At 58.4% G+C, this 226,163-nt stretch carries 226 protein-coding genes, 9 tRNA genes, 4 pseudogenes and 1 riboswitch (2 of these 240 only partly in view); of the genes and pseudogenes, 152 read left to right on the top strand and 87 right to left on the bottom strand.

All coding sequences use genetic code 11. The features are described from left to right. The 4 genes and pseudogenes from FRT59_RS09180 to FRT59_RS09165 all read left to right on the top strand — a co-directional run. Nucleotides 1-763: the end of a peptidase domain-containing ABC transporter gene (locus FRT59_RS09180; protein WP_153871019.1), read on the top strand. 1,412 nt of this gene lie to the left of the window's left edge; 763 of the gene's 2,175 nt are visible here — the last part of the coding sequence; the start codon falls outside the window, past its left edge; it ends in the stop codon at nt 761-763. After that, nucleotides 760-2,175: a TolC family protein gene (locus tag FRT59_RS09175; RefSeq protein WP_153871018.1), complete on the top strand. Its 1,416-nt coding sequence runs from the start codon at nt 760-762 to the stop codon at nt 2,173-2,175. The genes FRT59_RS09180 and FRT59_RS09175 overlap by 4 nt, the downstream gene beginning before the upstream one ends. Before the next feature lie 722 nt (nt 2,176-2,897). After that, nucleotides 2,898-4,132: pseudogene (locus FRT59_RS09170) on the top strand (group II intron maturase-specific domain-containing protein). 328 nt (nt 4,133-4,460) lie between these two features. After that, nucleotides 4,461-4,787 carry a hypothetical protein gene (locus FRT59_RS09165; RefSeq protein ID WP_153871017.1) on the top strand — a complete coding sequence of 109 codons (327 nt, stop codon included), beginning with the start codon at nt 4,461-4,463 and terminating at the stop codon, nt 4,785-4,787. Between the two features lie 152 nt (nt 4,788-4,939). On the opposite strand, the gene FRT59_RS09160 is transcribed toward FRT59_RS09165, so the two are convergent. The 4 genes from FRT59_RS09160 to FRT59_RS09145 form a co-directional block, all read right to left on the bottom strand. After that, complete coding sequence (locus FRT59_RS09160; protein WP_153871016.1) at nt 4,940-5,641, bottom strand: hypothetical protein; 702 nt, start codon at nt 5,639-5,641, stop codon at nt 4,940-4,942. A gap of 480 nt (nt 5,642-6,121) precedes the next feature. Next, complete coding sequence (locus FRT59_RS09155; RefSeq protein ID WP_153871015.1) at nt 6,122-8,527, bottom strand: DUF262 domain-containing protein; 2,406 nt, start codon at nt 8,525-8,527, stop codon at nt 6,122-6,124. Continuing rightward, complete coding sequence (locus tag FRT59_RS09150) at nt 8,524-10,320, bottom strand: DUF262 domain-containing protein (RefSeq protein WP_153871014.1); 1,797 nt, start codon at nt 10,318-10,320, stop codon at nt 8,524-8,526. The genes FRT59_RS09155 and FRT59_RS09150 overlap by 4 nt, the downstream gene beginning before the upstream one ends. A gap of 132 nt (nt 10,321-10,452) precedes the next feature. After that, nucleotides 10,453-10,800 (bottom strand): hypothetical protein, encoded by a 348-nt coding sequence (locus FRT59_RS09145; protein WP_153871013.1) that lies wholly within the window; start codon nt 10,798-10,800, stop codon nt 10,453-10,455. A 290-nt stretch (nt 10,801-11,090) separates the two neighbouring features. Between FRT59_RS09145 and FRT59_RS09140 the strand changes: the two genes are divergently transcribed. After that, a complete protein-coding gene (locus tag FRT59_RS09140; protein ID WP_034116929.1) occupies nt 11,091-11,765 on the top strand; it encodes a response regulator transcription factor in 675 nt (224 codons plus the stop codon). After that, on the top strand, nt 11,758-13,068 hold the full coding sequence (locus FRT59_RS09135) for a sensor histidine kinase (protein WP_153838049.1): 1,311 nt from the start codon (nt 11,758-11,760) through the stop codon (nt 13,066-13,068). The genes FRT59_RS09140 and FRT59_RS09135 overlap by 8 nt, the downstream gene beginning before the upstream one ends. Nucleotides 13,069-13,093: 25 nt before the next feature. Here the strand turns inward: FRT59_RS09135 and FRT59_RS09130 are convergent, their stop codons facing one another. Then, nucleotides 13,094-13,750, bottom strand: coding sequence for a TetR/AcrR family transcriptional regulator (locus tag FRT59_RS09130; protein WP_153838048.1), 657 nt, complete (start codon nt 13,748-13,750; stop codon nt 13,094-13,096). Nucleotides 13,751-13,870: 120 nt separating this feature from the next. On the opposite strand from FRT59_RS09130, the gene FRT59_RS09125 reads away from it, so the two are divergent. The 3 genes from FRT59_RS09125 (at nt 13,871) to FRT59_RS09115 (ending at nt 16,940) form a co-directional block, all read left to right on the top strand. Continuing rightward, a complete protein-coding gene (locus FRT59_RS09125) occupies nt 13,871-15,088 on the top strand; it encodes an MFS transporter (RefSeq protein ID WP_198809644.1) in 1,218 nt (405 codons plus the stop codon). Nucleotides 15,089-15,196: 108 nt separating this feature from the next. Further along, on the top strand, nt 15,197-16,408 hold the full coding sequence (locus FRT59_RS09120; protein WP_153871011.1) for a YeeE/YedE family protein: 1,212 nt from the start codon (nt 15,197-15,199) through the stop codon (nt 16,406-16,408). Beyond that, nucleotides 16,398-16,940, top strand: a complete 543-nt coding sequence (locus tag FRT59_RS09115) for a GNAT family N-acetyltransferase (RefSeq protein WP_198809643.1) — start codon at nt 16,398-16,400, stop codon at nt 16,938-16,940. Before FRT59_RS09120 ends, FRT59_RS09115 begins: the two co-directional genes overlap by 11 nt. Nucleotides 16,941-16,957: 17 nt before the next feature. On the opposite strand, the gene FRT59_RS09110 is transcribed toward FRT59_RS09115, so the two are convergent. Genes FRT59_RS09110 through FRT59_RS09085 form a run of 6 tightly spaced genes read right to left on the bottom strand, consistent with a single transcriptional unit; the run spans nt 16,958 to nt 22,989 of the window. Further along, nucleotides 16,958-17,125 (bottom strand): DUF2986 domain-containing protein, encoded by a 168-nt coding sequence (locus FRT59_RS09110; RefSeq protein ID WP_153871010.1) that lies wholly within the window; start codon nt 17,123-17,125, stop codon nt 16,958-16,960. 35 nt (nt 17,126-17,160) lie between these two features. After that, entirely contained in the window at nt 17,161-18,780 is a 1,620-nt protein-coding gene (locus tag FRT59_RS09105) for a GMC family oxidoreductase (protein WP_153871009.1), read from the bottom strand. A gap of 29 nt (nt 18,781-18,809) precedes the next feature. Continuing rightward, nucleotides 18,810-20,078, bottom strand: coding sequence for a carbohydrate porin (locus FRT59_RS09100; RefSeq protein WP_153871008.1), 1,269 nt, complete (start codon nt 20,076-20,078; stop codon nt 18,810-18,812). Nucleotides 20,079-20,120: 42 nt separating this feature from the next. Continuing rightward, nucleotides 20,121-21,185 carry a 2,3-butanediol dehydrogenase gene (locus FRT59_RS09095; protein WP_153871007.1) on the bottom strand — a complete coding sequence of 355 codons (1,065 nt, stop codon included), beginning with the start codon at nt 21,183-21,185 and terminating at the stop codon, nt 20,121-20,123. Further along, entirely contained in the window at nt 21,182-22,432 is a 1,251-nt protein-coding gene (locus tag FRT59_RS09090) for an MFS transporter (protein WP_153871006.1), read from the bottom strand. The genes FRT59_RS09095 and FRT59_RS09090 overlap by 4 nt, the downstream gene beginning before the upstream one ends. A 23-nt stretch (nt 22,433-22,455) precedes the next feature. Then, nucleotides 22,456-22,989 (bottom strand): 2,4'-dihydroxyacetophenone dioxygenase family protein, encoded by a 534-nt coding sequence (locus FRT59_RS09085; protein ID WP_034116918.1) that lies wholly within the window; start codon nt 22,987-22,989, stop codon nt 22,456-22,458. 245 nt (nt 22,990-23,234) lie between these two features. Here FRT59_RS09085 and FRT59_RS09080 point away from each other — a divergent pair, with 245 nt between their 5' ends. After that, nucleotides 23,235-24,206, top strand: a complete 972-nt coding sequence (locus FRT59_RS09080; RefSeq protein WP_034116917.1) for a helix-turn-helix domain-containing protein — start codon at nt 23,235-23,237, stop codon at nt 24,204-24,206. A gap of 111 nt (nt 24,207-24,317) precedes the next feature. After that, nucleotides 24,318-25,133 carry a 3-methyl-2-oxobutanoate hydroxymethyltransferase gene (panB, locus tag FRT59_RS09075; protein ID WP_153838039.1) on the top strand — a complete coding sequence of 272 codons (816 nt, stop codon included), beginning with the start codon at nt 24,318-24,320 and terminating at the stop codon, nt 25,131-25,133. On the opposite strand, the gene FRT59_RS09070 is transcribed toward panB, so the two are convergent. Beyond that, nucleotides 25,121-26,515: an aminotransferase-like domain-containing protein gene (locus tag FRT59_RS09070; RefSeq protein ID WP_153871005.1), complete on the bottom strand. Its 1,395-nt coding sequence runs from the start codon at nt 26,513-26,515 to the stop codon at nt 25,121-25,123. The genes panB and FRT59_RS09070 overlap by 13 nt on opposite strands. A gap of 24 nt (nt 26,516-26,539) precedes the next feature. Further along, nucleotides 26,540-26,680: pseudogene (locus FRT59_RS09065) on the bottom strand (dienelactone hydrolase); the annotation flags it as partial. Between the two features lie 317 nt (nt 26,681-26,997). Here FRT59_RS09065 and FRT59_RS09060 point away from each other — a divergent pair. Further along, nucleotides 26,998-28,362: a hypothetical protein gene (locus FRT59_RS09060; protein ID WP_153871004.1), complete on the top strand. Its 1,365-nt coding sequence runs from the start codon at nt 26,998-27,000 to the stop codon at nt 28,360-28,362. Between the two features lie 89 nt (nt 28,363-28,451). On the opposite strand, the gene FRT59_RS09055 is transcribed toward FRT59_RS09060, so the two are convergent. Beyond that, nucleotides 28,452-28,793: a DUF6124 family protein gene (locus tag FRT59_RS09055; RefSeq protein ID WP_153871003.1), complete on the bottom strand. Its 342-nt coding sequence runs from the start codon at nt 28,791-28,793 to the stop codon at nt 28,452-28,454. Nucleotides 28,794-29,277: 484 nt separating this feature from the next. On the opposite strand from FRT59_RS09055, the gene FRT59_RS09050 reads away from it, so the two are divergent. From FRT59_RS09050 to FRT59_RS09035, 4 genes and pseudogenes are all read left to right on the top strand, one after another. After that, on the top strand, nt 29,278-29,580 hold the full coding sequence (locus tag FRT59_RS09050; protein ID WP_198809642.1) for a type II toxin-antitoxin system RelE/ParE family toxin: 303 nt from the start codon (nt 29,278-29,280) through the stop codon (nt 29,578-29,580). Nucleotide 29,581: 1 nt separating this feature from the next. Further along, complete coding sequence (locus FRT59_RS09045) at nt 29,582-29,956, top strand: addiction module antidote protein (RefSeq protein WP_153871140.1); 375 nt, start codon at nt 29,582-29,584, stop codon at nt 29,954-29,956. A 319-nt stretch (nt 29,957-30,275) separates the two neighbouring features. Beyond that, complete coding sequence (locus FRT59_RS09040) at nt 30,276-30,911, top strand: lytic polysaccharide monooxygenase auxiliary activity family 9 protein (RefSeq protein WP_034116912.1); 636 nt, start codon at nt 30,276-30,278, stop codon at nt 30,909-30,911. 40 nt (nt 30,912-30,951) lie between these two features. After that, nucleotides 30,952-31,989, top strand: a pseudogene (locus FRT59_RS09035) (chitinase); the annotation flags it as partial. A gap of 176 nt (nt 31,990-32,165) precedes the next feature. Here the strand turns inward: FRT59_RS09035 and gudD are convergent. Both gudD and FRT59_RS09025 read right to left on the bottom strand, forming a co-directional pair. Next, on the bottom strand, nt 32,166-33,491 hold the full coding sequence (gene gudD / locus FRT59_RS09030; protein ID WP_153871002.1) for a glucarate dehydratase: 1,326 nt from the start codon (nt 33,489-33,491) through the stop codon (nt 32,166-32,168). A gap of 19 nt (nt 33,492-33,510) precedes the next feature. Continuing rightward, nucleotides 33,511-34,875: an MFS transporter gene (locus FRT59_RS09025; protein WP_153871001.1), complete on the bottom strand. Its 1,365-nt coding sequence runs from the start codon at nt 34,873-34,875 to the stop codon at nt 33,511-33,513. Nucleotides 34,876-35,188: 313 nt separating this feature from the next. Between FRT59_RS09025 and FRT59_RS09020 the strand changes: the two genes are divergently transcribed. The 3 genes from FRT59_RS09020 to FRT59_RS09010 all read left to right on the top strand — a co-directional run bounded on the left by FRT59_RS09020 (nt 35,189) and on the right by FRT59_RS09010 (nt 37,456). Continuing rightward, entirely contained in the window at nt 35,189-35,902 is a 714-nt protein-coding gene (locus tag FRT59_RS09020; protein ID WP_153871000.1) for a FadR/GntR family transcriptional regulator, read from the top strand. A 10-nt stretch (nt 35,903-35,912) separates the two neighbouring features. Continuing rightward, complete coding sequence (locus FRT59_RS09015; RefSeq protein WP_153870999.1) at nt 35,913-36,608, top strand: tRNA (adenine(22)-N(1))-methyltransferase; 696 nt, start codon at nt 35,913-35,915, stop codon at nt 36,606-36,608. 221 nt (nt 36,609-36,829) lie between these two features. Next, complete coding sequence (locus FRT59_RS09010) at nt 36,830-37,456, top strand: glutathione S-transferase family protein (protein ID WP_034116907.1); 627 nt, start codon at nt 36,830-36,832, stop codon at nt 37,454-37,456. 236 nt (nt 37,457-37,692) lie between these two features. On the opposite strand, the gene FRT59_RS09005 is transcribed toward FRT59_RS09010, so the two are convergent. From FRT59_RS09005 to FRT59_RS27205, 9 genes are all read right to left on the bottom strand, one after another. Beyond that, a complete protein-coding gene (locus FRT59_RS09005) occupies nt 37,693-40,530 on the bottom strand; it encodes a TonB-dependent receptor (RefSeq protein WP_153870998.1) in 2,838 nt (945 codons plus the stop codon). Nucleotides 40,531-40,628: 98 nt separating this feature from the next. Then, the gene (locus FRT59_RS09000) at nt 40,629-41,591 is read right to left on the bottom strand and encodes a FecR domain-containing protein (RefSeq protein ID WP_153870997.1); all 963 of its coding nucleotides are present in this window, start codon (nt 41,589-41,591) and stop codon (nt 40,629-40,631) included. Beyond that, the gene (locus tag FRT59_RS08995) at nt 41,588-42,094 is read right to left on the bottom strand and encodes a sigma-70 family RNA polymerase sigma factor (RefSeq protein ID WP_034116904.1); all 507 of its coding nucleotides are present in this window, start codon (nt 42,092-42,094) and stop codon (nt 41,588-41,590) included. Before FRT59_RS08995 ends, FRT59_RS09000 begins: the two co-directional genes overlap by 4 nt. A gap of 141 nt (nt 42,095-42,235) precedes the next feature. Further along, nucleotides 42,236-42,592: a hypothetical protein gene (locus FRT59_RS08990; protein WP_153870996.1), complete on the bottom strand. Its 357-nt coding sequence runs from the start codon at nt 42,590-42,592 to the stop codon at nt 42,236-42,238. 25 nt (nt 42,593-42,617) lie between these two features. Beyond that, entirely contained in the window at nt 42,618-43,244 is a 627-nt protein-coding gene (locus tag FRT59_RS08985) for a LysE family translocator (RefSeq protein ID WP_153871139.1), read from the bottom strand. A gap of 75 nt (nt 43,245-43,319) precedes the next feature. Continuing rightward, nucleotides 43,320-43,451: a hypothetical protein gene (locus FRT59_RS27370; protein WP_267910978.1), complete on the bottom strand. Its 132-nt coding sequence runs from the start codon at nt 43,449-43,451 to the stop codon at nt 43,320-43,322. Nucleotides 43,452-43,467: 16 nt separating this feature from the next. After that, nucleotides 43,468-43,767: an META domain-containing protein gene (locus FRT59_RS08980; RefSeq protein ID WP_153838025.1), complete on the bottom strand. Its 300-nt coding sequence runs from the start codon at nt 43,765-43,767 to the stop codon at nt 43,468-43,470. Between the two features lie 44 nt (nt 43,768-43,811). Next, complete coding sequence (locus tag FRT59_RS08975; protein ID WP_153870995.1) at nt 43,812-44,066, bottom strand: hypothetical protein; 255 nt, start codon at nt 44,064-44,066, stop codon at nt 43,812-43,814. A 38-nt stretch (nt 44,067-44,104) separates the two neighbouring features. Continuing rightward, a complete protein-coding gene (locus FRT59_RS27205; protein ID WP_233094169.1) occupies nt 44,105-44,446 on the bottom strand; it encodes a hypothetical protein in 342 nt (113 codons plus the stop codon). A 57-nt stretch (nt 44,447-44,503) separates the two neighbouring features. On the opposite strand from FRT59_RS27205, the gene FRT59_RS08965 reads away from it, so the two are divergent. Both FRT59_RS08965 and FRT59_RS08960 read left to right on the top strand, forming a co-directional pair. Then, nucleotides 44,504-44,737, top strand: a complete 234-nt coding sequence (locus tag FRT59_RS08965) for a hypothetical protein (protein ID WP_153870994.1) — start codon at nt 44,504-44,506, stop codon at nt 44,735-44,737. Between the two features lie 116 nt (nt 44,738-44,853). Next, the gene (locus FRT59_RS08960; protein WP_034116894.1) at nt 44,854-45,153 is read left to right on the top strand and encodes a 7(1) septoil knot domain-containing protein; all 300 of its coding nucleotides are present in this window, start codon (nt 44,854-44,856) and stop codon (nt 45,151-45,153) included. Here FRT59_RS08960 and FRT59_RS08955 read toward each other — a convergent pair. Both FRT59_RS08955 and FRT59_RS08950 read right to left on the bottom strand, forming a co-directional pair. Next, on the bottom strand, nt 45,146-45,547 hold the full coding sequence (locus tag FRT59_RS08955) for a GFA family protein (protein ID WP_153838019.1): 402 nt from the start codon (nt 45,545-45,547) through the stop codon (nt 45,146-45,148). The genes FRT59_RS08960 and FRT59_RS08955 overlap by 8 nt on opposite strands. Nucleotides 45,548-45,749: 202 nt before the next feature. Further along, nucleotides 45,750-45,983 carry a DUF6124 family protein gene (locus FRT59_RS08950; protein WP_034136022.1) on the bottom strand — a complete coding sequence of 78 codons (234 nt, stop codon included), beginning with the start codon at nt 45,981-45,983 and terminating at the stop codon, nt 45,750-45,752. A gap of 619 nt (nt 45,984-46,602) precedes the next feature. On the opposite strand from FRT59_RS08950, the gene FRT59_RS08945 reads away from it, so the two are divergent. The 6 genes from FRT59_RS08945 (at nt 46,603) to FRT59_RS08920 (ending at nt 50,374) form a co-directional block, all read left to right on the top strand. Next, complete coding sequence (locus FRT59_RS08945) at nt 46,603-47,076, top strand: CDP-glycerol glycerophosphotransferase family protein (RefSeq protein WP_235365406.1); 474 nt, start codon at nt 46,603-46,605, stop codon at nt 47,074-47,076. Between the two features lie 65 nt (nt 47,077-47,141). Next, nucleotides 47,142-47,663 (top strand): DUF2846 domain-containing protein, encoded by a 522-nt coding sequence (locus tag FRT59_RS08940; RefSeq protein ID WP_153870993.1) that lies wholly within the window; start codon nt 47,142-47,144, stop codon nt 47,661-47,663. Nucleotides 47,664-47,890: 227 nt separating this feature from the next. Then, a complete protein-coding gene (locus FRT59_RS08935; protein ID WP_153870992.1) occupies nt 47,891-48,466 on the top strand; it encodes a nucleotidyltransferase family protein in 576 nt (191 codons plus the stop codon). Between the two features lie 57 nt (nt 48,467-48,523). Beyond that, complete coding sequence (gene tspO, locus FRT59_RS08930) at nt 48,524-48,964, top strand: tryptophan-rich sensory protein TspO (RefSeq protein WP_153870991.1); 441 nt, start codon at nt 48,524-48,526, stop codon at nt 48,962-48,964. Further along, nucleotides 48,964-49,893, top strand: coding sequence for an alpha/beta hydrolase fold domain-containing protein (locus FRT59_RS08925; protein ID WP_153870990.1), 930 nt, complete (start codon nt 48,964-48,966; stop codon nt 49,891-49,893). Before tspO ends, FRT59_RS08925 begins: the two co-directional genes overlap by 1 nt. After that, nucleotides 49,883-50,374, top strand: a complete 492-nt coding sequence (locus tag FRT59_RS08920; protein WP_153870989.1) for a GNAT family N-acetyltransferase — start codon at nt 49,883-49,885, stop codon at nt 50,372-50,374. The genes FRT59_RS08925 and FRT59_RS08920 overlap by 11 nt, the downstream gene beginning before the upstream one ends. 10 nt (nt 50,375-50,384) lie before the next feature. Here the strand turns inward: FRT59_RS08920 and FRT59_RS08915 are convergent, their stop codons facing one another. From FRT59_RS08915 to FRT59_RS08900, 4 genes are all read right to left on the bottom strand, one after another. After that, on the bottom strand, nt 50,385-51,149 hold the full coding sequence (locus FRT59_RS08915) for an ABC transporter ATP-binding protein (protein WP_153870988.1): 765 nt from the start codon (nt 51,147-51,149) through the stop codon (nt 50,385-50,387). Further along, complete coding sequence (locus tag FRT59_RS08910) at nt 51,146-52,150, bottom strand: FecCD family ABC transporter permease (RefSeq protein WP_153870987.1); 1,005 nt, start codon at nt 52,148-52,150, stop codon at nt 51,146-51,148. Before FRT59_RS08910 ends, FRT59_RS08915 begins: the two co-directional genes overlap by 4 nt. Beyond that, complete coding sequence (locus tag FRT59_RS08905) at nt 52,147-53,157, bottom strand: ABC transporter substrate-binding protein (protein ID WP_153870986.1); 1,011 nt, start codon at nt 53,155-53,157, stop codon at nt 52,147-52,149. The genes FRT59_RS08910 and FRT59_RS08905 overlap by 4 nt, the downstream gene beginning before the upstream one ends. Nucleotides 53,158-53,271: 114 nt before the next feature. Further along, nucleotides 53,272-53,463, bottom strand: a riboswitch (cobalamin riboswitch). 70 nt (nt 53,464-53,533) lie between these two features. Then, the gene (locus FRT59_RS08900) at nt 53,534-54,925 is read right to left on the bottom strand and encodes an aldehyde dehydrogenase family protein (protein WP_153870985.1); all 1,392 of its coding nucleotides are present in this window, start codon (nt 54,923-54,925) and stop codon (nt 53,534-53,536) included. A gap of 103 nt (nt 54,926-55,028) precedes the next feature. Here FRT59_RS08900 and ptrR point away from each other — a divergent pair, with 103 nt between their 5' ends. Continuing rightward, nucleotides 55,029-55,907, top strand: coding sequence for a putrescine utilization regulator PtrR (ptrR, locus tag FRT59_RS08895; protein ID WP_153870984.1), 879 nt, complete (start codon nt 55,029-55,031; stop codon nt 55,905-55,907). Between the two features lie 40 nt (nt 55,908-55,947). Here the strand turns inward: ptrR and FRT59_RS08890 are convergent, their stop codons facing one another. Continuing rightward, the gene (locus FRT59_RS08890) at nt 55,948-56,157 is read right to left on the bottom strand and encodes a hypothetical protein (protein ID WP_017138724.1); all 210 of its coding nucleotides are present in this window, start codon (nt 56,155-56,157) and stop codon (nt 55,948-55,950) included. Nucleotides 56,158-56,258: 101 nt separating this feature from the next. Further along, nucleotides 56,259-57,455, bottom strand: coding sequence for an amino acid aminotransferase (locus FRT59_RS08885; RefSeq protein WP_034116881.1), 1,197 nt, complete (start codon nt 57,453-57,455; stop codon nt 56,259-56,261). A 343-nt stretch (nt 57,456-57,798) separates the two neighbouring features. Here FRT59_RS08885 and uvrB point away from each other — a divergent pair, with 343 nt between their 5' ends. The 11 genes from uvrB (at nt 57,799) to FRT59_RS26975 (ending at nt 66,626) form a co-directional block, all read left to right on the top strand. Beyond that, complete coding sequence (uvrB, locus tag FRT59_RS08880; protein WP_153870983.1) at nt 57,799-59,814, top strand: excinuclease ABC subunit UvrB; 2,016 nt, start codon at nt 57,799-57,801, stop codon at nt 59,812-59,814. Between the two features lie 104 nt (nt 59,815-59,918). Further along, a complete protein-coding gene (gene gltX, locus FRT59_RS08875) occupies nt 59,919-61,400 on the top strand; it encodes a glutamate--tRNA ligase (RefSeq protein WP_153870982.1) in 1,482 nt (493 codons plus the stop codon). Between the two features lie 147 nt (nt 61,401-61,547). Then, nucleotides 61,548-61,623 (top strand) — tRNA-Ala (locus FRT59_RS08870). A gap of 78 nt (nt 61,624-61,701) precedes the next feature. Next, nucleotides 61,702-61,777, top strand: a tRNA-Glu gene (locus tag FRT59_RS08865). A 50-nt stretch (nt 61,778-61,827) separates the two neighbouring features. Beyond that, nucleotides 61,828-61,903: transfer RNA gene (locus FRT59_RS08860), tRNA-Ala, on the top strand. A 77-nt stretch (nt 61,904-61,980) separates the two neighbouring features. Continuing rightward, a tRNA-Glu gene (locus FRT59_RS08855) sits at nt 61,981-62,056 on the top strand. A 182-nt stretch (nt 62,057-62,238) separates the two neighbouring features. After that, complete coding sequence (locus FRT59_RS08850) at nt 62,239-62,778, top strand: TetR/AcrR family transcriptional regulator (protein ID WP_153870981.1); 540 nt, start codon at nt 62,239-62,241, stop codon at nt 62,776-62,778. A 15-nt stretch (nt 62,779-62,793) separates the two neighbouring features. Beyond that, on the top strand, nt 62,794-63,627 hold the full coding sequence (locus FRT59_RS08845; RefSeq protein WP_034117886.1) for an alpha/beta hydrolase: 834 nt from the start codon (nt 62,794-62,796) through the stop codon (nt 63,625-63,627). Nucleotides 63,628-63,665: 38 nt separating this feature from the next. Next, a complete protein-coding gene (locus FRT59_RS08840) occupies nt 63,666-64,100 on the top strand; it encodes an acyl-CoA thioesterase (RefSeq protein ID WP_153870980.1) in 435 nt (144 codons plus the stop codon). Nucleotides 64,101-64,155: 55 nt separating this feature from the next. Continuing rightward, entirely contained in the window at nt 64,156-65,118 is a 963-nt protein-coding gene (locus FRT59_RS08835) for a tRNA dihydrouridine synthase (protein WP_034116877.1), read from the top strand. Between the two features lie 569 nt (nt 65,119-65,687). Then, nucleotides 65,688-66,626: a hypothetical protein gene (locus FRT59_RS26975; RefSeq protein WP_167524264.1), complete on the top strand. Its 939-nt coding sequence runs from the start codon at nt 65,688-65,690 to the stop codon at nt 66,624-66,626. A gap of 3 nt (nt 66,627-66,629) precedes the next feature. Here the strand turns inward: FRT59_RS26975 and FRT59_RS08825 are convergent, their stop codons facing one another. Beyond that, complete coding sequence (locus tag FRT59_RS08825) at nt 66,630-69,908, bottom strand: EAL domain-containing protein (protein WP_153870979.1); 3,279 nt, start codon at nt 69,906-69,908, stop codon at nt 66,630-66,632. Between the two features lie 65 nt (nt 69,909-69,973). Beyond that, nucleotides 69,974-70,864: a LysR family transcriptional regulator gene (locus tag FRT59_RS08820; protein ID WP_153838006.1), complete on the bottom strand. Its 891-nt coding sequence runs from the start codon at nt 70,862-70,864 to the stop codon at nt 69,974-69,976. 140 nt (nt 70,865-71,004) lie between these two features. Here FRT59_RS08820 and leuC point away from each other — a divergent pair, with 140 nt between their 5' ends. The 22 genes from leuC to FRT59_RS08710 all read left to right on the top strand — a co-directional run bounded on the left by leuC (nt 71,005) and on the right by FRT59_RS08710 (nt 94,952). Next, complete coding sequence (gene leuC, locus FRT59_RS08815; RefSeq protein ID WP_034116874.1) at nt 71,005-72,423, top strand: 3-isopropylmalate dehydratase large subunit; 1,419 nt, start codon at nt 71,005-71,007, stop codon at nt 72,421-72,423. A 10-nt stretch (nt 72,424-72,433) separates the two neighbouring features. Further along, complete coding sequence (leuD, locus tag FRT59_RS08810) at nt 72,434-73,078, top strand: 3-isopropylmalate dehydratase small subunit (protein ID WP_034116873.1); 645 nt, start codon at nt 72,434-72,436, stop codon at nt 73,076-73,078. A 150-nt stretch (nt 73,079-73,228) separates the two neighbouring features. Beyond that, complete coding sequence (locus tag FRT59_RS08805) at nt 73,229-73,993, top strand: class I SAM-dependent methyltransferase (RefSeq protein ID WP_153870978.1); 765 nt, start codon at nt 73,229-73,231, stop codon at nt 73,991-73,993. 53 nt (nt 73,994-74,046) lie between these two features. Further along, nucleotides 74,047-75,129, top strand: a complete 1,083-nt coding sequence (gene leuB / locus FRT59_RS08800; RefSeq protein WP_153870977.1) for a 3-isopropylmalate dehydrogenase — start codon at nt 74,047-74,049, stop codon at nt 75,127-75,129. A gap of 64 nt (nt 75,130-75,193) precedes the next feature. Next, the gene (gene asd / locus FRT59_RS08795; protein WP_005789767.1) at nt 75,194-76,306 is read left to right on the top strand and encodes an aspartate-semialdehyde dehydrogenase; all 1,113 of its coding nucleotides are present in this window, start codon (nt 75,194-75,196) and stop codon (nt 76,304-76,306) included. Nucleotides 76,307-76,557: 251 nt separating this feature from the next. Beyond that, on the top strand, nt 76,558-77,568 hold the full coding sequence (locus FRT59_RS08790; RefSeq protein ID WP_153870976.1) for an aspartate-semialdehyde dehydrogenase: 1,011 nt from the start codon (nt 76,558-76,560) through the stop codon (nt 77,566-77,568). 161 nt (nt 77,569-77,729) lie between these two features. Then, the gene (locus FRT59_RS08785) at nt 77,730-80,243 is read left to right on the top strand and encodes a motility hub landmark protein FimV (RefSeq protein WP_153870975.1); all 2,514 of its coding nucleotides are present in this window, start codon (nt 77,730-77,732) and stop codon (nt 80,241-80,243) included. Between the two features lie 147 nt (nt 80,244-80,390). Then, nucleotides 80,391-81,215, top strand: coding sequence for a tRNA pseudouridine(38-40) synthase TruA (truA, locus tag FRT59_RS08780; protein WP_153838231.1), 825 nt, complete (start codon nt 80,391-80,393; stop codon nt 81,213-81,215). A gap of 63 nt (nt 81,216-81,278) precedes the next feature. Then, nucleotides 81,279-81,911, top strand: coding sequence for a phosphoribosylanthranilate isomerase (locus tag FRT59_RS08775; RefSeq protein WP_153870974.1), 633 nt, complete (start codon nt 81,279-81,281; stop codon nt 81,909-81,911). A 244-nt stretch (nt 81,912-82,155) separates the two neighbouring features. Further along, nucleotides 82,156-83,076 (top strand): acetyl-CoA carboxylase, carboxyltransferase subunit beta, encoded by a 921-nt coding sequence (gene accD / locus FRT59_RS08770; RefSeq protein ID WP_034116866.1) that lies wholly within the window; start codon nt 82,156-82,158, stop codon nt 83,074-83,076. Next, a complete protein-coding gene (gene folC, locus FRT59_RS08765; RefSeq protein ID WP_153870973.1) occupies nt 83,073-84,380 on the top strand; it encodes a bifunctional tetrahydrofolate synthase/dihydrofolate synthase in 1,308 nt (435 codons plus the stop codon). Before accD ends, folC begins: the two co-directional genes overlap by 4 nt. Further along, nucleotides 84,364-85,020: an SPOR domain-containing protein gene (locus FRT59_RS08760; RefSeq protein WP_153870972.1), complete on the top strand. Its 657-nt coding sequence runs from the start codon at nt 84,364-84,366 to the stop codon at nt 85,018-85,020. Before folC ends, FRT59_RS08760 begins: the two co-directional genes overlap by 17 nt. Nucleotides 85,021-85,267: 247 nt before the next feature. Then, nucleotides 85,268-85,825, top strand: coding sequence for a CvpA family protein (locus FRT59_RS08755; RefSeq protein WP_005789751.1), 558 nt, complete (start codon nt 85,268-85,270; stop codon nt 85,823-85,825). A gap of 41 nt (nt 85,826-85,866) precedes the next feature. Further along, nucleotides 85,867-87,372 carry an amidophosphoribosyltransferase gene (purF, locus tag FRT59_RS08750; protein ID WP_015884965.1) on the top strand — a complete coding sequence of 502 codons (1,506 nt, stop codon included), beginning with the start codon at nt 85,867-85,869 and terminating at the stop codon, nt 87,370-87,372. Nucleotides 87,373-87,437: 65 nt separating this feature from the next. Continuing rightward, on the top strand, nt 87,438-88,649 hold the full coding sequence (locus FRT59_RS08745) for an O-succinylhomoserine sulfhydrylase (protein WP_153870971.1): 1,212 nt from the start codon (nt 87,438-87,440) through the stop codon (nt 88,647-88,649). Between the two features lie 11 nt (nt 88,650-88,660). Then, entirely contained in the window at nt 88,661-89,425 is a 765-nt protein-coding gene (locus FRT59_RS08740; RefSeq protein WP_153870970.1) for an SDR family oxidoreductase, read from the top strand. Nucleotides 89,426-89,532: 107 nt separating this feature from the next. After that, nucleotides 89,533-89,608: transfer RNA gene (locus FRT59_RS08735), tRNA-Val, on the top strand. A gap of 55 nt (nt 89,609-89,663) precedes the next feature. Further along, a tRNA-Asp gene (locus tag FRT59_RS08730) sits at nt 89,664-89,740 on the top strand. Between the two features lie 105 nt (nt 89,741-89,845). After that, nucleotides 89,846-89,922: transfer RNA gene (locus tag FRT59_RS08725), tRNA-Asp, on the top strand. Between the two features lie 428 nt (nt 89,923-90,350). Continuing rightward, on the top strand, nt 90,351-93,182 hold the full coding sequence (locus FRT59_RS08720) for a xanthine dehydrogenase family protein molybdopterin-binding subunit (RefSeq protein WP_153870969.1): 2,832 nt from the start codon (nt 90,351-90,353) through the stop codon (nt 93,180-93,182). Beyond that, nucleotides 93,175-93,714, top strand: coding sequence for a (2Fe-2S)-binding protein (locus FRT59_RS08715; protein WP_038369461.1), 540 nt, complete (start codon nt 93,175-93,177; stop codon nt 93,712-93,714). Before FRT59_RS08720 ends, FRT59_RS08715 begins: the two co-directional genes overlap by 8 nt. A gap of 2 nt (nt 93,715-93,716) precedes the next feature. Beyond that, nucleotides 93,717-94,952: a c-type cytochrome gene (locus tag FRT59_RS08710; protein ID WP_153837996.1), complete on the top strand. Its 1,236-nt coding sequence runs from the start codon at nt 93,717-93,719 to the stop codon at nt 94,950-94,952. 70 nt (nt 94,953-95,022) lie between these two features. Here FRT59_RS08710 and FRT59_RS08705 read toward each other — a convergent pair whose 3' ends face one another. Further along, on the bottom strand, nt 95,023-96,306 hold the full coding sequence (locus FRT59_RS08705; protein ID WP_034117586.1) for an NAD(P)/FAD-dependent oxidoreductase: 1,284 nt from the start codon (nt 96,304-96,306) through the stop codon (nt 95,023-95,025). 184 nt (nt 96,307-96,490) lie between these two features. On the opposite strand from FRT59_RS08705, the gene FRT59_RS08700 reads away from it, so the two are divergent. The 6 genes from FRT59_RS08700 to FRT59_RS08675 all read left to right on the top strand — a co-directional run bounded on the left by FRT59_RS08700 (nt 96,491) and on the right by FRT59_RS08675 (nt 100,835). Further along, nucleotides 96,491-96,567: transfer RNA gene (locus FRT59_RS08700), tRNA-Val, on the top strand. A 638-nt stretch (nt 96,568-97,205) separates the two neighbouring features. Continuing rightward, the gene (locus FRT59_RS08695; protein WP_153837986.1) at nt 97,206-97,922 is read left to right on the top strand and encodes a DUF969 domain-containing protein; all 717 of its coding nucleotides are present in this window, start codon (nt 97,206-97,208) and stop codon (nt 97,920-97,922) included. Then, entirely contained in the window at nt 97,919-98,869 is a 951-nt protein-coding gene (locus FRT59_RS08690) for a DUF979 domain-containing protein (protein WP_153837985.1), read from the top strand. Before FRT59_RS08695 ends, FRT59_RS08690 begins: the two co-directional genes overlap by 4 nt. A gap of 7 nt (nt 98,870-98,876) precedes the next feature. Next, on the top strand, nt 98,877-99,491 hold the full coding sequence (pcp, locus tag FRT59_RS08685; RefSeq protein WP_034117589.1) for a pyroglutamyl-peptidase I: 615 nt from the start codon (nt 98,877-98,879) through the stop codon (nt 99,489-99,491). A gap of 78 nt (nt 99,492-99,569) precedes the next feature. After that, the gene (locus tag FRT59_RS08680) at nt 99,570-100,013 is read left to right on the top strand and encodes an anti-virulence regulator CigR family protein (protein ID WP_153870968.1); all 444 of its coding nucleotides are present in this window, start codon (nt 99,570-99,572) and stop codon (nt 100,011-100,013) included. Between the two features lie 144 nt (nt 100,014-100,157). Continuing rightward, on the top strand, nt 100,158-100,835 hold the full coding sequence (locus tag FRT59_RS08675; RefSeq protein ID WP_198809641.1) for an HAD family hydrolase: 678 nt from the start codon (nt 100,158-100,160) through the stop codon (nt 100,833-100,835). 20 nt (nt 100,836-100,855) lie between these two features. Here FRT59_RS08675 and FRT59_RS08670 read toward each other — a convergent pair whose 3' ends face one another. The 3 genes from FRT59_RS08670 to csrA all read right to left on the bottom strand — a co-directional run bounded on the left by FRT59_RS08670 (nt 100,856) and on the right by csrA (nt 101,909). Continuing rightward, nucleotides 100,856-101,152, bottom strand: coding sequence for a hypothetical protein (locus FRT59_RS08670; protein ID WP_153870967.1), 297 nt, complete (start codon nt 101,150-101,152; stop codon nt 100,856-100,858). 93 nt (nt 101,153-101,245) lie between these two features. Next, nucleotides 101,246-101,506: a hypothetical protein gene (locus tag FRT59_RS08665; RefSeq protein ID WP_153870966.1), complete on the bottom strand. Its 261-nt coding sequence runs from the start codon at nt 101,504-101,506 to the stop codon at nt 101,246-101,248. Between the two features lie 208 nt (nt 101,507-101,714). Continuing rightward, nucleotides 101,715-101,909 carry a carbon storage regulator CsrA gene (gene csrA, locus FRT59_RS08660; RefSeq protein ID WP_003192511.1) on the bottom strand — a complete coding sequence of 65 codons (195 nt, stop codon included), beginning with the start codon at nt 101,907-101,909 and terminating at the stop codon, nt 101,715-101,717. Between the two features lie 261 nt (nt 101,910-102,170). Between csrA and FRT59_RS08655 the strand changes: the two genes are divergently transcribed. After that, a complete protein-coding gene (locus FRT59_RS08655; RefSeq protein WP_034117594.1) occupies nt 102,171-102,536 on the top strand; it encodes a hypothetical protein in 366 nt (121 codons plus the stop codon). 31 nt (nt 102,537-102,567) lie between these two features. On the opposite strand, the gene FRT59_RS08650 is transcribed toward FRT59_RS08655, so the two are convergent. The 3 genes from FRT59_RS08650 to FRT59_RS08640 all read right to left on the bottom strand — a co-directional run bounded on the left by FRT59_RS08650 (nt 102,568) and on the right by FRT59_RS08640 (nt 104,775). Continuing rightward, complete coding sequence (locus FRT59_RS08650) at nt 102,568-103,257, bottom strand: endonuclease (protein ID WP_034117595.1); 690 nt, start codon at nt 103,255-103,257, stop codon at nt 102,568-102,570. Nucleotides 103,258-103,261: 4 nt separating this feature from the next. Further along, complete coding sequence (locus tag FRT59_RS08645) at nt 103,262-103,513, bottom strand: DUF1654 domain-containing protein (RefSeq protein ID WP_198809640.1); 252 nt, start codon at nt 103,511-103,513, stop codon at nt 103,262-103,264. A gap of 173 nt (nt 103,514-103,686) precedes the next feature. After that, nucleotides 103,687-104,775: an asparaginase gene (locus FRT59_RS08640; RefSeq protein ID WP_153870965.1), complete on the bottom strand. Its 1,089-nt coding sequence runs from the start codon at nt 104,773-104,775 to the stop codon at nt 103,687-103,689. A 563-nt stretch (nt 104,776-105,338) separates the two neighbouring features. Here FRT59_RS08640 and FRT59_RS08635 point away from each other — a divergent pair. Genes FRT59_RS08635 through FRT59_RS08605 form a run of 7 tightly spaced genes read left to right on the top strand, consistent with a single transcriptional unit; the run spans nt 105,339 to nt 112,306 of the window. After that, nucleotides 105,339-106,298: a sugar ABC transporter substrate-binding protein gene (locus tag FRT59_RS08635; RefSeq protein ID WP_153870964.1), complete on the top strand. Its 960-nt coding sequence runs from the start codon at nt 105,339-105,341 to the stop codon at nt 106,296-106,298. Nucleotides 106,299-106,355: 57 nt separating this feature from the next. Next, a complete protein-coding gene (locus tag FRT59_RS08630) occupies nt 106,356-107,909 on the top strand; it encodes a sugar ABC transporter ATP-binding protein (RefSeq protein WP_034117599.1) in 1,554 nt (517 codons plus the stop codon). After that, nucleotides 107,906-108,883 carry an ABC transporter permease gene (locus tag FRT59_RS08625; RefSeq protein ID WP_153837980.1) on the top strand — a complete coding sequence of 326 codons (978 nt, stop codon included), beginning with the start codon at nt 107,906-107,908 and terminating at the stop codon, nt 108,881-108,883. Before FRT59_RS08630 ends, FRT59_RS08625 begins: the two co-directional genes overlap by 4 nt. A 3-nt stretch (nt 108,884-108,886) precedes the next feature. Next, nucleotides 108,887-109,909, top strand: coding sequence for a LacI family DNA-binding transcriptional regulator (locus FRT59_RS08620; protein ID WP_034117601.1), 1,023 nt, complete (start codon nt 108,887-108,889; stop codon nt 109,907-109,909). Nucleotides 109,910-109,932: 23 nt separating this feature from the next. Beyond that, nucleotides 109,933-110,850: a ribokinase gene (rbsK, locus tag FRT59_RS08615; protein WP_034117602.1), complete on the top strand. Its 918-nt coding sequence runs from the start codon at nt 109,933-109,935 to the stop codon at nt 110,848-110,850. Then, the gene (rbsD, locus tag FRT59_RS08610; protein ID WP_034117603.1) at nt 110,847-111,251 is read left to right on the top strand and encodes a D-ribose pyranase; all 405 of its coding nucleotides are present in this window, start codon (nt 110,847-110,849) and stop codon (nt 111,249-111,251) included. Before rbsK ends, rbsD begins: the two co-directional genes overlap by 4 nt. Before the next feature lie 26 nt (nt 111,252-111,277). After that, nucleotides 111,278-112,306: a nucleoside hydrolase gene (locus tag FRT59_RS08605; protein WP_153837978.1), complete on the top strand. Its 1,029-nt coding sequence runs from the start codon at nt 111,278-111,280 to the stop codon at nt 112,304-112,306. 33 nt (nt 112,307-112,339) lie between these two features. Here FRT59_RS08605 and FRT59_RS08600 read toward each other — a convergent pair whose 3' ends face one another. Next, nucleotides 112,340-112,546 (bottom strand): hypothetical protein, encoded by a 207-nt coding sequence (locus FRT59_RS08600; protein WP_034117605.1) that lies wholly within the window; start codon nt 112,544-112,546, stop codon nt 112,340-112,342. Between the two features lie 154 nt (nt 112,547-112,700). On the opposite strand from FRT59_RS08600, the gene FRT59_RS08595 reads away from it, so the two are divergent. Continuing rightward, nucleotides 112,701-113,006, top strand: a complete 306-nt coding sequence (locus FRT59_RS08595) for a hypothetical protein (RefSeq protein ID WP_034117913.1) — start codon at nt 112,701-112,703, stop codon at nt 113,004-113,006. Nucleotides 113,007-113,150: 144 nt separating this feature from the next. Further along, nucleotides 113,151-113,471 carry an I78 family peptidase inhibitor gene (locus FRT59_RS08590; RefSeq protein ID WP_034117606.1) on the top strand — a complete coding sequence of 107 codons (321 nt, stop codon included), beginning with the start codon at nt 113,151-113,153 and terminating at the stop codon, nt 113,469-113,471. A gap of 73 nt (nt 113,472-113,544) precedes the next feature. Here FRT59_RS08590 and FRT59_RS08585 read toward each other — a convergent pair whose 3' ends face one another. After that, complete coding sequence (locus FRT59_RS08585; RefSeq protein ID WP_003179963.1) at nt 113,545-113,757, bottom strand: cold-shock protein; 213 nt, start codon at nt 113,755-113,757, stop codon at nt 113,545-113,547. Nucleotides 113,758-114,046: 289 nt separating this feature from the next. Further along, nucleotides 114,047-114,361, bottom strand: a complete 315-nt coding sequence (locus FRT59_RS08580) for a hypothetical protein (RefSeq protein ID WP_019820908.1) — start codon at nt 114,359-114,361, stop codon at nt 114,047-114,049. Nucleotides 114,362-114,725: 364 nt separating this feature from the next. Between FRT59_RS08580 and thrS the strand changes: the two genes are divergently transcribed. The 9 genes from thrS to FRT59_RS08535 all read left to right on the top strand — a co-directional run bounded on the left by thrS (nt 114,726) and on the right by FRT59_RS08535 (nt 122,182). After that, nucleotides 114,726-116,648: a threonine--tRNA ligase gene (gene thrS, locus FRT59_RS08575; RefSeq protein WP_025857830.1), complete on the top strand. Its 1,923-nt coding sequence runs from the start codon at nt 114,726-114,728 to the stop codon at nt 116,646-116,648. Beyond that, on the top strand, nt 116,648-117,199 hold the full coding sequence (gene infC / locus FRT59_RS08570; RefSeq protein WP_170827566.1) for a translation initiation factor IF-3: 552 nt from the start codon (nt 116,648-116,650) through the stop codon (nt 117,197-117,199). The genes thrS and infC overlap by 1 nt, the downstream gene beginning before the upstream one ends. Before the next feature lie 60 nt (nt 117,200-117,259). Next, the gene (gene rpmI, locus FRT59_RS08565) at nt 117,260-117,454 is read left to right on the top strand and encodes a 50S ribosomal protein L35 (protein ID WP_002553160.1); all 195 of its coding nucleotides are present in this window, start codon (nt 117,260-117,262) and stop codon (nt 117,452-117,454) included. Between the two features lie 30 nt (nt 117,455-117,484). Beyond that, nucleotides 117,485-117,841, top strand: a complete 357-nt coding sequence (rplT, locus tag FRT59_RS08560; protein ID WP_002553161.1) for a 50S ribosomal protein L20 — start codon at nt 117,485-117,487, stop codon at nt 117,839-117,841. A 109-nt stretch (nt 117,842-117,950) separates the two neighbouring features. Beyond that, nucleotides 117,951-118,967: a phenylalanine--tRNA ligase subunit alpha gene (gene pheS / locus FRT59_RS08555; RefSeq protein WP_034117607.1), complete on the top strand. Its 1,017-nt coding sequence runs from the start codon at nt 117,951-117,953 to the stop codon at nt 118,965-118,967. A gap of 26 nt (nt 118,968-118,993) precedes the next feature. Continuing rightward, nucleotides 118,994-121,372, top strand: coding sequence for a phenylalanine--tRNA ligase subunit beta (gene pheT / locus FRT59_RS08550; protein ID WP_153870963.1), 2,379 nt, complete (start codon nt 118,994-118,996; stop codon nt 121,370-121,372). Between the two features lie 3 nt (nt 121,373-121,375). Continuing rightward, the gene (gene ihfA / locus FRT59_RS08545) at nt 121,376-121,678 is read left to right on the top strand and encodes an integration host factor subunit alpha (RefSeq protein ID WP_002553164.1); all 303 of its coding nucleotides are present in this window, start codon (nt 121,376-121,378) and stop codon (nt 121,676-121,678) included. After that, nucleotides 121,659-122,015 (top strand): MerR family transcriptional regulator, encoded by a 357-nt coding sequence (locus FRT59_RS08540; protein ID WP_003174972.1) that lies wholly within the window; start codon nt 121,659-121,661, stop codon nt 122,013-122,015. The genes ihfA and FRT59_RS08540 overlap by 20 nt, the downstream gene beginning before the upstream one ends. Before the next feature lie 90 nt (nt 122,016-122,105). Continuing rightward, a tRNA-Pro gene (locus FRT59_RS08535) sits at nt 122,106-122,182 on the top strand. An 89-nt stretch (nt 122,183-122,271) separates the two neighbouring features. On the opposite strand, the gene FRT59_RS08530 is transcribed toward FRT59_RS08535, so the two are convergent. From FRT59_RS08530 to FRT59_RS08505, 6 genes are all read right to left on the bottom strand, one after another. Next, nucleotides 122,272-123,384: a phage integrase Arm DNA-binding domain-containing protein gene (locus FRT59_RS08530; RefSeq protein ID WP_153871135.1), complete on the bottom strand. Its 1,113-nt coding sequence runs from the start codon at nt 123,382-123,384 to the stop codon at nt 122,272-122,274. Then, entirely contained in the window at nt 123,384-123,596 is a 213-nt protein-coding gene (locus tag FRT59_RS08525) for a hypothetical protein (protein ID WP_034117610.1), read from the bottom strand. The genes FRT59_RS08530 and FRT59_RS08525 overlap by 1 nt, the downstream gene beginning before the upstream one ends. Before the next feature lie 2 nt (nt 123,597-123,598). Beyond that, a complete protein-coding gene (locus FRT59_RS08520; RefSeq protein ID WP_153870962.1) occupies nt 123,599-123,820 on the bottom strand; it encodes a hypothetical protein in 222 nt (73 codons plus the stop codon). A gap of 36 nt (nt 123,821-123,856) precedes the next feature. Then, nucleotides 123,857-124,327: a class I SAM-dependent methyltransferase gene (locus FRT59_RS08515; protein ID WP_153870961.1), complete on the bottom strand. Its 471-nt coding sequence runs from the start codon at nt 124,325-124,327 to the stop codon at nt 123,857-123,859. 546 nt (nt 124,328-124,873) lie between these two features. Continuing rightward, nucleotides 124,874-125,158 carry a hypothetical protein gene (locus FRT59_RS08510; RefSeq protein WP_153870960.1) on the bottom strand — a complete coding sequence of 95 codons (285 nt, stop codon included), beginning with the start codon at nt 125,156-125,158 and terminating at the stop codon, nt 124,874-124,876. Further along, a complete protein-coding gene (locus FRT59_RS08505) occupies nt 125,155-125,484 on the bottom strand; it encodes a hypothetical protein (RefSeq protein ID WP_153870959.1) in 330 nt (109 codons plus the stop codon). The genes FRT59_RS08510 and FRT59_RS08505 overlap by 4 nt, the downstream gene beginning before the upstream one ends. A 395-nt stretch (nt 125,485-125,879) precedes the next feature. Between FRT59_RS08505 and FRT59_RS08500 the strand changes: the two genes are divergently transcribed. Then, nucleotides 125,880-126,419 carry an MltR family transcriptional regulator gene (locus FRT59_RS08500; RefSeq protein ID WP_153870958.1) on the top strand — a complete coding sequence of 180 codons (540 nt, stop codon included), beginning with the start codon at nt 125,880-125,882 and terminating at the stop codon, nt 126,417-126,419. A 5-nt stretch (nt 126,420-126,424) separates the two neighbouring features. Here the strand turns inward: FRT59_RS08500 and FRT59_RS08495 are convergent, their stop codons facing one another. Then, nucleotides 126,425-127,348: a DNA cytosine methyltransferase gene (locus FRT59_RS08495; protein WP_153870957.1), complete on the bottom strand. Its 924-nt coding sequence runs from the start codon at nt 127,346-127,348 to the stop codon at nt 126,425-126,427. A 31-nt stretch (nt 127,349-127,379) separates the two neighbouring features. On the opposite strand from FRT59_RS08495, the gene FRT59_RS08490 reads away from it, so the two are divergent. Next, the gene (locus tag FRT59_RS08490) at nt 127,380-128,363 is read left to right on the top strand and encodes a hypothetical protein (protein WP_153870956.1); all 984 of its coding nucleotides are present in this window, start codon (nt 127,380-127,382) and stop codon (nt 128,361-128,363) included. Between the two features lie 43 nt (nt 128,364-128,406). On the opposite strand, the gene FRT59_RS08485 is transcribed toward FRT59_RS08490, so the two are convergent. From FRT59_RS08485 to FRT59_RS08460, 6 genes are all read right to left on the bottom strand, one after another. After that, entirely contained in the window at nt 128,407-129,222 is an 816-nt protein-coding gene (locus tag FRT59_RS08485) for a YfdQ family protein (RefSeq protein ID WP_153870955.1), read from the bottom strand. A 44-nt stretch (nt 129,223-129,266) separates the two neighbouring features. Further along, a complete protein-coding gene (locus tag FRT59_RS08480; RefSeq protein WP_028619156.1) occupies nt 129,267-129,614 on the bottom strand; it encodes a hypothetical protein in 348 nt (115 codons plus the stop codon). Nucleotides 129,615-129,705: 91 nt separating this feature from the next. Then, nucleotides 129,706-130,020 (bottom strand): hypothetical protein, encoded by a 315-nt coding sequence (locus tag FRT59_RS08475; protein ID WP_153870954.1) that lies wholly within the window; start codon nt 130,018-130,020, stop codon nt 129,706-129,708. Next, nucleotides 130,017-130,379: a hypothetical protein gene (locus FRT59_RS08470; protein ID WP_153870953.1), complete on the bottom strand. Its 363-nt coding sequence runs from the start codon at nt 130,377-130,379 to the stop codon at nt 130,017-130,019. The genes FRT59_RS08475 and FRT59_RS08470 overlap by 4 nt, the downstream gene beginning before the upstream one ends. A gap of 319 nt (nt 130,380-130,698) precedes the next feature. Further along, nucleotides 130,699-131,082: a LuxR C-terminal-related transcriptional regulator gene (locus FRT59_RS08465; protein ID WP_153870952.1), complete on the bottom strand. Its 384-nt coding sequence runs from the start codon at nt 131,080-131,082 to the stop codon at nt 130,699-130,701. A 398-nt stretch (nt 131,083-131,480) separates the two neighbouring features. Further along, complete coding sequence (locus tag FRT59_RS08460) at nt 131,481-132,176, bottom strand: S24 family peptidase (RefSeq protein WP_153870951.1); 696 nt, start codon at nt 132,174-132,176, stop codon at nt 131,481-131,483. Between the two features lie 666 nt (nt 132,177-132,842). On the opposite strand from FRT59_RS08460, the gene FRT59_RS08455 reads away from it, so the two are divergent. The 29 genes from FRT59_RS08455 (at nt 132,843) to FRT59_RS08330 (ending at nt 152,205) form a co-directional block, all read left to right on the top strand. Then, on the top strand, nt 132,843-133,553 hold the full coding sequence (locus FRT59_RS08455; protein WP_153870950.1) for a helix-turn-helix domain-containing protein: 711 nt from the start codon (nt 132,843-132,845) through the stop codon (nt 133,551-133,553). Further along, the gene (dnaB, locus tag FRT59_RS08450) at nt 133,546-134,916 is read left to right on the top strand and encodes a replicative DNA helicase (RefSeq protein ID WP_153870949.1); all 1,371 of its coding nucleotides are present in this window, start codon (nt 133,546-133,548) and stop codon (nt 134,914-134,916) included. The genes FRT59_RS08455 and dnaB overlap by 8 nt, the downstream gene beginning before the upstream one ends. Next, on the top strand, nt 134,916-135,125 hold the full coding sequence (locus FRT59_RS27195; RefSeq protein WP_034117627.1) for a hypothetical protein: 210 nt from the start codon (nt 134,916-134,918) through the stop codon (nt 135,123-135,125). The genes dnaB and FRT59_RS27195 overlap by 1 nt, the downstream gene beginning before the upstream one ends. Continuing rightward, on the top strand, nt 135,122-136,417 hold the full coding sequence (locus FRT59_RS08445; RefSeq protein ID WP_153870948.1) for a tyrosine-type recombinase/integrase: 1,296 nt from the start codon (nt 135,122-135,124) through the stop codon (nt 136,415-136,417). Before FRT59_RS27195 ends, FRT59_RS08445 begins: the two co-directional genes overlap by 4 nt. A gap of 2 nt (nt 136,418-136,419) precedes the next feature. Continuing rightward, nucleotides 136,420-136,638, top strand: coding sequence for a hypothetical protein (locus FRT59_RS08440; RefSeq protein WP_153870947.1), 219 nt, complete (start codon nt 136,420-136,422; stop codon nt 136,636-136,638). Then, nucleotides 136,635-136,955 (top strand): hypothetical protein, encoded by a 321-nt coding sequence (locus FRT59_RS08435; RefSeq protein ID WP_153870946.1) that lies wholly within the window; start codon nt 136,635-136,637, stop codon nt 136,953-136,955. The genes FRT59_RS08440 and FRT59_RS08435 overlap by 4 nt, the downstream gene beginning before the upstream one ends. A gap of 3 nt (nt 136,956-136,958) precedes the next feature. Continuing rightward, nucleotides 136,959-137,312, top strand: coding sequence for an antiterminator Q family protein (locus FRT59_RS08430; protein ID WP_153870945.1), 354 nt, complete (start codon nt 136,959-136,961; stop codon nt 137,310-137,312). Nucleotides 137,313-137,426: 114 nt separating this feature from the next. After that, entirely contained in the window at nt 137,427-137,972 is a 546-nt protein-coding gene (locus FRT59_RS08425) for a hypothetical protein (RefSeq protein ID WP_153870944.1), read from the top strand. Between the two features lie 72 nt (nt 137,973-138,044). Further along, nucleotides 138,045-138,554 carry a hypothetical protein gene (locus FRT59_RS08420; protein WP_153870943.1) on the top strand — a complete coding sequence of 170 codons (510 nt, stop codon included), beginning with the start codon at nt 138,045-138,047 and terminating at the stop codon, nt 138,552-138,554. Between the two features lie 36 nt (nt 138,555-138,590). Continuing rightward, nucleotides 138,591-138,923 (top strand): phage holin, lambda family, encoded by a 333-nt coding sequence (locus FRT59_RS08415; protein ID WP_153870942.1) that lies wholly within the window; start codon nt 138,591-138,593, stop codon nt 138,921-138,923. After that, nucleotides 138,923-139,237, top strand: a complete 315-nt coding sequence (locus FRT59_RS08410; RefSeq protein WP_148852446.1) for an HNH endonuclease — start codon at nt 138,923-138,925, stop codon at nt 139,235-139,237. The genes FRT59_RS08415 and FRT59_RS08410 overlap by 1 nt, the downstream gene beginning before the upstream one ends. 178 nt (nt 139,238-139,415) lie before the next feature. Beyond that, entirely contained in the window at nt 139,416-139,892 is a 477-nt protein-coding gene (locus FRT59_RS08405) for a TerS protein (RefSeq protein ID WP_153870941.1), read from the top strand. Beyond that, nucleotides 139,892-141,433: a terminase large subunit gene (locus FRT59_RS08400; RefSeq protein ID WP_153870940.1), complete on the top strand. Its 1,542-nt coding sequence runs from the start codon at nt 139,892-139,894 to the stop codon at nt 141,431-141,433. Before FRT59_RS08405 ends, FRT59_RS08400 begins: the two co-directional genes overlap by 1 nt. A gap of 7 nt (nt 141,434-141,440) precedes the next feature. After that, on the top strand, nt 141,441-142,652 hold the full coding sequence (locus tag FRT59_RS08395; protein ID WP_153870939.1) for a phage portal protein: 1,212 nt from the start codon (nt 141,441-141,443) through the stop codon (nt 142,650-142,652). Further along, nucleotides 142,639-143,280, top strand: coding sequence for an HK97 family phage prohead protease (locus FRT59_RS08390; RefSeq protein WP_148852442.1), 642 nt, complete (start codon nt 142,639-142,641; stop codon nt 143,278-143,280). Before FRT59_RS08395 ends, FRT59_RS08390 begins: the two co-directional genes overlap by 14 nt. Then, nucleotides 143,277-144,485 carry a phage major capsid protein gene (locus tag FRT59_RS08385; protein ID WP_148852441.1) on the top strand — a complete coding sequence of 403 codons (1,209 nt, stop codon included), beginning with the start codon at nt 143,277-143,279 and terminating at the stop codon, nt 144,483-144,485. The genes FRT59_RS08390 and FRT59_RS08385 overlap by 4 nt, the downstream gene beginning before the upstream one ends. A 53-nt stretch (nt 144,486-144,538) precedes the next feature. Next, nucleotides 144,539-144,739, top strand: coding sequence for a hypothetical protein (locus tag FRT59_RS08380; RefSeq protein WP_153870938.1), 201 nt, complete (start codon nt 144,539-144,541; stop codon nt 144,737-144,739). Next, nucleotides 144,740-145,039 carry a head-tail connector protein gene (locus FRT59_RS08375; protein WP_153870937.1) on the top strand — a complete coding sequence of 100 codons (300 nt, stop codon included), beginning with the start codon at nt 144,740-144,742 and terminating at the stop codon, nt 145,037-145,039. Then, the gene (locus FRT59_RS08370; protein WP_153870936.1) at nt 145,039-145,371 is read left to right on the top strand and encodes a phage head closure protein; all 333 of its coding nucleotides are present in this window, start codon (nt 145,039-145,041) and stop codon (nt 145,369-145,371) included. Before FRT59_RS08375 ends, FRT59_RS08370 begins: the two co-directional genes overlap by 1 nt. Nucleotides 145,372-145,380: 9 nt before the next feature. Continuing rightward, a complete protein-coding gene (locus FRT59_RS26970; protein WP_167524263.1) occupies nt 145,381-145,551 on the top strand; it encodes a hypothetical protein in 171 nt (56 codons plus the stop codon). 3 nt (nt 145,552-145,554) lie between these two features. After that, nucleotides 145,555-146,058 carry an HK97 gp10 family phage protein gene (locus FRT59_RS08365; protein ID WP_153870935.1) on the top strand — a complete coding sequence of 168 codons (504 nt, stop codon included), beginning with the start codon at nt 145,555-145,557 and terminating at the stop codon, nt 146,056-146,058. Further along, on the top strand, nt 146,051-146,437 hold the full coding sequence (locus tag FRT59_RS08360) for a DUF3168 domain-containing protein (RefSeq protein WP_153870934.1): 387 nt from the start codon (nt 146,051-146,053) through the stop codon (nt 146,435-146,437). The genes FRT59_RS08365 and FRT59_RS08360 overlap by 8 nt, the downstream gene beginning before the upstream one ends. A 55-nt stretch (nt 146,438-146,492) precedes the next feature. Next, a complete protein-coding gene (locus tag FRT59_RS08355) occupies nt 146,493-146,993 on the top strand; it encodes a hypothetical protein (RefSeq protein WP_153870933.1) in 501 nt (166 codons plus the stop codon). 39 nt (nt 146,994-147,032) lie between these two features. Continuing rightward, nucleotides 147,033-147,362 (top strand): hypothetical protein, encoded by a 330-nt coding sequence (locus FRT59_RS08350; RefSeq protein ID WP_153870932.1) that lies wholly within the window; start codon nt 147,033-147,035, stop codon nt 147,360-147,362. Nucleotides 147,363-147,454: 92 nt separating this feature from the next. Further along, nucleotides 147,455-147,613 carry a hypothetical protein gene (locus FRT59_RS26965; protein ID WP_167524262.1) on the top strand — a complete coding sequence of 53 codons (159 nt, stop codon included), beginning with the start codon at nt 147,455-147,457 and terminating at the stop codon, nt 147,611-147,613. A gap of 36 nt (nt 147,614-147,649) precedes the next feature. Continuing rightward, on the top strand, nt 147,650-148,153 hold the full coding sequence (locus FRT59_RS08345) for a hypothetical protein (protein WP_153870931.1): 504 nt from the start codon (nt 147,650-147,652) through the stop codon (nt 148,151-148,153). 58 nt (nt 148,154-148,211) lie between these two features. Further along, nucleotides 148,212-151,640 carry a phage tail tape measure protein gene (locus FRT59_RS08340; protein WP_153870930.1) on the top strand — a complete coding sequence of 1,143 codons (3,429 nt, stop codon included), beginning with the start codon at nt 148,212-148,214 and terminating at the stop codon, nt 151,638-151,640. Beyond that, nucleotides 151,640-151,990, top strand: a complete 351-nt coding sequence (locus tag FRT59_RS08335) for a phage tail protein (RefSeq protein ID WP_153870929.1) — start codon at nt 151,640-151,642, stop codon at nt 151,988-151,990. The genes FRT59_RS08340 and FRT59_RS08335 overlap by 1 nt, the downstream gene beginning before the upstream one ends. A gap of 77 nt (nt 151,991-152,067) precedes the next feature. After that, nucleotides 152,068-152,205, top strand: coding sequence for a hypothetical protein (locus tag FRT59_RS08330; protein WP_153870928.1), 138 nt, complete (start codon nt 152,068-152,070; stop codon nt 152,203-152,205). Here FRT59_RS08330 and FRT59_RS08325 read toward each other — a convergent pair. After that, on the bottom strand, nt 152,195-152,455 hold the full coding sequence (locus FRT59_RS08325) for a hypothetical protein (RefSeq protein WP_153870927.1): 261 nt from the start codon (nt 152,453-152,455) through the stop codon (nt 152,195-152,197). The genes FRT59_RS08330 and FRT59_RS08325 overlap by 11 nt on opposite strands. A 191-nt stretch (nt 152,456-152,646) precedes the next feature. Between FRT59_RS08325 and FRT59_RS08320 the strand changes: the two genes are divergently transcribed. From FRT59_RS08320 to FRT59_RS08270, 11 genes are read left to right on the top strand one after another with little or no spacing between them, the layout of a single operon-like run. After that, nucleotides 152,647-153,351, top strand: coding sequence for a phage minor tail protein L (locus tag FRT59_RS08320; protein ID WP_153870926.1), 705 nt, complete (start codon nt 152,647-152,649; stop codon nt 153,349-153,351). A 2-nt stretch (nt 153,352-153,353) separates the two neighbouring features. Continuing rightward, the gene (locus FRT59_RS08315; RefSeq protein WP_153870925.1) at nt 153,354-154,136 is read left to right on the top strand and encodes a C40 family peptidase; all 783 of its coding nucleotides are present in this window, start codon (nt 153,354-153,356) and stop codon (nt 154,134-154,136) included. Continuing rightward, nucleotides 154,133-154,720 (top strand): tail assembly protein, encoded by a 588-nt coding sequence (locus FRT59_RS08310; protein ID WP_153870924.1) that lies wholly within the window; start codon nt 154,133-154,135, stop codon nt 154,718-154,720. The genes FRT59_RS08315 and FRT59_RS08310 overlap by 4 nt, the downstream gene beginning before the upstream one ends. Before the next feature lie 53 nt (nt 154,721-154,773). Then, entirely contained in the window at nt 154,774-158,832 is a 4,059-nt protein-coding gene (locus FRT59_RS08305) for a TipJ family phage tail tip protein (RefSeq protein ID WP_153870923.1), read from the top strand. Nucleotide 158,833: 1 nt separating this feature from the next. Next, entirely contained in the window at nt 158,834-159,139 is a 306-nt protein-coding gene (locus tag FRT59_RS08300; protein ID WP_153870922.1) for a hypothetical protein, read from the top strand. Further along, the gene (locus FRT59_RS08295; RefSeq protein WP_233094168.1) at nt 159,139-160,041 is read left to right on the top strand and encodes a hypothetical protein; all 903 of its coding nucleotides are present in this window, start codon (nt 159,139-159,141) and stop codon (nt 160,039-160,041) included. The genes FRT59_RS08300 and FRT59_RS08295 overlap by 1 nt, the downstream gene beginning before the upstream one ends. 55 nt (nt 160,042-160,096) lie before the next feature. After that, nucleotides 160,097-160,894, top strand: a complete 798-nt coding sequence (locus FRT59_RS08290; protein WP_153870920.1) for a phage tail protein — start codon at nt 160,097-160,099, stop codon at nt 160,892-160,894. Beyond that, the gene (locus tag FRT59_RS08285; protein WP_153870919.1) at nt 160,891-161,181 is read left to right on the top strand and encodes a hypothetical protein; all 291 of its coding nucleotides are present in this window, start codon (nt 160,891-160,893) and stop codon (nt 161,179-161,181) included. Before FRT59_RS08290 ends, FRT59_RS08285 begins: the two co-directional genes overlap by 4 nt. After that, nucleotides 161,178-161,432: a hypothetical protein gene (locus FRT59_RS08280; RefSeq protein WP_153870918.1), complete on the top strand. Its 255-nt coding sequence runs from the start codon at nt 161,178-161,180 to the stop codon at nt 161,430-161,432. Before FRT59_RS08285 ends, FRT59_RS08280 begins: the two co-directional genes overlap by 4 nt. A 57-nt stretch (nt 161,433-161,489) precedes the next feature. Continuing rightward, a complete protein-coding gene (locus FRT59_RS08275) occupies nt 161,490-161,915 on the top strand; it encodes a structural protein (protein ID WP_153870917.1) in 426 nt (141 codons plus the stop codon). Next, complete coding sequence (locus tag FRT59_RS08270; protein ID WP_153870916.1) at nt 161,912-162,424, top strand: lysis system i-spanin subunit Rz; 513 nt, start codon at nt 161,912-161,914, stop codon at nt 162,422-162,424. Before FRT59_RS08275 ends, FRT59_RS08270 begins: the two co-directional genes overlap by 4 nt. A 153-nt stretch (nt 162,425-162,577) precedes the next feature. Here FRT59_RS08270 and FRT59_RS08265 read toward each other — a convergent pair whose 3' ends face one another. From FRT59_RS08265 to FRT59_RS08175, 19 genes and pseudogenes are all read right to left on the bottom strand, one after another. Then, nucleotides 162,578-162,931 carry a hypothetical protein gene (locus FRT59_RS08265; protein WP_153870915.1) on the bottom strand — a complete coding sequence of 118 codons (354 nt, stop codon included), beginning with the start codon at nt 162,929-162,931 and terminating at the stop codon, nt 162,578-162,580. Between the two features lie 77 nt (nt 162,932-163,008). Then, the gene (locus FRT59_RS08260) at nt 163,009-163,218 is read right to left on the bottom strand and encodes a hypothetical protein (protein WP_153870914.1); all 210 of its coding nucleotides are present in this window, start codon (nt 163,216-163,218) and stop codon (nt 163,009-163,011) included. A gap of 265 nt (nt 163,219-163,483) precedes the next feature. Then, on the bottom strand, nt 163,484-163,660 hold the full coding sequence (locus FRT59_RS08255; RefSeq protein WP_080753012.1) for a DUF3606 domain-containing protein: 177 nt from the start codon (nt 163,658-163,660) through the stop codon (nt 163,484-163,486). Nucleotides 163,661-164,588: 928 nt separating this feature from the next. Beyond that, nucleotides 164,589-164,918 carry a hypothetical protein gene (locus tag FRT59_RS08250; RefSeq protein ID WP_153870913.1) on the bottom strand — a complete coding sequence of 110 codons (330 nt, stop codon included), beginning with the start codon at nt 164,916-164,918 and terminating at the stop codon, nt 164,589-164,591. Nucleotides 164,919-165,434: 516 nt separating this feature from the next. Then, nucleotides 165,435-165,557, bottom strand: a pseudogene (locus FRT59_RS08245) (IS3 family transposase); the annotation flags it as partial. Nucleotides 165,558-165,578: 21 nt separating this feature from the next. Next, nucleotides 165,579-167,618 carry a protease Lon-related BREX system protein BrxL gene (brxL, locus tag FRT59_RS08240; protein ID WP_153870912.1) on the bottom strand — a complete coding sequence of 680 codons (2,040 nt, stop codon included), beginning with the start codon at nt 167,616-167,618 and terminating at the stop codon, nt 165,579-165,581. Between the two features lie 14 nt (nt 167,619-167,632). Next, nucleotides 167,633-170,257 carry a BREX-1 system phosphatase PglZ type A gene (pglZ, locus tag FRT59_RS08235; RefSeq protein ID WP_153870911.1) on the bottom strand — a complete coding sequence of 875 codons (2,625 nt, stop codon included), beginning with the start codon at nt 170,255-170,257 and terminating at the stop codon, nt 167,633-167,635. Between the two features lie 188 nt (nt 170,258-170,445). Next, nucleotides 170,446-171,891 carry a tetratricopeptide repeat protein gene (locus tag FRT59_RS08230; RefSeq protein WP_153870910.1) on the bottom strand — a complete coding sequence of 482 codons (1,446 nt, stop codon included), beginning with the start codon at nt 171,889-171,891 and terminating at the stop codon, nt 170,446-170,448. Then, nucleotides 171,888-174,653 (bottom strand): ATP-binding domain-containing protein, encoded by a 2,766-nt coding sequence (locus tag FRT59_RS08225; protein ID WP_153870909.1) that lies wholly within the window; start codon nt 174,651-174,653, stop codon nt 171,888-171,890. Before FRT59_RS08225 ends, FRT59_RS08230 begins: the two co-directional genes overlap by 4 nt. A gap of 22 nt (nt 174,654-174,675) precedes the next feature. After that, nucleotides 174,676-178,290: a BREX-1 system adenine-specific DNA-methyltransferase PglX gene (gene pglX, locus FRT59_RS08220; RefSeq protein ID WP_153870908.1), complete on the bottom strand. Its 3,615-nt coding sequence runs from the start codon at nt 178,288-178,290 to the stop codon at nt 174,676-174,678. A gap of 79 nt (nt 178,291-178,369) precedes the next feature. Beyond that, nucleotides 178,370-182,041: a BREX system P-loop protein BrxC gene (gene brxC / locus FRT59_RS08215; protein ID WP_169918237.1), complete on the bottom strand. Its 3,672-nt coding sequence runs from the start codon at nt 182,039-182,041 to the stop codon at nt 178,370-178,372. A gap of 18 nt (nt 182,042-182,059) precedes the next feature. Continuing rightward, a complete protein-coding gene (locus FRT59_RS08210; RefSeq protein ID WP_153330401.1) occupies nt 182,060-182,635 on the bottom strand; it encodes a DUF1788 domain-containing protein in 576 nt (191 codons plus the stop codon). A gap of 22 nt (nt 182,636-182,657) precedes the next feature. Further along, nucleotides 182,658-183,269, bottom strand: a complete 612-nt coding sequence (locus FRT59_RS08205; RefSeq protein ID WP_153870907.1) for a DUF1819 family protein — start codon at nt 183,267-183,269, stop codon at nt 182,658-182,660. 2 nt (nt 183,270-183,271) lie between these two features. Then, nucleotides 183,272-184,141, bottom strand: a complete 870-nt coding sequence (locus FRT59_RS08200) for a BrxR family helix-turn-helix transcriptional regulator (protein ID WP_153870906.1) — start codon at nt 184,139-184,141, stop codon at nt 183,272-183,274. A 469-nt stretch (nt 184,142-184,610) separates the two neighbouring features. Continuing rightward, the gene (gene radC / locus FRT59_RS08195; RefSeq protein WP_153870905.1) at nt 184,611-185,108 is read right to left on the bottom strand and encodes a RadC family protein; all 498 of its coding nucleotides are present in this window, start codon (nt 185,106-185,108) and stop codon (nt 184,611-184,613) included. A 47-nt stretch (nt 185,109-185,155) separates the two neighbouring features. Beyond that, nucleotides 185,156-186,082, bottom strand: coding sequence for a recombination directionality factor (locus FRT59_RS08190; protein WP_153330408.1), 927 nt, complete (start codon nt 186,080-186,082; stop codon nt 185,156-185,158). Between the two features lie 106 nt (nt 186,083-186,188). After that, a complete protein-coding gene (locus FRT59_RS08185) occupies nt 186,189-187,193 on the bottom strand; it encodes a YqaJ viral recombinase family nuclease (RefSeq protein WP_153870904.1) in 1,005 nt (334 codons plus the stop codon). A gap of 113 nt (nt 187,194-187,306) precedes the next feature. Beyond that, nucleotides 187,307-188,275, bottom strand: a complete 969-nt coding sequence (locus tag FRT59_RS08180) for a DUF932 domain-containing protein (protein WP_153870903.1) — start codon at nt 188,273-188,275, stop codon at nt 187,307-187,309. 72 nt (nt 188,276-188,347) lie between these two features. Next, nucleotides 188,348-188,677, bottom strand: a complete 330-nt coding sequence (locus tag FRT59_RS08175; protein WP_153870902.1) for a hypothetical protein — start codon at nt 188,675-188,677, stop codon at nt 188,348-188,350. 374 nt (nt 188,678-189,051) lie between these two features. Between FRT59_RS08175 and FRT59_RS08170 the strand changes: the two genes are divergently transcribed. The 3 genes from FRT59_RS08170 to FRT59_RS27430 all read left to right on the top strand — a co-directional run bounded on the left by FRT59_RS08170 (nt 189,052) and on the right by FRT59_RS27430 (nt 192,237). After that, nucleotides 189,052-189,321, top strand: a complete 270-nt coding sequence (locus FRT59_RS08170) for a helix-turn-helix transcriptional regulator (protein WP_332875330.1) — start codon at nt 189,052-189,054, stop codon at nt 189,319-189,321. A gap of 30 nt (nt 189,322-189,351) precedes the next feature. Beyond that, on the top strand, nt 189,352-190,809 hold the full coding sequence (locus FRT59_RS08165; protein ID WP_153870901.1) for a YfjI family protein: 1,458 nt from the start codon (nt 189,352-189,354) through the stop codon (nt 190,807-190,809). A gap of 327 nt (nt 190,810-191,136) precedes the next feature. Beyond that, on the top strand, nt 191,137-192,237 hold the full coding sequence (locus FRT59_RS27430) for a YagK/YfjJ domain-containing protein (RefSeq protein ID WP_153870900.1): 1,101 nt from the start codon (nt 191,137-191,139) through the stop codon (nt 192,235-192,237). Nucleotides 192,238-192,259: 22 nt separating this feature from the next. Here the strand turns inward: FRT59_RS27430 and FRT59_RS08155 are convergent, their stop codons facing one another. From FRT59_RS08155 to FRT59_RS26960, 3 genes are all read right to left on the bottom strand, one after another. Next, the gene (locus tag FRT59_RS08155; protein WP_153870899.1) at nt 192,260-193,288 is read right to left on the bottom strand and encodes a hypothetical protein; all 1,029 of its coding nucleotides are present in this window, start codon (nt 193,286-193,288) and stop codon (nt 192,260-192,262) included. 60 nt (nt 193,289-193,348) lie between these two features. Then, nucleotides 193,349-194,680: a site-specific integrase gene (locus FRT59_RS08150; RefSeq protein WP_126588273.1), complete on the bottom strand. Its 1,332-nt coding sequence runs from the start codon at nt 194,678-194,680 to the stop codon at nt 193,349-193,351. 377 nt (nt 194,681-195,057) lie between these two features. Next, entirely contained in the window at nt 195,058-195,294 is a 237-nt protein-coding gene (locus tag FRT59_RS26960) for a hypothetical protein (RefSeq protein WP_167524255.1), read from the bottom strand. Between the two features lie 511 nt (nt 195,295-195,805). Between FRT59_RS26960 and FRT59_RS08145 the strand changes: the two genes are divergently transcribed. From FRT59_RS08145 to FRT59_RS08045, 21 genes are all read left to right on the top strand, one after another. Further along, nucleotides 195,806-196,003: a hypothetical protein gene (locus FRT59_RS08145; RefSeq protein WP_034120549.1), complete on the top strand. Its 198-nt coding sequence runs from the start codon at nt 195,806-195,808 to the stop codon at nt 196,001-196,003. Between the two features lie 179 nt (nt 196,004-196,182). Continuing rightward, entirely contained in the window at nt 196,183-196,446 is a 264-nt protein-coding gene (locus FRT59_RS08140; RefSeq protein ID WP_153837976.1) for a DUF7709 family protein, read from the top strand. A 231-nt stretch (nt 196,447-196,677) separates the two neighbouring features. After that, entirely contained in the window at nt 196,678-197,370 is a 693-nt protein-coding gene (aqpZ, locus tag FRT59_RS08135) for an aquaporin Z (protein WP_153837975.1), read from the top strand. 225 nt (nt 197,371-197,595) lie between these two features. Next, on the top strand, nt 197,596-199,293 hold the full coding sequence (gspE, locus tag FRT59_RS08130) for a type II secretion system ATPase GspE (protein WP_153870898.1): 1,698 nt from the start codon (nt 197,596-197,598) through the stop codon (nt 199,291-199,293). Further along, nucleotides 199,290-200,486, top strand: a complete 1,197-nt coding sequence (gene gspF, locus FRT59_RS08125) for a type II secretion system inner membrane protein GspF (RefSeq protein ID WP_198809618.1) — start codon at nt 199,290-199,292, stop codon at nt 200,484-200,486. The genes gspE and gspF overlap by 4 nt, the downstream gene beginning before the upstream one ends. Before the next feature lie 20 nt (nt 200,487-200,506). Then, complete coding sequence (gene gspG, locus FRT59_RS08120; RefSeq protein WP_152612369.1) at nt 200,507-200,917, top strand: type II secretion system major pseudopilin GspG; 411 nt, start codon at nt 200,507-200,509, stop codon at nt 200,915-200,917. A 7-nt stretch (nt 200,918-200,924) separates the two neighbouring features. Further along, the gene (locus FRT59_RS08115) at nt 200,925-201,350 is read left to right on the top strand and encodes a GspH/FimT family pseudopilin (protein ID WP_198809617.1); all 426 of its coding nucleotides are present in this window, start codon (nt 200,925-200,927) and stop codon (nt 201,348-201,350) included. Next, complete coding sequence (locus tag FRT59_RS08110) at nt 201,347-201,679, top strand: type II secretion system protein (protein WP_153870897.1); 333 nt, start codon at nt 201,347-201,349, stop codon at nt 201,677-201,679. Before FRT59_RS08115 ends, FRT59_RS08110 begins: the two co-directional genes overlap by 4 nt. Beyond that, on the top strand, nt 201,676-202,284 hold the full coding sequence (locus FRT59_RS08105) for a prepilin-type N-terminal cleavage/methylation domain-containing protein (RefSeq protein WP_198809616.1): 609 nt from the start codon (nt 201,676-201,678) through the stop codon (nt 202,282-202,284). The genes FRT59_RS08110 and FRT59_RS08105 overlap by 4 nt, the downstream gene beginning before the upstream one ends. Further along, complete coding sequence (locus FRT59_RS08100; RefSeq protein WP_034120537.1) at nt 202,281-202,982, top strand: hypothetical protein; 702 nt, start codon at nt 202,281-202,283, stop codon at nt 202,980-202,982. Before FRT59_RS08105 ends, FRT59_RS08100 begins: the two co-directional genes overlap by 4 nt. Further along, nucleotides 202,979-203,971, top strand: coding sequence for a PilN domain-containing protein (locus FRT59_RS08095; protein WP_153870895.1), 993 nt, complete (start codon nt 202,979-202,981; stop codon nt 203,969-203,971). The genes FRT59_RS08100 and FRT59_RS08095 overlap by 4 nt, the downstream gene beginning before the upstream one ends. Beyond that, complete coding sequence (gspM, locus tag FRT59_RS08090) at nt 203,946-204,548, top strand: type II secretion system protein GspM (protein WP_153870894.1); 603 nt, start codon at nt 203,946-203,948, stop codon at nt 204,546-204,548. The genes FRT59_RS08095 and gspM overlap by 26 nt, the downstream gene beginning before the upstream one ends. Then, complete coding sequence (locus tag FRT59_RS08085; RefSeq protein WP_153870893.1) at nt 204,545-205,045, top strand: general secretion pathway protein GspN; 501 nt, start codon at nt 204,545-204,547, stop codon at nt 205,043-205,045. Before gspM ends, FRT59_RS08085 begins: the two co-directional genes overlap by 4 nt. Nucleotides 205,046-205,050: 5 nt before the next feature. Continuing rightward, the gene (gspD, locus tag FRT59_RS08080) at nt 205,051-207,177 is read left to right on the top strand and encodes a type II secretion system secretin GspD (RefSeq protein ID WP_153870892.1); all 2,127 of its coding nucleotides are present in this window, start codon (nt 205,051-205,053) and stop codon (nt 207,175-207,177) included. Nucleotides 207,178-207,649: 472 nt separating this feature from the next. After that, nucleotides 207,650-210,043 carry a TonB-dependent receptor plug domain-containing protein gene (locus tag FRT59_RS08075; RefSeq protein ID WP_153870891.1) on the top strand — a complete coding sequence of 798 codons (2,394 nt, stop codon included), beginning with the start codon at nt 207,650-207,652 and terminating at the stop codon, nt 210,041-210,043. A 19-nt stretch (nt 210,044-210,062) separates the two neighbouring features. After that, entirely contained in the window at nt 210,063-211,034 is a 972-nt protein-coding gene (locus tag FRT59_RS08070) for an amino acid ABC transporter permease (RefSeq protein ID WP_153870890.1), read from the top strand. Then, nucleotides 211,027-211,800, top strand: coding sequence for an amino acid ABC transporter ATP-binding protein (locus FRT59_RS08065; protein WP_034120531.1), 774 nt, complete (start codon nt 211,027-211,029; stop codon nt 211,798-211,800). Before FRT59_RS08070 ends, FRT59_RS08065 begins: the two co-directional genes overlap by 8 nt. A gap of 18 nt (nt 211,801-211,818) precedes the next feature. Beyond that, entirely contained in the window at nt 211,819-212,742 is a 924-nt protein-coding gene (locus tag FRT59_RS08060; protein WP_153870889.1) for an ABC transporter substrate-binding protein, read from the top strand. Nucleotides 212,743-212,754: 12 nt separating this feature from the next. After that, a complete protein-coding gene (locus FRT59_RS08055) occupies nt 212,755-214,338 on the top strand; it encodes a flavin monoamine oxidase family protein (protein WP_153870888.1) in 1,584 nt (527 codons plus the stop codon). Nucleotides 214,339-214,349: 11 nt separating this feature from the next. Continuing rightward, nucleotides 214,350-214,772 carry a RidA family protein gene (locus FRT59_RS08050; protein WP_153870887.1) on the top strand — a complete coding sequence of 141 codons (423 nt, stop codon included), beginning with the start codon at nt 214,350-214,352 and terminating at the stop codon, nt 214,770-214,772. A 159-nt stretch (nt 214,773-214,931) separates the two neighbouring features. Then, the gene (locus FRT59_RS08045; RefSeq protein ID WP_153870886.1) at nt 214,932-217,088 is read left to right on the top strand and encodes a phosphocholine-specific phospholipase C; all 2,157 of its coding nucleotides are present in this window, start codon (nt 214,932-214,934) and stop codon (nt 217,086-217,088) included. 355 nt (nt 217,089-217,443) lie between these two features. Here the strand turns inward: FRT59_RS08045 and FRT59_RS08040 are convergent, their stop codons facing one another. The 6 genes from FRT59_RS08040 to FRT59_RS08015 all read right to left on the bottom strand — a co-directional run. Next, nucleotides 217,444-218,280, bottom strand: a complete 837-nt coding sequence (locus tag FRT59_RS08040) for a 5'-nucleotidase, lipoprotein e(P4) family (RefSeq protein WP_153870885.1) — start codon at nt 218,278-218,280, stop codon at nt 217,444-217,446. Nucleotides 218,281-218,340: 60 nt separating this feature from the next. Beyond that, the gene (locus tag FRT59_RS08035; protein ID WP_153870884.1) at nt 218,341-220,851 is read right to left on the bottom strand and encodes a fimbria/pilus outer membrane usher protein; all 2,511 of its coding nucleotides are present in this window, start codon (nt 220,849-220,851) and stop codon (nt 218,341-218,343) included. Nucleotides 220,852-220,936: 85 nt separating this feature from the next. Further along, nucleotides 220,937-221,677 carry a fimbrial biogenesis chaperone gene (locus tag FRT59_RS08030; protein ID WP_034120519.1) on the bottom strand — a complete coding sequence of 247 codons (741 nt, stop codon included), beginning with the start codon at nt 221,675-221,677 and terminating at the stop codon, nt 220,937-220,939. 76 nt (nt 221,678-221,753) lie between these two features. Further along, entirely contained in the window at nt 221,754-222,356 is a 603-nt protein-coding gene (locus FRT59_RS08025) for a fimbrial protein (RefSeq protein ID WP_034120518.1), read from the bottom strand. Between the two features lie 198 nt (nt 222,357-222,554). Further along, complete coding sequence (locus FRT59_RS08020; protein WP_034120517.1) at nt 222,555-223,202, bottom strand: response regulator; 648 nt, start codon at nt 223,200-223,202, stop codon at nt 222,555-222,557. A gap of 23 nt (nt 223,203-223,225) precedes the next feature. Further along, nucleotides 223,226-226,163 carry the 3' portion of a hybrid sensor histidine kinase/response regulator gene (locus tag FRT59_RS08015; protein WP_034120515.1) on the bottom strand. 236 nt of this gene lie beyond the right edge of the window, so only the last 2,938 of its 3,174 coding nucleotides appear in the window; its start codon lies beyond the right edge, outside the window; its stop codon occupies nt 223,226-223,228.

Here is a 226,163-nt window from a genome sequence, read left to right as displayed (position 1 = left end):
CGTTTCCAGTGTCGACCTGCAGACACTCATGGATTGTGATGCGAGCATTGAAATCCAGGGACTGCACTACCGCTATGCCGAGCAGGAGCCCTGGGTGCTGGACAACCTCGACCTGCACATTGCTGCGGGTGAGTCGGTGGCTATCGTTGGCCCGTCCGGTTGCGGCAAAAGCACGCTGATGAACGTCATGCTCGGTATCCTGCCGGCCACTCGGGGGCAGATTCGTATCGCCGGTATCGAAATGGCGCAACTGGGCCTGGATGGTCTGCGGCAACTGGTAGGTACTGTGACTCAGGACGATGTGCTGTTTGCGGGATCTTTGCGCGATAACATCAGTTTCTTCGACCTCAACGTGGATCAGTCCTGGTTGATCGAATGTGCCCGGATCGCGTCGATTCACAGTGATATCCAAGCCATGCCGATGGGTTACAACACGTTGGTAGGAGACATGGGCACGGTGCTCTCCGGGGGGCAAAAGCAGCGCGTGCTGCTGGCCAGGGCACTGTATAAGAAACCACGAATACTCTTCCTGGACGAGGCCACTAGTCACTTGGATGTCGCATGTGAACAGCGCGTGAATCAGGCCATTCAGGGGTTGCGAATTACGCGCATCATGGTTGCCCACCGCGCTGAAACCATTGCCTCTGCGGACCGTGTCATCCGGATTCTGGCCGGTAGGGTGGTGCATGACGATGCTGACGGACCAACGAATAGCGCACATACCGCGAACACTTCGCCAGCGATGAAACAGGGCCAGGCATGAAGCGATTATCCTCGGTCTTGACGATGGCCTTGCTGTGTTGTTCACGTTCTGCATGGGCCTTTGAGCCAGACGTTTTTGACACTGCACGCAACGTTTCCCGGCAAGCGGTGTATGACGATGCCCGTGGCGAGCTGCCGTGTAGTTTTGGCCGGTTACCTGAACGTTTGCCGTTAGCGCAAGTGGTCGAACGGATTCTGTGCCACGACCCACAGACGCGTCTCAGTTGGGCCAACGCCAAGGTTCAGGCTGCCCAGGTTGGGCTCAGCCAGGCGGCGTATCTGCCGCGCCTGGATGGGCGCGTTAGCAGTAGTCGCGGCAATGGTCGGGTTGACTACGATGAGCCGGCCTTGCGTTCTGGTGAAGGGCACCGGCGGCGTGACAGCGCCAGTCTTGAGCTCAGTTGGGTGTTGGTGGACTTCGGTCGACGCGGGGCCGCCTTGCGCAATGCCCGTCAGTTGCTGGTGGCTGCCAACGCTACCCAGGACGCCATGTTGCAGCGTACTTTTGTTGAGGCGGCGCAGGCTTATTACGATGCCTTGTCAGCTCAGCGCAGCTTGGCCGCATCGGTGCAAATCACCGAATTGGCGGCTCGCAATCTGGAAGCGGCGGATGCCAAATACAAAGCCGGTGCGGCCGCACTTTCTGATCGCTTGCAGGCCCAAACAGCGTTTTCCCAGGCTAATTTGCGCCAGATCCGCGACCGTGGAGCATTGCATAACGCTTTGGGCGTGATTGCCTTGCGCATGGGGCTATCACCCCAAACGACTCTGCAGTTGGCGGGTGACCTCACTCCACTGCCGGACACTCAGTTCCTGCAGGCGGTCGATGAGTTGTTGACCCAGGCGCGTCAGGATCACCCGGCAGTACTCGCCGCACACGCTAGGCTCAGGGCCGCTCAGGCGGCCGTTGATGAGCGGCGCGCTGCCAACTTTCCGAGCCTGGCACTGACCGCCGACCTGACGTACGCGCGTAGCCAGCAATCGAAGATATTCAATGGCGATGAGCGTGAGCGGGACCGCAGTATTGGTTTGCAGTTGAGCATCCCGATCTTTGAGGGTTTTGGCCGGACCTACCAGATCCGCCAAGCACAAGCCCGTGTAGACGCGGGCCGAGCAGAACTGGCTGAGGTCGAGCAAGAGGTCGCGCTAGACCTGTGGGCCAGCTACCAGACGTTGAATGTTGAGACCCAGAGTCTGCAGCGCACCAGCGAATTGGTCGATCAATCGCGCCAGTCGCTGGAGGTTGTCCAGGGCCGTTATCACTCCGGGGTGGGCAGCATGATCGAGTTGCTCAATGCCTTGACCGCGTATTCCGGTGCTGAGCAAGAGCATATTCAAACCCTCAGCCGCTGGCAGACATCACGCCTCAGGCTGGCGGCCAGCCTTGGTCGACTGGGATTCTGGGCGTTGTAATGCTCGCTGACTGGGTCACTTCGGTGTTGGCGCCCACAACGAGTCGCACGCATCAAAGAGGGGATTGCCAACAAGAGGTAAGCGTCTGTGCAATATACCTTGCGGAATGAAACTGACCTTCACTGGGTTGAAATCGCAATCGCAACGTCGGGGTTGCTGGAAGCGATGTTATCGCCAGCTCAGCATTGTGGTCGAAGGGAGCTCACGGAGAGAGGTCCTGACCCAGTCGGCATATCCGTCGATGCTGAAACCGAGCACAAATTGAACAACTGTTCTTATGGGGTTAAATCTCAACTGTTCTTCTGGCCGATTGGTTTCCTGTCACAACTCACCAGCTTGGCTGTGGTGGCCACGCTGGTGACTTGGAGGTGAAAGTCCTCTACACACCCGGCAAGGGGAAGTGTTAGCCAGAGGCAAGGGTGTCGCGGGTGACTGCGAATCTGAAGGAGGCCCGAGGCAAAATGCTGGCCTGACGAACAGGAAGCGGATGAGGCGGCACAGCGGGGTTAGGTAGCCAAAATTGCCAAAGCCCAATACTTGCACGGAGTGCTGTGACGTAGATCCGACAGGCATAAGCAGGAAGGTCGCGCGAATTACCCTGGGAGATCTGCGTGTTTGCCGATCTGCTACCGAGCGTCGAGAGGCGGCGGGATGAGCGTACAGAAGTCAGCTGAAGCCGTAGTAAGTGGCAGATAACCGCGCCACCAAGGGCTGAACAGGTTATGCCGCCGGTAGGCGTCAAAGTCTCGTTGAATACCGAAATGCAGAAATTTCTCCCAGAGAAAACTGTTACTCCGAGTCCCGGACAGTATCCGAGGATGACGGCTGGCAGCGCACAGGTATTGGCGGCGTCTGTGGCGTGGACGAAAGCGGAGCCGGACACGCTGATGGAGCGGGTGCTTGCACCAGCCAACCTCAAGCGTGCGTATCAACGCGTGGTCAGTAATAAGGGCGCACCGGGTGCCGATGGCATGACGGTCGACCAGTTGGCGGGCCACGTGAAACAGTATTGGCCGATCTTCAAGGCTCGGTTGCTAGCCGGTGAGTACCACCCGCAAGGTGTACGCGCTGTCGAAATCCCCAAACCCAAAGGCGGAACAAGACAATTGGGTATCCCCAACGTCGTGGATCGCTTGATCCAGCAGGCTCTGCTGCAACAGCTCACGTTAATCTTCGACCCTCTGTTTTCAGACTACAGCTACGGTTTTAGTCCGGGCAGAAGTGCTCATCACGCCATCGAAACAGCTCGCGCTCACGTCGCCTCGGGCCACCGCTCTCGCCGTTGCTGTCAAACATCCTGCTCAACGAACTTGATCGCGAACTGGAGCGCAGGGGCCATCGCTTCGTGCGTTATGCCGATGACGCGAACATTTATGTGCGCTGTCGCCGTGCTGGCGACCGAGTGATGTCCAGCGTCGAGCGTTTCCTGAGCCGGCGCCTGAAACTGACGCTGACCCGAGAAAAGAGTCGAGTAGCTGGATCGTGGATGTGTGACTACTTGGGCTACGGGATGAGCTGGCATCAACAGCCGAGACTGCGAGTGGCCACGAGGAGCTTGCGTCGTCTGCGTGACCGGCTTGGGGAATTGCTACGCTGAGCGCGGGGCCAGAAAATGGCAAATACCATTGGGCGGATAAATCTTGTGCTGCGCGGTTGGGCTGGCTATTTCAAGTTGACTCAAGGCAAGGGTGCGCTGGAGGCACTTGACGGCTGGGTGCGTCATAAACTTCGCTGCATCCTTTGGCGCCAATGGAAGCGACCCTCAACGAGGGTTCGCAATCTGATGCGCCTGGGGATAGAAGAAGGGCGTGCCCGTAAGTCAGCCTCCAATGGCCGAAGCCCATGGTGGAACTCCGGAGCGTCACATATGAATCAGGCGCTGCCGAAGAAACGCTGGGATCAACTTGGCCTGGTCTCAATACTGGATACGATAAACCGGCTTAGTCGTATAACCTGAATCGCCGTATACGGAACCGTACGTACGGTGGTGTGAGAGGACGGCGGATGTGAATCCGCCTCCTACTCGATCTCGGGATTTGGCCCGGCTACCGGTTGCTCTCGAGCTGAGGACGCATCCTTGGAAGCTGACGGTGGCTGTGTAGTCGCAGGGCATAAGCGATAACCCGAGTAGCGTAATGCATAGGCCAGTACATCCTGGACAGTTGGGGTTAACCCCTGAGGTGTTTGATATGCATCCACCTCAGCCTTCGCTGAATCAGTGGCACAAGGACAGGTTAAGTGGCATGATTTTACCCCTATGAAACTTCTCAAGGATGACTTAACAAGTGTCTAAGCTCAGCAGTATTTTCAATCTTTGGGGGCCAACTATATGTGGAACCTTTTTAGCGTACTTTCTCGGTAAAGGTGCATTTGACGGGATCGGACAAGCATTTGAGCGCTCATGGGCGTCGACACTTCAATGGTCCATTGAGCCAGTCTTCTATCCGCGATGGGTTGTTTTAGTCGGTGTAGTATCTATTTTTATCGGGGGCGTATATCTCTTTTGGAAGCAGTATAAGCGAATGAATGAAGTAGAGAAGTCACATCATGAACTCATTACTGCTTTAGATACGGCCTTCAAAGAGGCAGCGGAGAACTTGCAACGGGATTGATGTGTGGCGCTATGTCCGAAGTTTAGGCTGACGAAGCAATGATGTTGTTGAGTGGTTTTTGATTTAATTATCAAGGGGTGGCTTAGTGATGTTGCAGTTAGCGGCCAAGCAAAGGCCGCTATTAATTATTGCATAGGTTGAGTGAAGGTATTTCAAGGCTCTTCGTTTGATGTGTGGTTGGTTTTGAATAGGTATTTATAAAACAGCTCTTGAGGTGTTTGCGCTGTTATTTTTATTTTTTTATCTAGCAGTAGTTTTTTGCACTCTTTGATTACTTCAGTTGTTGTATTTTGAAGTTCTCTTAGGTCGATTTTTGTAACGTAGTCGCTGATATCGTTGTGATAAAGACCATCCCATGGTTTCTTGGCGGGAGTCAAAAGGGCTCCACTATTTTGGATCATGCGAAAAATGACCTTAGTGCCTGTGGTTGAGTTTATATATAGTAAGCTGCCGTCGTGGAATAGGCCGTGACGAAGAGTGGTAAGTTGTTCTAGTTCTATTGCGTTTGTGACGTTAGAGTAAAAGTGAAGCGCTTTTTTAATTCCGTTCTTATAGTTGCAAGATTTGTTGATTCGTTTGTACAGGCCACCTATTTGATCAAGCATTGAAAAGCAAGCAAGTAGTGGTACGTACTGATTCGTCCTAACGTTTGAGAATGAGGCCGCGACTGTTTGGTTGAGATCAAAAAGGCTGCTTGAGATCATGCCGTCCATGGTTTGAATGAAACGACAGGTGTCATCTAGGTGAGCAAATGCCAGTTCCTCTATGCTGAGTTCGTGGATCTTTTTTGAACGATAGTAATCATGAATTTGACCAGGGGTTGCAGTTTTAAAATCGTTAAATCCATTTAACATATTTAGCTCTTTTGTCTGTGTGAGAGGACCAGATTTAGGGGTGTGTACGATTACGCCCGAATATTAGCTTTGTGAGGATTAATTGTAAATGTATTCTTCCATGTTCAGCGTGTGGGTGACAACCTTGTGTAAAGGCTTGTGAGCAGGTTTTTCTGATGGCGTTCACTGTTCTGAAATCTTTTCAGGGTGATTAGCGGCGTAAATTAATTTGTTAGGGTTGTCGCGTTTTTTGGTGTTTTGCTTCTGCAGGCTGTCAAAAGTGCGCGCACCTTTTCGTCGCTGTATACAATTAGGTGAATTTTTATGAAGGCTGAATGATTTCTCCAGAGGAGCCAAAAACGGAGAGGAACGACACCCATACGGGGAGTGCTTCCCGTATGGGCTGAGTAGGTAGGTCAGGACGCCGATATGATCGACGTCAAGGCGCTCGTGCGCTAGGTCTATGACTCTATTCTTACCAATCCGTGACTGTGGAAAGTTTCAGGCGCACTCTGCTTCCAGCGCTTTGACAGAGCGGGCTATGGCGCGGAGCGTAGAGTGAATACGTCCTCGTGGAACATCGAGTCTGATGTCTTCTTTTAGCGCGTCAAAATTGAAAGTGGTGACTAACAAATGTTCTAAACCAGGTACGGACTTGAACGCTTTTCGATGTGCATCAATCCTAAACCCTCCTGAAACCGAGTAGATCCAGAAATCCAGCGCATGTCCCCGAAATGCTAGTGTGAGATACAGGCTAGGCGCGTACTCTGAGCCACTGACAGGTTGGTATTCAACTTTTTTCCACGGGAGTATTTTTTTGCTGAATTGCTCTGAGTCCAATTGTTCGGATAGGTGATAGCTGAACAGTTCGGCATGCATCCCGCTCATACGGCTTTTACGGAGCATGTAGATATGGTTGCCCTCCCACCGCAGTGCATGCTCTGCGCAATAACTGAAGACGTTTGGTGTATCCACCATAATCCGACGCCACGGATCGAGCTCCTCTGCATTAGTAATCAGCTCATCCAACTGGTCTTCAAGCGGTCTTTCAAGATCAATCAACGTCAGGAGCTTCTGCAAAAGTCCGCGTGCGCGCTGGCCGACTTCACCGGCACCACCGCGTAACAGCCGCTTCCAACTGGCCTGCTCTGAAGCGGAGTTGACCAAGAATGAGTGGTTATAGCCGCTGGGCAACAGGTAGTCGCCCAATGAAAGCAGTGCGCGCTCCCAACGGTAGCCTGGCAGGCTGTCCAGGCCGCGCGCGCTGAACATAGTTTCCGCTTTGGCAAGATAGGAAGAAAAGCTTTGTTGTAGCGCAAGATGCTCGCGGTTTTTCCACTGTGATAGTTCGGCTGTGTGTCGCTTGGCCATCGCACCGCAGAAATCTAATAAAAACTCAATTTGGCCTTTGAAATAGCCGTGTTTCTCCGCACGTTCGATCAGCTCGCGCCAGCCAGTGTGGGCCAGTAGCAGCTCTGCCTTGAAGTGCTCTTCGTTTATCTGTTGCAGGGAAAAGCCGGTTGTTGGTTTATCCGTCGTAGCAAAGTAGCCAAGGATGTCCCCAGCGTGGGGGAGCAGACCCCGGACAGCCAGCAGGCTGCGCTGCATGTCGGCGGGACGGTCGTAGTTAGTATTGATCGACAGGTTGAAAACTACCCGCATCCATTCCAGCAGTGCTTGCGGTTCGATCTGGTCGCCCGAGGCTCGAATGAAAGCGACGTACGCGAAAAACTGGACCAGGTCGGTATAGGCTAAGGATGAGGGATCGCTAACCAAGTGTTGGAAGAGAATCTCTTCATTGAAGTATGGGTTTTCTGGCAATAGCGGCGTAAACCGATTCCCTTGCGCGCTCCAGGTTTCGAGAAGCAACATGAGAGTGATGGAGAAGTCGCGCTCTAGCCATCCGCCCTTGTGATAGAGGGCATAAGCAGACTTCAACGACTTGCTCTTGAAAGTGCTGATGTCCTCCAGATAGCTTGAAGGTTCCGGATCGCGGCATATAAACGCCACGGCATGGAAGAAGTTCATGAGCGCATCGTCGTACAGTTGGGTTTCCTTGTCGCGATACGCCCAAAAGAAGTCGGCCCAGCTGGTATCCATGCGTCGGGCGAAGTAATCGGCGACGGTAAAATTTTGACCGCTGATCTCGCGGGTCTCGTCGGCGAACTGGCCTTTGAGTTCATGCTCGAAGCGTGCTTTGAATGTCTCGAAAGCCGTCAGTGGTTTGCCCCGGGCGTTCATCTTGATGTACAGATCGTCAGACAGCCCGAAATGGTCCAGGTCAAGCAACTGGAAAGTGATAACCGGGTGCTTTACATCCATCAACCTCGCGTAGGCTCCTGTTACCTCGGCGAAGTGGTTGTGGATAGCGTCCAGCATGGTCAGGCAGGATTGGATCGTCGGGTCCAGTCGCCAGTATCGGAAAAACCAAGCCTGGTTGGTGATCAGACTGGACATTGAGGATTCGTCGGCCACTTCGCGTGCAGGCCAGAAATTCACCAACTCATTGAAAAATTCAGCACTACTTGGTCGTACTTTATAAGAGAAGCGTGAATCTTCGCCTTCGCAAAAAACCTGACCAAACTCATCCTGATTACCATCTCGCCACGCCAGATACCAATGCAGTAGAAACAGAGTGGTCAGTCGCTGTTGGCCGTCAAGTGGCAAAAAGAGGTTTGACTCACCTTCTTTCTCGACACTTCCGTAGATGAAGTCGAGGTTCAGGGGGCGTGCATCTTCACCCGATGCCAATGTAAATGCTTGCTTCAACGTGCCTAGAAACTCTTCACGTACATCCTCAAATGCCGGGCGGCCCTGAGCATAGTCGCGCTGGATCATCGGAATTTGGATGCGCTGATGGCGGCTCAACAGCTGTCTTAGGGTGATCTGGCTGCTGGACTCGCTCATTTTGAAATCTCCTTGGTGGCGCTGAAGAAACGCAAGAGCACTTGGGTCATTTCGGCTAGGTATGCTTCGCGATCGCTCTTGCTCCAGAACATCATGTTGTCAGCCTGCGGGCTGTAGCATTTGAGGAACACATTGCGGGTGCACAACGGTACAAAAATCCCGGACTGGTCGAGGGCCAGAAGCGCTTTACGCTTGACGGCGAATACAGCGTTTTTATAGCTGCGGTTGGTACCTTTATCGAGCAAGGTCAGGTTGGAAATGCCATGGTCAGTCGGCGCTTCGTCTGTTTCCTGAAAGAAGGCCAACAGTTTTTTGTACACCACCTCAAACGCTTCGTCCGCATCAGCTTTCTTCGAACGCTTGATAAACGCTGCAATGCTGTTCAGCAGTTGTTTACTTTGAGCCGCCTGGTCGCTGAAGTTGTAGGCTTCCAGGTAGCCGGAACACAGCTTCAGCCAATTCAGTTGGTCATGCAGGCGCATAGGGCGGCTCGATGCAATCGAACGCACGTGTTCTATGTCCCACTCGCCATTTTTGAAACTATCGAACTGGAAGCGCATGTTGGAGAGCGGACTGTCCAGTAGAGTCGCCAGGTTGAAGAGCAGCAGCAGTGAACGGATACTTGATGAGTGACGGCCGTACTCTAGCTGATCAAGACGTTCACTGATGCTCGTATGCAGTGCTTTGGGGCTCAGGGCATCTAGGTCTTCGTCACCGATAGTGCGAGCAAATACCGCTTTGCGTAGCTTGCGCTCGAATGCGCTCTTGGTGGTTTGCAGCGACAACTCACAGATACTCGCGACATCCATGCCTTGATGAATCAAGAATCCAACAATGTGGTAAAGCGTACGGTCTTCAAACCATTCTTCCAGCATCATGAAGGTTTGCTTGATGCGCAACCATTCCTTGGCGGTTGCGCCAGAAACCTTAAGTTTCCTGCTGTAGGCGTGAAAGATGCTGTGCTCGTCTTGATCCGCTCTATCGCCAACGCCGTCAGTTGTGGCTACCAATTCGAACAGAAGACTGATGCGATTCGGAGATTGGCTCTGCTGGTTACTGAGAAAGTACCAGAACTCATCTGCCTGAAGGGCTTTCTCCAACTGATCCCATTCGTGGGCGATCCTCATTTGTCGGGATGCGGCTTCTGGATCGTTGTCATCACCACGCTTGAGGAAAAGGGCACGGATCAACTCGTCATCCGTCAGCGGAATCTTACCCACGTTCAGCCGAGTGAAGGCATCCACGGCATTGTCCTGAGCGGCTAGTTCGAACCAGATCACTCGAGTCTTGTTCAGCAACGCTGTTTTGATCTCATCCACCTCGTTAGCCCGGGTGCTGAACCAATTCTCGATGGTGTTAATGGCATTGAACAGGTAGAAGTAGTCTACGTTTGTGTCTGCTTCGATCTCGTTGGGCTCATCGAGGAACGCCAGCAGAAGCGGGCGGGTCTCGTAGTCCAGAGTAAACAGCTTCTGCTGGTATCTTTGCGCCAGACGCTCATTGAAATGCCTAAGTATCAGCAACAGCGTAGTCAGTCGCTGCTGGCCGTCCACTACCTCGAATGGGCCGTGTTCGGTGGCTTTTATCACCAGCGGTTGCAGGCAGTAAAACTCTTCTGGCTGAGGGTTACGGCGCTTGGTGAACTCGCGGATGTCGTCCAGTAACTGGGTAACCTGCAGTGGTTTCCAGCGGTATCCGCGTTGGTAGGCAGGAATCCAGAATCGAGTCGGGTTGCCTTGTTCATCAGCAAGAAGCTCATGAATCGGTTTGAGGCATAAGTCGGAATGGTTCATTCGAGTCCTTTCGGGGCGGTGCTGCATCCTGGGCTATGCAGTGGAGGCTATATGCCATTATTATGCTCCTATGATGATGTCAATGCATCAGGACTCATGTGATCAGTCACATAGGCCTCTCCCTTCGGGCATCTAGAAAATCCGCGCTGATTCAACGCCAGGCAGGATGTATTTAAGCCATTCAGCACCCTTCGAACCTGGCAGATCCTGATGTTCGTCGGTCTGCGCTGATTCACCCTCATTGGCTGTATAGCAGCTGTCACCGCTGCGCCTGCCATCAGGGTAGACAATAAACCCCCCGCGGCCTTTGTGACATTCGTGCAGATACACCGGCGAGAGCTCTCGTTGCTTATCAACGTGCGCATTCAAACGAGCGATATAAATACCCACCGAAACCGACAGGCAAACAATCAGCGCCATACAGGCTACCAACTGGTTGGTATAGCTGGCACCGACGTCATCAGGAGGTGCTGGCGACATAACACGACCCTGTCTGCTCAACGTTCTGGCCAACCAGAAACCAGCTGCTGCCTCCCAGGCGTGTCCGTTGAGCTTGCGGCGGCAGTATAGCGACCATCAGCGCGAGGAAAATCAAGGCTAACAGGGCGCCTTTGATCATCGAAGGCAGGTTCATGGCAGTGACGAGCTCTGGATAAGAAGAGCCTCAGCTTAAGCAGCAGCGGGTTAACGTCAGGTAAACATCCATAGAAATTGCTCAACCTCCGTTATGCTTCAACCCTCTGTGCAATACCTGTCCGAGGCATTTCCCCGTGCATATTCACCTGCTGCTGGTCGAGGACAACCTTGATCTGGCCACCACCGTCATCGAGTACCTGGAAATCAGCAGCATCGTCTGCGATCACGCCAGTAATGGCCAAACCGGGCTTAACCTGGCACTTGCCCAGCACTACGACGTGATTCTCCTGGACATCATGCTGCCCCGGCTGGACGGTCAGCAGCTATGCGAGCGTTTACGCCAGCAAGGCATCCAGACGCCCATCCTGATGCTGACCTCGTTGGACGCGTTGTCCGATAAGCTCGCCAGCTTTGCTGTTGGGGCCGACGACTATCTGGTCAAGCCGTTCGAACTGGCCGAGTTGGTGGCCAGGATTCGCGCCCTGAGCCTGCGGCGCAGCGGCCAAACCAATCGTCTGCAAGTCGACGACCTGGTAATGGAGCTCACCACCCGCAAGGTCAGCCGCGCCGGGCAAGAGCTGCATTTGTCACCCATCTGCTGGAGCTTGTTGGAGCACCTGATGCGCGCCAGTCCTGAACCTGTGCCCCGAGAACGCCTGGAAGCAAAAGTCTGGGGCGATGAGCCACCCGACAGCAATACGCTCAAAGTACACATGCATCGGCTGCGCAAGGCGGTAGACAAGCCCTTCGGCCGGCCGTTGATCCATACCCTGCCGGGTGTCGGCATTCAGGTAAAACCCCATGCGTAATGGCCTGAGCTTGAAATGGGTGATCAGCGGGAGTTTCCTGTTTCTGATTGCGGTGGTGCTGGTGATCTACAGCAGGCTGCTGCCTGAATTTACCGTGCGTGGCCTGTTCTATACCGCCAGCGCGATGATGGAAGAGGAAGCCCAGTACTTCGTCAGGCACTACAAGCAGGACCCGACCACGCCAACTCCGCACAATTATTTCTATACCAGCGTCATCGGGAAGGAGGCGTTGCCGCAGAACATCCGCCAGATGCTTGATGTACCGCCGAGCCTGTCCTTCGGCGCGGTGCATATCTTCGGCGATCTGTACTCCGATGATGACGACGCGCCGGTCCAGATAATCCTCGAACAGCCCCTGGGTGATGGCAAAACCCTTTATATGTATGACATCGACCATGATCAGGAAGTAGGAGGTGAGGTCGAGACCCCTCTGTCCGACGCCTATTTTGATCAGGTCATACAGAGCGTCACATTCATCAGCCTGGCGGTATTCGTACCGGCATTGATCATCATCGCCTTGCTGGTGTGGTGGTTGGTCCGCCCGCTGGGACGTTTGGTCCAATGGTCCGGGACGCTGAAAAACCCTGAAGCCCTGGCCAGCGAACGACCAGGTTTCAGCTTCAAGGAGTTCAATATGCTGGCCGACGCCCTGGCCAAAAGTGTCGAACAGGTGCAGGCCGCGAGCCAGCGTGAAGGCCGCCTATTGCGCTATACCAGCCATGAACTGCGAACGCCACTGGCGGTGCTCAAGGCCAATATCGAGCTGTTGGCCTTGCAGTCCGGCGGTGTCCTGCCATCCTCCTTGCAGCGTATCGAACGCTCTGTGCTGAATATGCAGCTTATCGCCGAGACATTGTTGTGGATGAGCCGCGAGCGTCCCGAACCGTTGCCCGAGGAAGACATTGACCTGAGCGAGTTGGTCGGTGAACTGATTGAGAAACATCGCTACCTGATCGGTAACCGGGATATCGAGCTGAGCATCGACATCCACAATGAACCTTGCCGATTACCCCCCACCGCGTGTCGCATCGTGATCGGCAACTTCCTGCGTAATGCGCTGCAATACGCGGAAGAGGGCAAAGTAGAAATCAGCTTCAAATACCCTCGGCTGCTTATTACCAACCACATTCAGGAGGCTAAGCCGCAAGAGGAATCCAGCGATTTTGGCTACGGTCTCGGGTTGCAGTTGATGCATCAGTTATGCGCAAAACTGGGCTGGCATATTGAGGTGATACGCGAGCAACAACGTTTCACCGTCGTTCTCGATGTCACCAGCTTGCGGGCCGTCGAGTCAGCCCGTTAACGGCTGACTGCGAGGGTGTGCGCCGCTATTGTTGGAACTGGGCTGGCGTGCCGTGACGAACGGGGGCTGCCGTAGAGGCGGCGATGTCCCAGGTCAGCAGCAGGTGGTTGATCGCCGCATTGATCTGTTCATGGGGCGTGTTATCCCGTGCCTGGATCGACACGCCTTGCAGGAAGCAATCAAACACGGTCGCCATCGCCTCTGCATTCAGCGTGTCCGGTAACTGACCGGCACGAATCGCCCGCTGCACACACGCAACAATCCCCGCTCGGGTTCGCGCCCGTGACTGGGTCAGCGCATCCACCACCCGCGCATGTTCCGGGCTCGGCGCGCTCATCACCCCCAGCGTCACCATGCAGCCCTTGGGGTGGGCGTTGTCGCACTGCATGCGCGCTGACTGGCGCAATGCGGTTTCGACGGCCCGACGTGGCGGCAGGCTTTCATCCCACAGGCATTCGGTGACTTGGGCGTAGGTCTCCAGGTAGCGCTGCACGCATTCATCGAACAGCGCTTCCTTGGAGCCGAACGCCGCATAGAAACTTGGCGCGGAAATACCGCCGCCCAGGCCAGCCTTGAGCTGCGCGAGGGAAGTGGCGTCGTAGCCGTGTTGCCAGAACAGGTGCAGGGCCTGTTCCACTGCTTGTTCGCGGTCGAAGTTACGGGGGCGGCCCATTTGTGCCATGGCGAAAGTCCTCTGGGGTAACGAGATAAATACTAGTCGATACATAAGTCGTTGACAACGCGGTGTTGTGCCGCGCAACATTTGTATCGATCAGTATTAAAGTCAGCCAAGGAGTTTCCCGTGACACCTTCACTCAGCTTATCCGCGTCGTCTGAACGCCTGCCCATCGGTGCCTTGCTCGCCTTGGCCATGACCGGCTTCATCTGCATCGTCACCGAAACCCTGCCCGCTGGGCTGTTGCCATTGATCAGCGCTGGCCTGGAGATTTCGCCGTCCATGGCCGGGCAGATGGTCACCGCTTATGCGCTGGGCTCGGTGCTGGCGGTGATCCCTATGACCATCGCCACCCGTGGCTGGCGCCGGCGCAATGTGCTGCTGCTGACCATCGTCGGGTTCCTGCTGTTCAACTCCATCACTGCGTGGTCGTCCCACTATGGCGTGACCCTGGTGGCGCGCTTCTTTGCGGGTGTTGCGGCGGGGCTGGCCTGGAGCCTGCTGGCGGGTTACGCGCGGCGTATGGTTGCGCCTCATCAACAGGGCAAGGCGCTGGCGTTGGCGATGGTCGGCACGCCGATTGCGCTGTCACTGGGCGTGCCGCTGGGCACCTGGCTCGGGGGCTTGGTGGGCTGGCGTAGCACGTTCGGCCTGATGTCGGCGCTGACCCTGGGGCTGATCGTGTGGGTGCTGGTGAAGGTTCCGGACTACCCACCGCAGCCCGCGCACCAGCGCCTGTCCTTGGGTAAAGTGTTGACCACCCCCGGTGTGCGCCCGGTGCTGGCAGTGGTGATCAGCTGGATGCTGGCTCACAACATGCTCTACACCTACATCGCCCCGTTTGTGGCGCCCGCTGGCTTGGCGGACCGGGTAGACCTGGTGCTGCTGGTGTTCGGCATTGCCGCGTTGGCGGGCATCTGGCTGACGGCTCGTTTGGTCGAGCCGCTGTTGCGCAAGACTGTGTTGGTGAGCCTGGGGACATTCGCGGCGATCTGCGTGGTGTTCGGTCTTCTCGGCAGGCAGCCAGAAGTGCTCTACCTCGGCGTGGCGGTATGGGGCTTGAGCTTTGGCGGTGCGGCCACCTTGCTGCAAACCGCCCTGGCCGATGCCGCAGGTGACGGTGCGGATGTGGCGTTGTCGCTGAACGTGGTGGCGTGGAACAGTGCGATTGCTGGCAGTGGTGTCGTCGGCGGGGTGCTGCTGGATCGTTGGGGCGTAGCCGCATTTCCGTGGGCGATGCTGACGTTGGCCATCGTCGCGCTGCTGATCGCCTGGTCGGCGCATGCCCATGGTTTCAAGCCGGGACGGCGGTCTGCCAATGGGCCTGGGGCGGTGGGGCACTGAAGGGCCCAGTGCGTAAGCGTGAGCGGTTTGCAAAAGGGCTGCACCGAACCGTTGGAGGTATACTTGCTGCCTCGCGATCGATCCAACCCAAACCCACTGAGATACCTCATGAGCGTCACTCTTCCCATGTCCCCCGCACGCAAGCCCGTCGCGCCACTGATAGCTTTTATCATCCTGGTGGCGGGCGCCCTGTTCCTGCAAAACACCGTTGGCGCACGCCAAGTGCTGTTGCTGGTGGTCGGCGCCGCCTTGGGCCTGACCCTGTACCACGCCGCCTTCGGTTTTACTTCGGCCTGGCGCGTATTTATCAATGACCGGCGTGGCGCGGGCTTGCGTGCGCAGATGGTGATGCTGGCGGTGGCGGTGGTGTTGTTTTTCCCGGCGCTCGGCGCGGGTACCTTGTTCGGCCAGCCGGTGGTCGGGCTGGTAGCGCCGGCCGGTGTGTCGGTGGTGTTCGGGGCGTTTATCTTCGGGATCGGCATGCAGCTGGGCGGCGGGTGTGCATCAGGCACCTTGTTCACCGTGGGCGGCGGTAATGCGCGCATGTTGGTGACGCTGCTGTTCTTTATCTGTGGTTCGTTGATCGCCACTCACCATGTTGACTGGTGGTTTGCACTGCCGTCGTTTCCGGCGGTTTCCATCGTTAAGAGTTTTGGTGTGCTGCCGGCGTTGGTCCTGAGCCTGGCGGTATTCGCGCTGATTGCAGTGGTCACAGTGCGTCTGGAAAAGCATCGCCACGGCCAGCTTGAACAAGGCGTGCAAAGCGAGCACCAAGGGCTGCGCCGCTTCTTGCGTGGGCCTTGGCCGTTAGTGTGGGGCGCGGTTGCCCTGGCGCTGCTCAACTACGCCACCCTGGCCCTGGCCGGGCGGCCGTGGGGCATTACCTCCGCGTTCGCGCTGTGGGGCGCCAAGGTCGCAAGTGGGTTGGGTGTGGATGTGGCGAGCTGGGCCTTCTGGCAGATGCCGGGCAATGCCAAGGCCTTGGCCGCACCGGTGTGGGAAGACATCACCAGCGTCATGGATATCGGCATTGTCCTCGGCGCGCTGCTGGCCGCAGGCCTGGCCGGGCGTTTCGCGCCCAGCCTGAATATTCCGGCGCGCTCGTTGATCGCGGCGGTGATCGGCGGTCTGCTGCTTGGCTACGGTTCGCGCCTGGCCTACGGCTGCAACATCGGCGCTTATTTCAGCGGTATCGCTTCGGGCAGCCTGCATGGCTGGGTGTGGCTGGTGGCGGCATTTATCGGCAACACCGTGGGCGTGCGCTTTCGGCCCTTCTTCTTTGCGGGCGAACGACCCCAGGTGGCCTTGAGTGGCTGCTGAACAACTCGCCCATATTCGCCTGGCGCGAGCGGAGGATGCCGTGTTATTGCCCGGCATTGAGCGCTCTGCTGCCCAGGCATTCCGGATGATCGGTCGGTTGAATTGGCTGGCGGATGCCGAGCCGATCAGCTTCGATCGTCATCGGCAGTGGATCGCACTATCGACCTGTTGGGTTGTCGTCGACGCGCACGCCCAGCCTCAAGGTTTTCTCAGCGCAGAGCGTATGGGTGACGACCTTCATATCCATGAGGTATCAGTGGCCTTGCCGCTGCAAGGCCAAGGGTGGGGGCGAAAACTGATTGAGACGGCGATGGATCATGCGCGCGCCCATCACCTGCGTGCGGTGACGCTGACCACCTTTGAGCACGTGCCGTGGAATGCGCCGTTCTATCGGCGCCTAGGCTTTCAAACCCACCAGGATCAGCGCTTGGCCAACATCCTGGCGCAGGAGTATGCCCTAGGCTTTGAACCGGGGAGTCGATGCGCAATGGCCTGGCACCCGGGGCTATGTCCGCAGCCGTCCACTCGGTGAGTTCGCAGGCTAGCGCTTCAGCTGGGCGTTTCAGCGCCGGTCGTTGACTCTGGATTGGCCTGCGCCTCCAGCTTTGCGCGGTCCGCTTTACTGATGTATTTCTCTTTGCTTTTCGGCGCCAATTTAGCGCTGGCCTTTTTGGCTTTGGCCTTGAAGAGTTGCTGTAGTTTTTTCTGGCGGTTCATGTCTTTTTGCCTGATGGGTAAAGGCTTGGATGATATCAGTTTAAAAACCGCACCAAGTCGGCCGCTTTCTCGCCGATCATGATCGCGGCGGCATTGGTGTTGCCGGTAACCAGCGTCGGCATGATCGACGCATCGGCGACCCGCAAGCCTTGCAAGCCGTGAACCCGCAATTGATCGTCGACCACGGCCATGGGGTCATTGCCCATTTTGCAGGTACCCACCGGGTGAAACACGGTCCCCAGGTTTTCCCTGATCCACTGCTCGATCTGCGCTGTGCTGCTGACGTTCGGCCCAGGCACTAATTCACCCTGCAGGCGTTTGGTAAAGGCTGGGGTTGCCGCCAACCGACGTACCAGGCGAAAACCTTCGACCAAGGTGTGCAAATCATCCGGATGGCTGAGGAAGTTGCCCTCGATCAGCGGCCTGTCCTGTGGGTCGGCTGAGCGCAGGCGCACGCGACCACGGCTTTTGGGATGCATCACCGCGACATGCAAGCTGATGCCATGGCCTACGGGAATCAGGCGTTGGGGCTGGTTCTTCAAGGCCGGAGCCACGATCAAGCCCAACTGCGGGGCGGCGTCGGCCGGGTGGAGGCGTAAAAAAGCACCGGATTCGACGGTGTTCGACGTCAATGGCCCGCGACGCGCTGCCAGGTATTGAAACGGTGCGGCCGCCAGCGGCAACACCCCACGTAGCGACAGCCCGTATCCCAGATCACTGTCGCTGCGGTACATCAAGACAATGTCTTGATGATCCTGCAGGTTTTGCCCGACGCCCGGCAGTTCGTGGCGCTGGGTAATTGCGTGGCGTGCCAGTTCTTCGGCGGGTCCGATACCGGACAGCAACAACAGTTGCGGCGAGTTGATGCTGCCAGCGCTGAGGATGACTTCACGCCGGGCCTTGAGTGTGAACGTGCGGTCTCCCTGGCTGACTTCAACCCCCTCGGCGCGAGAGCCATCGAGTAATACGCGATGGGTGAGGGTTTCGCTGAACACGGTCAGGTTGGTTCGCGGCAGCGCCGGGTAGAGGAATGCCCGAGCGGCACTGCAGCGTTCACCGTTGATCTGGGTGACGTGAAACGCGCCATAGCCTTCCTGTTCCGCACCATTGAAGTCGTCGTTGTAGTGCCAGCCCATCTGCGCGCCTGCCTCATGAAACACGGCGTTGACCGGCGCCAGGCTGCGTTGTCGGGCGACATTCAGTCCGCCGTTCTGCCCATGCCAGGGTGAAGGGCCTGGCTCGAAATGCTCGGAGCGCTGAAAGTACGGCAACAGGGCGTCGTAGCCCCAGCCGCGGTTTCCAGCGGCTTCCCATTGGTCGTAGTCGCTGCGGTGCCCGCGCACATAGATCATGCCGTTGATTGCACTCGAACCGCCCCAGACTCGCCCGCGAGGGCAGGGGATCGGTTTGTCAGCGCTGCTCGGTTGGGGTTCGAACTGATGCATCCAGTTCCATCGCGGGTTGGCGATCAAGCGGATAATGCCCGCCGGCGTGCGAATGTACGCGCCCGGAAAAAGCTTGCGATCACTGGGCCCGGCCTCCACCAGGCACACAGAAACTCCAGGCTCGGTGGACAGTCGGTTAGCCAGCACACAGCCGGCTGAACCTGCGCCGACTACGATGTAGTCGAACGTGTGCGCAGGGGATTGGGTCATGACAATTACCTCGTTGACGATAAAAAACTTCACAGCCCCAGCAGGGAGCCGACATCCAGCATCACTTGCAGCCCCACCACAAAACCATTGCCGCTCAGTTCCCGCGCGCCGGGGTTGTAGAAATTGTCTGGATTGATCAGGTATTGCACGCTCGGCTCAATGGACAGGTTGCGGCTCAGCGCAACGTGCGCGTTGGCTTCGAGGGCGTAGACGTCCCGTTCGCCCAGGCGCGGGTTGCCGTTGTTGTCGGTCCGTAGCTGCTGTTGGAAAGCCAATTGGTGAGGGTTGACCCGCAGGTAGCTGGTCTTGACGTTGAGCTTGTCCTGGGGCCGGTCGAAGGGCGCGAGGTAGGTCAGCCCGGCTTCGGCAAAATGGCTGAAGGGCTGCTTGTCATCGGCGGCCGCCGACAGCGAACCGAACACCTGCAAACCTTGCAGGTTGGCGCGCCACAGCGTCTGGCGGAATTTGAAGAAGGCCCCGGCAGTGCCGTGGTCGCTGGCTGCGGTCAACGGGTCGACCTGCCTGGCGGTATTGAAGTAAGCGTTGAGCTCGTATTGCGTGGTGTCATCCCCCGGCTTGCTGCCGAGCCCCAGCAGGACGCTGGTGCCGCTGGCGTCTTCGGTGCTGAAATCCAGGCCGTTGCGTTTTTTCAGGTAGTCCATCGGGTTGGATTCGAACACCCCCGCGTGCACGTACAGGCTGGGGTTTACCTGGTATTTCAGGTAGCCGCCCCAGGCGCCATACGGCGGTGGCAGCACGCCGGTGGACGCGTCGATGATCGGGTCGTTGCAGGTGACCACGGTGTCGCAGTTGTAGATATAGAAATAGCGCCGGGCGTTGGTGCGGCCCACGTGCAGGTCGAGTCGGCCGTCGAGCCATTGGTGTTCGACGGTCAGCAGGCTCAGTTGGTTGCTGGTGATGTCGTTGTGAATCGGCGCCCCGGCAAAGTAGCTGCCGGCAGCGCCTTGCCAGTTGCGTGACGTCGGTTGCCCGGTGCCCTGGTCGAGAATGAACAGGGTTTCTTCGATATGAATGGCGGAACTGTCCAGGCCGGCGAGGGGGCCGAGGTTGATGTCGGCGCCGATGAACAGATCGCCACTGTTGCCGAAACTGTGGGGCCGCGGGCCGGTATCGAGGTTCTTCATCGACAGGCTCCAGAACTGCACATGGGGCTGGATGCCGTAGCCGGCCAGTTGTTCGCCCAGGTCAGCCAGCGGGCCTTCGCGGGTTTGCGCCCACGCCTGGGGAAGCAGGGATACGGCGAGCAAACAAATGCACAAACGCAGTGGAGTGTTCATGGTCAGGGACTCTTTTTATTGTTGTTGTGACGAGCGGGTGTTTCATTGATGGGCCAGGGACGGCGTGGGGTTGACCAGCACTTTGATCTGGCTCTTGTCGGCAGACAGGCCCTCGAAACCGTGTTCGATGGCATGCTCCAGTGCCACGCTGAGGGTGACGATGCGGGCCAGGTCCAGGCGCCCGCTGGCCAGCAACGCGATCAGTGCCGGGTAGGCATGGCGATAACCGACGCTGCCCAGCAGCCGCAACTCGTGGTTGACCAGATGGAAGGCGTCGATCTGCACCTCACCCATCAACCCCACCAGCACTGCTTCGCCGCCTTTGCGCAGGCAGTGCAGGGCATGGGTCAAGGTCTGTTGGCTGCCGGCGGCCTCGAACGCGGTGTTGATACCGCCGTCGCTCAGGGCACGCAGGCGCTGCTGCAGGTCAGGGTCGCGGCCATCGAGCGCTTCCCTGGCCCCGAGTTCACGGGCCAGCTGCAAGCGCTGGGGGTTGATGTCCACCGCGTAAACCCGCGCTACACCGCGCAGCCGGGCAAGCATGATCAACAGCAGGCCGATTGGCCCCAGGCCGAACACCACGCAACTGTCGCCGGCTTGCAAACTGCTTTGATTCAGCGCATGGAAGGCCACGGCGGCGGGCTCCAACACGGCGGCTTGCTTGAAGCTCACCGTGTCCGGCAACGGATGGAGCATGTAGACCGGCACCACCACCCGCTCGGCAAAACCGCCGTGACCCATCAGCCCGATGAAGCCCATGGACTGGCACAGGTTGTAGCTGCCCTCCAGGCAATACGCGCACGTGCCGCAGCGGTACTCTGGCTCGACCGCCACACGGCTGCCGAGGTGCACGTGGTGGACGCCGTCGCCAAGGGCAACCACCTGGCCGCAGAATTCGTGGCCCAGTGTCATCGGTGCACGGCAACCCGAAAGGGGATGGGGCGTGTGTTGGGGAATCGAGTGCGGGCCGTCCTGGTATTCGTGCAGGTCGCTGCCGCAAATCCCGCAGTAGGCCACTTGCACCAGCACTTCGCCAGGCCCGGGGGAGGGTTCGGGTAGGTCGGTCAGGCGCAAGTCTTTGGCGGCATGCCAACGCAATGCTTTCATGGTTGGTTTCCTTGCAGGATTGGGGTGGCGGGCAATCGACGGCGCAGTACTGCGGGGGCGGTTTCCTTGAGGAACAAGGCCAGCACAGCGGCCAGCAACGCACCGCCACAGGACATCCACATCACGATGGACAGGCCGAATCGATCGGCAGCAAAACCGGCCACGGTCGGCGCGACAAAGCCCCCCACTAGCTCACCAACGCCCATGATCATGCCCAGGGCGGTGGCCATCACTTCGCGGGGAACGGTCTCGGCGGGAATGGTCGCCATAAACAACGTGAAGCAGCCAAGCCCGGTGTAGGTCAGTACCATCAGTACGCCGAGCATCAACGGCGACGGCGCAAACAGCAGGGCCAGCGGGCAGCACGCGGCAACCAGTGAAAACAGCACCAGCGTCGGGCGGCGGCCGATGCGGTCGGAAATCGCCGGTACCCCAAACCCCCACAGCACCCAGGCGGCGCCCAGGCAACTCATGATCGCGCCCATGCTCGGCGGGCTATAGCCGCGAACGCTGACCAGGAACGTGGGGGTGAAGGAGATCAGGATGATGAACCAGGTCAGGAACACGCAGCTGATCAGGGTGCAGAGCACGATATTGCGGCTTTTCAGCAAGGCCAGGCGGTTGCCGGCTGGCGGTTCGCTGACCCTTGGCGCCTGGCGCGGTTCGTCGTTGCGCACATAGCGCCAGATCAGCCAGGCAATCAGCAGCCCTGGCACCAACGACACAATGAATGCATGGCGCCAACCATAGGCTTCAGCCAGGGCGATCAACACCGGTGGCCCGATCACAGCGCCCAAAAGGCCGGCTGCCGAACCCTGCAACAACCCCATGTTCAGGCCCCGTCGATGGGGCGACGACGCTTCAACCATCAACGACTGAGACAGCGGCAGAATTGGCCCTTCGGCCAGGCCCATGATCCCGCGAAACAGCAGCAGGCTGAGAAACCCAGTGACCAGCCCCGACAGCGCTGAGCACAGGGAAAACAAAATGACCGCGATGATCAGCAGCGGCTTGCGCACACCACGGCGGTCTGACCAGGCCCCCACCAACGCGCCGGACAGCGCCCAGGCCAAGGCGAGTACTGAGGACAGCATGCCCAAGTGGCTATTGCTCAGTTGCAGTTCGTTGGCCATGAACGGAAACAGAAACGCGAGGGCCAAACGGTCGAAAAACACGAAGCCAAAAGTGAGGAACAGTACGCACAGCAAGGTGTTTTCGTAACCGGCTTTATTATTGTTGTCAGCCATGGTGGTTCTCCGAAACAACGGGTTTAGCGGAACAGGCGGTCCACCGCGTCAGCGCCCAGGCCGACCTTGTCGTAGTGTTTGCGGCACAGGTCGATGTAGGAGTGCACATCGAAATAGCCGTTGGGCTCACCGGCTTCGTCGAGCCAGATCAGCGGGCCCTTGACGATGAAAAACACGCGCATTGGCTCCGGGTGGTCATAGGCCACCAGCGTGTGGCCTTCGCCCGGGGTCTCGTAGACAAAATCGCCTGCGGTGGCGGTCCAGTCGTGCTCCAGATAGCCCCACTTGCCCGAAAGGGTGTAGGCGAACACTTCGTGGGGGTGGTAGTGCCGATTGACCAGGCCCGCGTGGCTGGACATTAAAATGTCGCACCAGCGGTTTTCGCTGGGGGAAATCCACAGTGGGCGTGAAGAGACGGTTTCGGTGAACGGCACATACAGCCGCAAGTCGTCGCTGGCGGCGTTAGGCAGGTACACCTCGGGCTTGGCGTCGGGCTTGAAGCAGTTGGCGATTGGCTGCAGGTCTTTCCAAAATTCGGTATTGGCTGATTCGGGCATGTTCGGCCTCTGCTTGTGGGGGATGCAGGGCCACTTTAGGGCGCTAAGGCGTGGGCAGTTTGATCGCAACCGACCAGATGCTTGCCTGTATCGGACGCGGCTTCGGCCGGGTGTCCGGTGGTCGTTTACGCCGGGGCAATGAGTTGACACTCCGGGTTGTTCAGATATTAATGAGTTCTGTGCAAACCCCGAATTTGGCCCTGCCTGGGCCAGGGCAACTTCCCGCTGCCATGAGAAGAATAAAAATGACTCCATGCGCCATGCTCGACACTCGGCGAGCCAGTACCGACAGCATCCCCCTCGACCAGCGCCTGGCCTTTTGGGAGCAATACAACGCGTCCACGCTGGTGGGCCTCAAATGTTCGTCGTACAGCGATGCCGGGTTTACCGCGACCCAGGACAACCTGAGCCTGGATAGCATGCGCCTGGCACATATCGTCGGGAATGAACACGTGGTAGAGCGCGATGGCTCGATGATTCGCGCAGTGCCCAAGGCTTCGATTTTCGTGTCGTTGGTGACGGGCAGCGGTTCGTTTTTCTTTCAGAACGGCCACTGCCAGTTACTGGAGCCCGGCGAGTTGATGGTCTATCGCACCGACAAGCCTTACTTGTTCGGATTTTCCGGGCCGATGCGCCAATTCATTTTCGATGTGCCCCAGGACGTCTTTGCCAGTCGCTGTTTGAGCCGTTTTGACCATGCGTTGAAAATCAGTGCCCACACGGGCGTGCAGCGCTTGTTGCTGCGCACCCTCGGCGAACGCACCCGCAGCTTTTTCCAACACCCCTTGAGCCAGGATGCGGGGAGCTATCAGGACGACGCATTCGAGTTATTGGGAAACATCATCGCCGGGCAGGTGGGGCACCGCCGGATCAACGCCTTGAGCGCTTCCTACCTGTTGGCCGCCAAACAATGCATTCGGGATCAATTGGCCGACCCGACCTTGAGCTGTGAGCGGGTGGCGGTCCAGACCGGGATCTCTGCCCGGCACCTGGCGCGGCTGTTTGCCTTGGAGGACACCCAGCCCCGACGTTTCATCCAGGAAAAACGCTTGCAACTGGCTCACGCATTGTTAAGCAGCCAACAGGTCAGGGGGCTGGATGTGGGCGAGGTTGCCTACCGCCACGGGTTTACCAGCCAGGCGCATTTCTCCCGGGCGTTCAAGGCGCGTTACGGGCAGACCCCCAGTGAAGTGCGTGCGGCCACCTTGGGTAGTTAGCGCGCGACCAAGCGGTGGGCTGGGTCGCTTTTTTGCGGCAATCTGTGCATTGAACGGTGTAGCGTTTTGCCAATAATCAGGCCGGGTACTCAGCACAAACGGAAGACCCCGATGAGCATCCACACCCGCACTAAACGCACCACCGTCCCGCAACTGGTCGCAATGAAAGGCCAGCAGAAAATCGTCTCCCTCACCGCGTACACCAGCGCTATCGCCAAGCTGATTGACCCGATTGTCGACTTCATTCTGGTCGGTGACTCCACGGCCATGGTCGGCTATGGCCGTGCCTCGACGTTGAGCATGCAGCTCGAAGAAATCATCGGCCACACCCGGGCGGTGGTCGACAGCACGCGATTGGCCTGCGTGATCGCCGACATGCCGTTTGGCAGTTACCAGGAGTCCAACGAGCAGGCCTTTCGCAACTGCGCCCAGGTGCTGGCGCGCACGGGGTGCGATGCCGTCAAGTTGGAAGCCAACCAGGCGTTGGCGGGCACGGTTGAGTTTCTGGTGGCGCGCGGTATTCCAGTGATGGCCCATGTGGGGCTGATGCCGCAGTTCGTCAATGTGATGGGCGGGTTCAAGGCCCAGGGGCTCACCGCCGAAACCGGCGCAGTGATTGCCGCAGATGCCCGCGCCAACCTGCAGGCGGGTGCTTTCAGCCTGTTGTTGGAAGGCGTGGCTGAGGGCGTGGCGCGGCAGATCACCCTGGACTCAAGTAAACCCACGATCGGTATCGGGGCATCGCCGGCGTGCGACGGCCAGGTGTTGGTCACCGAGGATGTATTGGGTTTGGGCGGCGGGTCGATGCCGCGCTTCGTCAAACAGTACGCGGATGTTGGTACGGTGATCCGCGATGCCTGCGAGCGGTTTGCCGATGATGTGCGCCATGGCCGTTTCCCCGAAGACCGGCATTGCTATGGACTTTGACGCAGCGCCTGGGCCAGTTGCTTGACGGCCTGGGCAATGTCTTTGCTCCAGTCGAGGGTGTAGCTCAGGCGCAGGTGATGGGGCCAGGCGCCATGTTGGCTGAACAGTTCGCCGGGGGCGATGACGATGCGCTGGTTCAGCAAGTGCTCGAACACCTGGCGCATCTCGACCGGGCGCGTGGCCTCAAGCCAAAAGCTTGCGCCACCGTGGGGTTCAACCACTCGCCAAAGGTCATCGCCGTGGGTGTGCAGCAAGGCTTTGAGCTGCATCATGCGTTCCAGCAGCAAAGCCCGCAACGCCTTCAGATGAGTGTCGATGCGCTTGGACGTGAACAGCTTGGCAATGGCTTTCTGGCGGATCGGCGAGAGGCGAAAGCCGCGCTCCAGGAACAGCCGCTGCAGCTGTGCCCCAGCGCCGCGACACAGCACATAGCCGTAGGGCGCCTCCGAGCCGATGACTTTGTCGAAGGTCGAGAACACCAACAGTTTCTGCGGGTCGGCGTAATCGCGATAGCGTGCTGGTTGTGGGCCAAAGTACAGCTCGCCGTAGGTGTCGTTTTCGAACAGCCAGATCCCGCGCTGGGTTAATTGCGTGCAGATCTGCTGTTTATCCTGCGCCGGCATTATCCCGCCCTGGGGACTGTTCACGGTCGATGACAGCACCGCCAGCCGAATGGGCTCACGCTGCAGCAACGCGCTGAGCGCAGCCAGATCGAAACGCCCCTCCACATTGAGCGGCAGCTCGATCACGCGGATGTTCGCCGCCTGCAATTGCCGCAGGATCGCCCACGAACACGGTGACTCCACCAGCGCGAGCGTGCCCGCCAGGTCCAGGGCATTGAGCGCAACCTCGAGCACACTGTGCAGGTCCGAGCCGATATACACCTGGTCGGCCTGCCAGTAGTGCTCGGTGGAACGGCTGCAGCGTTCGGCCAAGGCGGCGCGCAATTCGGGCTCGCCCAATGGCAGATACAGCGGTGCCAGTGAGCGCGGGTATTGTCGGGCCAGTTCACGCTCCAGCATCAACAACGGCTGCTCCAGCGACAGCAGCATCGCCGGGGCATCGCTGCTCAGGGCCAGCGTGCCGGGCTGGCGTGCGTTGGCGAAGACCTGATCGAGCAAAGGTGATGAGGCTTGGGTGAGGGCGGGAGCCGCGCTCGGCGTGATGAAATACCCGAGCTTGGGTTTGGACTGGATCCGTCCTTCGTCTTCGAGCAACGCATACGCGTACTTGGTGGTCGACACCGACACGCCCAGGCGCTGGGCCAGTTGGCGCAAGGACGGCAATTTGCGTGCGCCATCGGCAGGGCTGGCCTCGATCAACTCGATGAGGTAGCGGTACACCGCTTGATAGGCGAAGGTGGTTTTTTTGCCGCTATTCATCGCCGTGGTCCTGGATTGATAGGCTCAGCGTGCCAGGAACTCGCTGATCAGCGTGATCACCTGTTGCTGGATGATTGGCCGTGGCCGCTGGGACATAAAGCTGAAGTGGTTGGCGTCGCGGATCTCCACGTACTGCGTCGAGGCGTTTGGCAACGGGCGCAGCATGACTTGAAACGGGCGGTTTAGGTAGAGGGGAAGCGGGACTACGAAGTGGCTGACGGAGTCCTACTGCTCGGTATTACAGATGGGGACTTCGTGTTTTTAGGAAGCGGCCGGCTTACTTGAAGCTGTAAATCATGCAGTGTTGAGGCGTGAATCCTCCTGATGTATCGACACTGACCTTTAATTCAAGGGTGAAAATCATGAGTGCGTCACTTGGTTCGAAGCCGATGTATGGTCTGTCTGTGCGTAGTTATTTAGTCTTTTTATTAATTGGAATGACTTTGTTTCCCTAGCGTTATTAATCGATCGCGGGTGCACTCATGGTAAATATCAATGTTGATAGGTCGTTAACGAGTAACCGCCTGGGAAGCACTGTTGCCCGTGACTCAACCCCAGCCTCGGTATCGTCTGTTCAAGACAATGGCGACGCGCCCACCGTTGTTAAAGTTGAAGCCGATTCCGTCAGCACCTTATCGATACTGGCGAGGCAATTAAGTGACGCTGCTAGCCGTGACGCCCGCCTCCGCCAAGTAGACCCAGGACACAACCTCTCCAATCCGCTCGACGCGATCAGCGACGAAAGATATTTCGCTGACAAGACTCAGCATGATGCTGAAGTTCCCGATACTCACGTTCTGGCATTACTTGAGCGCGCTAAACGAGCCACCGCCTTCGCTAACGGTTTTGCCAGTAACCCTTTTAAAGGCCTTACGGTCGATCAATTGACTCTGATTGCTCGCGACGAAAGCGGTGTGTTCACCGTCAACGAACGGCGTGCAGCCTGGCAGGAGATTCGCCTGAATGAACAGCGGGTCAGCGCGTCTTCAGGTTCGGTCATCGGGCGTGAACTCATGATTTCTCGGCTCTTCCTTGGACATGAACCTGCGGTGGCTGAAGGCACCCTGACCCTTAGCAACATGGCCCAAAGCAATTACGACTTCCTTACTCGTGATGATCGCAGTCTGCTGTCAGAAATGTACGTTTATGCGCAGGAGCAAGGTGCCGACCTGGCGTATGTCGACATGCTGGCCTACGACCTCGGCAACTATCGTCATCACGATAACGGTCGCCAGCTTTTGAGCGGTAACAATGGCTACAATCAGGAGGGGCGCCGGGTGACGTTCAACTTCAAGGAGCATGACGTAGCTACGGCATCACGCATTCTGAACGGCTCGGCAATTGACTCTACCCGCCTCGAACAGAGTTTTTTGCGTCATGTCCTGAACCCGGACTTCGGCGCGCTGAGCAACATGGGTAGCATTGCCTTCCTCGAACAAATGGTCCTGAAATTTTCCACTGGAGGTACCACGCAAGCTTCTCTGGGCAGGGAGTTCGCTACTTACACGCCGATAAGTGTCAATGACAATAGGGTGGTCACAGTGGCCGAAGAGGTAACGCTCACATTCGATGACCCCGTGCTTATCAACACGGATGGCATCTGGACCATCACCGAAAAAGGCAAGGCAGCGGGTTACATGATGGCCCCGGCGACCGGAAAGCCGCGTCGGGCCGTGGCGCCTTCAGTTGAAGACAGGCAGTCGCGCAGTGTCGTCGTGGAGGCCGCAACCGGCCCCTTGAAGACGCGCTCTCTGGTAGACACCCTGGCAGATAGCCTTGATCGGCCCACCGCGCGATGGCGCTGGCCTGGGCATTTACTGAAATTGATGAAAAATCAAAAAACCTGATTAAGGGGGGGATTTTCAAGGCCAAGGAAAATCGCCGAGTCGTCTTGAAGGAGTATGAAGGCTCGGCAATCTTTTGACGTAATGGACGTTTAGCTACCCGCTACAGCAGCCTCCCGTTCCATCAGCTTATCCACCAGCAACATCCCCAGCTCACTCAATTGATGAATCGCCAGCGCTACATCTCGCTGTTTTCCCGTCAGCTCATCCGACAGGTCAAGCAGCAACGCGGTGACCGAAGAAAAAGTTTCATAGCTATTGGCAATCAGCATTTCGGGGTTGGCATCGTCGGCAACGCAGAAAAGCGTGGTCGAGGGTGGAGGAGGTTGGGGCGGTTCGGCGTCGGCGTTGAGGTAGTGATCAATCGCACGGTGTGCCGCCTGATTAAGTTTCAGGTCGGGATCGTTTGGAGGGTTTGGCGTGACTTTGAACATATGCGCAATTCCTGGCTAGGGCTGACACCGATTCGCTACTAAACGAAAGGGTGGCAGCTGTACGCAGGTTAGTAGACCGGGGAATTACGCAAAACCGGCGCACCCGAAGGTGCCCTACGCACAGCCGCCATCAAGCACAGACAGGAATGTCTAATGGATGAAGCTGGTGCACTAAGCGTAATTCAACCAAGGGCTACTAAACCCGATCACTGAGTTTTCAGCGACCGGGCAACCTTAGAGACGCTCACTCCAGCGCACAAGCCGGCGGATTCTGACGCAACTGTAGGCAAGGGAGCAAGGCGCTGTCGCCTCGCGCTTCCTTGTTTGTTTGAACGGGCTCTTCAGGCGTCAAAGAAACAAGCGCTAATAGTATCGAGCGGCTGCTTGTGCGGGTGCTGGACTAGGATTTTTTCTTCCGGGTCTCGCCGGGATTAAAAATTCACTGGTATCTAAAAGGAGTAGCCAGTAGGCTACATGTGACTCTGTGACCAATACGATCGGCAGGACGCCCGAGTTCGATATATGGCTCGACGGTATGAGGGATGTGTGGGGGAAAACGGCCGTTCTGACGCGGTTGGATCGGGCCGAAGAAAACAACTTCGGCGATTGCGAGTCTGTAGGCGACGGCCTGAGTGAAATGCGTGTTTTCGTCGGGCCCGGCTACAGGATTTACTTTGTTCGCACGGGTATCACCGCTTACCTGATGCTGTGGGGAAGTGACAAAACCGGTCAGAAAAGAGGAATCAAACGGGCAAAAGAGATTCTCGATGCCCTACGAGGTCAATGAAATGAGCGAATCGAAATTCAAACCCGAGGACATGCCGATCCTCGATCTTGATACGTCCAAGACCCGCGTCTATGAAGCCTCGCGCTTCCTCGACAGCCCGGAAACCATCAGCGCTTATCTGGCGCACAGCATGAAGTCTCAAGACCCGCAGGTACTCATGAAGGCGCTTGCCGAGGTCGCCAAGGCCCAGGGCGTGAACAAGGTTGCCGAGGCGGCGGGGGTGAATCGGGAGAGCCTGTATAAAACCCTAAAGGGCGGCTCCAAGACGCGTTATGAAACGGTCCAGAAGCTGATGGTGGCATTAGGTGTGGAACTGACGGTGCAACCGATTGCCGCGACCACAATTAAAAAAAAGGCCGTCATCGGCAAACCCTGATGGACCAATAAGGGGACGGTTCTATTGGATTGAAAATAGATACGTCCCCTTTTGTCGTCCTTTTTTCCTTACGAACGTGATAAGGCGATTCACGAGAGAAGTTGTGTTCATTTGCGCCTGGCCCTGTAGGAAGTCGACCATTGGTAGCGTAGGTTGTTTCCATAGCACTGGTTTTATATCCAGTGTTTTCAGGGTTATGCCCTCATGAAGCGAAAACGAGTGAGAAATGGGCCTGTGGCAAAAAAAAGCAACTCCGTTAGTTTGAGGTCCTCTCCTTCAAGAAAGGAGAGTTCTTAATCACTAGCAATGGAGTTACAAAATGAACAAACCACAAACCCAGACACCTCTTCGCCATGGTCGTGTCACATCCCCCTCCAGCCGTGGCGCGGTCGCCGTGGAACTCGGCCTGCTGGCTACCTGGCAGGTCAATGAAATGGAAGGCGGCAAGAACTTCCCGGCACTGGTGGCCGGTCCGTTCCCGGCGCCTTATCAAACCGACAGTGACAGCGTCACCCCACCCGCCGACGGCTTCATCCTCAGCGGCGGCAAGACCGATGCCCGTGACTGCATCAACTTCACCAACGAGGAAATGGCCAAGAAACTCAACCGCGCCTTCACCTGGCCACTGCTCAATGTCGAGCCGGGTCAGACCTTCAAGGTCACCTGGGAATACACCGCGCCGCACACCACCCGTGGCTATCGCTGGCTGATCACCAAGGATGGCTGGGATCCGAAACAGCGCATCACCCGCGCACAACTGGAAACCCAGCCATTCGCCGAAGACTTCTATACCCAGGTGCCGTACTTCAGCCATGCAGGCGAACTGAAGGCCAAGGTCAATCATGAAGTCAAACTGCCGGCCAACAAAAAGGGCCAGCATGTGATTGTATTGATGTGGATCGTCGCCAACACCGGCAACGCTTTCTATCAAGCCTTCGACGTGGACTTCAAATAAGCCCGCGCCGTTAAACCCACACGTTCTGAAGGATTAGAACATGTCAAATATTGACTTTACCTTACTGAAATCACCGCTGAACGATGCCGCTTCGCTGATGCCGAGCATAGCCGGCAAAAAAATCCTCATGGGCTTCTGGCACAACTGGCCTGCCGGCCCGAGCGACGGCTACCAGCGTGGCCAGTTCGCCAATATGAGCCTGGCGGACGTACCAAGGGATTACAACGTGGTGGCCGTGGCCTTCATGAAGGGCAACGGGATCCCGACCTTCAAGCCGTACAACCTGTCCGACGCCGAGTTCCGCCGCCAGGTCGGCGTGCTGAACAGCCAGGGCAGGGCGGTGCTGATTTCCCTTGGCGGCGCCGATGCGCACATCGAGCTGCATAAAGGCAACGAACAGCCACTGGCCAACGAGATTATCCGCCTGGTGGAAACCTATGGCTTTGATGGCCTGGACATCGATCTTGAACAGAGCGCGATTGATTTCGCCGACAACAAGACTGTCCTGCCCGCCGCGTTGAAACTGGTCAAGGACCACTACGCCGGTCAAGGCAAACACTTCATTATCAGCATGGCGCCGGAGTTTCCGTATCTGACCACCGCCGGCAAATACGTCGGTTACATCCAAGCGCTGGAAGGCTATTACGACTTCATCGCCCCGCAGTATTACAACCAGGGTGGCGACGGGATCTGGGTGCAGGAGGTCAACAACGGCAGCGGCGCCTGGATTGCCCAGAACAACGACGCGATGAAAGAGGACTTCCTGTTTTACCTGACCGAAAGTCTGGTGAGCGGAACGCGCGGGTTTACCAGAATCCCGGCAGACAAGTTCGTCATTGGCCTCCCCGCGAACGTCGACGCGGCCGCCACCGGTTATGTGATCAACCCCACAGCCGTGACCAATGCATTCAAGCGTTTGGACGACAAAGGATTGTCGATCAAGGGCCTGATGACCTGGTCGGTGAATTGGGACAACGGAATCAGCAAAGACCACGTGCCCTACAACTGGGAATTCAGCCGCCGTTATGGGCCGATGATCAATGGCACTGATCTCTCTGGCCTCGAGCAGGAAGCGGCGGATCTCGAAGTCGCCAATCGGCAGTAGCGCAAAGAGGCCTCTGGCAGACGTGCCGGATGTCAGACAGCCAGGCTTCTGACCTGACTGTTGGCTTTATGAAATAAAATCCGATGCCTGTCTGGGCATCGGATTTTTTGCGTCACGCTCAAATCGCGGTGAGCGTTCATAAAGCCGATTTACCGCACCAGGCAAGGCTGCTTGTTGTTAAAGGTCCAACCCGGAATCAAAAACTGCATCGCCGCACTGTCATTCCGCGCCCCAAGGCCCATGCCTTTGTACAGCTCATGGGCCTTGGCCACGGCGTCCATGTCGATATCCACACCCAGGCCTGGCTTGGCCGGCACCTTCACGTAACCTCCTTCGATCTTCAGCGGTTCCCGGGTCAGGCGCTGGCCGTCCTGCCAGATCCAGTGGGTGTCGATGGCGGTGATCTCACCGGGCGCGGCAGCCGCCACTTGGGTGAACATCGCCAGGGAAATATCGAAGTGGTTGTTGGAGTGCGAGCCCCAGGTCAGGCCCCAGTCGTTGCACATCTGCGCGACGCGCACCGAGCCCTGCATCGTCCAGAAGTGCGGGTCGGCGAGGGGGATGTCCACCGATTGCAGTTGGATGGCGTGGCCCATCTCACGCCAGTCAGTGGCGATCATGTTGGTCGCGGTCTTCAGGCCCGTGGCGCGGCGGAATTCGGCCATGACTTCACGGCCCGAGTAGCCGTTTTCCGCGCCGCACGGGTCTTCGGCGTAGGCCAGCACGTGATGTTGGTCGCGGCACAGGCGGATGGCTTCTTTCAATGACCACGCGCCGTTGGGGTCGAGGGTGATGCGCGCATCGGGAAAGCGTTCAGCCAGCGCGGTGACCGCTTCGATTTCAGCATCGCCACTCAATACGCCGCCCTTGAGCTTGAAGTCGTTGAAACCGTATTTGGCTTTGGCGGCTTCGGCCAGGCGTACCACGGCGTCGGCGGTCAGGGCTGTTTCATGGCGCAGGCGGAACCACGCGTCGTCGCTGTCGGCCTCATTGCGGTACGCCAGATCGGTGGCGTTACGGTCGCCGACGTAGAACAGGTAGCCGAGCATTTTCACCGCATCACGCTGCTGCCCCTCGCCGAGCAGGGCGGCCACCGGCACTTCGAGGAACTGGCCCAGCAGGTCGAGCAGCGCGGCTTCCATGGCGGTGACGGCATGAATGGTGATGCGCAGGTCAAAGGTTTGCAGGCCGCGACCCGCGCAATCCCTCGACGCAAAGGTGCTGCGCATCTGGTTGAGTACGCGCTGGTACTGGCCAATCGGCTGGCCGATCACCAGGCTGCGCGCGTCTTCCAGGGTTTCGCGGATGCGCTCGCCACCGGGCACTTCACCCACGCCGGTGTTGCCCGAGCTGTCCTTGAGAACCACGATATTGCGCGTAAAGAACGGCCCATGGGCGCCGCTCAGGTTGAGCAGCATGCTGTCGTGGCCGGCCACGGGGATGACTTGGAAATGGGTGACGACGGGAGTATTCATGGCAAGTTCCTAAGGAGGCTCAAAGAGGTTTGCTGAGGGCGGCGCTCGTTGGCACCGCGTGTGGCGAAGTCAATGCGGCAGAGGGGGCGGTCTTGGCAAAGAACACCAGGACTGCGGCGAGCACCGAGGTGCCGGCCAAACCGTAGAGGCCGCCCTGGATCGAGCCGGTGGTCTGCTCCAGGAAGCCGAAGGTAGTCGGTGCGACGAAGCCGCCCAGGTTGCCGATGGAGTTGATCAGTGCGATCACGGCAGCGGCGATGCGCGCATCCAGGTAGCCCTGGGGGATCGGCCAGAACAGCGACGACGCGGATTTGAAACCGATCGCCGCAAAGCAGATCGCTACGAAGGCGAAAATCGGCCCGCCGGTGGTGGACATGAACATGCCCGCCGCTGCTATTAGCAACGCCGCGGCGACCCAGGCTTGCTGGAATTTGAATTTGCCGGACAGTGAGGCAAAGGCGTACATGGCGATGATCGAGATCAGCCAGGGGATCGAGTTGAAAAAGCCGACCTGCACATCACTCAGGTCACCCATCTTCTTGATGATGCTCGGCAGCCAGAAGGTGGCGGCATAGATCGTCAATTGAATGCAGAAGTACAGGGCGCAAAACAGCAGGATCTGGCGGTCCTTGAGCAGCTTGCCAATGGTTGGCTTGACCGTGGTCAGGGCTTCACGCTCGCGCTGTTCCTGGTCGATGGCCTCTACCAGTGCATCCTGCTCTTCTCGGGTCAGCCACTTGGCATCATGGGGCTTGGAATCCAGCCAGAACCACACAAAGAAACCCAGCGCCACTGAGGCCAGGCCCTCGATGGCAAACATCCATTGCCAGCCGTGCAAGCCAAACCCTTCGATCTGCAACAACGCGCCCGACAACGGCCCGGAGATCAACGACGCCACTGCCGAGCCACTGAGGAAGATGGCGATGGCCTTGCCGCGTTCCACTCCAGGCAGCCAGCGGGTGAAGTAATAGATCACCCCGGGAAAGAAGCCGGCTTCCGCCACGCCCAGTAAGAAACGCAGGATGTAGAAGTGGGTTTCGTTCTGGATAAACGCCATCAGCGTGGCGACGATGCCCCAGGTGAACATGATGCGGGTCAGCCAGATACGCGCGCCGACTTTTTGCAGCAGCATATTGGACGGCACTTCGAACAGCGCGTAACCGATAAAGAACAACCCGGCTCCGAAGCCGTAGGCCGCTGCGCCGATGCCCAGGTCATGCTCCATGTGCGTGCGCACGAAGCCGATATTGACCCGGTCGATGTAGTTGAGGATGAACATGATCACGTACAGTGGGAGCACATGGCCCTTCACTTTGCTCACGGTGCGGGCGAGCACCGAGTCGCGTTCGGGCGCGGCAGATGCTGGGCTTTGATGGCTCACCATTTAAAAACTTCCCCTGATTGTTTTTATGCGGGTTTAGATGTTTTGTTGCCAGACATCATACAAGTGCTTTTCTGAGGATCGCAATGCACTGGTCGGTAATTTTGTTTCATAAGCACAGCTTTCGATCCGTTATTTTGGTTATTTGGCTGTTTATACGGTTGGGAAGATGCGGTTCTCTCTCAGGCGCTAAGCCGAGAGGTATGGAGGGTTTCGATATGTTGTCATACAAGATTGGGGGTTTTTGAATCAAACGCTCACCGCTTCCGAACGGAGTGGTAAGCTCCCTTCTGCCTAACCCCGTGGACCTGTAGCGATGCCCATTGAAAGCCCAGCGCCTGTGCGCAAACGCTCCACCAACCTGGCCCAGGGTGTGGTCGAAGTGCTGACCCAGCGCATCCTGCTCGGGCAACTCAAGCCTGGCGAAAAACTGCCGTCCGAATCCACCATCGTGCTCGAGCACGGGGTGAGCCGCACCGTGGTGCGTGAGGCGCTGTCCAAGCTGCAGGCATCGGGGCTGGTCGAGACGCGTCACGGCATCGGCACCTTTGTGCTGGAGCAGCACACCCGGCCCGGTTTGCGCCTGCATGTGGACACGGTCGCCAGTGTGCGCAACATGCTCGAATTGCGCCTGGGCCTGGAAGTGCAGGCCGTGGCCCTGGCCGCGCTGCGCAGGAGCGACGCGCAACTGGCCCACATGCGCCAGGCGCTGGACGACTATCAAGCCTCGCTGGCCAACAACGACAGCTGTGTGGAGGAGGACAAGCGCTTTCACCAACTGATCGCCGAAGCCACCGGCAATACGTTCTTCACCGACATCATGCTGCACCTGGGCAGTGGGATGATCCCGCGTACCCAGGTCAAGGGCGCCGAGCGTGGCGGCGCGGACTTTGCCAAGCTGGGGCAATTGGCGAACCTGGAGCATGAGGCGATCTACAATGCGATCAAGCGCCAGGACCCGGACGCCGCACGGGCAGCCATGGTGCTGCACTTGACCAACAGCCGGGATCGTTTTTCCGGCCAATCATAAGGAACCACCGTTGAACCAACACACCTTGTCCATGCGCCTGGAGCGCGTGGCGACGCATGTGCCGGCTGGCGCACGCCTGGCCGATATCGGCTCGGACCACGCCTACCTGCCGGTGGCATTGATGCGCCGTGGCGTGATTGCGGCGGCCGTGGCGGGGGAAGTGGCTACCACACCGTTTCACGCCGCCCGCCGCACTGTGGACGATAACGGCCTGGCCCAGCACATCACAGTGCGCCTGGCCGATGGTTTGGCGGCCATCGAGGTGGCCGATGAAATCAGCGCCATCAGCCTGTGCGGCATGGGTGGCGAGACTATCCGTGGCATCCTCGACTGCGGCAAGGCGCACCTGAACGGCGGCGAACGGCTGATCCTGCAACCCAACGGCGGCGAGCAGCCGCTGCGCCAATGGCTGATGGAAAACGACTACCAGATCCTGCACGAGGAGCTGCTGCGAGAAAACCGCTTCTACTACGAAATCATCGTTGCCGAACGTGCCGAGGCCGTGACCTACAGCGCCGAACAGCTGTACTTCGGCCCATTGCAAATGCAGGCCCGCAGCCCGGATTTTCTGGCGAAGTGGCAACGTATGTTGCGTCAGAAGCGCAAGACGTTGGCCAGCCTCGAACAAGCTCGGCAGGCGGTGCCGATGCAGAAAGTGCAGGAGATTGTGCAGCAGGTGACGTGGATCGAACAGTTGCTCGCCTGAGCGCCACCGATCCAGTGTGGGAGATGTCGAGCTTTAGCGAGGCTTCGAAGGCGGCGGCACTCGCGACATAAACGTTGCCTGATACACCGCTATCGAAGCCTCGCTAAAGCTCGACATCTCCCACATTTGACCGTGCAGGCCGCAGCACTCATGAGCCACATTCGCGGCACTTCAGCGCTCCCCTGTAGTCTTCTCCTAAATCCCCCAAGGTGCTGCCCGCTATGATTACTGTCCACCACCTCAACAATTCCCGCTCACAACGCATCCTGTGGCTGCTTGAAGAACTGGGCCTGCCCTATGAAATCAAGCGCTACCAGCGCGATCCGAAAACCAACCTTGCGCCACCTGAACTGAAGGCTGTTCACCCCCTGGGTAAATCCCCGGTGATTGAAGACGGCTCCCTGGTGCTGATCGAATCCGCCGCCATCATCGACTACCTGATCCGCCGCCACGGCAACGGCCAACTGCAGCCAGACCCGGCCACTGCCACCTATGACCGCTACGTGCAATGGCTGCACTTCGCCGAAGGCTCGGCCATGCTGCCGCTGATGCTCAACCTCTACGTCGGCCGCCTGGGCGAAGCGGGCGCACCGCTGCATCCACGGATTGAGTCGGAGCTGGCCAACTATCTCGGCTACCTGAACGACGTGCTGGGGCATGACCCGTATCTGGTGGGCGACGAACTCAGCGGTGCGGATATCCAGATGAGCTTTATCGGCGAAATTGCCCAGGCCCAGGGCAAATTGCAGGCGTACCCGAACCTGGCGGCGTGGGTGCAAAAATTCCAGGCACGGCCGGCTTACCGCAGGGCGGTGGAGCGGGGCGGAGAGTATGCATTTGCCAAATAGCCAGGCTTGAAGAGGACGCTGTGGGAGGGGGCTTGCCCTAATGCCAGTCAGTTAAGCGAACGAAATCCTCAAAGCAGCGAAGATCAAATGTGGGGCTTTTTCGCGAAGGCGTCGGCCCAGCAAACCCGTGCCGGGGGCAATGCCTCCCACGGCGATCTGTTCGGGGCGTTGATACGCAGCGTGGCGCAATAGGCACAGCCGTCAGTCAAGGACGAGGGCTGTGCCTGTGGCCTCCATCAGAACTTGGTTTGCATACTCACTCGCATCGTCCGGCCCGGTGCCGGCATGAAGCTCTGCGCCAGTGGGTCGAGGTAGTAGCGGTCGGTGAGGTTTTGCAGCGAGACGTTCAACTGAGTGTGGTCCTGCACTTTGTAATTGAGGAACAGGTCCACCAGCGCCACTTCGCGGTAGACCAATTGCGGCGTGGTGGCGCCGGTCTGCCAGGGTTTGTCGGCGGTGACGGTCGGGCCGGAGGTGTAGGTGATGCGCGTGCCGACGGTCAGCGCCTGGTCGAAAAAGCGCAGGCCGGTGGTCAGGTTGGTGGCGAAGCGCGGTGGGTTTTGGGTGTTGGTGTAGGAGCCCATGAAACTGCCGGGCGTGCAGTTCGGCGTCTGGCTGGTCTGCTGGTAACGGTTGCTGCTCGCCCGCAAGCGCGCGGCGAAAACCGAGTCGCAGGTTTCGGTCTTCAGGTAGTAGGTGGATGACAGGTCGGCGAACACGCGGCCGGCGTCGTAATGGGACTGCAATTCCAGGCCACTGGTCTTGAAGCTGTCGGTGTTGCTGAACTGCATCAGGCCCATCAAGCCGGGGCTGGGGTCGTAGTAGCGGGTGATGTAGTTCTTGATGGTGTTGTTGAAGTACGCCAGCTTGATCGCCGCCTGGTCGTCATCCAGCAGCAGGCCCTTGTGCATCGTGCTGGCGCCGATTTCCCAGTTGCTCGAGCGCTCGGGCTTCAAGCCTTTGCCCGGCAGGGTTTGCAACACGCCCTGGCTGGTTTCAAACAGCGACGGCATACGCAGGCCCTGGGTGTAGGAGGCGTAGACAAAGGTGTCGGGCACCACTTCAAAATTGATCCCGAACGCTGGCGCAAAGGCGCCGCCGCTGTTGCGCTCTTTTCCAGAATAGTCATAACCACTGACCACTTCGCCCACCTGGGGTGCATACACCGTGGTATCTGTAGCGCCGAATTCGTTGTAGCGCACGCCTTCAAACGGGAAGTTGGAGTTATTGAAGACGATGCCGTTGTTCAAGCGCGGGTCGGTGGCGTCGGTGTAGTGCCCGTTCGCGTCCGGGAACCAGAGCATGTTGCCGTAGTTGTTGGCATTCATCGCCGACACGTAGCGCAATGGGCGCTCCTCCCAGCGTGCCGTCGAGTGCGGTACGTGGTCCTGAGTGCGGTAGTAGGTGTAGCGGCCGCCGCCCCACAGGGTCAGTTGGTCGACCGGCTGGTACTCCAGCTTGCCGTTGAGGTTGAATTCCTGCCGGGAGCCGTCGCGCAAACTGCGGTTGGCATTGATGTCGTGCTGGGTGGTGACCACGCCTTTTTGCGGGCGCAGATCTTCCACCTGGAAGCCGCCGCCCAGGTCCAGCTTGAAGTCACCGTAGTCGCTGACAAACCGCGAGGTGTTGGCCAGGTCGCCGCCGATGCGCCGGTTAGCCTGGCGGCTCCAGTTGCGGTCCGAACGATAGGCCTGGGAAGCCGGCGCCAGCACCGAGGTCAGTTGGCTGGTCTGGGCATCGGTCATCCACAGGTTGGCCGTAAGGTCCACCAGCGGGTGGTTGGCGGGCAGGTAGTGATAGCGTGCGGTGTAGGTGTCAATCTCGGTGTGGCCGAGCGGGTACTGATAGATACCACCGGTGCCGAAGCGGAAAATATCCGACGGCATGATCTCGCCGATGTGCCCGTTGTAACGGCGGTAACCGAGGTCGAAGGTGTGCTCGTCGGTGGGGCGGATGGTGGTCTTTAGCAGCCACGATTCGGTCTCGGCCGACGAGTTGAGCACCTCTTCGCCGGCGTTGTAGGTGCTGGCCACCGTGCTCTCTTCGCGGCCATAACGGTCGTAGGTGCGGTAGCGATCCTGGCCCTTTTTACCGGCGAAATAATTGCCCTGGTTTCGATGGGCATAGGCTGCCACTACATCGAAAAAGTCATGGGTATAGGCAAATGCGGCACTGCCCGACTCTGCCTTCGAACCGAACAGCCCGCCGCGGCTTTGATGAGGCTCGGCGTACAGGCTGCCAGTGGACGCGTGGCCGTCGCGATACGCCGGGGCAACGCCGTTATTCCATACGTCGCCTTTAAGGCGCAGGCCGATGGTTTGCCCGTCACGCAAAATATCCTCGACGCCCAGGGTGCGCATTTTCACCGTGCCACCGATGGCGCTGGAGGTAACGCTGGGGCCTTTGTCGATGGTCACGTCGCTGATCAGGTCGGGGTCGATATAGCTGCGCTGCTGGGTGCCGGCGTAGCCGCGGTAGACATCCAGTGCCTGCTGCGAGCCATCCACCGTTACCGCCACGCGGCTCTGGCCCTGGATGCCGCGGATGTTCACATCCAGGCCGCCGCCATTGCGGCTGTCGCCCACCTGCACGCCGGGCTGGCCTTTGAGCAGGTCGCCGGCGGAGATCACACCATAGCGCTGCATCTCGTCACCGGAGATGTAGACCGACGAACGCGGTGCCGCATACACCTGTTGTTTCTGCGGGTCTTCGCCCGTGATCTTCTGCGTGGGCAACGCCAGGGCCGTGCCGCCCTGATACAGCTCGTAGCTGCCATCGGCGCGGCGCTGGTAACTCAAGCGTGTACCCTCCAACAGCCGTGTCAGCGCGGCCTCGGTGGTGAAATCGCCGTTGAGCCCTTGGCTGTTTTTGCCGGCGGTCAGCGTGGCACTCCCCGCCATGCTGATGCCCGCCTGCACGCCGAAGCGTGAGAGCACCTGGTCCAGGGAACCGGCGTCGATGGTGAAGTGCTGGCGCTCCTCGGCGGCGAACACAGTCGCGCCGCACAGCGGTTGCAAGCCGAGAAACAGCAGGCCGACCAGGCGGCTGCGCAGAACAAGGGTGGGGGAGGTCATGCAGGGCTCCTGAGGGTGAAAGGCCCATCTGTTTCGATGGGTTGTTCCCATAGGCCAAGCGACTTCGAAAAAACTGCGCAGCTGCACGAAAAATAATTTCAGGCCGGTACCACGGTGACCCAATAACGCGTGCGCCGCTCAATGCGCACCGGCAGCGCCTGGGCGAGCAGGGCCAATGCGGCGTCGGTGTCGTCGAGCTGGAAACTGCCGGTGATACGCAAGCCTGCAACGGCGTCGCTGCAGCGTAAAACCCCCGGGCGGTAGCGCGAGAGTTCGGCCAACAGCGTATCCAGGCGCATACGGTCGGCCGGCAACAAGCCGCGCATCCAGGCCTGGGCGAGAAAGCCATCGACAGGGGCGAGTGCGGCGATGCCGTGGTTATTCACCTGTGTGCGCCAACCCGCGTCCAGTCGCACCGGTAATGGATGACCTCGCGAATGCACTTGCACCCGCCCGCGTAGTACCGTGACTTCGGTGCCCTGGCGGTCATGGCGCACCAGCAGATGAGCGCCTTGGCTGCGCAGCATCGCGTCGGGCGTGAGCAGTTGCAGCGCCCGCGACTCCAGGGGAGCATCCAGGGCTATCTCACCTTCGACCAACTGCACACTGCGCTGCGCGGCATTGAGGTCCAGGTTCACCGCGCTGGCGGTGTTCAGCCACAGCGTGCTGCCGTCTGCCAACCGCCACTGCTGTCGCTCGCCGATGCCGGTACGGTAAGTGGCCAGGGCCGAGCGCACCACGCGGGTCTGCGCACCTTGCCACGACAGCCCGCCCAACAGGCTGACGGCCAACAGGGCCTTGAGCACCTGGCGCCGTTGCTGTGGATCATTCCCCGCCGACTCCAGCGCCCGTCGCGTGGTGGCATCCGCCAACAACGTCGCCCCGGGCTGTAGCAACAACGGCAAGCTGCTGACGCGCTGCCAGGCATACTCATGCTCGGTATTGGCTTGGCGCCATCGTTGCAAGGCCAGGCAGTCGGCGGCACTCATTAGCCCGGATTGGCTCTTCACCAGCCAGTCGATGGCGCTGTCGCGTACCTGTGGATCAACCGGCAGGCTCATTCAAAACGGCTCGCGTAACACACGCTGAACGCCTTGCCCATGGCCCGCTGCACTTGCGCCACGCTGAGGTTCAACTGCGCCGCGATCTGTGGGTAGGTCAAACCGTCGAGCTGGGACAAGAAGAAAATCCGCCGCACCGGCATCGACAGGCCCACCAGCAACGAGTCGAGTTGCAGCAGGGTCTCGATGGTCAGCAGACGGTCTTCCGGCGAGGGCTCCAGCGCTTCGGGCCGAGCGGCCAATGCCTCCAGGTACGCCCGTTCGATGGCCTGGCGCCGCCAGCGGTTGATCAACAGGTCATTGGCAATCTTGGCGAGAAACGCCATGGGCTGACGCAGCTCGCGCACATCCTGGCGGGAACACAACACGCGCACGAAGGTGTCGTGGGCCAGGTCCTCGGCATCGGCGCGGTGCCCCAGCCGCCGATGCAGCCAGCCCCGCAACCAACTGCGATGACGGGTATACAGCTGCTCGACCGACGAGGCTGTGCTGTCGTTGTGCATGTGAGATTCGCTTGCTTTTAAATGATAACTGTTCTCATCTTATGGTTTTTGCTTGGGTGTTGTACAGCGCTATGCGGTAACGCTGCGGGTTTCAAATCCATTGATCATTCACCGTAGCACCCGCAGACCCCACCCGAAACGTCAGTGCCGGGCCAGCCGTACGCGCCAGTCGCCACCGTGCTGGCGTTGGCAGTCTTCTTCGCAGTCAAAATGCACATAGCGGTTGATAGGCAAGGGCGTGATATCGGCTTCGTGCAGCGCAGCCGCGGTCAGCTCGCGCATGCGTTGGTCGGCGCCTGTTGAGAGGGCAGCGTCCTTGCTCGCGCGGGTGTCGGAAATCCAGGTTACGCGCAGGCTCTGGGGGAAGGCGGTGTAGTCGACGGTGTGGGTCAGCCAGGCGAAACCGTTGATTTCGCACTTGGCGGTCTCGCAGGCCTCAGTGAGGCGGGCGATCAGGCGGCGCTCAATGCGTGCGTGGTCGCGTTTGGATGAAGTCATCAGTGGCTCCAGGGGGGGCGGATTTCTAGCGCTGCTGAAAGGCTATTTTCAACCCAAGGCCCATAAACAAGGTGCCGATGATTTTCCCTTCCCACCGCCGCAGCCTGGAAAGCCCCTTGATGCATCGGCTCAAGGGGCGGATCGCGAGGGCCAGCAAGCTGGTGTAGACCGCGCTGAGCCCAGAGAAAATCAAGCCCAGTACCGCGAACTGCACCAGCGACGAGCCCGACTCGGGGTGGACGAATTGCGGCAGGAACGCCAGGAAAAAGATCGCGGTCTTCGGGTTCAGCACCTCGGCGCCCACCGCCTGGAAAAACGCCTGTCGCGGCGTGACCGCAGGCAGTTCAAGCCGCCCGGAGGTGCCTGCCTTGGCCATGAACGCGCGCACGCCCAGGTAGATCAAGTAAGCGGCACCGGCCCACTTCACGGCGTTGAACGCCGCTGCCGAAGTCATCAGGATCGCCGACAAGCCCAGTGCGGCGCACAGCGTATGCACCAGATCACCGCACGCCACACCCAGCCCGGTGGCAACGCCAACCTTACGGCCACCTTGAACAGTGCGGGTGATCACCAGCAACACGGAAGGGCCGGGGATCAGGAATAGACCGATCACCACGGCGACATAGGTGATGAGGGAGGCGAGTTCGAACATAAGGGCCGTCTCGGAGTAAGGCATGGCCCACAGTTAATCCTTAAGTGAGGGGCGAATGCAACGGCCCCTTGGCGCTCAGGGGGGGCATTGCTCTTCGGAGTCGAACCTGACGCAACGGGCCATGTGCGTGACCTGCACGTCAGCGTCATTCAATGCGGCGGCAGTCAGCTTGCGCATGCGTGCGTCTGCCCCGATGGCAGGTGGCATAAGGGCTCCAACGGGCTTATTGCTGGTTGCTCTCGCAAATGGCTTTCAAGCCCAGGACGGTAGTAGGGGTCGGGCCCAGATGAGAAGTAGTGCTCACCAGCATATTGGCGCCGGTGTCGCCTTCCAAGCGATAAGGCTTGCCGTTGCAGACCTTCGCAGCTTTCTGGTTGATATTTTCCAGCAGGCCTTCCCTGGAGTTGAAGATGCTGCCATGGCTGCTGATCATGTATTCACCCGGAGCGACTTCATTGGCGCCGGTGAATGTGCAGCCGGTCAAGGCCAAGGTGATGCATCCAAGCGAGAGTAATTTTTTCAAGTCCATGAATCCTGGGAGTGGTGGGGCGTCAGGCGATAGGCTGATCAGAGCGGGGGTTGTTGAAGCGAGGGGCGCAACCGCTGCCACTCATTCCAGCAATCTTCGGCAACGATATCCGGGTAACCCCGCTCTTGTTCCATCGCCAGCGCGGTGGAGAAGGTTACCGCAATGCAAGTGGCTTGGTCGCGGATATCGCAGACTTCGACTTCGTTGAGTGGGGTGCCTTTTTTGCACTCGGCGGCTGCCAGCACGGCGGCAAGGGCGGGGACGAAAACCAGGCAGAGGGGCTCGGTGGGCATTAACTGACTTCCTCAGTGGAGTGGACGGCGTTTATTGTTCAGGGCTGATCAACGATCTCAACGTATGGTCCTCCCAAACGCCAGCAATTTTCAGATTGCATACTGTTTACCTGTTGCTCGACCCTGGCGCTGGCGTTGTCAGTGGTGAAATATTGCTCGTCCCTTAGCGGCTCCCAGGGTTGCAGATGCCTGCGCTTGACGCGGTCGTATCGGCTGATCATCTCGACATCGTCACGCGGCAACGGCCGAAGGCAGCAGCCCTCAACGGAATACTTCATAAACCCTCCAGATTTATCAATGACCCAATCTGACTGCGTAGCCGCGAAGAATAGCGCCGCTGCGCGTAAAGCGACCCGTTTGATCGCAAACAGGTCTACCATGCCAGCCCCGGCAGTGGTTCCACTCGCTCCCGAACTCAATTTTTCAAGGTAGCGATAATGTCCATCGACCAGATCTCCCTCCCCAAAGGCGTCGGCCCTCACGCCACCAAGCTTCTTGACGCGATTACTGGCGCCTCCACCCATGAAGAACTTAACCGTGCTGGCGGCAAAGCCGAGGGGTTTGTGTTGGGGCTGGAGGCCACCAAGGCGATCAAAAGCCAAATTGCAGAGTCGTTGTATGTGGCGTATGACGACGCGGCGAGCCATAGGGCGCGTGAGTTGAAAGGCTGATCATCTGGGCTGTCGGTTTGAGCTTCGGCGGTTGCCGCCAGCTCGTTTGCGTTTCTTGAGACAGCTTGCGCGGATCTTTAGACTGTGGGCTTTATCTTTCTCAGGATGAGGCTGTCATGTTTAAAGTTGTCATCGCGTCACTGTTGTTGAGCTGCACCTTCTGGGCTTCGGCAGCTACGAGTGTTGATGTCTCGAAGATTTACGGCAACATCCAGTTCGTCGATAGCTTCCCGGACTATAAGGTCAAGGTGGTGGACAGCTACCCTGACCTCAAGGTACAGCGGGTAGATCACTATCCAGACTCAGCCGGCAAATGGAAAACGGTCGATCACTACCCCGACTACAAGATTCAGATTGTCGATCACTACCCCGATTTCACCATTCAGTACGTGGATCACTACCCGGGGGCTAATTGAAGGCAGAGGGAAAAGGGGATGGCGTATGCCAATGAACTGCGGATTCGACATGAACGTGTTTTTGCTTTTCAGGTATGAAGGGCGTGTCGAGCGTGCCCAGGGCTATCGAAACCCAGTCGGCAAACTCCCCTTGAGACCGTGACCAGAACAATGTCGAGCCACAGTGCGTGCAAAATTCGCGTAACACCGCCTCTGAGGATGCATAGGTTTTGATGCTGGTGGCACCGGAAAGTATGCGTAGTGCGTTACGGGGAACACTGCCGTAAGATGCGAATGCGGCCCCGTGACCTTTGCGGCACTGGCTGCAATGGCAATGGCTCACTGCTTTCGGCGTGGCGGATAGCTCGTAAGTGACGGCTGCGCACAAGCAGCTTCCTTGGTACACCATTGTCATACGCTTTGCCCGTCGTGCGAAAAACGTCAGCGTAACCGTCCCGCTCTAGTCAGTCGACCTACAGCTTCTGGTCAGGAGCAGACGTGGCTGTCGTCATCCGACCCACCCGGCACACGCCCAGCACGCCAACTCGCCGAGTCCGTTGAACGTGGCTTACGACGACGCGGCGACTTATCGAGCTATTGAATTGAAGGATTAACCATCACCCAGGGCAGGGCGCTTCACGATCGAGGAGTCTGGCGGTAAGGAGTACGCCCAGTTCGCTCAGTTGGTGGATGGCCAGGGCGATGTCGCGGTGTTTGCCGTTGAGGTCTTCGGACAGGTCGAGCAGCAGGGTGCTGACGCTGGTGAAGGTTTCGTAGCTGTTGGTGATGAGGGTTTCGTTGCTGGCGTTGGGGGCAACGTTGAAAAGGGCGCTTGAATCTGATTTGAGCATGTTTGAATTCCTGTTTAGGGCCACCATCCTTTAGCTACTAAACATAAGGGTGGCGGCTGTGCGCAGGTTAGTAGACCGGGGAATCCAAACAAAGCCGGCGCACCCGAAGGTGCCCTGCGCGCAGCCACCATCAAACACAGACGCAATGTCTGATCGGTGAAGCTCGTGCACGTTGTCTGGATTAACCTTCAGGCTACTAAACCCGATCACTGAACAATTCAGCGACGGAGCCACCTTAGAGACGGCCTCCCCAGCGCACAAGCCGGCGGATTCTGACGCACGCGTAGGCAATGGAGCAAGCCGCGACGAGGGAATCGGATTTTGCCTTCAGGCGCTGCGCAGTGATTGGTCAACAGTGGGTTGTTATCAAGGTGCGGGTAGCTGGACAATAGGTCCGGACGAGCCAACAACGAAGGACCCGGTGTGCGAACTTCCGGTTCGCACGGCTGGGCTCTACAAACTGCAAAATTACTGATCGGAAAAAAGACCAATGCTAGGGAAAGTCAGCAGTAAACATCTTGTCTGGGCCGCGGTCGCACTTTGCGCGACCCTTCTGTCCGGGTGCGCTACCTCACGCTACGACGGCAAGCACGCACCGGACCCGAGTAAGGCGATCATCGTGGGTTCGATTGGTGAGAGCTTTCCGATGATGCAGCCGCATGGGCTGGTGGTTGAGATCAAGCAACAGGGAGCCCCCGGCACCGCATTACGGCTGACGACGCTGGGCAATGAAGATGATCAGCCATCACCCTCTGTGCTGGGCCATTACTTCATGTATGAAGTGCCGCCGGGTGAGTATGAGTACACGCAGTGGCATTACGTGTATTACGCGGGAAGGTCGATGCCGCGCCCTGTGCCTGCGGTTTTCTCGGTGAAGGCCGGGGAAACCCTTTATATCGGCGATCTGCGCGTCGATGCGCTGCGCTTTTGCCTGTCCAACGTGAACAATGCCGAGAGCACTGTGCAGGAGCTGAAGCGTAAGTACCCGATGCTCAAGGACCGGAATATCGTGAATCTGACGGCAAAGAGTGGTTTTGCGCCTTGGCCGAGTTCTGATGCCACTGACTTCGGCAAAGGGCTTTGCACGATCTGAATCCGGTAACGGTGACAGTCATCGAACCCGACGCCCATTGATCCACGTTCAAGGAATTTCATGCCATGAAGCGCTGTACGCTACTCTGGGCCGGCCTGTTCGCAGCCCTGGCCTCACTGACCGGCTGCATCAGCGGTCCGGACCTGACAGGCCAACCGTTCTTCACGTCACCGGCACAACCCCGTGCGGATGAGGCCACGGTGTACTTCTATCGCACGTCGGCCAGCATCGGTAACGGGGTCGCTCCGACTATTCAGGTCGATGGCCGCGCCATTGGCAGCTTGCCCTCCGGTAGTTTTTTCAAGGCCGGCATTCCCGCTGGTAAGCACAGCGTCGCCTCCACCTCGCCACCGATCATCAGCGGTATGGTTAATCAGCGTTTCGATATCACTGTCGAGAATGGAAAGGTGTATTACATCGCCGACCAACTCAGCACCTCTGCCTACACGGATGGGCAGACCTTGGGTGAAGTCGACGGCCGTCGTTTCGGTGGAACAATGTTTTACTCGCGCTACGCGCTGGTGCCTGCCGAGGAAGCGTTGCGTTCTATCAAGTGGTGCCAGGAGCTGCCGGCAACCGCACGGTAGCCACGCGTCCCGCTTCATCAACAGCCAACTCGCCGAGTCGTCGTATGTGGCTTAGAACGACGCGGCGAGTGGGCGAGCTATTGAGTTAAGGGGTAGTCATCAGCCAGGGCTGGGCGCTTCGTGGTCCAGGAGCCTGGCGTACCGTTTGCGTTTTCACGAGCAAGCTCGCGCCTACAGAAGTGCCATGTTCGGGTGTTATGGTTGGCGCTGACCAGGGAGGATTGAACATGACATTGACCGTCGATACGTTGCTCGAGTTGGCCATGACTAACCCGATCAATGCTCAGATCACGGCGCGCCTGCCGGATCTGGGCGTGCAACAGTGCCTGCTCACGGCGGGTTGCCTGTTCCAGGCAGTGTGGAACCATCACGCCAATCTGCCGGCCGCTCAGGGCGTCAAGGACTACGACGTATTTTACTTCGACGAGGACCTGTCCTACGAAGCGGAGGACGCGGTGATTCGGGCGGCAAACGTACTATTTCAGGACCTGGGCGTGAATGTGGAGGTCAAGAATCAGGCGCGGGTGCATCTTTGGTACGGTCAGCGGTTTGGCCGGCCCTATTCGCCGTTGCACTCGGCCAGGCAGGGAGTTGATCGTTATCTGGTGGCGGGTACTTGCATCGCGCTGGATATTGCCTCGGGCGAGGTCTATGCGCCTTATGGTTTGGATGATGTGGAGCAGGGTGTGTTGCGCATCAACCCACTGCATCCGGAGCCGGAGCTGTTTTTGCACAAGGCCAGAAGTTATCAGGCGCGCTGGCCCTGGCTCAGGATCGTGGAGCCCACACTTGATCGCAGGTGAACTTTTACCGGTATGTCATGCGTCCAAGGTTGTAACCATTCCAGCCAAGGACCGACGATGACCTTCTTTATCTTCCTGCTTGCCTGCGCCGCCGCCGCCAGCACCGGCGTGATCTTCAAGCCCGGCGCTTGGTACGAATCCCTGATCAAGCCCAGCTTCACCCCACCCAATTGGTTGTTCCCGGTGGCGTGGACGATCATCTATCTGCTGCTGGCCTGGGCCGGTTACCGCCTGAGCCAGATCCCCGGCAGCGAAATGGTGTTGGCCCTGTGGGCGGCGCAGATTGCCTTGAACACGCTGTGGACGCCGGTGTTCTTCGGCGCCCATCGCATTCTCGCCGGTATGGTGGTTATCGTGCTGCTGTGGCTTACCGTGGCGGCGATGGTGGTATTGGCCGTACGCCTGGACCTGATTACCGGGTTGATCCTGTTCCCTTACCTGGCGTGGCTGTGCGTGGCGGCCGCCTTGAACTTCTCGATCCTGCGAAATAACCGCTGATGGCCTACACACCATGGCCCGCCAGCGAGACTGAATTGGCCCAGATGCGCCGCTTCAATCAGAAGCTTGCGTGGATGCCGCGCTTTAAAATCCGCAACCGCATCACGCCGCGCCTGATCCAGGCACTGTTGCGCGTCAGTCAAACCCTGAAGAAGGCGCCCGTGGCAGAGCGAAAAATGCTGGGCTCTGTGCCCGTGCGCATCCTGCGGCCGAGTGGCAAGCCTAAAGGCGTGGTGCTGGATATCCACGGCGGCGGTTGGGTGATCGGCAATGCGCAGATGGATGACGACCTCAACCTCGGCATGGTCAACGCGTGCGACGTGGCGGTGGTGTCGGTGGATTATCGGCTGGCGGTGGATACGCCGATTGAAGGGCTGCTGGAAGACTGCCTGGTCGCCGCCCGTTGGCTCTTGGGTGAATGCTCCGAGTTTGCCGACTTGCCGGTGATTGTTGTCGGTGAGTCGGCTGGTGGGCACTTGGCGGCAGCCACGTTGCTGGCGCTCAAGCAATGGCCCGAGCTGCTCAAGCGCGTAAGCGGCGCGGTGTTGTATTACGGCGTCTACGATTTGACCGGTACGCCGAGCGTGCGTACAGCGGGGCCGGACACCTTGTTGCTGGATGGGCCGGGCATGGTCCAGGCGCTTCGCATGCTGACGCCCGGAATGACCGATGAGGCGCGCCGTCAGGCGCCTTTGTCACCGTTGTATGGAGACTTTGCAGGCATGCCACCGGCACTGATGTTTGTGGGCGAGTTGGACCCGCTCAAGGACGACACGCTGCTGATCGCCGAGCGCTGGGGCGGGGTCGAGGCGCATCTGCTGCCGGAAGCGGCCCATGGGTTCATTCATTTTCCGGTGGCGATGGCCGCTAGCGTGCTGGCTTACAGCCGCAAGTGGATAGCGAGTCGAATCCTTGGCTATGAGCGCTAGCATCCAGGCCGTGACGGCCGCTGACATTCCCGAAGTTTTACGCTTCGTTTTGCAGGCTCGTGATGAGATTTTTCCAAAACTCAAGGCGACCGGGTTACCGGATGACCTGGCGCAGTTCGAAGCCATCTACCTCCAGGGCGACGGTCAGTTTCTGATTGCTCGTGCCGAAGGCCGGATCGTTGCGGCGGTGGGTTACCTGCCGTATGACGGCCGCTTTGCACAGTTGAACTACCAGGGCTGCAAGACAGTGGAAGTGGTGCGCCTGTACGTACTTCCGGCCTTCCGGCGCTTTGGCCTGGCGGGTGAGCTATACCGTTCGCTGGAAGCGTTGGCGCGGGCGGATGGGGTGGAGATGGTTTACCTGCATACCCACCCGTTTCTGCCCGGCGCGATTGATTTCTGGATCCGGCAGGGGTTCGAGGTGGTGCACGTGGAAGCTGACCCGGTATGGCAGACCACCCATATGCACCGACCTCTGTAGATCAAATGTGTCAGGTAGAGCGCAGGCGCAGGATTTGCGCGCCATCAAACGGGTCCGTCAGGTAATGCCCCTGTACCCCGAATGTCTCTTGCAGGCGCTCTGGCGTCAGCACCTCCAGTGGTGTGCCCAGTGCCACCAGCCGCCCGCGATCCAGAACGGCCAGGCGATCACAGGTCAGCGCCTGGTTCAGGTCATGCAGGGCGATCAAGGTGGTTACCGGCAAGCCTTGCACACCTTTTAATATCGCCAGTTGATGCTGGATATCCAGGTGATTGGTCGGCTCATCCAGCAACAGAATCTGCGGCCGCTGTGCGAGGGCGCGGGCGATGTGCACGCGTTGGCGTTCGCCGCCCGAGAGGCTGCGCCAGGCGCGTTGGCTCAGGTGGGTGGCGTCCACGTCGTGCAACGCTTGGCGCACGATGGCGTCGTCTTCGCGAGACCACGGGCTCAGTGCCGACAGCCATGGCGTACGGCCCAATGCCACGGCGTCGAATACGCGAATGGCGTCATCGGTATCGGCTTGCTGTTCGACCACCGCCAGCTGTTGCGCGATGGTGCGGCGCGATAACTCATCCAGGCGCTTGCCGCCCAAGCGTACTTCACCGCTGCCCGGTGCACGCAAGCCGGCGAGCAATTTGAGCAGGGTGGATTTGCCCGAACCGTTCGGCCCGACGATGCCAAGGGTTTCACCCAGCTCTACGTCCAGGTCTACATCGCGCAGCAACTGCGCCTCACGCACCTTGAAGCCCAGGCCGCTGCAGCTCAGTACGCTCATCGCGCATTCCTCCGGCCAATCAGGATCAACGCAAATACCGGAGCACCCACCAAGGCAGTGACCACGCCCACGGGAATCACCTGGCCCTTGATCAAGGTGCGCGAGAGCACATCAGCCGCGATCAGAAACAACGCGCCGCCAAGGGCGCTGGCTGGCAGCAACCGCGAATGCCCGGTGCCGAGCAACAGGCGTGCGGCGTGGGGAATCACCAACCCCACAAAGCCGATGGAACCCACGATGGACACCATCACCGCCGTCACCAACGCGGCGCAGGCCACCAGCACAAATTGCACACGGCGCACCGGGATGCCCAGGGAGGCCGCCGAGTCGCTGCCGAAGGTGAACGCGTCCAGCGCGCGGCGATGCCACAGGCACACAGCCAGCCCAGCGACCGCCACCGGCACCGCCAGCCATACCGACGGCCAGCGCACGCCGCTGAGGTTGCCCAGCAGCCAGAACATAATGCCGCGGGCCTGTTCGGAGCTGGCGGACTTGGTGATCAGGAATGCGGTCAGGGCATTGAACAACTGCGAGCCGGCGATGCCCGCGAGGATGATCTGCCCGGTGCCACTGGACGAACCGCTCGCCCGTGCCAGCAGAATCACCAGCGCAAACGCCGCCATCGCTCCCGCAAACGCACCCGCCGACAGTGACACCAGGCCGCCACCCACACCGATCAAGGCAACGAGGACCGCGCCGGTCGACGCGCCGGCGCTGATACCCAACAGGTACGGATCCGCCAGCGGGTTACGCAGCAGCGATTGCAGGATTACCCCACAGGTCGCCAGCCCCGCGCCACAGGCAGCGGCGACCAAGGCGCGGGTGAGGCGGTAGTTCCACACCACGCCTTCATCGATGGGGTCCAGCACGAAGCCTGCGGCCCAGAGTTTATTGGCGAGCACCTGCAACACCACCTGCGGCTCGATGGCGGTTTCGCCGATAGCGACACCAGCGAGCAGTGCGAGTAGGAGCAGCGCCAGGGCGAGTAGGGTACGCATCATTTGCCCAGGTCGTAGCCGTCGATGGCCGCGGCCAGTTGTTCCAGGCCGTCGAAGGTGCGCAGGCTGGCCTGCAACGCCAGGGCGTCGAGGATGATGATGCGGTTGTTTTTCACCGCGTCCATGTTGCGGGTCACGGGGTCGTTGCGCAGGAAGGCGAGTTTCTTTTCGTGGTCGTCGGCGGGGTAGCGGCGACGGTCCATGCGTGCGATCACCAGGAACGTGGGGTTGGCCTTGGCGATGGTTTCCCAGCCGACGGCGGGCCATTCTTCATCGGACTGCACCACGTTGCGCAGGCCAAGGGTTTGCAGCATGAATTCAGGGATGCCCTTGTGCCCGGCCACATAGGGGTCGCTGGCCATTTCGGCGCTGGAGAACCATACCAGCGCGCTTGCCTGCTTCAAGCCTTTGCCCTGCGCAGTCGCGATGGATTTGGCCAGGCGCGCCTTAAGCTCATCGTTCAACCGCTGGCCGCGTTCCTGTACGTCGAAAATCTGTGCCAGTTGGCTGATGCTTTTGTAAATCGTCTCGATGCGAAACGGCTCCAGCCGCGTGCCATCGGCACCGACCAGGTTGTCCTTGCCTTCGCAGTCGGAGGGCAGCAGGTAGGTGGGGATCTTCAGTTCATGGAATTGCTCGCGGGTGCCGACCACGCCTTGCGGGCCCACCACCCATTCCAGCTCGGCGGCTACCAGTTGCGGGCGCTTGGCGATCACCGCTTCGAAGCTCGGCTCATTGTTGGCCAGGCGCTCAATGCTGTCGTCCTGCGCCTTGTACTGCGCCAATACGTTGTTGAACCACAGTGAAGTGCCGACCACTTTATCGCCTACGCCCAAGGCGTAGAGCATCTCGGTGGCGGCCTGGCCGATGGTTACGCTACGGGTGGGAGCTTGCTGGAAGGTGAGGGTGCTGCCGCAGTTTTCCATGGTCAGCGGGTAGTGGGTGGGCGTGGCCTGGGCCAGGGCACAGGCACCCAAGCCTGCGATCAGGGCGGTAACGCGTGGCAGCATGGGGTGATCTCCGTGTGAACCGAGGTGCGGCAGGGGAGGTACGGCTCGGAAACACGCCCATGGAGGCTGCAGGAGTGCAGGGCCAGGGTGTCCTTCCCGGACACCCCGCCGGTTAGTCATATTGCTGGGCCGGCAGGTCTCCTGACTGATGCGTCATCGCCACGCCCCAGCCTTCCCGGACGTGGTCCAGTGGCATTCAGGGGCAGGCTCAGCACCTACAGTTGCGGGGGCAGTTTCGACTTACGCGTGGGGGCGTTTCGAATTCCCTATTAGTCCCATGTGGGAACCGGCGGCGGTATGGTAGTCGATCGCGAGGCTTAACGGGAGCTACGCTGGCGGCAGGCGTGAAGTTGCTTGCCACAGGTGATCAACTGGATTATTTGCGATCCAGCCACACTGTTTTGGCATTGCAGAACTCGCGTACGCCGAAATGCGACAACTCACGGCCAAACCCGCTTTTCTTCACGCCGCCAAACGCTACCCGAGGGTCTGACACGCTGAACGCGTTGACGAAGACCCCGCCGGTTTCCAGTTGGTTGGCGATGTCCCGGGCTTTCGCCGCGTCGGTAGTGAAGATGCTGGCGGTGAGGCCGAATTCGCTGTCATTGGCCAGGGCCACAGCATGCTCGGCATCGCGGGCGGTGATGATCGACGCCACGGGGCCAAACAATTCCTGCTTGAACGAGGTCATCTGATCGGTGACGTCGGCCAGCACGGTCGGTTCGTAGTAATTGCCCGCGCCTGGGACTTTGTTGCCGCCCAGCAGCAGGGTCGCGCCTTCTTCCAGGGTCGCCTGGACCTGGCCGTGCAGTTCGTCGCGCAGGTCGAAGCGGGCCATGGGGCCGATATAGGTGGCGGTCGACATTGGCTCGCCCATCGCCAGGGCGCGGCTGGCTTCTAGGAATCTGGCGGTGAAGGCTTCAACCACACCGGCTTCGATGATCAGGCGCTTGGCTGCGGCGCAGACTTGGCCGCTGTTCTGGAATCGGCCGATCACGGCCGCTTGCACGGCGGCGTCGAGGTCGGCGTCGTTTAGCACGATGAACGGGTCGGAGCCGCCCAGTTCCAGCACGCATTTCTTCAGTGCTGCGCCGGCCTGGGAGCCAATGGCGATACCGGCGCGCACGCTGCCGGTGAGGGTCACGGCGGCGATGCGCGGGTCGGCGATGGCGCTGGACACGCCGTCCTGGGTCACGTTGATCACTTCGAACAGGCCGTCGGCGAAACCCGCTTTATGGAACGCTTGTTGGATCAGGTAGGCGCTGCCCATCACGTTCGGCGCGTGTTTAAGCACGTAGGTGTTGCCGGCGAGCAGGGTTGGCACGGCGCCGCGCAGCACCTGCCAAACCGGGAAGTTCCACGGCATCACGGCGAGGATCGGGCCCAGCGGGCGGTATTCGATCCGGGCGCTGCCGTTGTCCACCAGCGTTGGTTCAGGGGCGAGCATGGCCGGGCCGTGGGCGGCGTACCACTCGCTGAGTTGGGCGCACTTTTCGATCTCGGCGCGGGCCTGGGCGATGGGTTTGCCCATTTCCAGGGTGATCATTTGCGCCATGTCTTCGGCTTGCTCGCGCAGGGCGCAGGCCAAGGCCTGCAGCAATTCGGCGCGCTGGCTGACCGGCTGCCGGCGCCACGTGCGGAAGGTATTGGTTGAGCGGGTGAGGGCGGCGTCCAGCTGTACCGCGGTTTCATAAGGGTAGCTGCCGACTGTCTCGCCGTTGGCGGGGTTGATCGACAAGGCGTGGGTCTGGTGGGAAATAGCGTTCATGGCACCGTCCGGCTGAATAAGTGGAATGGGGTCAGCGTACGGGGCTATATCTTTTCTGGAAACTGAATAATATTAAGCGATACGTTCACGATTGGAGAATGACTTGGATCTGGTGCAGCTGGAAATCTTCAAGGCCGTTGCCGAGCAAGGCAGCATCAGCGCCGCCGCGCAGTTGATTCATCGGGTGCCTTCAAACCTGACCACGCGCATCAAGCAACTGGAGCAGGATTTGGGCGTGGAGTTGTTTATCCGCGAGAAAAGCCGCCTGCGCCTATCGCCGGCCGGCTGGAATTTCCTCGGCTATACGCGGCGTATTCTCGACCTGGTACAAGAAGCTCGTGCCACGGTAGCGGGGGAGGAACCCCAAGGTGCCTTTGCCCTGGGCTCCCTGGAAAGCACGGCGGCAGTGCGTATCCCCGGCTTGCTCGCGGCGTATAACCAGAAATACGCCAAGGTCGAGCTGGACCTGAGCACCGGCCCGTCGGGCACCATGATCGAGGGTGTGCTGTCAGGGCGGCTGACGGCGGCCTTTGTCGACGGGCCGGTGCTGCATTCCACTCTGGAAGGCGTGGCAGTGTTCGAAGAGGAGATGGTGGTGATCGCGCCGCTGCATCACGCGCCTGTCACTCGCGGGCGGGATGTGAATGGCGAGAATATCTATACGTTTCGCTCGAATTGCTCGTACCGGCATCACTTCGAGCGCTGGTTCTCACAGGATGGCGCGATGCCGGGCAAGATCTTCGAGATCGAGTCCTACCACGGCATGCTCGCCTGCGTCAGCGCCGGGGCGGGGTTGGCACTGATGCCGCGCAGCATGCTTGAGAGCATGCCGGGGTGTGCGGCGGTGAGTGTGTGGCCGTTGAGCGACACATTCCGCATCCTCAATACCTGGCTGATCTGGCGTAGAGGCACGGTGTCGCAGAGTTTGAACAGTTTCGTGAAATTGCTGGAGGAACGTGATCTGGTAGCAGCGCAGATCTAATGTGGGAGCGAGCAAGCCCGCTCCCACATTTTGACTGTCATCAGCCGCCAAATTGCAGGGTGCCCATGGCCAATTTCGCCATGATTGCCGTCGCACCCAGTTGTACCAGCCACAACGCCAAACCACCTAGGAATACTCCCAGCGCCACCTGCAGCACCAGGCTCTTCTGGCGCTTGGCTTGCGGTGCTCGTGGGGTGTAGTCATGCAGTTCGTCACGGTCGGCGCGCAGGTCCAGGTCGTCGTTTCTCATAGGGCTCTCACAGCAAAGGGGCAGTCGGGGTTCAGTCTAGTGTGTTCGCCAATAAAAAGGGGGAAGCCAATGGCTTCCCCCTTCGTATAACGCTTGCCGGCTTACAGCACCTGGACAATCGCTTTGGTCACAGCACCAATGTTCGATTGGTTCAGCGCCGCCACACAGATACGGCCGGTATCCAGTGCGTAGATGCCAAACTCGGTGCGCAGGCGGGTGACTTGCTCAACGGTCAGGCCGGAGTAGGAGAACATCCCGCGCTGGCGACCGACGAAGCTGAAGTCATGGCCTGGAGCAGCCTTGGCCAGCTCAGCCACCATCTGCTCGCGCATGCCACGGATGCGCAGGCGCATTTCGGCCAGTTCGGCTTCCCACTGGGCGCGCAGCTCGGGGTTGTTCAGCACCGCGGCAACGATGGCTGCACCGTGGGTCGGCGGGTTGGAGTAGTTGGTGCGGATCACGCGCTTGACCTGGGAGAGGATGCGCGCGCTTTCTTCCTTGGACTCGCTGACAATCGACAGCGCGCCTACGCGTTCGCCGTACAGGGAGAACGACTTGGAGAACGAGCTGGACACAAAGAAGGTCAGGCCCGATTCAGCAAACAGGCGCACGGCGGCGGCGTCTTCGTGGATGCCATCGCCAAAGCCTTGGTAGGCCATGTCGAGGAACGGCACCAGGTTCTTGGCCTTGACCACGTCCAGCACGTTTTGCCAGTCGGCCGGGCTCAAGTCCACGCCGGTCGGGTTATGGCAGCAGGCGTGCAGCACCACGATGGATTGCGGCGGCAGGGCGTTGAGGTCTTCGAGCAGGCCGGCACGGTTGACGTCGTGGGTGGCGGCGTCGTAGTAGCGGTAGGTCTGCACCGGGAAACCGGCTTTTTCGAACAGCGCCTGGTGGTTTTCCCAGCTTGGGTCACTGATGGCGACCACGGCATTGGGCAGCAGTTGCTTGAGGAAGTCGGCACCGATTTTCAGCGCGCCGGTACCACCGACGGCTTGCGCGGTGATCACACGGCCAGCGCTCAGCAGCGGTGATTCAGCACCGAACAACAGCTTTTGCACGGCCTGGTCGTAGGCCACGATGCCGTCGATCGGCAAGTAGCCACGGGCCGCGTGTTGCGCCACGCGAATGGCTTCCGCTTCGGCAACGGCACGCAAGAGTGGAATTTTCCCCTCCTCGTTGCAGTAAACGCCCACGCCAAGGTTGACCTTGGTGGTTCGTGTATCGGCGTTAAATGCTTCGTTGAGGCCCAGGATTGGATCGCGTGGTGCCATTTCGACAGCGGAAAACAGGCTCATTTTTGCGGCAGCTCTATGGGGGAAGGGAGGGACGTGTCGCGCTCCAGCCGAAGGCACTAGAGCGGTGCACAAACGGGGAGCTAGTATAGAGGCCATCACGGCTGAGGGCGACAACCGAAACGGCTTTTCGGCCATGTTTTTCGGTTTATTTGTTGACCGTTAGTCTTATTGCAACATTGATCCCGGACGGCAGGTAGGACGGTTGCCTTGAAACCCGTCACATTCGCCACCACTTCTACAGCTATCATGGTTTTTTCCTGCAACCTGCGATGAATATTCGCGGGTTGCTGAGCTATTTCGTCCCTGGCGGTGTTGAGTCTGGGGTGACTTCACGAGGTACGTTATGTCGGATTTCCAGCTCGTTACCCGTTTTGAACCCGCCGGCGATCAACCGGAAGCCATCCGCCAGATGGTCGAAGGCATCGAAGCCGGCCTGGCGCACCAGACTCTGCTTGGGGTGACCGGTTCGGGCAAGACCTTCAGCATCGCCAACGTGATCGCCCAGACGAACCGCCCGACCTTGGTGCTGGCGCCGAACAAGACCCTGGCCGCGCAGCTCTACGGTGAGTTCAAGGCGTTCTTCCCGAACAACGCGGTGGAGTACTTCGTTTCCTACTACGATTACTACCAGCCTGAAGCTTACGTGCCATCCTCCGATACCTTTATCGAGAAAGATGCATCGATCAACGACCATATCGAGCAGATGCGTCTGTCGGCGACCAAGGCGTTGCTGGAGCGCAAGGATGCGATCATCGTCACCACGGTCTCGTGCATCTACGGTCTGGGCAGCCCGGAGACTTATCTGAAGATGGTGCTGCACGTCGACCGTGGCGACAAGCTCGACCAGCGCGAGCTGTTGCGTCGCCTGACGAGCTTGCAATACACCCGCAACGACATGGACTTCGCCCGCGCCACCTTCCGGGTGCGCGGCGATGTGATCGACATCTACCCGGCGGAATCCGACCTGGAGGCGATCCGCATCGAACTGTTCGACGATGAAGTCGAAAGCCTGTCGGCCTTCGACCCATTGACCGGCGAGGTGATCCGCAAGCTGCCGCGCTTCACCTTCTACCCGAAAAGCCACTATGTGACCCCGCGCGAAACCCTGATGGGCGCCATCGAGGGCATCAAGGCCGAATTGGTGGAGCGCCTGGAATACCTGCGCTCCAACAACAAACTGGTGGAGGCCCAGCGCCTGGAGCAGCGCACCCGTTTCGACCTGGAAATGATCCTGGAGCTGGGCTACTGCAACGGCATCGAAAACTACTCGCGCTACCTTTCCGGCCGCGAATCCGGGCAGGCGCCGCCCACCCTGTTTGATTACTTGCCGGACGACGCCTTGCTGGTGATCGACGAGTCCCACGTCAGCGTGCCGCAGGTCGGCGCGATGTACAAAGGTGACCGCTCGCGTAAAGAAACGTTGGTGGAATACGGTTTCCGCTTGCCGTCGGCACTGGATAACCGGCCGATGCGCTTCGACGAGTTTGAAAGCATCAGCCCACAGACGATCTTCGTCTCGGCCACGCCGGGTAACTACGAAGCCGAACATGCGGGCCGCGTGATCGAGCAACTGGTGCGCCCGACCGGTCTTGTGGACCCGCAAATCGAAATCCGCCCGGCGCTGACCCAGGTCGATGACCTGCTTTCGGAGATCACCAAGCGCGTCGCACTGGAAGAGCGGGTGCTGGTCACCACGCTGACCAAGCGTATGTCCGAAGACCTGACCGACTACCTTGCCGACCACGGCGTGCGTGTGCGTTATTTGCACTCGGACATCGACACCGTGGAGCGCGTCGAGATTATCCGCGACCTGCGCTTGGGCACCTTTGATGTGCTGGTGGGGATCAACCTGCTGCGCGAAGGGTTGGATATGCCGGAAGTATCGCTGGTGGCGATCCTGGATGCCGACAAGGAAGGCTTTCTGCGTTCCGAGCGCTCGCTGATCCAGACCATCGGCCGCGCGGCGCGTAACCTCAATGGGCGGGCGATTCTGTACGCGGACCGTATCACCGGCTCCATGGAGCGGGCGATTGGCGAGACCGAGCGCCGCCGTGACAAGCAGATTGCCTACAACCTGGAGAATGGCATCATCCCCAAAGGCGTGTTCAAGGACGTCGCCGACATCATGGAAGGCGCCACCGTCCCCGGCTCGCGCAGCAAGAAGCGCAAGGGCATGGCCAAGGCCGCCGAGGAGAGCGCCAAGTACGAGAACGAACTGCGCTCGCCGAGTGAGATCACCAAGCGTATTCGTCAGTTGGAAGAGAAGATGTACCAGTTGGCGCGGGACCTGGAGTTTGAGGCGGCGGCGCAGACGCGCGATGAGATCGGCAAGTTGCGCGAGCGGTTGTTGGCTGTTTGATTGGCAGTGATGGCGGCACCGCGCTCTGCCAGAATCACCCAAGCTGGTGTTACCATTCGCCCCTTGTTTCAATTTTCAGTTTTATCGCCCATTCGAGACCTGCCATGACCACCGTCCGCACGCGCATCGCGCCATCGCCTACTGGGGATCCCCACGTCGGTACTGCCTACATCGCCTTGTTCAACTACTGCTTTGCCAAGCAGCATGGCGGTGAATTCATCCTGCGGATCGAAGATACCGATCAACTGCGTTCGACCCGTGAGTCGGAACAGCAGATTTTCGATGCCTTGCGCTGGTTGGGCATTACCTGGGCTGAAGGCCCGGACGTCGGCGGCCCCCACGGCCCGTATCGCCAGAGCGAGCGCAGCGACATCTACAAGCAGTACACCCAGCAACTGGTCGACATGGGCCACGCCTTTCCGTGCTTCTGCACCGCCGAAGAGCTGGACCAGATGCGTGCCGAGCAACAGGCTCGTGGCGAGACCCCGCGTTACGACGGCCGTGCGCTGTTGCTGTCCAAAGAAGAAGTGGCTGCGCGCCTCGCGGCTGGCGAACCTCACGTCATCCGTATGAAAGTGCCGAGTGAAGGCGTGTGCGTGGTGCCGGACATGCTGCGCGGTGACGTCGAGATCCCGTGGGACCGCATGGACATGCAGGTGCTGATGAAGACCGACGGCCTGCCGACGTACTTCCTGGCCAACGTGGTCGACGATCACCTGATGGGCATCACCCACGTGCTGCGCGGTGAAGAATGGCTGCCGTCGGCGCCCAAGCTGATCCTGCTGTACGAGTACTTTGGCTGGGAACAGCCGCAGCTGTGCTACATGCCGCTGCTGCGTAACCCGGACAAGAGCAAGTTGTCCAAGCGCAAGAACCCGACCTCGGTGACGTTCTACGAGCGTATGGGCTTTATGCCTGAGGCGATGCTCAACTACCTGGGCCGTATGGGCTGGTCGATGCCGGACGAGCGCGAGAAGTTTTCGCTGCAGGAAATGGTCGACAACTTCGACCTGTCCCGCGTCTCCCTGGGCGGGCCAATCTTCGATATCGAGAAGCTGTCGTGGCTCAACGGCCAGTGGCTGCGTGACCTGCCGGTGGAAGAGTTCGCCAGGCGTGTGCAGCGGTGGGCGTTGAACCCCGAGTACATGATGAAGATCGCGCCATTGGTGCAGGGCAGGGTGGAGACCTTCAGCCAGGTCGCGCCGTTGGCCAGTTTCTTCTTTGCCGGTGGCGTTAATCCGGACCCTAAACTGTTCGAATCCAAGAAGCTTTCGGGTGACCAGGTCCGCCAGTTGATGCAGTTGATCCTGTGGAAGCTGGAAAGCCTGCGCCAGTGGGAGAAGGACGCGATCACCGCGACGATCCAGGCGGTGGTGGAGTCCCTGGAATTGAAATTGCGCGATGCGATGCCGCTGATGTTTGCCGCAATTACCGGGCAGGCGAGTTCGGTGTCGGTGCTCGATGCGATGGAAATCCTCGGTCCGGACCTGACCCGTTTCCGCCTGCGCCAAGCCCTTGATTTGCTTGGTGGTGTGTCGAAGAAAGAAAACAAGGAGTGGGAAAAGCTGCTGGGCGCGATTGCCTGAGCTAGCTGTTGCAACGGTCAAACCCCGGTTTTCCGGGGTTTGATCGGTAAGTGATTGTTATCCCGGCAAAAAACTTTGGAAAATGTTGAAAATAAATTTGACACGTTTCCAAACCGCCATTAAGATTCGCCCCGTCCTCACCGATGAGGGGCTATAGCTCAGCTGGGAGAGCGCTTGCATGGCATGCAAGAGGTCAACGGTTCGATCCCGTTTAGCTCCACCAATTTACAGATTCAAGGTCTGGCCACACCGTCCTTGAATTGATCAGGTCTCAGCTCTGATCAGATGTACAGAAGGTTTTGTCCCCTTCGTCTAGTGGCCTAGGACACCGCCCTTTCACGGCGGTAACAGGGGTTCGAGTCCCCTAGGGGACGCCAGTTTCAACAAGCAGTTCGAAAGGCCTGCTGCGTCGCGAGACGAAAAATCCGGGGCTATAGCTCAGCTGGGAGAGCGCTTGCATGGCATGCAAGAGGTCAACGGTTCGATCCCGTTTAGCTCCACCAATTTACAGGTTCAAGGTCTGGCCACACCGTCCTTGAATCGACGGGTCTCAGCCCGGTCTGTTGTATAGAAGGTTTGTGTCCCCTTCGTCTAGTGGCCTAGGACACCGCCCTTTCACGGCGGTAACAGGGGTTCGAGTCCCCTAGGGGACGCCACGTTTACCCGCTTTGCGGGATTTTAAAGGGTCATTCAATTATTGAATGGCCCTTTTGTTTGTCTGGCATTTGGCCAATTCCCTCCTCAAATCCATTCTTTCGTTCTGACCGATGGTCATGTCTGTCGCTTGCCAAATATTATTATGGTAATAATATTCAACCCATGAGAGACGGAGGCAAGCATGAGCGATAAAAAAGCGCAAACCCGCGAACGCATTTTGCAGGCTGCCAGCGCGGCGTTGATCCAGCGTGGCCCGGCTGAGCCGAGTGTGGGCGAAGTCATGGGCGCGGCGGGGCTGACAGTGGGTGGTTTTTACGCGCACTTTGAAAGCAAAGACGCCTTGATGCTCGAGGCATTCACCCAATTGTTGGCCAAGCGTCGCGCGTCTATCGACGACATGGATTCACAACTGACCGGTGAAGAACGCAGAGCGCTGGTGGCGGCGTTTTACCTGTCGCGCAAGCACCGCGACTCCACGGCCCAGGCTTGCCCGATCCCGGCGACGGTGGGCGAGATGAGTCGCCTGCCCGACGAATTCCGCCAGGCGCTGAATGAGCACTGTGAACTGATGGCTGCGCAGTTGGCAGCCACTCCTGAGGACACTGACAAGGCCCTGGCGGACATGGCCCTGATGATTGGTGGCCTGGCCTTGGCCCGCGCCCTTGGCCCGGGTGAGTTGTCTGACCGTGTGCTGCGTGCTGCTAAATCCGCCGTGCGCTAGAAGAGGGCTTGCATGATGGGCACGTTAACCTGGATTCGTCGCGTCAACGGCACCCTGGGGCACCTGGCGCCGCAAACCGTAGCCAACAAGATGCGACGTGCTTTCATGACGCCGCGCGATCTGCCGCCCCGTGACTGGGAACTGCCACTGTTGGCGCAATCGGAGCGCATCACGTTGCGCTTTGGCTTGTCTGCCCTGCGTTGGGGCCAGGGCCCTGCGGTGTTGTTGATGCATGGCTGGGAAGGTCGTCCCACCCAGTTCGCCAGCCTGATCACTGCGTTGGTGGATAACGGTTATTCGGTGATTGCCCTGGACGGTCCCGCACATGGCCGCTCGCCGGGGCGCGAAGCCCATGTGTTGCTCTTTGCCCGCGCCATGCTCGAGGCTGCGGCCGAGTTGCCGCCGCTGCACGCGGTGATCGGCCATTCCATGGGTGGCGCCAGTGCGATGCTGGCGGTGCAACTGGGGTTGCGTGCCGGGGCGTTGGTGAGTATTGCCGCGCCGTCGCGTTTTCTGGATGTGCTGCGCGGCTTCACCCAAATGGTCGGTTTGCCGGCGCGAGCACGCGCAGCGTTTATCCACGAGGTGGAACTGACGTTCGGTATGCCGCTCAAGCACTTGGATGTGGCCCACTACCACATGAATATCCCGGGCCTGATCGTGCATGCCGAAGACGATACTTTCGTCCCGGTCAAGGCGTCGCAAGCCATTCACGAGGCCTGGTTCGACAGCCGTCTTTTGCGCCTGGAAGCCGGCGGGCACCAGAAAGTGCTGGCCGACCCACGGGTGATCGAAGGTGTCCTGGCGCTGTTGGCCGGCTGCCGCCTACAGGCGCGGCAAACCGCCTGATACACTGCCCCGCCGACATCAATCGACTGGAGCAAGGCATGGGCTGGGATATGGCAACGCCGTTTATCATCGATCTGCAGGTCGCACCTGACGACATCGACGGCCTGGGGCACGCCAATAACGCGGTGTACGTGTCTTGGTTGGAGCGTTGTGCCTGGCGCCATTCCCAGCGCCTGGGGCTGGACCTCACCGAGTACCGGCGCCTGGATCGTGCCATGGCCGTAGTGCGCCATGAGATCGACTACTTGGCAGCAGGCTATGAGGGCGACGACTTGCAACTGGCCACCTGGATCGTCGACTGGGACCAGCGCTTGAAAATGACCCGTCGTTTCCAACTGGTACGCCCCCGCGATGGCGCGACCCTGCTGCGTGCGCAGACCACCTTTGTGTGCATCGAGCTGTCCAGCGGCAAGCCCAAGCGTATGCCCGCTGAGTTTATTGAAGGTTACGGCCCCGCCCTGACAGGGGGTTAACGGTTGCCGTAGGAAACCCAGTAAACTGCGCCACGATTTTTGTTGAGTGTTTTCCATGCAAATTGCTTTGGCGCCCATGGAGGGGTTGGTCGACAACATCCTGCGGGACGTGTTGACGCGCGTGGGCGGTATCGATTGGTGCGTGACCGAGTTCATTCGCGTCAACGACCGCCTGCTCACGCCTGCCTATTTTCACAAGCTCGCTCCGGAACTGCTGCACGGTGCCCACACCGCGGCGGGCGTGCCGCTGCGTGTGCAACTGCTCGGCTCCGACCCGGTGTGCCTGGCGGAGAACGCCGCCCTGGCCTGCGAGCTGGGTTCTGAAGTGATCGACCTGAATTTCGGTTGCCCGGCCAAGACCGTGAACAAGTCCCGTGGTGGTGCGGTTCTGCTCAAGGAACCGGAGCTGCTCAACCGGATCGTCGAACATGTACGCCGTGCGGTGCCGGCGCATATCCCGGTAACCGCCAAGATGCGCCTGGGCTTCGACAGCCCGGACGGCGCTCTGGTGTGCGCCACGGCCCTGGCTGAAGGCGGCGCTGCGCATATCGTGGTGCATGCGCGCACCAAGGTCGATGGCTACAAGCCGCCGGCCCATTGGGAGTGGATCCCGCGGGTGCAGGACGTGGTCAAGGTGCCGGTGTTTGCCAATGGCGATATCTGGAGCGTCGAAGACTGGAAGCGTTGTCGCGAAATCAGCGGCGCCGAAGACATTATGCTCGGCCGTGGCCTGGTGGCGCGTCCGGACCTGGCGCGACAGATCATGGCAGCGAAGGCGGGCGAGGAGGTGGTCGAAATGACCTGGGCCCAGATGCAGCCCATGCTTCAGGAGTTCTGGCGCCAATCGGTGGCGCAGCTGACTGAAAAGCAGGCGCCCGGACGCTTGAAGCAATGGTTGGCGATGCTGACACGTAACTACCCGCAGGCGGTGGAGCTGTTCACGGCCCTGCGCCGTGAGACGGATTTGCAGCAGGTCAGTCGCCTGTTGGGCATGCGGCACCCAGTTCCGTTGGATTGAGTCGTTAAGTAAGTTTTTACATTTACCTGAGAGGGCTCCACTGGAGCCCTTTTTTTCGCGTGCGCGAAATAACATAAAAACTCAACTTGAAGGCGCATGAATATTATCTGCTATTTACAGGTCGTCGGTGTATTAACGCATGTAAGCCTGGGTGGAAGTTCAATGCAGCTGAACACAAGAGTTTAACGCGAATAAACAAGGATGGATGTCCACCAGTGCGTATTGGTTTCCTTGTATGAGCAACGGTTTCGGGAACTCGATAGGCGGATTCTCCACGAATATATGGACTGTGTGACTCTGTTGTTTCCAGTTCATAAAAATCATCGCCTGGATTCTCAATGGGCGGGTCGAATAGGAGTATCGCTAATGTCTCTGTTAATTAATCTTCTGCAGTGTGTGAGGTTAAGCTGTTTTTCCTGGATCGAAACACCATTCAATACCCGCACTAGACAGTTCAGGGGCTGACCAGCGCCCGAGGCTGGGTGGTAGCGGGCTTGGTTGAAATTTCAAGAAAAACAGGCACGTTTGGCGAAGTAAGTATTCGCGGATGCCTGTGTGTGGAGAAGTACATGTCTATTCATTCAATTAACAATATTGCGCGTATTGTAGATGTCAGTAGGTTTGGTGGTCTGGTAGAAGCGAGTAATGAATTAAGGCCTGAACTACGGCGTGCCCGTGAAGATGTTAAGCGCGGTGTAAGTGTTCCTGTCAACGACGTGTCGGAAAGCAAAATCGAAACAGACAAACTGCCGGAAGTTCTTACTACCCTGCGTTCACTTTTTACTCAGTTACAGGGTTTGTTATCGGATGGCCGAGGTCAGGTGCTTCCTGATGCGCCTGCCCCTTCCGTCAAGGTTACTCCGAAAGTGGCGCCAGAACCTGTCGCTCCCAAGCCAGGCACGGCGCTGGAAATACCCGGGCTTTCCAGCAAGCGAAATGGCGCGAAGCCAGACAACATCTGGAGCGGGTTTCGCCAGGGCCCCGATGGCAACTGTGTGACGGTATCGGCCATCAAGGCGGCGATGTATCGATTTGGTCAAAGCCCCACGGATGTTTTCAAGGAAGTGACCAGAACCAATGACGGCTACCAAGTGATGATGCGTGATGACTTCAGGCTCACCCTGACCGACCGTGAACTCGCCGAAGGGGCACGGGGTGCGCGGTTTGTCGGGGCGGATAAAGGGATGCTCAAGGATGCTCAATTCCTGTTCGCGGTCAGTGCCAAGCGTGCGCAGATGGAAAACAACGATCGTACGGCGGGTCGAAGCTTCCAGGCCGCGATCCGCAGCTTGAACAATGGAGAGGACGAGACCGGGCCGGGGGAGGGGTTCCTGCGGCTGGGATTGAAGAGCCACATGAAGAGGGTGAATGTACGCGACCTCGCCAACGGGCAACTGGGTATGTGCAACCGGACCGGGCATTCGGTGGCGGTCATTAACGGCCGCGAAGAGTTATGGGGGCGCCAGGGCAAGGCGCCCACTAAAGGCCACGCCGTAGCGCTGATGTGATCGTTATTCCAGCAACCGCCTGAACCCTTCGATCGGCAACGGCCGGCTGTGCAAATAACCCTGGAATAAATGGCAACCCAGCTTTTGCAGGAACGCCAGTTGTTCTGGGGTTTCCACGCCCTCGGCAATCACTTCCAGGTTCAGGCTGCGTGCCATGGCCACTATGGCGCGGATGATTTCCGCATCATTCGGGTCGTGGGTTGCATCACGCACGAACGATTGGTCGATTTTCAGTGCATCCACCGGCAGACGCTTGAGGTAGGTCAGGGATGAGTAGCCGGTGCCGAAATCGTCCATCGCGAAACTCACGCCGAGTTTTTTCAGGCGACGCATCTTCACCACGGTGTCGTCCAGGTTCTGGATCACAATCCCTTCAGTGATTTCCAGTTTGAGCAGGCTGAACGGCAGTTGGTGCTGCCTGAGGCTGTGTTCAACCCGCTCCACAAAATCGTTCTGGCGAAACTGCCGGGGGCTGATATTCACACACAGGCTGAAATTGAGCGGGTCCAACAGGCCGTCGGCAATCAACTGGGCAAAGGCGCCACAGGCTTCATCGAGAATCCAGGTGCCGACTTCCAGGATCAGGCCGCTGTCTTCCAGCACCTTGATAAATTCTGCCGGCGACTGCGCGCCCAGTTGTGGATGTTGCCAGCGCACCAAGGCCTCGGCACCGACAATCTTGTTGCCCCGCGCATCGACCTGAGGTTGGTAATGCACGCTGAATTCGCCGCGTGACAACGCCAGGCGCAAATCGGTTTCCATGCGCAGGCGCTCGCTGGCGGTTTTTTGCATGCTGTTGTGGAACATCTGCGTGGTATTGCGCCCTGAATCCTTGGCGCGGTACAGGGCGATATCGGCGCGCTTGAGCAAATCGGCAGGTGTAGTGCCATGGTCGGGAATCAGCGCCACGCCGATGCTGGGCGTGACCTGCAGCCGATGGCCGTCAAGGAACATCGGCTCCGAGAGCAATTCGCGCAGGGCATCGGCCAGTTTTTGCACTTGGTCGCTGACGTCCTGGCGCGTACCCTCCAGGCCGCTGAGCAGTACTACAAACTCATCGCCGCCCAGGCGTGCCACGGTATCCTCCATGCGTACGCTGGCTTCCAGGCGTGCGGTGACGATTTTCAGCACGGTGTCGCCCACCGGGTGGCCGAGGGAGTCGTTGATGTGCTTGAAGTGGTCGAGGTCGAGAAACAGCAGGGCGCCACGCAGGTTGTGGCGCTTGAGCAAAGCGATCTGCTGGCTCAGGCGGTCCATCAGCAGTGCACGGTTGGGCAGGTTGGTGAGCGGGTCGTGATAGGCCAGGTGACGGATCTGTGCCTGGGCGTTTTTCAACAGGCTGACGTCCCGGGCGGTCAGCAGCAGGCATGGGGTTTCATTCAAGGTGATCGGCTCGACCGAGACCTCCACCGCCAACACCTCGCCACGTTTGTTATGCCAGAGCATTTCCAGATGATGGATACGCCCCTTGATCTGCAGCTCGGCCAACAGCGCGGCACGCTGGTTTTCATCGGCCCAGATGCCGATCTGGTACAGGGTCAGGCCGATGGCCTCTTCGGTACGGTAGCCGGTCAGGCGGCAAAAACCGTCATTGACCTCCACATAACGGCCGGTGTCGCGCTCGGTGATGGAAATCGCGTCCGGGCTGGAGTGGAACGCCTTGGCGAACTTCTCTTCACTGGCCTTGAGTGCAGCCTCCGAGCGTTGCTGCTGGGTGATATCCCGCAGCGTGGTAACGATGCATGGCTGGTCACTGACCTTGATCAAGCGGCTGGAGATCACACAGGTAAGGCTTTGGCCGTCCTTGTGATGCACCACGATGGCCACGTTGTTCAGGGCCTGCTCGCGAATCACTTGCTCGATGCGTTGCAGGCGTTTGCTGGGCTCGTCCCACAGGCCGATCTGTTCGGCGCTTTTGTCTATCACCTCGGCGGCGGTAAAGCCAAAGGTCTGGGTAAACGCCGGGTTGATCTCCATAAAGGCGCCGCTATACAGGCAAGTGACGCAGATCGGGTCGGGGCTGGCCTGGAACAGGCTGGCGAACTTTTCCTCGGAGGCGGTGAGCCGCTGCTCGCGCTCCACCTGGTCGGTGATATCCAGCAAGGTCCCGGCCATGCGCAAGGGCTTGCCTGATTCGTCGCGATACAGGCGTGCACGGCTTTCCAGGTAGCGTGGGCTGCCATCCTCCATCTGCACGCGATAGGTCAACTGGTAATTGCCGTCCGGGCCTTCGCGCAAGCTGCGGTAGGCGTTGCGCATGCCCTCGCGATCCTCATCGGACATACCGTCAAAAAACGCATCGAAGGATTCATGGAACGGCATGGGTTCCAGCCCGTGCAACTGGGCGGCACGCGCCGAGCCGTAGAGCATGCCGCTGGGAATGTGCCAATCCCAGGTGCCCAGTTGTGCCGAGTCCAGGGCCAGGTCCAGGCGTTCCTGGCTGTCCTTGAGCGCTTGCTCGGCGTTTTTGCGTTCGGTGGTGTCGAGGAACGTGCTGACCAGGTAAGCCTCGCCGTCCAGTTCAACCTTCTGGGCGCTGAGCGTGCCATCGTGGATCTGGCCGTTGCTGGCGCAGAACTGCACCTCCATGGTGATGGGTTCGCCCTTGCGCTGGGTGGCCTTGACCAGCAGTGCGCGTTGTTCCGGGTGGCGCCACAAACCCAGCTCCAGGGTGGTGCGGCCAATGGCGTCGGCCACCGGCCAGCCGAACAGCATTTCGAAGTACTGGTTGGCTTCGCTGATCAAACCGTCGGCTTGGCGCGTCAGCAGCACCATGTTCGGGCATAAATGGAACAAGGTGGCGAAGCGCTTTTCCGAGTGGCTCAGGGCGTGTTCGCGCTCGCGCTGGTGGGTGATCTCGCGGATCACCCCAATCATGCGACGACGCCCAGTCTTGTCTGGCGCCAGGCTGCCACTGATTTCCAGCCAGTGCAGGCTGCCATCGGGCCACTGGATGCGGTGGTGCATGGCGCGTTCGAATGGCTCGCCGGCAAGTACCGCGTGGAAACCGCGCACCACGCGCGCGCTGTCTTGGGGTGCCAGCAGGTCGAGGTAATCGAGGTCCTTGGGCAATGGTTGGCGCGGGTTAAAGCCAAATAATGCCTGGGTGCCCCGTGACCAACTGATTCTTCCTGTGTCGATTTCCCAGCACCAGGCGCCCAGCCGGGCGGCATTGAGTGCCGCCAGCAGTTGCGGGGCGCTGTCCCAACTTTGCTCCGCCGCTTGAGGGTCCAGGGCGTAAATGCGGGGCAGGGGAGGTACTGAGTCGACAGGATTGCGCATTATCAAAGGGCCTTGGCTCGATGGGAAAACAGCGCGGTTTACTTATAACCCGAGGCCGCACGGCGTCATGCCGGTAACCCTGGCAGATCGACCTGTGCATCCAATAGGCTCATGAAAGCCCGCGCAGCGTTCGACAGCGTCCTTTCGGTGTGCACGATATAGCCTAGCTGGCGACTGAGCTGTATGCCCGGTAAAGCGATACTTGCCACTTGATCATCGAGCATGGTGCGCGGCAGCACGCTCCAGGCCAGGCCGATGGAGACCATCATCTTGATGGTTTCCAGGTAGTTAGTGCTCATCGCGATATTCGGCGTCAGGCCCTGGGCCTCGAACAGGCGGCTGACGATATGGTGGGTAAAGGTGTTGCCGCCTGGAAACACCGCCGGGTGCCTGGCGATATCGGCCAGACTGATGGCGCCGTTGCTGGTCAGGCTGTGTTCCGGTGCGACCACAAAGTCCAGCAGGTCATCCCACACGGGTGTGGCGCGCACCAGGTGGTGGGGCTCGGGCGCCAGGGTGATCACCGCCACTTCGGCGCGGCCGTGGAGGATTTCTTCGTAGGCCACTTCCGAATCGAGAAACTGAATATCCAGCGCCACGTTCGGGTATTGCCGGGTGAAGGTGCGCAGGATCGGTGGCAGGCGGTGCAGGCCGATATGGTGGCTGGTGGCCAGGGTGAGGCGCCCGCTGACTTCGCCGGTGAGGTTGGTCAGGGCGCGACGGGTGTCGTCCAGCACGTTGAGAATTTGATAAGCGCGTGGCAGCAAAGCCCGCCCGGCTTCGGTCAAGCCGACTTCACGACCCAGGCGATCGAATAGCCGCACCTTCAATTGTTGCTCCAGGCCAGCGATGCGTTTGCTGATGGCCGGTTGGGTCAGGTGCAGACGGTCACCGGCGCCGGAGAAGCTACCGGTCTCGGCGATGGCAATAAAGGCATTGAGGTTGGCCAGATCCATGGTGGTATTCCAGTTGGTAATCCAAAGCATAAAAAATATGAATTTGAGTTATTTAATGTAGCGCCATACCATCAGCCTCACAAGCCAAAGGGTTATTGAAAAGCCCGGCGTATAGAAGCACCGCTGATGAGGACCGACTGATGGCCGGCAAAACGCTTTACGACAAGCTTTGGGATTCCCATGAAGTGAAACGTCGCGATGATGGATCGTCGCTGATCTATATCGACCGTCACATCATCCATGAAGTGACCTCGCCCCAAGCGTTCGAAGGCCTGCGACTGGCCGGGCGCAAGCCCTGGCGTGTCGACTCCATCATCGCCACCCCGGACCACAACGTGCCGACCACCCCTGAGCGCAAGGGCGGTATCGAAGCCATTGCCGACCAGGTCTCGCGCCTTCAGGTCCAGACTCTCGACGACTACTGCGACGAATATGGCATCACCGAATTCAAGATGAATGACGTGCGTCAAGGCATCGTGCACGTGATCGGCCCGGAGCAGGGCGCAACCTTGCCGGGCATGACCGTGGTCTGCGGTGATTCCCACACCTCTACCCACGGTGCGTTCGGCGCCTTGGCCCATGGCATCGGCACCTCCGAGGTGGAACATGTGTTCGCCACCCAGTGCCTGGTGGCCAAAAAAATGAAAAACATGTTGGTTAAAGTCGAAGGCAAGTTGCCCTTCGGCGTGACGGCCAAGGACATCGTGCTCGCAGTGATCGGCAAGATCGGCACCGCCGGCGGTAACGGCCATGCCATCGAGTTTGCCGGCAGCGCGATTCGCGACCTGTCCATCGAAGGCCGCATGACCATCTGCAACATGTCCATTGAAGCCGGTGCCCGTGTGGGCATGGTGGCGGCGGACGAGAAAACCGTCGAATACGTCAAAGGCCGCCCGTTCGCCCCGCAAGGCGCGGATTGGAACGCCGCCGTCGAAGCCTGGAAAGACCTGGTGTCTGACGCCGATGCCGTGTTCGACACCGTGGTCGAGCTCGACGCCGCGCAGATCAAGCCGCAAGTCAGTTGGGGCACCTCGCCGGAAATGGTCCTGGCCGTTGATCAAAACGTGCCGGACCCGGCTCAGGAAGCCGATCTGGTCAAGCGCGGCTCCATCGAACGCGCCTTGAAGTACATGGGCTTGAAAGCCAACCAGGCGATTACCGACATCCAGTTGGATCGCGTGTTTATCGGTTCCTGCACCAACTCGCGGATTGAAGACCTGCGCGCCGCGGCGGTGATCGCCAAGGGCCGCAAAGTCGCCTCGACCATCAAGCAAGCCATCGTGGTGCCAGGTTCCGGTCTGGTCAAAGCCCAGGCTGAAGCCGAGGGCCTGGACAAGATCTTCCTCGAGGCCGGCTTTGAATGGCGCGAGCCGGGCTGCTCGATGTGCCTGGCGATGAACCCGGACCGCCTGGAGTCGGGCGAGCATTGCGCCTCGACCTCCAACCGTAACTTCGAAGGGCGTCAGGGCGCCGGTGGCCGTACCCACCTGGTGAGCCCGGCCATGGCTGCTGCAGCGGCCGTCAACGGTCGTTTCATCGACGTTCGCGAATTGATCTGAGGAAAACCCGATGAGAGCTTTTACCCAACACACAGGTCTTGTCGCGCCGTTGGACCGTGCCAACGTGGACACCGACCAGATCATCCCCAAGCAGTTCTTGAAGTCGATCAAGCGCACCGGTTTCGGCCCTAACCTGTTCGACGAGTGGCGTTACCTGGACGTGGGCTATGCCTATCAGGACAACTCCAAGCGCCCATTGAACAAGGACTTTGTGCTCAATGCCGAGCGTTACCAGGGCGCCAGCGTGCTGCTGGCCCGGGAAAACTTCGGTTGTGGCTCCAGCCGTGAGCACGCGCCGTGGGCCCTGGAAGAATATGGCTTTCGCAGCATCATTGCGCCGAGCTATGCCGACATCTTCTTCAACAACAGCTTCAAGAACGGCTTGTTGCCGATCATCTTGAGCGATGCCGAAGTGGATGAGTTGTTCCAGCAAGTGGAAGTCAATGTGGGCTACCAGTTGACGGTGGACCTGGCCGCGCAGACCGTGACCCGTCCGGACGGCAAGGTGTATCACTTTGAAGTGGATGCGTTTCGTAAGCACTGCCTGATCAACGGCCTGGACGATATCGGCCTGACCTTGCAGGACGGCGATGCGATTGCGGCGTTTGAAGCCAAGCACCGGGCGAGCCAGCCTTGGTTGTTTCGCGATGCGTAGATTGATGTAGGCAGGTCCGCCGTCATCGGGAGCAAGCCCCCTCCCACATTTGACCCAGTTCCTTCAATTGAAATGCGATCAAATGTGGGAGGGGGCTTGCTCCCGATAGGGCCAGAGCAAACACCACAAGAGTTCGTTAAGGAAACTCCCATGACCAACACCGCCCACACCCAAGTCGTGCAAAAACAATTCGGCGAGCAAGCCTCGGCCTATCTGAGCAGTGCCGTGCACGCCCAAGGCACCGAATTCGCCCTGCTGCAGGCCGAACTGGCCGGGGCCGGCGCTGCGCGCCTGCTGGACCTGGGCTGCGGCGCCGGTCATGTGAGCTTCCACGTGGCGCCTTTGGTTAACGAAGTGGTGGCCTACGACCTGTCCCAGCAGATGCTCGATGTGGTTGCAGCGGCTGCGGTTGATCGCGGCCTGGACAATATCCGCACCGTGCACGGCGCCGCCGAACGCCTGCCATTTGCCGACGGCGAGTTCGACTTCGTGTTCAGCCGCTATTCGGCCCACCACTGGAGCGACCTCGGCCTGGCCTTGCGTGAAGTGCGCCGGGTACTCAAACCGGGCGGCGTGGCGGCCTTTGTGGATGTCTTGTCACCGGGCAGCCCGCTGTTGGACACTTACCTGCAAACCGTCGAAGTGCTGCGCGACACCAGCCACGTGCGTGATTACTGCGCCGCCGAGTGGATGCAGCAACTCAGTGAGTCCGGTCTGCATGTGCGCAATAGCCTGCGTCAGCGCCTGCGCCTGGAGTACACCTCGTGGGTCGAGCGCATGCGCACGCCTGAAGTATTGCGCGTGGCAATCCTTGAGCTGCAGAAGGCTATGGGCCAGGAAGTGCGCGATTATTACGAAGTTGAGGCCGACGGCACTTTCAGCACCGACGTGCTGGTGGTCTTCGCCGAACGCTGATTGATTTTCCCCGACCTGCCCACGGGCGGGTCGCTTGATGAAATGAGGAACGCATGAGCAAGCAGATTCTGATTCTCCCTGGCGACGGCATCGGTCCGGAAATCATGGCCGAAGCGGTCAAGGTGCTGGAATTGGCCAACAGCAAGTACAGCCTGGGTTTTGAATTGAGCCACGACGTGATCGGCGGCGCGGCCATCGACAAGCACGGCGTGCCGCTGGCCGACGAAACCCTGGACCGTGCCCGTGCGGCCGACGCCGTGTTGCTCGGCGCCGTGGGTGGCCCGAAATGGGACAAGATCGAACGTGACATCCGCCCTGAGCGCGGCCTGCTGAAAATCCGCGCGCAACTGGGCCTGTTTGGCAACCTGCGCCCGGCGATCCTCTATCCGCAACTGGCCGATGCCTCGAGCCTCAAGCCCGAAGTGGTGGCGGGCCTGGATATCCTGATCGTGCGTGAGCTGACCGGCGGTATCTATTTCGGTTCGCCACGTGGCGTGCGCGAACTGGAAAATGGCGAGCGCCAGGCCTACGACACCCTGCCGTACAGCGAAAGTGAAATCCGCCGTATCGCCCGGGTCGGTTTCGACATGGCTCGCGTGCGCGGCAAGAAGGTCTGCTCGGTGGATAAAGCCAACGTTCTGGCGTCCAGCCAACTGTGGCGTGAAATCGTCGAAGAAGTCGCCAAGGACTACCCGGACGTCGAGCTGAGCCACATGTACGTCGACAACGCTGCCATGCAACTGGTGCGGGCGCCCAAGCAGTTCGACGTGATCGTTACCGACAACCTGTTCGGTGACATCTTGTCCGACCAGGCTTCGATGCTCACCGGTTCCATCGGCATGCTGCCTTCGGCGTCCCTGGACACCCACAACAAGGGCATGTACGAGCCGTGCCACGGGTCGGCGCCGGACATCGCCGGCCAAGGCATTGCCAACCCATTGGCGACCATCCTGTCGGTGTCGATGATGCTGCGCTACAGCTTCAACCTGGCTGATGCAGCGGATGCGATCGAGAGGGCTGTGAGCCTGGTGCTGGACCAGGGCCTGCGTACCGGCGACATCTGGTCCCAGGGTTGCACCAAGGTCGGTACGCAAGAAATGGGCGACGCAGTAGTCGCCGCGCTGCGGAATCTGTAATCTCTCGGGCCCGCTTGCAGTTGTTGCTGCAAGGCGGCCCACTTTTTAACAAGGTGTAGTTGCGATGAAACGTGTAGGTCTGATCGGTTGGCGCGGTATGGTCGGTTCCGTGCTCATGCAGCGGATGCTGGAAGAGCAGGATTTCGATCTTATTGAACCGGTGTTTTTCACCACTTCGAACGTAGGTGGCCAAGGGCCGTCCGTGGGCAAGGATATCGCCCCGCTCAAGGACGCCTACAGCATTGAAGAGTTGAAGACCCTCGACGTGATCCTGACCTGCCAGGGTGGCGACTACACCAGCGAAGTCTTCCCCAAGCTGCGTGAAGCCGGCTGGCAGGGTTACTGGATCGACGCCGCCTCGAGCCTGCGCATGCAGGACGACGCGGTGATCATCCTCGACCCGGTCAACCGCAAGGTCATCGACCAGCAACTGGACGCCGGCACCAAGAACTACGTGGGCGGCAACTGTACCGTCAGCTTGATGCTGATGGGTCTGGGTGGCTTGTTCGAAGCCGGCCTGGTCGAGTGGATGAGCGCCATGACCTATCAGGCGGCGTCCGGCGCCGGCGCGCAGAACATGCGCGAACTGATCAAGCAGATGGGCGCGACCCACGCCGCTGTCGCTGACCAACTGGCCGACCCGGCCAGCGCGATCCTCGACATCGACCGCCGTGTGGCCGAAGCCATGCGCAGCGACGCCTACCCAACCGAGAACTTCGGCGTGCCATTGGCCGGCAGCCTGATCCCGTGGATCGACAAGGAACTGCCCAACGGCCAGAGCCGCGAAGAGTGGAAGGCCCAGGCCGAAACCAACAAGATCCTCGGTCGCTTCAAGAACCCGATCCCGGTGGACGGCATTTGCGTGCGCATCGGCGCCATGCGTTGCCACAGCCAGGCGCTGACCATCAAGCTGAACAAAGACGTGCCGATTGCCGATATCGAAGGGCTGATCAGCCAGCACAACCCTTGGGTCAAGCTGGTGCCGAACAACCGTGATATCAGCATGCAGGAGCTGAGCCCGACCAAGGTTACCGGCACCCTGAATGTACCGGTGGGCCGCCTGCGCAAGCTGAACATGGGCAGCCAGTTCCTCGGCGCGTTTACTGTTGGCGACCAACTGCTGTGGGGCGCGGCTGAACCGCTGCGTCGCATGCTGCGGATTTTGCTGGAGCGTTGATCGCTTCCTTGCATTGAAGAACCCCGGGCTCTGGTGACAGGCGCGGGGTTTTTTATTGTTCTGTCGGGCCTCTTCGCGAGCAAGCCCGCTCCCACATTCGACCGAATTTCTTCAGTTGAAATGCAATCAAATGTGGGAGCGGGCTTGCTCGCGAAGGCGTCATCAGCCACACCAGCAAGCTTGGGTTAATTGCCTCACCCCCAACCACCCGGTAAAGTGCCGCTCCCCCCGCAATGCCCGAGGCAGCCCCCATGACCCAGACCTTTGAAATCGCCGTGATCGGCGCTACCGGCACCGTTGGTGAAACCCTGGTGCAGATCCTCGAAGAACTGGATTTCCCGGTGGGCACCCTGTACCTGCTGGCGGGGAGCAATTCTGCGGGGGCTTCGGTGCCGTTTCGTGGCAAGAACGTGCGGGTAAAAGAGGTCGACGAGTTCGATTTCAGCAAGGCGCAGTTGGCCTTCTTCGCGGCAGGCCCGGCGGTAACCCGCAGTTTTGCCCCGCGTGCCACCGCCGCCGGCTGTTCGGTGATCGACTTGTCGGGCGCATTGCCTGCTGAGCAGGCGCCCCAAGTGGTACCTCAGGCCAACGCCCAGGTGTTGGACGGTTTGAAAAAGCCGTTCCAACTCGGCAGCCCAAGCCCTTGCGCTACCTATCTTGCAGTGGTGCTGGCGCCATTACGTGGCCTATTGGACATCCAGCGCATTAACGTCACTGCCAACCTGGCCGTCTCCGCTCAGGGGCGCGAGGCCGTCAGCGAGTTGGCTCGGCAGACCGCCGAGTTGTTGAACGTGCGCCCGCTGGAGCCAAAGTTCTTCGATCGGCAAATGGCTTTCAACCTGCTGGCACAAGTCGGCACCCCAGACGCCCAAGGTCATACAGACCTGGAGAAGCGTCTCGTACACGAGTTGCGTGCGGTACTGGAAACTCCTTTGCTAAAGATTTCTGCAACCTGCGTTCAAGCCCCGGTGTTTTTTGGCGATAGCCTGACTGTGTCGTTGCAGTTGGCGGCGCCGGTCGATCTGGCGGCGGTCAACCGAGCACTCGACGCGGCGCCGGGTATCGAGTTGGTCGAGGAGGGCGATTACCCAACAGCTGTAGGCGATGCCGTGGGTCAGGACGTCGTTTACGTAGGACGAGTTCGCGCAGGTGTCGACGACCCGGCGGAACTAAATCTGTGGCTGACGTCAGATAACGTACGCAAGGGCTCGGCCCTGAACGCTGTGGAGCTGGCGCAGTTGTTGAAAAAAGGCCTTGTGTAAAAGATACTTGGCGGCAATTTGTAGATTGATTCTAGCCAGGCGCTATGCTTGGCCCAAAGCGGAGCACAAGCGCGTCGGTAACCTATCGGCTCGCCATGCCTAATGGCAGCGGTTACCACCCTTCTCGCTGGTCGGGGAGTGTTCAAACAAAGGATGAGGCTATGGTTCAAGTTCGCAAACTGGTGTTAGCAATAGCGGCCGCCTCGGCGCTGTCCTCCGGTATGGCGCAGGCGCTGCAACTTGGGGAGATGACCCTCAAGTCGAAGTTGAACCAGCCGCTGTCGGTGGAAATCGAATTGCGCGACGTGGGCGGCCTCACGGCGTCCGAGATCACACCGAGCCTGGCTTCGACCCAGGCGTTTGTGGATGCGGGTGTCGACCGCCAGGCATTTCTTGATGACCTGACGTTTACCCCGGTGATCAACCCCGAAGGCCGTAGCGTGGTGCGGGTGACTTCCAGCAAGCCGCTGCCCGATTCCTATGTGCGTTTCCTGTTGCAGGTGCAATGGCCCAATGGCCGGTTGATGCGTGACTACAGCGTGCTGCTCGACCCGGCCAAGTTCGACCAGCCGGCGCCAACGGCGAATGCGCCGGCCAGCACCGCGCCTGCTGTCAGCAAGCCAGCCCAGCACACCACTACTTCCCGCGATACCTTGTGGGAAATTGCCGCGAAGAATCGCAATGGGGCCTCGATTCAGCAGGCGATGCTGGCCATCCAGGCGCTTAACCCTGATGCCTTTGTCGATGGCAATATCAATCGCCTGAAAACCGGCCAGGTTCTGCGTCTGCCGGATGTCACGCAAAGTACTGCGTTGGCGCAACCGCAAGCGATTGCCGAAGTGAGCGCGCAGAACACCGCCTGGCGCCAGGGCCGCCGTACCCCTCAGAGTCAAGTGGCTGGCAAGGCGCAGTTGGATGCCACCAGGCGCACTCAGGCCGGTAAAGCGCCTTCGAGCACCAATGCCAAGGATAACTTGAGCCTGGTCTCGGCTGAGTCCGCCAAGCAAGGTGTGAAGGGCAAGGCTGGTGACAGCCGCGCCCTGAGCGACAAACTGGCGATGACCCAGGAAGAGCTGGACACTGCACGCCGTGATAACGAAGAACTGAAAAGCCGTGCCGCCGACTTGCAGAGCCAGTTGGACAAGCTGCAAAAGCTGATTCAACTGAAGAATGATCAACTGGCCCGTTTGCAGGCGGACAAAGGTGAGCCGGCAACAGCCGCGATGCCCGCGCAATTGGCGGGTGAGCCCGAGGCGGCGCCCGCCACGGCTGTGGCTCCCGTTGCGGCACCTGCTCCTGAGCCGGTCAAGCCCGCTGCGGCGCCTGCCAGCACCGAAGGCAAGTTCAATGACTTGCTGACCAACCCGATTGTCCTCGGCATCATTGGCGGTGCAGCCATCCTGGTGGTGCTGTTGCTTCTGCTGCTGTGGGCGCGTCATCGCAATGCCCGCCGCGAAGAAGAAAAACACCTGCGTATGGCGCGGGCGTTGGCTGAAGAGCCCGAGTTCGTTTCGAATATTGACCAGGACCTGCCGCCTGACAGCTTCGAGGGCCTTGAAGTGCCGCCGCCGAGCGTCAAGCTGGCGCCCGCTGCAGCGCCTGCCCCAGTAGTTGATCCTGTCGTCGCGCCAACTGTCGCCTCCGTGCTCGCGCCGCTGGCTGTCGCCGTAGCCCAGGAGAATTCCAGCGATGCGTTGGCCCAAGCCCAGTCCCATATCGACCGTGGCCACCTGAACCAGGCGGCTGATGTGCTCGAGCAAGCCATCAAGCACGAACCCAAGCGCAGCGACCTGCGCTTGAAGCTGATGGAAGTCTACGGTTTGCAAAGCGACAAGGACGGCTTCGTCACTCAGGAGCGTCAACTGGTGGCCAACGGTGAGAACCATGCCCAGGTCGAGCAGCTCAAGGCGCGCTTCCCGGCCATGGCTGTGTTGGCGGCGGGTGTCAGTGCTGCAGTGGCCGCGGCGGCCCTGGATGCGCAGTACGTCAAGGACCTGCTCGACGATAAGCCGGCTTCGACACCGCAGGCAGATGCGGAAGCGTTCGACACTGATTTTGATCTGAGCCTGGACGACCTGGAAGCCGCTTCACCGGCCGAGATCGCCCAAGACCAGCAAACCTTTGAAGCGCTGTTGAAGCAACAGACTGAGGCCAAGGCCGATGCGCAGGACCTGTCGGACTTTGATCTGGATCTGCAACTGGAGCCGCCAGCGTCGCAGTCCGATAACGACTTCCTTTCAGGTCTCGAAGGGCAGATGAAGGATGTGCCGCCGGTCGAGCCGCCTACCCTGACGCCTGCCGCGCTGGATGAATTCGAACTGCCCGAAGACTTTGATCTGTCCCTGGCTGATGAGCCGAGTGCCCCGACAGCCAAGCCCGATGCCTTTGCCTCGGAACTGGACGACGTCAATGCCGAGCTGGACCGCTTGTCCCAGAGCCTTGAGCATCCGCCGATCGAACCTTCCTTCACCGCTGAAGATGCCGCGTTGGGTGGTGATGAGCCGGAATTCGATTTCCTCTCGGGCACCAATGAGGTCGCCACCAAGCTGGACCTGGCCCAGGCTTATATCGACATGGGTGATGCGGACGGCGCCAAGGATATCCTTTCTGAGGTGCTGACCGAAGGTGATGAAGGTCAGCGCAGCGAAGCCAAGGAAATGCTCGGCAAAATCTAACGGTCGCCGAAGATTGAATGTGGGGCTCGCCACGGCAAGCCCCACATTAAAAGCCCCCGCATGCATCCCGACCCCTTATAATGCCCGCCTTTGCGCAACTCATCAGGCTCTCAGTTCTTGGCAAATATAGATAACGCGGCCGCCGAAATGGCGGCCGCAGGCTTTTACCGTATCGCCCTGGGCGTGGAATACAAAGGCTCGCGCTATCGCGGTTGGCAGCGCCAGGCCTCCGGCGTGCTGACGGTGCAGGAAACCCTGGAAAACGCCCTGTCCAAAGTCGCTGACTCGCCGGTGTCGCTGATGTGCGCCGGGCGTACTGACGCGGGTGTCCACGCCTGTGGCCAGGTGGTGCACTTCGATACCCAGGCCGAGCGTTCGATGAAAGCATGGGTGATGGGCGCTAACATCAATTTGCCCCATGACGTCAGTGTGAGTTGGGCCAAGGTCATGCCGGCGCATTTTCATGCGCGCTTCAAGGCCATCGCCCGACGTTACCGCTACGTGATCTACAACGATCAGATCCGCCCGGCGCACCTCAATCAAGAAATCACCTGGAATCACCGCCCGCTGGATGCCGAGCGCATGGCCGAGGCCGCGCAGCATTTGGTGGGCGTGCATGACTTCAGTGCCTTCCGTGCCGGCCAGTGCCAGGCCAAGTCGCCGATCAAGGAAGTCCACCACCTGCGGGTCACCCGGCACGGCAAGATGATCGTGCTGGATATACGCGCCGGGGCGTTCCTGCATCACATGGTGCGCAACATTGCTGGCGTGCTGATGACCATCGGCACTGGCGAGCGCCCGGTGGAGTGGGCCAAGGAAGTGCTGGAAAGCCGAATTCGCCGTACTGGCGGTGTCACGGCGCATCCGTTTGGCCTGTATTTGGTGGATGTGGAGTACCGTGACGAGTTCCAATTGCCGGAGCGCTTTATCGGGCCACACTTCCTCACAGGTTTCAGCGAACTTGGCGGCTGACGCCCGGAAAAGCTTTTGTTACCATCCGGGACTTTCTCGGTCCTACCCTGAGGTTCCTACGACATGTCAGCCGTTCGCAGCAAGATTTGTGGGATTACCCGCATAGAAGACGCGCTGGCGGCAGTCGAGGCGGGAGCGGATGCCATCGGTCTGGTGTTTTATGCCAAGAGCCCGCGGGCGGTGAATGTGTTGCAGGCACGGGCGATCATCGCCGCTTTGCCGCCGTTCGTCACCACCGTGGGCTTGTTCGTCAACGCCAGCCGCTGCGAGCTTAACGAAACCCTGGATGCTGTGCCGCTGGACATGCTGCAGTTCCACGGCGATGAAACGCCTGATGAGTGTGAAAGCTATCAGCGCCCCTACATCAAGGCGCTGCGGGTCAAGGCGGGGGACGATATCGCCGCTGCGTGTGCCGCCTATACCGGCGCTCGCGGGATCCTGCTGGACACCTATGTCGAAGGCGTGCCGGGCGGCACGGGCGAAGCGTTCGATTGGTCGCTGATTCCCGAGGGCCTGTGCAAGCCGATGATCCTGGCCGGTGGGCTCAGCCCCGCCAATGTCGGGGCGGCCATCGAGCAGGTGCGGCCGTATGCCGTGGATGTCAGCGGTGGGGTGGAGCAGGGCAGGGGCATCAAGGATCACAGCAAGATTCGCGCATTCATGCAGGCCGTGCGCAACAGCAGGGGCGGGATGTGACGGCTGGCAGTCTGCCGCCGTCCATAACTACCACTGTGTAAAACAGCCCGGCGCCGCCTGTGGGTGGCCCGGAAATGAAGTGGCAACCCTGCGCTGGCAGGTTGTCTGGAAGGCTGAGGATGCAGGCAGGAAATGGCAGGTCGAACGTCTGACCCCGTCCCGCAGGCATCATCGCCACATATGAATTTAGCTCAAGGGCATACGCGGGGCTGTGTTCAAGCCACCGGTACTGGAGAAAGAAAGCATGAGCAACTGGTTAGTAGACAAACTGATCCCTTCGATCATGCGTTCCGAGGTGAAGAAAAGCTCGGTTCCTGAAGGTCTGTGGCACAAGTGCCCATCCTGCGACGCGGTGCTGTACCGCCCGGAGCTGGAAAAGACCCTGGACGTTTGCCCCAAGTGCAACCACCACATGCGTATCGGCGCGCGCGCGCGCATCGACATCTTCCTTGATGCCGACGGCCGTAACGAGTTGGGCGCTGACCTGGAGCCGGTCGACCGTCTCAAGTTCCGCGATGGCAAGAAGTACAAGGACCGCCTGACCGCTGCGCAGAAGCAGACCGGCGAGAAAGACGCGCTGATCTCGGTCAGTGGCAAGCTGCTGGGCATGCCGGTGGTGGTCTCGGCCTTTGAATTCTCCTTCATGGGTGGCTCCATGGGGGCCATCGTCGGCGAGCGTTTTGTGCGCGCCGCCAACTACGCCCTGGAAAACCGCTGCCCGATGATCTGTTTCGCCGCCTCCGGTGGTGCGCGTATGCAGGAAGCCCTGATCTCGCTGATGCAAATGGCCAAGACCTCGGCAGTACTGGCGCGTCTGCGCGAAGAAGGTATCCCGTTCATCTCCGTGCTGACCGACCCGGTCTACGGCGGCGTTTCCGCCAGCCTGGCGATGTTGGGCGACGTGATCGTCGGCGAACCCAAGGCACTGATCGGTTTTGCCGGCCCGCGAGTGATCGAGCAAACCGTACGGGAAAAACTGCCGGAAGGCTTCCAGCGCAGCGAGTTCCTGCTGGAGCACGGCGCGATCGACCTGATTATTCCGCGTGGCGAACTGCGCCCACGCCTGGGCAACCTGCTGGCGCAAATGATGGGCCTGCCGACGCCTGTGTACATCGCACCTAAAGTCGAGCCGATCGTCGTGCCACCGGTGCCTGCAAACCTATGACCCAACGTACCCTGGGCGAATGGCTCGCCTACCTTGAGCAGTTGCATCCGTCCGCCATCGACATGGGCCTGGAGCGCTCGCAACAGGTAGCAGCCCGCCTTGGGTTGGGCCAGCCGGCACCGCGTGTGATCACGGTGACCGGCACCAACGGCAAGGGCTCCACCTGTGCCTTTGTCGCCGCGTTGTTGCAGGCCCAGGGCCTGAACGTCGGCGTGTACAGCTCGCCGCACCTGCTGCGCTACAACGAGCGGGTACAGCTCAATGGTGTCGAAGCCACGGACGAGCAGTTGTGCGAAGCCTTCGCTGCCCTGGATGCCGGGCGTGGCGATATTTCCCTGACCTATTTCGAGATGGGCACCCTGGCGGCGTTCTGGCTGTTCGAGCGTGCGCAACTGGATGTGGTCGTGCTGGAGGTCGGTCTCGGCGGGCGTCTGGATACGGTCAACGTAGTGGATGCCGACCTGGCGCTGGTTACCAGCATTGGTGTTGACCACGCTGACTACCTGGGCGATACCCGTGAGTCGGTGTCCTATCAAAAGGCCGGGATTTTTCGCCAGGGCCGGCCGGCGTTGTGTGGTGACCTGGATCCGCCGCAACCCTTGCTGGACAAGGTGCGCGAACTGGATTGCCCGTTCTACCTGCGCGGCCGCGAATTCAATCTTGAAATCGGTGCTACCCATTGGCAATGGCGCGGGCGCGATGCGCGTGGCCAGGTTGTAGAGCTGCTTGATCTGCCGCTGCTGAACCTGCCGATGGAAAACGCCGCGCTCGCGTTGCAAGCCTATTTGCTCCTGGACCTGCCTTGGGATGCCGCGCAGATTGCCGCGACGTTGCTGGCGACGAAAGTGGTCGGGCGTCTGGATCGCCGCGCCTTCGACTGGGAAGGCAAGCGCTTGAACCTGTTGTTGGATGTGGGTCATAACCCGCATGCTGCCCACTACCTGGCGCAGCGCCTGTCGCGCACGCCACCGGTGGGGCGTCGCCTGGCAGTGTTCGGCTTGTTGGCCGACAAGGATCTCGATGGCGTGGTTGCGCCGTTGCTGGGCAGCGTCCAGTCTTGGGCTGTTGCGCCGCTGGATACACCGCGTAGTCGCCCGGCGGTTGAGTTGCAAATCGCTTTGCAGAACCTTGGTGCGCCGGCGGCGTCGTATGCAAGCGTCACCGCCGCCCTCGAGGCGCAGTGTGCGGTGGCTACGGCCGAGGACGAAATTCTGTTGTTCGGATCATTTTATTGTGTCGCCGAGGCGCTCGAGTGGTTGGCCCGGCGCTCCACGGAGGAAGCTGCACATGGCATTACTGGATAGCGCATACAAGCAGCGAATGGTCGGAGCCTTGGTGTTGGTGGCGTTGGCGGTGATCTTTCTGCCGATGCTGTTTTCCCGTCAGGACGAACACCGCCAGGTAGTGGTTGAAGCGCCCGCTGCGCCTCAGGCGCCAGTGGTGCCACAGGTTCAGGTCGAGCCGGTGGTGGTGCCTGAGCCTCAGGCATTGCCGGAAGAACCTGTGCCCACTGACGAGGAGGTTGCCGCGCAACAGGCGCCTTCGATGCCAGTGCAGCCAAGTGTCCCGGTGGTCAAGCCGACGCCGGCACCGACAGTTGCCGCCAAGCCGGTTGCACCAGCACCAGCGCCTAAGCCGGTAGCGCCGCAGCCTGCTGCACCGGGTAAACCGGACGTGGGCCAGAGCCGCATCGACCCTAATGGCCTGCCGATCAGTTGGTCGATCCAGCTCGCTAGCCTGGCCAATCGCGAAAGTGCCGACGCCTTGCAGAAAAAGCTGCGCGCCCAGGGCTATAACGCGTATATCCGCAGTGCCGATGGCAAGAATCGTGTGTTTGTCGGGCCGCTGATCGAGCGTGCCGAGGCTGACCGCCTGCGGGACTTGTTGGGGCGCCAGCAGAATCTCAATGGTTTTGTGGTGCGGTTCCAGCCAGAGCGGGGCTGATCAACCGGTAATAATGCGGTCTAAATGTGGGAGGGGGCTTGCTCCCGATGGCAGTGGGTCAGTCAGCACATCTGATACTGACACACTGCCATCGGGAGCAAGCCCCCTCCCACATTGGTTTTTAGCGCTATTGAAATAGTGTTTGCACTGCCCAATCTATTGATTTGCAAGGCACTGACAATCACAGCTTACCCATAGCCCGGCGCTCTGCTAAAATGCGCCGCCTTATCCGTACGTAGGCTGCACTGTGCCATTTACCTGGGTTGATTGGGCGATCGTTGCAATCGTCGCCATCTCCGCTTTGATCAGTCTGAGCCGCGGCTTCGTAAAAGAAGCACTGTCGTTGCTGACCTGGATCATTGCAGGAGTCGTAGCCTGGATGTTCGGTGGTTCACTGTCGGTCTACCTGGCCGGATACATCGAGACACCTTCGGCTCGCGTCATCGCGGGCTGCGCCATCATGTTCATCGCCACGCTGCTGGTGGGGGCAATGGTCAATTATCTTATTGGCGAATTGATACGTGTCACCGGCCTCTCCGGGACCGATCGATTTCTCGGCATGGCCTTCGGCGCTGCGCGTGGCGCGTTGCTGGTGGTCGTGGCGGTCGGGCTGTTGAGCCTGGGGCCGGTACAGCAGGATTCGTGGTGGCAGGAGTCGGTACTCGTGCCAAAATTTCTATTGGTTGCAGATTGGTCCAAGAACCTCATCCTGGGGTGGAGCAGTCAGTGGCTGGCCAGCGGAATCAGCGTACCCGCTGATCTTCCGTTCAAGGAACACCTCTTGCCGGCGCAAACGCCTCAGTAAGCTGTGTTCAGTCAAGATTCATTAAGTAGGGGTTGCGTCGCATGTGTGGCATCGTCGGTATCGTCGGTAAGTCGAACGTCAATCAGGCGCTGTATGACGCGCTAACCGTCCTCCAGCACCGCGGCCAGGACGCTGCCGGTATTGTGACCAGCCACGACGGCCGGTTATTCCTGCGCAAGGACAATGGCCTGGTGCGTGACGTGTTCCATCAGCGTCACATGCAGCGCCTCGTCGGGCACATGGGCATTGGCCATGTGCGCTACCCGACTGCCGGTAGTTCGACCTCGGCCGAAGCTCAACCGTTCTACGTCAACTCGCCTTACGGCATTACCCTGGCGCACAACGGTAACCTGACCAACGTTGAACAGCTGGCCAAGGAGATTTACGAATCTGACCTGCGCCACGTCAACACCAGTTCCGACTCGGAAGTGCTGCTCAACGTGTTCGCCCACGAGCTGGCGCAACGCGGCAAGCTGCAGCCCACCGAAGAAGACGTGTTCGCCGCCGTGACTGACGTGCACAACCGTTGCGTCGGTGGTTATGCCGTAGTGGCCATGGTCACCGGTTATGGCATCGTCGGTTTCCGCGACCCTCACGGCATCCGCCCGATCGTATTCGGCCAGCGTCACACCGACGAAGGCGTCGAGTACATGATCGCGTCCGAAAGCGTGTCCCTGGATGTGCTGGGCTTCACCCTGATCCGCGACCTGGCGCCGGGCGAGGCTGTCTACATCACTGAAGACGGCAAGTTGCACACCCGCCAGTGCGCCGTCGCGCCGAAACTCACCCCGTGCATCTTCGAGCACGTCTACCTGGCGCGTCCGGATTCGATCATTGACGGCGTCTCGGTGTACAAGGCGCGCCTGCGCATGGGCGAGAAGCTCGCCGAGAAGATCCTGCGCGAGCGTCCCGAGCACGATATCGACGTAGTTATCCCGATTCCGGACACCAGCCGTACCGCTGCGCTGGAGCTGGCCAACCATTTGGGCGTCAAGTTCCGCGAAGGCTTCGTCAAGAACCGCTACATCGGCCGCACCTTCATCATGCCTGGCCAGGCGGCGCGCAAGAAGTCGGTACGCCAGAAGCTCAACGCCATCGAGCTGGAATTTCGCGGCAAGAACGTGATGCTGGTGGATGATTCCATCGTGCGGGGTACCACCTGCAAGCAGATCATCCAGATGGCCCGCGAAGCCGGCGCGAAGAACGTGTATTTCTGCTCCGCCGCACCTGCGGTGCGTTACCCGAACGTGTACGGTATCGACATGCCGAGCGCCCATGAGCTGATCGCTCATAATCGTTCGACCCAGGACGTGGCCGACCTGATCGGCGCCGACTGGCTGATCTACCAGGACCTGCCGGACCTGATTGAAGCGGTCGGCGGTGGCAAGATCAAGATCGACCAGTTCGACTGCGCCGTGTTCGACGGCAAGTACGTCACCGGAGATGTCGACGAGGCATACCTGAACAAGATCGAGCAGGCGCGCAATGACTCGTCGAAGATCAAGACCCAGGCGGTCAGTGCGATCATCGATCTGTATAACAACTGAGTAACAGCCGGCCCTGAGGGGCCGGTTTTGTATCTTAAATAAAGAATTGAGTAAGGAGTCGCAGCATGAGTCAGGAATGGGATGCCGGTCGCTTGGACAGCGACCTCGATGGCGTAGCTTTCGATACCCTGGCTGTGCGCGCCGGCCAGCACCGCACCCCGGAAGGTGAGCACGGTGACCCGATGTTCTTCACCTCCAGCTATGTTTTCCGTACTGCCGCCGACGCCGCTGCGCGTTTTGCCGGCGAAGTGCCGGGCAACGTGTATTCGCGCTACACCAACCCGACCGTGCGTGCGTTCGAAGAGCGCATCGCGGCCCTGGAAGGCGCTGAGCAGGCCGTGGCGACCGCCACTGGCATGGCGGCCATCCTGGCGGTGGTGATGAGCCTGTGCAGTGCTGGCGACCATGTGCTGGTATCGCGCAGCGTATTCGGCTCCACCATCAGCCTGTTCGAAAAGTACTTCAAGCGTTTCGGTATCGAGGTGGATTACGTGCCCCTGGCGGATCTGTCTGGTTGGGACGCAGCAATCAAGGCCAACACCAAGCTGTTGTTCGTCGAATCGCCCTCCAACCCGCTGGCTGAACTGGTGGATATCACTGCGCTGTCCGAAGTCGCGCACGCCAAGGGCGCGATGCTGGTAGTGGACAACTGCTTCTGCACCCCGGCCTTGCAGCAACCGCTGAAGCTGGGTGCGGACATCGTGGTGCACTCGGCCACCAAGTTCATCGACGGCCAGGGCCGTTGCATGGGCGGCGTGGTAGCTGGCCGCAGTGAGCAGATGAAGGAAGTGGTGGGCTTTTTGCGCACTGCCGGCCCGACCCTGAGCCCGTTCAACGCCTGGATCTTCCTCAAGGGTCTGGAAACCCTCAGCCTGCGCATGAAAGCCCATTGCGCCAACGCCCAGGCGCTGGCCGAGTGGCTGGAGCAGCAGGACGGTATCGAGAAGGTGCACTACGCCGGCCTCAAGAGCCATCCGCAACACGCATTGGCCCAGCGCCAGCAGCGTGGGTTTGGCGCGGTGGTGAGCTTTGAAGTCAAGGGCGGCAAAGAGGGTGCCTGGCGCTTTATCGATGCGACGCGCTTGATCTCCATCACCGCCAACCTGGGTGACAGCAAGACCACCATCACTCACCCGAGCACCACCTCCCACGGGCGCCTGGCGCCGCAGGAGCGTGAAGCGGCCGGCATTCGTGACAGCCTGATCCGCGTCGCGGTAGGCCTGGAAGATGTCGCTGACTTGCAGGCAGACCTGGCCCGCGGGCTGGCTGCCTTGTGATCGAGTGGTCCATGGAGGCCGCAGCGGCCAGTAATGGGCGCGTTGCGCTGGTGACAGGTGCAGCACGGGGCATTGGTCTCGGGATTGCGGCGTGGCTGATCAGCGAAGGCTGGCAGGTGGTGTTGACCGACCTGGACCGCGAGCGCGGTTCCAGGGTGTCCAAGGTGCTGGGCGAGAATGCCTGGTTCATCACCATGGACGTGGCCGACGAGAAGCAAGTCGCCCAGGGGGTTGCCGAAGTGCTTGGGCAGTTCGGGCGCCTGGATGCGTTGGTGTGCAATGCGGCGGTGGCCGATCCGCGCAATATCACCCTGGAAAGCCTCGATCTGGCTTACTGGAATCGCGTGTTGGCGGTGAACCTCGGTGGGCCGATGTTGCTGGCCAAGCACTGTGCGCCGTACCTGCGTGCCCACGGCGGTGCCATCGTCAACCTGGCGTCGACCCGGGCCCGTCAATCGGAGCCGGACACCGAAGCCTATGCGGCGAGTAAAGGTGGCTTGCTGGCCCTGACCCACGCCTTGGCCATGAGCCTGGGGCCGGAAGTACGGGTCAATGCGGTCAGCCCTGGCTGGATCGATGCGCGTGATCCTGCTGCGCGCCGTGCCGAGCCGCTCACCGATGCCGATCATGCCCAGCACCCAGCGGGCAGGGTGGGTACGGTGGAGGACGTGGCGGCGATGGTGGCCTGGTTGCTGTCGCGTCAGGCCGGGTTCGTCACCGGGCAAGAGTTTGTGGTGGACGGTGGCATGAGCAAGAAGATGATTTACAGCGAGTAGGGCGGGTAGCGGTCTTGAAGTGATTTTGTCTTTTTCAGAAAAACTTCAAGCAGGCTATTGACTTAGGTCCGCTACCTGCGTAAATTTCGCGGCCTCAACGAAGCAAAGGGTGATTAGCTCAGCTGGGAGAGCATCTGCCTTACAAGCAGAGGGTCGGCGGTTCGATCCCGTCATCACCCACCACTTCTTGAGAGTTTTGCCCCAGGGCAAGACGCAACATTAAAGGTTGCACCGACGCGCAGCGGTAGTTCAGTCGGTTAGAATACCGGCCTGTCACGCCGGGGGTCGCGGGTTCGAGTCCCGTCCGCTGCGCCATATTTTCCAGGTTCGATTTGTCGGGCTTGAGATTGAAAAGCCAAAGCTGATCGATCAGATGTTTAAAGGTGGTTGAGGGTTTACGCTCAATCAGCCAAGCGATACGCAGCGGTAGTTCAGTCGGTTAGAATACCGGCCTGTCACGCCGGGGGTCGCGGGTTCGAGTCCCGTCCGCTGCGCCATATCTGCCTCAAGGCCCGCTGAACGCCTTGAAGCACAAGGAAAGCCACTGGCTCTCTTTGATCCGATAGCAAAGACCCTGGTCGAAAGACCGGGGTTTTTTGTGTCTGGCGTTTGTAAGTCCCAGCCTCTTGTTCGCTGCGGCGAACGGCCAATCTCTTCAGCTACACCAAAACACTCGCCAACACCGCCCATTGATAGGCAAACGGCCGACAGATCGTATCGATCTCGTCGGCCGTTTTGCGTTGTTGTGTCAAAAAATTTCAATGTGGTTATTTGCCGCAGGCACATAAACCTTTAAAGTTAACCCTTCGGTCAACTTTGCACTGTCATCATGGCCTTTTGATTCATCCCAAAAGGCTGCTGCAAGTCTCGAGAATCGGTGTACTTAACCATAAGGGCGGATTTATAACCGCTCAGAGGATGATCCATGTCCAACCGTGAAATAACCCGGCGCTCGTTCCTTCAGGGCGGGCTGGTAGCGGGTGTGAGCGTCACGCTTACGCCGCTCAGCAACCAGGCGCTGGCTGCCTTGATGGAAAACAGCGTCACCGTGCCGTCCGAAAAATGGCTGGGCAATAACGGCAAGGCGCGCCAGCGTAACGATGCCTTGTCGAAAGTGTGCGGCAGCAAAGTGTTCGCCCGCGATATCCGTTCCAAAGACATGCCAGGTTGGCCTGAGCAGCAAGGCCACGCCATGCTGCTCAAGACCATCAAGGCCGACCATATTTATGCGGGCTACGACCTGTCGTGGCTCGGCGCCGATCTGCAGCCGGATCGTATTGTTACCGCTGCCGACCTGGACAAGGACGGTATCGTCTTTCCGGAAGAACATGCTCCGGATCCGCTGCTGCCTGAAGGCAAAGTGCCGATGTTCATCGGTCACCCGGTGGCGATCCTGATCTGGCACGACTTCGAGCGTTTCCGTCAGGCCAAGAACGCACTCAAATTCAATGACAAAGCGATTCGTTATGGCGCCAAAGTGCCTTATTACGAAGGCGACCCTTACGGTAGCTTCCGCTATGTGCGCGTGGGTGGCCCGACCTCGGCAGATGAAGACGAATTCGCCAGTCTCAAGGATTCGATCCTGTTCCCGATGTTGAAAAACCGTCGCCCGGTGTGGAATTCCCAGCCGAACCTGCACGGCAACCTGACCGAGCGCGGCCTGTTCTACGCCGACCGCATGAAGGGCCAGATCAACACGCCGCCGGATAACTGGCTGGTGTTTGACGAGCGCTACAAAACCCCGTCGATCGAACCGGCTGCCATGGAGCCGGACAATGGCAACGGCTGGTACGATCCGCACACCAAGACCCTGCATTTTGTGGTGGCCACCCAATGCCCGTTGGAAGTTGCGACCGAGACCGCAAAAATGATCTCGCCATCGCGCTTCGGCCTGGCCAGCCTTAACATGCACCCCGGTTACACCGTGGGGTACGGTTCCAAAGACCACAACATCTTTGTCTACTACGCGGCCCTCGCTGCGTTGTATGGCGGCGGTGTGCCGGTGCGCCTGGCGAATGACCGTTACGAGCAGTTCCAGAGCGGCATCAAGCGTCACTCGTTCGACATCCGCTACCAATTGGCGGTAGACAAGAACGACCACACCTTCAAAATCTTCCTCGCTGACATGAGCGTCGACGGTGGTGGCCGGATCAACTACAGCCCCTCGGTAGCGGCAGTGGGCGCCACGGCCGCACAGTCGATCTACTACATGCCGCAGAACGACCTGCAAGTCACCGCGTATCACTCGCGTGGTGTTGAGGCCGGCTCGATGCGTGGGTACGGCACCCTGCAAAGCATGGCAGCGACCGAAATGATGGTCGACGAAATTGCCGGGCGCCTTGGTGTGGATGCAATCGAACTGCGCCGCAAGAACGCACTGCGCTCGGGCATGAAAAACACCCAGGGCGCGATTCCTGCCGGTGCCTTGCGCCTGCACGAAATTCTCGACAAGGCCGCTGTGCACGACGTCTGGAAAAACCGCGACGCGATCAAGCAACAACGCGAAGCCGCCGACCCGGATAACTGGTACGGCATTGGTTTCGCCATCTGCCAGAAAGACTTCGGCACCGGTTCCGAAGCGCCGATGGCCAGTGTCGAATTCACCGCTGACGGCCGCATCAGCCTGCGCCACATCGGTATCGAAATCGGCACCGGCATGTCTACCTCTCAATCGCTGGTGGTGGCCGATTTCCTCGGCAGTCCGGCGCACGACGTCAAGACCGGCGAAACAGAATGGAAGGAAATGCAGCTGATCACCAGCGGCAACCCTTACATCATGAGCCAGGCCGAGCAGGACAACTTGCTGCGCAACCCGCGTTGGGTTGGCAAGCTCGCTTCGGCGTCTTCCGCGACCAACTCGGCGTACTACTTCAGCCACGCCACCCGTGAAGCGGCGCGCGTGCTGTTCAACCACGGTCTGTGGCCCGCGGCGCTGGAGATCTGGCGCCAAGGCCCATTTGGCGGCCAGGCCAACCCTTATGTGGTGCGCCGTGAAGATGCGCATTGGGTCGACGGCAAACTCACCGCCAACGGCATGCAGCCGTTGAGCTTTGAAACGCTGGCCAAGCGCGCTCACGAGCGTGGCCTGGTCACCGCTGCCACTGTCCACGGTTTCAACCGCTGGAGCTGGGCAGAGGCTGAGTACAGCATCGACGGCGTGCGCGAGCGTCTGCCGCTCGACGCTCTGGCCGTGAAGTACGGCGACGGTGCACCGAAGGCCAAGCAAGCGCTGATGAGCACTGCCGGTTTCCACTTGCTGGATCGCCAGAACATCAGCTACCCAGCGACGCAGTTGAACAACGCTGCGGTGACTTACTACAGCCCGGTCGCCACGCTGGTTGAGCTGAAGGTCAACAAGGGCTCGGCGCAGGTCGAGGTACTCAATCACCATTCGTGGGTCGAGTGCGGTCGTGTGCTGGTTGAGCAATTGGTTAAAGGCCAACTCGAAGGCGGTGTCGCCATGGGCATCGGTCACGCGTTGATGGAAGAGATGCCGCTGTATGAAGGCGGGCCGGGGGAGGGGGACTGGAACTTCAACCGTTACCGTCTGCCGATGGCGCGTCACGTAGCCGTCTGGAAACAGACGTCGGAGATTCTGCCGGCGCTGTCGCCAAGCGATCCGTCCAAAGGTATCGCTGAAGTGGTGATGATTCCGATCGTCGGGGCCATCGGTAACGCCGTGGCGCATGCCATCGGTAAACGTGTTCGCGACCTGCCAATCACTGCTGCGCGCATCAAGGAGGCCCTCAATGGCTAACCGTCCGCTTCAACTGACCCTCAATGGTCAATCCGTCGGCCCGGTGGACATCCCTGATGACCTGCCGATGATCGATTACCTGCACGAATACAAAAACCTTACCGGCTCGCGTCTTGGCTGCGGCCAAGGCATTTGCCACGCTTGCGTAGTGATCGTCGACAACCCGGACGGCACGAGCGAAGAAGTGCGCACTTGCATCACGGGCGCGCATTACTTCGAAGGCAAGAAAGTGCGCACCATCGAATCGCACGCCAAGCGCGACGAGTCGGGCCAGGTCACTGAGCTGAACCCGATCCAGCAGCGCTTCGTGGATGAGTTCGCGTTCCAGTGCAGCTACTGCGCGCCGGGCTTCGTCAACGCGGCGACGGTGCTGGTGGAAAAGCTGCAACGCCAGCCGACCGTGCAAAGCAAGCTGGAGCAAGTCATCGAGGACAGCCTGGGCCATCATGTCTGCCGTTGCACCGGGTACGTGCGTTACTACAACGCCACCCGCAACGTGCTGACCGATCTCGGCCTGGTCAAGGAGGGTTAAGCATGAAGGTTTTTCTGACCCGCCTGACCCTGGCGGTCGGCCTGGCTGCGCCGGTGTTGCTTGCCCATGCCGATGATCAGGTCAAGCGCGGCGAATACCTCGCCCGTGCGGCTGATTGCATGGCATGCCACACTGCGCCGGGCGGAGCGCCGTTTGCGGGCGGCCTCCCGATCGTCTCGCCGTTCGGCACGATCTTCGGTACCAATATCACGCCGAGCAAGGACCACGGCATCGGTTTGTACAACGATGACGAGTTCTTCGCTGCGCTGACGGAAGGCAAGCGTCGCGACGGTGCGAATTTGTATCCGGCGATGCCGTACACCTCGTACCACCTGATGCCGCGCGAAGATTCGGACGCGATTCATGCGTACCTGAAAACCATCGAGCCAATCGAGCGCGCAGCACCGGTGACCAGCCTGAGCTTTCCGTTCAACGTGCGTCTGGGCCTGATGGGCTGGAACGTACTCTACGGCAAAGCCCTCAAACTGGAGCCGGCCGAAGGCAAAAGCGCAGCCTGGAAACGCGGCCAGTACATGGTCGAGGTGCTCGGGCACTGCGGCGAATGCCATACGCCCCGCGGCCTGCCGGGCGCGATGGAGTTGGACAAGCGCCTGAGCGGCGGCGTCCTCAATGGTTATCTGGCGCCCAGCCTGCTTGCCACTGACCTGGCCGCTCGCGGCTGGAACGAGCAGGATCTGGGCACGTTCCTCAAGCACGGCATGAGCGCGCAAGGCACGATGTTCAACGAGATGTTCCCGGTGTTCCACAACAGCACCCAGGGCCTGAGCGATTCGGATCTGGCTGCGATGGCGACGTTCCTGCTCGGCGATAAACCACCGCCGGCTCAAGCGCTGGTCGAAGTGCCGGTGGATAAACTCAGCCCAAGCGCTCAGCGCGGTCATCAGGAATACTTGAACGTCTGCGCCGGTTGCCACGCCGCGGGTGGCGAAGGCAAGCCGCACATTGCGGTGGCCATGCGCGGCAACACCACGCTGCGCCTGCAAGACCCGCGCAACCTGCTGCGTGTGATCGAGGACGGTATCGGTGAGCAGAAATTTTCCGGGTTCGAGCGCATGCAACCGATGCCGGGTTTCGCCGGAAAACTCAGCTCGCAGCAACTGACCGATCTGCTCAACTATCTGCGTCAAGGCTGGGGCGGGCAATCGGCTGAGCTGGCGGTGAACCAGGTGCAGAAGCTGCAAGCTGAGGCGCCGGCCATCGAGCATAAGGCGCAATGACGGCAGCGTAGCGCTAGGCTGAAGCGCACAACAATTGTGGGAGCGATCAAGCCGCTCCCACATTGTGTGCTTACATTCCGAATTTATCCCGCAACCCGTAGTACCAAGCCCCCAACGCCGCAAATGGCGTGCGCAACATCTGCCCGCCCGGGAACGGGTAATGCGGCAAATCCGCAAACGCATCAAAACGTTCTGCCTGGCCTCTTAGCGCCTCTGCCAGTACCTTGCCTGCCAGGTGCGTGTACGTCACGCCATGGCCGCTGCAGCCCTGTGAGTAATAGATGTTATCGCCAAGGCGGCCGACCTGCGGCAAGCGCGACAGGGTCAACAGGAAGTTGCCGGTCCAGGCGTAGTCGATCTTTACGTCTTTCAACTGCGGGAATGCCTTGAGCATTTTCGGTCGGATGATCGCTTCGATATTCGCCGGGTCCCGCGCGCCATACACCACGCCGCCGCCGAAGATCAGGCGCTTGTCGCTGGTGAGGCGGTAGTAATCGAGTAGATAGTTGCAGTCCTCGACGCAGTAATCCTGCGGCAGCAAAGTTCTGGCCAATTCATCGCCCAATGGCGCAGTGGTGATGACTTGGGTGCCGCACGGCATCGACTTGGCCGCCAGCTCCGGCACCAGGTTCCCAAGGTAGGCATTGCCCGCGACGATGATGAATTTGGCTCTGACCTTGCCTTCGGCAGTGTGAACCACAGGATTGGCGCCGCGCTCGATACGCACCGCAGCCGAATGCTCATAGATCGTGCCGCCCAGGGACTCCACTGCCGCCGCTTCACCCAGGGCCAGGTTGAGCGGGTGGATATGCCCGCCACTCATGTCGAGCAGGCCGCCGACATAGTTGTCACAGGCCACCACTTCGCGGATGCGGCGCTCATCCAGCAACTCCAGTTGCGTATGGCCGTAGCGCTCCCACAGGCGCTTCTGCGACTCCAGGTGGCCCATATGCTTGCTGTTGAGTGCGGCGAACACGCCGCCATCCTTCAAGTCGCACTGAATCTGGTATTTGGCCACGCGCTCACGGATGATCTTGCCGCCTTCAAAGGCCATATCCCCCAATAGTTGTGCTTGCTTGGGGCCGACACTGCGCTCGATCACATCGATATCGCGGCTGTAACTGTTGACGATCTGCCCACCGTTACGACCCGAGGCACCAAAACCCACCTTGGCGGCTTCCAGTACTGTTACGCGAAAACCGTTCTCCAGCAGAAACAGCGCGCTGGAAAGCCCGGTATAGCCGGCACCGATCACGCACACATCGGTTTCGACTTCACCTTGCAGTACGGGGCGGGGTGGAACTGCATTCGCAGAAGCGGCGTAATACGACTGGGGGTAAGGGGTGTTCGCCATCCTGGAACCTCTGTTTTATATTTTTTACGAGTGCGGCGATCCTACCTGAGTTGAAAATTGCCTGCCAGCCACCCGAAAATCCCAGGTATGCCTGGCGCAAATAAAAAATTCGCATATTCATAGGCTTAGCTGCAAAAAAGATGTTGACACCCCTCCGGAATTCCGTAGAATGCCGCCTCACAGCAGGCACGTAGCTCAGTTGGTTAGAGCACCACCTTGACATGGTGGGGGTCGTTGGTTCGAGTCCAATCGCGCCTACCAAACAAAATCCGCTCTGCTGGGCGGTCTAGAAGGGCTCACCGAAAGGTGGGCCCTTTTTTGTTGTCTGTGATTTGGGCCACAGTCACCCAGAGACGCCTCGCGGCGTACTGTCATGTTTCGAATGTCCGGTCAGCAGAACAGCGTAGCCACCGACAGCAGGCAAATGACCTGGGCGACCATCTGGCAGCGTATCTCGCCAATCGTTGTCGCCATATTGCTTATTTGTCCGGCATACATAGCGGGAACCCTCATTGTCGGCATAGCACCGTGAACCAACTGCAGGTACACACAGCTGCATCATGGAGTATAGGTTCTGATTGGGAATCTTCACGGCTGAAACGATTGTGAATTCGCCATCGAGCTGCCCGCACTACTTTTTTCAAAAGAGCCTCGTCTGAATCCCTCATGGCGCCCGACTACCTGGCGCCATCCCCCACAAAATTTATTGGTTTGCAGCAACAATTTTTCTTGTTGGACACCCCCGTCCCCCAGGCAGCAAAGTTGCCGCCACTGACGCTCGACCTTCCAGGTCAACAATAAAAAAACCGAGCCGACTGCACGCCACTTTCATGCTGTGAGCCCTTTGCCCACATCCTGCTGTAATGGCGCCGCAGCGCGCACTAAAGGACCTTCCCGCCATGCAAACAGTTGTGAATTTATGGCCGTTGATCGGCGTACTTGTCATCGTGGTCGGCTTTGTATTGCGCTTCAATCCGCTGTTGGTGGTCACCGCCGCCGCTATTGCCACCGGGCTCGCCGCCCAGTTCCCGCCGGAAAAAATTCTCGCCACCATGGGCGATGGCTTCCTTCAGACCCGTGCCCTGCAATTGATTCTGTTATTACCCCTGGCGGTTATCGGCCTGCTGGAGCGCCATGGCTTGCGCCTGCATGCGCAGAACTGGATCGCCCGCTTCGAGCGCGCTACGGTCGGGCGCTTGCTGATCATTTACCTGTTTGTGCGTGAATCCACAGCCGCCATGGGGCTGACCAGCCTAGGTGGGCATCCGCAAATGGTGCGGCCGCTGTTGGCGCCGATGGCCGAAGGTGCAGCGGAAAAACGCTACGGCAAGCTGCCGGACAAGCTGCGTCACAAGGTATTGGCCATGTGCGCGGCCACCGATAACGTCGGTTTGTTTTTTGGTGAGGACATCTTTGTCGCCTTCGGTGCAATTGCCTTGATGCACACCTTCCTGCTGGGTTCGGGGATCGATGTGGAGCCGCTGCATATTGCGGTGTGGGGCATCCCGACGGCGATCTGTGCCTTCATCATTCACGCTATCCGCCTGCATCGCTTTGATCGACGACTGACCCGTGAGATGAGTCTTGCTGCCACTTCGGTGGAGGCTGCCCAATGATCATTTCCATTCAATACCTGTATTGGTTGGCGGGCGTTTTGCTGCTGATCACTGCGGGCATGATCCTGCTTGACCGTTCCCATCCCAAGCGCTGGTCGAGCGCACTGTTCTGGTTATTGTTCGCCATTCCGTTTTTGGTAGGCGAGCGTCTGCCATCGGTGGTCATTGGCGTGGGGGTAGTGGTGATGGCCTTGATTGCGGGCATGGGCGGCGTTGGCCGTGGTCAGCACGCCGAATTGCACGACAAGGCTTCTCGCGCCAGTGCTGGGCGGCTGGGCCACAAGTTGTTTATCCCGGCGTTGGCGATTCCCCTGACCACGGTGATTGGCTCGGTATTGCTCAAGCACACCGAAATCGGCGGCGTACCGCTGCTGGATCCCAAGAACACCACTTTTGTGTCCCTCGGCATCGGTTGCCTGATTGCCCTGGGCCTGGCCTGCTGGCTGACCCGCGACACGCCGGTGCAAGCCTTGCGCGAATCCCGCCGCCTGACCGAGGCGCTGGGCTGGGCCATGGTGCTGCCGCAGATGCTGGCGATGCTCGGGTTGCTGTTCAATGAGGCCGGGGTGGGCACTGCGGTTGCCCACGTCACTACCACTTACATCAACCTGGATTACAAGTTGGTGGCGGTGATGGTTTATGTGCTGGGCATGGCTTTATTTACTGTGATCATGGGCAATGGCTTTGCGGCCTTCCCGGTGATGACCGGTGGCGTCGGCGTGCCCGTGCTGGTGGGGATTTACGGCGGCAACCCCGCTGTGATGGCGGCTATCGGTATGTTTTCCGGTTACTGCGGGACGCTGATGACGCCGATGGCGGCCAATTTCAATATCGTCCCGGCTGCATTGCTGGAGTTGCCCGATAAAAACGCGGTGATCAAGGCGCAGATACCCACAGCGTTGATGATGCTGGTGGTCAATATCGTGCTGCTTTATCTGTTGATGTGAGGCCACTATGCAAACCGTACTGCTGACGGGCTTCGAGCCCTTTGATAACGACTTGGTAAACCCCTCGTGGGAGGCGGCGCGAGAGCTGGATGGCGTGCAAGTGAGCGAGGGAGTGCAGATTGTTGCGCGTTGCTTGCCTTGCGCATTTGCCACCGCGGGTGAATACCTGGCCCAACTGATAAGCGAGTTGAAGCCGGCGATGGTGATTGCCACTGGCCTGGCACCTGGGCGCAGCGAGATCTCCATCGAGCGGGTGGCGATCAATATCAACGACGCACGTATCCCCGACAACCTCGGGCAACAACCGATTGATACGGCTGTGGTGGTCGATGGCCCGGCTGCATACTTCTCGACGTTGCCGATCAAGGCCATCGTCAAAGCGCTGCGTGATGCAGGGTTTGCGGCTGCGGTTTCGCAAACGGCGGGGACCTTCGTGTGTAACCAGGTGTTTTATCTTTTGCAGCATCGGCTGGCCGGGGCCGGAGTTCGCAGTGGGTTCATCCATGTGCCGAGTTCGCCGCCAGCCGGCCAGCCTTCTCTGGTTGATGGTTTGCGGCTTGGGGTTTCCACGGCCTGGTTGACCCAGGCGGACGTGGTGGAGACAGGCGGCCAGGTGAGCTGATGGCAGGGATACGAATTCAGTACTTTATGGGGTAGCGTCGACTACAGTACAAAAACGTATCCGCCTCGGACAATCATTATGCCCAAGTCCCCAAAGTTCTTATCTGTTGTGTTAACACTCGCGCTGTTTGCAGGTAGCGGTCTTGCTCTGGCTGATCCCGGCAACGGAAAGGGCCAGGGTAATGGCAAAGGGAATGGCCAGGGCGGGCATGGCCAGGACCATTCCAAAGGCAAGGGAGGGGCGGGTCATGGCCCCAGTGTCGATCGAGCAAGCGTACTGAGTGTGTTGGGAGGTTCCCGCGATTACTGGAGCCCAAGGTCCGCATTGCCGCCGGGAATCCAGAAGAACCTGGCGCGTGGCAAACCACTGCCACCCGGCATCGCCAAGAAGCTCGATGGTCGCTTGGCAGGGCGGTTGCCGCACTACGACGGATATGAGTGGCAGCAAGCCGGAACCGACTTGATATTGGTGGCCATTGCCAGCGGTATCATCTACGAAGTCCTCAACGGGGCCTTTGATTGAAAGACGAAAAGCAGAGCCGCCGGCCTTGTCATGGGCTTGCGGCGTATCGAGGATCATGCCGGCTGTTTCGCCAGGAGGGTGTGCGTTTACAAGCGTTAGGGCGACCCGTAGATTGCATGGGTCCGCTCATGAGGAAGCCGCGCAGTGTCTATTCGAAATCCAGCCGTATTCAGCCGGCGTTACCGTGCCTTCCTGTTCGATATGGACGGGACCCTGCTTAACTCCATTGCTGCCGCAGAGCGTGTGTGGAGCATTTGGGCTGAACGCCACGGCCTGGATGTAGAGGCTTTCCTGGCCACCATTCATGGCGTTCGTGCGATTGATACAATTACTCGCCAGGCGTTGCCGGGTGTTGATCCAGAGGTGGAAGCTCGGTGGATTACCGAGGCTGAGCTGAACGATGTCGAAGGTGTGGTGGCGATTCCGGGCGCAGTAGAGTTCTTGACGCGCTTACCCGCCGATCAATGGGCGTTGGTCACGTCTGCGCCAAAGGCGTTGGCGTTGCGCCGGCTGCAAGCGGCGGGTATTCCCGTGCCGACGGTGTTAGTGACGGCCGAAGATGTAGCGAGTGGCAAGCCTGATCCGGCCTGTTATGTATTGGGCGCGCAGCGCTTGGGCGTGGCGGTGCAAGACTGCCTGGTGTTTGAGGACGCCGCGGTGGGCATTCGAGCGGGCGAAGCAGCAGGGGCAGATATCATGGTTGTAACCTCGACACACTTGGTAGCCATGATGACTCCGCACGCTTGCATCGAGGGGTACGGCACGTTGCGCGCCCTGCGCGATGTTGATGGCTTGCTGTCGTTGCGAAAGCGGGAGCCATGATGCGCAGAAGGCCGAGCCCGTTACCGGTCTCGGCCTACTGCGCAGGTGACTTGATCAGATAATGCCTGCAATCGGCTGTTTTTCATCCCTTGGCGCGACACCACCATTTCCCTGAGTAATTCAGTGGCGAGGCGGCTAATGGCTGCTTTACCGTGATAGTGCGCTCGTACGATGCCAGTAATTGCAAAGTGATCGGTTTCCGGGCCACTGAGGACGGCTGACAGGGTACCGTCAGCATGCAGTGTGCACTTAACCCTGTAGCTGGGCAGGCGCTCTGCCAGGGCTTTTTCGATTTGAGATTTGCTGAGGGTGTCCATCTGGTTTTGCACCTTTCACTGACTGCGCAAGCCCAAGCATAGGTCGTGTTGCAGGGCTGTAAATACCGACGATCCGATAGCGGGTTGAGGCGCTCAGCGTGCGGTTTTTTGATGGGCGCGATGCGCTGCACGCTGGCACAACTTGCGCAAAATAGCCTGTTGGATGGGCTTGAGGCAGAACACAAGCAGGTAGCCGCAGAGAAGGAGGGCCAAATCCGCCCAGGATTGGGCGTCGGGATCTGCCATTTCAACTTCCACTCTTACGCCATACCCAAGCGCCAAGAAGGCCAGCCCTATCAGCAGGGCGATCATCCAGGATCTGGAAACAAGGGGTTGTGTCGCGGCTGGCCTCATCGACGTGCTCCTGAACGCACTCGGATGGCAGGATATTGTGTCAGAAATTGGGCTGCGAATAGTTCAACAAGTTCCAGATACCCTGACAGTTTCATCTTGCAGCGAAGGGCATGCTCAAGGCGCGCCGGTCACGCTGTAGAACGCGAACAGGTCAATTGGGTTTTCGCCAGCCATTACAGTGAACGAAAAGGCTGGCTACTGAGGCGTTTCAAGGCGTCTGGTTTTTGTCGGGTGCAGTCAGGCCAGCCTGGATGCGCTGGTAAATCTCCTCGCGATGCACGGCAACGTCCTTGGGTGCGTTGATGCCGATTCTTACTTGCTGGCCGCTAACGCCCAGAATGGTGATCGTAATGTCATCACCGATGTTTATGCTTTCACCGACTTTGCGGGTGAGTATAAGCATGGAGTTCTCCTTGATTACTTTTAAGGACACATGTTTCAGACAGGGCAGGTGTCGGATGTGTGTAGCTTACTGCGAAGCGCTTCCCTGTGACTGCCTCTTTTAGGACGCATAGAGGCGACATTAATTCCCATGGCGGCATCATACAGGTCGCAGTACATCATTCGCATTGTTTAAGCCAACGTTTATGACGGCCAGAATAGACAGTGAATGGTAAAGTCGCCTCTTTATCCTCAAAGGAGCAGGGCAGTGCGTAAAGTAGCGATGGCAATTGTGGTGTTGGCATTGGCCGGATGCGGTGAAGGTAAATCGGTCGATGCCCCCAAGGCCAAGCCTGCCGTGGCCGAAAGCCTGCCACAAGCCGGTGCGATTGCCGCTCAGGAGTGGGATATCTGGGTCGGCCCGCCGGACCACAAGCTGCAGGCGATCACCGACCTCACCGCCTGGTTGCTGGAACATGGTTTCACTTTTTACATCGTGAAGGTCGATGGCAAAGATGAAGTGCTGCTGGGACCGTTCGCCACCAAAGCGGAGGCCGAAGCCAGGCAGGCGTTGCTTAACGAAAAGATGGTGCGGGCCAAGAAAACCGACACGGTGTCGGAGATCATCGAACATAAGGTCGCGCAGTAAGAGCCTGAGTGGGCGGGAGCCCCGCCCACATTCAACCGCAGGCCTTCAGGTCCACCGGGCCGACGAACTCATTACCACGCCCCATCACGCAGGCCACGGTCTGGTTGCGCTGACGCTCCCAGGTTTGTACCGGATAGCTCTTGTTCCAGGCTTCATACAGTTGTCGGTCCTGCTTGGACAGGCGCAGGCCGTATTGTTTGCTCATATAAAAGTACGTGCGTGCGATCATTCCGCGAATAGACGGGCGCGGCATGACCTTCTTGGCCTTGAAGTCCACCTGGGTCAGGCATGAGCCGTACTGCCCGCTTTGCACTGGCAGCCAACCAAAACTGAAGTTGTTACGATCGCCATTCACTTCGCCGATGCTCGGCACCAGGTTGTGCAGGTCAGCCTCGGCGCGCTTGAACACATCGTCGTGGCGCGTGCAGTTTTTTCGCCCGCCACTTTGCCAGCACTGGCGCTGATGCCCGATTTGCCAGGCCGGCACGATGTGTTCCCACTCGATGCGCGCGGCGCGGTTGGCATTTTTGCGCGGGATGTAGCCACAGGCTTTCAGGTTCACACGGTTACCCGTGTATTTGCAGCCGCAGTAGAACTCGGTGGATTGCGGAGCGTAAAGCTTCCAGGCAATTTTCTTGGCTTCGCTAAAGGTCCGAGGGGCTTGGGCGTTGGCGGTGACGGTAAAAAACAGACAGCACAGAGCAATAAAACGGGCACTCATTCAATCAATCTTCCTTCGGCACAACCCAGAAAATCTGCACACCACCGTCATCTCGATAGGCGAGGGTGACGTTGTCGTTTTCCGCAATCTCTTCCAGTAAACGTTGCCACTCGTCCTCCGGCTCATCGGGTAAACGGAAGATCAAGGCTGCCTTGGCTTTCTGGGCGTTGGTCGAATTGATGATTTTTTGCACGCGAATGGCAAGGCGCTGGTAGGCGTCAGGCGGTGTGGGCGCTGCGGAAGGGGACTTTGCCACGGAGTGTTCCTTAGTAAGCTGTACGCACATACAGTATTTAACTGTAGGCAATTTCGCAACTGCTTAAATTTCAAGAAGTTCGTCTGACAGCGCTTCAGGGAGTTTGTTGAACTGTGCGGGGAGGGGGAGGGGCTGTAGGAGCGAGCTCGCTCCTACAGGTAGATCACCAGGAATCAGTATTCCCAGAACATCCGTTGCAGTTCCTTGCTGTCCTGGGTCTTGGTCAGGGCGACCATAGCCAGGATGCGGGCCTTCTGCGGGTTCAGGTCATGGGCGGCAACCCAGTCATATTTGTCGTCAGGCTGTTCTGCGTTGCGCAGGACGAAACCGCCGGCATTCACGTGGGAAGAACGAATGATCTGCACGCCTTGCCTGCGCAGTTCCTGCAGGGCCGGGACCACTTTGGACGATACCGAGCCATTGCCGGTACCGGCGTGGATGATGGCCTTGGCACCAGCCTGGGCCAGGGCCTTTGCGGCGGTGTCGCTCACGTTGCCGTAGCCGTAGGCAATTTCCACATCAGGCAGGCTCTTGATGGTCTTGATATCGAATTCAGAATCCATGGTATGACGCTTGGCCGGCAGGCGGAACCAGTAGGATTTGCCTTCAACGACCATGCCCAACGGGCCCCACGGGCTCTTGAAGGCCTCCGTCTTTATGTTGATCATCTTGCTGACGTCGCGACCCGATTGGATCTCGTCGTTCATGGTAACCAGCACGCCTTTGCCTCGTGCATCCTTGCTGCCTGCGACGGCAACGGCGTTGTACAGGTTGAGCATGCCGTCTGCCGACATGGCGGTGCCTGGGCGCATGGAACCGACCACAACGATAGGCTTGTCGGTTTTTTCTACCAGGTTCAGGAAGTAAGCGGTTTCTTCAAGGGTGTCAGTGCCATGGGTAATGACGATGCCATCCACGTCCTTGCTGTCGGCCAGTTCGGCCACGCGACGACCCAGTTGCAGCAGGTTTTCATTGTTGATGCTTTCCGAAGCAATTTGCATCACTTGCTCGCCGCGTACATTGGCGATCTGGCTAAGCTCAGGAACACCGGCGATCAGTTGTTCGATGCCGACTTTGGCTGCCTGGTAGGTGGCACTGTTGGCCGCGCTGGCGCCAGCGCCAGCAATGGTACCGCCCGTGGCGAGGATGACCACGTTGGACAGCTTGGTCTTGCTCTCAACTTCTTTTGCCTGGGCGGCAACAGGGAATAGCAGCAGAAGGGCGAGGGCGCCCGGGACGAAGTTCTTCAATGCAGATTTCATTATTTTTCTCTCTGGTTTTTGATGAGTGCGGTAGCAGGTTCATCTAGAACACCCGGGCGGTTCTGAACGCCTCGAGGTGCAGGGAAAGAGCACGATTTGTACCAGTCTGAGCGTGTTCGCATTTATAAATTAACGTGTTGATTTAAAACAACTTATATTGATTTTAAGGTTTGCTTGAGCCAAGTGTTGTCCGGCTTTCCGAACGGATGGGGTGATCGCGTTCGGTTGTCCGAAAGCTATCACGGTATGTCCTTGTACCCTGAGTGACATTGGCACCATACCTGTCGTTTCAGAGGGCGTTTGAGCGCGCAGGGTGCTTAAACGTATCAGTGGCAAAAGTAAGAAGGATCGGCATGGAGGGGAGGAATCAAAGGCTGGTTTCTCCCGTTGACAAATCTCGACAAGGTTCTCATAGTTTGAATAACGCAAACGTTTGCGAGATGTTTCGCGGTGCACTCCTTGAGTATCGTGATCGCTCGTATCAGCCGCCCGGATGGGAGGGCTGCCGAAGGGGTCTTCGGTGCAAGCGTTGCTCACAATAATCATAAGATCGGAGTGAACCCATGAAGCTGCCATTTGCCGGACGTCTTCTTGCTGTCGCTGTGCTTGCTGCCGCATCCGCCGCCTTGCCTCTCTCTTCTGCATTTGCCGATGACGCCGCCGCCAAACCCAAGGTCGGCCTGGTGATGAAATCCCTCGCCAATGAATTCTTCGTCACGATGCAGGACGGCGCCAAGCAGTACCAGAAAGACCACGCCGCTGACTTCGACATGATCACCAACGGGATCAAGAACGAAACCGATACCAGCGCGCAGATCGATATCGTCAAGCAGATGATCCTGTCCAAGGTGAATGCCATCGTTATCGCGCCTGCTGATTCCAAGGCCCTGGTAAAGGTGCTGGAGGATGCCTCTAAAGCCGGTATCAAGATCGTCAACATCGACAATCGCCTGGACCCGGGTGTTCTGAAAAGCAAAAACCTCGATATCCCCTTCGTCGGCCCTGACAACCGCAAAGGCGCCAAGCTTGTGGGCGATTACCTGGCCAAGCAATTGGCCTCGGGAGACAAGGTCGGCATTATTGAAGGTGTACCCACCACAACCAATGCCCAGCAGCGCACGGCCGGCTTCAAGGACGCGATGGACGCTGCCGGCCTGAAGATCGTCTCCACTCAATCAGGCAACTGGGAAATTGACGAAGGTCGTAAAGTGGCTTCCGCCATGCTGAGCGAATACCCGGACCTCAAGGCCCTGTTGGCCGGTAACGACAATATGGCCCTGGGCGCAGTCTCTGCCGTACGTGCAGCGGGCAAGGCCGGCAAGGTTCTGGTCGTAGGCTACGACAACATCGAAGCCATCAAGCCGATGCTGCAGGACGGCCGCGTTCTCGCGACTGCCGACCAGGCGGCCGCCCAGCAAGCCGTGTTCGGTATCCAGAACGCGCTGAAGCTGGTCAAGGGTGAGAAAGTCGAGGCCAACGATGGCGTGATCGAAACCCCGGTTGAACTCGTCCTCAAGCAGTAATCCTGGCAGTACCCAACAGCGCTCGCTCGTCCTGGGCGGGCGCCTGGAGATTTTCCTATGTCATCTTCCGCCCCGAACGCTGTCCTCTCGGTCAGCGGTATCGGCAAGACCTATGCCCAGCCGGTGCTGTCCGACATCACCCTGACGCTCAATCGCGGGGAAGTGCTGGCGCTGACCGGTGAGAACGGCGCAGGTAAAAGCACCTTGTCGAAGATCATCGGCGGCCTGGTCACACCCACCACCGGGCACATGCAGTTCAACGGTCAGGATTACCGCCCCGCCAGTCGCACTCAGGCCGAAGCCTTGGGCGTGCGCATGGTCATGCAGGAACTCAACCTGCTGCCGACGCTGACGGTGGCTGAAAACCTGTTCCTGGATAACCTGCCGAGTCGCTGTGGCTGGATCAGCCGCAAGCAACTGCGCAAAGCTGCAATTGAAGCCATGGCCCAGGTCGGCCTGGACGCGATCGACCCGGATACGCTGGTTGGCAGCCTGGGCATTGGCCACCAGCAAATGGTCGAGATTGCCCGCAACCTCATCGGCGACTGCCATGTGCTGATCCTCGACGAACCCACGGCCATGCTCACTGCCCGTGAAGTCGAGATGCTGTTTGAACAAATCACCCGCCTGCAGGCCCGGGGCGTGGCCATCATTTATATCTCGCACCGGCTGGAAGAGCTGGCCCGCGTCGCCCAGCGCATTGCGGTATTGCGCGACGGCAAGCTGGTCTGCGTCGAGCCGATGGCCAATTACAACAGTGAGCAACTGGTGACCTTGATGGTCGGCCGCGAGCTGGGCGAGCACATCGACCTCGGCCCGCGCACCATCGGTGGCCCTGCCTTGACGGTGAAGGGTCTGAGCCGTTCGGACAAGGTGCGCGATGTGTCCTTTGAAGTGCGGGCTGGCGAGATCTATGGCATTTCCGGCCTGATCGGCGCCGGTCGCACTGAACTGCTGCGCCTGATCTTCGGCGCCGACCCGGCCGACAGCGGCACCGTGGCCTTGGGTTCGCCCGCCAAGGTGGTCAGTATTCGCTCGCCGGTGGATGCGGTCGGTCATGGTATCGCCCTGATCACCGAAGACCGCAAGGGTGAGGGCCTGTTGCTGACCCAGTCCATCAGCGCCAATATTGCCTTGGGCAACATGCCGGAAATCTCTGCTGGCGGCCTGGTTAATGGTCGTAATGAAACCGCCTTGGCCAAGCGCCAGATCGATGCCATGCGTATCCGCAGTTCCAGCCCGGCGCAATTGGTGTCCGAGCTGTCGGGCGGCAACCAGCAGAAGGTGGTGATTGGCCGTTGGCTGGAGCGCGATTGCGCCGTGATGCTGTTCGATGAGCCAACCCGAGGCATCGACGTCGGTGCCAAGTTCGATATCTACGCCTTGCTCGGTGAACTGACGCGCCAGGGTAAAGCGCTGGTGGTGGTGTCCAGTGACCTGCGTGAGCTGATGCTGATCTGTGACCGCATCGGTGTGTTGTCCGCCGGGCGCCTGATCGAGACCTTCGAGCGTGACAGCTGGACCCAGGACGAATTGCTCGCCGCCGCCTTTGCTGGCTATCAGAAACGTGATGCGCTGCTCAACGAAGCAGCGCCTAGGAATACCCCATGAAAACAAACATTTCCCCCGGTAAAACTGGCGGCAACTTCTACGGCCTGGGTACGTACCTGGGGCTGGCCGGTGCCTTGCTGGCGATGATCGCGCTGTTCTCGGTGCTCAGCGACCACTTCCTGTCCTATGACACCTTCAGCACCCTGGCCAACCAGATTCCGGACCTGATGGTGCTGGCGGTGGGCATGACCTTCATCCTGATCATCGGCGGTATCGACCTGTCGGTAGGTTCGGTGCTGGCATTGGCAGCGTCGGCCGTCAGTGTGGCGATTCTGGGCTGGGGCTGGAGCGTGTTGCCGGCCGCTTTGCTGGGCATGGGTTGCGCCGCATTGGCCGGTACCATTACCGGTTCAATCACCGTGGCCTGGCGCATTCCGTCATTTATTGTATCCCTCGGTGTGCTGGAGATGGCTCGAGGCGTGGCTTACCAAATGACCGGCTCGCGCACCGCGTATATCGGCGACTCGTTTGCCTGGCTGTCCAACCCGGTTGCCTTTGGTATTTCCCCGTCGTTTATCATCGCGCTGCTGGTAATCATCGCGGCCCAACTGGTGTTGACCCGTACCGTATTCGGGCGTTACCTGATCGGTATCGGCACCAACGAAGAGGCGGTGCGCCTGGCTGGCATCAACCCCAAACCCTACAAGATCCTGGTGTTCAGCCTGATGGGCTTGTTGGCCGGTGTGGCTGCCTTGTTCCAGATTTCACGCCTGGAGGCGGCGGACCCGAACGCCGGTTCGGGCCTGGAGCTGCAAGTGATCGCTGCCGTGGTGATCGGCGGCACCAGCCTGATGGGCGGGCGTGGCTCGGTGATCAGTACGTTCTTCGGTGTGTTGATTATTTCGGTGCTCGCGGCCGGCCTGGCGCAGATCGGCGCTACGGAACCCACGAAACGCATCATTACCGGTGCCGTGATCGTGATTGCCGTCGTCCTCGATACCTACCGCAGCCAACGCGCCAGTCGGCGGGGCTGAACCATGGCAACGATCAAGGATGTGGCAGCGCTTGCAGGTATTTCCTACACCACGGTGTCCCATGTGGTGAACAAGACGCGCCCGGTCAGCGAGCCGGTACGCATCAAGGTCGAGGCGGCGATCAAGCAACTGGACTACGTGCCCAGTGCCGTAGCACGCTCACTCAAGGCCAAGACTACGGCTACTATCGGCTTGCTGGTACCCAACAGCCTCAACCCGTATTTTGCCGAGTTGGCTCGGGGCATCGAGGATTACTGCGAACGTAATGGCTACTGCGTGATCCTCTGCAACTCCGACGACGACGCTGAAAAACAGCGCAGTTATTTGCGCGTATTGCTGGAAAAACGCGTCGACGGCTTGATAGTGACGTCGGTGGGCGGCGATGACAGTGGCCTTGCCGCTGGCTTGAGTGCGGTGCGCACGCCCATGGTGATTGTCGACCGGGCACTGGATGGCATTGATGTCGATCTGGTACGCATCGATCACGAAGAGGGCGCTTACCTTGCGACCCGGCACTTGCTGGAGTTGGGGCACCGGGACATCGCCTGTATCGGCGGCCCCGGGCATACCCGCGTGGCACAGATGCGTCTGGCGGGTTACCAGCGTGCGTTGAGCGAAGCGGGTGTCGAGGTGTTGGCCAGTCGCACCCTGGAAAGCGATTTCACCAGCACGGGAGGGTATGCCGCAGCCGTGCAGTTGTTAGCGGAGGATCCGCCCAGCGCGATTTTCGCCAGCAACGATATGATCGGTTTTGGCGTGCTGCGCGCTGCCGCCGAGCGCAATATCCGCGTGCCGGGCGAGCTGTCGGTGATCGGTTTCGATGACATTCAGATGGGCCGCTACGTCTACCCGGCGCTGACCACGGTCGGGCAGTCGATCCTGCAACTGGGCGAGACGGCGGCCGAGTTGTTACTGCAACGAATAGCAACACCCCAACTGCCGATCGATCAACGTATCGTGACGCCGAGTATTGTTTTGCGTGAGTCGACGGCACCATTGGCCGGTGTGTTCGCCCAATACCGCTGAACGCAATTGATGAGTACTGATGTATGCCAGCAAAAGTAGTGGTAGTAGGCAGTTTGAACATGGACCTGGTCACCCGCGCCAGTCGCTTGCCGCGTGCCGGCGAAACCCTGGTCGGCCAAAGCTTTTCCACCGTTCCCGGCGGCAAGGGCGCCAACCAGGCAGTCGCGTCGGCGCGCCTGGGGGCCGGCGTCGCGATGATCGGGTGCGTGGGTACTGACGCCTACGGCGGCCAATTGCGCGAGGCGTTGCGGGTGGAAGGGATCGATTGCCAGGCGGTCAGCACCGTGGAAGGTTCCAGCGGTGTGGCGTTGATCGTGGTGGATGACAGCAGTCAGAACGCAATCGTCATTGTGGCGGGCAGCAATGGTGAGCTGACGCCTGCCTCTTTGAAAGCTTGCGACGCTGTGTTGCAAGCGGCTGAAGTGATCATCTGCCAGCTTGAAGTGCCGATGGACACCGTTGGGTATACGCTCAAGCGTGGTCGCGAACTGGGCAAGACAGTCATCCTCAATCCGGCCCCCGCGAGCGGACCTTTGCCGGCGCAGTGGTACGGCTCAATTGATTACCTGATCCCAAATGAAAGCGAGGCCACCGCTCTGAGTGGTGTGACGGTCGACTCGCTCGACAGCGCCAAGGTTGCCGCGACGGTGTTGATCAACGCGGGGGCGGCTAAAGTCATCATCACCCTCGGTGCCCAGGGCGCCCTGTTTGCCGATGGCCACAGCTTCGAACACCTGGCGGCGCCGAAGGTCAAGGCGGTGGATACCACGGCCGCTGGCGATACTTTTGTGGGCGGCTTTGCCGCCGCGCTGGCCGCGGGCAAGAGCGAAACCGAGGCGATCCGTTTTGGCCAGGTGGCGGCTGCGTTGTCAGTGACCCGCGCCGGCGCTCAACCTTCCATTCCTACGCTGCAAGACGTACAAGGTTTTGTGCCCTCATGAAAAAGACACCTTTGCTCAATATCGCCCTGTCACGCGTGATCGCGTCCCTGGGGCACGGTGACATCCTGGTCATCGGCGATGCCGGTCTGCCGGTGCCTCCCGGCGTCGAGTTGATCGACCTGGCGCTGACCCAGGGTATTCCGGATTTCATCAGCACCCTGCGCATCGTGCTTAGCGAAATGCAGGTGGAGAGCCACGTGTTGGCGGAAGAAATTCTGCTTAGACAACCGCCTGCGCTGACCGAGCTCAATACGCTCACAGAGCAAGCGGCGCTGGGTGAGCGGCGCCTTGTCAGCCATGACCAGTTCAAACAACTGAGCCGCACTGCCCGCGCGGTTGTGCGCACCGGCGAGTGCCAGCCTTACTGCAATATCGCGCTGGTATCCGGCGTAACGTTCTAGTGTCCCCCTACGACAAGGAGTGCTTTATGCAACGTGGTCTACCTACCCTGAAAAACCTGTTCCGGAGTGTTCTGCTTTTGTCCGCGCTCACTGCTGCAAGCGCCCAAGCGGCGGAAAAAATCGACCTGATCATCGACACCGACCCAGGTGCCGATGATGTGGTGGCGTTGTTGTTCGCCATGGCCTCGCCGGAGGAGTTGAGCATTCGCGCACTGACCACCGTCGCCGGTAACGTGCGCCTGGACAAGACCTCCCGCAATGCGCGCCTGGCGCGCGAGTGGGCAGGGCGCGAGGACATTCCGGTGTATGCAGGCGCGCCAAAACCGCTGCTGCGCACGCCGATCTACGCAGAGAATATTCACGGCAAGGAAGGCATTTCCGGCGTTACCGTGCACGAACCTAAAAAAGGCCTGGCCGACGGCAATGCCGTTGACTACCTGATCAAGACCTTGAGCACCGCCAAGCCCCACAGCATCACCATCGCCATGCTCGGCCCACAGACCAACCTGGCACTGGCACTGACCCAGGCGCCTGAAATCACCCAGGGCATCAAGGAAGTGGTGGTCATGGGTGGGGCGCATTTCAATGGCGGCAATATCACTCCAGTGGCCGAGTTCAACCTGTTCGCCGACCCGGCTGCGGCTGAGATCGTGCTGAAAAGTGGTGTGAAGTTGACCTACCTGCCGTTGGACGTGACCCACAAGGTTCTCACCAGTGACGCCCGTCTTAAAAAGATTGCTGACCTGAACAACAATGCGAGCAAAGTCGTCAGCAGTATTCTGAATGAGTACGTCAAAGGCGATATGGAGCATTACGGCATCCCCGGTGGCCCGGTCCACGATGCCACCGTGGTTGCCTACCTGCTCAAGCCTTCACTGTTCAGCGGTCGTCAGGCCAACATGGTCGTAGACAGTCGCGAAGGCCCGACCTTTGGCCAGACCATCGTAGATTGGTACGACGGCCTCAAGCAGGAGAAGAACGTGTTCTGGGTTGAGAACGGCGATGCCCAGGGCTTCTTCGATCTACTGACCGAGCGCCTGGCGCGTCTGAAGTAAGACGTTTACCGGTCGGCGTTCGTCGGCCGGTTCTTATTCGCGCTCCTGGGCGCCCATGTGGTCGGCGGGGTATTTCTCGAATACCTGGCCGATGAACGCTTGTGCCGCCTGGGTGCCCAGTTCCTTGACCAGCAGGTCGATACCAATGATCGCCAGTTCTTCCGGACTTCCGGGGCTGTAGGAGCTTTGCCCTTGGGGCCACTTGGCTTTGATGTCGGCTTGGATCGTTACGGTGGTCATGGAAGTCTCACGGGCTGAAAATACTGGGCAATGCGCTGGAACGCGGTTCCAGCGCGCGCAGTTAACCATTTTGTACGACATTTGGCACTGCTACTTAGGCATCAAGGAGGGGCTGTGCGACACTGTCGCCCTGATTAATGGCCGGGAATACCGTGTGCAAATCGATTTGAACAAGTCCGATAACCTCACGCTGGAAGCCGTGCGCCAACTGCTTGGCAGCGCCAGTGACGATGAACATACCCAGCTGCGGGTAAGCAAGGCTGGCATTGCCTACATTTCTTCAGGCGTAGTAGGGGGCGCTGATATCGGTGGCCTGTTGTTTCGCCTGGAGACCTGGGCCAAGGGCTCCGGTTATGTCGGTATCGTGGCGGCCAGCGACGAAGTCTGGGTCATGCAGATTTTTAACGCGTTGAAGCAGAATTGGCCTACACCCTCTTCTGACTACATTGATATCTACTAGGTGCGTTCATATCTAGTCACGATTGACAGGGCGCTTGACTGCTGTGAGTGAGGCAGACTTGCGCGCAGGCGTTTAACGTCTTGAAACCAATCGCTTTGACTGCTGTCGCACGATCTCTGTCCATTTTTTATCATAGGAGGCTTCATGCCTTGGAAGCTCGCATCATTCGGTACTTTGTTGGCAGCACTCGCATTGGCGGGTTGCACCACCCCGGGTGCCTCTGAGCCAGGCAAAGACGCCGCCGTGGCCGACGCCGGTCATAGCCGCTGTGAGTCGAAGGCTGCTGAGTTCGCGATCGGCCAGAAAGCCTCGCCGCAGTTGCTAGAGCAAGCACGTACACGTGCGGGGGCGCAGAATGCACGCATCCTCAAGCCCAACGATATGATCACGCTGGAGTATCGCTCCGACCGCTTGAACCTGAACACCGACAATAATCTGGTGATCAATCGGGTCAATTGCGGCTGATTGCCTTCCGGCTTTTGCCTCACCCATAAAAAACCCCGTCACATGGACGGGGTTTTTTTAGCTCAGCGCAGAATTACTCTGGGCGAACCTGTGCAGCTTGCATACCCTTTTGGCCTTTCTCAGCCACGAAGGAAACGGTTTGGCCTTCTTTCAGGCTTTTGAAACCGTCGCTTTCGATAGCTTTGAAGTGTACGAACAGGTCGTCACCGCCACCTTGAGGAGTGATGAAGCCGAAGCCTTTTTCATCGTTGAACCATTTAACGGTGCCGGTTTGGCGATTAGACATGGTGTATCTCCAAGAAACATATATTTTCAGTAGTGCTGTGCTGCTCAGGCCAACTGGGCACACTGGGCTATCATAGTCGAAATGTTCGACTTGGGAGCCCCCCCGAGGCACTGTTTGCAGATCAATCGCGTTGCATTTGATCATTGATCCGACTGAAAGCCCCGAAATACGGGGCTTTGCGACGAAATATCAGCTGTTAAAAAAAGCCGTAAAACCTGCGTAATTTGTGCGAAAAGGCAGTTTTCAGGCTGTTTTTTCAACGAAATGGCCGTCTGATCGGTGGTCAATCTTACTTTTTCTTCACGACTTTGCAGGACGAAATAGCCGCGACCGCTTTGTTTTTCAGCTCCGGGCTGGCGTTCTGATTGGTCATCAGTTCCTTGATTTCGGCAGTGCTCAATTCGGCATTGATCTTGTCAGCGCCGCATTCGCAGTGGGCTTTGGCGGTTTTGACGTCTACGTTCTGACTGGCGGCAGCGCTGCAGTCGTTGACGAAGGCGTCACGGGCGCCGGCTGGCCAGTTGGAGGGGGCTGCAGCCTGCGCGCCGAGGGAAAGGAGGCTCAGGGTAGCGGCGACAGCGAGGGTAGAGGTAAAACGCATCATGGGATGCTCCTTTGGGTCGAGGACGAACGGCGATTCTCAGTGGGTTTGAGGCTCGACGTACAGCCCAAGTTCACTTTCGCAGCTATAAAGCCATGAATTGCTCTTTACCCAAAGCTTCGCCGGCGCGATGACCGTTCATCTGTGCTAGCATCCTCGCCTGGCTATTTCCCGGCGCGCCATTTGCCGCCTCGCCACGTTCTTTTTGTTCACTCCAGTCACTCTGGTTCGATTATCGGTTGGCCGAAAGGCTCCTGCCGCTGTAAGGCAGGCGTTCATTACTGAACGGCCTGATATTGGATCTTGTACTGGCTCATCCCAACCCACGTGACCTTTGGTAGGGGTCACCACTAGGAGAGGAGGCGCCATGCCAACTATTACTCTTCCCGATGGCAGTCAACGTTCATTCGATCATTCGGTTTCCGTAGCCGAGGTCGCCGCATCCATTGGTGCCGGCCTGGCCAAGGCCACCGTGGCCGGCAAGGTCGACGGCAAGCTGGTTGACGCCAGCGACCTGATCACCAGCGACGCCAGCCTGCAAATCATCACGCCCAAGGATCAAGAGGGGCTGGAGATCATTCGCCACTCTTGCGCGCACCTGATTGGCCATGCGGTCAAGCAGCTGTACCCAACTGCGAAGATGGTGATCGGCCCGGTTATCGAAGAAGGCTTCTATTACGATATCGCCTATGAGCGTCCCTTTACTCCGGACGACCTGGCGGCCATCGAACAGCGCATGCACGCGCTGATCGAAAAAGATTATGACGTCATCAAGAAAGTCACCCCGCGTGCCGAAGTGATCGACGTGTTTACCGCTCGTGGCGAGGACTACAAGCTGCGCCTGGTGGAAGACATGCCTGATGAGCAGGCCATGGGCCTGTACTACCACGAAGAATACGTCGACATGTGCCGCGGCCCGCATGTGCCGAACACGCGCTTCCTCAAATCGTTCAAGTTGACCAAGCTGTCCGGTGCCTACTGGCGCGGCGATGCTAAGAACGAACAACTGCAGCGGATCTACGGCACGGCCTGGGCTGACAAGAAACAGCTGGCCGCCTATATCCAGCGCATCGAAGAAGCTGAAAAACGCGACCACCGCAAGATCGGCAAGCGCCTGAACCTGTTCCACCTCCAGGAAGAAGCGCCGGGCATGGTGTTCTGGCACCCGAACGGCTGGACCCTGTACCAGGTGCTCGAGCAGTACATGCGCAAGGTTCAGCGCGAAAACGGTTACCTGGAGATCAAGACCCCGCAGGTTGTTGATCGCAGCCTGTGGGAGAAATCCGGGCACTGGGCCAACTACGCCGATAACATGTTCACCACCCAGTCGGAAAACCGCGACTACGCCATCAAGCCGATGAACTGCCCCTGCCACGTGCAGGTGTTCAACCAGGGCTTGAAGAGCTACCGCGAGTTGCCGATGCGCCTGGCCGAGTTCGGTGCTTGCCACCGTAACGAGCCTTCGGGTGCGCTGCACGGCATTATGCGTGTGCGTGGCTTTACCCAGGACGACGCCCACATCTTCTGCACAGAAGAGCAGATGCAAGCCGAATCCGCTGCGTTCATCAAGCTGACCATGGACGTTTATCGCGATTTCGGCTTTACCGAAGTCGAGATGAAGCTGTCCACTCGTCCGGAAAAACGCGTCGGCTCCGATGAGCTGTGGGATCGCGCCGAAGCGGCACTGGCCGCTGCACTCGACAGTGCGGGGCTTGCGTACGACCTGCAGCCGGGTGAGGGTGCGTTCTACGGTCCGAAGATCGAGTTCTCGCTGAAAGATTGCCTTGGTCGCGTCTGGCAGTGTGGTACCCTACAGCTCGATTTTAACCTGCCGATCCGTCTGGGAGCCGAATACGTCTCCGAAGACAACAGCCGTAAACACCCGGTTATGCTGCACCGGGCGATCCTCGGCTCATTCGAACGGTTCGTCGGGATCCTGATCGAGCACTACGAGGGCGCGTTCCCTGCGTGGCTGGCTCCGACCCAGGCAGTGATCATGAATATCACTGATAAACAGGCAGATTTTGCCGCTGAAGTTGAAAAAACTCTCAATGAAAGCGGGTTTCGTGCCAAGTCCGACTTGAGAAATGAAAAGATCGGCTTTAAAATCCGCGAGCATACTTTGCTCAAGGTTCCCTATCTTTTGGTTATCGGAGATCGGGAAGTCGAGATGCAGACTGTCGCTGTGCGTACTCGTGAAGGTGCTGACTTGGGCTCGATGCCCGTCGCCCAGTTCGCTGAGTTCCTCGCGCAAGCGGTTTCCCGGCGTGGTCGCCCAGATTCGGAGTAATTACTATTAAGCGTGAAATGAGACAAGATAAGCGAGCTGCACCGAAAGCCCCGATCAACGAGAATATCTCGGCACGCGAGGTTCGGTTAATTGGGGCTGAGGGTGAGCAGCTTGGGATTGTGTCAATTGAAGACGCGCTTCTTAAGGCTGAAGAAGCCAAGCTCGATTTGGTGGAAATTTCCGCCGATGCTGTACCGCCTGTCTGCAAGCTGATGGACTACGGCAAATCGATCTTCGAGAAGAAGAAGCAGGTTGCCGCAGCCAAGAAAAACCAGAAGCAGATCCAGGTTAAAGAAATCAAGTTTCGTCCAGGGACGGAGGAAGGGGATTACCAGGTAAAACTGCGCAACCTGGTACGTTTCCTGAGTGATGGGGACAGGGCCAAGGTATCCTTGCGATTCCGCGGCCGTGAGATGGCCCACCAGGAGCTGGGGATGGAACTCCTCAAGCGGGTTGAAGCTGACCTGCTCGAGTACGGTTCGGTCGAACAGCATCCTAAGATGGAAGGACGCCAGCTGATCATGGTCATCGCCCCGAAAAAGAAGAAGTAATCAACAGGGCACGGCAGGCCTTCTGATTATGTTTATCAACTGAATGCGGAGTATCCGAACATGCCAAAGATGAAGACTAAAAGTGGTGCTGCTAAGCGGTTTCTGAAAACTGCTAACGGTATCAAGCACAAGCACGCTTTCAAGAGCCACATCCTGACCAAAATGTCGACCAAGCGTAAGCGTCAACTGCGCGGTAGCAGCTTGCTGCATCCGTCTGACGTGGCAAAAGTCGAGCGCATGCTGCGCCTTCGTTAATTTTTGGATCAAGAATAGAGGAAGTAACTCATGGCTCGTGTAAAGCGTGGCGTCATTGCCCGTAAACGTCACAAAAAAATTCTGAAACTTGCTAAAGGCTACTACGGCGCACGCTCACGCGTATTCCGTGTTGCCAAGCAAGCGGTAATCAAGGCAGGCCAATACGCCTACCGTGACCGTCGTCAGAAAAAACGTCAGTTCCGCGCTCTGTGGATCGCTCGTATCAACGCTGGTGCACGTGTTAACGGTCTGTCCTACAGCCGTTTCATCGCTGGCCTGAAAAAAGCGTCCATCGAGATCGACCGTAAGGTTCTGGCTGATCTGGCAGTGAACGAAAAAGCGGCGTTTGCTGCGATTGTCGAGAAAGCTAAAGCCACCTTGGCTTAAGTACCCCCGACAGTCACCCTGGGCTACTCCTGTAGCCCTGGGTGTTAAACGTCATAAATAGGGGAAGAGCCTTAAAGCTCTTCCCCTATTTTGTATCTGGAGTCTGTACATGGAAAACCTGGACGCGCTCGTCGCCCAAGCCCTTGAGGCTGTGCATAGCGCTGAAGATGTAAATGCCCTGGAGCAAATCCGGGTTCACTACCTTGGCAAAAAGGGTGAATTGACTCAGGTAATGAAGACCCTGGGGAATTTGCCGGCTGAAGAGCGCCCGCAGGTCGGTGCGCTGATCAACGTCGCCAAGGAGCGTGTCACAGAGGTTCTCAATGCGCGCAAGGCGTCGCTCGAGGAGGCCGATCTTGCGGCCAAGCTCGCCGCCGAGTCCATTGACGTTACCTTGCCTGGCCGTGGCCAGGCCTCGGGCGGTCTGCATCCGATCACCCGGACTCTGGAACGTATCGAACAGTTCTTCACTCACATCGGCTACGGCATTGCCGAAGGCCCTGAGGTCGAAGACGACTATCACAACTTCGAGGCGCTCAACATCCCAGGCCATCACCCGGCCCGGTCGATGCACGACACCTTCTATTTCAACGCCAACATGCTGTTGCGCACCCATACCTCGCCGGTACAGGTCCGCACCATGGAAGCGAACAAGCCGCCGATCCGCATTGTCTGCCCAGGCCGTGTGTACCGTAGCGACTCGGATATCACCCACTCGCCGATGTTCCACCAGGTCGAAGGCCTGCTGGTTGATCGCGACATCAACTTCGCCGACCTCAAGGGCACTATCGAAGAATTCCTGCGGGTGTTCTTCGAGAAGGAACTGGCGGTGCGTTTCCGTCCGTCGTTCTTCCCGTTCACCGAGCCATCCGCTGAAGTCGACATGGAATGCGTGATGTGCAGCGGTAAAGGCTGCCGTGTCTGCAAGCAGACCGGCTGGCTGGAAGTGATGGGCTGCGGCATGGTCCACCCTAACGTGCTGCGCATGTCCGGGATCGACCCGGAAGAGTTCTCGGGCTTTGCCTTCGGCATGGGCGTTGAGCGTCTGGCCATGCTGCGTTACGGCGTGAACGACTTGCGTCTGTTCTTCGACAACGACTTGCGGTTCCTCGCGCAATTTCGCTAGTCGTAACGAATCTTTAGGAGAGCAGGATGAAATTCAGTGAACAATGGCTGCGTGGCTGGGTAAGCCCGCAGGTAGAGCGCGACGAGCTGGTTGCGCGTCTGTCGATGGCCGGTCTTGAGGTCGATAGCGTTACGCCGGCCGCCGGTGTTTTCAGCGGTGTGGTGGTGGGCGAGGTGCTGAGCACCGAGCAACACCCGGATGCCGACAAATTGCGTGTGTGCCAGGTCAGCAACGGCACAGAAACCTTCCAGGTCGTGTGCGGAGCGCCCAACGTGCGCCCGGGCCTGAAGATCCCGTTTGCCATGATCGGTGCCGAACTGCCGGGCGACTTCAAGATCAAGAAAGCCAAGCTGCGTGGCGTTGAATCCAACGGCATGCTGTGCTCCCAGGCGGAGTTGCAGGTAGGCGAAGGCAACGATGGCCTGATGGAACTGCCGGCTGACGCACCTGTGGGCCAGGACATTCGTGTTTACCTGGAACTGGAAGACGCCAGCATCGAGGTCGACCTGACCCCGAACCGTGGCGACTGCCTGTCCCTGGCTGGCCTGGCCCGTGAAGTGGGCGCGCTGTACAACGCTCCCGTCACCCGTCCAGTGGTCGCTGCAGTGCCGGCAGTGCACGACGAAGTACGCTCGATTGAAGTGCTGGCGCCAAACGCCTGCCCACGTTACCTGGGGCGTGTGGTCCGTAACGTCGACCTGTCCAAGCCAACCCCGCTGTGGATGGTTGAGCGTCTGCGTCGCGCTGATGTGCGCAGCATCGACGCCGCGGTCGATATCACCAACTACGTAATGCTGGAGTTGGGCCAGCCGTTGCACGCGTTCGATCTCGCCGAAATCAATGGCGGTATCCGCGTGCGCATGGCCGAAGAAGGCGAGAAGCTGGTACTGCTCGATGGTCAGGAAGTCAGCCTGCGTGCCGACACCTTGGTCATCGCCGACCACTCCCGCGCCTTGGCGATTGCCGGCGTGATGGGTGGCGAGCACAGCGGTGTATCGTCCACCACCCGTGACGTATTCCTTGAAAGCGCGTTCTTCGACCAGATCGCCATCGCCGGCAAAGCCCGCTCCTACGGCCTGCATACCGATGCGTCGCATCGCTACGAGCGTGGTGTGGACTGGAAGCTGGCCCGTGAAGCCATGGAGCGCGCCACCGGCCTGCTGCTGGAAATCACTGGTGGCGAAGCTGGACCGATCACCGAAACCGTCAGCGAACAGTACCTGCCGTCGGTCGCACCGATCACCCTGCGTGCCAAAAGCGTTGAGCAGATGCTCGGCCTGGTTATTGAACCGGCTGAAATCGAGCAACTGTTGTCGGCCCTCGGCCTGGGTATTTCTGCGGGTGGGGAAGGGCAGTGGCAGGTTGAAGTACCAAGCCATCGCTTCGACATCAGCCTGGAAGTTGACCTGATCGAAGAACTGGCGCGCCTGTATGGTTACAACCGCTTGCCAGTTCGTTACCCGCAAGCGCGCCTGGCGCCGCAACCCAAAGCTGAAGCGCGTGCGCACTTGCCTGAGTTGCGTCGCCTGTTGGTGGCCCGTGGTTACCAAGAGGCCGTGACCTACAGCTTCATCGATCCAAAACAGTTCGAGCTGTTCAACCCTGGTGTCGAGCCGCTATTGCTGGCTAACCCGATCTCCAACGACATGGCCGCCATGCGTTCGTCGCTGTGGCCGGGTCTGGTGAAAGCGCTTTCGCACAACCTGAACCGCCAGCAAGACCGCGTGCGCCTGTTCGAAAGTGGCTTGCGTTTCGTCGGTCAGCTCGATGGCTTGAAGCAAGAGCCAATGCTGGCTGGCGTCGTCTGCGGCAGCCGCCTTCCGGAAGGCTGGGCGCAGGGCCGTGAGGTCGTGGACTTCTTCGACGTCAAGGCTGACGTGGAAGCGGTACTAGGCTTTGCCGGTGCGCTGGATGCCTTCACTTTTGTGCCGGGCAGCCACCCTGCGTTGCACCCTGGCCAGACTGCGCGTATCGAACGCGAAGGTCGCCTGGTGGGCTTCGTCGGTGCTATCCACCCAGAACTGTCGAAAACCCTGGGGCTGGACCGCCCAGTCTTCGTTTTTGAGCTAGTCTTGGCTGAAGTTGCGTCGGGCAAGATGCCTAAATTCAGTGAGTTGTCGCGCTTCCCTGAAGTGCGTCGCGACCTGGCCCTGATCGCCGACCGTGAAGTCGCCGCCACTGCCGTTCTGGATGTAATCCGTGAAAATGCAGGGGAATGGCTGACAGACCTCAGGCTATTTGACGTCTATCAGGGTAAAGGCATTGATCCGCATAGAAAAAGCCTTGCAGTTGGCTTGACCTGGCAGCATCCATCGCGCACTCTTAATGACGATGAGGTGAATACTACGACGCAAAATATCCTCACCTCGCTCGAACAAAGGTTGAACGCCACGTTAAGGAAGTGACGTATGGGGGCTTTGACGAAAGCTGAGATGGCGGAACGTCTGTACGAAGAGTTGGGTCTGAACAAGCGCGAGGCCAAGGAATTGGTCGAGCTGTTTTTTGAAGAGATCAGGCACGCTCTGGAAGACAACGAACAGGTCAAATTGTCCGGTTTCGGCAATTTCGACCTGCGGGACAAACGCCAGCGGCCTGGCCGCAATCCAAAAACGGGAGAAGAAATCCCGATCACGGCTCGCCGTGTGGTCACCTTTCGTCCAGGGCAGAAGTTGAAGGCCCGAGTTGAGGCTTATGCTGGAACCAAGTCATAACGACGAACTACCCGTCATCCCAGGCAAGCGCTACTTCACCATCGGTGAAGTCAGCGAGCTCTGTGCGGTCAAACCGCACGTGCTGCGCTATTGGGAGCAGGAGTTTCCTCAACTCAACCCCGTCAAACGCACCGGGAACCGTCGGTATTATCAGCGCCAGGATGTGCTGATGATCCGACAGATCCGCGCGTTGCTGTACGACCAGGGGTTCACCATCAGCGGCGCACGCCAGCGTATGTCCGGTGATGAAGCCAAAGACGACACCACCCAGTACAAGCAACTGATCCGCCAGATGATCTCCGAGCTCGAAGATGTGTTGGTGGTTTTGAAGAAATGATTCAAGCTTTTAAAATACTTCCACATTTCAAAAGCTTGCGGTATATTCCTGATCGCTTCGTTGCGAAGCGAACCCAGTAACACGCCTAGTCGGGGCGTAGCGCAGTCCGGTAGCGCACTAGCATGGGGTGCTAGGGGTCGAGTGTTCGAATCACTCCGTCCCGACCATTATTCCTGAGTAAAATCAGACACTTAAGCCGATCAGATAGATCGGCTTTTTTGTGCCTGCGCAAAACCCGCGCAAAACTTGCGCAAAACTACCCGGTGATTTCGCTGATATTCAGGTCCGGAATTGCCTCGGACCAGATGATTTCCTCATGGTCCCGTTGGTAGTTTTTGGTCATGCCCTCGCTCGCATGGCCTGCGATTTTCTGCCCATCCTTTCCTGCTTTCTTGTACAAGTGCAGCGACAGTGCCCTCACTTCATGGAAGCCTGGCATCTCTTCCTCCTTCCATCCCGCGTAGCAGTTCGCCGCCTCTCTGGCCTCCTTGAACGCTCGCGTCAAATACCGTTCCTCAATCTTCGTCCAGTGGTCCTTTGTCTGTGCCTGCTTCTGTTTCAGCCGATCCGGCTTGCGGTGCACCAGGTACGGCGAAACTACATCATCGCGGCACCGGCTGATTACCGCCTGCAACTCGGGCGTGACCCTGAACCGAATCCAGGCCGCGTCTGTTGCCTTGGCCGTTTTCTTCTGCACGACATACAGAAACCCTTCCCGAACCCCATCAAAACGCATGTCCAGGATGTCGGTCCGCCGTTGAGCGGTGATCAGCGCCAGGTCAATTGCATTCTGTAGCCAGGCTGGCGACTTCTCCCTTATGGCTTTCAGCCCATCGATGGTGTGGCGTTTACGCTGCTTCTTCTCGATCCGGTTGATGGTGCTGGCCGCGGGGTTGTCCGGGCACAGGCCTTTGGCTGCGGCATGGTTGAAAATGTCGGTCAAAAGCGCCCGGCATTGGTTTGCCGTGCGCGGGGTGAGCCCATCCAGCTCGGTGGCGATCATGCGAATGGTGATCTGATCTACAGTCTTTCCTTCAAACCACTTCCTGAACCGCCGAAAGTGAACCGCATATAGGCTAAGAGTGCCTTTCGCAAGCTCCCTGGGCGGCAGCACCTCAGCTTCATATTTGTCGAGGAAACCCTCGAAGCTGTCAGATGGGTTGGACATCACGGCGCCGACCAGGTCAGCGCCGCGCATGAATTCAAGGTTGAGCTGCTTAGCTGCGTCGATGGCTTTCACCCGATCCGGGCCAAACGGGAAGAACTTCCCGTCGGTAGGGCGCCGGTAGCGATATGTCCCGCGCCGCGCGTCGAAGTACAGGTTCTGAGGAAGGCTCTTGTTCGCAGTATTGCGCGGCCGTGGGGACATCATGCAGCTCCTTTCAATACCATTGCGACAAGGTCGTTACCATTGGACGAGTTGAACGCAGCCCAATCAACGTACCAGAGTTTCCCGATTTGCTCGCCCGGCACCATGCCGTTGCGGATGTGATTGCGAATTGCCTGGGGGCAGGGTGGTGTGCCGTTTTCCCCCCAGCGGCGGCGCTGGAATTCGCTGATTTTGATGAGTTCCTTTCGCATAGCTACCTCCCGCCGGCCGCAGTGGGCCGTGCTTGCTTGATGATGTGGATGGCCAAGCCGAAGGTGATCAGCAGCCAGGCGCAGGTGCCCGAGAAGGCGTAGAGCAGTGCCTCGGTGGTGCCAGTTTCAACAAGGCCAGGCCCGAACCAGAAGAGCCAGCCGATGGTTCCTACCAGGTACAGCAAAGCGCCCAGCAGTATCAGGGTGAGTTTGAATGCGAACATGTGGTGTCCTTGCCGCGCTGGGCGGCAGAAGGTGGGTTAGGGTTGTTTCATGAACGTGATCCAGTGCGTTTTCTCGCGCTTGCCGGACTTGTGGCCAAACAACGGCTGCTCATCGGTAAGGGCAAGAATCTCGCTGACCCGGATCTGGGTTTCGTTCCACTTGAAGATCAGGAATTGGCCGGGGCGCACAACCCGGAAGCACTCGGCGAAGCCTTTGCGGAGATCATCCCTCCAGTCATCGGTGAGGATCCCGTACTTAAGCCGAAGCCAGCTTTCGCGCCCAGCGCGTACCAGGTGCGGCGGATCGAACACGACCATGTTGAAGCTGGCGTCGGGGAAGGGCAGGTGCCGAAAGTCCATGATCACGTCTGGCTCAACCTTCAACACTCGGCCATCGCATAGCATGTGTTCTTCATCTCGGATGTCACCGAACAGGGCGCGCTGGTCGCCCTTGTCGAACCACATCATGCGGCTGGCGCTGCATGGGTCGAGGACTTGTGCATTCATGGGGTAGCTCCGCCCGCCGCTCACCGGCAGGCATGTAGGGGGTGGATAAGAGGAAGTGCGAAACCGCTAAATGCAAATAAAGTTCAATAAGATTGACGTAAGTCACTTATTGGTTTGGAAAAGGAGTACAAGTGACGAACTCTCTAATGCGGACCGACATCATGTTTTCAAAGCAACGAAGGCGGGTGTTTTCGGATTGGTCGGACTGCGAGCTTCACGCCCGGTGTCACGATGGCTTGCTTCCAGATGGGGGGCAGATCGACGTTCAAGTGCGCACCTCTCGAACAGGTACAGTTCAGTTATTTGTGAGCGCTTACAGCGGAAGTGGCAGCATGCTTTTTGAGGAGTACTACAAAGAGCGACCGGGGGAATCTATGACCGCAGCCCTGGCCTTCGGTGTGGCCAGGGCAATGATGCTTACAGCGACGAAGCTGTCTCCTATCCCTTCCACCATGCGCCTTGGCATCTACCGCAACGCTTGATGCCTTGCGTTCGTTCACTTCGGCCCCTTGTAGATGAAGACGTAGGCGAACCAGAGGGTGGCGATCATGGCGTCACCGCAAGCTTCTGCCATTCCTTATAGTTGTCGGCGTACTCCCAGCAGTAAGTGGCTGGCCAGGCGCCGCGCGTACCTTCCTTTACGATGTTGTAGTTCCAGCCGCCCTTGGCTGGGGTCGTCTTGATCCAGACGTGCTGAGGTCCGCCCAAAAACCACCCGTGGTACTGGGTAACGGCCTCAGTCATGAATTCGGTGAAATCGTGGTGGCCTTTACTCATGACGATGTAGGTGTCACTGCCGACGCTCTCGACCTCTAGCGGATACTGTTTCATGGCGTCACCTCGCGGCGTGCCCACCAGCAGACTGGGCCGTCGTCGGTGTCGTGAATGGCCAGGCAGAACCAACCTTCGCCATCAGGTCGATCCGGCTCCCAGTAGCTGCAGTCCGGGTCGCCGGCTTCGAAATAGCGCTCAGATACCGCTTCGTCGCTGTGGTATTCGAGGCTCACCATCTTCACGTGCAAGCGCTGTGCGGCTACCCAGGCCTTGCACTTATCACCGTCCCCCTCGTCGAAGTCGGGCATATCGGGATGAGCAAACATCCCGTATTCATCGCGCACGACCGGGGCTGGCTGGATCAATTTGATTTCTTCAGGCATGACTTCGTCCTTGCCGCTATAGCGGCTGACTTGAAGGGGAGGGAGTTGTGGGTTACTTCGGAGTTCTCGGCGCTGCGGTGGCGTCGACCCGGTCGTAGATCCTTTTCAGCGCGACGCTTTGATCCACGATAAGATGATTCGCTTCGTTCAGGCGCAGCTACGGTGCTTTCACGCGACGTTCGACGGTGAGGCTTCGCTCAGAAGGATCGAGGATGCACTGGGCTGCATTTGTCGAAGTCGGTGGCGTACACATACTTGCCGCCTGCGCTTTTGAATCGCTAACGCTTCACTTCGCCACGCTGTCTGGTCTATCTGTTTTCTTCAGTCATGGAGATATCTTCTAAAACAATACGATGTAATGTTAGTATTTTCATTATTTTTTTGAAGGGGGAAGTATGGAGAATTCAGCTGTTGCGTCAGAAATAGACCCGTTATTGGAAGAGTCGGATCGGGGGAGCGTCATTGTTGCGGCAGCATTACTAGACAGCCTCCTTGCTCGCTACCTTTCAACAGTAATGAAATCGAATGGGCTTTCGAATAGATATTCGGTAAAAGTACTAGACGGTAATGGACCGTTGGGTTCGTTTTCTGCAAGAGCCCAGATAGCTCGCGGGTTTTCATTGATTAATGAAGATATTTTCCACGATCTCATGGTGATAAGAAAGCTTAGAAATGAGTTTGCCCATGTTCATATGCACTGCTCTTTCTCCGACAAAAAGGTTGTAGCGCAAATTCAATCTATGCGTTTTTATCAGGCTCGTAACAAGCATGAAAGAAAAAAAGGAGAAATTTTAATAGGGGAGTTGATTAGTAATTCAGTGCATTTTAAACAAGCATTTTGTTTAATAATTAAAGATATCCATATTGGTATATTGGAGAGTCAGTGTAGGTATTTTAATATCAGTTTTGATCATTTGGGGGCTTGGCCGAAATAGCAAAGTCACGCGGCTTTAAATATGGCTTCGATTATCCGTTGGCCGGCCAAAGGCGGCACCGCGTTCCCGGTCATGTGCATGGTCAGCTTGTGGTTGTCCGGGCGCTGCGTGTCTTTCGGGAAGGACTGTGCGGCCATGGCTTCGTCCGCGGTGATCATGCGCATCCGGTCACCGTCGACCACGGCCCATCGGTCCAGTGTGGTGATGGTGCCGATTGGACGGTCCAGGCTGCGGCCGGTCAGACCCGAACCGGAACCGTAGTAGGGCATGACAAACCGCTCGCCAAACCGTTCCCGGCCATTCTTCACGCGGGTAAGCGTCGATTCGGCACGACCTGGCTTGATGATCGGCGACCACTTGCCGGCATTGAAGTCGATTATCTCGCTGGCCGGCACATGCTGGTATTGCTGGAGCTGCAGGTGGAGCGGAGCCTTGCTGCGGGAACAGACCATGAATAGGCGCACCCGGTGCTGGGGAACGCCGAGGTCTGCACAGTCCACGATATGCGGGGCCAGCGAATAGCCCAGTCGGCGCATTGCGTCGGCCCAGGCCGGGTAGAGAATCCAGTCCATGAACTCCGGCACGTTCTCGATGATTGCGAAGTCTGGCCTGTTGACTTCTGCATTCGCCACTGGCGCCCAGGCCGTCGAGCGCGAGTTGTCGTGCTGCGGGTTCCCTGACGTCTTGCCGCGCGCCTTGGTGTGGCCCTGGCAGCACGGAGAGGCCAGCATCACGTCATGCTTTGGCACCTGCGACCAATCAGCCTGATGCAGGTCCTGGCACACATGCTGCGTTTCCGGGTTGTTCTTGGTGTGCCACTCCACGGCGGCGGGCCAGTGGTTGGCGGCCCAGAGGACGTTGAGGCCGGCGTCTTTCCCGCCACGCGTCCATCCGCCAAACCCGGCGAACAAATCTATTGCTGTTATCATTGATTTTTACTTTCCGGAGAGGGATGTTCTGATGGTTCCTTGTGTTGGCGAAGCTCTTACTGAGTTACATAACATTATCCTCAAAAAAGAGTTTTCTGCGGATCGTTTACTTCAATCTATGAATGGCGTTTGTGACCATTTGCTCAGCAAACTTCCAGCGAAAAAGATAAATAAAAAATACTCTGATGAGTACTTGGTAGAGGTTTGTTTTAACAAGAACGAGTTTATGGCTCCAAGTGAAGCGCTGGTTTTTTGTCATATTAGTTTGATTGTTGGTGTTAAGTATCTGCGTGAATGTCTGACGAGTGTCACGACAGAATATGAGTTGCGTGGCGATCAGGCCCTTATTGATGCTTCGAATTTACTATATAGTTATCTACACGATTTTAGACCGTTAATTGAGTATGCCGTGCTATCTAGGGAGCCAGAATATGTATTCTTTAATGGCTCAAAATCGAGCTCGTCTAGATCTAGAGATCTGTATTGGCTAAGCAGTATTCTTTCTCAATCGGCTTCAATTGCTGCCGACAATCCTTTACTAGGCGCGCATCGTGAATGCGGGGTTGCATCCGTTTTTGTTTTGCGTCAAGCAATGGAAGTAAAATTCGAGAGGATTGTTGGTGTGTGGTTAATTGATAAGCACTTCAATTCGCCTCGTTACTGGCACGGGTTTCACTATGATTTTATAAAGGAGTACGCAAGTAATTTTGAGTTTGATGGATTTAACTTGTCTGTGCTTAGAGGGATTTATGATTGGTGCAGTATGGTGGTGCACAGTACTAATGTGCCTCTAGCATGGCTGTTGCCGATGGCTCATGAGTATTGCTCCGGGCTTTTTAGTGGCGGCTCGGAAAGTGTTAATGGGTATTGGAGTATCCATGGAGCAGTTCGGGTAAAAGATACTGAGAAAATGCAAATGGCATTCGTCGACTATTTCTTTAGAAATTACGACAATGGTTTGTATTGCGTCGGATATCTTGATTCCGAGTCTGTTGAGCTGTCCAAATTTCAATAAAATGGATGATGGTGGATCAGACCGGTTGCCCGGCCTGATTCGTTCACTTTGGATCGAAAGCACCTATAGACAGAGCGGCAGCATCGCCAATGTTGCGCTGCAGTACGGCTTTGAATTCTTGTGCAATATCTTCGCGCTGAACCTCTTCGCCAACCCAACGCAATTTCAACACCGGCTGCGAGCCGCTGGTGATGACAGAAAGGCGAAGGGTGATCTGTTGTTCGGTCAGGCCTTCAAACGGAACCGTGCGAAATTGCAGGGAAACGGGCAGGGTTTCTTTGCTTCGCGCCTCGATCTGGTCCATGGCGCTTCGGCTTGCGCTGGTTTCGCCCACGGTGGTTTCCGATTCGCTGGAAGCTTTGATGGTGATGGTGCGTACGGCGGCAATGGCCTTGGCCACCGGGATAGCGTTGCCTGCCTCGTCAACCGGAGTTAGGTATTGGTGCCAGTCTTCGATCCAGTCGCTCAGGTCTTTCTGGCTGATGCCGCGCCCGCCGATTTGCTGGGCGGCGGTGTAGCCGGCGGTTGGCTTCAGCTTGAGGACGGCGCGGTCATCGGCGTGGCCGGGTTCGCCGGTGGTGCCGAGGTTGAACAGCAGGACACAGCTCATTGCGTCTTGGTCGATGAAGCCGCGTGCGCCTGGTTCGGCGCGTTCAACAACATAGGTGCCGAAATCTGCTAGCGAGTGGGTGCTGTAGGTGCCACGGAAGCGGCTACGGCCGGCCTGGAACTTCTCCAGGTCGATGACTTTCGAGCTTTCCGGCAGCACTACGGTAGGGACCAGTGTTTCCAGCTTCTTGCCGTTGGCTTCCAGCGCGGTATCGGTGATGAGCTGAATTGCATCTTTGGTAAGTGACATCGGTTATTTCCTTGGGTTGCGGAAGGGAGGGGGAGCGGGGTAGATCAGGTGCGCTTGGGGATTGGCGCGTCGTCGCGGCTGAAAAGCTGGTCATGCTTCTCCGCGAAGAGTGTTACGCGGCCACCGGTGCCCACGTGCATGGGGGTGTCGAGACTGGTGTTCTCGCTACGTGTGCCGCGTTTGGTTGGCACCTTGTAGTCGAGCTTGTGCTTGATCTTCACCTGGTGCGATTCGCCGATCTGGCTGAAATCCAGGGTGATCACCAGCTTCCCGGCCTTGCCATGGTCAACGACCCCCGCGGCTACTTCGGAGATGGCGTGACCGATTTGGCTGGCGAAGGCGCCACCGTTGAGCTCTTCCAAAAACTCGGCTGTATCTGTTGCTGTGGACATGGCTGTTTCTCCGGGGTGGCCAAGAGGCCGCTGGGTGGTAGGCTGAATTGCGATTGGCGAAGGCGTTGGCGCACCTGGTTGTTGATGCGCCTCATGGGGTGTCGGCAAACTTGAAGCCGTTCTCCTGGGCGATCAGCGTCACGCGCTTGATGTGCATGCCCAGGTTCTTTGCTGCAACGCTGGCCACGACGCCCTTGGCTGCTTCGGCACGCACGGACGGTGCGAGCTTGTCGCGTTCTTTCCGGAGGCGTTCGTGGTGGGCCGTGGTGCCGTTGAATGGACCGTCCACACCGACGCCGCTGGGGATGATCTGCGCGGTCTTGCCCGAACCGAAGAACGCGTCCAGCTGCTGGTTCAGCTCATCGATGATCGAGCGCCGTGGATCCGGCAGTGGTTCGCCGATCATGGCTTTGCACCGTAATAGGCGAACAGCACAAGCAGCGCCGAGAAACCGACCGTCCAGCGAACCATCCGCCAACCGAAGCGCTTCGACGTGGCCTTGGCTGCATTGAAGAAGTCAGCGTTGCGCTCGAGCTGGTCGGCATACTGACAGGCGCCGTCATGCCCGGTGCGCGCACCGCGGGAAACGCCGGTGGAGCGCTCCACCACATCGAACAGGTTCTTGCCGAGCGGCACCACGTTGAAGCGCGGCGCCCTCACAGGTTCTTCGCGCCCGATCTTCATGTACATCTCCGAAGTGGAAAGCGAAACACGTTCCCGCAGGGCCTGCAGAACGGCTTGGCTTTGTTGGATGGCTGGGTTCATGCCGACTCCTAGGTTGTGGTTGCATTTATTCGTCAGCACCCTGACCGCCTGGTATGTGCCGGTGGGCCCAGGGGAGGGTGCTGACGGGTAAAGGCGAGGCGTAAAAAAGCCCAGTCGAAACCGGGCTTTCGTTCTGTCACAAACGCCTCCGTACGTGACAAGCTGGCAGAGCCCTTTGGGGCCTTGCAGGTATCTGAGCGTTTACATGGCTGCCAATCCTCCGTGCAGGGTGGGTTGAATGCAGGTGGGCGGTTATAGGCCGCGATTTCGTCCGCATCCCAAAGCCCACTCAACGAATGGGCGGAGGTGATGCATACGTTTAGGCGGTAAGGGTTGGCCGTTCAGCCTGGCGCACCATTCGTACCTGGGCGGTACGTCGCTCAGGCGTTCGGCGATCACGGCGCATAGCGTCGTCACCGATCATTGCGTGCATGGCGATCAGGCTGGCCAGGACGAAGCACATCGGCGAGATGATCTGCCGGCGCATGGCCTCGGCAACCGCCGCTGTCTGGCGGGTCACGCCCAGCTTGAACATGGCGCAGGAAAGACGCTTGGCCACCGTGCAGGCCGCCACGTCAAACTGGCGGGCAATCTCTTTTGCTGTCATGCCCTGGGCAGTGCCGAGCAGGTACTGAACTTCTTTTGGCGCAAGGCCGCGTCCGAGATGACCCTTCCATGCGCCGCTGATGATTGTTGCTTCCATCGTCGTGACTCCCGGTTGTTTTCCGAAAGCGCCCGATACAGGCGCTGACGTGAAATCTTCTGGTGTCGCTTGCCGGCTTCCCGCTACTGGCGCTGCCGCCGGCTCCATCAAATTGTTTGTCCAGCCGCGGGCCTTTCGGCTTGTTCTCCCGCTGGATAACTCGTCTTGGCGCTTTACGCTGCACGCCCGGGTCAGTTGCCAACCCTCTGAACCGTTGAGGCCGGTTCATCGCTGCCTTCCATCTGGCCGGTTATTATCCGGCGATGGGGCAAATTTAGAAAACTTAACAAGATTGGTCAAGCCATAATTTTAGAAAACTTAACAAATAGTTAAGTTTATGGATTCCGAGGCGCAAAAAAACCCGCTCGGTGGCGGGTCTTCATTTGCGACTCTAGGATTCAGCGGGAATACATGGCCCACCAAAATACGTGGCCGATGATCGCTATTTGTTGGTCTTGGACTTCTTGAAAGGTGTAGTCCTCGTCAGGGTGTTCGTCTCGGTTAAAGCTGCGTAACCGGATTCCTGTGGGGGTTCGATACACCTGCTTCACGCGGAGCTGCCCGTTGTGGCTTATCGCGTACATCTCTCCGTCAACGACGTCCCGTAGTGAGTTTTTCCCCACGTTTATACCGACGGTAGCTCCATCGCGAAGCACCGGGAGCATGCTGTTGCCGCTGACAGAGACGCACTTTGCGTTGGCAAACTGCACGTTGTTCTGGCGCAGGTCTTTCTTGAAGAAGCGCAGCCGGGCTGAGTCGCTCTCTTCTATTGAGTATTTGCCTGAGCCTGCCGACAGCTCTATCTCTTCAAGGAAGGGGACATAGACCTCGTCTTCGTCCAGCGGCGTTTCATCGTCCCAGGTTTCGATAGGCGCAAGGCTAGGGGCCTTGGGCGGATCAATCCCTTCCGACAGCCACTCAGCTGAGCAGTCGAGCGCCCTGGCTAGCGATGTCAGGTTTTTTCCCTTCGCGCCATTTGTCCCATTAATCCAGAAAGACACCGTCGCCTTCGATACGCCGGTCATCTCGCTGATATCTGTCGCGCGGAGGCCTAGGGCGTCCATGCGTGCTTTGAGTCGTTCGCTGAAATTCATATTTAGGATTCTAAACAATGCCGAGTTTAGATAACTTGCCTTTTGTGGTTAACATTTCTAAACTCGCGGCAGTGAAATGGAGAAACCTTAATGACCTATGACCAAGCCTTGAAGTTTTTTGGCTCGCCAGGCGCGATCGGTACGGCCCTCGGCGTGACAAGAAGCCGGGTTTCGCAATGCAGATCCGCTGGCGGATTCTCCTATCCAATGCAGTGCGTGTTGGAGAAGGAATCCCGCGGAGAGCTTTGCGCGACTCGTGATGACGATCCAGCAAGTGCCACCAAGGATTCGGCGGCCTAACCGTTCGATGAGTTGATTTTCCGCCCAATAGGCGAAAACAAAAAGGCGATCTGGTTTAGCTGTTGATTCATCCAGCACCCAAATCCCAGACATAAAAAAACCGCCTGGCAGGGCGGTTTAGTACAGCGTTATCTCGAGGTGAATAATGATCAATAACACCCCCGCAGTCAATAGTTCAGGCGATGTCGCGACACTTACCACGGTGCCTGAAAAGGTGTCTCGACACCGTTCCTCAATTCAATCCGCCGCGATGGATGCCGCCCTCCTGATTGGCGTCCAGTACTCGCACGAATCCAAGTCTCAATTCCGCCGGGAATGCCTCGATTACTTGAAGGCGTCCCTGGCACCTGCCCAGGATGTTTCCGCATGAGCACCATAATCATGAGCCTGTGCTGGCCGTTGCAAGGCATGAGCGGCCCGCAGAAGGCTGTCCTGATATCGCTGGCTGACAACGCAAACGACGAGGGTGTTTGCTGGCCTTCGGTCGCTCGTATCGCTGAACGTACATGCCTTGCCGAAAGGACCGTTCAGGGCGCGATCAAGTGGTTAGGGCAAGCAAGCATCTTGTCCGTCCGTGAACGGATGGGACGCTCGACTATGTACACCCTTACCCCGGCAGCATATGCACCCCCGCAAGAAATGCACCCCGCACCAGATGCACCGCCACCCCCGCAGCTAACGACAAAAACCCCCGCAGCAGCTGCACCCAGAACCGTAATAGAACCATCAATTGAATCATCACCTCTTGTTGGCGGTGACCAACCAGCGAAAGTTTCGAAGCCGAAGTGCCCGTCTCAGGCAATTGTCGACCTGTTCAACAAAACGCTTCCTGCACTCCCTCAGGTTGCGATGCTCACCAAAGACCGAGTGACCAAGATCGCGGCACGCTGGAACGAAAGTTCGGTTCATCAGGATTTAGATTTTTGGGCTGAGTTCTTTGCGCTGGTTGCTTCGAGTTCATTCCTGATGGGGGAGGGTGAGGGCCGGGACGGGGCTAAGCCTTTTCGGGCGACGTTCGACTGGTTGATCAAGCCGAGCAACTTCGTAAAGGTCGTGGAGGGAAATTACAATGCGTGACCCATACAGCCTCGAGGCCGAACACGGTGTACTGGGGGCAATGTTCCTGCGCCCTGAGCTGATCGATCTACTCAGTGCAGATCTGGCCGTCGATGATTTCTACTACGAGGACAACGCCGCCATCTATCGCGGCATCTTGGACTTGCATGGCGCCGGCCAGCCGGTTGATATCGTGACTATCGGCGCTCGTGTCGGGGACCTGCCTTGCGGTTCTCCCGCCTTCGCGTACGCCGCCGATATCGCCCGTAACACGCCAAGCGTTGCGAACGCTGCGTCTTATGCCGGAACCGTTCGCGAGCGCAGCCTGGATAGATCACTGATCGCATTGAGCGTTCGGATCAACGATATCGCTTATGGCGACCAGTCCACCGTGGACAAGGTCGCAGCGGTGCAGGCCGAGGCCCAGGCGGTCGACAGTCAGTCGGCCACATCCGAGGTGATCAAGGCAGAGCACATCCTGGATGACTACATCGAGGTGCTTCAGGCCCGCGCCGACCGGGGCGACGAGATTGATGGGCTATCAACCGGCATTCCCGACTTAGACGAAAAACTGCAGGGTCTTAAGCCTGGCCAACTGATCATCATTGCGGGCCGTCCAGCCATGGGGAAAACCACCCTGGCCATGAACATCGCTTCCAACGCCGCCATTCGTGAGGGTAAGAGCGTGATGGCGTTCAGTCTCGAAATGGATAACACCGGCCTTATGGACCGCTTCATGGCGTCTGAAGGGCGCATACCGCTGCAACTGATCAAGAACGGCAAAGCCCCGCACAGCCATGGCGCCGAGCTGATGAGTGCCGCCAGCAAGCTCAAGCACTCCAGCCTGTACCTGTCGGACCGCGCATCGATGTCGATGAACCGGATGCGCGCCGCTGCCCGTCGTCACAAGCGCCGATACGGCCTGGACCTGATGGTGATCGATTACCTGCAGCTGGTGGACTCCGACTCACGCACGTTCAGCCGAGAGCAGGAAGTCAGCCACATGACCCGCACCGCGAAACTGATGGCTCGCGAACTGGGCATCCCGGTGATTCTGCTCAGCCAGCTCTCGCGTGAGTGCGAAAAACGCCCCAACAAGCGCCCAATGTGCTCTGACCTGCGCGAATCCGGCGCCATTGAGCAAGACGCCGACATCATCTTGTTCGTCTACCGCGACGAGGTTTACCACGAGCATTCCGAAGCGAAGGGCATTGCCGAAATCATCATTGGCAAGGGCCGTGACATCGCCGGTGGCACCGTGCGTGCTGCCTTCCTCGGGCAGTACAGCCGATTTGAACAACTGGCTGCTGGATGGGTTGAGCCGTCCAAGCCTGCAAAGGTCACCAGCATGGCTGACCGCTACAAACAAAAGGATCAATTCTAATGGCAGATCCCCGCCTTGCGGTTCCGAAGCCTGACCTGTACCGCTACGCGGTGTTTTGCTGTTCATCCAAGATAGACCTGGGGAGTGCACCAGATCATGCGCTAGCGCTCTTTTTTGATAGGGCCATGGCAGTTCGATACGGCGGCCAGATGTGGCCGTCGACGTTTGAGGTTATCGACCTCCTTAATCCGGAGGAGGGCGCGTTTTGAACACCCAAATCAAAACCCTGACGGTGAAGCTGTCAGATGCCGAGATTGCCCGCAATGCCAAGCTTGAGCATGTACGTGATCTGCGGGACGCCGGCCACCCGGCGCTGCACTTCCGTTTCGCCAAGAATCGCACGCGCGGCTCCTGGTACCTGCTCAACAAGCGCAAATGGCATCGCATCGGCGGCTTTCCCGACCTGAATACCAAGCAGGTGATCGCCGCACTGCCGGCGGTGCGCTTGCGGGTTGCTGCCGACAGCGCGGCCAGTGTTTCAGGCTGGGTGACTGTGGGCGAGCTACTCGATTGGTTCGGTGATCGCATGGCCAAGTCGCGTGCGCTCTCCGACAAGCGTCGGGCTGCGGGCAAGTCGGCCATCAGTTGCCAGCTCAAGCCGCGCCTGGACGATCTGCTGCTGCGCGACGTGAGCGCCCAGACCCTCGACAAGCTGCTGATGTGGCCAGCCCAGGCCGAACTATCGCTGTCCTACGTGCAGCAGCTGTACCGGCTGCTCGCGGTGGCCTTCCGTCAGGCCCGCAAGCTGGACCTGATCCCGGTGAACCCGATGGCGGAAATGAAGTTCGTCAACTTCACCACGGCGCGGATCCTGCCCAAGCCGGCGCGGTTGCGTGACGTGCAGTTGCAGGACCTGGTGAGGCTCCTGGCCGAGCGCTTCGACAGCGCGCCGGGTGACGCGATGCTGGCCTTGATGATGCTGTGCCACGGCACCCGGATCGGTGAGACCCGTCAGTCCCGCTGGGCCGATATCGCGCTGCCAGAGCGTGAGTGGTTCATCCCGGCAGAACACACCAAGACCAAGACCGAGCTGCGGGTGCCGCTGACCGACCAGGTGTGCTCGCTCCTACAGCTATACCGCACCCGCCAAAACGCCCAGGGCTACGAGGGGCCGCTCCTGTTTCCGTCGCGTCGGGGCAAGGCACTCAGCGACAACCAGGCGAGCGCGGTATTCACACGGCTAGGGCAGGGCGCCTGGACCAGTCACGACCTGCGCAAGGTGGCCCGTACCGCCTGGACTGACCTCGGCGTCGACGGCCACATCGGCGAGATGCTGCTCAACCACTCGCTGGGCAAGATCGCCTCCACCTACATCAACACCCAGGCCAAAGAGCAGCGCCGCCTGGCCTTGGTTAAGTGGCACAACTGGTTAGATGAGCGTGGTTTCAAGGCGATCCACGCGCAGACAGGCGTTAGATATGAAGATTCGCAAAACCTCGTAGACGCCTTGAACGGCGGGGCCTGCGAGGCAGAACCACAATTTGTTAAGGGCGAGGTTTAAAAATGGCATTTGTGACCGCGAACTACCTCGCTCCTGGTGGTTACCAGTTCTCCGAGCAGCGAGAAGAGGAGCCTTCGCTGGGCGATATTGTGACGATCGGCGCCGACGAATTCGTAGTTGGTGCGGTCCTTGTTCCTGACTATTGGAACGCTTACGGCGACGTGAATCAGTACCGTTCGGCCCAGGTTGTTTTGGTCTACAAAGCACCGGAGGCCAAATGAAGAAGTCCCACGGCCCAGCATTTCGCCGCACCTTGATCCCCCTGGAACACTGCAAGTCCTGCAAGGGAAAGGCAGTGATTCAAGGTCTCTTCCATCACCTGGATTGCATCGACTGCCATGCCTCGGGCTGGGTCCGGGCGGATGGCGGTGAGCCGCTTTCGCTTCAGGACTTGGTGACCCAATTGAGTTTCAACCTGAATGCAGCCCAGGACATGCTCCTGACGAGTAAGAGCGACCTGAAACCGGTGGGCCTTCTCAACTATTACGACCAGAACAACCGCCGCGGCGCCGGTGGCACCAACTACACAGGGGATTGAGCCATGGCCTTCACACCGAGCTTTAGAGAGCGTACTGCTGAGGATCTGCTGGAGCATTGGGGCCGCTGGGTTGTACTGGGCTCTGGTGTCTCGTGCTGCGCTTCCCGCGAGAACACCGTCCTGTCGCCAATGATCACCGACGACGATGCCCTGATTATCGATGGCTTGATGGGGCGGCTGCTCAAGCGCTACCCGGAATGTGGCCAGGTTCTAATGAAGTACTACACCAGGCTCGACAGCTCCTTAATGGACGTTGGAAAGAAGATGGGCTTCGGCGAAGAGAAGACACGTGGGCTCTGGAAGGCGGGAATTGCGTGGATTGATGGGGCTTTAGATATCCGTCGTCAGGCTGCTTGACAGGACCGGGGATGATATATAGATTTCAGTTACTTTGCGGTTTTTCCGCGAGCAAAGCCCGACCCTAGAGTTGGGCTTTTTGCTTTCTGGCGATGCTTACTGAGGGAGAGCGGAATGGAGTCAATCAGTCCGTCTGTTTGGTTTCCTGTTGTTACTCTTGTTATTGGTTTGTTGCTCAAAGCCGTGTTCGACTCCTGGACTGAGAATCGCAAAGCGGGCTTTGATAGAGAGTCTCGCATTGAAAAACGAAAGGAAGTTTTGCTTTTGCAGCGTATTGATCTGCAGCGAAAGGCTTTGGGTGAATTGCAGGTTTCCATTGCTGACATGATGCGCGCTACCAAATTGGTTCAGATCGCAGACGTAGCTGATTTCAGGCAAACAAGCACCTGGGGCAAGGCTTCGACTCCAGAAAATGTTAAAGAGGCAGTACGAGAGAGCTTTCGGGCGGTTTCGCTTATGAAGGTCAGGGTGAGTGATGATGCTGTTAGGGAGATGGTTGGTAAGCTTTCCTCTTTGTGCGTTAACGTAACCATGGCTAAATCCGAAGATGACTCTGATGCAGACTGGTTGGCCGCTAGTCTTCTTTACATAGCCTCAAACGATAAAATCGGCGAAGTATTGAGGTCCCTCGAGCATCAAGAGCAGGCGCTTCTCAGCTAGCGCAATTCAGTGAATACATTCTTTTAATAGCCCCGCCTCCGTGCGGGGCTTTTTCGTTTCTGGAGTACGGTAATGACCGATCAAGCGAAGAATAACGCTCAGCCAGTATTTGACGCGGTTGTCGTTGGTGACGCCCAGCGTCTGCTCCGCGCACTGCGTGGACTTGCCAAGGCGCTGCCCGAGGTATTTATCCGTGTTACTGGTCAGTTGTTGAGTACCAAGCAGTATGAAACCGTAAGCGCCGTTTGCTTCGGCTCAGGCGTCATCAGCGACTTCTATCACGCTGACGGGAAGGTCTTTGGTGCGGTGTACACCGACACCTACCTGCTGATTCGCCAGGCTGGCCCGGTGGGTGTTGGCATGGCTTACGAGGAGGTCAGGAAGCTGGTACTTGAGGCGCGTGCCGAGTACGACGAGACGGTGCTGAAGAAGGCGTTGCAGCTCAAGGAGTCACTGGAAGAGCTGGACCGGCTGCTGAACGGCCATTCTTTCGCCGACTGCAAGCTGGCCAGTATAGCTCACGCCGACCTGTACAAGGGGCACGCCCTGCTGGTCGCAGCACTGAATCCAGTCGCCCGCTAATCCATTCCTTCGCTCCCTAACCGGGAGGATACCGAGATGCCAAACATGCCAGATAAGCCAGACACCTGGGCATTGATGCTTGCGTGGCTGAGCCAGCATGCGCCGATCCTTTACCCGGCTGGGCTGTCCTTCGCCATGGCCGTGCTGCGCATCACCTATGGTGGTGGCTCGCGCCGCCAGATGATCGTGGAGGGCGTGCTGTGTGGCGGCCTGACCCTCACCATCATCAGCGGCCTGGAGTTTTTCGGTCTGCCCCAGAGCATGGCCACGTTCGTAGGTGGCTGGGTCGGCTTCTTGGGTGTGGAGAAGATCCGGTCGATAGCTGATCGGGTCACTGACTTCAAGCTGCCCAGCCGTAAGGTTGAGTGATGGCTAGCACATCTGCCTGGCACCACCTATACAAGACCAAGCGCTGGTATCGACTTCGCTGGCATCAACTGCAGGCTGAGCCTACATGCCGCCTGTGTCGTGCGTTGGGTACGGTCGAGGCTGCCAACACGGTCGACCACATCAAACCGCACAAGGGCGACGAGGATCTGTTCTTCGACGCTTCCAATCTGCAAAGCCTATGCAAGCCCTGTCACGACGGAGCCAAGCAGAGGCAGGAGCGGACCGGCATTCTGCCTGGTCATGACGTGTCCGGCCTGCCTGTCGACCCGAACCATCACTGGAATCGCGATTGATCGAATCTATCGAAATCGGTGTTGAGGCACGCTAAAGCCCGTTTGAGGCACGTCAGTGCCCCAGGGGGCGGTCAAAATGTGGCGATTCTTCGGTTATAGGACCGCCCTCGACCTGTTGTTTCATTCCTAACCCGGAAAAACCCGCCAAAACACACAGGCGGATGAACTGAGAAAATCTATGACAGCCAAGCGCACCCGCTCCGATAGCGCGACGTCGGCGGTTGCCGCTATGCGTGCTGCCAGCGTCGGTCCAATTAAGCCGCCGAGGTTCGTCCATTTACGCAAAGGCGACAAGCCATTTTGGGATTCCATTGTGCGCGCGCGCACGCGTGATAGTTGGACAGACTCCGATCTGGTCCTGGCCGGCAACCTCGCAAGGTGCCTTTCAGACATTGAACGCCTGCAAAAGGAGATCGATCTGGAGGGTGATGTGCTGAAAAACGACCGAGGCACGCAGGTCATCAACCCAAAGCACAGCCTATTGGAAACGCTGAGTCGTCGGGCTGTGTCGTTGAGTCGGACGCTACAGGTTCACGCCCAGGCTACTCAGGGTGATTCCCGCGACCAAGGCAAGAAGGCGACCAAGCAGCGCGAGGCCGAGAAGGTTCTGGCTCAGCAGGACGACGAGGATCTCATTCCGAGGGCTATGCACTGATGGCAGTCAAGCGCAGGACGCGTGGCGAAAAGGTCATCGCCTTCATCGAGAAATACTGCCGAGTACCGGAAGGGCAGCACGTTGGCAAACCTCTGGATCTTGATCCGTTCCAGAAAGAATTCATCCTGGATGTCTACGACAATCCTGTAGGCACCAGCACAGCCTTTCTCAGTATTGCCCGGAAAAACGGGAAGACGGGCTTGATCGCCGGCATCCTACTGGCGCACATCGTTGGGCCCGAGGCGGTGCAGAACTCTCAGATCGTTTCGGGCGCAATGAGCCGAGAACAGGCTGGGCTTGTGTTCAAGCTGGCCGTGAAGATGATCCAGCTCAATCCAGAGCTGCAGTCTTTGATCCACATCATACCCAGCAGCAAGACGCTCATCGGTACGCCGCTTAACGTTGAGTACCGAGCGCTTTCTGCCGAAGGCAAAACGGCTCACGGCCTGTCGCCGATCCTGGCGATCCTCGACGAAATTGGGCAGGTACGCGGCCCACAAAGCGATTTCATTGACGCGATCACTACAGCCCAGGGCGCCCATGCGGCCCCGCTGCTAATCGCGATCAGTACCCAGGCCGCGCAGGACAGTGACCTGTTCAGCATTTGGCTAGACGATGCCGAGAAGTCGCAAGACCCGCACATCGTCAGTCGCGTCTACCAGGCGCCCAAAGACTGCAAGGTCACCGATCGTGAAGGGTGGAAGGCTGCAAACCCTGCGCTTGGCTCGTTCCGTTCGTTGGCAGATCTTGAAAAGCAGGCCGAGCGGGCCGACCGGATGCCGGCTTCTGAGAACACGTTCCGGAACCTTTGCCTCAATCAGCGCGTGTCGACAGTTTCGGTGTTCGTTTCGAAGGGCGTTTGGGTTGCGTGCGGTGATGATCCGGATAGCCCGGATGGTATGGATCTATACGGCGGCCTTGACCTTTCGTTCAGGACTGACCTTACGGCCTTCGTCGTCATCGGTAAGCGCGACGGCAACTGGAATGTTTGGCCGTTTTTCTGGACGCCCGAGCAAGGCCTGGCTGAGCGTGCCAAGCGGGACCGAGAAGCGTACGAGGTCTGGGCGCGGGAGGGGCTTCTGCTCACCACCCCGGGGGCCACCGTGGACTACGCGTATGTTGCCGCCGATATCGCTCGGATTCTTGCCGAGCTTGGTGGCGACATCCAGGCCATTGCTTTCGACCGATACCGAATCGATCTCTTCAAACGTGACGCCGAGGCCCAGGGCGTGACCCTGCCTTTGGTTGAGTACGGTCAGGGGTACAAGGACATGACCCCGGCCATTGATGCGCTCGAGTCGGAACTGCTCAACGGGAGGCTCAGCCACGGCATGCACCCAGTGCTCACGATGTGCGCATCCAACGCGGTGATTCAGAAAGACCCGGCGGGCAACCGCAAGTTTGCGAAGGACAAGGCGACCGGCCGCATAGACGGTATGTCTGCCCTTGCAATGGCGTTCGGCGCAACTCTAGGCGCTCCCGAAGAGGTCAAGGGCGACATCGACCACTATCTCAAAAACGGATTCTCCGGACTTCTATAGGCTCACTATGGCTTCTCGCTGGTACAACCCGATGAGCTGGAGTTTCTTCGGCTTTAACGATCCAAAAACTGGCCAGTACGTGGAGGTTAATACAGATCTTGGCGGTGAAACGCGCTCGGGTGAAGTGATCACTCCCAAGAAGGCTATGGCTATTCCGATCGTTTGGTCTTGCATAAAGATCCTGAGCGAGACGGTTTCAGGACTACCGCTGAAGCTTTATGAAGATCAGGCGACAGGCCGCGTTGTTGTACAGGACAACAAGCGAGCGCTTCGGCTCCTAGCAAAGCCCAACCCGTACATGACGATGCTCAATTTCCTCAAAGCAGTCATCGTCAACATGGCACTTCGCGGTAATGCCTTTGCGCTAATTGAGCGTAACGACCTGGGCGAATTCATTGGTTTGATACCCCTTAACGCAGACTCCGTAGAAGTGAACACCGATGACGACCTGATCTATTGGGTAACCCCACCAAAGGGCTCGCGGTTCCCGGTATCTCCGGAGTTCATGTTGCACTTCAAGATATTCAGCGCCGATGGAATCAACGGCTTATCACCGGTTGAGTTTCAGAAAGAAGCGATGGGGCTGGCCAAAGCAGCTCAGAGTTGGTCTTCGCGTTTTATGCGAAAGGGCGGCTTCACCGGCGGGTATGTCATCTACGACAACTTCCTGACCGCTGAACAGCAGGCTCAAGTCCTCGAGAAGTTTCCCAAGATCCGCGATGGCGATGTTGAGGACATCGGGAAGATGGGGCTGCTTCAGGGCGGGCCCAAAATTGTCCCTGCGGGGATGACACAGAAAGACAGTCAATTTATCGAATCGCAGCAGTTCCAGGAAGAGGCGTTGGCTGGCATCTGGGGAGTTCCGCTGTACCTGGCCAACCGGGCCGGCAAGACCTCGATCATGGGCTCCAACCTGGAGCAGCAAACCAGTGGCTTTATCACTTTCGGCCTTAGCCCTTACATCAAGGCAATCGAAGATGAGGTCAACGACAAGCTTTTTGGCGGTACGACTCAGTTCGTCGAATTCGTCGTAGAGGGAATTCTGCGAGCTGACAGCGCTGGGCGGGCGACCTACTACGGTAGCGCCCTGGGCGGCTCTGGCGGCTCTGGTTGGATGACCATCAACGAAGTCAGGCGCAAAGAAAACCTTCCTCCGCTGGTTGGCGAAGAATACGACCGGGTCACCCGGTGGGAGATGCAAACAAATGTCAAAGATTGAAGTCCCGTTTGAGCTGAAAGGAATGGATGACGCGGGCAACTTCGAAGGTTACGCCGCGGTGTTCAACAACATCGATCTGGGCGACGACGTGATTCTGCCTGGCGCTTTCACGAGGGTTAAGACAACTCGCGGGGGGCGCCTGAAGCTGGCGCTGTTTCATGATCTGACCCGGCTTGTCGGGTCTGCAGCGTTCACTCAAGACGACCATGGCCTTTACCTCAAAGGCAAGATCAACCTGGCCGTTAGCTATGCCCGTGACGCATACGAGCTCATGAAAGAAGAAACGCTGGACAGTATGTCCATCGGCTTCAACACCATTAAGGCCACGTTCGAAGAGCGCGACGGCCGCACTGTGCGACTGATCAGCGCCGCCGAACTATGGGAAGCCTCGATCGTGCCCTTCGGTATGAACCCAGAGGCAAAGGTAACCGACGTGAAGTCGGATATCAGACTTTTTGAAGCAGCCCTGCGCGAACGCATGGGGCTCTCGCAAAAGGAGGCGGCGGCAGTCGCCTCGCTCGGCTATTCCGCCGTACACCGTGATGGTGGGACGGCGGCCACGGCGATCGTGGATGAGCTGAAAGAAATATCCAACCTGTTCAAAAATCAATTTGGAGTTCAGCCATGACCGCTGATGTTAAAGAAATTCGCGAAGCCCTCGAAAAACAACTCTCCGATGGTTTCGGCGGACTGCAACAAAAATATGACCATGTGTCGGCAGAGCTCGAAAAGGGCAACGCTGCGACCAAGGACATTAAGTCTCAGATCGAAAACCAGAAGGGTGAGATCGAGCGCGTCATCGAGCAGGTGCAGAAGCTCGAAGAAAAGGGCGTGCGTCTGCGTTCTCACGGCGGTGAGCAGAAGGGCTTTATCGACTTTGTCAAAGGCAACGACGATTACAAAGCGCTACTCGACAGGAAGCAGGATCGCGCCGAAATCGAAGTTACCAAATCGGCAATGGCGACCATGTCCGAGGTCAAGGTGACCAGCGCGGGCCTGGTGGCGCCTCAGTACGATCCAATCATTCAGGACAAGCCACGTCAGAACCTGGTGATTCAGGATCTGATCCCGTCGACCCCGGTCACGGGCACAACCTTCACTTATTTTAAGGAACTTCTCCATACCCTGGGCGCAGGTATGGTCGCCGAGGGTGAGGCGAAGCCTTCCAGCGATGTGACCTTCGAAGAGGCCACCGACACCATCAAGAAAATCGCAGTCTGGATGCCAGTAACGGACGAGGCCCTGGACGACGTGCCGCAGCTCTACAGCTACATCCAGGAGCTTCTGCGCTACGACCTTAAGCTGAAGAAGGAAGGCCAGATCCTTAAGGGCGATGGCATCGGCAAAAACATGAACGGCATCATGACCCAAGCAACGGCTTTCAACGCAGCCTTGAGCAAAGCGAACGATACGGCTATCGACACTGTCCGCCGCGCCTTGTATCAGGTCGGCAAGCAATCGAAGCGTTCTGCCGATGCTGTGGTGATGACCGATCTGGACTGGATGAATATCGAGCTGGAAAAGGATGCCCAGAATCGCTATCTGTTTGCCAACCTGCAGGGCCTGGTTACTCCGATCCTGTGGGGCCGCCCAGTTGTGGCTTCCGACAGCATGGACGAAGGCGATGGCACCACTACTGGCGGCGAGTTTCTGACGGGTTCTTTCGCGCAGGGTGCGCGGATTTATGACCGCATGGCGTTCACCATCAAGGTCGGCATGATCAACGACGACTTCATCAAGAACAAGCGCGCCATCTTGGTCGAGGAACGTTTGGGTCTGGCTGTACGCCGTCCTTACGCCTTCGTGAAGGGGCGCTTCAAGCCTCAGGCTTGATTTTGTCGAATTGATCCCGGGGCCTGACGGTCCCTTTTTTTGTGGAGAAGGTTATGAAAGTCAAAGTTCTGTGGGGCTTCGAAGGCGATCCTGACAAAGTCAAAGTGAACAACGGCCGAGTATCTGCAGGCGAAGTCATTGATCTGGACGACGAAGAGTACGCCCATCGCTTGATCGGTAAGGGGCTTGCCGCTCTCGATGACGGTGCCGCCCCTAAAGCCAACAAGCAGGCCAAGCCCGGCGAGACCAAGTAGATGATCGACCTGGCGCGCGTGAAGCTCCATCTGAAGGTGGACGGCGACGAGGAAGATTCGCTCATCACCGGTTACTTCGAGGCCGCCAAGTCCCATGTCGCGACGCATTGTGATCGGGAGCTGGTCGAAGGCACACCGACTGGGCCAGAGCAGATGGGGTTCACCCCGGACGTCGAGCAGGCGGTTTTGCTGCTCGTTGGCCACTGGTACGCAAATCGCGAAGCCGTGGTGATCGGCACAATCTCAACAGCTGTGCCGCTGGCTGTTGATCGACTTCTCTGGCCCAGGAAGCGTTTCTGATGAGAGCAGGCCCAATGCGTCACCGCTGCACTATGCAGAAGCAGGAGCGAGTACCAAACGGCTCCGGGGGATTCATCGTCACCTGGACAGAGGTGGGAAAGCTGTGGGCAGAGATCACGATGCCATCGGGCCGAACTGCTCCGGTAGCCGAGCAGCTTAAAGTCGTGGTCACTGCCGAGATTCGCATCCGGCCGCGGGCTGATGCTGTCGCGGGCAATCGCATCGTGCACACGGCGAAAGGAATCACCGCCACTTACCTGATCGGCGCTGCGCTGGTCGACAACGAGAACACCATGCTTCGGCTGCTGTGTTCGAACGTACCCAACCCATAGAGGTTAATCATGAAAGTTATTGCCCTGGGAACCCTGTCCGGCGCTACCGGCGACCGGGAGAAGGGTGAAGATTTTACGGTCGACGCCAAGCTTGGCGCTGACCTGGTGGCTCGCGGCCTGGTAGAGGAAGTTTCTGTTCCCGCCACAGCTGCTGAAAAGGCCCCCAAGACCAAGGAGTAGGCCATGGCTGCCCGCCGCTCGCGCATGTCCGGCGACTTCAAGTTGCGCCGGACGCTACGCAGCATCCACGCGACCATGGATAACGAGCTGGCGCCGGTGATGCGGGACAGTGCTGAGCGCATTCTTTCCACCATGAAGAACCTGATCCCGAAAGACACTGGTGCCGCTGCTGCCGCGCTGACTGTGTTTGTTTCGCAAAGCGGCCTGGACGCGCAGATCGGGATCCGGGGCAAGAAGAACAAGCAACGGTTCTTCTACCTGCGGTTTGTCGAATACGGGACCAAGGGCTACACCGGGAATAAGCGCGCCGGCGGCAGGACTCGCAGCCCAACGAATAAGGCCGATGGCACCAACTTCTTTGGTAAGTACCCTGATATCCCGGCGCGGCCCGCGCATCCATGGCTTCGCCCATCGAAGGATGTGAACAGGGAGTATGTGCTGGCCAACATCAAGGCAGCCATCGGTCGAACGCTAACCAAGGCGAGCAAGGGGTTTACCAATGGCTGATCCGTCTGTTGCGCTGCAGGAGGCGCTGTTTGCCAGGCTTGCGGCTGAGGTTTCATGCCCAGTCTACGATGGCGCTCCCATGGACTCGCCAATGCCTTACGTCTCGATTGACCGGGAGATATACACCAACGCCTCGCCCATCTCGGGCAGGAAGCGCGAGCAGCGCCTGGTCTACCTGTCGGTCTGGTCGGATGCCCACGGCCAGGCCGAAGTGAAGCGCATCCTGGGTGAGGTTGTGGCCGCCCTGAACGAGCGCCGCTTGCCGATGACTGTCGGACGCGCTGTGTCGGTCAGGGTCGAGCAAGCAGACGCCCAGCGCGAGCCTGACGGCGTCACGTACCAAGGATCGATCACGGTCCGCGTTATTACCACTCACTAAACCCAACACCCGGCCGCACCGCGGCTTTATCCAATGTGCCCTTGGAGGAACCCCCATGGCCGAAGACAACCTCAATACAGCCGCCGGCTGCCGGATCGGTATCGGTAGCAAGAACGGCGCGAACACTGAAGCGCTCTACAAGGCGGACACCTATGTCGATATCGGCGAGGTGGAAGACCTGGGCGAGTTCGGCGACACTTTCAGCTCTGTGACCTTTACGTCGCTGCGCGATGGCCGCGTGCGCAAGTACAAGGGCACCGCTGATGCTGGTGACTTGACCCTGGCAGTCGGTCTGGACAACGGCGACCTGGGCCAGGCCAAGCTGAAGATCGCTCACCGGGATCGCAGCAAGGGCGATTACAACATCAAGATCACCCTGAACGATGGCGACCCTGATGCCACCCCGGCCGTGCTGCCGACCACGTTCTACCTGCGCGGCAAGGTGATGAACAACACCGTCGCCGCCGGCGCCGCTGACAACGTGGTTCGCCGCAACGTCACAATCGGCATCAACTCCGACATCCTGGAAATCCTTCCGGCGCCTGTCACTCCTTAAACAGAGGGGCTTCGGCCCCGACCCCCGAGGTTTCGACACATGAGCAAAACCCTTTACGGAACCGTCGATATCAAGCTTGGCGACGAGACCTATACCCTGACACCGACGCTCGGCGCCGTGCGTGCGATTGAGGCCCACTTCGGCGGCCTGCGTGGTGCGTCCCAGGCCATCAATGCATTGAGCATCGACGGTTGCGCCGTGATCATCGCCGGCGGCGCTGGCTTGAAAGGCAAAGATGCCGAGGCCGTGGTTGAGCAGGTGTGGCAGGCGGGCGTGCTGAATGTTTCCGTGCAACTGAACGCTTACCTGGTGGCGCTGTACAACCCGAAAGGCCCTGATGCGGGAAAGGAAAAGCCGGCGGCGGCGTAAGTGCTGTCGAGGACGGCAGCTACGTCGACCGGCTTTACGCGGTGGCCACCGGCTGGCTTGGCTGGTCGCCAGATCTGGCCTGGTCAATTCCGATGCCTGAGTTGTTCCTGGCGATGGACGCCAAGATCGAGTGGGCGCAGATGACGAACCCGTTTGGTACCGGCAAGACAAAGACCAAGGCAGACAAGCCTTCACCGTCGACTGTGGCAGATAAGCTGCGGCAGGCACTTACGGGACGCCAGGTGAGTTAGCTTGATATAGTTTTGGATTTCCTAGGAGGAAATCTAATGAGAACGTTTGCAGTGATGGTGCTCGCCATTTTCGTAATGGGTTGCGAGAAAGAAAGGGAGAAGGATGTGCTTGCCGGCTTGCCATACTGGAAGTGGGCTCACTTTGAAAGCAAAGATGAACTCACCGATGCGATTTCTAGGTCTTCTGTTCTTAATTCAGGCCCGATTTCAGATGGTAACGCCGCTCCGGTGGAGATGCACTTCAGGTGTGCGGCGGGTAAAATGGACTTCTACCTAAGCTGGAATCGTCGTATAGATCCAGATTCATTGGTCGATACTAGAGTAGATAGCGATTCACATGAGCCGAACAAGTGGGGAGCGTCAGGAGATAGAACGTCATCCTTTTATCCTTTTTTGACTTCTGCCTTTCTCGATAGATTGTCAGCCAGCAAGTCTTATGTCGCCAGAACTTCTACATCGTCCGGTGAGATCACCGCTAAGTTTGATACGACTCAAGTTTTGAAGGAAACGCAGAAGCTTCGCGCCGACTGCAAGATTTAGATCATCGACCAACATTCAAAGCCGCCTCATGGCGGTTTTTTGCTTTCTGGAGAAAAACATGGCCGACACTGACGTACAGGGGATGCTTGTTCGCATTGAGGCGACCACCGCCCAGTTGCGTCAGGAAATGGCGCGAGCTGACTCCAGCGTAGGTCAGGCATCAGGAAAGATCGATAAGAGCCTTGGGCGGATCGACACTGCTTTTGATCGTGCGGGGGAGCGGGCGCTTCACGCATCCGGGTTGATCAAGAGCGCATTGGCCGGAGCTATTGGCGCGGCCGGTATCGGAAAGATCATTGAGGCGGCCGACTCATATGGGCAGATGTCCGACCGTATCGGCATGGCCACGTCTAGCGTTGCTGAATACGATCTGGTTCAGCAGCGCCTACTGGATACCGCCAAACGCACGTATCGACCTCTCGCTGAGGCACAAGAACTCTACATCAGGACCTCGGGCAGCCTGAAGTCCATGGGCTATAACACCAGCCAGGCGCTGGATGTTATGGACAGCTTCAGTTTTCTGTTGGTGACCAACTCGGCATCTGCTGACAGAGCTAAATCGGCGATTGATGGTTATTCAAAGGCCTTGCAAACAGGAAAGGTCGATGCCGATGGTTGGCAGGCGATGCTTGCCGCAATGCCTTCCATTGTCGAGACCGTAGCTAAAGCCACCGGTAAGACCGCCGAAGAAATTCGCGCGCTCGGGGCCGACGGCAAGCTTGGTCTTGACGTGCTTACCAAAGGCTTAAGGGGCACCGCCGAGGCCAATGGAAAGCTCGCCGACAGCATGACCGTCGCGGTCCGTGATGCGCTACAGAATTTGACCAACGCCTTCGACGTATATGTCGGTCGCTTGGACGAGACCACCAATTTTACTGGTGGTCTCGGGAAGGCTATTAGCGCGGTCGGCGACAACTTCTCTACCTTGGCGGATGTGTCGATCATCGCTGCCGTTGCTGCGCTTTCTCGATACGGTGCAATGGCCGCCTCATCGGGCGCGGCGGCCGTTTACTCGTCGCTAAAGGATGCGGCAGCGAGAAAGGCCCAAGCGACAGCGGTCTTGCTGGTTGCGCAAGCGGAGCAACAGAAAGCGCAGACATCGGTGTTTCTGGCTGAGAAAGAAGCTATCGCCGCGCGAGGCACCGCCGTACAAACTCAGATGTCCCTCCAGCTCGCAGAGGCCAGGCTCGCAGAAACGCGCGCAACCAACGCAGTAGCTGTAGCGCAGGCGGGTGTCAGCCGGGCCGGCCTTGGCTTGGTCGGAATGCTTGGCGGTCCTGTTGGCATCGCTGCGCTTGCCGTAGGTGCGGCCACTGCATTCCTTACTTTGCGCGACAATACCAGCGGACTTGAGAAGAAACTGGGCGATCTCGGCGACCCGATTGATAAGCTCGTTGAGAAATTCAACAAGCTCAACAGGGCAACGCAGTCTGTCACCCTTCGGGAGCTCAAGGCTTCCATTGAGGATGCTGAGAGCGATCTAACTACCGCGGCGGGCTCAATCGCTTTTGAGTTTCAAAGCAGCCTGACAAACGCCGGCCTTGCTGGCGCCTCTGGGTTCATGGCCGGCATAGCTCCGCTGCCGCCTGAATTCCAGTCGGCAATGGAAATCATCAAGAAAGCGTCCTCTGATCAGTCGGCCGGGATGGTTGTCGACTGGAAGTCGGTGGCGGATCAAGTGCGCGTGGTGCCAGGCGTCACTGCTGAGATGGCAGACGCCCTGGAGAAAAGTGGTGGCGCTGCGGCTGAGAATGCCGAAAAGGTCTCCCAGCTTAAGGCAGCCCTTACTGCGCTCACCGGCCAGACCAATGAAAACACACGGGCCCAGCTGGAGAACGCTGCCGCCAAAGCTGCGGCCGCAGGCGTCGGGCAAAAGTATCTGGAGCAGTTGCAAAAGCAACTCGGTGCCGCTCAAGATAAAACCGCTCTTGAAGCTGCCAATCGGTTTATTGCTGAGAATAAAGATCTCACTGAAGGGATGATCGTCGCAATCCGTTCCGCGGCCGCCGCGAAGGATGCGCAGAAAGCCTCTGATGACGCCGCTACCAAGGCGGCCCGGAAGGGCGCTACCGAAGGGCAGTCAGCCGCTAAGCAGCAGCTCAAGTCGTTCGACACGGCAGAGGAAGGCTACAAACGCCAGATCGAACTGATCAACACCACCGGCGACAAGCAGAAAGAAGCCACCGAGGTGATGAAGCTTTCCTTCGAGCTCCAGGAGGGGAAGCTCGGCAAGCTGAGCGAGGCGCAAAAGAAAAAGCTCATGGGCATGGCTGCCGAGCTGGATGCGCTGAACAAGCTGAAGAAAGCCAACGAGGAAGACCTAAAGCTGACGGCGTTCAAGAACGCCCAGGCGCTGACCACCCAGACTTCAAAGGACGGCTTCGATCAGGAGTTGGCCGGCGTGGGGATGGGCGATAAGGCCCGCGACAGGATGCGCGCCGACTTGGCGCTACAACAGAAGTACGCCGCTGACGTCAACGAGCTGGTTAAGCAACGCAACAGCGGCGAGATCACGCCGGAGCTTTACCAGAACGAGACGGCGGTACTGAAGGCTGAGCTCGACAAGCGCCTTCAGGCTCAGCAGGACTTCTACGCTGCCACGGACGAGCAGCAAACTAACTGGATGAATGGCGTCAACGAGGCCTGGGCCAACTACGCAGACGCTGCGCGGGACTATTCGGCCCAGGCCGCAGACCTCACCAATACAGCGCTGCAAGAAGGGACCAGTGGGCTGGGCACGTTCTTCTCTGACGTGGCCAGCGGCGCCGAGGATGCCGACGACGCTCTCGGCGACATGGTCGGCAACTTCGCTAAGTCGATGCTCAAGGCGCTGGGTGACATGGCGGCGCAATGGTTGATCTACCAGAGCGTGCAGTTGCTTGTGGGCAAGACCACTCAGGCGAGCGCTGCCGGAACTTTGGGCGCCAATGCGCAAGCGATGTCTCTGACGGCAGGCCTTAACGCCTATGCCGCCACCGCGGGCATCCCCATCATTGGACCTGCAGCCGCTCCGGCGGCGATGGCCACGGCCATGGCTGTTACCGGGCCTTTGGCTTCGGCTGTTGGTATGACTGCGCTTGCTGGTATGGCGCACGACGGTATCGACTCGGTTCCAGAAGACGGCAGTTGGTTCCTGCAAAAGGGTGAGCGCGTTACCACGGCTCAGACCAGCGCGAAGCTTGATGCAATGCTGTCTAGGATCGACAACAGCCTGAGCGGCGCGCAGCCCGAAGCGCGCATAGGTGTCGGTAGCCTGGAGTCGGCTGGCAATGGCCGTGCCGCACTGGTGGGTTCTTCAACTGATTCGTCGCCGAGCGGACCTTCACAAATCATCTTCAGCGCACCCGTCACTGTTCAGGCCCAGCCGGGCATGAGCAGCCAGGAGGCGCAGATGCAGGGTGATTCCATCGGATCGGCACTGGAGGCGCGTATGGGTAAGTTCCTGGATGCAGAGATGCGCCAGGGCGGCCGGCTGTGGAGGCGTTGATGGCTGAGACATTTACGTTTGACGTTGAGGTCGGCGCCGACGGTGACGTTAGCCAGCGGACTTGGGAAAACGAGTTCGGCGACGGCATGGTTCAGGCCGGGGGCATTGGCATCAATACCAAGAGCCAGGTGTGGAACCTGGTGCACACCGGTGAGGATCTGCCGGGCGAGGAGTTGCCCGAGTTGCTAGCGTTCCTGGATCGGCACGAAGGCTACAAGGCCTTTCGATATGCGCCGCCAGGCGAGCCGGAAGGCTGGTACCGGGCGAACGGCTACAAAAAAAAGGCGCTCGGCGAGGAAATCTACACCGTCACCTTCACCGTTAAGCAGGTGTTCAACCCCCGACCTTAACCATCACCAAGCCCCGCCAAGTGCGGGGCTTCTTATTTGTAGCACCGAAAACCGCGGCTGCGCCGCAGGAGATAGAAATGGAAAAGGTAGTTTGCAGTGATGCTAAGGATTCGAACGGTAAGCCGATGTGGATCCTGATGCCGGACGGCACCCTTCTCTTGAGCCAGAAGGCCATTGATCAAGGCACCATCCAGCACTTGAAGCTTAGCGCTTAGTTTCGGCCAGCTTCGCTGCATATTCTTCATCGGTCAAAACGACGGGGAGATTTTTGCCAGGGAAGACTGTTTTGAAAACCTGAAGGGGGTAGAAGTCGCCGACCCCCTGTTTGCGACAGGCGTAGACCGCAGCGCCAATCCGAGCCAATGCATGATCGGGGTTGGAGGCGGCCTGGGTATGCGCGAGGGCCAGCACCAGGGTGGTGAGTTGAGCAATAGCGTGCTCGGCGCTTATTTCTTGCTGTGACATTTTGACCTCCAGGTCATGAGTGCGCCGAAAGTGGCGCAATCCCCAGTCCTTGGGCTTGCAGGCAAAGGACTGAGGGAATCCATTGCATGAAGGCGAGAGGCTACTACGCCTTGTCGATTCGTCGTTACTGTCCTTTTGTCCAGCACCCCAGAGCCCCGACTTTATGCGGGGATCTGCGTTTGTGAGGGTCTATGAATTACAACACCGATATTCAAAAGCTCGAGCCCGGTAACCAGATCAGGCTGTACCAGCTGGACGCTACACGCCTGGGCGCTACGGTCTGGCGCTTCCATGGCCACGCCCATGAGGGCGACATCATCTGGCAGGGGCAGCTCTACTCTCCGCTCCAGATCGAGGCCAAAGGTTTCGACATTCGCGGAGACGGACGCCCGGCCACGCCCACGCTGCAGGTGGATGACGAACTCGGCGGGGTGCGCGGGGCGATCACCGCTCTGTGCTTCCAGTTCCGAGACCTGGCCGGCGCCCGGGTCAAAGTGATCGAGACGTTTCGCCACTTCCTGGATGCCGCCAACTTTCCCGACGGCAACCCGGAAGCCAGCGACCAATCGAAAACAAACCTCTGGTTCATCGAGCAGAAGACGGAGGCGCTACCCAGTATCTCGGTCACGTTCTCGCTGTCGAGCCCCACGGATATGGAAGGGCAGATGCTGCCGGCCCAGCAGATCACCAAGCTCTGCCGGTGGGCGTGCCGTGGCGGTTATCGGCAGGAGGCTTGTGCCTATACAGGGGCTGCGATGTTCGACAAGAAGAACCAACCCACGGATAACCCCGCGCTCGACCGCTGCGGGGGGTGGTGGAGCAGTTGCAAGATCCGGGGCAACACCCGCCGCTTCGGTGGATCCATGGGCGCAAGCCTTATTGCAAGTTCGAGGTAGTCATGCGCATCAATCAGAAATTGCAGGACGAGATCCGCGCGCATGCCGAGCGGGCTTACCCGGCCGAGGCTTGCGGGGTGCTGATTAAATCTGCCGAGGGCCGCGAGTACGTGCCGTGCGCGAACTTGGCGACCACACCGCGAGAACACTTCCAGATCGATCACAAGGATATGGCCCGCGCCGAAGATCGCGGCGAAGTGCTGGCGATCATCCACAGCCACCCGGATAAAGCGCCGGCGCCGAGCATGGCTGACCGGGTCAGCTGCGAGTTGCACGAGCTGCCCTGGGGTATTGTGGGCTGGCCAGGTGGTGACATTGAATGGTTCAAGCCGTCCGGCTTCCAGGCACCTCTGCTGGGCCGCGACTTCTCCCATGGACTGCTGGACTGCTGGGCCGCCTGCCGCGACTGGTACGCGCGCGAGGCCGGACTGCAACTGCCGAACTTCGAGCGCGCCGATCTGTGGTGGGAGCAGAAAGACGGGCCGAGCCTCTACGAGGACAACTTTGCAGCCACCGGTTTCTACCAGGTCAACGAGGCAAGGCGCGGCGACATGCTGGTGCTGCAGATCCCCACGCCTGGGCGGGAGTGTTATTTCCCAAACCACGCAGTGATTTATCTAGGCGATGAGCCCGCGCTACTCAGCGAGCCGGCGCCGAAGCTCGGTGGCTCCGGCCCATTCATTTACCACCACATGCCCGGCCGCCTGGCTGCCCGTGAAATCTACGGCTGGTCGATGGCCAACCGGGTCAAGCTGATCCTCCGGCACAAGGACTACCGGCCATGACGATTCGCACCATCAAGCTCGGCGGGGTGCTGGGCAAGAAGTTCGGCAAAGAGTACCGCCTCGATCTGAATGGTATTCACGATGCCACTGCCGCACTGTGCGCGATGAAGCCGGGCTTCGAGAAGTTCATGCGTACGGCGCACGAGCGCGGCATGGTCTTCGCGGTGTTTGTTGACGAGCGAAACGTCAGTGAACAGGAGCTTGAATTTGTAGGTCGCGCCGAAGGCGACATCCGAATTCAGCCGATTATCCAGGGCAGCAAGCAGGCGGGCATGTTTCAGACATTGCTCGGCGTGGTGCTGATCGTGGCTGGCTTGTTCACCGGTGGCACCACCTCGACCTTGGGCATGGGCTTGCTCGCCGCCGGCGCAGCTGTGGGCCTGGGCGGTGTTGTGCAAATGCTGTCACCGACCACCAAGGCAAGCGCCGAAGGGAAGAACGACGACGGTAACAACCCGAGCTACGGCTTCGGCAGCGCGGTGACCACTATTGCCCAGGGCAACCCTTACCCGCTGCTTTACGGTGAGCGTGAGGTGGGCGGCGCCGTCGAATCTGGCGGGGTGTACACGCAAGACACCATCTGATTCAGCTTAAACAATGAACCCGCTCAGGCGGGTTTTTGCATTCTGGAGGGCGCATGAGCGCAGTAGCAAAGAAGACGTCCCGCTCCGCAGCTCGCACCCGCCGCGCCGTGATCGGCAGCAAAGGCGGCCAGGCCAAAGAGAAAAAGCCAAGCATTGCGCAGAATAGCGTTCCGTCGATTTCTACCGCGCGCATCCTCTACATGTGGAGCTGGGGACCAATCGTTGGGCCGGTTGACGGTTTGCGCTCGATCAAGCTGGATGGCATGCCCATTCAGGGGCCGGACGGCACGCTGAACTACCCAGGCGTCAAATGGCAGTTCCGTAACGGTGAGCTGAATCAGGCTCGTCTGGAGGGCAATACCGAGTCCAGCAACGAGATCGACGTCAAGCAAGAGCTGATCTTTGGCACTCCCTGGCTGCACAGCATCACCAACCCGGTTCTCGACGCGGTGCGGCTGCGCCTGAGTTGGCCAACGCTTCGCAGCCAGGATTCCGCCGGCAACATCAACGGCGTGCGCATTGATTACGCCGTGGATATTTCCACGGACAATGGCCCGTACGTGGAAGTGCTGCTCTCGTTTGTCGACCGGAAGAACGTCACCGAGTACGAGCGCGCCCATCGGCTTGAGCTGCCCGCCGGCAACCGGTGGACAATACGTGTGCGCCGCCTGACTCCGAATGCCAACTCCGACCTGGTGGCCGACCAGATGGTGGTCAAGGCCATCGCGGAGGTTGTCGATAGTGATCAGGAATACCCGCTAACCGCCGTCAGCAGCATCGAGTACGACGCCCAGACCTTCGGCGGAGACATCGCCAAGATTGCCGTGCTGATGCGCGGTCGCATCATTCGGGTGCCAACCAACTACAGCGCGGAGACCCGCACCTACGCGACGTCGGGCGCCGGTACCAGTAACGGTATCTGGGACGGCACCTTCAAAGAGGCCTACACCAATAACCCGGCTTGGATCTTCTATGATCTGGTGTTGCACCCGTACTACGGTCTTGGCGACCGCATCGACGCAACAATGGTTGATCGCTGGTCGCTTTATCGCATCGCGCAGTACTGCGACCAGATGGTGCCGGACGGCAAGGGCGGCATGGAGCCGCGCTTCACCTGCAACCTGTATTTCCAAAAACAGGCAGAAGCCTATGCAGTCCTACAGGATCTGGCCTCTATCTTCCATGGCCTGGCCTATTGGGACGGTAGCCAGATCGTGGTCAATGCCGACATGCCCGGCGACCCGGTATACACCTACAACCAAACGCAGATCCTGAACAACGGCGCCATCAAGTACGAAGGCACCCGGGCGCGTGATCGGCACACTCTCTACATGGTCGGCTGGGACAATCCAGACCAGGGCTTTGAAACCGACAAAGAGCCCGTGTTTGATGATGAGGCCATGGTAGAACTGGGCGGTATCGTGCGTGAAACCACGGTTGGCGCCATTGGCTGCACATCCCTGGGCCAAGCACAGCGTGCAGGGCAGTGGGCTGCGCTCACCGAGAAGCTACAAACCCAGGGCGGAGTGTTTCGTGTAGGCCTTGACGGTGACATTCCCAAGCCTGGGCAAATTATCGCCGTGGCCGATCCAATGCTGGTGGGCCGCAACAACGGCGGGCGGATCGCCGCGGCTGCTGGTCGAATGGTGACGCTGGATCGCGATACGGTGGTACCGGTTGGCGCGCGCCTGATGGTCAACCTTCCCAGCGGCAAGTCCGAAGGGCGGGCGGTGAAGTCCGTTGCGGGCCGGGATGTGACGGTCATGGCTGACTTTAGCGAGCAGCCCCAAGCGGAGTGCGGATGGATTCTCGACTACGAAGACCTGAAGCTGATGCAGTTCTACGTTCGCAACGTGACGCGTCCGGAGTGGCATCAGTACCAGCTTGAAGTAATCCAGCATGACCCAAGCAAGTTCCCCGCAATCGATAACGGCGCCGTTGTTGATCCTCGACCAATTACGGGTATTCCGGTTGGCAGTCAGGACGCTCCGGCCCGCGTCATGCTCAGTCAGCACGTAGTGATTGAGCAGGGTATTGCGGTAACGGTGATGTCGATTGCGTGGGATGCAGCGCCAAACGCTGTGGCTTATGACGTCGAGTGGAAGTGGGGCGCTCGGGAATGGATCACTGTGCCGCGCACCGCCGAGCAGATGGTCGACGTTCGCGGTATCTACTCGGGCCAGTACATGGCCAGGGTGCGGGCGGTGAGCGCGCTCAACGTTTCTTCGATCCCGGTAACATCGGCACTGACCAACCTGGAAGGCAAGGTAGGCCTGCCGCCGGCGGTGTCGTTCCTGACCACCACCAGCCTGATCTATGGCGTCGGTATTCAATGGGGTTTCCCACCAGGTGCCGAGGACACGCAGCGGACGGAGCTTTGGTACAGCCAGTCTCCCGCTCTGGAGACCGCCACCAAGCTCAGCGACCTTAGCTATCCACAAGCATCGCATGAGATGCACAGTCTATTGGCTGGGGCGAGCCTGTTCTTCTGGGCGCGCTTGGTGGACCGCACGGGTAACGTCGGGCCTTTCTTTCCGGTGACCGGCGCCGTCAACGGCCAGGCCAGCTCGGATCAAGCTGAGTATGAGAAATACTTTGCAGACAAGATCGGCAAGGGGGCCTTGTATCAAAGCCTGCGCGAAGAGATCGAGTTGATTACAGGCGATGGGCCAGGGTCGGTAAATGAGCGACTCGAGGAAGCCAAGCAAGAGCTGGAGGATCTGATCAAGCAGGTAAGTGATGCGCTCGCCTACGACCCTGCAAAGCCATATCTGAAGGGCGATATCGTCCGGCTTGATCAACGTCTCTACCAAGCAAAAGGCCCGGTGCCCGTGGGAGAGGCACCACCTGACGCAGATTATTGGATCGACATCGGCACCATCCTTGAAACCACTGATGCACTGGTGTCTCAAGTCCAGATCATCGAAACCAAGATCGAAGAAATCGACGGCAAGATCATTGCAACCGCCACATCGGTAGAGGCGCTGCGTTCGGCGGCCCGCGGTGATGACGGCAGCGGAGACCTGGCCGGAGCCTTGAAGGCGTGGACGTCGACAGCTGACCTGGCAGTTGAGCGCAAAACTCGCGCAACCGAAAAAGATGCAATGGCTCAGCAGTTGATCACGCTCGGGGCTCAGGTGGGAGACAACAAGTCAGGGCTGACGACTCTTGAGCAGGTTGTCGCCTCCAATCGGGAGACAGCAGCAACCCAGGTAACGCAGCTCAGGAGCGGGCTCACGGCAGTTTCAGGCCTCGTTGACGAGCAGGGCAAGACGATTGCAGGGCAGGGCAGTGCGATTGCAGGCCAGGCCGAGGCAATCACTGGGCTCGATACCAAGGTCACCAACTTGGATGGCCGGGTCACGGCTCAGGCGTCCAGTAATGAATCGCTGCGAGCATCTGTACGTGGTGATGACGGTGCTGGCGAGCTGGCTGGGGCTTTGAAGGCGTATGAGTCCACCGCAAGTATCGCCCAGCAAATGCGCGTTGAAGCATCTCGCGAAGTCGCTACCGCTGAACGGTTGACGACCTTACAGGCTGGGGTTGATGACGCGAAAGGGCTTATTCAGCAGGAGGAAAAGATTAGAGCCACCGCGATAGATGTGCAGGCGAAGCGGACTGATACCGTCCAAGCCAGCCTTGGACAGACAAACGCATCGGTTCAGCAGGTAAGTCAGGCAGTGGTAGGGCTTGACGGTAAGGTGTCCGCTCAGACCACGATCAAAACTCAGACCACGGCCAACGGTAAGAAAGTAATGGCGGCCCTGGCATTGGGTAGTGACGGAGAAACGTCGGAGATCCTGGCGTTCGCCCAGCGCTTTGCCATTGTCGATGAGGCCAGCGGCGTAGAAACTTTCCCTTTTGTGGTTTCTGGAGGGCAGGTATTTATCAGTTCGGCAGTGATCAAGACCGGCATGATCACTAACGCCATGATTGGTGATTACATACAGTCAAATAACTACGTGGCGGGGGTTTCGGGGTGGAGGCTTTCCTTTGACGGTACGTTTGAGATGAACGGGAACATTGCTGGCCTTGGAACTATGAGGCTAACCAATACATTCCTTAAATTCATTTACGCCAACGGTGTGGTTGGTATTGACCTGAGCCTTTAAAATGGTCGGATTAGTTATTCGAGATCGCGATACAGGTCTGGTTAAGGTCGATATGACCATGAACATTAGCCAGACCCAGGGATCAGTGGTCACCAACTCTGCAAACGGTTCAATACCTATCCCACCGCCCCCAGCAGGTAAGACTCAGTTTTCAGTCGTTGTCCCACTTCAGGATCTGCAATTGGAAAAAGGAAAGCTCCCTGCGGCGGTTATCGCCAACGGTGTCCTTTCCTGGGTCTACCGCTATAACACCAATGGCTGGGGAAATTTTTCCGCCAATTGCATTATTTACTACGGTTATTATTAATGGCTAATCTCGTAGTTAAAAAACAGGATGGTAGTCTTTTATTTGATACGGGAAAAATAACATATGGCTTAGTAAAAAGCGGCAATTTGACCGTAATAGAGTGCTGGAGGCGTCGAAGGCTTAAAGGCGGAAACGTTGATCCGAACTGGGGAGGCAGTTGGACTGATACAATTGTTAGTTCTGATTTAGCGTTTTCGGATGTGATTTATGGTTTTACAGTGGTAGGTGCTACGTCTCCGATTGTGTTTCTAACTGGTAGCGGGTGCTTGCAGGGGACAAAGATCGCTGGCGACTCGATGACGTTTCTCTACACCAATGCAAGCGTAAGCACTAAGTTCTATTGTTTTGACTTGATGAAGGATGTATTTGCTGGATCTCCATACCTGAAGACACGGCAATCAGATGGAGCGACGACGTTTAACTCGCTGCAACTGGCATTGAATGTCGTCGCTGCAATACAGGCGCCTCCACCAACTGGCACTCAAGCAACACAATATCCGATACCGAGTGGAAGCAGGCCGTACGCCAATGCTGTTCTGACTGTAGAACAACGCCAGACGCCACCCAGTTACCAGTCAAATATATTCACCGCCAAGATTACGATAAGCATCAAATCGGGTGTTGAGTATGCCGCCTATCTCCCATGGAGTCGGGGCTGTCAGATTTGGTTGTACGGAAACAATGAGACGAAAATAACATACCGTTACGGTGGGAGCGAAGGATGTGGCGGTACTGTTGGTGGTATTCAGTTTATGTTCGGGCCTGCAGGAGGAACACCTGAAGATTTCCCGATGGTTGTGACAGGTACTCCAATGCCGCCAAGCTTTTCGCAAGTTCCGACGGATAGGCTGCCTACTGCTTTGGTCATCGAAACGGCAAACCTGCCATTTCCATTCAATTGAACAATGAGCTTAAAGAGCCCGCCGAGTGCGGGCATTTTTTTGCCTGGAGATACGTATGGCTTCTTGGTACACGGAAGGAACAGTCGCAGTTACTAACGGCAGCACCGTTGTAACTGGGACGGGGACAAAGTTTTCGAATGCTCGTTCTGGGGACCTGTTTGCCGGTCCTGATAATGGGATTTATCAAGTGATCAACCCTTCTAGTGACACGGCCATCTCGATCTCCCCAGCTTATCGAGGGGCGACAGCGACCGGCGCTGCGTACGGTGTTGTACCGGTCAACGGCTATCCCAAGGCGCTGGCTGACGCAGTGAACCTGATGGTTCAACAGTGGGGCTCTACCCTGGCAGGCCTTGGCCCTTTGTCGAGCGCCACTATTGCGCCAGTCGCCAACGGCGGTACCGGTGCCTCGACAATTGTGGGAGCTCGGGCTGCACTGCAGTTGAAGAGCGGCGCATTGGCCGATGTTGTAGGTGTCGTGGCCAGCGGCGCGATCCTGGAGTCAGGAACCAACGCGAATGGCAGTTACACCAAATTCGCTGACGGCACCTTGATCTGCACTAACACGATTCTGGTAACAGCCACCATCGCGCCTGGCGCATCGATCAGTCCTTCTATCACCCCGGCTCACGCCTTCGTAGGTTCCCCGCTGGTCTCGACTGCGCTGGTGTTCTACACCGCAGGGCAGGGTGCACAGATTTACGCATCAAAACAGTTCTATGGACTGTCGGGGTCATTCATCAACACGGGGGTCTCGGCGTCTGCGTCGTTCCCAAGCTTCACCGCTTTGGGCAATAACACCGCCTATTCCTATGAGTTTCGATTTAGCGCTGTCGGGAGATGGAAAGCATGATTATTAAATTGTCGCCACAGAGACGGGATGACGAACTGATCGTTTCCAAGCGCAGCGATGTGCTGACTATCAATGGTGAGCGCTTCGACTTCCGCGGAGTGCCTGAAGGTGCAGTGCTACCGGCCTCAGCTGTGGACTGCGACTTTGTTGTGGGTGATATCACGCGTATCGGCGGTGAGTTGACGCTGACCCTGCTGTTGCCGTGCGGCGATGATGCTTCACCCGCAGCGAATTACCCCGCCGATATCGTCAACCCGTCAGACGGCAAAGTGAGTCTTCCCCAATGAGCAATATCGATTTCAGCAAGATGGTCACCGCCGAGCAACGCCATGCGGATGAAGAGCGTGCCGCCCTTGAGTCTGTCCTGGCTTCGCGCCGTGCTGCCTACCTGTCCGAGTCAGATCCGCTCAGGCTGGAAGCCGACTACGACGCCCTGAGCCGTGGTCTGGAGCCTGACTACACCGCGTGGCTGGCCTCAGTGGCCGCGATCAAGGCGCGCTTCCCGCTGCCGGTGAGCGCTTCCGCCTTAGACGCCTAAAGCTACCAGTACACCGCCACCCGCCTTGAGCGGGTTTTTTTATGCCTGGAGAAAGCCATGCCTATTACTGAAAGTCGCGGGGTGCGCAACCGCAACCCGGGCAACATCGATTACAACCCGGCAAATCAATGGCAAGGACAGCTCAAGCCAGATCCGGCCATTGAGAAGCGCTTCGCCCGCTTCGACACTGCCGAGAACGGTATCCGCGCCCTGGGCAAGCTGTTGCTGACCTACCAGCGCAAGCATGGCTTGAAGACCGTGAAAGCGATCATAAGCCGGTGGGCGCCCTCGGTAGAGAACGACACTGGCGCGTATGTGCGTGCCGTTGAAGCGAACACCGGCACCCGGCCTGGCGCCGAGATCGACCTGGCCCGGCCGGCGGTGATGGCGGGATTCGTCAAGGCGATCATTCATCACGAGAACGCAGGGTATGCCTACCCTGATGCGGTGCTGGCGGAAGGCGTGCGGCGGGCGCTGGCATGACGCCCGCGCAGAAGCTGGCCGGACTGGTGGTGCTGGTTCTGGTGCTGATGGCCGGTGCCGCCGGCGTTACCTGGCAGGTTCAAGACTGGCGCATGGGCAAGAAGCTCGCCGAGCAGGCCGGCCTGTATACGGATGACCTGGCCGCGATCAGCAATGCAGCTGCCGCCCAGGCCCGAGGCGAGCAGGGCAAGCGGATGACCCTCGAGCAGCTCTTGGCCGAATCCGATCAACAACACACCAAGGAATTATTCGATGCCCAACGCAATCAGGCTCGCCTGCGTGATCGCCTTGCCACTGCTGATGTCCGGCTGTCAGTCCTCATCGAGGATTCAGCCAGTGGCTGCAACGTGCCTACCGCCCCCGGCGCCGGCGGCGTGGTTCATGCAGCCCGTAGAGCCCAACTTGACCCAGCGCATGCTCAAAGAATTATCCGCATCACCGACGACGGCGATAACGCCCTGATTGCCTTGCGTGCGTGCCAGGCGTACGTCAGAGGGATTGCGCATTGAGGCAACTGAACTAGTCTCTGTGGGTGCGTTCGTATTGGGCTTAATGAACTATTGATAGGGCGAAATGGATAGGCGGCTTGCAGGTCTCTCGTTTCTGCTGACGCTCGGCTGGGTTGCGGCCGTGGCTTTCGTTATGTGGTATTTCTCAAAGCCTTAGGTTAATGGCTGCTTGTACACGCTAAGCTCGACCTTCAGCCGTTGATTCTCTCTGATCAGATCGTCGCGCTGTCTGGTAACAATCTTCACGCTTTGCACCGAGGCAAACGAGTACTGCTCTTCCAGAGTGCTGATCTTTTCAAGTGTCTCAGCGAGCTTTACTTCTGTCTCGGCCTTTCCAGTCATCAGCAGGTCATTCATCTGCACCAAGCCAGCGATATTCACCCGCGCTCGACGCAGCATGCGCTCAGTCTCCACCAGCTCATCCACGAGGATTGAGCATTGGTGCTGGTACATCTCCAGTGGAGTGGGGCAACCAAGCCAATCATCGGTGTCCATGTCAACATCCATAGCAAAATCTCGAATACTGTATGTGCGTACAGTAATCGAGGTTTTGACGTGGCGCGATTTGAGCCGACGAGAGGTGTTCAGTCTGGCGCCATGAGGACGCCGAGGGTTAGCTTGATGAACTCTTCATTCTCATCAATGGTGTGAAGAGCGCCCCGAATATTATCGGCCACGTCAGCGGAGCCGCGTTGCTCAACCCAGTTTGAGAGCTCCATGATAGAGGCCTCGAGGGCCAGTTGGTTTTCGTAGAGCTTAGAGAGTAGGGAAGGGAGTAGATCTGAATTCGGCATCGGTGTTCCTCCAGAGAGCGAACAGCGTAGTAGCGAGCGTGGTTTTTGGGTATTTGTGTTTTGTCGGCAGGACGCCGGGGAGGGGGAACCACTGTAGGAATATACAACGCTAAGTTATTGATTCTTATAGGGTGTAAAGGTAGCTTTTGCATGCTCCTAAATTGGCGCTTTTATCTTGTGGATCAATAGGTTACAAGCGTTCTGGGGTCACCTTGACATGGTGGTGGCCAAAAGCCCCGCGCTCGGCGCAGGGCGTAGGAGCTTTTTACTTTCCGAGTTTCTTACGGACGTCGACGACCATCGGTCCAACCGCCTTAACGGCAGCCTTCAACTGCTCTTCGGTCACGCCAAACTCTTTAGTCCAGTACTTGAGTTCCCAAGCTTCGGACGTGTTCACGCGCGCCCGGTCTTGCGGTCCACGGTTGTGCAGATCATCGGCCATCTTCATATTCCTTTTTGGGGCCTGGGGCAGTCCAAGCCAATCCAGCATAGACCATTACTAGGAATCGGTAGGCTGGCAGCGTTTCCGCGCAAAACCTACGCTACAGGCCACGGTTTACGGTTTGCATAAGCACAAAAATGCGGATTATTTGCCGCCAGGGGTAAGGCAATTATTCTTTATAAAACAATAGGTTAATGAGCTACAGTCCCCAGCATGGGGTGCTAGGGGTCGAGTGTTCGAATCACTCCGTCCCGACCATATTTTTCAATGACTTAGCCCGGTTCGGAAACGACCGGGCTTTGTTGCTTCTGGCGTTTGATCATTTTGGTCACCGTTGGGTCACCGTTAGCAAAAAGCTCGTAGAGTGCGCCATACAGGGCTTCGTCGCGTTGAAATCTGTCAAAGCTCCTGTTATGACTGTATTGGCTGCGGTCTGTTCCTTGTCGCGATCTTTCTCTTGACGGGCACTGGCTGATATCGGCACGACGAGCTGTACTCAGATTTTTTTTCTGATCACCACCTGAAGGATATGGCAAATCAGGGTGAGGTCGATCACCAACATTTGTAATGTAGGTGTTTTTGTCCTGCGGGTGGCAGAGTTCCGTAACATCCGCAACAGTGAGGTGCTTTTGGCGTCAGTCAGAGGGTCTGGGGGCGGTGTAGGCGTGACCCCTTTACGCTGGCATTGACTGAGTGGAGATCGTCGCATGGTGAGCGTTGTAGAGGGGGCTATTTTTCTGGTGTTCGGAAGAAGGCCCGAGATGGTGTAGTCAGACAAAGCTCGAAGCGACTGCCAAAGTACGGCTTTCTCGAAGCTCGTTAAATTGAGTAGGTTCGATGTAGCTGCGCGCCCATCCATCGTCAGGGCATGCAATGGCTGAGGCAATGGGCGCTTAAAGTAAAGCGCCCGGTGCAAACTTCCTTTTAATTACTCATTTTCATCCACGGCCACACTGAAACCGAGGTCTTTTATCATTAGCACGCCTGGAGTTACACATTCAGTGGCGTTAATGGATAGCTTGCCAGTGCTGAAATCTTGGGTGTACTCCACCTTCCATGTGAAGAGCTGCTTTGCTTCGGTGTTTTCACCCCGCGTCGTAGCGAAGAACGAAGTTTCGAAGTCGACGTCGTCCTCATCATAGGCTTGTTGACTTGTCTGGACAGTATCACCTTGCTTCAAGGTATCGGAGTCAACCCGAAATTCCTCATTTTGAAGGCTAATCACAGCCTCACCCATACCTTCGATGTAAAACGCCATCCGATTGTACTCCTTGGTTAGAGTGGAATTGTAAGGGTGAATCAATGGGCCAAGCCAGCATTTCGAAAACTGGTGCTCAAGCCGGTTGCTTGCCATGCTTCTCTACCGGCCGTTATTCCTGAAGAAGAGGAACTGTGTCTTCATCACCTCAAACCCAATCCTGCCGAGCCTCCCAATATAGGGTCGACGGTACCGATGTCAGCTTTGGGGTGTTGCTCCCTTTGTAGCTCCGAGGGGGCTCAACGCAACCGAGGCGCAGGATCACCAAGAGCCTGGCGCGGAGACTCGTTAACTGCTGTGAACAGCACTTCCGCTTTGAGACGCAGCTTCTCCATTTCCGCAGCTGGTTGCGTCCCCTGTGCTTCGTGGTACCACCGCAACGCTTCCAACAGTCATCAACGGTTCGCCTGCATTCATTTTGTCCGTCAGTCTCAGGCCTCCCTGTTCACCATCGTTATCCATCGACGCACCGTCATCGATCACTAGTCAGCCCAGCATAGGTAGTCTCACGTGTTAATCATCCTCCTGCGTTCGCTGCACTTGAGGTTTGCTGTAGCACTTTATCCGAGCATAAAGGCTATGAGTCGACACGCCCAAGCGTGCCGACACGTCTGCCACGGGCAGCAGCTTCTCGGTCATCTGCTAATAGATGGACTCGTTTCAATCCACGCCCATTGCCTTAAATACAGCCTCTACTGGTTCGCCATAAAAGCTGGTCTGAAACTTGGTGAACAGTTCGGCTGGGATGCTGGGGATGTCCTTGGCACTGCTCATAGGAAGCGCAACGCGCTTTCCTCCCGCGTCGAAAGCCACTTGCAGGCACTCGGCGATACTTTCAACTGGCGTGATGCTGCCGCCCAAGCTCATATCACCGAGCACGACCATTTGACCTTGCGCAGGCCTGCCCATTAGGCCGGAAGCAAAAGCTACTAGGCTGGGTAGTGCCATATGAGTAAGAGGGCCGGTGTTTTGCAGTTCAACCACATGTAAATGGAAGTCGTGCTCCAGCACCTTAGCCGAGGCGCTGATGCGCGAGGCGTTGGCCTTGAAGTAGTCAAAGGCAATTTTCACCTGTTCTTTGGCAGAGCTGGAGTTCCATAGACCAGAGGTAGCTAGCTTGCCAGTCCCCTTGGTCACCTGCAGTTCGATCCGATATAGCCCAGGCATGCCTTTGCCGCTCAAGCCTATAGTGTGGATAAAACCGGGCTTTCCTGGCCCTTCAGGGATAAGACCACCACCGCCTTGTTCTTTCACGGTGACGAAGTGTTCTTCGAGGGTTGCGTTGTCGATGTAGCTGAAGTGAACATCGTAGAACTCCATTCCACCGATCTTCTTTAGCTGTTCTTTCACGCGTCGGCGGACTTGAAGTGCGTATTCGAGGCACTGGCGCACGTCTTCTTTGGTGAACACGTCGTGTGGGTAGAGCAGCTTGAGCAGACCGGATACTGTTTTGCGTACTGCGATCACATCGCGCTGGTTTAGGTTGTTACCCAGTTTGAAGTGCTTGTCGATGGCGTCGGCGAAGCTGCGCTTGCGCATTTCGCGGAAAAACTCAGCCAGGTAATCGACGATTAGTCCGTATCTATTAGTGAAAAACTCTGGGCGCATTTTCGGGATTTCCCAGCCAGGAATGTAGGCGTGGAATCTGTCGAAAAAGGCTGCGTCGATCATCTGCTCAGGGAACGGGGCCAGCAGATGGCTGGTTTTAACCAGCGATTCAACGCTCTGGTTAATGTTACCTACGAAGACCATGGAGGCTGAGGCTTCCATCTGCTCGCGACCGCGACCAAACGAACCGGAGGCCATGAAATCCTTCATGATCTGCACGCCGTCCTTGTCCTTGAAGTTGATGCCGGCCACCTCATCGAAGGCCACCACATCCCAAAGACCGACCAGACCGATGCGGCGACTGCTCATGTTGTAGAACAGGTTAGCGACGGTGGTTTGGCCGCCGGACACCAGCATGCTGTTCGGTGAGCACTCCTTGTAGATATGGCTCTTGCCTGTACCGCGTGGGCCGAGCTCGCAGACGTTGTAGTTGTTCTCCACGAAGGGAACCATGCGGGCCAGTAAATGCCACTGCACTGACTCATCCAGGGTCGAGGGCTCCATGCCTATGGAGCGGATCAAGGCCTCGCGCCATTGCGATGTATTCAGCGCAGCGCGCCCGGTGAACAGCTCCTGCATGTTCATATTCGGCATCTGGATCGGCTTGAGGAGCGTGACGCCAAAAGGAGATCCCGATTGGCCTTCCTCGTGGTAATAGCTCAGCGTTGCGATCACCCAGATGCCGCCTACAAGGAGCTTTTCGTATTCTTTGACGATGCCAGCAGAGATCTCAGCGTCCTTGATGCCGAGGTTGCTGAAAGAGGCTTCGTAGCGGTCTTTTTTTTCATTCAGTCGCACGGTGACTCGGTCGATCACCTTGTACGTGCCGCGCTCGCGAACTAGAGACTTGACCTTCTCGGCTTCATCCGGTCGAACATAGTTCTCCGCTAAAATTTTCTTGACGTTCTTCAGGCCCTGTTCGATCACCTCTGAGTCATCGGACGCGCAGTACATACCCAGCAAGTACTCCAGCACGTAAACCGGTACGTTCGCGCCTTCCTTTATCAGCTTGGTCAGATCCTTGCGCACCACGCGACCGGCAAAGTGCTCGTTAAGCAACTGATCGAGATCTTTATCCACTTGGGTTTCCATCTAGTGTCGTGCTCTCAAAAAAAGTCGTCGGTGAAGGCCAGGTCAATCGTCACACGGTAGCGCTCAAGCTCAGTGTTCAAATCTTTATCGCGGATCACCAGGAAGTAATCTTTCTGCCGGTCGAAATCGCTGCCTGATAGTGACAGGCGTACCTGCTTAAGGCGCTCGCTCATGGAGTCCGTCGCACAGTCAAACGTCACAACCTCCTCACTGGAGACCGGCTGCTCCCCTTCGTAGATCGACACAGCAACCGTAACCGGCAACACCTGCTCGCTGACCGACTCGGTCTGGATCAGGTCAAAGCGCTGGATATTGGTGACCATCTTCAGGGCTGATTTCGGCGAGATCACCCCGACTTTGCGCTTGGTGCGTTTCTCCGCTTTCTCACCGCGCAACTGGTTTACCGTCAGCACAGGCACAACGATTTCCTGAGGCATGGCCCCGCCATGGACGAAGCGTGCACCGCCGACAAAGTGGAAACGATTCGCGCCTTTGGGTATCCAAAACTGAGTGTCCGATGTTGTGCCCGCGGTCTGCTTGGTCGATCCCTGCCAGACATCCTTGGCAGCAGGCAGAGTATGGCCAATGACATAGCGTTTCTTACTCTTGATCGAACTATCCGGCTTCTCTGCGAGTGAGGTGCGATCCGCCGCCTCAAGCTTGCTCTGCTGGAAGAGAAACCCATGATCGGCCGTGATCAACACCGTGCTGGTGTTGAAGTGCATGAGGATCTTGCGGGTCAGCTCGGTCAGCTCCTCAATGGCGAACTCGACGTGGTGGAAGGTATCCACCTCGGAGCCGCCGCCTTTGTCACTGCGGTCATCGATCACGTTGTGATAGACGTAAACCAGCTGCTGATCCTTCAGCGCTTCACGCCCAGCGTCACGGGACCACTCTTTCACCTGTAGTGCGGTCACGGCCATGCCGCCATGCCGGGCAAGAGCTTTGTCGCGAGCGATGGTGTTGCCAGTATTGAGTCCGTCTACGAAAACACCATCACTGCCTTCGCGATACTCCAGTGCCTGGTGTGGTAACAGGGATGCCATGCCCAGCGTGGTGTAACTCGGTAATACGCCCAACTGGCTATTCAGGCTGGCCTTGCTGTAGCGCTTTTCATTGATACGCTGGCACAACTCGACTGCGGCTTCATAGCGGAAGGCATCGCTGATGATCACTACAACGCGCTTGCTACGATGCCCCTCCAACAAGGGCGCTACCCAACGCTCATAGAAATTCTGCTGGTTAGGTACGCCAGGTATTTTCCAGCGTTCCAAGCGCTGTTCGGCCTCAACACGGTCGCCCCATGAGCGTCCGAGCTGATCGAGATACCAATAGGCATAGCATTGCTCGACGGCTTCATCGAGCTTCTTCAGCAGCTCGACGTGGGCGCGCTGAGAGGCAGCGAAATAATGGCGGTAAGCCGTGTCAAAACGGTACAACTCACTCTCATAGGCTTTGTACACCGCCTCGGTGCTGGCGAAATGGAAGCCTGCAGCGTGCTGGTGACGCTGCGTAAATAGGTCGATTGCAGCCGACAGCGCCGTGTATAGCAGCCGGTACTTGCGGCGTGTCTCATCATCCTTATGGCGAGTCGCCCAGTAGTTATCCAGTCGCTCGGAGATGATCTTCGAAAACAGGCCGAGGTCACGCGGATCTGCCTCCGGAATAGCCTTGGTCAGGTCGACAATGATCTGCCGCTCGACGGCTTCGAAAGTCGCAACATTGGCCAAGCTCTCCAACGAGATTTCACAAATTTTCTGGGTGATATGCAGGGCCTCACCGACCCAGCCGGAAATCTCATCATAGGCCTGGTAAAACCGTGAGCTGTCACGCCAGCGGGAAAGCAGTGCACGTGAAGTAGCGCGTGCGCTGGCTGACGGAATAGCAATCGCTGAGGCCCAGCTGGGTAAATCGCCGATGCTTTCGCAGAACCCGGTTGCCAGCAGTCGAATAAGGAAATGCCCAAAGCTGAAGGGTTTATCTCCACTGATCTCCTCGATGGAGGCCGGATAGCCCACCTCTTCACGCAAGGCCTGCAGCAACGCCGGCATTAGGCCGAACTTGTACAGCTCCTCGATGACCGCTGGATTCTGCTCAAGGCCCAAATCGTCACGTACGGCACCATCAGCCACGGTGCAAACCAGCGTCATGACGTCACTGCCACTTGCACCCAGCACAACGGCAATCATTGCCAGATCCAACCCATGCTCAGTGTCAGTTGGTTGGATCAAACGCTTCAGGCTAGCTAGACGAGCCTTGCTGCTAAGGAAGCGCTCACGCTTGGCTAGATGTTCGCGGAGCACCTGCTGGTGCAAGCCCAGGTCATTGAATATCAGTGACACCTTGTCAGCGTAGAAACTGCGCGAGTACAGCTTGATGTCCAGCAGCCAGTCATCATTCGCGTCTGGTTCTGCGCAAGGGAAATAAAGCAGGTACTTACCTCCAGTGTCCTCGAGCTCCAGCTTGAGCTTGGTACCGAAGGTGGAATGCCCTTGCATGTTCAGCACCTGAACGCCGGGCAGATCAAGCTGGCCGAGTTCATCCGTGAAGCCCTGCTCAGGGTCGTACCAGAAAACGATGCGGTGGTGTTCTTTGAAGAATGCCTGATTCAGGCCTTGGGTCAGTTGTTGGGTGTCCATGCACTTATTCGCCTAAGCCTGAAACTGGAAACGAGAGGTCAGCGTGGGACATGTCATCGTAAGACAACAATGCATCCCTGACGGCCCGGAATTCATCAATATGTACGTTTTTTTCAGCGTAGATGTATTCCTTGAAACATCCGGAGGTTTAATTTTGGCAGAGCCAAGATTGTCGCCGTAGTTGTAATTCATGGCTGGCCCTGCAATTGTCCGAGTTTGGCTGAGTTTGGTGAGCCGACTTCTTTAAACAGGGTAATAGCTTTCCAGCCGTATTTGCTCTTGGTTTTGTCAAAAGACATAACGGCTGCGCCGGCAACCTCGGCGTCCCGCTGTACGCCTTCAACCAGACCTGGCGGGACAAAAATGTCGCCATTTACAAAGCCAAATCCTTTTTCGCTTACTTTCAAGCTTCCTTTGAATGAACGGATATCCTGAGTCTCAATCACCTGTATGTTCTCAACCGAAACGACATCCTGTCTCTCAGAGCCCATGTCGCAAAAGATCTTCACAAGAGTTCCAGGCTTAGGGATTTTTCGATTTTCGAATACAGCCTTTCGCGCAGAAAATTTAAGATCTCTGTGGATATAAATCGTGGCGCCTTTACCTGACTCGTGTACTGAAAGAAGTACACCTGACAAGTAGGTTGGTTTGGCCATGGCGTACTTGTTGGCACCTATTGCGAGTTCCTCTACATGAGCATCAAGATCACTGGTATCCAGCGATGCGTCAAACCATGCAGATGACGTAAGCTCAACGATGCTGTCTTTAAGCGCCCAGCCATTATCGCTGTAGATTTTTGTCAGTTTTATCAGTGCCTTTGAGGCGTAATCATACACGCCTGTCTGGGCAAGTAACTCCGCCAGTCGCACCAGTCCTGGTATGCTGAACTTGGGGTCGTGAGCGCAGGTTAAGCCGAAAGAAACTAGGCAAATAGCTTTTTCCGGTTCGTTTTCATAGGTTTTGGCCAAGCCAAACCATGCCCAGGATTCGCCGCGCTTGTTTCTAAGCACAGACAGATAGGCGTCTCGTGCCCTCACGATGTCACCGGCAGTTACAAAAATCCTGGCTTTATCGTATTCAAGCCATATTTTCCCTTGCGGTGAGTCTTCCGCTTTATCCAAGGCGTACTTTAAAAATGCGACGACTCGACTTACAGGAAGGGGACTGTCTAGGCCTTTGTGCAGGTAATTTACGGCCACCATGCGTGCCAGTCGCAGCACAACACTAGGAGACTCTCCTTTATCGGTACTAAATGGATTGTGATCGTCAGGGCTAAACAGGGAACTGCCGCGTTGCAGAATGAAAAGACAGATTGGGTCGCAGAACTTTCCAGTCTCGCGGAAAAGACTCCACAGGCGATAGTCAATTAGCTCGTTAGGCAGCTCTAACTGAAGCAAGAGAATACGTGAGGCCCAAAGATCAATTAGCCGTTGCTCATTGGGATGAGGCGTTTTGTTATCACGTGTTTTGAAAGGCTCAAGTAGCTTTTTCAGCTCCGCATAAATGACCCAGAATAAGGACGTCTGCAGGAATGTGTTTCCAGCGTCTTGCTCGAATGTCGGGTAGCCTACTTGCCATGCACCTTCAAAGTCTGCGCGCGATTTGTGATCGCGGATTTCATCAAAGATGCTCATGATTGCACCGCCAAAGCTTTCTCCAGCTTTTGGGCGATGTTCTCTGATGATGCTTTCATTATCCGAATCGAGCTGATCATTCCTTCCTTGTCGGCATTGACTTGAATTTCAACGCCCTCGTTATCCGCTGCAAGCATTAACTGCACTCGGTAGCTGGTCTCCGAAGCCTCGAATATGAAAAAGCCATGCTCAGCCAAGAGCTCCTCAAGGGTCTCGACTGCTTCAGCCAAGGCCGCACTTTGCGGCTGGTAAGGCTTAGTCAGAAACCTTTGAATGGCTTGCTGTTCAGTCTCGCTACCGTCGAGATAAACCACGTTGGTAATGGCAAGTTTTTTGTCGTAATGTAGCCTAACTTTAATGCTCGTGGCGTTTGTTTTGCTGGTAAGCGTGATGACGACCTGGTAGCTGTGCTCACGCCAATCGTCAAGGCCCCAGTCCGAACCTTCAAGCCGCTCGCTTAACTCAAGAAGCAGGGGTCGCAGCGTCAACTCGTTAAAGCCCATCGGCATAACCATCGAGGCTTCCTGCTCGGTGGGTTGGCGAGTCACGTCATAAAACAAGCCACGCTTAAGCGCAAAACTGCCGATCTTCACGTCATGAGCACGGCTTACGGCGGCATTGCTCAGAGTGCTTAGAAATGGCATCTGACGGATCGTGAGCATCTCGTATGCACAGACCGAGGCGGTATACAGCCAGCGGAAGTAGTCCGAGTTATTGGGCTTTTCACTGGAGGCGCTGCGTGAGGCATTAACCCAGACACTTGGCCAGTGACGTCCCTGAGCGCGATGCACGGTTAATGCATGGGCCGGACGGATCTGCGCGGCAGACAGATACCCTTGTGTTTGCAAAATCTGATACTCAAACCTGTCGTATTCCGCCCTTGCTTGCTTGTAAAGGGGATCACTCTTGTCCGGTAGTTGTTTCTTACGCAGCTCAAGCACTGGTTTGGCAAGCTGCCTAGCCAGTACTTGAAGCGCGAGATACTGGTCGCCAGTTATGTCAGGTCGTTCAGCTTCAAAGTAATCGACAAAATAACGGAACTCCACCTCTCCAAAGCTTGGAATTCGGCATCTGGCGCGCTGGAAATGAAGGCTGATTTTCTCTTCGCGCCCACGAAGTTGAATCAGGTGGGTTTCCATTGTGTCTTCAACAAAGTCGACAAGGCCAATCTCGCCGGAGCGGATCCAAGGCACCGCACTTTGATTGGGTTTATCTGACTCAAGGGCCAGGATCGGAGTGCGGTTATGGAAGTCAATCCGATCACCCATTGCCAGTTTAGTCGGATTGGCATGGCCAAGAATTTGAGTTTTCACTGCACCATTTATTTTTGCAGCTTGCTCATGAGTGCTGCAAACCAGCATGGATTCTGCCCGGACATTAGACGTGTCCGGTACCCAGGTTCGAGACTTTGCATTCCTGAGAACTTCAAGCCGCAGGCCGGAACAGCGCGGTAACTTGTTAAAGCGATCTTTGTCCAGACTATCCACCAGATGTGCCTGGAGCTTGCTTAGCGCATCATCCTCATCGTCTAGGATTTGATCGGTTAAGCGGTGATTCACAACGCCGAGCCCTAACTGCTCAAGCATCTCGCCACTGATCAAGGACCGTTGTACGGATCCCCTTGGCATCTGATAGGGATCGCCGATAACCACAAAGGGCGTTTTGTGCTTTGCAATCACCGAGAGAAAATCGTGAATCAGCCGCCCGGAGCCATAGCGTCGTTCACTTGCATCAAACTCCTCGTCACTCAGCAGGTGGGCATCAACCAATACGGGTATCTTGCCGTCTAAGTTAAGATCCGATTTTACTTCGTGAATACCCACTTTGCGGCCATCTTTCGTCTCAAAGCGACTGGGCTGCAAGCTGTACAACCATGTATAGATCGAGACAGGTTCTGCAGCAGTGTGGTGATAAGTCGAAGAAATACGTGCGCTGGGAGTTAACAAAATCAGTTCGGAGCCACTCGCTTTCAATGCATCCACGAGTAGGGGAAACAGGAAGCGCTTGCCGGTCGATGCCATGCCGGCGAGACGAAATACGCCGCTGCCAGATTTCAGCCATGTCGAGAACTTGCCCAGTGCCTGACTCTGCTGCTGAGTCAATCTGCTTCCGTCAGGTCGCGAGGCCGCCCGTCCACTCAGTCGATTGAGTTTGGGAGCGCCTGCCGGAACAAAAGGATCAATTCCCAGCTGAGCAGTGAGGCGCTCCATGTTTTCGCGCGATAGAAAGATCTCCCGGCTGACGATGGCGTCCAGATCGCGAACGATCCTGGCCATATCGCTGATATGGAACCAAGGCTTTATCGAGCCGGGCAACTGGCGTTGATCGAATTCAATCGGGCCCTGAAAGGCTACCAACGCAGCGGCATGCCGCCAGTTGCAGGTCGCGTTCAGATTGGTAAAGTTTCGGCTCAAAAAATCAAGCATGGCCCCTTTGTTGATACGTAACTGGCGCAGCGGATTGACGCTGGCACCGCCCTTTACTTGGACGTTGCTCCCCGTTTCCTCATCCTCAATCAACCAAGGGCCATCTTCGGAAAACTGTAATTTTCCACTGAACTCCTTGAAGTCGAGGATGATCACCGCGTTCGGCTTGATCACCATGGCATCCAGTTCACGGCTGCCCACATAGAAATTGCCCAGCAGGTACCAGTCCTGTCCAGAAACCGAACAGTGTTCGTCGAGCAAATCAAACAGCTCGTTGAAGGCTCGATTCTCGTGCGTATGCTCGAAGGGTGTGCCGCGGAATGCTTTCAGTGCCATAGGTAATGCTCCATGCGGATGCTCAGTCGCCCTTGTCGCCAGTTACAGCCTTAACCTCAGCCAACAAATCTCCAAACTTGCTGTAGTTCACCTTCACGCCCTCATCTAGATCCAGGCTAATTCGCTGGTCGGCGTGGTGGCGAAGTTTTTCGTCGAAGGTGGCGAGCTCGGCTTGTTGGTTGTGCAGGGTGGCGAGCTCTTTTTCCAGGCGCTTTTTCTCGGACGTGACGGTTTCGTTTTCGATGTCCGTGGCTAGCTTGTTTGCGTAGGTATTGAGCTTGGCGGTGAGGGGAATGACGTACTCTGTACGCATGCGTGCCAGGGTGCCTTCGTTGTAGCGGTGCAGGTAGACCAAGCACTCGAAGGCTTTGTGCTTACCGGAGCTGAACAGCCAGTAGATGGGGCGCTTCTTGTAGGCCTTGAGGTGGTCCTTGAAGAACTGGGTGCTCAGGTAGCGGCGGATGGTGTCCAGCGCCGACTCGCCACGCTTGGGCTTGATGGCGTAGAGGCAGAGGCTTTCAGCGACAAAGTCGAGGTTTTCCTGTAGGTATTCCTCATCCCAAACGGTGCGTACGAACTCGCGGAAGCGGTTGGAGGCGTCATCGGCGAACCATTCCTGATCGGTCAGGGGCAGGATACCGTCACTGTCGGCGGGGAAGGTTTTATAGGTACCCTCAGCGACCAGTTCGGCAAAGCCTTGGTTACTGGCACGGGCGTAAACGAGTCCCTCCTGATCGAGGGAGTAACGACCCATAATGCAGCCGATGACGTAGCTGATTAGCTCGGTCAAGGTGTCGGATTGAAGCCTTGCCTCAAGCTCTTCGTCCGTGGAACTACCCCCATAACGATATTTTGGGTTGCAATCTAAGGTTATTTCCTCAATAGAAATTTCTGAAAAATCCTCTTGGCTCAACCCATAAACCTCGACAAAATTTGTGGCGTTCTCGATTTCTATTGACTTGACCGATAGCGTTGAAGTCTCCCATTCCTTGCGAGCACTTAAGTATGAGCTCATGATGTCTGTGATCGCTAATTGATAGCCAACTAGTGGGGACCTCTTGAAATCCCAAGATGTTTCGAAAGAATCCCAGTCATTCTTGGTTTTTTCTATAGCTTGCAGTGCAAGGTTTTCTGTTTTACTCGAAACAAATTCAGGAGAGAGAGGTAGTTTCCTAAAATCACCGGACTGAAAATGCAGAGTGGGATTGAGGATTTTTGACCAACCATTAGCATGGCTGGTATTCATAAGAGCCAATCCGCACAGAGCGTGTAGCCTATCTGTGAAGAACGCCGAAGGACCTGATGCGTCAAACAAAAAACCCTCAGGCAAGAGCCTTCCTGAAAGCTTTCCAGACGTAACGTCCGACCAAGTAATCCCTTCTTTTTTGTAAAACTCTTCACCTCTAGCACAATGGTTTTTTTCCGATTTTATTTTTTGACCATTGCCTTCCCAGTTAACCAAGTAATCATAGTTGCCATACCACTTCCTGAAGCGTCCCCCTTTGTTGTATGGAAACCATTTCTTATTAATGTTTAGAGTGGAAACTTCAGCCCAAAATCTAACATAGATATCATTGTTCCCCGTTTGTATACCATTAGATGAGGTTGCAAACTCCGAAAGTCTTGGGTAATCCTCGAAGCAACGAAATTCCTCTTTGCTTACCCAATACGCAATCGGACTACCTGGAATTTTTTTAAAACCATCCTGCTGTGTGTTGTAAAATTTATTTGAGTGACTTAGCAATGCCTGCTGTTTTTCTTCTTCATTGCCATCGATCAAGCGAAAAAATACAGGTTGGTAATGTGTCACATGCTGCTTGCCAATCACCCAAGCAGTTGTCTGTACGACTTCACCAGATATCTGCCCGAATGCTCGCGCCCCTAGATGAGCCATTGTAATAAAGGTCTTGGACTCCAGTAGCCATTCACGCAGCTTCTCGTAGCTGGAAAGGAACATCCATGACTGCATATTGACCTGAGCGTTGAACCCATTTTCGTTGAGCAGGCTGAAAGCATGCTCCATGAAGATGGCGAACATATCCGACTTGCTATTGGGATAAGCTTTAGTGGTAAACGCTTTTAGCTCGGCATTCATGCCCTTACTGCCCATATATGGCGGATTCGCCACGACGGCATCATAGCGTTGCGCCAATACCCAAGCCTGTTGCATATAGGGAATCAACTGCTCTGCTGCCGGCTTCTGCATCACATCGCCGTCACGGACCAGTTGACGCAACTGCTCCAATAGCTCACTCAGCGGCTCGGCATCCCCAGCCGGCACCTCGATCAGCGAGCCGAAGGTCTTAGCCTGACTGAAGCGGGCCAGAGTGTCTTTCAGCAGACGGTAGCGGTTGTCGGCCTGTGCGGCGCTTAGATCGCTCTGCTCGCTGTCGAACAGGCTCAGCGATCGGCCATGCTGCCAGTCGCTGGTAAGGTTGAGTGCATTCCAAAGCGCGGCGAAGTCCAGATGGACACTTTCCTGTAGAGACAGCACATTGAGCTTGATCTCACGACCAAAGATGCGGCGGTCATCCTCGCGGGCCAACATCATCAGCGCGAAGCCGGCAAGTTGGCCGGCGCGGTCATCGATGTCGAGGCCGAACAGATTGTGCTCCAGAATCAGCTGCGGAATATCTCGGCTGCGGTGACCGCGCTCGGTGTAGATCTCCTTGAGCACCTTGTAGGCCTCGACCAGGATATGGCCGGAGCCGCAAGCGGGGTCGAGTACCTTGATGGTCAACGGGTCGATACTGTCTGGCGTTATTGCACCTAGCTGGGCTTTCACCTCTGGCGTCTGCTCTGCGGGCTCGATGTAGTAGGGCATTGTGGTCTTGAGCCGCGAATCAGGATACGTCTGCAGCCACTTGCGGCCTACGGAGTTCTGCACCAGATACTGGACGATCCAGTTGGGGGTGAACAGCTGGGTGGCAGCGGGAATGTCCTCGCTCTTAACCACCTTACCGATGACCTGATCTTTCTTCTCGGAGATGTAGAACTGGTAGAGCCAGCCAATGATCTCGACATCCTGCCAGTCTTCCTCAGGGATAGCGTCGACCAGCTCGCGGATCAGCGAGTCAGTCTTGGTAAGGTTGTCCGGCAGCAGCAGCTCGGTGGCGTCGTCGATGGCCTCGAACAGGAAGGGCATGGCCTGGTGCAAAGCATGACACTGGGCTAGCAGCAGCTCGCGGTACAGCTCTTCGTCCTTGGTGCCGTCCAGCTTTAGCTCGGCGATACGCTGCTTGTCGAGGCCTTCCAGATCGATATCCAGGCAGTCGTCGAGAATCTGAAAACTACCCGGTTGATCCGGGTGGCTGAGCACGCGGCGACCGTGATCGAGGTAGCCCTTGAGCTCCATGTAGCGGATGGCGCAGAGGCGGTTGAACCAACTGTAGGCAGCCTGCTCCATGGCCTGGGCAAAGCCTATCTGTTCGACCTTTTTCACCAGCGCGGCACGGGGGCGAATTATGCTTGCCGGGAAAGGCCGATCGCCGATTAGGGCTAGATCTCCTTTCTGTTCCAGCGGTTCGATGCCCATGCTGGATTCGCGGATGCCAAACAGCGCTGCGCGCTTGGTCATTGCGGAAATGAAGGCGGTGCGTGCCTTGGGGGCGTAGCGTTTGATGTTGTTGGTGTTCATATGGGCTTTCCCTAATCTTCTTGAGCTGACGCTTTACTGCGGCCTGGAGGTGGTCTCATTTCCTACTGGTTGCGCTGGGTCAGCGAATACGAACGCGTTTGTTTTGCTTAACCGCACTTTCCAGCTCTACCTTGAGGACGTCGATAAAGCGGTCGATATCGCTCTGGCTTTCTAGATACAAGCCGTTCCCTAGTTTGTTGAACACACTGGTCGCTGCCACCTCGACCACCGGTTTGGGCGGCGCTACAGGTTTGGAGGTTGGCACCAGGGCAGGCGCTCGGTCTTCCTTGACGCCGTTAGCTGTGTTGGCTGCCTGTGCGGCCTTGGCCTGCTCTTCCTGAAGCTTCTGCAAGCGTTCAACCTCGGCCTGAATGGCGCGCTCCAGATCGAACACGCCGTCGTTCAGGCGTTCGTCAGCGCTCTGGGTTTGCAGCATGTAGATGTTGGCGATGCTGGTTTCGGTCTCTAGGTCCGCCTTGACCAGTTGCAAGGGACGCAGTAAGCGGTTACTCAGCTCAGCGGTTTCGATACCGCTTTTGGCAATCTCGGACTGTAATTGGGCGATTTTCTCGTCGACACGGGCCAGGGCATGTTGACGCTTTTCAGCCAAGATGGCGGCGTTAATGGTTTCTACTGTTTCAACCAGTGTGGCGACCTGGTGCAGCTGACCGTAGGGCGTGGTGTTCTGCTCAATGGCTTTCAGCTCGGCCAGCGCTTTGCGGGCTTTCTCGTCTTTATCAAGCGCTGGTTTGTTCTTGTCGAAACGACGCAAGGCCAGCTGCAGCTGCTGCCAGGTATGCAACTGGTTGGTGAAGAACTCGTGTAGATCCCGGTAGTCCTCTTCCAGATCCAGCAAGTCATCCTTGTTGTCGACCACGGCCTTGAAAAAGTCGACGCTATCAGTGTTGCTCAGCAGGCGCTGCAGGCCGAGCAAGGCCTGTTCTATGGACTCTTTGCCAGGGAAGCGCCCGGCGCTAACCGTTGCTTTGTATTTTTCCAGGTTGGTGCGCCAGCTGCCGAAATGCACGCAGTAATACTCAAACAACTCCTTCTCGCCTGCTGGGCCAAGGGCGTTGAACAGCTCCTGGGTCAGATTACGTGCTTGCTTGAGCAGTCCTTCGTCGGTCTGGCGCTTCTTTTGCACCGAGACTTCACGGCGCTTACGGCTGTTGGTGAGGTACTCGAAGGCGTCCGGCAGCGGCATACTGGGGCCCGCGGCGTGGAACGAAATACGGCTGGAAGCGGCCAGGCGACCGAGGACCAGCAGGATCTCTCCGTCCGGCCAGCCATAGGGGCGCTTACTGAAACGCTCGATGATGTCTGCGACCAGCAAACGTTCGTTGCCGGAGGCGCGCAGTGAGATGAATTGTTCAACTTCCTTGATGGCCTGCGGATTGCCTTCATCACCGTCGAGGGTCAGGCCGAGTTGGCCGATGTCGTTAGTGTGCAGAATGGCGTGGAGTTCACGCTCGGGCTCCTGCTGTAATACTCGCAAGTAGCCTAATTTGGTGAAGGTGTTTTCAAGGAGGTACTGGCACACCTCGTCGAACTTGCTAACAATATTGTTGCTTTTGAGCTTCAGGTGCTGCCCTTGTGCATAGACCTCTGCGCGCTCGGCCAGCTCTTCAAGTAGCAAGCGCAGGCGCTTTTTACGCTCTTGGTTTTCGCGACCTCGTTCGGCGAGGATCTTGCTCAGCTCAGGCTGGCTGCCGTCGTCGTTGAGGCGGATGAACTTGTTGGTCTTCAGCCAGGTGCGCAGCTCGGTGAAGAAATCCTTGCTATCGGGTAATTTGAACAGTGCCATGCCGGCAGGAGCTTCGTTGCTTTTATTGATGCAGCCGGCTTCGCCATAGAGGGTGTAGTCGAGATCCAGTGGCGAGATCACTTCGGTACGGAGGTCGTGCTCGTAACGGCCTTCCAGGCTGTGGCCGTCGAGGTAGCGACCGATACTGTAGTCGGTCTTGTTGACGCTGTAGCGGAACTTGTTCTTGTCCTTGAGCAGGTCTTTGTAGATCAGGTCCGACAGTGCCTTGTTCTCTTCTGAACCGGCGATCTCTGTGGCCTTGATCTTGCGGGTGATGTCGCGTTCCTCGTTTGTGAGGAAGACAAATTCGTCACCGTTGCGGGTGATCAGGCTTTCCTTTTCAAGGCGCTGGAGGGTTTCTTCGATGCGGCGACGTAGCGCTAGTTTGTCTTCGTCGACCTGTTCAATGGAGAGGGTGACGAGGTTGTCGAGGGTGCCCTTGATCAAGTCGACATAGCGGATCATGAACAGGGTGCGCAGTATCTGTACGTCGAAGGCGTCGAGGACGCTGCTTTCGCCCGCTTGGTCGATGGTGCGCTTGACGGCTGTATCGAGGAAGCCTTCGACGGCGCGGTAGAAGCTGTACATGGGAATCAGCGCGCCGAGCGGTTTCTCCGCAATGGCCATAGCTGCCATCTGGAAGGCATCGAGCATGGAACGCTCTCCGTAGGCCAGGTGCGCTCCGGTGGCACCGACCTTACGGATTTCCTCGAAAACCTTTTGCACCAGCTGGAAGTGGTACGGCGCAAAGGGGTAGTTGCTGATGAAGCTTTCCGGACCATCGAAGTTCTTCAGGGTCGGGCCGGAGCGGTCGAAGGTGATCTGGTTGCGCAGGATGTCGCCTTTCTGTTCCCAGAGGGCGCGCAGCTCGGCTTCAGCTTCCGGTGTTTTACGCAGCAGACGCTTCTGGATGACCTCGTCAGTGTTGGAGCTGGACAGTGAAAGTCGGGTTTTGAAGCGCCCGGCAATTTTCGAGAAGTCGTTGGCCTTGGAGGCGGACAGCTCGCCCAGTACGGCATCCATATCGGCTTGAGAGGTGACGATGATCCAGGCGCGGCCTTTGCAGATGGTGCCGAGGTTTTCGGTGATGGTCTGTAGGGTCAGCATCAGTTTGGTGTCGCTGCCGATGAACTGACCGACTTCGTCCACCAGAAACAGCACGCGGTGTTTGGCTGGCTGGGTGTCGAGGTATTCGCGCACCCAGTTGCAGAAGTTTTCGACCGAGACGCTGAACGTTTGTTCGGAGTCTTCGAACCATTTGTGCGCAGCCTCAGCAGATAGGTCGAGGGCTGCGGCTACCGCTTGCTCAATGTCATCCTGGTAGAACTGATAGCCATCACGTTCCTCAGTCCAGTCCATCCCAGTGGACTCATTAAAGGCTTGCTTGAATCGCTCATAGGCGCCGCGCTGGGCTAGGTGACGCTCCATGTGGGCGATGTGGGGATGGTCGCCACTGAAGCCTTGATGCTCGTTGAACACCCGTAGGAAGACATTGAGGATCGGGTTGCCGGCATCGTTGGAGCTGGCTTTGCTGTCGATGTTAAACAAGATGACATCGGCACTGTTGGCAACGGCCTTGTCGATGTCGGCACGGATGGTGGCATCACGCAGTTTACTCGCATCAAAGAACGAAACAGCCTTGCGGGCATTGCCCTGGTCGTCGCGCGCTTCGATGTTGGCCAGCAGGTATGACAAGGTCTTGAGGAAGTGCGACTTACCCGAGCCGAAGAAACCGCTGATCCATACGCCCACGCGGTTGGCGATGGAGGGATCGTTCAAGTCAGTACTGTAGGACTCGAAGAAGCTGCGGAAGTGTTTTTCCAGCTCGTTGGTGACAACGTACTCATCCAGCTCTTGGTGCACGGTTGCGTCGTCGGACTGATCCGCCTTAACCACGCCGTTGATCGGGCGATCGAGTTCCTTGAAGAAAATATCTTTAATGCTCACGGCAATCGTCCTTATTTATCAGGGAACCAGCTTGAAGGCGCGGTAGTAGTTGTTGCTGGGAATGCGGTCGAACAAGGCGAGTGACTGCCCTGAGTAATGACCGGGGTAAAAAAGAACCAGAGGCTTGTGGCCAAGCAGCGCGTGTAGCTTGTTGAGAAGGTTGTGGGCGCGAAGAACCGGCCAAACTGAGCCAACGCCACTGATTAGCACCACGTCGTGTTGATCGGCGTCGCTGTGTTCCATTAGGAAGGGCGCGAATTTATCCATATGCAACGGTCCGGATAGCGCCTTGAGCAACGCGAGGTCACCTTTGGTTTGCTGCATCTGAATGGCTTTTTCAGTGAAGCTGCGTTGATCCAGATACTCGCGCATAGCCTGCAGCAGATTGATATGAGCCACTTTGAGCTGACTGTGCTTCTTGGCAAGGAAGCCCTGCAGAAAACTGAGGTATTCGCGCACCTGCAGCTCATCCTCGGGGGCATAGTCGAAGATCCAGAAACCGAGCTCATTGCCCAATCCTTGGCTCTTCAAGAACTCTTCGGTGAGGATCTTGTCTGGGATCTGGTTTAGCCGATCCTGCAGTTGCTGATTCATGCGAACACTCCTTATTCCACGCCTACTGTCCGGTGGCATTGGATACTTCCAAACAGGCTTTTATGCGATAGCGGTAGCTGTCATCCAGCAATACGCGGACCTCTGACCGAATCATCAGTTTTTGTAGTTTCATGTTGCGGGTGCTTTTCAACAGGCCGACCTCGGCCAGCATGCGATAGACGACCTGCGCCATCTTCTTACGGCTGGACTCCGTCCAGGTGGTGATGGTCGAATCTCGATGGCTGCGTTCATCCAGAAACTCATTCCAGTGGTAGGGCTCTAGCACGCCGGCGCGGGTGACGAAAGCGTCTTTGAGGACGGTCTCGATGAATTCGACGAGGAGCAGGTTGCGCTCCAAGGCCGAGCAGAAAACCACTTGGGTGGCGAGTTCATCATCTCCATCTCGAATCGCCTTCCAGAAAGGGGCATCCAGTCGCTCCAGTCGCTTGCGGATGGCGTGAGCCACACGCTTGGCCGAGGCAGGTGCGCGTTTCTGCAGCCGGTTCTGTTGCTGTATGGCCTCATGCCATTGCTCAGGGCTGGCGTCCTTCAGCAGCAGGTCTGCAACGATGCGTGATTCACGCACCTGCAACGAGCCGCCGATTAAGTCAGAGTCGTAATGGAAGCTATGCATGTCTATTCCCCATCACTGCTAAAGCGGAAGGGAGTTAGCTTGGCGCGATCAGCTGGAAGCAATTGCAATGGATGCTCGTGTACTCGCTCAGCTTCTTCCGAGGTGATGGCAGCCTGATAACGTTGAAGGGTGTAGTGGGCAAGTGCTGTGCGAACGGTCAGTTGCAGACGGCCTTCTGGCATACCAAAATCGCGTTCAACCAAAGACTTTTGGGCATCGCTAAGTAGTTCATTAGGGATCAGTGTCAGGTTGACTTGGTCGTGCCAGCCACTGTCTGTACACGGTAAGGGGGCATGAGCGACGCACGATTTTGGCGTTCGGTAGATACGTGAGAGTAAAAAGTCGCGGAAGGCCAGGCGCTTATGGCACCAAGCGCGAACGTGCCAGCGGAAGCCCGTATAAACGAGTGTGTGAGGTGAAATCACACGTTCATGAATTTGCGGGTTGGACATGGAGGCGTAGAGCACTTTCAGGCTGCCGGCATTGCGGCAGGCTCTGATTAACTCGCGAACCACTTCAGGGCGGGCTGCACGATCTGGAAGTTGGACAGTAGTGACGCTGGGGTGAGCTTCCAAAACTTCAGACACGGGCTGATCAGATTGCTCGCCGATGAGTGTCATGTACTCATTGATGCGCCCAGCGCTCAGTACGGGCTGAAAGCCAGCCGTCGGGACATAGCCTTTAACTGCAGGGCTGTGAATTAGCGAGCCTGGATTGAATTCGCTGTTATAGCGATTGATGTCGGAAGAAGCTTGCTGGCGGCTGATGCCAAACCATGTCATCAACTGAGTGGTGACCAGGCGACCCTCCCAATAGCTGATTAGCTCTATCGCGCGTAGCCTGAGGAGGGCTTCGTGTTTGGGGAGCGGCATTGGCATTCCTGAATGTGAGCTGGTCCAGATGATGCCTGATACGAGGCGCCAGTGTAAATTTATTTACTGTAAAGTTTTTTGCGTTCTGAGTGATTTCGCGTGGATTGCTGATAGCGTCGGCGTCCGATGCGTGAAAATAGCGTCGATCTATTTTTAACGAGCGCAATTCTTAAGGCCTGCAGCCCCCTTTCTTTACTGGCTGCCGCGCTTGCGGGGACATCTTTCGTAGCGAGTTCCGGAGGGGCGTTGCGCAAGGCCAATCGACTCCAGTTGACTGCTAAAGGGCGTACCATCAACCGCCGACCAGGAACATCGGTCAGGTGATGAAACCTGTCGATAGTCCCGATAACAGCTGCCGATCCGGCATTCTCGGCTGGCTGCGTAGTCTCTCCAGGGCAAAAAATAAAAGGTTTCCCGTCCTGAAGGTTGCCCCTGGTGATGCCAGGGACAACCTTCTATGCGGAATCGGCTAGAGATAACCCCGTTCAGCCAACGATACGCAACCTTCATGGCCCACGACGACATGGTCCAATATTCGGGTGCCGACCATGTTCAGAGCGTTCTTGAGGGTTGTGGTCAGCGTGCGATCTGCTTGGCTGGGTTCGGGATCTCCAGAAGGATGGTTGTGAACCATAATTACGGCCGCAGCGTTGTGCTCTAGAGCGATCTTGATCACTTCTCGCGGGTACACGCTGGCACCATCCAGGGTGCCTCGGAATAGCTCCCTGAAGCCTATAACCCGATGTTTGGTGTCGAGCAATAGCAAAGCAAAGACTTCGTACTCGTGGTACTGCAGCAGTGTTTGCAGGTGGCTGAAGACCTGCTTCGGCTCAGTCAATGCCCGGCCTTTAGACAGACGACTCATTGCCAGTTGTTGCGCCATCTGCAGGATGTCGGCCTCGGTGACTGGTGATTCCATGACGTAGGTACCGGTCGTTTCACCAGCTTTGAGTTTGTGATATTTCATGGGGATTCTCTTGAATTGGAAGACATTGGGTCAGGTTGGACGTGTGATCAGTGGGCGCGAGCAGAGTGATCACTGCCGCTTTGGAGGGATTTGGATTCCAGCTTTTGTACCAGTGAGGTTTTGGCAGAGGCCGCTGGTTTGGGGGCGGCTTCTGCCTTGCTGGTCTGATCTTCAGCTGCGGGGAAGAACTCCTCGACGATGGCTCCGGTGTCCTCATCACTGTCTTCAAAGGCTCCGTTGCTAAAGCCCTGTTGTGCCGCGTGATCCAAGGCGGTCTGATCAAAACCTGCGGCTTGCCGGGTTTCCTCCAGTTGCTTGGCTTCCAGCAAGGCGTCTTCTAGGCTCAGCCCGCTGCGCACCGTGATGTCCACATAGAAGATCGGTGTGCCATGGCTCTGACGGGTGGATTTACCGCGTAGACGCAACTCCAGTGGCAGGCAGGCCAGGCGATTGCCGGAGATGGCTTGCAGATAATGCAGGCGCGCTGCCAGGGTGCGGATGCTGTTGTAGCCCGTGGTGCGAAAGACAAAACTGCCCAGAGGATCGTCATCGCCAATCACCACGTTCAGCCGGCCGTAAGGCTTGCAGGCATTGCCTTGAGCCAGTGAACAGCCATCCGGTGACGGGCAGGGCAACGACTGGATGCCGTCCTTGGTCAAACGCTTGCAGATCTCTCCATTGCCGACGCACAGTGGTCGTCCTGTAGTACGGTCGAACAGGCTGTAGTCAGCCCGAAAGTTGAGGTCTGGCTCGTTGAACAGCAACCGAATGGGAATGCTGCGCAGCTTGCCGTCCTGGCCATTGCGCAGTTCTTCGTTAAGGGGATGCAATAACCAGCCGTCGCGGTTCTGTACCTGAGAGGTTAGGGTGAACTGGTCGTCTTTCTCCGGCAGACGCTTGCCGTTCTTTTCGACGACCTTGCCGATGGAAATACGCCCGAGTACCGGAGGGGTGATGGCTAAACCTTTGAGCATGAGGGTTCTCCTGTATCTGAAATAAAAACGCCACCGAGACCGCGCAAACGGCCAGGGTGGCTTTGGAGAGAAAGGGCATGGGAATAAGGGAGGAGCGAACAAACGTTCAGGCCAGTAGAAAACGCCGACTGCCGGTTTTGGTGGTCGAGTAGCGCACTTGCAGATGGGGCTTTTCTTTCAGCAGGCGGGGGATGTCCAGGGCCACGCTGTCTTTGGCTTTCTTCCAAGTGACGCAGCCGGTTGCGAAGGTCGCCCGACTGGCATCGCCCATGGCCTGTTGCAACGTTTGCTTGAGCTGAGCTTCCTGCTTCTCCTGCAGAGCAATCGATTCGCGCACGTTCTGCAGTTCGGTAAAGGTCGTACAGAGCAGCGTATCCTGGCTAAAGTCCAGGCTTTGCCCATTGTCCTGTGGATATAGACAGCGCAACGCTTGCTCCGCCGAGGCAGAGCCGTCTGCTGGCGGCGGGGTATCACTGACGACGTAATCCCAGAACAGCCGCTCCAGGTCGATCAGCCGAGCAATCAGTGAATCGTCGCGTTCGATACGATGGATTTCCAGGTGCTGACCACCGAGCAGTACCGCCACATCAGCGGCCTGCTTGCCGGTGACGGCGAGCTGGTGCATGACTTGTAACTGCACATACTCCGGCACGCCCTCTTTCCAGAGGCGTGCGCCATTTATGCCGGCGGTTTTGCATTCAAGGATCTGCACTTCTGACGCGCCGATCACCTCACGGTCGATATTGGCCAGCATCCAGGCCAGTTTTGGATCAGGATGCTGCAGCACCGCATTGACCCGGCGGACCCGATGTCCACTGCGTCGGGTGTAGTGTGTTGCGACAATTGGCTCCAGGATGTTGCCCCAGTAAGCCGGACTTTCCTCGTCCTGCGGATCGAGCTTGGGCAATGAGGTATCACGTCCAGTTTTCTCCAGCCACAGCTCCAGCTGGGATTTGTACGGGTTAAGCCCGACGGCAGCGGCAGCATCCGAACTGCCGATGCCTTGCTTGCGCACGGCCAGCCAGTCCTCACGCGGCAGTTGTTTAGTCCCCACCAGGCGTAAGGCAGGACGGGGTTTGCTGCTGGGTTGTTGCAGCGATTGAGTGCTCATGATCATTTCCTGAGGCATAAAAAACGCCCGACCAGCACGAGGCTGACCAGGCGTTTTAAGGAGTGAGAAGAATGAGAAGGTGGTGAGGTTGATGAAGACAGCGAAAACTGGGGCTAAGCTGCAAGTTGTAGCGCAGCCTCCAGCGCCCGTTGCTTGATCTGTGCACCTTGACCAAACCAGGCAGAGTCCATGCGGTACTCGTTACTACGAGCCCTGCGTTCGTGATCGACGTACTCCGTTACTGCGTTGAGCAATCCCCACGCAGTTCCTTGAGCTGACTCCAGTGTTGATCCGCGCCCCTGACCTTCATACAAGCTCTGCACCTTGCGCAGCGCCCGTTCGTTGGGAAGTACTGCTGGTAGCGGACTGTTCGGGCTGGCATCACACAGCACGCTCATGAAAAAGCCCATGGCCTCATGCCACTGAACCTTGCGTTCAGACAGCATGCGCATCCGGTGCATAAAGGCGTCCCATTGCGAGACGGCGATACCTAACTGCTTCTTCACCACCTGCGGATCAAAGCGGGTGTTATGAGGCACTTTGATCGCACGGGTCGTACCATCAAGAGCGATGGTCAGGGTGTTGTTGCAGACCACTCTTACCGTGGTCGGGGTGGCGGTGGTGGCCAGTGTTCCGTCACAGGACGTCGCCAATAACAGATAGCCGTTGACCTGATCGTTGCCCTTCAACTCGGTCGTTTGACCGGTGCGTGCCAAGGCCCAAAACTTGCGGCCACCCTTCAGCACGCCAGCGGTCTCCAGCTCGTAGCCCGAAACTTCGGTGAGATCCCGATAGAATTCCAGGACTTCACGCGGTTGTACGATTTGGTAGCGGTTGGACACGACGGAGAGCGGTGCCTTGGTATCGGAGCGGTACAGCACTTTTTGTTCCGGGAACGAGTGGATGGTACCCAGTGGGCCGATGCTGTCGGCCTTGAAGTGAACAGGGCTTTCTTGAATCTTCCAATCCATGCCGGCTTCGCGTTGCCAGATTTCCAGCGGTTGCTTCTCTGAAAGGCGACTGCCCAGACCATGCCAGGGAGTTGCGCCTACATAAGCCATTTGTTCGATCAGGTGCGCCATGGGAGTTTTTCCTTGCGAATAAAGGGGGGGGCGGCGCCGTTCCAGTGGGGCACGACGCCTGTTTACAACGACTTAGTGGTTGACGCTGAAGCTGTAACCGCAGTTCAGGCATTGATAGTTGTTCAGCACCTTGTCATCCATTTGTTCACCCAGCGTGGCTCCGGCTATCCCGCCAGCAACGCCCCCAAGCAATCCACCGAGCAGAGCCCCGGCAATACTGCCAATGGCGATCCCGACCGGCCCACCGATCACTCCTAATACGGCCCCGGCTTCCGCTCCCGACAGGGCTCCAGCGGCCCCACTGGCCGCACCTCCTGCTGCGCCAATCAAACCACCCGCTTGTTTACCCACATTTTTAGTAACCACACGTCCAGAGTTGCAGCTTGGGCAAGGCGTATACATAAAAGAATTCCTCTCTGTTTACTGAGTCCACGTATCACGCAGAAATGCTGAATGACGCGCTCATCGTTGAGCGTTCATCTGGGTGATATAGGTCTGAGATTTTTTTGAATGAGGCTTGCCGAAACAGCGTCCCCGCGAGGGACGTTGTGGGCGGTATCTGAATGTGAGGTTTGGCGTTAGGGGCAGCTATTTTTGCTATTAATAGCTGGAATAGTACTGGCTAAGGGGAGAGAAATTCTATTTTGAGGGGGCGGGACAGAATTGCTGTCAAAGTGGCATGTTCTAAGGTGTAACGTTAGCAAGCGTTACGCTCACGTTCTTTGATATTTGAGTTGCTGCTTATAGGATTGCCTCGTCCAGTCCTAAAGGGTGCAATGATGTTTAATGAAAAATCAGAAGCGTTGGTTATGCTTCGCTTGAGAGATGTTTTAAAACGTACGGGTCTTTCTAGGTCAACTATCTATAACAAACTAAACGTGGCCTCTTGTCATTATGATGCGAAATTCCCAAAGCAGATACGTGTTGGGAAAACATCTGTGCGTTGGATTGAGAGCGAAATAAATTCGTGGGTGGAGGAGTGTGTGAAGCTGTCTAGGCAGAGTCATGGCTCAATGGCGGCTATTATATCTGCAATGGCTGTTTAATATTGATTTTTTGTATATTTTTGGTGATCCATGTATTTTAATTTTTTTAGGCAGCAAAATGCAAAAAAGTCTAATTTCGGAGATGATTCATATCCGAGTTTGTCACAATTTCCCTTGTTGGATGCTGCAATAAATGAGGCTCAAGCTAATATTCAGGCTCCGCGGGGATTGATTCAAAATGCGGCCCTAACTGCAATCTCTGTTGTCTTGCAGGGCCTTGTAGATGTTCGTAAACCCAATGGCCAGGTCGCTCCAACCTCTCTGATGCTTCTGGCTATTGCTGACTCGGGTGAAAGGAAGTCAACGGTTGAGAATGTTTTTTTGAAGCCGATCAGGGTCTTTCAGGCTAAACAGGGCGAGGAGGTGAAGGAGAGTCAGTCGGTGTGGAAAGTTAAGTACGATACCTGGATGGTTCGACGTAACGGAGTATTAAAAGCGATTACGAAAAAAGCATCAAAAGGGCTTTCTGCTGACGAAGAGGAGAAGGTTCTATTGGCTTTAGAGAAAGAAGCTCCAGCTAAGCCAAAAGAATTTAAGATCCTGTATGAGGACTCAACCTCTGAGGCTTTGTTTCATGGGATGTACGAAAATTTACCTGCGGCCGGTTTGATTTCAAGTGAAGGTGGAGGTGTTTTAGAAGGGCGCGCCTTTAATGACCTTTCAAAGCAAAATGCGATTTGGAGTGGTGACTCAATCACAATTGATCGTAAGACGGCGGAAAGCTTTAAACTTGTTGGCGCACGGCTGACAGTCTCTCTTATGGTCCAGGAGAGCGTATTTTCGAAGTACATGGCTCATAAAGGCGGGGTGTCTAGGGGATCTGGTTTGTGGGCGCGCTTTCTAATCTGTCGCCCGGCTTCAACACAGGGGACTAGATATGTAAGCACTCAGGTACCGTCCTGGTATCATCAAACACAATTTGCTTCGCGGTTGGAGCACTTTCTTGAGATGGGTCTTATTTGTTTCAGAGGAAATAAAAAAGAAAAAGAAGTGATCGGATTCGACTCCGAAGCGGCTCGGCTTTGGGTGGAGATTGCGAATGATATTGAGTCAAGGATGTGTGCAGGTGGAATACTGTATGGGCTAGGTGATCATGGTTCAAAGTTAGTTGAGGTTATTTCTAGGTTGGCTGCATTGCTTCATTGTTTTGAAGGGTTTGAGGGTGATATTTCGATGTCAACCTTGCAGGCGGCAACGGATCTTGCTAAATGGTACTCCAATGATTTTATAAAGTTGTTTGGGGAGAACTCTAAAGAGAACGATGAAGAGCAGGAATTAAATTGCTGGCTGGATAGTTTTCGTAAGGTGGGTAAGCGTTTTGTTAAAAAAAATTATATTTTGCAATGCGGGCCTGGGAAGTTTAGAAAGAAAGCTGCTCTTGAGCATGTTCTTTTGCGACTGGTAAATAACAGTGCTATCCGGATTTTGAATTATCCTGGGGACAAAACTATTTATGTTGATCTCTGTCCTTGGCAGGGTGGTGTGTAGATGATGCCAGTCTCTTTTCGGGGTACTAACTTTTTGAGTTGTTTTTGATATTTAGCGTTAGGTGTTTACGAGTTGTGTTGGTTTGTTTGTCTAGGTTTGATAGGAAGCATGTTCAAGGTGGTTATTGCTTGATTATGTATTACTATTTAATTAGGTTGTTAGGTTTGTAGTGTGGTTGTTAAGTTTAATTAAATCAGTTGTTTGATATTTGATTGATTGATCAATTAAGTTGATGATGCAATAGTTGGCGGTGGTGATGTCAACTGATCATTTGTCAGCAGCATGGCTCCCCAAAGCCATGCTGCTGGCTTCTTGAGGAATCAGTGAGTGATAGATGAAGTTGATTGGATTGATAATGGAGGGGCGTTAGATCTAATGGTTGAGGAAGTCGGAGGGCTTCCTATTTTAAGGGTAGAGGAAAGCTTGGTGTTGGAGTTGCGTTCTATTGAGAAATTAATGTGTGAGCTTACTGATAGTAAGGGCTTTTTGTTCTCTTCTTATACTCATCAACGTCACGGGGTGAAGGTTAAGGCTGAGAGGCTTGGTCGCTATTTTGTTGACAAACTGAAGAGGAGGAAGGGGGTGTTTGAATCGTACTTTCCTTCTCATGAAGTTAACCCATATGTGGAGGTTTTTTTCAAATGTGTTGATCGAGTCGAAGAACTTCATTTGCTCAGAGCCTGGCGGGATTTACGCAATGGAGCCGCTGAGGCTTTTTTAGTTAGAATGAATGATCTCGTAGAGTTTGTGCGGTTGGAGCTGACTAGTGATGCTTTTAAAGCCGTTTTGAAACGATTCCGTAAAGCGTCCTTTAAGCGAGTTAACAGCTTGGAAGGTTATATAGACGCTCTTTTTGCCAAGCACTCTAGGATGCTTGTTGTGCGTGTTGATTTGTCTTATCAGTCAGGCTTTGTAAGTGGTCGTGAGGATTTTTATGGCGATGTTGAAAAGGTAAAGGTACATTGGGCAAAAATGCAGAAAGATCTACACAAGGGCATTCCAGTTGATGGGTTGTTAGGCTTTGCTTGTAAGCTGGAGTATGGTCAGCTAAAGGGGTTTCACTTTCATTTGTTACTTTTCTATAATGGATCGAATCATCGTCAGGATGGGGTTCTGGCTAGAATGGTTGGTGAGTATTGGCGAGACTCAATTACGGCAGGAGCAGGACGCTATTTTAATTGTAATGCAGTCAAGGATAAATATAGATATCTTGGAATAGGCATGATCAGTTTTAATCAGTTGGACAGGGTAAGTGCTTTGAAGAATAGGGTGGCGTCCTACCTGACCAAGGTGGACTATTGGATACGGCTATCCCCTGAAAGTGGTAGATCATTTTTCAGAGGAAATATGCCAAAGCTGAAGTCTGTGAAGAGAGGGCGCCCCAGGGCCCGCGGGCCTGCTCAGGCAGTTCCTCGCATCGCCGGCTAGACACGCCTATGGCTTATTGGTCTTAGGTTTTTAGGTTGATGATGGTAGCTGCAGCGCCAGCTAACCTTGCCGTGAATCCCCAGTCTGAACTTTCTAGTTCTGTTTTCATGACTGTTCTTTTAGTTTGAACTTTTTGAGTTGTTTCTTGACTCGCGTTCCAGAAGTGTTTTGCTGCTTCGTTGATGAGAATTAGTGCGGTTGATGCGTGTTCTGGGTATTGGCTTAAAGCTTTGTCAGCTGGCATCTTTGTTGATTTTATTTTACGGTAATGCTCGTTTGGTAGTATTGCGAAAGCGGCTTGTTCGAGTAAGTCTTTCCCCTTGTAGTTGCACTTTTCCTTTAGATGTTTTTTTATCATTTCGATAAGCTCTTTTCGCTCATCTTCTGAGGTGATATTTATCTCGGGAATGAATTTTTCAGCGGTTCTATTTAATTCGAAAAGCTTGTTGGACTCCCAATAGTGCTGTTCGGATTTTTTGCTATCTTTGTTGTTTTCTGTATTTGTTTCTAGGATTCTTTTTGAATCCTCTGTTCTCATGATTACGTCGGCTTCTCTAATTATTATTTCTTCCAGTTTGTCGGGTGAATTTCTTGAGGTGATAAAGAAAGCTGCGTCTATTATCAGGGCTGGAAGTGGCTTTAAGCTTGTATTTAACAGCTCGCGTGCCGATACTTTCGCGAGGCCTTTTCCGCTTTCATGAAAAGCGTAGAGATTGAAGTCGCATTTTGAAAGTTCGCCATAATTTACTATTTTTTCCCAGTCGGTGGCGCTTATCGAAAGAAACTTTATGTCTAAATCTACTTTTGAGTGATAATCGTGATCTGCGCAAAAAGGCGTACCTTTATGCTGCTTTGATAGGCTTTTTGCTGTTCTGGGCTCATTGTCATTTAGAATGATAGCCGAGCCGGATACATGAACTGCAACCGTTCTTGGGCAGCGGCATAGAAGGGGGATCTGCAGCTTTTCAATTCTGTCTTTGAATTCACTTTCGGAGATGTTGTGCTCCTCAAGAAATTCAGTTGCTGATATAATAAGCCCTTTGTTTTTCATTTTTAATCGTGTCCTTGTTTAGCGGTGCTAGTCATTTCTCAGGGCTGTTGGAGTGGCTGTCTATATCAGGCTGGATAAATGTTTGCCGAGAACCTCCCAAGCCTCCGCCATTTCTTTAGCATAGCTATGACGCTGATAAGTGCGTTTTACCTTGTTTTCCTCTGTGTGGTTGAGGCAACGTTCAGCCACTTCAGGAAGTACGCCAATAGCAGTCATAATCGTCGCGCCTGTACGCCGCAGGTCGTGAGGCGTCCACTTTCCGCCTGGTAGCAATAGTGCTTGGGCTTTTGCGCTACGTCGGCTCATGGAGCCTTGTTCCGGAAGGCGCTGGCGATCGCCCAGCTGCTTGGTTACCGTTTTAGGGCATACGTGGTCAGTTATGTAGGTGTTCGGGTAGCACCAAGGTGACAGGCTATTAATCTGCTTTACGCGCTTGAAGTGGCTAATGGCAAAGTCTGAAAGGATGATGCTGTGCGGTTTACCGTTTTTACTATGTTCGGACGGAATCAGCCAAGTGCTTTGCTCTAGATCGATATGCTCCCATCGTGCGCTCAGGAGCTCACCAATTCGACAGCAGGTCGATAGGGCAATCCAGATTGCAGCTTCGGTGGTGACCTGCAGCCCCGCATCAGGGGCTTTCTTAGCAAGCAGCTTGATTTCATCATCACTCAGCACTCGATCGCGCTCGGTGTCTTTGCCACCTATCTTAGCTTTTCGAATACTGGCGCTGGGATCGTGCTCGATCAGGTCGCGGTCTACGGCAAAGCGGAACATTTGGCGCATAAGCGAAAAAACCATCTTGGCCATACGGTTTACACCGCGAGCGAGGAGGGCATCTGTCACCTCGGTGATATGACCCTTTTTCACATCAGCGACAGCCAAGTCGCCCAAGAAGGGCAGAACGTCCTTTTCAAACATCCGACGAGCCTCTGCACCCTTGTCCTTGCGGTTGATGAGATCAACCCTAGCCCAGTGCTCGAATAGGTCGGTAACAGTCTTGCGTGCCGCCTGGCGAGCTTGCTCGGCTTCGGCTTCTGCTTTCTCGGCGGTGAGTCGTGCCAATTCACCATCTCGGGCTGCGATACGGGCAGCTTCCTCGGCATCCAGATGTTCACGTAAGTTGCGAGTTCCACTTTGGTAGAGGCGTGACCACTCTCCAGCTTTAGTTCTTGCTTCCTTAAGGGTAAGCCCATCAGTGCCAGTGGCGTCATATGCACCTATGGGCAGAAACACCCTTCCACCGCTGGTGTCGGTATACCTGAAGTAAAACAGGCGCTCGCCATCTGGGCGAAGACGTGCCATGAATCGGCCGCAGCCGCGAGGAGCATCCTCGATCAGCCAGGTAGGTTTGGCTGGTTTTGCGTTCATCTGTTTGTCGGTGATCGTCGCCACTTTCGCTTCCCCAGAAAGGCCAGGCTCCAGATGGTCACCGTTGGGTCACCGTTTCTCGCTGGCTTTGGTAGAATGCTATCGGAAGCGGTTGGACTGTGTAAACTGTAATGATCCAATGAATACAGTGCTTTAGGTGATTTTGTTGGATTTATTAAGACTGGCTTGGATTACGGTTCACCTTTATGGGGTGCTAGGGGTCGAGTGTTCGAATCACTCCGTCCCGACCATTATTCCTGAGTAAAATCAGACACTTAAGCCGATCAGGTAGATCGGCTTTTTTGTGGCTGCGCAAAACTACCTGGTGATTTCACTGATATTTAGGTCCGTAATTGCCTCGGGCCATCTGATTTACTTGTAGTCTCGCTGGTAGTTTCTGGTCATGCCCTCGCTCGCATGGCCTGCGATCTTCTGTCCATCCTTTCCCGCTTTCTTGTACAGGTGTGCCCGCCCACTGCCCATTGCCAGAATAATGGTGAACAGCGGCCGTTTGATCGCTTGTTGTTGTCAGCTTCCATGTTGCGGCGCCAGTATTCGCTGATCTGCGACACGCTGTCGGACTTGATCCGTTTGAGTTCGGCCAGGCGTTCGATCTCGTAGGCGCTGAAGCCAAGCATCGATAGGGATTTCTTGATGGCGTCGGTGAGCGGGCTATTTATTTCCTAGAGAAAGCCTCGTTTAGTTCGGCTCTATGGAGTCAGCTTCTATCAGGCTGCAAGTTGATTTTCTCTGAAGGTTTCTTAGAAGGTGGTGCCGAATAGCAGCCAGGCTGATTTGCCGGCACTGCATCGCAGCTGATTTGGAAGCCGCCAACCCTGATGTCAGGGTCGCTTTGTCCGGGGCTGTACGCCGAACAAGCGCCGAGAGTTGCAAAAGCTATGAGGATCGCTAGGTATTTCATCTGGGGTCCATTCCTGTTTACTCCGGTTATCTACCGAGTATATCGAAAGTGTCCCGCCCGCCTAGCTGCAGCTTTTGGCTCGAACCTGATGTGTAACACTTTACGAGCCTCGGCACTCGACCGGGCTTTTGGCTTTTCGCCGTTCGTCCACTACTCGGCACTCACTGCGACCAGCCGACTCCCATCTTTAAGCGCGGATATCCCGGGCGTGAGAACGGAGAGCCAGCATGGAAATCAACGAGAACGCCCCAGGCAATATTTCACAGCAGGCAGTAACGCGCGGCACGGACAACGAGACAGGTCATGATCCAAAGCGTGATGAAGATAACATCCCGTCGCCACCGGACGACGAGGCACCTCTGGAGGAAGATATGTCGGACGTAGACGCTGCCGATTCAGTAGCGAGCGAGCACCCTGACAACTGAAGACTTGTCGATCAACGAACCCGGCCAGGCGCCGGGTTTGCTCTGGTTTCAGTGGTAGGGCCCGGCAGGATATGGCTTGAATTTCATTTAAATGCCAGCGCGAAATAAGTGCGCTATTGTCGGCATGGCTCTCCTGCGAAAGTCGCAGACGTAACAGCAGCCCAACTGCGGAGATTGATATGCGTGCCGAAGACGTTCTTGCCGACGACACAAACGAAGCAACATTTGACGGAGTGACCGTACGTAAGGGGACGGTCGGTGCCTTTTTGGCAAACGTACGCGTTTGGAGTGATTCGACGGCGAGCAAGGATGATCAACTGCTAGCGGAGCGAGAAATTATTCAATCTCTACCCGCTCTGAAGGCGATCGGGCTCCTCGATGTGTTTGAACCTAAGGATTTCCGGTTGCGTGAGTTGATCGCCAAGGCGGGCGTACCTCAGTAACGGCAAATCACGCCGCGCAGAAGTGATTCGATAGAAATACCAAACATATTCATCAGGCCTCGGCATTGCCGGGGCTTTTTCATGTCTGGAATGCATGCTTTTTCTTCGAAAGCATCCTGCACGACGGGCACAGCTTTTGGTTAGTCGGTTTTACTGAGGAAATTTCCCACATCCAGCCCCGATACTCGCTTGTTAGGCTCGGCCTCTTTGAGCCTGATAAGGAGTTTCCTGATGATAAAGCGTCTTGCCGCCGAGTTCTTGGGCACGTTCTGGCTGGTACTGGGCGGTTGTGGCAGTGCCGTGCTGGCTGCTGCATTCCCTGAGCTGGGTATTGGTTTTGTAGGGGTGGCATTGGCATTTGGCTTGACGGTATTAACCATGGCCTACGCGGTCGGTCATATTTCCGGGGGGCATTTCAACCCGGCTGTGACCCTTGGTTTATTGGCTGGCGGGCGCATCGGCTGTAAGGAAGTGGCGCCCTATATCGTCACGCAGGTGCTTGGCGCTATTGCAGCTGCCGGGGTGTTGTATTTGATCGCAAGCGGCAAGCCAGGGTTTGACGTGTCAGCCGGTTTTGCTACCAATGGTTATGGCGAGCATTCACCCGCTGGCTTTTCATTTCTATCAGTCGTTGTCACCGAGTTTGTACTCACTGCGTTCTTCTTGCTGATTATCCTGGGCGTTACCGATAAAAAGGCACCGGCAGGTTTTGCGCCGCTTGCTATCGGGCTCGCTTTGGTGTTGATCCATCTGATCAGTATTCCAGTGAGCAATACATCGGTTAACCCGGCGCGCAGTACGGGCGTGGCAGTTTTCCAGGGTGGTTGGGCGGTTTCCCAGTTGTGGGTATTCTGGTTGGTGCCTTTACTGGGCGGCGTGTTTGGTGGGCTTGTGCACCGTTTTGTATTGGCGACAAAGCGGTAAGCGGTTTTTCCCAAAGGAGGGGGCGAAGCCAAATCTGCCCCCTCTTCACTTAAGTCGCAGTACAGTATTTCATATTATTACCCCTCATCCCGGAACTAGCACTAGAACTTCCAGTCGATTAACCCAGTTAACTCCGACTGCGGCGTGGCGAACTAATGGCACTGCATGAGTAGTGTTCGATAGTTCCAAATAGCCATACTTTCTCGCAACTAGACACTTCAAATTATGTCTTCAACGCCCATCGATGCCTGCCATCTGCAGATACCGCACACCGATCAGGTATGCGCGTGGCTGATGCAGCACGCCGGGCTGAAAACCCTGGATCTTGAACGCGCCCAACGCCTGTCCAATGACCCTCGCGACCTGCTGGGTTTGCTGACGCGCTTGGGCTTGGTGCCCGAAGTCGAACTGGCTCGCGCCTGGGCTGACTTGCTCGACGCGCCGTTGCTGCTGGCCGACGCCGCGCCGCCGCTGCTCGACCCATTGCCCGTCTTGACCGAACGCTTTATGCGTCACTACCAAGTCGTGCCCATCGGCTGGAACGAGGGTGGATTGCGCGTGCTGTCGGCCAACCCGGCGCAGTTGTATCCGTTCCAGGCCCTGGCCTACGCCTGTCAGGTGCCGGTGTGGCTGGCCATCGGGCCGCGCAATGAAGTCGATACATTGATCGAGCGCTATTACGGCCAGGGCCGTTCCGCCATGGGCACCTTGATCGAGAACCTTGATGAGCAGGGCGGCGCCCTTGAGGATATCGAGCACCTCAAGGACATGGCGTCCGAAGCGCCGGTGATTCGCCTGGTCAACCTGGTCCTGCAGCGCGCGGTGGAACAGCGCGCTTCGGACATTCATATCGAACCCTTCGAAAACCAACTCAAGGTGCGCTACCGCATCGACGGCGTGCTGCATGACGCCGAAGCGCCGCCCGCCAGTTCATCGGCGGCGGTGATCTCGCGGGTGAAGATCATGGCGCGCCTGGACATTGCCGAACGGCGCTTGCCGCAGGACGGGCGCATCATGCTGCGCATTCAGGGCAAAGAGTTGGACTTGCGCGTGTCCACGGTGCCCACCAGTTTTGGCGAGTCGGTGGTGATGCGCCTGTTAGACCGGCAAACCGTGCAGTTCGACTTTCCCAGCCTGGGCTTCGACGGCCAGCGGCTGGCGGCATTCCTCGACCTGCTCGAGCGGCCCCACGGCATCCTGCTGGTCACCGGCCCCACCGGTTCAGGCAAAACCACCACGCTCTACACTGCCTTGTCGCGGCTCAACACCAGCGAACGCAAGATCATCACCGTGGAAGACCCGGTGGAATACCAGCTCGAAGGCATCAACCAGATCCAGGTCAAGCCGGCCATCGGCCTGGACTTTGCCGGGGTGCTGCGCGCCATCGTGCGTCAGGATCCGGACGTGATCATGATCGGCGAAATCCGCGACCTGGAAACCTGCCGCATCGCCGTACAGTCCTCTCTCACCGGCCACTTGGTCCTTTCAACCCTGCACACCAACAGCGCCGCGGCGAGCATCACGCGCTTGCTCGACATGGGTGTGGAAAGCTACCTGATTGCCTCCACCGTCAGCGGTATCCTCGCCCAGCGCCTGGTGCGACGCCTGGACCCGGCCACGCGTGTGGCGTTCCAAGCATCGCCGCAATTGATCAAGGAGCATGGCCTGGATCGCCTGACCGAGCAGCGCCCGATCCTGCTCTACCGAGGTGATTACCACGGGCGCAGCGCGCTCACCGAACTGCTGGTAATGAACGACGAGTTGCGCAGCCTGCTGATGCGCCACGCCGATGCCGCCACCCTTGAACAGGCCGCCCGCCGCGCCGGTTTGCGCACCTTGTATGAAGACGGTTTGCGCCAGGCGCTGGCAGGTGTCACGTCTCTGGAAGAAGTGCTGCGCGTGACCCGTGGAGAGGACGCGTGAGCCTGTTCAAGTTCCGCGCCCTGGACAGTCAGGGCGTCGCCCAGAGCGGCACGCTGCAAGCCACTGACCGGGCCGCCGCGGTCGCCGCCTTGCACAAGCGTGGTTGGTTGTTGCTGCACATTGAAACGGCGGGCAGCCCCTTGTTGCGCAAAGCACGCGGGCAGTTGAAGGGCGCCGCACTGGTGAGTTTCACCCAGCAACTGGCCACGCTGCTCGGCGCCGGCCAGCCCCTTGAACGCTCGCTGGGGCTGCTGCTCAAGCAGCCCGGCCAACCCCAGGTGCGGGCGTTGATCGAGCGCATCCGCGACCACGTCAAGGCCGGCAAGCCGCTGTCGGCTGCGTTGGAGGAGGAGGGCGGCACGTTTTCCCCGCTGTACCTGAGCATGGTGCGCGCCGGTGAAGCCGGTGGGGCACTGGAAGCTACTTTGCGCCAACTCACCGACTATTTGGAGCGCAGCCAGTTACTGCGTGGCGAGGTGATCAACGCGCTGATCTACCCGGCGTTCCTGGTGGTCGGCGTGTTGGGTTCGCTGGCGCTGTTGCTGGCTTATGTGGTGCCGCAATTCGTGCCGATTTTTCAGGACCTGGGCGTGCCGATTCCGCTGATCACCCAAGTGATCCTCGGGCTAGGCGAGTTTCTGGAGGCCTATGGCCTGGTGCTGTTGGCCGGGTTGTCGATCAGTGCATGGATCCTGGCAGCGCGCCTGCGCGACCCCAGCCGCCGCGAGCGCTGTGACCGGCGCCTGCTGGGCATCCGCGTGATCGGCCCGCTGCTGCAACGGGTGCAAGCCGCACGCCTGACCCGCACCCTCGGCACCTTGCTCAGCAATGGCGTGGCGTTGCTGCCCGCGCTGGTTATCGCCCGGCAAGTCTGCAGCAACCGTGCACTGCAGGCGCAAGTGGCGCTGGCGGCGCAACGGGTCAAAGGCGGCGGCACCCTGGCCGATGCATTTGGCCGCCAGCCGCTGCTGCCGGAGCTGGCCCTGCAAATGATCGAAGTCGGCGAACAGGCCGGCGAACTGCACAGCATGCTGCTCAAGGTTGCCGACATCTTCGACATCGAAGCCAAGCGCGCAATCGACCGCCTGCTCGCTGCGCTGGTGCCGTCCCTGACCGTGGTCATGGCCGTGCTGGTGGCCGTGATCATGCTCGCGATCATGCTGCCGCTGATGAGCCTCACCAGCCATATATGAACATTAAAGGAGCTGAACGGATGAGAACCAGACGCCGCCAACGCGGCTTCACCCTGCTGGAAATGCTTGCGGTGATCGTGCTGCTGGGCATCGTCGCGACCATTGTGGTGCGCCAGGTCGGCGGCAATGTGGACAAAGGCAAATACGGCGCGGGCAAGGCGCAACTGGCGAGCTTGAGCATGAAGATCGACAGCTACGCCCTGGATGTGGGCGCGCCGCCCAACACCCTGCAACAGCTGCTGGACAAGCCGGCCAATGCCTCCAGTTGGGCTGGCCCCTATGCCAAGCCGTCGGAGTTGAAAGACCCGTTCGGCCACGGCTTCGGCTATCGCTTCCCCGGTGAGCACGGCGCTTTCGACCTGATCTTCTACGGCCAGGACGGTCAACCGGGCGGCGAGGGCTACAGTGCCGATTTGGGCAACTGGGAATAACCCGCCCGTGGCCCAGCGCGGCTTTACCCTGCTGGAGATGCTGGTGGTCCTGGTATTGATCGGCATCGCGGCCGGGTTGCTGGCATTCGGTGTGCGCCAGGGGCTGCAGGTGGCCCAGGAACGTCGGGTGGTCGGGCAGATGGTCGAGGCGCTGCGCACCACTCGGGCGGGCGCGATCATCAGCGGCCAGGCGGCGCGCACCGAGTTTGACCTTCAGGACCTGAGGTTCCAGGCGCCAGGGCGTGCGTCGCAACATTGGCCAGCCCAGTTGCAGGTGACGTTGCACGGCGCCGAACAGGCTGGCACCGCCGTGGTGTTCTACCCCGATGGCAGTTCTACCGGCGGTAACCTGCTGCTGGCCAACGGCACGCGACGTTGGCGTATCGACATTGGCTGGCTCACGGGCAGCGTGCAGTCCAAGGCGCTGCCATGAAGCACCAGGCCGGCTTCACCTTGCTGGAAATGCTCGCCGCGCTGACGTTGATGGCGGTGTGCAGCAGCGTGTTGCTGGTTGCCTTTGGCCAGAGTGCGCGCTCGTTGTCGCAAGTGGCCCGCAGCGACCGGCTCACCCATGCGGCGCTCACGGTGCTGGACCAGGAAGCCGCCGGCCCGCTGACCGAAGGCACCCGCCAAGGTGAACTCGATGGCATCCATTGGCAACTGACCAGCACCCGGCAGCAACGCCAGCTGTTTCGCCTCGACCTGAGCCTTCGCGAAGGTTCGCACCAGGCACGCTTCAGCACCTTGAAGGCACGCCTGTGACGCGCCGCGAGCAGGGCTTTACCTTGCTGGAAATCCTTGTGGTGCTCAGTTTGCTCTCGGTGTTGTTGCTGTTGGTGGGCGGTGCGTTGCTGGGAGCCAATCGGGCGGTATTCAAGGCGCAGCGCTACACCGTCAGCCTGGATGAAACCCGCGCCGCCCACCAGTTTTTGCGCAACGCAATCAGCGAGGCGCTGCCGTTGGATATCACTGAGGGCGACAGCCAGGCCGAGGGTTTTTTTATCGGTAAGGCTGAGCGCTTGCAGTTTGTGGCGACCTTGCCCGGTGTGCTCGGCGGTGGGATCCAGCGCTTTACCCTGCAACGGGTCGAGCAGGATTTACAGGTAGCGTTCTCGCAGCTGGAGTCCCACACCAACGCCCTGCGTGATCAGCCGCAGGTGCTGTTGCACAACGTCGAGGCGCTGCAATTCAGTTATCGCGGCGTATCACCATTGGGCCAGCCCACCGGCTGGTTGAGCGTGTGGCCCTGGCCCAAGCGGTTGCCCGCAGCGGTACGCATCGACGCCAGCGTTAACGGGCCGCTGCCGTGGGTTACCCAGGTGATTGCCCTGCGCCTGAACCTGTCCAGCGCGAGTCTTGAACAATGAAGCGCCAACGCGGGGCGGCGTTGTTGCTGGTGCTGTGGGTGCTGGCCTTGCTCAGCGTGTTGCTCGGCGGCTTGGCCGGTTGGGTGCAGTTGGAAAGTCGCCAGGCACTGTGGCACCGCCAGCACACCCAGACGCTTTTGGCTGCCGAGGCTGGCATCGCCCAAGTCATGGCTGATCGGCATTGGGTGGCGGACGGGCGCGCTATCGCACTGACCTTCGATGACGCCCGGTTGCAGGTCCGCCTGCGCAGTGAGCGCGGCAAACTGTACCTGGTCAACGCCGACACGGATGACCTGCTGCGTCTGGCCCTGGCCTGCGGCGCTACACCTGCTCAGGCCCAGCAACTGGTCAAGGCGCTCGAGGCCCGGCGTCACCAGGGCCTGGCGCCGTTTCGGGTGCTCGAAGAGGTGCGTCAACTCCCCGGTATGACCCAGGCGCTCTACAGTCGACTGTTGCCGGAAATCACCTTGTGGAGCGACCTCGATCGACCCGATCCGGCATTCGCCAGCCCCTTGATGCGCAAGGCATTGAACCTGCCGCGCCACAACGCCGAGGGCGCCGACCCCGGCCAGGTACTGGAAATCGACAGCCGCGCCGAGCGCCCCGGCGGCTCTCAGGCGCGCCTGCAACTCACCGTCTTATTGAGCCCCGCGGAGGACAGCGCACAGCCCTATCGGGTCGTGCGGTGGCAAGAATGAATCGACTCGAACCTATCGCCCGGCATTGGCGCGGCAGTCTGTTGCAGCAAGGCTGGCGCCTGTGGCTGTCGGAACTGCGCGGCTGTGTGCCCAGTTGGCTGGCTCTTCAAGAGCCGCCTGAGCAGGTCCATCATTGGCCACTGACGGCGCCGGTGGTCCCGGGCAGCGCGCGCCAGGTGCTGATGCTCGCCCCCGACGCGGTGCTGCAGCAAAGCTTACAACTGCCCTTGGCTGCCGCGCGTAACCTCACGGAGGTGGTCGGCTACGAACTGGACCGCTACACCCCATTCGACGCCGAGCAACTGTACTTTGTGGCCCGCCAGGAGCGGCGCACATCCAGTCACCTTGAGGTGACGCTGGTAGCGATCCTGCGCGAGCGCCTGGACCCGATTCTCAGCGACTGCGCCGCCCTTGGCGTGCATCCCCACCGCGTGGATGTGGCGGGCCTGGGCATCGACCTGCTGCCCGCGCCGTTACGCCCGCGCCAACGTCCAGCCGGAAAGCACCTGCAGCGCAGCCTGCCGTGGTTGTGTGGCGCTTTGCTGATCGCGGCGATGCTGCTGTGGCTCAACGACCGCCAGCGCGTACTCGACGCCATGCATGCCACCGTGCAGCAGCAAAAAGCCGAGGTCGCCCAGGTGCACGCCCTGCGCCAGCAACTGCTCAATACCCGTGGCGCGGCGCAGTACCTCACCCAGCGCAAACTGGCGCAACCGCCCCTGGCCGCACTGCTGAATGACTTGACCTCCTGCCTGCCTGCCGACACCTGGCTCGACCAATTGGACGTCAAGGCGCGCGAGGTGACTTTCTCCGGTCAAAGCGCCAAGGCCAGTGGCTTGATCACCCGCATCAAAGGCTGCCACCGTCTGGACAACGCCCAGTTCGAGGGGGTGATCCAACCCGACGCACGCACCGGCAAGGATCAGTTTGCCTTGCGTGCCCGCTTACGCCAGGAGGCCGCCGATGCGCCGACCCCTCACACCCCGTGAACGTCGCGGTGCGGCCTTGTTGGTGCTCGCCGTGGTGCTCGGCGCGGCCTACTGGCTGTTGATCGACAGCTGGTTCGCCGGGCCGCTGCGGGCCATGGGCGAACAGGCCGAACAGTTACGTGAGCAACAGCAACGCTACGCCAGCGTAGTGCGCGAGGGCGATGCGCTGCGCGGGCAGCTTGAGCTGGCACGGCAAGACCCGGCCAGCAGCGCCAGCCTGTTGCCTGGCGATGATCCGGACGTCGTCGCCGCCGACCTGATGCAGCGCCTCGCCGACCTGATCAACAGCCACGCCAACCTCGGCGGCGGCTGCAACCTGACCCAGCGCAAGCCCATCACCACCGAACAGGACGACAGCGAGCCCTATCGCCAGGTCAAGGTCAGCCTCACGCTCAACTGCGCCATCGAACCGCTGACCGCGATCCTGCATGCGCTGGAATATCAGCCACCGTTTCTGTTTGTCGATGAGCTGCGCATTCGCCGCAGCAAACAGGCGCCGGCCAATGGCGGGGCGGGCAAACTGGCGGTGCAACTGCTGGTGCGTGGCTACCTGCAACCGGCGCGGGTGGCGCCATGACCGGCCCACTGCGTCCTTTGGAATGGGGCCTGCTCGGCTTGGCCGGGTTATTGGGGTTGTTGATGGCGGTGATCCTCAGCAGTATCGGTGATGCACCCCGGTGGTTGCCCGAAGCGCCTGCGCATGCGCCGCCCTCCGTCAACGTGCGGGCCGCGCCTACGCTGGCGTTGCAGGACCTCGCCAGCACCTGGCAGGTACCGCTGTTCAGCCCTGATCGGCGCCCTGATCGCGTCGTGGGCAAGACCCAAGTAGCGAGCCTGGCCAACCTGACCCTCAGCGGCATCATGATCACCGGCAACCTGCAAATGGCCATGCTCAAACAAGCCGGCGGCCCACCCTTGAACGTGCGCCTGGGCCAGGCCCTGCCCAACGGCTGGCGCCTGGAACACCTGACCCCGCAATACGCCCGTTTCGCCCTGGACGGGCGCACCCAGACCCTGAGCCTCTACGGCAAGCGGTTACCCCTGATCTCCCATCCCCGCGAGCCCCTCCCTTGATCGATATGCGCACTTCGCTGTTTTGCCTGGCCACTGCCGTCTCATTGGGCGGCTGTGGATCTTTGCCCGACACCCTCGACCCGGACGCCGACCTGCTGCACGAAGCCCTGCAGGGCACTGGCTCGCAACGCCCGCCAACCCCGGCTCCCGTGGCCGAAAGCCCGCAGCCGGCGACCCCGGCACCGCCCCAGCGCCAGTTGATTCGCGGCAATCAAGGCTTTGTGCGCCAGCCCACCGCGCCGGTGAAAGTGCCGGAGCAGGGCGGTGACATTGTGTTCAACTTCGCCGACCAGCCCATCGAGGCGGTGATCAACAGCGTAATGGGCGACCTGCTGCACGAGAACTACAGCATCGCCGAGGGCGTGAAGGGCAATGTCAGCTTCTCCACCTCCAAACCGGTAGACAAACAGCAGGCACTGTCGATTCTCGAGACCCTGCTGTCCTGGACTGACAATGCCATGATCAAGCAGGGCAACCGCTACGTAGTTCTGCCGGCCAACCAGGCAGTGGCGGGCAAGCTGGTACCGCAGATGCGCGTGGCGCCACCGTCCAGCGGTCTCTCGGCGCGGCTGTTCCCGCTGCGTTATATCTCCGCCACCGAGATGCAGAAACTGCTCAAGCCGTTCGCCCGCGAGAACGCCTTTTTGTTGGTTGACCCGGCGCGTAATGTACTGAGCCTGGCCGGTACCTCGGAAGAACTGGCCAACTACCAGGACACCATCGATACCTTCGATGTGGACTGGCTCAAAGGCATGTCGGTGGCGGTATTCGGCCTGCAACGCGCCTCGGTGGCCGAGCTGATGCCCGAGCTGCAAGCCATGTTCGGCGCCGACAGCGGCACGCCCCTGGCGGGCATGCTGCGCTTCTTGCCGGTCGAGCGCACCAACTCGGTGGTGGCGATATCTTCCCAGCCCCAGTACCTCAACGAAGTGGGCGACTGGATTCGCACTATCGACGAGGGCGGCGGCAACGAACCGCAGATGTATGTGTACGACGTGCGCAATATGAAGGCCGCCGATTTAGCCAAATACCTGCGGCAGATCTACGGTAATGGCGCGATCAAGGACGACACGCCCGCCAAGGTTGCGCCGGGGTTACGTACCACCACCTTGTCCTCGTCCACCCGCGCAGGTCTACAGGCCAACGCTCCAGCGCCCGTACCCGAAGAGCCCGAATCGGCGAGCATCGAAAACACTCAGTCGCGCCCCGCCAGCGACCTTGAAGCGGGCACCCGCATCACCGCGCAAAAGAGCAGCAACCAACTGCTGGTGCGCACCCGCCCGGCGCAATGGAAAGAGATCGAAGCGGCGATCAAACGCCTCGACAACCCACCGCTGCAAGTGCAGATCGAGACCCGCATCCTCGAGGTCAAGCTCACGGGTGAACTGGACCTTGGCGTGCAGTGGTATCTCGGCCGTCTGGCCGGCAATTCCACCAGCACCACAGTCGCCAATGCCTCCGGCAGCCAAGGTGCATTAGGCGGTGGCGGGGCAGGGCTGGGAGCGGCGGATTCGTTGTTCTATTCCTTCGTCAGCGCCAACCTGCAAGTGGCCCTGCACGCCCTGGAAACCAACGGTCGCACCCAGGTGCTGTCGGCGCCGTCGCTGGTGGTGATGAATAACCAGCCGGCGCAGATCCAGGTGGGCGACAACATTCCCATCAGCCAGACCACCGTCAACACGGGGGACGCCGACACCACCCTGAGCAGCGTCGAATATGTGCAGACCGGGGTGATTCTGGATGTGGTGCCGCGCATCAATCCAGGCGGTTTGGTGTACATGGATATCCAGCAGCAGGTCAGTGATGCCGAGAGCCAGGTGGGCAATAGCGACACACCGGTGAACCCGCGGATTTCCACGCGCTCGGTGTCGACCCAGGTGGCGGTGCAGAGTGGGCAGACGGTGTTGCTCGGTGGGTTGATCAAGCAGGACAACGCTGAGAGCGTCAGCGCCGTGCCTTACCTGGGGAAGGTTCCGGGGTTGCGGTGGTTGTTTGGCAATACCAGCAAGTCCAAGGACCGTACGGAGCTGATTGTGTTGATTACGCCCAGGGTGATTACCAGCAGCAGCCAGGCGCGGCAGGTGACGGATGATTATCGCCACCAGATGCAGTTGTTGCGGCCCGCTCAATAAACTGGCCGCACCGCTTACCACTGTGGGAGGGGGGCAAGCCCCCTCCCACATTTTTATCTAGTGCAGCCAGAAACCGATCATCGAAACAACCTTCCCAGGCCCCAATCTCTCTGCTATTGATGGAAAAAACATTACCTTTACGAATAAAAATATTTATAAATAATAAAAGTAGTGAATATTAGCTTATGCCAAAACAGCATTATATTTTTGAAATTCATTCCGTTATGTTTGAACTCAACAGCCTACCCCTGACCTCGGATGGTACCCAGCGTGATTCAGATTCTGCGCGCCTGACCGGGTAATCATTCCCCGCAGCAGAATCGTTGGACGGGAGCTCAACGTATGTTGCCACTTCAACTTCCTCGCTTGCCCCACACCTAGCCCACAGCGCATCGCCCCTTGAACACCGGCCACGCCGCACCAAGCAGCGTGCCTGCCCGACTTCGCGATTTGGAAAAAGCTGGGAATGGATATGAAGCAAGTTCTGCAACCCACCGCCGCCCTGACACTGTCCCTGCTCGCCGCAGCGGTACAGGCCCAAGACGACAGCACCTTGTCCACCGTCGTGGTCACCGGCAACCGTGGCGCCGAGCAGCGCACGGTCACCAGCAGCCCGGTACCGATTGATGTGGTCAGCGCCAAGCAATTGCAAAGCACTGGCAAACCCGGGTTGATGGAGGCGTTGAGTGCGGTGATCCCGTCGCTGACCCTGCCGGAAAAAACCGGCTGGGACGCCAGTGGCATCGCCCGGGCGCCGAACCTGCGCGGCTTGAGCGCCGCCGAGGTGCTGGTGCTGGTCAACGGCAAGCGCCGCCATACCAGCGCCACCCTGAATATCAACGGTATCAACACCGGCGCGGCGCCGGCCGACCTGGACCTGATCCCCATCAGCGCCATCGACCATGTCGAAGTCCTGCGCGATGGCGCCGCTGCCCAGTACGGGTCCGACGCCATCGCCGGGGTGATCAACGTGATCCTCAAGGCCGACACCAGCGGCACTTCGGTGACTAATGCCGGCCTTGGCTATGACGGCAAGAAGCAGACTGTGCAACAAAGCCTCAACAAGGGCTTCGAGATCGGGAACGGCGGCATCGTGCAACTGGCCCTGGATGCGCGCAGCCAGAACGACGACAACAAGGCCAGTGCCAACGGCTACAGCTATGAACAGGCGTACGGCCTGGCGGGCAAGTCCACCTACGGCGGCTACGGCACGCCCAAGACCAACCTGTTGACCCTGGGCTACAACGCCGAGCTGCCGATTGACGACAGTTTCAGCCTGTACTCCTTCACGACGTATTCACGACGCAAGGCCGAGCAAGGGCAGAACTTCCGCCTGCCCACCATCACCAACACCATCACCACCGGGCCCAACGGCTACCCGGCCGGGTACACCCCGACCTGGTACATCGACGAGGACGATTTCCAGGCAGCGCTCGGTGTCAAGGGCACCGTGGGCGAGTGGGACTGGGACCTGTCCACCACCTACGGGCGCAACGAAGCGGAGCAGGGCACCACCCACAACCAGAACCCGTCCCTGGGTGAGGCCACGCCGAATAGCTTTACCTCCGGCACATGGATATCAACCGAGCTGACCACCAACCTGGACTTCAAGCGTGGCTTTGATATCGGCCTGCAAAAACCCTTGGACCTGTCCTATGGCTTCGAGCATCGGCACGACACCTATGAGGTGCAAGCCGGTGATTACGGCTCCTATGCCAACGGCGGTTACTGCGTGGCGCCGGGTAACTGTGCGTCGTCCGGGGCCCAGGTCACCAACGGCATTTCCCCGGAAGAAGAAAGCAGCGCCTCGCGCAACAGCCTGGCCGGTTATGTGGATGTGGGCTTCAATCCCTTGCCGGACTGGTACGTCGGTACTGCCCTGCGCTATGAGCATTACAACCAAGGCGTGGGCGCCACCCGCAGCGGCAAGCTGACCACCCGCTACGACTTCACGCCCCAATTCGCGGTGCGTGCCACGGTGAGCAATGGCTTTCGTGCGCCGTCCCTGGCCAACAGTTTGTTCAGTGCACGCTCCACCACCTATGGCGTGGTGGACGGCGTGTACCAGTCGATCAACTACGGCGTGCTGCCGGTGGGCTCGGCGGCGGCCAAGGCGTTGGGTGCCGAAGAATTGAAACCCGAGCGTTCCACCAACTTCAGCCTCGGTTTCACCCTGACGCCCACCGACCGCCTCAGCTTCACTGCCGATGCCTATGTGATCAACCTGCGTGACCGCATCACCCTGACCGGTACCTTGCTCGGCCCGCAAGTTACCCAGGTGCTGCAAGACAACGGCATCAACTCCACCTCCGGCGGCCAGTACTTTATCAACGGCGCCGACACCCGCACCAAGGGCCTGGACCTGGTCAGCAGCTACAACCAGGACCTGGGCCAGTTCGGCGCCCTGAAATGGACCGCTGCGTTCAACTGGAACCAGACCAAGATCCTCAACTACAAGCAGTCCACAAATATCCTCGGCACCTCCTACGAGCTGATGGACCGCCAGGCCCGCAACCTGATCACCGGCGTGCAACCCAATACCAAGCTGATCCTCGGCGGCGACTGGAGCATCGAGCGCTTCAACCTCAACCTGGCCCTGACCCGCTACGGCTCCTACAAAGAAGTGAATTCATCGGCCAATCGTGACCTGGACCGGGTCTACAACGCCCGCTGGATCACCGACCTCGACCTTGGCTACAACCTCACCAAAGACCTGAACATCGCCATCGGCGCCAAGAACCTGTTCGACCAGTACCCCAAGAAACAAGGGGTGCCGAGCAGCACCATGGTCGCCAGCTACGGCACTTATTCGCCCTACGGTTTTACCGGCGGGTACTACTACACCCGGCTGACTTACGCCTTCTAAGGCCTGCGAGGAATAGCACATGCCCACTGTCGCCAAACCCTACGACCTGCTCGATGAGGTCGCCGCCCAACCGGTTCGTCAGCGCCGCGTCTCCACGCCCATCAAGGCTCTCCAGGTCGTGCCGGCCCGGCACCCCTGGCGCTGGGCCGGATCAATCTTCGCCGCGCTGGTGCTGCTCGCCATCGCGCATTCCCTGGCCACCAACCCGCGCTGGGAGTGGGGCGTGTTCGGCCAGTGGTTCTTCTCGCCCTCGGTGCTGCGCGGCCTGGGGCAGACGCTGTTGCTGACGTTGCTGAGCACGGTGTTCAGCATCCTCCTGGGCACGGCGCTGGCCCTGGCGCGGCTGTCGGGTTCGCCGTTGCTGGCGGCATTGGCCTGGGGCTATATCTGGTTTTTCCGCTCGATGCCGGCGCTGCTGGTGTTGATCATTCTCTACAACTTTGCCTACCTGTACGACCATATCGTGCTGGGCGTGCCGTTCACCGACCTGGTGTTCGCCGAGTGGTCCACGGTAGACGTGCTCAGCCAGTTCACCGTGGCAGTCCTGGGCTTGAGCCTGATGCAGGCGGCCTACGCGGCAGAGATCATTCGTGGCGGCCTAATCGGTGTGGATGCCGGCCAACATGAAGCGGCGGCGGCCCTGGGATTACCGGCGTCGCGACGCATCTTTCGCATCATCCTGCCCCAGGCACTGCGTTCGATTTTGCCCTCGGGGTTCAACGAGATCATCGGCCTGGTCAAAGGCACGTCCATTGTCTATGTGCTGGCCTTGCCCGAGCTGTTCTACACCGTACAGGTCATCTACAACCGCACCCAGGCGGTGATCCCGCTGCTGATCGTTGCCACTGTCTGGTACCTGATCATCACCACCGTGCTCACCAGCGCCCAGTACTACGTCGAACGCCACTTCGCTCGCGGCACCGCCCGTGTGTTGCCGCCCACGCCGTTGCAGCGCTTGCGCCATTGGGTCAAGGAGAAGGCCCATGGCTGAAGCACGCGCCGGGCGCATCCAGATCCAGGGCGTGGGCAAGCGCTTTGGCAACCAGCAGGTGCTCGATAACATCGACCTGACCATCGACCCCGGCAAGGTCACGGTGATCCTCGGGCCGTCCGGCTCGGGCAAGTCCACCTTGCTGCGCACCATCAACCACCTGGAAAAGATCGACAGCGGGCATATCACCATCGACGGCGAATACGTCGGCTATCGGCGCAAAGGTGACCTGCTGTTTGAGCTCAAGGAGCGCGAGATCCTCAAGCGCCGCATTGACGTGGGCTTTGTGTTCCAGAACTTCAACCTGTTCCCGCACCTCACGGCCTGGGAAAACATCGCCGAAGCGCCGCTGGCCCACAAGCGCTGGAGCAAAGCCCAAGCCCACTTCAAGGCCGCCGAGTTGCTGGCCAAGGTTGGCCTGGCGGACAAGGCCGACGCCTACCCGCGCCAGCTCTCCGGCGGCCAGCAACAACGCGTCGCCATCGCCCGGGCTCTGGCGCTGGACCCCAAGGTGCTGCTGTTCGACGAGCCCACCTCGGCCCTCGACCCGGAGCTGGTGGGCGAGGTGCTGGACGTGATCAAGGGCCTGACCCAACTGGGCGTGACCCTGGTGATTGTCACCCATGAGATCGGCTTCGCCCGCGAGGTGGCCGACCACGTGGTGTTTCTCTGCGACGGCCAACTGATCGAAGAAGGCCCGCCTGAACAGATTTTCCGCCAACCCCGACATCCCCGCACCGTAGCCTTTCTCGGCAAGGTGCTTTAGTTCAAGGAGTGACTGCCCATGTTCATCCATACCGCCCGCGTGGCCTTGCTGGCGCTTGCCATCGGCACTGCGCAACACGCCTTCGCCGTGCAACAGGTCGACCTCAGCCCCGACCGCCCGCGCATCCATGTGCCGCGTAATGAAGCGGCCATCGCGCAGATCCCACCGGGGTTCAAGTTCGCCCAGCCGGGCAAGTTCACCGTGGCCGTGTCTGGCGTGGCCGGCCCGCCTTTGGCACTGCTGGCCAGTGACGACAAAACCACCATCGGCAGCGAAGCCGACACCGCGCAACTGGTGGCCGACAGCCTCGGCTTGCAACTCAACGTGGTGCAAACCAGTTGGGAAGACTGGCCCCTGGGCGTCAGCTCGGGCAAATACGATGCGGTGATCAGCAACGTTACCGTGACCGAGGCGCGCAAGAAGCGTTTTGACTTCGCCACCTACCGCCAGGATGTGCTCGGCTTTTATGTGAAGAGCACCAGCAAGATCAACGCGATCAAGCAGGCGGCGGACATCGCCGGGCTGAAGATCATTGTCGGCTCGGGCACCAACCAGGAAAAGGTCCTGCTGGCCTGGAACGAGACCAATGAAAAAGCCGGCCTCAAGCCTGCACTGTTGCAGTACTTCGATGACCAGGCCGCCGCGCAACTGGCGGTGCAGTCCGGGCGCAGTGACGCGCTGTTCGGGCCTAACTCGGTGTACGCCTATTCGGCGGCGATCACCGGCGGCATCAAGCGCGTCGGCACCGTCAACGGTGGGTGGCCGTTGCAGGCGGATATCGCCGTCACCACACGCAAGGACAACGGCCTGGTCAAGCCGATCCACACCGCCCTGGAAGGCGCGATTGCCGGCGGGCAATACGAGCAGGTGTTGCAGCGCTGGGGCCTGGATGTGGAGCGGGTCGACCAGTCGCTGATCAACCCGCCAGGGCTGCCGGATTAAGGAGGATTGGACATGGGACTGACACGACGTGAAGCGCTGTCGAGCATTGCCGCGGTCGGCGGTGAAAAGGCGGTCAAGGACGCATTGGCGGTCTTGGGTTTGGGCCCATCGTCACACCGCCGGCCGCAACCGTTGAAACTCAAGGACGGCCTGGGGCAGGGCACTAGCGTGCTGGTGCTGGGCGCCGGGATTGCCGGGCTGGTCACTGCCCTGGAGCTGAGTCGCGCCGGCTTCGATGTGCAGGTGCTCGAAGCGCGTGACCGCGTGGGTGGCCGCACCTGGACCCTGCGCAACGGCGACCGCGTGGACTACAAGGATGGTCGCTCTCAGACCGTGGGGTTTGATCCGGGCCAGTATTTCAACGCCGGCCCGGCGCGCATTCCCAGCCAGCACCGCACGATCCTCGATTATTGCAGTGAGCTGGGCGTACCCCTGGAAGTGCTGGTCAACAGCAGCCATGGCGCCCAGGTGCGGCCGGACCTGAACCAGCCGGCGTTCAGCGTCGGCCAGGCGCTCAACGACACCCGTGGGCATCTGTCCGGGCTGTTGGCCAAGGCGGTGCAACGTGACGCCCTCGACGATGTACTGAGTGGCGAAGAGCGCACACGCTTGCTGGGCTTCTTGCAGGTGTATGGCGACCTGTCTCAGGAGCTGGCCTTTGAAGGCACCCTGCGTTCGGGGCACCTCGAATCCGCCGCCCACCCTGGCGCCTTGCCCGCCCGCCGCAACCCGCTGGGGTTAGAGCGGTTGCTGCACCCGGAACTCTGGGGCGCATTGCTGCACACCGAATTCCCGGAATTCTCGGCCACCATGTTCCAGCCGGTGGGCGGCATGGACCGCATCACCGACGCCTTCTACCGGCGCGTGCATGAGCAGGTGCAATTGGGCGCCCAGGTGCGCCAGATCCGTCAGTTGGAGGACGGCGTGGCAGTCACCTATCACGACCAGCACAGTGGCCGCGAACAGGTGGTGCGCGCCGATTACCTGGTCTCGACCTTGCCGCTGCCCTTGCTGGCCAGGCTCGACACCGACTTCAGCGACCCGGTCAAGGCCGCCTTGCTCAGCACCCGCAGCGACCAGGCGACCAAGGTGGCGTGGCAATCCCCGCGTTTCTGGGAAACCGATTACCGCACCTACGGCGGCCTGTCGTGGATCGAACACCCGGCGCGCCTGCTCTGGTACCCGAGCAACGACCTCAACACCCGCGAAGGCGTGCTGGTGGCCGGTTACGTGACCGGGGAGGGCGCCGACGTGTTTGGCGCGCAGCCGTTCGAGAAGCAATACGCCACCTCCCAGCACGCCGTGGAGCTGTTGCACCCGGGTTATTCCAGACAGCTGCGCAACCCGCTGGCGGTGTCCTGGGAACAGATCCCCTACAGCGAAGGCCCGTGGCTGCAACGCGAACACTTCCCGGCCGAGGCCAGCGCCTTGCTCGAACGGCCCTATGGCCGCGTGTACTTCGCCGGCGACGGCCTGGTGCAAAGCGGCGTGGGGATCTGGCAGGAATCAGCCGCCAACTCAGCGCGCCATGTGGTCGCGCAACTGGCCGACCGCGTCACCCAACAACGACAGATCGCGGCCGTGGCCGCTTCTTGAGGAGCAACACCATGAGCGACAGCATCCAACGCACCAGCGTCGGCGATTTCCCCATCTCGCAAACCGTCACCGTGCCGGCCTCCGCCAGCCTGGTGTTCGTCAGCGGCACACTGCCGGACCTCGCCGACCCGAGTGTGCCCGGGGTGTATGGCGACACCGAAGTACAGAGCGTTTCGGTGTTCAACAAGCTGCGCCAGATCCTGCGCCAGCACGACCTGGACCTGGGCGATATCGTGCAGTTGCGGGTTTTTTTGGTGGGAGCGGAAGACACCGACGGTAAGTTGGATTTTGCCGGGTTGCAGCGCGGTTATACCCAGTTTTTCGGCACGCCGGAGCAGCCGCGCAAGCCGGCGCGGACAGCGTTGCAAGTGGTGGCGTTGCCGTTGCCAGGGGCGTTGGTGGAGGTCGAGGCCATCGCTGCCAGAGCGGTGTGATTGCAGGCGCTGATCAATGACTTGCCAGCCAGCTGTCCCTGATAGGATCAGGGCATGCTGGCCCAGCTCCAGGAAGTGAGTGTCACTTTCCTGTCGCTTTAAGCCCCTACCGTGTTCTGAGTTTTTCGTCTCAAACACCCCAAGGGATTGACTAGTGTTATGCCGACTCTCACCCGTAGAACCCTGCTACAGGCCGCTGCCATCGGCTCTGCCTACGCCCTGCTACCCGACTCGATCCGCAAGGCCCTGGCGATCCCCGCCAACAACCGCACCGGTACGATCATGGATGTGGAGCACGTGGTCATCCTGATGCAGGAAAACCGTGCGTTCGACCACTACTTCGGCACCTTGCCGGGTGTACGTGGCTTCAGCGATCGCTTCACCATTCCGCTGCCGGGCAAACGCAAGGTGTGGGAGCAACAGGGCAAGGAGCGCCGAGTGTTGCCGTATCACCTGGACAGTTCCCGCGGCAATGCGCAACGCGTCGATGGCACGCCGCATTCCTGGGTGGACGAGCATGCCGCTTGGGACAGCGGCCGCATGCACGCCTGGCCGACCTACAAGACGCCTACGTCGATGGGCTACTACCGTGAGCAGGAGTTGCCATTCCAGTTCGCCCTGGCCAACACGTTCACCTTGTGTGATGCCTATCACTGTTCGGTGCACGCGGGCACCAACCCCAACCGGCTGTTCCATTGGACCGGCACCAACGGCCCGACCGGCGCCAATGTCGCCGCCGTAGTCAATGAGTGGGACGGGCCTGGCCCGGTGGGCGTGGGCTATACCTGGAAAACCTACCCCGAGCGCCTGGAAGAGGCGGGCGTCAGTTGGAAGGTTTATCAGTATTTGCCGGACAATTTCGGCGACAACCCCCTGGCCGGGTTTCGCCAGTTCCGTGCCGCCAGTGTGGCCGCCGGCAACCCTGCGCAGCCGCCACAGGACTTCAAGAACTTTGTGCCCTACAGCGAGCAACTCAACGCCCGCGTGCCGTTGTACAAGGGCAATGGCAACACGCTGCCGGCCGTCAGCGGTGGCGACCTCGAAACGATCATCCAGGGCTTTCGCCAGGACATCAGCCAAGGTCGCCTGCCCCAGGTGAGCTGGCTGGTTGCCCCGGCCAACTATTCAGAGCACCCCGGGCCGTCCAGCCCGGTGCAGGGCGGTTGGTTTACCCAGGAGATTCTCAAGGCCTTGACCGAAAACCCGCAGGTCTGGAGCAAGACCGTGCTACTGGTCAATTACGATGAGAACGACGGGTTCTTCGACCATGTGCCTTCACCCTCGGCGCCGTCGAAACGCTTGGATGGCAGTTTCGCTGGCAAATCCACGGTGAACTTCGACAGCGAACTCTTCACCCATCCGGCGCCTCCCGGTTCAACGCAGCAACCCCGGCCTGATGGCGGCGTGTATGGGCCTGGCCCACGTGTGCCGATGCTGGTGCTGTCGCCATGGAGCCGTGGCGGTTGGGTCAATTCCCAGGCCTTCGATCACACCTCGGTGCTGCAATTTCTGGAGAAGCGTTTCCAGGTGCGCGAACCCAATATCAGCGCCTGGCGCCGGGCGGTGTGTGGCGACCTCACGTCGGCGTTCAACTTCGTCAACCCCAACCACGAAACCTTGCCGCCCCTGCACGAGACCAGCCGCCAGGCCGCCGACCAACTGCGCCAGCGCCAGGAACAACTGGCCCAGGTCGCGTTGCCGCCGGTTGGCCGGCAACAGGCCCCCCACCAGGCGCGGATGGCACGGCCATCACGTGCGCTGCCTTACCAACTCAACGTGGTCGGTACGGCGGATCGGCGCAGCGGCACACTGACCCTGAACTTCTTCAACCATGGCGAGCAGGGCGCGGTGTTCCATGTCTACGACCGCCAGCACCTGGCAGACATACCGCGACGCTACACCGTGGAAGCCGGCAAGAATCTCAGCGACACCTGGCCGCTCTCCCAATCTTATGACCTTTGGCTGCTGGGTCCGAACGGCTTCCACCGTTCTTTCAAGGGGGAGTTGCAACGTCGCCGCGAACCCGAGTTGTCGCTGGCCTACCAGGATGACAACTTGCAACTGACCCTGATCAACCCCAGCAAGCATCCGGTTTCGGTGACGATTGGGCGCTGCCCTTACACCCACCAAGGGCCTTGGCAGGTGGAAATCGCCGGCGGCAGCAGCCAGCAACGCACGTTCTCGCGTCAGCCCAGCGGGGGTTGGTACGACTTCACCCTGCGCGATGGCAACGGCTGGGTGCGCAGGGTGGCGGGGCGGATTGAGACCGGGGCGCATAGCATCAGTGATCCGTTGATGGGCAAGCGTGAGGGCTGAAGCGTTTTAGGTTGGCGGTACCGAGTACCCATGTGGGAGGGGGCTTGCCCTAATGCCAGTCAGTTAAGCGAACGAAATGCTCAAAGCAGCGAAGATCAAATGTGGGAGCGGGCTTGCTCGCGAAGGTCGTTAACGATGACGCGGGAAATCAGAAAGAACGCGGCGCCCTCAGGTTCTTCGCGGGCAAGCCCGCTCCCACAGAAAAGCAGAAGCGCCGCCAGCGTATCTACTGGACTTGCTCCTTCCAAAAGTGAGCCGCTGTAAGAGCGGAACCAATAGCAGCGTTACCCAAATAACGGATATGTACTCGGTCAACCCCCCCGGTGTCAGTCCGCCACAGGTTTACCCCGACCCCCTATTCCTGCAACACCAACGCCCGCTGCTTAAGCCTGCGCTTCTGCGCAAACGGCAACGTTTCATCATCGCCATACGGCGCGCTGTACCAGTTGCCGTAACTCGGGTTCGGCAGCAAAAACCAGCGCTGCCCCAGCCAGTTCACATAGTGCTCCACCGCCTTGCGCTGGGCGGCGAGGGTGTTGTGTTCGGCCTGCACGAAATCCCCCAGGGAGTCACCGGCCATCAACAGCACACGGGCGTGGCTGGCGACCCACTGGCGGCGGCAGTTTTTGCCGTACCCGGCGCTTTCGCAGTGGCCGATGGGCGTGCTGGCGGCGAGCACTTGCTCGCTGCTCGCCACCGGGAAACCGCGCAGGCGCAGGTTGGCGACGGTGGCCGCGACCTGGCTGTGTTCGCGGTTGGTGAGGTAATACACCGTGATGCCTTTTTGCTCGGCGGCCTGCAGGAAGGCTACCGCGCCGGGCAGGGCCTGGGCCTTGGCCTGCTCGACCCAGGTGTTCCAGCGGTCATAGGAATAGACCTGGTTATTGATAATGTCGCGGGCGTTGAGGGGCACGTTATCCAGCAGAGTCTCGTCGATGTCCACCACCACCGCCGGGGGCAGGCCGGCCAGGTTGCGCGGGGCGAAGGGCAGAGCGTCCCAGCTCGGGTCGGCCAGGGCCACATCGAGTTGGCGGGTGGCGTTGGCGAAAAGCTGGCGGTAGATCAGTTCGTGCTCGATGGAGGTCTGGGTCCAGAGCACGGCATCGAGTTGGTCGTTGGCCGGTGGTGTTTGCTGACAGCCGGCCAGTGCGATGGTCAGCAGGCAGGCACTGGCGAAGAACAGGTTACGCATGGGGCAAGTCTCGCAGAGGGTGGGCGCGTGGTCAGCACAGTAGCTTAATCGCCCATACAATCAAGGCGTACACACCAGTGCCTGGCGCTCATAGTTCAGCGCCTTGTTCTGCGGTGGCAACGCATAGCTCGCGCTGCAACGCTGCTCACCCCACTTGATAACCAACGTGCCCTGATCCTCTTCCACCAGCGCCAGGGCATTGCCATTTGGATCGGCAATTGCCAACTGCTTGCCATTGGCGTCTTCCAGTGAGGCGCCAAACGACAGTGGCTTGTGCTGGGCATCAAACAATTCAAACAACACACGCCGCCCGGTGGTACCGCTGTAGTGCGCCACCACGATGGCACCACGGCGCGGCACCAGTTGTTGGGTCGCGTTGGTGATTTCCACGTCGCCACCCAGATCGCGAGTGTCCAGGCTGATCCAGTTGACCCGGTAGGGTTGCGCAGTGGGCACCACCGCATAGCCGTTGTAGCCGGTTTCCACGCCACTGTAGCTGCTGATTTTGGCCCCGGCGACGCCTGGCACTTCAGCCAGGGCGAAGGTTTCGCTGACGGTCTGCCCCAGGTTGACGCCTCCGGCGTGAGCCACCACGGAGCCGGCGAGGTTGAAGTTCTGTGAGTTGTAGCCCTGGCCCTGGCTGTAGCCGAGGCTGACATCGGCCACGGCGGTGCGGCTGTTGATGTTCACCGAGCCTGAGTCGCCGCTGGTGTCGCTGTGGCCGGCCTGCACCGAATAGAAGGTGTCGCTGGTGTCGGCCACGTAGCCATTGATGCCCGCTTGGGTGGTGGTGTCGCCACGTTGGTGGCTGGTGGTGACAAACGCCCGTGGCGCACGGGCCTGGCTGCCCAGCGGGAAAGACACCGACAGGTTCAACTGCGTGTCGCTGCTCGGCTCACCCCAGGTGACGATCTGTTTGGTGCGCGTCACGCCCAAGTTGTAGCTCAGGTCGCCCCAGTTGCCGGTGTAGCCGGCGGAAAAGCTCTGGGAACCGCCGCGATTCCAGTAGCGTTGGTCGCTGGCGTTCACATACAGGCTGCCGAATTCGCTGTTGCGCCCGATGCTCTGGTTGATGGTCAGGTCGGTGCGGGTTTTGGAGTGTCCGGTGCGCACGCGCACGTCCTCGCTGCTGTCTTCCACATGGTCGGTGAGGGTGCGATAGCCCTCGGTGGAGTAGCGGTAGGCGGCGAGGGTGAAGTTGGTATCGGTGCCGGCGAAGGTCTTGGCGTACAAGGCGCGCACGCTGCTGCCCTGGGAGGTTCGCCCCTGGGCCTTGCTGGACGAATGAGTGGTATCCAGCGAGAACGCACCGAACGCCGTGTTCCGGCCAGCGCCGATCGACAGCGCGCTGTAGTCCTCACTGGCTTGCAGGCCGACAATCCCACTGAGATTGCTGGTCAGGCCATAGGCCAGCGTACCGCTGAGAAAGCGCGGAGTTGCCAGGCCATCGGCATTGCTGTTGAACGTGCCCGCCGAGAGGCTGTATTTCACTTGGCCTTCGCGCACCATGATCGGCAGGCTGGAGAATGCCTGCATCGTCACCCGCCGCGTGCCGTCGGCTTCGATCACGGTGATTTGCAGGTCACCGTTGGAGCCGCTGGGGTAGATGTCGTTGATCTCGAACGGCCCCGGCGCGACGTTGGCGGTGTAGAGGATATAGTCGTTCTGGCGGATTTCCACCGTCGCGTTGGTCTGCGCCACGCCGCGGATCACCGGCGCGTAGCCGCGCTCGCTGTCGGCGCGCATGCCATCATCAGACGCCAGCTTGACCCCGCGATAGCGCACGCTGTCGAACAGGTCGGTGTCGGAGAAAATCTCACCGGCGCTGAACTGGCCCTTGATCGCGGTGACGTCATGCTGCAGGTAGGTGCGGTTGCTGGTGAAAGTGTTCGAGCGATCGGTGCCGCCGCTCAGGTTCGACTCGTTGCGCAGGCGCCAGGCACCCAGGTTGATGCCATTGCGCAGGCCCAGGTTATTGGCAATGCGGGTCTTGTAGCCGCCGGCGGTGCGGCTGCTGTTGAGCTGATAGTTGATGAATGCAGCGGATACACCGTCGTCCCACAACTGTGGGTCGACATACCCGCGCAAGCCACGCTGCATGGCCACCTGCGGGATACTCGCGAGCAGGCGCAGGCGGCTGCTGTCGTAGCGCACGCTGGCGTCTTCGATCATATCGGCAAGGGCGTAGCAGTCCTGCGGTTGCTGTGGGTCGAGTTTGCCCTCGGCCTGCAAACGGTGCAGGTCGATACCCAATTGCTTGAGCAGGTCGAGGGTCAGGCAGGCTTCGACACGGCCGTTTTTCAGGTTGCGCTTGAAGTCGATATCGCGCCGGCCCACCAGCACTTCGTTGCTGTACAGGTCGACGCGGTAATTGCCCGGCAGCACGCTGTTGGCCGAGAGCAATTGCTGCAAGTCTACCGGTGACTGCGAGCCTTGCAGGAAGGTGGTGTTGAAGGTTTGCGCAGCGTCATCGGCCATGGCCAGGCCGGGCAGGCTCGCGGCAATCGCCAGCGACAGCGTCTTCAACTTCAGTGCGCCACGTGCGGGCCTGTTGCTGGAAAGAAAAGACATGCGAAGACCTATGACATCCCTGATTGACGGACAGCCGGGCACGCAAACACGCACGCGAAGTGAGCCTGTGGGTTAGCGAAAGTGCTTAGGGGTTGAGGCGCGATTCAGTCGCATGCGCCGGTAGTGCAGCGCCGCTGGACAGCGGCGCGCTGTAGTGATTCTGCGCGCCGTAGTCATTGATGCTGGAAAACGACAACTGCACCGGCCCGCTGGCAACAGGAGCACTGAGCGCAAACTGTTTTTGCTCGCCGGGCGCGATCATGGTGGAGTCGCTGGCCAGTACCGCCTGCACTTTGATGTCGGCCATGGACACGTGGTACAGCGTCGGGTTTTTCACCTGCAACAGGGTCTGGCTACCGTGTTTGGCCAGTGTCCATTCAAGCTGCGCAGGGGCTTGCAGCGCACTGCCGGTAAGGCCGGCAGGGCGGTAAAAAATCTTGATGCGTTGGCGGATAGCCAACTGCAAGGTGTTCTCGGCTTCGCTGGCCTTGGGGATCTCCTGCACATTGAGCCACACCACTGACTCGCGGTCCGTGGGCATGCCGGTGCCTTCGTACAGAATGCGCAGCAGTTGTTGTTCCTTGGCGAATACCCGCGCCAGTGGAGGGGTGACGGCAAACGGCGCGCGGCTGGCGCTGGCGTCGTTCATGTCGACCCAGGATTGAATCAATACATCCTGGTTACCGTTGCGCACGGTAATGTTGGCTTCCTTGTGGTCGCCATCAAACACGATACGGGTGGCATTCAATGAAATGCTGGCGGCGGCCTGGGTAGCCATGAGCAGGCCCAGCAGCGCGAGGCTCACGGCGATAGAACGAGGCGGCATGAGGGTTATCCGGTGTAATCAGAAGACAATGGCGAGGCCGCAGGGCCTCGCACGTTCGGTGCCTGGGGGCGCCGAATTATTCGTATTGCAGGATGAACGGCAGGGTCGCATCACCGCGACCGGCGGTGGACGAACCCGCCGCTGCGGTAGTGACGTAGGCGGCCGCGAAGCTCAGGGTAGCGTCGCCGCCCTCGGTACCGGCACCGTGCATGGTGCTTTCAATGCGTGCGGTGCTTGGCGAGCTCAGGTCGATCAGACCGCCCTTGCTGTCGAGCAGGGCAATACCAACGTTTTGGGCAGTGGCCGAACCCGGGTTCAGGGCCAGTACTTTTTTGCCCGTGACCAGGCCCGAACCGCCGTTGTTGGCGTCAAAGATCATCGCGACCTTGGTGCCCTGGTTGCAGTTGACGTTCAGGTTGAAGTCTTTGGCGGTCACGCGGCCTGCGGTTGGGTTTTCCGCGGTGCCCATGTCCTTGATCGAAACGTTGCCCATGTCCACCGAAATGGTGCGGTCGGAGTTGGCGCCGTCCACCGAGCACGCGTCGTTGTTGATCACGCCGGTGAAGGTGATTTTGCCGCTGCCGCCCAGGGTTGGCGCTGCTGCTTCGCCTTCGGCGAATGCACTGCCGGAGGCCGCAATAATGGCCGAGGCGATAACAGCCAGGGAAAACTTCTTCATGATGATGTCCGTAAGTGTTAGTTGGAAAAAATGCTGTTGTTGAACTGCGAGCAAAGAGTAGGCGACGAGGCGGCGGGAGCGAATAAGACGATTCTTATAAGCTCTGGGGCGGGGCGGGTTAGTTGCGCTGCTGGAACGATGGAGGGCTTGAAAATAAAGGGCAAAGCCATTGTCCAAGAATGGCTTGCAAGTTATGCGTTAGTTGAAAACATTACGTTCCAGGCAATAGGCAAGAAGGTCCTGGTCGCTGCTCACTTCAAGTTTGCGCATGGCCGATACCTTTTGCGCGCTGATGGTCTTTGAACTTCGGTTCTGGCGGCGCGCAATGTCACTGACGCTCATGCCGGAAATAAACAGACGCAGGATCTCGAACTCTTTTGGCGACAAACTGGTAAAGCGCTCGTCAATTGCCGTGAGGGTCTCGATTACCGAGGTCTTGGGCGGCTCCAGGCTGCGATAGTCGCTGTGTTGGGCGATCGCCTTGAGCGCCAGTTGAATCTCGGTATGCAACTGGCTTTTCTGGATGATGCCAACCACACCCAACTCTTGCAGGCGGGTGAGGATCAGGTGGTTGGAGATCATGGTCAGGATCAGGATCTGTACCTGCGGGAAATGCCGTTTCAGGTACTCCACCAGCTTCAGGCCATCGCCGTAGGGCGAGTCGCCCGGCATGTTGTAGTCGGTGATCACGATGTCTGCGCCTTGGTGTAGCAACAGCTCGATCAGGCCGGCCGAGCACACGGCCTCGCCCACGACTTGAAAGCGTATGTCACGCTCTACCAGTTCGCGAACGCCGAGCAACACGATCGGGTGATCGTCCGCGATTACCACGTTGAATTTTTTCATAAAGGGCCGTCCGTAGTGCCAGTTCAAGTGAGTGAAGAATGCCCGGGCTGGAGAGTCTCCAGAACGGCCGACAGACGCTGCATCACAGTCTTCACCTTGAGCTCAAGCGTTGTGTCGAGGCTGCCGCGGTCAAGTGCGCTTTCCAGTTCGATGCAGGCCTGGGCCAGGCTGAGCGCCTGCACTGCGCCCAGGGCGCCGGCGATCGAATGCAGCAATTGGCCGAGGCCGCGGGCATCCCGCCGGGCCAGGGCCATGTCGATGCGCTGCACATCCTGCTGCACGCTGCTGATGAACAGTGGGCGCATCTTGTCCGACAGTTGCACGCTGTCGTCGAACACCTGCGCGGCAGGCTCAGCCGGCGGCTTGACCTGGCACAATTTGATCAACTGGTCGCGCAGGGTTTGCAGGCTCAAGGGCTTGACGATCCAGGCGTTCATGCCCACCGCCAGGCAACGTACGCCTTCCTCGCGCATCGCATTGGCGGTCACGCCGATAATCGGCAACAGTGGGTCATGCTCACGCAAGGTTCTGGCCAGTTCATAGCCGTTCATCAATGGCATATTCACGTCGGTCAGCACCAAGTCGAAGACCTGGGGTTGCCACAACTGCATCGCCTGTTCACCGTTGGCGGCCAGGCTCACCGAGCAACCGAGTGCCTCCAGCTGTTCCTTGATGATCGCCTGGTTGACCGGGTTGTCCTCGGCCACCAGGATGCGCAGCCCCAACCGCCCGGCGCTTTGTGGGTGGGTCGCCGTGGGTTGCTCGTGCTTGCCGTGCTGCGCCAGGGACACGGTGGCGGCGATGGTGCGTATGTCGTGCATATCCACCACCCAGCCTTGCGCCGTGTGCAGCGGCGGGCTGTGCGCACCCGGCAGGCAGCGCACACGTTGGCCGGCCCATGGCTTGGCGGGGTCGCTGGGTAACAGGTCTACCAGTACCGCGTGGTGACTGTCTTTGTCCTGGGTGGTCGCGGCCAGGGCGGCGGTGATGCCCAGGCGGTTGAGCCAGTCACTCATCGCCTGCGCCAGTTCGCGCACCGGTGCCTGCACATACACCGGCGTCGGGCTGGGTTCAATCAGCGGCAGGTTGGTCAGTGCGCCGCAACACAGCGGTAGGCGCATTTTCAGGGTAAAGCTGCTGCCCAGACCGGGCTCGCTGACCACGCGGATTTCGCCGTCCATCATTTGCGCCAGCCACCGGCAGATCGGCAGGCCAAGCCCTGCGCCGCCTTCGCTGGCGGTGTCCGGCGCCTGGTAGAACAGATCAAAGAGCTTGGCCTGTTGCGCCTCGGCAATGCCCACGCCGGAGTCGGTGACTTGCCATTCCAGGTCGACATTATTGGCATCGCGGCTCACCACCCTGGCACGAATCACCACGCGCCCAAAGTCGGTGAACTTGATGGCGTTGCTCACCAGGTTATTAAGGATCTGGCGGATGCGCATCGGGTCGCCCATCAGGCAGTCCGGCAACTGCGGGTCGATGCAGCTGTAAAGCTGCAAACCCTTGCGCTGGGCGAAGGCGGCGTAGGTGTGCAGGGTGTCTTCGAGCATGTCCAGTGGGCAGAAATCCACGGCGTCTATCGCCATTTGCCCGGACTCGATCTTCGAGACATCCAGAACATCGCTGATCAGTTGGAACAGTGTGGCGGACGAGCGCTGGATGGTGTGCAGGTAGGTTTTCTGGTGCGGGTCCAGGTCGGTCAGGCCGAGCAATTCGAGGGTGCCGAGCACGCCATACAGCGGCGTACGGATCTCATGGCTCATGGTCGCCAGGAACAACGTCTTGGCCTCGCTGGCCGCATCGGCGGCATGACGCGCCTCTTCCAGGGCCTGGGCGTCTTCGATGTGCCGGGTAATATCGTTGAATGCATACAGGCGTACGTCCTCAAACTGATAACGGGTCGACACAAAGCCGATCTGCAGGTGCCGGCCTTCGATTTCCAGGTGCGTCTCACCACTCTCAGCGCCATCGTGCTTACCGGCCATGGCTTCCACCAGGCATGTGGTGCCCGGCCATTGCTGGGCGCGCTGGTTTTCGATCAGTACTTTGCCATCGCTGCGCCGTACCACGCATAACCCAGTGGGTGCGGTGTCGATGATCACACGGCTGAACGCCACGCTTTCGGCAATGCGTTCGTGGGCCAGTTGCGCCGGGGTGATCACCTGGCGTCGATACCAGCGGCTGCCGGCCCAACCCAGGGTAATCAGGCTGAACAGCAGCAACGCCAAGGTGCTCAACGGCCACAATGCGGAGTGAAAGAAGTGCGAGTAGTTCAGGCCATAGACCGCGCTCCAGGGCTGGTCGCCGGCCTCGGTGATCTTGAATTCAAAGCCGTCGGCCGTTAAATGCACGCCATCGCTGAGCTGCACTTGGGTGGCTGGCCCGATCAACCGGTTGCCGTCAGGGCCAATCAGGGTGAAGCGATCAAACGCCGAATGATTCAGCGCGCGCTGTACATCGTCGACCTGCGACACGTCGAGCAGGGTGCCGATTACTGCCTGGCCCTGGGCGTCGAGTGGCAGGCCGATGTAGGCGAGCAAATGTTCCGGTTCGGGGCCAGCCTGCCAATACACCCGATTCTGCTCCAGCGGCTGCGGCGTCTGTGCAAGGATTTGCTGCACAGCGTTGACCCGCGCCACCGGGTTGTCGGTGTTCTCGAGGCTTTCCCGATGCTGGTAGCCCACGGATGGAATAGTGATGGTGTAGTTCGTCTGACGATTGAGCAGAAAGGTTTGCGGCGCCTCGTACGGCGACGAGGACCAGAAGGCGCTGTAGTAGCTGGTCAAGTGCGCACCCAGTGCAAAAATCGGCGGCCTGTCGGCGGCGCTGATCTGCTGTTCATCGAACTTGACGCTAAATGGCACTGAAAACGAATACTTCTGGCCTTCGTACAGCGTGCGGCGGTTGTCGACCATGCGGCTTTTGAGGCTGACCTGCACATTGGTGGCGTGCAGCAGTTCG

It is taken from the genome of Pseudomonas haemolytica, assembly GCF_009659625.1.
GTDB classification, from domain to species: domain Bacteria; phylum Pseudomonadota; class Gammaproteobacteria; order Pseudomonadales; family Pseudomonadaceae; genus Aquipseudomonas; species Aquipseudomonas haemolytica.
This window is presented reverse-complemented; position numbering and strand designations above follow the sequence as displayed.

Coding starts and splice junctions, on each gene's coding strand:
- FRT59_RS09175 (WP_153871018.1), top strand. CDS start 760: ATGAAGCGATTATCCTCGGTCTTGACGATGGCCTTGCTGTGTTGTTCA.
- FRT59_RS09160 (WP_153871016.1), bottom strand. CDS start 5,641: ATGTTAAATGGATTTAACGATTTTAAAACTGCAACCCCTGGTCAAATT.
- FRT59_RS09155 (WP_153871015.1), bottom strand. CDS start 8,527: ATGAGCGAGTCCAGCAGCCAGATCACCCTAAGACAGCTGTTGAGCCGC.
- FRT59_RS09150 (WP_153871014.1), bottom strand. CDS start 10,320: ATGAACCATTCCGACTTATGCCTCAAACCGATTCATGAGCTTCTTGCT.
- FRT59_RS09145 (WP_153871013.1), bottom strand. CDS start 10,800: ATGTCGCCAGCACCTCCTGATGACGTCGGTGCCAGCTATACCAACCAG.
- FRT59_RS09135 (WP_153838049.1), top strand. CDS start 11,758: ATGCGTAATGGCCTGAGCTTGAAATGGGTGATCAGCGGGAGTTTCCTG.
- FRT59_RS09130 (WP_153838048.1), bottom strand. CDS start 13,750: ATGGCACAAATGGGCCGCCCCCGTAACTTCGACCGCGAACAAGCAGTG.
- FRT59_RS09120 (WP_153871011.1), top strand. CDS start 15,197: ATGAGCGTCACTCTTCCCATGTCCCCCGCACGCAAGCCCGTCGCGCCA.
- FRT59_RS09110 (WP_153871010.1), bottom strand. CDS start 17,125: ATGAACCGCCAGAAAAAACTACAGCAACTCTTCAAGGCCAAAGCCAAA.
- FRT59_RS09105 (WP_153871009.1), bottom strand. CDS start 18,780: ATGACCCAATCCCCTGCGCACACGTTCGACTACATCGTAGTCGGCGCA.
- FRT59_RS09100 (WP_153871008.1), bottom strand. CDS start 20,078: ATGAACACTCCACTGCGTTTGTGCATTTGTTTGCTCGCCGTATCCCTG.
- FRT59_RS09095 (WP_153871007.1), bottom strand. CDS start 21,185: ATGAAAGCATTGCGTTGGCATGCCGCCAAAGACTTGCGCCTGACCGAC.
- FRT59_RS09090 (WP_153871006.1), bottom strand. CDS start 22,432: ATGGCTGACAACAATAATAAAGCCGGTTACGAAAACACCTTGCTGTGC.
- FRT59_RS09085 (WP_034116918.1), bottom strand. CDS start 22,989: ATGCCCGAATCAGCCAATACCGAATTTTGGAAAGACCTGCAGCCAATC.
- FRT59_RS09080 (WP_034116917.1), top strand. CDS start 23,235: ATGACTCCATGCGCCATGCTCGACACTCGGCGAGCCAGTACCGACAGC.
- panB (WP_153838039.1), top strand. CDS start 24,318: ATGAGCATCCACACCCGCACTAAACGCACCACCGTCCCGCAACTGGTC.
- FRT59_RS09070 (WP_153871005.1), bottom strand. CDS start 26,515: ATGAATAGCGGCAAAAAAACCACCTTCGCCTATCAAGCGGTGTACCGC.
- FRT59_RS09060 (WP_153871004.1), top strand. CDS start 26,998: ATGGTAAATATCAATGTTGATAGGTCGTTAACGAGTAACCGCCTGGGA.
- FRT59_RS09055 (WP_153871003.1), bottom strand. CDS start 28,793: ATGTTCAAAGTCACGCCAAACCCTCCAAACGATCCCGACCTGAAACTT.
- FRT59_RS09045 (WP_153871140.1), top strand. CDS start 29,582: ATGAGCGAATCGAAATTCAAACCCGAGGACATGCCGATCCTCGATCTT.
- FRT59_RS09040 (WP_034116912.1), top strand. CDS start 30,276: ATGAACAAACCACAAACCCAGACACCTCTTCGCCATGGTCGTGTCACA.
- gudD (WP_153871002.1), bottom strand. CDS start 33,491: ATGAATACTCCCGTCGTCACCCATTTCCAAGTCATCCCCGTGGCCGGC.
- FRT59_RS09025 (WP_153871001.1), bottom strand. CDS start 34,875: ATGGTGAGCCATCAAAGCCCAGCATCTGCCGCGCCCGAACGCGACTCG.
- FRT59_RS09020 (WP_153871000.1), top strand. CDS start 35,189: ATGCCCATTGAAAGCCCAGCGCCTGTGCGCAAACGCTCCACCAACCTG.
- FRT59_RS09010 (WP_034116907.1), top strand. CDS start 36,830: ATGATTACTGTCCACCACCTCAACAATTCCCGCTCACAACGCATCCTG.
- FRT59_RS09005 (WP_153870998.1), bottom strand. CDS start 40,530: ATGACCTCCCCCACCCTTGTTCTGCGCAGCCGCCTGGTCGGCCTGCTG.
- FRT59_RS09000 (WP_153870997.1), bottom strand. CDS start 41,591: ATGAGCCTGCCGGTTGATCCACAGGTACGCGACAGCGCCATCGACTGG.
- FRT59_RS08995 (WP_034116904.1), bottom strand. CDS start 42,094: ATGCACAACGACAGCACAGCCTCGTCGGTCGAGCAGCTGTATACCCGT.
- FRT59_RS08990 (WP_153870996.1), bottom strand. CDS start 42,592: ATGACTTCATCCAAACGCGACCACGCACGCATTGAGCGCCGCCTGATC.
- FRT59_RS08985 (WP_153871139.1), bottom strand. CDS start 43,244: ATGTTCGAACTCGCCTCCCTCATCACCTATGTCGCCGTGGTGATCGGT.
- FRT59_RS27370 (WP_267910978.1), bottom strand. CDS start 43,451: ATGCCACCTGCCATCGGGGCAGACGCACGCATGCGCAAGCTGACTGCC.
- FRT59_RS08975 (WP_153870995.1), bottom strand. CDS start 44,066: ATGCCCACCGAGCCCCTCTGCCTGGTTTTCGTCCCCGCCCTTGCCGCC.
- FRT59_RS27205 (WP_233094169.1), bottom strand. CDS start 44,446: ATGGTAGACCTGTTTGCGATCAAACGGGTCGCTTTACGCGCAGCGGCG.
- FRT59_RS08965 (WP_153870994.1), top strand. CDS start 44,504: ATGTCCATCGACCAGATCTCCCTCCCCAAAGGCGTCGGCCCTCACGCC.
- FRT59_RS08960 (WP_034116894.1), top strand. CDS start 44,854: ATGTTTAAAGTTGTCATCGCGTCACTGTTGTTGAGCTGCACCTTCTGG.
- FRT59_RS08955 (WP_153838019.1), bottom strand. CDS start 45,547: ATGACAATGGTGTACCAAGGAAGCTGCTTGTGCGCAGCCGTCACTTAC.
- FRT59_RS08950 (WP_034136022.1), bottom strand. CDS start 45,983: ATGCTCAAATCAGATTCAAGCGCCCTTTTCAACGTTGCCCCCAACGCC.
- FRT59_RS08940 (WP_153870993.1), top strand. CDS start 47,142: ATGAAGCGCTGTACGCTACTCTGGGCCGGCCTGTTCGCAGCCCTGGCC.
- FRT59_RS08935 (WP_153870992.1), top strand. CDS start 47,891: ATGACATTGACCGTCGATACGTTGCTCGAGTTGGCCATGACTAACCCG.
- tspO (WP_153870991.1), top strand. CDS start 48,524: ATGACCTTCTTTATCTTCCTGCTTGCCTGCGCCGCCGCCGCCAGCACC.
- FRT59_RS08925 (WP_153870990.1), top strand. CDS start 48,964: ATGGCCTACACACCATGGCCCGCCAGCGAGACTGAATTGGCCCAGATG.
- FRT59_RS08920 (WP_153870989.1), top strand. CDS start 49,883: ATGAGCGCTAGCATCCAGGCCGTGACGGCCGCTGACATTCCCGAAGTT.
- FRT59_RS08915 (WP_153870988.1), bottom strand. CDS start 51,149: ATGAGCGTACTGAGCTGCAGCGGCCTGGGCTTCAAGGTGCGTGAGGCG.
- FRT59_RS08910 (WP_153870987.1), bottom strand. CDS start 52,150: ATGATGCGTACCCTACTCGCCCTGGCGCTGCTCCTACTCGCACTGCTC.
- FRT59_RS08905 (WP_153870986.1), bottom strand. CDS start 53,157: ATGCTGCCACGCGTTACCGCCCTGATCGCAGGCTTGGGTGCCTGTGCC.
- FRT59_RS08900 (WP_153870985.1), bottom strand. CDS start 54,925: ATGAACGCTATTTCCCACCAGACCCACGCCTTGTCGATCAACCCCGCC.
- FRT59_RS08890 (WP_017138724.1), bottom strand. CDS start 56,157: ATGAGAAACGACGACCTGGACCTGCGCGCCGACCGTGACGAACTGCAT.
- FRT59_RS08885 (WP_034116881.1), bottom strand. CDS start 57,455: ATGAGCCTGTTTTCCGCTGTCGAAATGGCACCACGCGATCCAATCCTG.
- uvrB (WP_153870983.1), top strand. CDS start 57,799: ATGTCGGATTTCCAGCTCGTTACCCGTTTTGAACCCGCCGGCGATCAA.
- gltX (WP_153870982.1), top strand. CDS start 59,919: ATGACCACCGTCCGCACGCGCATCGCGCCATCGCCTACTGGGGATCCC.
- FRT59_RS08850 (WP_153870981.1), top strand. CDS start 62,239: ATGAGCGATAAAAAAGCGCAAACCCGCGAACGCATTTTGCAGGCTGCC.
- FRT59_RS08845 (WP_034117886.1), top strand. CDS start 62,794: ATGGGCACGTTAACCTGGATTCGTCGCGTCAACGGCACCCTGGGGCAC.
- FRT59_RS08840 (WP_153870980.1), top strand. CDS start 63,666: ATGGGCTGGGATATGGCAACGCCGTTTATCATCGATCTGCAGGTCGCA.
- FRT59_RS08835 (WP_034116877.1), top strand. CDS start 64,156: ATGCAAATTGCTTTGGCGCCCATGGAGGGGTTGGTCGACAACATCCTG.
- FRT59_RS26975 (WP_167524264.1), top strand. CDS start 65,688: ATGTCTATTCATTCAATTAACAATATTGCGCGTATTGTAGATGTCAGT.
- FRT59_RS08825 (WP_153870979.1), bottom strand. CDS start 69,908: ATGCGCAATCCTGTCGACTCAGTACCTCCCCTGCCCCGCATTTACGCC.
- FRT59_RS08820 (WP_153838006.1), bottom strand. CDS start 70,864: ATGGATCTGGCCAACCTCAATGCCTTTATTGCCATCGCCGAGACCGGT.
- leuC (WP_034116874.1), top strand. CDS start 71,005: ATGGCCGGCAAAACGCTTTACGACAAGCTTTGGGATTCCCATGAAGTG.
- leuD (WP_034116873.1), top strand. CDS start 72,434: ATGAGAGCTTTTACCCAACACACAGGTCTTGTCGCGCCGTTGGACCGT.
- FRT59_RS08805 (WP_153870978.1), top strand. CDS start 73,229: ATGACCAACACCGCCCACACCCAAGTCGTGCAAAAACAATTCGGCGAG.
- leuB (WP_153870977.1), top strand. CDS start 74,047: ATGAGCAAGCAGATTCTGATTCTCCCTGGCGACGGCATCGGTCCGGAA.
- asd (WP_005789767.1), top strand. CDS start 75,194: ATGAAACGTGTAGGTCTGATCGGTTGGCGCGGTATGGTCGGTTCCGTG.
- FRT59_RS08790 (WP_153870976.1), top strand. CDS start 76,558: ATGACCCAGACCTTTGAAATCGCCGTGATCGGCGCTACCGGCACCGTT.
- FRT59_RS08785 (WP_153870975.1), top strand. CDS start 77,730: ATGGTTCAAGTTCGCAAACTGGTGTTAGCAATAGCGGCCGCCTCGGCG.
- truA (WP_153838231.1), top strand. CDS start 80,391: ATGGCGGCCGCAGGCTTTTACCGTATCGCCCTGGGCGTGGAATACAAA.
- FRT59_RS08775 (WP_153870974.1), top strand. CDS start 81,279: ATGTCAGCCGTTCGCAGCAAGATTTGTGGGATTACCCGCATAGAAGAC.
- accD (WP_034116866.1), top strand. CDS start 82,156: ATGAGCAACTGGTTAGTAGACAAACTGATCCCTTCGATCATGCGTTCC.
- folC (WP_153870973.1), top strand. CDS start 83,073: ATGACCCAACGTACCCTGGGCGAATGGCTCGCCTACCTTGAGCAGTTG.
- FRT59_RS08760 (WP_153870972.1), top strand. CDS start 84,364: ATGGCATTACTGGATAGCGCATACAAGCAGCGAATGGTCGGAGCCTTG.
- purF (WP_015884965.1), top strand. CDS start 85,867: ATGTGTGGCATCGTCGGTATCGTCGGTAAGTCGAACGTCAATCAGGCG.
- FRT59_RS08745 (WP_153870971.1), top strand. CDS start 87,438: ATGAGTCAGGAATGGGATGCCGGTCGCTTGGACAGCGACCTCGATGGC.
- FRT59_RS08740 (WP_153870970.1), top strand. CDS start 88,661: ATGGAGGCCGCAGCGGCCAGTAATGGGCGCGTTGCGCTGGTGACAGGT.
- FRT59_RS08720 (WP_153870969.1), top strand. CDS start 90,351: ATGTCCAACCGTGAAATAACCCGGCGCTCGTTCCTTCAGGGCGGGCTG.
- FRT59_RS08715 (WP_038369461.1), top strand. CDS start 93,175: ATGGCTAACCGTCCGCTTCAACTGACCCTCAATGGTCAATCCGTCGGC.
- FRT59_RS08710 (WP_153837996.1), top strand. CDS start 93,717: ATGAAGGTTTTTCTGACCCGCCTGACCCTGGCGGTCGGCCTGGCTGCG.
- FRT59_RS08705 (WP_034117586.1), bottom strand. CDS start 96,306: ATGGCGAACACCCCTTACCCCCAGTCGTATTACGCCGCTTCTGCGAAT.
- FRT59_RS08695 (WP_153837986.1), top strand. CDS start 97,206: ATGCAAACAGTTGTGAATTTATGGCCGTTGATCGGCGTACTTGTCATC.
- FRT59_RS08690 (WP_153837985.1), top strand. CDS start 97,919: ATGATCATTTCCATTCAATACCTGTATTGGTTGGCGGGCGTTTTGCTG.
- pcp (WP_034117589.1), top strand. CDS start 98,877: ATGCAAACCGTACTGCTGACGGGCTTCGAGCCCTTTGATAACGACTTG.
- FRT59_RS08680 (WP_153870968.1), top strand. CDS start 99,570: ATGCCCAAGTCCCCAAAGTTCTTATCTGTTGTGTTAACACTCGCGCTG.
- FRT59_RS08670 (WP_153870967.1), bottom strand. CDS start 101,152: ATGGACACCCTCAGCAAATCTCAAATCGAAAAAGCCCTGGCAGAGCGC.
- FRT59_RS08665 (WP_153870966.1), bottom strand. CDS start 101,506: ATGAGGCCAGCCGCGACACAACCCCTTGTTTCCAGATCCTGGATGATC.
- csrA (WP_003192511.1), bottom strand. CDS start 101,909: ATGCTTATACTCACCCGCAAAGTCGGTGAAAGCATAAACATCGGTGAT.
- FRT59_RS08655 (WP_034117594.1), top strand. CDS start 102,171: ATGGCAATTGTGGTGTTGGCATTGGCCGGATGCGGTGAAGGTAAATCG.
- FRT59_RS08650 (WP_034117595.1), bottom strand. CDS start 103,257: ATGAGTGCCCGTTTTATTGCTCTGTGCTGTCTGTTTTTTACCGTCACC.
- FRT59_RS08640 (WP_153870965.1), bottom strand. CDS start 104,775: ATGAAATCTGCATTGAAGAACTTCGTCCCGGGCGCCCTCGCCCTTCTG.
- FRT59_RS08635 (WP_153870964.1), top strand. CDS start 105,339: ATGAAGCTGCCATTTGCCGGACGTCTTCTTGCTGTCGCTGTGCTTGCT.
- FRT59_RS08630 (WP_034117599.1), top strand. CDS start 106,356: ATGTCATCTTCCGCCCCGAACGCTGTCCTCTCGGTCAGCGGTATCGGC.
- FRT59_RS08625 (WP_153837980.1), top strand. CDS start 107,906: ATGAAAACAAACATTTCCCCCGGTAAAACTGGCGGCAACTTCTACGGC.
- FRT59_RS08620 (WP_034117601.1), top strand. CDS start 108,887: ATGGCAACGATCAAGGATGTGGCAGCGCTTGCAGGTATTTCCTACACC.
- rbsK (WP_034117602.1), top strand. CDS start 109,933: ATGCCAGCAAAAGTAGTGGTAGTAGGCAGTTTGAACATGGACCTGGTC.
- rbsD (WP_034117603.1), top strand. CDS start 110,847: ATGAAAAAGACACCTTTGCTCAATATCGCCCTGTCACGCGTGATCGCG.
- FRT59_RS08605 (WP_153837978.1), top strand. CDS start 111,278: ATGCAACGTGGTCTACCTACCCTGAAAAACCTGTTCCGGAGTGTTCTG.
- FRT59_RS08600 (WP_034117605.1), bottom strand. CDS start 112,546: ATGACCACCGTAACGATCCAAGCCGACATCAAAGCCAAGTGGCCCCAA.
- FRT59_RS08590 (WP_034117606.1), top strand. CDS start 113,151: ATGCCTTGGAAGCTCGCATCATTCGGTACTTTGTTGGCAGCACTCGCA.
- FRT59_RS08585 (WP_003179963.1), bottom strand. CDS start 113,757: ATGTCTAATCGCCAAACCGGCACCGTTAAATGGTTCAACGATGAAAAA.
- FRT59_RS08580 (WP_019820908.1), bottom strand. CDS start 114,361: ATGATGCGTTTTACCTCTACCCTCGCTGTCGCCGCTACCCTGAGCCTC.
- thrS (WP_025857830.1), top strand. CDS start 114,726: ATGCCAACTATTACTCTTCCCGATGGCAGTCAACGTTCATTCGATCAT.
- rpmI (WP_002553160.1), top strand. CDS start 117,260: ATGCCAAAGATGAAGACTAAAAGTGGTGCTGCTAAGCGGTTTCTGAAA.
- rplT (WP_002553161.1), top strand. CDS start 117,485: ATGGCTCGTGTAAAGCGTGGCGTCATTGCCCGTAAACGTCACAAAAAA.
- pheS (WP_034117607.1), top strand. CDS start 117,951: ATGGAAAACCTGGACGCGCTCGTCGCCCAAGCCCTTGAGGCTGTGCAT.
- pheT (WP_153870963.1), top strand. CDS start 118,994: ATGAAATTCAGTGAACAATGGCTGCGTGGCTGGGTAAGCCCGCAGGTA.
- ihfA (WP_002553164.1), top strand. CDS start 121,376: ATGGGGGCTTTGACGAAAGCTGAGATGGCGGAACGTCTGTACGAAGAG.
- FRT59_RS08540 (WP_003174972.1), top strand. CDS start 121,659: ATGCTGGAACCAAGTCATAACGACGAACTACCCGTCATCCCAGGCAAG.
- FRT59_RS08530 (WP_153871135.1), bottom strand. CDS start 123,384: ATGTCCCCACGGCCGCGCAATACTGCGAACAAGAGCCTTCCTCAGAAC.
- FRT59_RS08525 (WP_034117610.1), bottom strand. CDS start 123,596: ATGCGAAAGGAACTCATCAAAATCAGCGAATTCCAGCGCCGCCGCTGG.
- FRT59_RS08520 (WP_153870962.1), bottom strand. CDS start 123,820: ATGTTCGCATTCAAACTCACCCTGATACTGCTGGGCGCTTTGCTGTAC.
- FRT59_RS08515 (WP_153870961.1), bottom strand. CDS start 124,327: ATGAATGCACAAGTCCTCGACCCATGCAGCGCCAGCCGCATGATGTGG.
- FRT59_RS08510 (WP_153870960.1), bottom strand. CDS start 125,158: ATGAAACAGTATCCGCTAGAGGTCGAGAGCGTCGGCAGTGACACCTAC.
- FRT59_RS08505 (WP_153870959.1), bottom strand. CDS start 125,484: ATGCCTGAAGAAATCAAATTGATCCAGCCAGCCCCGGTCGTGCGCGAT.
- FRT59_RS08500 (WP_153870958.1), top strand. CDS start 125,880: ATGGAGAATTCAGCTGTTGCGTCAGAAATAGACCCGTTATTGGAAGAG.
- FRT59_RS08495 (WP_153870957.1), bottom strand. CDS start 127,348: ATGATAACAGCAATAGATTTGTTCGCCGGGTTTGGCGGATGGACGCGT.
- FRT59_RS08490 (WP_153870956.1), top strand. CDS start 127,380: ATGGTTCCTTGTGTTGGCGAAGCTCTTACTGAGTTACATAACATTATC.
- FRT59_RS08485 (WP_153870955.1), bottom strand. CDS start 129,222: ATGTCACTTACCAAAGATGCAATTCAGCTCATCACCGATACCGCGCTG.
- FRT59_RS08480 (WP_028619156.1), bottom strand. CDS start 129,614: ATGTCCACAGCAACAGATACAGCCGAGTTTTTGGAAGAGCTCAACGGT.
- FRT59_RS08475 (WP_153870954.1), bottom strand. CDS start 130,020: ATGATCGGCGAACCACTGCCGGATCCACGGCGCTCGATCATCGATGAG.
- FRT59_RS08470 (WP_153870953.1), bottom strand. CDS start 130,379: ATGAACCCAGCCATCCAACAAAGCCAAGCCGTTCTGCAGGCCCTGCGG.
- FRT59_RS08465 (WP_153870952.1), bottom strand. CDS start 131,082: ATGGAAGCAACAATCATCAGCGGCGCATGGAAGGGTCATCTCGGACGC.
- FRT59_RS08460 (WP_153870951.1), bottom strand. CDS start 132,176: ATGAATTTCAGCGAACGACTCAAAGCACGCATGGACGCCCTAGGCCTC.
- FRT59_RS08455 (WP_153870950.1), top strand. CDS start 132,843: ATGAGCACCATAATCATGAGCCTGTGCTGGCCGTTGCAAGGCATGAGC.
- dnaB (WP_153870949.1), top strand. CDS start 133,546: ATGCGTGACCCATACAGCCTCGAGGCCGAACACGGTGTACTGGGGGCA.
- FRT59_RS27195 (WP_034117627.1), top strand. CDS start 134,916: ATGGCAGATCCCCGCCTTGCGGTTCCGAAGCCTGACCTGTACCGCTAC.
- FRT59_RS08440 (WP_153870947.1), top strand. CDS start 136,420: ATGGCATTTGTGACCGCGAACTACCTCGCTCCTGGTGGTTACCAGTTC.
- FRT59_RS08435 (WP_153870946.1), top strand. CDS start 136,635: ATGAAGAAGTCCCACGGCCCAGCATTTCGCCGCACCTTGATCCCCCTG.
- FRT59_RS08430 (WP_153870945.1), top strand. CDS start 136,959: ATGGCCTTCACACCGAGCTTTAGAGAGCGTACTGCTGAGGATCTGCTG.
- FRT59_RS08425 (WP_153870944.1), top strand. CDS start 137,427: ATGGAGTCAATCAGTCCGTCTGTTTGGTTTCCTGTTGTTACTCTTGTT.
- FRT59_RS08420 (WP_153870943.1), top strand. CDS start 138,045: ATGACCGATCAAGCGAAGAATAACGCTCAGCCAGTATTTGACGCGGTT.
- FRT59_RS08415 (WP_153870942.1), top strand. CDS start 138,591: ATGCCAAACATGCCAGATAAGCCAGACACCTGGGCATTGATGCTTGCG.
- FRT59_RS08410 (WP_148852446.1), top strand. CDS start 138,923: ATGGCTAGCACATCTGCCTGGCACCACCTATACAAGACCAAGCGCTGG.
- FRT59_RS08405 (WP_153870941.1), top strand. CDS start 139,416: ATGACAGCCAAGCGCACCCGCTCCGATAGCGCGACGTCGGCGGTTGCC.
- FRT59_RS08400 (WP_153870940.1), top strand. CDS start 139,892: ATGGCAGTCAAGCGCAGGACGCGTGGCGAAAAGGTCATCGCCTTCATC.
- FRT59_RS08395 (WP_153870939.1), top strand. CDS start 141,441: ATGGCTTCTCGCTGGTACAACCCGATGAGCTGGAGTTTCTTCGGCTTT.
- FRT59_RS08390 (WP_148852442.1), top strand. CDS start 142,639: ATGTCAAAGATTGAAGTCCCGTTTGAGCTGAAAGGAATGGATGACGCG.
- FRT59_RS08385 (WP_148852441.1), top strand. CDS start 143,277: ATGACCGCTGATGTTAAAGAAATTCGCGAAGCCCTCGAAAAACAACTC.
- FRT59_RS08380 (WP_153870938.1), top strand. CDS start 144,539: ATGAAAGTCAAAGTTCTGTGGGGCTTCGAAGGCGATCCTGACAAAGTC.
- FRT59_RS08375 (WP_153870937.1), top strand. CDS start 144,740: ATGATCGACCTGGCGCGCGTGAAGCTCCATCTGAAGGTGGACGGCGAC.
- FRT59_RS08370 (WP_153870936.1), top strand. CDS start 145,039: ATGAGAGCAGGCCCAATGCGTCACCGCTGCACTATGCAGAAGCAGGAG.
- FRT59_RS26970 (WP_167524263.1), top strand. CDS start 145,381: ATGAAAGTTATTGCCCTGGGAACCCTGTCCGGCGCTACCGGCGACCGG.
- FRT59_RS08365 (WP_153870935.1), top strand. CDS start 145,555: ATGGCTGCCCGCCGCTCGCGCATGTCCGGCGACTTCAAGTTGCGCCGG.
- FRT59_RS08360 (WP_153870934.1), top strand. CDS start 146,051: ATGGCTGATCCGTCTGTTGCGCTGCAGGAGGCGCTGTTTGCCAGGCTT.
- FRT59_RS08355 (WP_153870933.1), top strand. CDS start 146,493: ATGGCCGAAGACAACCTCAATACAGCCGCCGGCTGCCGGATCGGTATC.
- FRT59_RS08350 (WP_153870932.1), top strand. CDS start 147,033: ATGAGCAAAACCCTTTACGGAACCGTCGATATCAAGCTTGGCGACGAG.
- FRT59_RS26965 (WP_167524262.1), top strand. CDS start 147,455: ATGCCTGAGTTGTTCCTGGCGATGGACGCCAAGATCGAGTGGGCGCAG.
- FRT59_RS08345 (WP_153870931.1), top strand. CDS start 147,650: ATGAGAACGTTTGCAGTGATGGTGCTCGCCATTTTCGTAATGGGTTGC.
- FRT59_RS08340 (WP_153870930.1), top strand. CDS start 148,212: ATGGCCGACACTGACGTACAGGGGATGCTTGTTCGCATTGAGGCGACC.
- FRT59_RS08335 (WP_153870929.1), top strand. CDS start 151,640: ATGGCTGAGACATTTACGTTTGACGTTGAGGTCGGCGCCGACGGTGAC.
- FRT59_RS08330 (WP_153870928.1), top strand. CDS start 152,068: ATGGAAAAGGTAGTTTGCAGTGATGCTAAGGATTCGAACGGTAAGCCG.
- FRT59_RS08325 (WP_153870927.1), bottom strand. CDS start 152,455: ATGTCACAGCAAGAAATAAGCGCCGAGCACGCTATTGCTCAACTCACC.
- FRT59_RS08320 (WP_153870926.1), top strand. CDS start 152,647: ATGAATTACAACACCGATATTCAAAAGCTCGAGCCCGGTAACCAGATC.
- FRT59_RS08315 (WP_153870925.1), top strand. CDS start 153,354: ATGCGCATCAATCAGAAATTGCAGGACGAGATCCGCGCGCATGCCGAG.
- FRT59_RS08310 (WP_153870924.1), top strand. CDS start 154,133: ATGACGATTCGCACCATCAAGCTCGGCGGGGTGCTGGGCAAGAAGTTC.
- FRT59_RS08305 (WP_153870923.1), top strand. CDS start 154,774: ATGAGCGCAGTAGCAAAGAAGACGTCCCGCTCCGCAGCTCGCACCCGC.
- FRT59_RS08300 (WP_153870922.1), top strand. CDS start 158,834: ATGGTCGGATTAGTTATTCGAGATCGCGATACAGGTCTGGTTAAGGTC.
- FRT59_RS08295 (WP_233094168.1), top strand. CDS start 159,139: ATGGCTAATCTCGTAGTTAAAAAACAGGATGGTAGTCTTTTATTTGAT.
- FRT59_RS08290 (WP_153870920.1), top strand. CDS start 160,097: ATGGCTTCTTGGTACACGGAAGGAACAGTCGCAGTTACTAACGGCAGC.
- FRT59_RS08285 (WP_153870919.1), top strand. CDS start 160,891: ATGATTATTAAATTGTCGCCACAGAGACGGGATGACGAACTGATCGTT.
- FRT59_RS08280 (WP_153870918.1), top strand. CDS start 161,178: ATGAGCAATATCGATTTCAGCAAGATGGTCACCGCCGAGCAACGCCAT.
- FRT59_RS08275 (WP_153870917.1), top strand. CDS start 161,490: ATGCCTATTACTGAAAGTCGCGGGGTGCGCAACCGCAACCCGGGCAAC.
- FRT59_RS08270 (WP_153870916.1), top strand. CDS start 161,912: ATGACGCCCGCGCAGAAGCTGGCCGGACTGGTGGTGCTGGTTCTGGTG.
- FRT59_RS08265 (WP_153870915.1), bottom strand. CDS start 162,931: ATGGATGTTGACATGGACACCGATGATTGGCTTGGTTGCCCCACTCCA.
- FRT59_RS08260 (WP_153870914.1), bottom strand. CDS start 163,218: ATGCCGAATTCAGATCTACTCCCTTCCCTACTCTCTAAGCTCTACGAA.
- FRT59_RS08255 (WP_080753012.1), bottom strand. CDS start 163,660: ATGGCCGATGATCTGCACAACCGTGGACCGCAAGACCGGGCGCGCGTG.
- FRT59_RS08250 (WP_153870913.1), bottom strand. CDS start 164,918: ATGGCGTTTTACATCGAAGGTATGGGTGAGGCTGTGATTAGCCTTCAA.
- brxL (WP_153870912.1), bottom strand. CDS start 167,618: ATGGAAACCCAAGTGGATAAAGATCTCGATCAGTTGCTTAACGAGCAC.
- pglZ (WP_153870911.1), bottom strand. CDS start 170,257: ATGGACACCCAACAACTGACCCAAGGCCTGAATCAGGCATTCTTCAAA.
- FRT59_RS08230 (WP_153870910.1), bottom strand. CDS start 171,891: ATGAGCATCTTTGATGAAATCCGCGATCACAAATCGCGCGCAGACTTT.
- FRT59_RS08225 (WP_153870909.1), bottom strand. CDS start 174,653: ATGGCACTGAAAGCATTCCGCGGCACACCCTTCGAGCATACGCACGAG.
- pglX (WP_153870908.1), bottom strand. CDS start 178,290: ATGAACACCAACAACATCAAACGCTACGCCCCCAAGGCACGCACCGCC.
- FRT59_RS08210 (WP_153330401.1), bottom strand. CDS start 182,635: ATGAATCAGCAACTGCAGGATCGGCTAAACCAGATCCCAGACAAGATC.
- FRT59_RS08205 (WP_153870907.1), bottom strand. CDS start 183,269: ATGCATAGCTTCCATTACGACTCTGACTTAATCGGCGGCTCGTTGCAG.
- FRT59_RS08200 (WP_153870906.1), bottom strand. CDS start 184,141: ATGCCGCTCCCCAAACACGAAGCCCTCCTCAGGCTACGCGCGATAGAG.
- radC (WP_153870905.1), bottom strand. CDS start 185,108: ATGAAATATCACAAACTCAAAGCTGGTGAAACGACCGGTACCTACGTC.
- FRT59_RS08190 (WP_153330408.1), bottom strand. CDS start 186,082: ATGCTCAAAGGTTTAGCCATCACCCCTCCGGTACTCGGGCGTATTTCC.
- FRT59_RS08185 (WP_153870904.1), bottom strand. CDS start 187,193: ATGAGCACTCAATCGCTGCAACAACCCAGCAGCAAACCCCGTCCTGCC.
- FRT59_RS08180 (WP_153870903.1), bottom strand. CDS start 188,275: ATGGCGCACCTGATCGAACAAATGGCTTATGTAGGCGCAACTCCCTGG.
- FRT59_RS08175 (WP_153870902.1), bottom strand. CDS start 188,677: ATGTATACGCCTTGCCCAAGCTGCAACTCTGGACGTGTGGTTACTAAA.
- FRT59_RS08170 (WP_332875330.1), top strand. CDS start 189,052: ATGATGTTTAATGAAAAATCAGAAGCGTTGGTTATGCTTCGCTTGAGA.
- FRT59_RS08165 (WP_153870901.1), top strand. CDS start 189,352: ATGTATTTTAATTTTTTTAGGCAGCAAAATGCAAAAAAGTCTAATTTC.
- FRT59_RS08155 (WP_153870899.1), bottom strand. CDS start 193,288: ATGAAAAACAAAGGGCTTATTATATCAGCAACTGAATTTCTTGAGGAG.
- FRT59_RS26960 (WP_167524255.1), bottom strand. CDS start 195,294: ATGCTTGGCTTCAGCGCCTACGAGATCGAACGCCTGGCCGAACTCAAA.
- FRT59_RS08145 (WP_034120549.1), top strand. CDS start 195,806: ATGGAAATCAACGAGAACGCCCCAGGCAATATTTCACAGCAGGCAGTA.
- FRT59_RS08140 (WP_153837976.1), top strand. CDS start 196,183: ATGCGTGCCGAAGACGTTCTTGCCGACGACACAAACGAAGCAACATTT.
- aqpZ (WP_153837975.1), top strand. CDS start 196,678: ATGATAAAGCGTCTTGCCGCCGAGTTCTTGGGCACGTTCTGGCTGGTA.
- gspE (WP_153870898.1), top strand. CDS start 197,596: ATGTCTTCAACGCCCATCGATGCCTGCCATCTGCAGATACCGCACACC.
- gspG (WP_152612369.1), top strand. CDS start 200,507: ATGAGAACCAGACGCCGCCAACGCGGCTTCACCCTGCTGGAAATGCTT.
- FRT59_RS08110 (WP_153870897.1), top strand. CDS start 201,347: ATGAAGCACCAGGCCGGCTTCACCTTGCTGGAAATGCTCGCCGCGCTG.
- FRT59_RS08100 (WP_034120537.1), top strand. CDS start 202,281: ATGAAGCGCCAACGCGGGGCGGCGTTGTTGCTGGTGCTGTGGGTGCTG.
- FRT59_RS08095 (WP_153870895.1), top strand. CDS start 202,979: ATGAATCGACTCGAACCTATCGCCCGGCATTGGCGCGGCAGTCTGTTG.
- gspM (WP_153870894.1), top strand. CDS start 203,946: ATGCGCCGACCCCTCACACCCCGTGAACGTCGCGGTGCGGCCTTGTTG.
- FRT59_RS08085 (WP_153870893.1), top strand. CDS start 204,545: ATGACCGGCCCACTGCGTCCTTTGGAATGGGGCCTGCTCGGCTTGGCC.
- gspD (WP_153870892.1), top strand. CDS start 205,051: ATGCGCACTTCGCTGTTTTGCCTGGCCACTGCCGTCTCATTGGGCGGC.
- FRT59_RS08075 (WP_153870891.1), top strand. CDS start 207,650: ATGAAGCAAGTTCTGCAACCCACCGCCGCCCTGACACTGTCCCTGCTC.
- FRT59_RS08070 (WP_153870890.1), top strand. CDS start 210,063: ATGCCCACTGTCGCCAAACCCTACGACCTGCTCGATGAGGTCGCCGCC.
- FRT59_RS08065 (WP_034120531.1), top strand. CDS start 211,027: ATGGCTGAAGCACGCGCCGGGCGCATCCAGATCCAGGGCGTGGGCAAG.
- FRT59_RS08060 (WP_153870889.1), top strand. CDS start 211,819: ATGTTCATCCATACCGCCCGCGTGGCCTTGCTGGCGCTTGCCATCGGC.
- FRT59_RS08055 (WP_153870888.1), top strand. CDS start 212,755: ATGGGACTGACACGACGTGAAGCGCTGTCGAGCATTGCCGCGGTCGGC.
- FRT59_RS08050 (WP_153870887.1), top strand. CDS start 214,350: ATGAGCGACAGCATCCAACGCACCAGCGTCGGCGATTTCCCCATCTCG.
- FRT59_RS08045 (WP_153870886.1), top strand. CDS start 214,932: ATGCCGACTCTCACCCGTAGAACCCTGCTACAGGCCGCTGCCATCGGC.
- FRT59_RS08040 (WP_153870885.1), bottom strand. CDS start 218,280: ATGCGTAACCTGTTCTTCGCCAGTGCCTGCCTGCTGACCATCGCACTG.
- FRT59_RS08035 (WP_153870884.1), bottom strand. CDS start 220,851: ATGTCTTTTCTTTCCAGCAACAGGCCCGCACGTGGCGCACTGAAGTTG.
- FRT59_RS08030 (WP_034120519.1), bottom strand. CDS start 221,677: ATGCCGCCTCGTTCTATCGCCGTGAGCCTCGCGCTGCTGGGCCTGCTC.
- FRT59_RS08025 (WP_034120518.1), bottom strand. CDS start 222,356: ATGAAGAAGTTTTCCCTGGCTGTTATCGCCTCGGCCATTATTGCGGCC.
- FRT59_RS08020 (WP_034120517.1), bottom strand. CDS start 223,202: ATGAAAAAATTCAACGTGGTAATCGCGGACGATCACCCGATCGTGTTG.